This window comes from Streptomyces sp. NPDC046939 (genome assembly GCF_040644575.1).
Lineage (GTDB): Bacteria > Actinomycetota > Actinomycetes > Streptomycetales > Streptomycetaceae > Streptomyces.
Genome location: NZ_JBEYWV010000007.1, coordinates 54997 through 250588 on the forward strand (window position 1 = coordinate 54997; position 195592 = coordinate 250588).

A 195592-nucleotide genomic window follows, 5' to 3' on the forward strand; every position below is an offset into this window, starting at 1 on the left:
AGTGCGGAGGCGGTGTCGTGGCCCATGGCGTCGGTGATGGACAGATGGAGACTGCCCTGGTCGAGGCTGTAGTCGTAGGTGTCGCCGCCGACGTCGTTGGCCGGTGCGAGACCGCACGCCAGGGTGAACTGGGCGGCCTCGCAGGTGGCCGCCGTCGGCAGCAGTTGGTGCTGGATCTCGGCCGCCAGGCTCATGCCCGAGGTGCGGCCGCCCCAGTGGTAGAGGTCGGTGAAGCGCCGGTCGGTGACGACGACGTACGCGAGCGCGTGCGCGGCCTGCGCCACCGCGTCCCGCACGGCGTCGTCCACGTGCGGGACGACCAGTTCGAGGAGACCGACGCAGTCGCCGCGGTTCGTCACGGGCGCTACGAGCCGGTACCGCCGCCCGCCCTCGTCCTCCCCCGCCCTCTCTTCCTCCTGAAGGAGTTCCTGGGTGCGCAGCACGCGCTCGTACCGGCTGCCCGGCAGCCTCATCCGCCGCGCGGTGCCGCGCGCCTGCCTCGGCGTACCGGCCCGGGGCAGCCGCACCACCCCCTGTCCGACGACGTCCAGGAACAGGAACGACACCTCGTCCGCGCCGAAGCGCCGCTCCAGGATGCGGGCGACCACGTCCACCGACTCGATGGGCGCGGCGTCCTCCGCGGCTTGCAACAGCGCATCGAGCTCACCACGCACAGTCGTCCCTTCCTGTCGGGGCCCCGGGTGCCGGGGAGAGCCCGGAGCCCCGCTCGGCCGCCACCTCTCCCACCGCAGTCCACCGTACGGCCGCCCCCGCCGCATCCCGGCCGTCGTATTCGGGTGGCGGCGCTCAGGCGACCGGTGTCAGCGGGGTCTCGACGGTGACGTCGGCCCTGAGGGCTTCTGCGCGAAGACCCACCGGTTGCCCGCCAAGGCGTCGTTCGCCTCGGGCAGGGGCCCCCGGCCGTGCCGGTGGGTGAAGTCGAAGGGCGTGTACGTCGATGTCGACCAGCCCTTGTCCGTCAGGGCGGCCGCCGAGTCCGGTCTCGGCTCCTTCGCGAACAGGTCGAGGAGGTCGATGCCGATCTGCGCGTTCGTGGAGATGTAGAGCGGGCTGTCGCGGTGGGCCATCAGGTCCGGTTCGAGTTTGACCTCGTACGCCAGCGCGCTGCCGCCCGCGCTCAGCCGGTTCACCGTGGCGATGAGGGACGTCTCGGCGGCGGCGGGGAGGTAGAACAGCAGCCCTTCGGCCAGCCACACGGTCGGTGCGCCCGGGTCGAAACCGGAGTCGGTGAGTGCCGTCACCCAGTCGGCGCGCAGATCGACCGGGACCGGTACGCGCGCCGCCCGCGCGGTGGCCTGCAAGGTGTCGAGCACCTCGTGCTTGAAGGCCAGGACCTCCGCCCTGTCGATCTCGTGGACGACGCTGCCGGGAGGCCAGTCGAGCCGGAAGGCGCGGGTGTCGAGACCCGCTCCGAGCAGGACGATCTGCCGGGCGCCCGTCGCGCGCACCGAGGTGAGGAGGTAGTCGTCGAGGACTCTGGTCCGCAGCCCGAAGTAGCGCGCGAAGCGCCCCCAGAGCGGATTCGCGTCTCCGTCCGGCACATGCTCCAGGCGGGTCGGCCACCCGGCGGAGGCCGGTGCGGCGCGCACGAAGTGTTCCGCGAAGGCGTCCTGGGCGAGGCTGTCGTGGCGGTGGGTCTCGATGGCCCGGGCGGCGGCGACCAGGAGCGCGGTCGTTCCCACTCCGCTCGCGACGCCGGTGTCGTGCTGCGTTGTCCCGACCACGTTTCCTCCGTCGACATGTGTGCTCATGGGCGCGACTCCTGGGGCAGCAGTACGGGTTTGACGACGCGTCCTGCCTCGCAGTCGCGTTCGGCTTCGTTGATGTCGCTGAGTGGATACGTACGTATCAGCTCGTCGAACGGGAACCGGCCCGCCCGCCACAGGCCGACGAGGCGCGGGATCAGCAGGCCCGGCACCGCGTCCCCTTCGCAGATGTGGGAGATGTGTCTGCCGCGGTCCAGCGCCCCCGGCTCGATCGGCAGGGGGGTGTGCAGCCGTGCGACGAGACCGAGCCGGCCGGTCGGCCGCAGGGATCTGAGGGCGTCGTTGATCAGCGCGGGCGCGGCCGTGGTGTCCAGCGCGTAGTGGGCGCCGCCGTCGGTCAGTCGGTGGATGCGGGCGGGCAGGTCGGAGGCCGTGGCGGGCAGTGGTGTCGCGCCGTGGCGCTCGGCGAGGGCGAGCCGTTCGGGGCGGTGGTCGACGGCCACGGTCACCGCTCCGGAGGCGGTGGCGGCCATGATCGCGGCGAGGCCGACCGCGCCCGCGCCGAGGACGACCAGGGTCTCGCCGGGTCCGGCACCGAAGGAGTTGAGGACCGCTCCGGCGCCGGTGAGGAAGCCGCAGCCGAGCGGGCCGAGCAGTTCGAGGGGCAGGGAGGGGTCGACCCGTACGGTGTTGCGGGCCGGGACCACCGCGTACTCGGCGAACGAGGACTGGCCGAACCAGCGCGGGGCCAGGGTCTCCCCCGCCGCGTCGGTGAACCTGGCGGCGTTCTCCCGGCGCCCTCCGTAGAGGTTGAGCGCGGCGAAGGAGTCGCAGTAGGCGGGGGCGGCGTTCAGGCAGTTCGGGCAGTGGCCGCACGCGTCGAAGCTCAGGACGACGTGGTCGCCGTCGCGCAGGCCGGTGTGCGGCCCGCCGGTCTCCACGACGACCCCGGACCCTTCGTGGCCGAGCACCGCCGGAAGGGGTGAGCGGCCCGCCGAGCCCCGGACCGCGAGATCGGTCCGGCACATGCCGCAGCCCGCGATCCTGACCAGGACCTCGTCCTCGGCGGGCCCCGCGTGCAGCAGCACCTTCTCGACGGCGAACGGGCTGTCGGGGGTGCGCAGGACCGCCGCGTCGAACGTTCTCGCCATGCCGGCGGTCAGCCCGCGGCGACGGCGGCGGCCGCGTGTTCCCGGGCGTGCCGGTCCATCTCCGCCCGGAAGGCGGCGATCAACTCCGGCCTGATCCGGCCCGCGTCGCGGTCACCGCCCTCGCAGACCGCGCCCCGCACCCCCACGATGTCCGTGCCGATGCGGGTCAGCGCGCCGAGGTCGGCGGCCTTCACGCTGCCGGCGAGGGCGGCGAGGAGTTCGGCCTCGTGGGCCCGGCGCACGAACTCGGCGCAGGTCTCGACCGGCAGGTGGTCGAAGAGGCGTGTGCCGTCCTTGATCGCGGTGTCGAGCATGGCCGCGTCGGCGCCCGAGCGCACGGCGATGTCGGGGAGTGCGAGCGGGTTGACGCAGCCGACCCGGTGGGCGTCGGCGTATCCGGAAGCGACGACGAAGGCGTCCGGCCGGTACTCCTTCACCGCCCGCACGACCCCTCGCATGACCTCGATCGCCTGCTCGGGTGTGGTGCAGCCGTAGAGACCGACCTTGATGTAGGTGGCTCCGGAGACGGCCGCGCCGAGCGCCGCCTGGGCCACGGTGCCGGGCTTGTACGGCACGTCCCCGACGGTGGCGGAGACGAGCCTCGCGGCGGGGACCGCCTCCCGGATCTCCTTGATGACCCAGGGGAAGTTGGCGCCGAGCGAGCCCTCGGCGGGTCTCTTCACATCCACGATGTCGAGGTGTTCCGCGGCCTTCGCGCACTCGATGGCTTCCTCGACGCTGTCCGGGGAGATCAGAAGTAACAACGTGTGCTCCTTTCCGCACACCTTTCGCCTGTCACCTGTCATCTGGACGGCAGGCAGGGGTGTGCGAACGCGCTGATGTCCGTTGCGGTCCGTTCATCATCAGCGGCGGCCTGCGACCACCGGTAGGGCGCGCGAGAACGGAGGGAGGTGCCACCCCTGGGACAAGTGCGCCGTGCGCGCCGGTTCACCCGCCCCTCAGTCCACTTCATGCCTCCACGACCCCCTTTTCACTCTTTGTGCTGACCAGTCGCTCTTCCCGGGACGCCCGGGTCGGCGGCCCGCATAGTTGCTGCTCGGTCGGCACACACGGCCGGCTCCTGGACGCGAGAAAGGCAGACACACATGCGTACCGAAGCAGTCACACGTGTGAAGCTGGTCTTCACCCTGTTCGACGCCGACGGCAACGGGGTCCTGGAAGCCGACGACTTCACGCTCATGAGCGACCGGGTCGCCGCGGCGGTGCCAGACGCCGACCAGGCACGTACCCAAGCCATGCGCGCCAGTTTCCGGCGCTACTGGGAGACGCTGGCCCGGGAGCTGGACACCAACCGCGACGGCCGGATCACGTACGAGGAGTTCCAGGCGTGCGTCCTGTCGCCGGAGCGCTTCAGCGGAGCCGTCGACGAGTTCGCCTCCGCCTTCTCGCGCTTCGGCGACGTGGACGGCAGCGGCACCGTCACCCGCCCCGTCTTCATCGGCATGATGAGAGGGGTCGGGTTCGACCGTGCCAACATCGAGGCGCTGTTCGACGCGTTCGGACCCGATGCCGACGACCGGATCCGGACAGACGTCTGGGAGGCCGAGATCAAGAACTACTACGCCCCTGACAAGGGCGGCGTCCCCGCCGACCTGCTGGCGGCCGTACCGACGGCCTGACCCGGACCGCCGCCCGCCCGGTCAGCCCCCCGACGGCCTCCACGTATCGTGCACTGCGACGGCACGACACACGGACACACACCCAGGGGGGCACACCATGATCGGTGTCGAGGAGCTGGAGACCACCGCCGCGCTGATCGCGGAGCACGTGGTGCGCACACCCACACTGCCCAGCCCGGGGCTGACCGCACTGCTCGGTGTGCCGGTCACCCTCAAGCTCGAACTGTTGCAACGCAGCGGCTCCTTCAAGGCGCGGGGCGCGGTCGCCAAGTTGCTGACGCTCACCGACGAGCAGCGGGCGGCCGGTGTGGTCGCGGTGTCGGGCGGCAACCACGGGGTCGCGGTGGCCGAGATGTCGGCCGCGCTCGGGGTGCGGGCCACGGTGGTCATGCCGCGCACCGCGCCCGCGCGTTCCATGGAGATCGCGCGGGCCGCGGGCGCGGACGTGCGGCTGGCGCCCACCATGGCCGAGGCGTTCGCGCTGATGGAGCGGTTGGAGGCCGACGGGCTCACGCTGCTGCACCCGTTCGCCGACCCGGTGGTGATCGCCGGGCAGGGCACCGTGGGCCTTGAACTCGCCGCGGACGCGGGCCCGTTGACGGACGTCCTCGTCTCCATCGGCGGGGGCGGTCTGATCGCCGGTGTGGCGGCGGCGCTGCGGGCGCTGCGGCCGGGCGTGCGCGTGTGGGGCGTGGAGACGACCGGCGCCGACGCGATGACGCAGGCGCTGGCCCACGGCGGCCCGGTGCCGGTGGACGTGGACTCCCGCATCACCACGCTCGGCGCGCCCACCGTGTCCCCGCTGACGTACGAGATGGTGCGCGACCTCGTCGACGAGGTGCTCGTGGTGCCGGAGGAGGAGGCGTTCGCCGCCGTGCGGGAGATGGCGGAGCACGCCAAGGTGTGGACCGAGCCCGCCGCCTCCTGCCTCCTCCCCGCCGCCCGCCGCGTCCTCGCCAAGACCGGCACGCGGACCCGTCTCGGCCTGGTGGTCTGCGGCGGCAACGCCACGGTCGACTCCATCACGTCGTACGCGGGACACACCTCGTAGCGCCTTCGTCAGGCGGTGCCTTCTCCAACTCGGGGAAAGATCGTCCTTGCGGACGACGAGAGGTGGAGAACTGTGACGACCGGCGCGCTCTGGCTGACGGCGATCGTGTTGCTCGGCTCCTGTGTGCAGTGGCTGACCGGCATGGGCTTCGCGCTGGTGGCGGTCCCGGCCCTGATCCTCCTCCTGGGCCCCACCCAGGGGGTGATCCTCGCGAACTGCGCCTCCGGTGTGATCTGCGCGATCGGTCTGGTGAGCGGCTGGCGGGAGGTCCGGTGGTCCGCGATGGTGCCGCTCTGCGCGGCCTCCGCGTGCACCGTCCCGCTGGGCGCCTGGACGACGCGCCATCTCCCGGAACCGGCGCTGCTGATCGTCATGGGCGCCCTGGTGACGGTGGCCGTGCTGCTGATCGTACGAGGGCTGCGCGCCCCGGCGCTGCGGGGCCGCGCGGGCGCCGTCGGCACGGGCGCGGTGGGCGGGTTCATGAACGCCGCGGCGGGTGTGGGCGGCCCGCCGATCTCCTTGTACGCGCTCAACGCGGGGTGGAGCGTCCGGGAGTTCGTGCCCAACGCGCAGTTCTACGGGCTGTTCGTCAACATCTTCTCGGTCGCGGCGAACGGCGTGCCGCGCCTGGGCGGTGTCCAGTGGGCGTGTGTCGCCGTCGCGATGGCGGTCGGGGTGCTGATCGGCCGGGCCCTCGCGGAGCGCACCCCCGAGCGCCGGGCCCGGGCGCTGGTGCTGACCCTGGCGCTGGGGGGTGGGGTGACGACGCTGCTCAAGGGGGTGCTGGAGCTGTGAGCCCCGCGCCGCCCGACAACGGTGCGCGGTCGCGCCTCAGCGCATCTTGAGCGAGTCGTCGAGCACCTTCGCGTTCTTGATCATCTCTACGGGCTTCGCGGCCATGAGGGACCGCAGCGGGGACTTCCCGGTGTTGAGGGAGACCCCGTCCGAGGGGGCGCCGTCCGCGACGGCGGGGGCGGCGGCCATGAGCGCGGCGGTCCCCGCGACGGCGACGGCGGTGAGTGCGCGGCTGATGATTTTGTCCATATCCGGACAACGAGGCAGTGGGGCCCGAGGCACGTCGCCCGGCCGGATCACGCCTGGACGGCCTCGGCCGGCGCCGTTGTCAGCGATTCCGTGGCCGGTGTGCGGTAGGCGCGCAGCGGGGCGTTGGCCGCGGCCACGGCGGTGACGGCCAGGACCGCGGAGAGGCCGCCGAGGACCAGTGAGAAGGAGGCGGAGGTGGCGGAGGCCACCAGCCCGCCGCGGAAGTTGCCGAGTTCGGGGCCCGCGACGCCGATGACGTGCTCCACCGAGGAGACCCGCCCCCGGTAGGCGTCCGGCGTCTCCAACTGGACCAGGGCGCTGCGCGTCACGACGGACACGGTGTCGGCGGCGCCCGCCACGGCCAGGCAGCCGAGCGCGAGCCACAACGGTGCGACCAGCCCGAAACAGGCCAGCGCCCCACCCCACACCACGGCGGCGCCGAGCTGCACCAGGCCGCCGCGGCGCCATCGCGTGACCGTGCCGGACAACAGGCCCGCCGTGATGCCGCCGACCGCGACGGCGGAGAGGAACAGGCCGAGGGTCCGCGGGTTCCCGCCGAAGCGGTCCTCGTTGACCAGGGGGAAGAGCGCGATCGGCATGGCGAGCAGGGTCGCGGACAGGTCGGTCGCCATCGAGCCCCACAGCGTCGCGCGCCGCAGGACGATCCGCCAGCCGCCCCGCTCCGGCCGCCGCCTCCCGCGCGCCGCGTTCCCGTCGGGGCGCATGGCGGGCAGGCGGATCACCGCGAGCATCGAGACGGCGGTGGCCACACCCTGGACGGCATACGCGGCGGGGTAACCGTAGCGGGCGATGACGAGCCCCGCCAGCGCGGGCCCGGCCAGCATCGCTGCCTGGAAGGACACGTTGGTGAGGGCGAGTCCGGCCGCGACCTGGTCCGCGGGCAGGAGGCGCGCCGGGAAGGTGCGGCGGGCGGGGGCGCCCAGCGCGGCGCAGCTCGTCGCGGCGGCGACCAGGGCCAGCAGGAGCAGCACGTCACGGTTGCCCGCGAGGGCCTGGACGCACAGCCCGGCGGCCGCGAGGAGCTGGCCCGCGGTGGTGGCCCGTACCAGCGCGCGGCGGTCGAAGGTGTCGGCCAGGGCCCCGCCGAGCAGCCCGAACACCACCATCGGCAGTCCGGTGGCGAGCCCGATGGCGCCGGTCCCCACGGTGCTGCCCGTCAGGTCCCAGACCTGGGCCAGCACCGCCACGTTGGCCATCTGGCCGCCGAGTTGCGCGGCGGACGTGCCGATCCACAGGTCGCGGAACGGGCGGCCGGCGCGCAACGGCCGGACGTCGAGAAGGTGAGCGCGGGCGCGGCCGCTCATCGCGGTGGCTCGACCAGGTGGTGGAGGATGCGCTCCCGCATCGACCGGCGCTCCAGCGCCTGCCGCACCTCCTCGACCACCCGTGTCATCGCGTACGGGATCTCGCTGTCCAGCTCGGCGACCGTCGCGTGGGTGGCCCGCCACTCCGCTTCGAGGAACGGCACCAGCGCGCGGCCGCGCTCGGTCAGGTCGATGCGCCGGGTACGGGCGTCGGGTCCGGGTTCGGAGGTGACCAGGCCCTCCTTGCGCATGGCGGCGACGGTCTGACTGATCGCGGAGTGCGAGCGGTCCAGGGACTTCGCGAGTTCACGGATGGTCAGCGGCCCGGTGTGGGCGAGCCGGATGAGCGGATACGCGAACCTGGGCCGCACCCCTTGGATACCGCGCTCCTCGTAGACCTGCTCGATCTCGGCGTCCATGGCGGCCAGGAGCGCGTGCAGGGCGTGCCAGGGGTCGGGGCGTGTCGTGGGGTCGGCGTCCGTAGATGTCACAGCGCTAATATAACAGCGCTGCGATATATCGGGGAGGGTGCGCGGCGGTGCGGTCGATCGCCGGGCTGTGGTGTCAGTGGTCATGCATAGAGTCGCCACGGGTCGCCCTCGGGTCTCCCCCAGCCACCGCTCTCACCGATGTATGAGGAGTCAGACGTGATCTCAGCCCTGAGCAGGCTCGCCGTCATCACTGTGTTCGCCGAGGACTTGGCCGCCACCAAAGTCTTCTACACGGACGTGTTCGGCCTGGAGGTGGTGTACGAGGATCAGGACTCCGCCGTCGTCGCGCTCGACAACCTGCTGATCAATGTGCTGACCTCGGCCAACGCCGCAGAACTGGTCACCCCCGCCCCCGTCGGCGGCGCGGACGCGGGGACGCGCGCCCTGTTCACCATCGAGGTGGAGGACGCCGACGCCGTCTGTGCCGAGCTAGCGGAGCGCGGCGTACGGCTGTTGAACGGTCCCGTCGACCGTCCGTGGGGGCGGCGCACCGCGGCGTTCGCCGACCCGGCCGGCCAGGTCTGGGAGATCGCCCAGATCCTGGGGGCCTGACCGGCGACGCGCGCGGGTGTCGGCGTCAGCAGGTGACGAGGACCACGGAGACGGCCGTGCAGGAGGCGGAGGCGCTGTCGTTGGCCGGGTTCGGGTCCGTCGGTGTGGACGCGGTGCGCTGGGCCGTGACCTTGACCTGGCCGAGGCTCAGCAGATGCAGCGGGACGCGGAAGCTCTTGTGCACGCTCGCATGGTCGGCGATGGCACCGTAGGCGCAGGTCAGCGTGGTTCCGGCGGCGGTGCAGCCGGGGGCTGGGCCGGTGGCGGAGGCGCCGCGCGGGAGCTTCACGGTGACGGTCGCCGAAGTCACCGCGTCCGGGCCGGTGTTGCGGGCGCTGAGGGTGTAGCTCACGTACGGCACCAGGAGGCCGAGATGCGGCTGGGCGGTGACGTCGACGTCGATGTCCGCCGCCGACGCCGGCGCCGAGGCGGGGACGAACGCGATGCCGTAGGGGCCGCTCAGGCCGGTGATGGTGGTGCTGACCGTGTCGGTGGAGGTGTCGATCACGGAGACCGTGTCGTCGTCGACGTTGGTGACGTAGGCGGCCCTGCCCGTGGGGTCGACCTCGACCTTGGCCGGGCCGTCGCCGACCGGGACGGTCGCGAGGACCTTGTGCGCCGAGGTGTCGATGACCTTCACGTCGTCACTGCCCCGGTCGGTGACGTAGGCGCGTGTGCCGGAGGGGTCGAACGAGACGCCGTGCGGGCCGGATCCGACCTCGATCCGCGCCGTCACGGTGTTGGTCGCCGTGTCGATGACGGAGACGGAGTCGTCGCCGCTGTTGTTGGCGACGTAGACGACGTCCCCGGCGGGGCTGACCGCCACCCCCGCGGGGGCGATACCGACGGGGACGGTGGCGGTCACCGTGTTGGTCGAGGTGTCGATGACCGAGACGGTGTTGGTGTTGTTGTTGGACACGTACGCGGTGGCGCCCGACGGGGCCACCGCCACACCGTTCGGTGAGCCCGTGACCGGGACGGTCGCGGTGACGGCGCGCGTCGAGGTGTCGATGACGGACACCGTCTCGTCACCGCTGTTCGCCACGTAGGCGCGGGCACCGGACGGGGCGAACGCCACGCTGAGGGGGTTGCTGCCGACCGGCACGGTCGCAGTGACCGCGTCGGTCCGCGTGTCGATCACCGAGACGTTCTTGTCGTCGAAGTTGGTGACGTAGGCATGTGTCCCGGCGGGGTCGACCGCCACACCTACGGGGCTGTTGCCGACGCCGATGGTGCGCTCGACCGTGTTCGTGCTCGTGTCGATGACTGTGACGCCGTCGGCGTGGAAGTTGGCCACGTACGCCGACGGGCCCTCGGCGGCGTGGGCGGGCGTGGTGAGCGCCACCAGTCCCGACAGGGCCAGAGCCCCGGCAGCGGCGAAGGGGGCCAGTCGCCGCCCCCGCGCCGCGAGCGGCCTTCGTGTTCGTACGGGTCCAGCGGTCAGCGGTCTGGCGGGCACAGTGGCCATGTGTCTCCCCCTCCGTCGAGCGCACGCCGCGACGGCGGGTCGCAAGGGGCCCGAGGACCGGCGGCGGCGCGTTCGCGCACCTCCCGTCGTCGCGGTCGGCGACGACGGCAACGCCCGTCCCTACGGCGTCACCAGCATCATCACGCACTCTCCCCAAGCGGGGAACGGAACCTCCACAGTTGTTCGCACTCGGTCAAATGTTGGCCACACTCGGTCTGGCGTCGGGGCCCGGCCCGGTCTCGTCCGTCGGGCCGGGCGACGACGGCCGTCCCCGCGCGGTCGCAGACAGCCGCGAGAGCAGCAGGGCCACCGCGAGCAGACCGGCGCAGACGCAGGAGGCGAGCGCGTACGCGGCCCGTGCGCCGCTGCCGTCCGGCGGCGCGGGAGCGGAGCGCAGGTACACGGCCGGGACCGCGCTCAGGCAGACGGCGGCCGCGATGCGCTGCGCCATTTGCAGAATGCCTCCGGCCACGCCCGCCGCCTCGGCCGGAACGTGGTGCAGCACCCGCGTCTGGTTCGGCGAGACCGTGAGCCCGGCGGCGGCGCCGGTCAGCGCCTGCACGCCCGCACACGCGACCGGGAGCGCGGCCGAGGGCACGGTCAGCACGACCACCGCGCCCGCCAGTGCGGCGCCGATGCCGAGCGCGAGCCCCAGCGGCACCGCGCGCGGCCCGATGCGGCGCACCACGCGCCACGCGCAGGCGGAGGTGACACCCATCGCGAGCGCCGAGGGGAGGGTGACGGCCGCGGTGCGCAGGGCGGACAGACCGAGCCCCTCCTGGAGGAAGACGGTGAGCACCAGCGACGAGGCGAGGGAGGCGCCGAACTGGGCCATCGCGATCGCGGTGCCGAGGAGGTAGGGCTTCGACGTCCGCAGGGCGGGGTGCAGCAGGGGCGGGCGTCCGCGTCGTGCGCGCAGCCGCTGCTGCCCGGCCAGCGCGAGCACCAGGGCCGGCGCGGCGGCGGCCCACAGAAGCGCCTGTCCCCCGCTGTCGGGGGTGCGGATGAACGGCACCATCACCGTCAGCGTGCAGGCACAGGCCAGGGCGATGCCCAGGAGGTCGGGACGGGGGTCGCGGGCGGTGCGCCGGGGCGGCGGCAGCCAGTGTGCGCCGAGGCCCAGGGTGAGGAGGGCACAGGGAGCGCTGAGCAACAGGCAGCAGCGCCAGCCCTGTCCGGGTCCGAGCAGGGCGACGAGGGCGCCGCCGAGCGGTGGTCCGAGCGCCGTGGCGACCCCGGCCGTCACCGCGTACAGGCCGAGGGCGCGGCCCCGGTCCTGCCCGTGGAACACATCCTGCAAGGTGCCGATGACCTGGGCGTTGACGAGGCCCGCCGCCGCGCCTTGCACAAGCCTGGCCGCGATCAGCGTGCCGGGGCCGCGCCCGGTCGCGGCCACCGTCCCCGCGAGGAGGAAGGCGGCCACGCCCAGGAGGAAGAACCGCTTGCGCCCGTAGGCGTCACCGAGGCTGCCGCCGGGGACCAGCGCCAGACCGAAGGCCAGCGAGTAACCGGCCACGATCCACTGCACGTCCCCGGTGTCCGCCCCGAGCGCGTGCCGCATGCTCGGCACGGCGATGTTCAGCACCGCTTGGTCGAGCAGCGTCGTCGTGCCCGCGGCGAGACAGACGAGCAGAGTGCGCCGGGCGGCGCGGTCCTCACCCGGGAGCATTCAGGAACGCGCCCCGGCTCCGGCCCCCGCCGTCGGCTCCACGCCGATGACCTTGCGGTAGACGCGCGCGCCGTCGCCGTAGTCGTCGATGGCGTAGTGCCAGGTGGCGCGGTTGTCCCAGAGGACGAAGTCGCCGGGCCGCCAGCCGAAGCGGATCGTGTAGTCCGGCGAGGAGGCGTGGCGCAGCAGGTGGTCGAGCAGGACCTTGCTCTCGGCGGGGGTGACGCCCGTGAGGCCGAGCGCCGAGGAGCTGATGAACAGGCCCTTGCGGCCGGTGTCCGGGTGCGCGAGGACGACCGGGTGCTCGATCGTCGGCCCGGTCGCGGTCTTCTTGCTGCCTTGCGCGTAGTTCTCCGCGTTCCCGTCGTACACGGCGCTCACGGAGGCGAGGAGTTCCTTGAACGGCTCCGACAGGTCGTCGTACGCGGCCTGGAGGTCCGCCCAGAGCGTGTGACCGCCGAGCTCGGGCACCACCTCGTAGGTCAGCGACTCGATCGCGAAGACCGGGTCGCGCCACAGGCCGCCGATGTGCCAGGTGCTGGCCTTGCCGGTCTGGCTCACGTTGTACGGGTAGACGAGCGGGTTGGCCGGGTCCTTGGCGGCGGTCGGGTGGTCGAAGGGCTCGGCGAAGACGCGTACGGCGGCGACGTGCTGGTCGGGGGTGAGGTGCTGGTCGCGGAAGACGAGCACCTTGTGGTCGAGGAAGGCCTGCCGCAGGGCGTCGGCGGTGGCGCTGTCGACGGGGGCGGTCAGGTCGATGCCGGTGATCTCGGCGCCGAAGCGCGGTCCGGTGCGGACGATCTCGAAGGGGGCGACGGTCGTGGTGATCGACATGTGGCCGACGCTAGGGAGGCGCCAACTGCCGGTCAACGCATGCCCGTTGGATTGAACGAGACTGCAATGGCCCGGTCATGGCGCCGCCATGCGCGTGTCACAACCGGGCCGCGAGCAGCGGCCCGGCAGGGCTGTCTCAGGCCGGGGCGAGCTGTTCGTCCAGCCGGTTCAGCGTGTGTTCGCCGCCGTCCCGGGCGCCGCGGTCGAAGGCGCGCCGGTACTCCTCCGCCCCCAGGGCCGCTCGCAGCGCGGCGGCGATCCGGTCCACGTCCCCGCGCTCGGCGGGCGGCAACGGGGCGTCGACGCCGAGGCGTTCGGCCTCCGCCGCGCCGAGGAGTTCGGCCGCCGCGGCGGGGGCACGGGACGACAGGGCGCCCGCCAGGCCCTCCAGGGACAGGGCGAGGGCGCGGGGCTCGGCGAGGGCGCGGGCGACGGCGAGGCCCTCCAGGTGCAGGGCGAGGGCCTCGTCGGGGCGGGAGCGCAGCTCGGCGAGGAAGCCCAGCTCCGCGAGGCGCAGATGCTCGCCCGCGAGCGACGACGCCTGGGCGAACCCGTCCCGCAGCCGCGCCAGATGGTGTGCCGCGCCGTCGAGGTCGCCGGAGCGCCGGGCGCCGAGGGCCAGGCCCATCTCGGCGTGGATCTCGGCGTACGCGTACCCCTGCTCGGCGGCGATCCGGCGGGCCTCGTGGTGCAGGGCGCGGGCGCGGTCCCAGTCCCGGGCCAGCAGGGCGAGCCGGCCGAGCCCGGACAGGCGGGCGGACACCTCGGCCAGGAGGCCGAGGTCGCGGGCGATGCGCAGCCCGTCCCGCTGCAACCGTTCGGCCTCCTCGTACGCGCCCTTGATCTCGGCGAGCGTGGCGAGGGGCGGGACGGTCTGCAACTCGCCCCACCGGTCGCCGAGTTCGCGGAAGAGGCGGGCGCTGCGCCGGCCGTCGCGGCCGAGGCCCGCGAGGTCGCCCCGGTCCAGGGCGAGGCGGGCCCGCAGGCCGAGCGCGGCGGCCGTCCCCCAGGTGTCGTGCAGGGTCTCGAAGAGGTGCAGGGCTCGGGCGTTGAGCGCGTCGGCGTCGTCGGCCGCGCCCGCGCTGAAGAGTCCGTACGCGCACAGCCACAGCGCGCGGGCGCGGCGGGCCGGGTCGGGGGCGTCGGGCACGCAGCCGTCGGTCGTGGTGACGGAGGGAGCCGCGCCGCGGCCTTCGGTGAGGAGCGCGAACGCCCGCCGCAGGAGCGCGAGTTCGACGGCGGGAGTGGCGGGCGAGACGTGGGCGAGGACGGCATCGCATGCGCGCCGCGCCTCGGTGAGACGGCCGCGCAACAGCCACCACCAGGCGAGGGTGCCGGTCAGACGCTCGGCGGGGGCGCTGTTCCTCTCGGCGGCCAGGCGGGTGGCCGTGTCGAGGGCGGCGCGCAGATTGCCCGCCTCGGCGTCCAGGCGGTCGAGCCGGTGGCGCTGGTCGGGTCCTCGCAGACCGGGCTCGGCGCGTTCGGCCAGCTCCAGGTAGTACGCCAGGTGCCTCTCGCGGGTCGCGGCGAGGTCCGCCATCTCGTGCATCCGCTCGACGGCGTACGCGGCCACCGACTCCAGGAGTTGATAGCGCGGGCCGCCCGGACCGCCCGCCACGACCACCAGGGAGCGGTCGACCAGCCGGGTGATCAGGTCCAGGACCTCCGGTCCGGCCACCCCGTCGCCCGCGGTCACGGCCTCCGCCGCCGCCAGGTCGCACCCGTCGCTGAACACGGCGAGGCGGCGCAGCACGATGCGTTCGGGCGCGCTGAGCAGCTCCCAGCTCCAGTCGATGACCGCGCGCAAGGTCTGCTGCCGGGCCGGGGCGTCGCGCCGCCCGGTGGTGAGGATCTGGAAGCGGTCCTCAAGGCGGGCGGCGAGCGCCTGGACGCCGAGGGCGCGGACGCGGGTCGCGGCCAGTTCGAGGGCGAGCGGGATGCCGTCGAGGCGGCGGCAGATCTCGGCGACGGCGGCGCGTTCGGCGGGGCCGGACGCGGCCGGGTCGGCGGGGAAGCCGGGGGCGGAGGCGGCGGCCCGTTCGGTGAAGAGGCGGACGGCGTCCTCGGAGGCGAGCGGTTCCACGAGCAGGACGGCCTCGCCGGTCAGCCCGAGCGGTTCCTGGCTGGTGGCGAGCACGCGGAGCCCGGGCGCGGCCGACAGCAGGCGCCCGGCCAGCTCGGCTGCGGCCGCCACGACGTGCTCGCAGTTGTCCAGGACGAGGAGGGCGTGGCGGTCGCGCAGCGCGGCGGCGAGGAACTGGCCGGGGAAGGTGCCGTCGCCCGTGTCCGTGGTCCGTGCGGTACGGGTGTCGTCGCGCACGCCGAGCACGGTGGCGACGACGTCGGCGAGATCGGCGACCGAGCCGGAGCGCACCCCGGACAGTTCGACGAGCCAACTGTCCTGGACGGCCGTGGCCGCGGCGATCGCGAGCCGCGTCTTGCCGACGCCTCCGGGCCCGGTGAGCGTCACCAGCCGCGCGCTGTCCAGGAGTTGGCGTATCCGGGCGAGCATCGTGTCGCGGCCGATGAGCGCGGTCAGCGGGGTGGGGAGGTTGCCGGACGGACCACCGGGCTGTGCCACGGCTGTGGGCGGCTGGGCGCCTGCCTCGGTCGCGGGGGGCGGGGGCCAGGCGCGCGCACCGGCCGGCGGGGACAGACGCGGGTCCTGGCGCAGGAGAGCCGTGTGCAGTGCGGCCAGTTCGGGGCCCGGGTCCACGCCCAGCTCCTCCGCGAGCCGGGCGCGCACGTCCTCGTACGCGGCGAGGGCCTCGCTCTGGCGTCCGGCGGCGTACAGGGCGCGCAGGTGCAGGGCGCGGAGGCGTTCGCGCAAGGGGTGCGCGGCGGTCAGTTCGGCCAACTCCCCGACGAGCGCCGCGTGCTCGCCGAGCTCCAGGCGGGCGGCGGCACGCTCCTCCAGGGCGGTGAGCCGCTCCTCGGCGAGGCGGGCGGCGACGGGGCGGGCGAACTCGGCGTCCGCGAAGTCCGCGTACGCGGGCCCGCGCCACAGGTCGAGGGCCTGGGTGAGCAGGGCGCTGCGGTCGGCGGGGGCGGGTGCGGCGGCGGCCCGGGCCGTCAGCTCCCGGAACCGTGCCGCGTCGACGTCGTCGGCGTGGAGGTCCAGGTGGTAGCCGGGAGGGCGGTGCACGACGCGGTTCTTGCCGAGGACGCGGCGCAGTTGCGAGACGCGCGCCTGGAGGGCGCCGGCCGGGTTGGCGGGCGGCCGGGTCTCCCACAGGGCGTCGATGAGCCGGTCCGCGGGGACAGTTCCCCCGTCCTGGGTGAGCAGCATCGCGAGCAGGGCGCGGACCTTGGCCTCGGGGACCGTGACCTCTTCCCCGTCGTCATTGCGGACCACGAGTGGTCCGAGCACCCCGAACTGCATGGCGATCACCTTATCCGGCGGGCACCGCCACGCGGTGAGGAGCGCCCCGAAGCGGATCCGAAGGAGATCCGAAGGAATTCCGAAGCGCGGGTGCGCACAGTCGGTCCACCGGGACGGACACGGAAGGTGGCGCGCGCATGACCAGGTACGGAGGCCGTAGGGCCGTGGTCGTGGGCGGGCCGCCGGCGACCGGTCTCGCCATCGCGAAGCGGCTCGTGGAGGGCGGGGCCCGCGTCGTGGTCGTCGCGCCGGTCTCCGAACGGGACCGGCTCCGCGTCGAACTGGGCTCCGCCGCCGACGTCGTGGCCCCGGACGCCCTCGACGCCTTCCTGGCCGCCGAAGGGCCCGAACCGGCCGTGGACTGGCTGTTCGCCGCGACGGCCCCGCTGGCCCGCCCGCTGCTGTCCCGCCTGGGACCGGGCGCCGCCGTGGTGCTCACCGCGCCGGACCCCTCCGGCGCGGAGCCGCACGCGCTCGCGGCGGCACTCGCGGCCCGGGGCATCCGGGTCAACGCCGTGGTCCCCGCCTGTATCGAGGCCCCGCTCGGGCCCCCGACTCCGCTGCCGCCGCTCGGGCGGCTCGGCGCGGCCGAGGAGGTGGCGCGGGCCGCGCTGTTCCTGGCCACGGACGCGACCTTCACCACCGGGGCACGGCTCCCGGTGGACGGCGGCCTCGGCGGCACCCCCTGAGATGGCGCACGAAGTGCGCATCCGGGGGCGCGGGGAACGGCGCGATCAACCACGACGAGACCCGCACACCGAATCCCTCACACCAAGCCCCCCGCACACTCTCAGCCCCTCGCACCAAGCACCCCGCACATCCCCGCACACCCGACAAACCCTGGAGCACACACCATGAGCACCGCACCGGACACCGCGGCAGGCGCACCGGCGCAGCCGGACGCGCCCCGGCCCGGCGATCCACAGAAGCTGCCGCTGTTCGCGCTGCTTGCCCTGGCCACCGCCGTCTTCATCACGAGCCTCACCGAGACGCTCCCCGCGGGACTGCTGCCCGCCATGAGCGGTGACCTGGGTGTCAGCGAGTCGGCGACCGGCCAGACCGTGACCATCTACGCGCTCGGGACCGCGCTGACGGCGATCCCGCTGACCGCGGCGACCTCCGGCTGGCGCCGCAAGCACCTGCTGCTCGCGGCCATGGCCGGGTTCGCCGTGGCCAACAGCGTCACCGCCGTCTCCTCGGTGTACGGCCTGACGATGGTCGCGCGCTTCGTGGCGGGCGTCGCGGCGGGTCTCGCCTGGGCCCTGCTCGCGGGGTACGCGCGCCGGATGGCCCCGCCGCATCTCCAGGGGCGTGCCATCGCCATCGCCATGGCCGGCATCCCGGTCGCGCTCTCGCTGGGCGTGCCCGCCGGGACGTTCCTCGGCAAGGTGACCGACTGGCGGGTCGCGTTCCTGGCGATGACGGGGCTCACCCTCGTACTCCTGCTGTGGATCGTCGCCGCCGTGCCGGACTACCCGGGTCAGCGGGGCGGTGAACGCCCGGGCATGTTGCAGGCGTTGAAGGTGCCCGGTGTGCCGCCCGTCCTGTTCGTGACCCTGGTCTTCGTCCTGGCGCACACGATCCTGTACGCGTATGTGGCGACGTTCCTCGACGACCTGGGCCTGGGCGACGACACGGACCTGGTGCTGCTCGTCTTCGGCGCGGCCTCGCTGGCGAGCATCTGGATCGTCGGCGCCCGCATCCACCGCCAGCTCCGTCAACTGACGGTCGCCAGCACCCTGTTGGTGGCGGTCGCCGCCGCGCTCCTGGGCGTCCTCGCCGAGCACACGGTCTTCGTCTACCTGGCGGCGGTGCTCTGGGGTCTGGGCTGGGGCGGTGTGCCGACGCTGTTGCAGACGGCAGCGGGCGAGGCGGGCGGCGATCACGCCGACGGCGCCCAGGCGATGCTGGTGACCTTGTGGAACGTGGCCATGGCGGCGGGCGGCGTGATCGGCGGAGTGCTCCTGGACACGGCCGGGAGCGACTCCTTCCCGTGGACGCTGCTGGGCCTGCTCGCCCCGGTCCTCGTGGTCGTGCTGTACGCCCGCTCGGCAGGGTTCCCGGCGCGTCACGCCGACGCCTCCTGACCTTTGGCGGCACCGCTTCCCGCGCTTCTCGGATTCCCCGACGGCGGGGATTCGAGGAGCGCGGAATCGACGGCGACAGATATTCGCCACACAGCAATTATGTTTGCCACACCCCGTTCACACCTTTGTGACATGTGCCTCAAGAAGCAGGTCAGAGAGGCGCCGCGACACACTTCATAAACCAACGTTCACCCCTTCAACCACACCCGCCCGGACCCGCGTGGACCGCATTCACCCAGCTCAGAGCCGTACATGGGAAAGTCCACGAACAAGTGGCCGAAATGCGGCCACCAGGCGGTACTTTTTGCGCGTCCGGCGATCACGAGGGGGGCGCGCGTCAGATGGGGTCGAGCGAGACCGGCACCCGCGAAGAGGGCGACGCGGCGCTGAGGGAGTTCACGGCGGACGTGTTCGGTTCGCTGCGCCGTGCGGAGCAGCGCCGGTGGGCGCAGACCCATCTGCGCGCCCTCGCCCGCACGCCGGGCCGCAAGACGCCGTTGCGGTTGGTCCGGACGCTGAACCTGCCGCCGACGGCCGCCAAGGGCCTGCACCAGTTCGTCAACGCGAGCCCCTGGGACTGGCGGCCGGTGCGGTCCCGGCTCACCGGCCTCGTGGCCGCGCGGGTGCGACCGTACGCCTGGACGGTCGCCGACGTCGTGGTGCCCAAGACCGGCGCGCACACGGTGGGCGTGCACGCCAGGACGGACCCGGCCGACGGACGCACCGTCAACGCCCAGCGCGCGCTCGGCCTGTTCCTCGCCGCGCCCGGCGCGGCCTTCCCCGTCGACTGGCACCTGGTCCTCGACGGGCCCTGGGCGACGGACCGCTCCCTGCGCACCCGCGCACGCGTACCCCCCACCGAACTGCCGCGCCCCGCGGGCCTGCACGTCCTCGACCTGGCCACCGGCACACCCGCCCGCACCGCGGGCACGGAACTGCCCTGGGTGCTCGACCTGACGCGCTACGCCGAAGCGGCCACGGTCCTTGCCGCGCTGTCCCGCCTGAACCGCGCGGTCGTCGCCGAGGTGCCGGCCGACCTGGAGCTGCGCCACGCCCGCACCGGCGGCATCGGCACCGCGGGCGCCCTCCTGGAACCCCTGCTGCTGCGCCGGCCGTACCCCGCCGTGCACCTGCACCCGGGCCCGGTCCGGCTGCCCGGCTTCGCCGCCGAACACCCGTACCGCCTCCTCGGCTGCGCGCCGCCCGGCGGGAACGGGCCCGCCCGGCACTGGCTCACCGATGTCGCGGGCGCGGGCGTCGAGCAGGTTCTCGCGCTGCTTGCGGCCCGCGCCCGGGGCGCCGAGGCGCTGGCGGTCCTGCGCGCGCGGTACGGCCTCGCCGACTTCGCGGGCCGCTCCTTCCCCGGCTGGCACCACCACATGACGCTGCTCTCGGCCGCGTACGCACACCCGCGCCTGAGCGCACACCCATGACGTGAACACACACGTATGACGTGACCACGGACGCATGACGTGACCACGGACGCATGCGGGCCCCGGCGCCGACCCGGGCCCGACGATCACAACGGGGAAGGACGAACACGGTCATGAGGAGTGTGCTGGTGGTGGAGCGGGATCCGGACACCGCCGAGGAGACGATGCGCAATCTGCGGCGTCAGGGGTACGCGGCGCGCAGCGTCGGCACGGGCGCGATGGCGCTGCGCGCCCACCGCGAGGCCGACCTGGTGCTGCTCTCCCTGGAACTGCCGGACCTGGACGGGTTACGGGTGTGCCGCACGCTGCGCGACGACGGCGACGTGCCGCTCATCGCCATCGCCGACAGCGAGGACGAAGTCGGCCGGGTCCTCGCCCTCCAGGCGGGCGCGGACGACTGCGTGGTGCGCGCCTGGGGCTTCCGTGAACTGGCCGCGCGCGCGGAGGCGGTGCTCCGCCGGGCCCGGCCCGCCGCTCCGCGCGGCGCCGAACCCATATCGCTCGACCCGCTCCATCTCGATCCGCGCACGCACGAAGTACGGGTGTCCGGGCGGCTGGTCCCGGTCACCGCGAAGGAATTCGAATTGCTCTACCTGCTCGCGGAGAACCCGGCGACGGTGTTCTCGCGCAAGGAACTCATGGCCCGGGTCTGGGACAGCGAATGGGGGCACGCGAGCCGCACGATCGACACCCATGTCAGCAGCCTGCGAGCGAAACTCGGCGCGAGCAACTGGATCATCACGGTACGGGGTGTCGGCTACCGGATGGGACACGTGCGTCCGGCGGTGTGACGGGGGCCGAACCGGTCACGTCCAGTGCCCAGCGGGCCGACGCCTGGTTGGAGGTGAGCGCGATCCGTCCGGGCCTGCGCCGCTCCAGCTCGGCGAGGACCGCGAGCGTGCCCATGCCCGTCCCGGTGAAGAGGAGCGGTCGGTCGTCGTCGGGCAGCGCGGTGTCGAGGCGGCCGAGCAGGTCCTGGGCCGTCACCCGGTACGGGTCGTGCCCGCCGCCGGGCAGCGGCACGGGCACCACCGCGTCCACCGTGAGGCCGGCCCGCTCCCAGAAGGCGCGGGAGGTCTCCGTCAGCCACGGCTCGTAGGGCGACACCAGCGTCACCCGGCGCAGCCCGAGGGACGCGGCGACCGCGAGGACCGCCTGCGTGGAGGAGGCCACCGGGTGGCCGGCGCGGGCGGACAGCCGCGCGCAGAAGTCCCGGTCGCCGTCCGGGCCGAGGAGGTAGTGCGAGGCGCTGCACGCGACCACCGCCGCGTCGAGCCGGAGCTCCCCGAAGGCGCCGAGCGTGTCCGGCAGGACGTCGTTGTACGTCTCCAGCATCCGGCGCAGTCCGAGGCCGGGGGTGAGGGGGAAGCGCGTGGTGTGGACGTTGACGCGGCCGCCGAGGAAATGGTGGAACTCCGGTTCCGCGGTGGGGTTCTCGGGCGGCACGACCAGGCCCAGTCGGGGCAGAGGAAAAAGGTCCATGGCCGCACGCTAGGACGCCCCGGAAAGAGGGGTGGGGAATACGTCGGTGATTTGTCGTGGCCGCACTCTTCTTTCGTTCTTCCTCACGCTCCTGACATTGCTTGACACTTCTCCCAGAAGCCTCACCCGCCCTCTCTTGTGTTTCTCCTCGGTGGAATCGGAGGCTGTTTCCAGTGCCGCGCCGAACGAACCCGAGCGAAAAGGAGTGAGTGACATGACAGGAGCGGAAGACATCGGGGACCGGGTGGTCCCGGCGGTGTCGCCCCGGATATCCGACGCGACACTGCGGGACTCCGCGCACATGGCGGGTGTCGAGTTCGGCCCGCGGGACGCGTCGGCGATCGCGCGTCTGCTCGTGGCCACCGGCGTCGACCTGGTGGAGGTCGGCATGGTCTCCGGGCCCGGCTCCAAGGACGCCGACCTGGTCCTCGCCACGCACGAGGCCGTGGGTCCCGAGCGCAGCATGACCCTGCTCGTCGTACGGGACCGGCGGCAGGTCGCCACCGCGCTGGACGAGGCCGAACGGCTCGGTGTGCGGCACGTGATGTACTCCATCCCGACCTCGGAGCAGCACGCCGCGCTGAAGCTCGGCACGCCCAGCGCCAAGCTGCTGACCGCGCTGGTCCGCTCGGCTGTCGGGCAGGCGAAGGAGCGCGGCTTCCATGTCACGTTCAGCGGTGAGGACGGGGCCCGTACCCCGGCCGGGCGGCTCGTCCCGTACGTGACGGCCGGGTTCGAGGCCGGCGCCGACCGCTTCCGCCTCGCCGAGACCGTCGCCTATCTGTCGCCGTGGCAGATGGAGCGGGTCATCGGTGACCTGACGGAGATCGACGGCGCCGAGATCGAGATCCACTCGCACAACATGCTCGGCCTGGCCGTCGCCAACTCGCTCGCCGCCGTCCGCGCCGGAGCGCGCTGGGTCTCCGCCACCGTCGGCGGCATCGGTGAGCGCGGTGGCAACGCGCCGCTGGCCGAACTCCTCACCGCGCTCCGCGTCATCCACGGCGACACCCGCTTCGACCTGAGCCACCTCACCGAGCTGTCCCGGCTCGCGCTGCGCGGCGCCCAGCTCGGCGAGGCGTTCCAGCCGGGCCCCACCACCGCGCACGCGTTCGCCTACGAACTCCCGGGCCAGCTCACCCACCCGGAGGCGTACGAGACGCTGCCCGCCGAACTGGTCGGCAACACACGCGAGTTGAAGGTGCGCACCCGGCTCACCCCGGCACTGGTCGGCTGGGCCCTGACCGACTCGGGGCTCGACGTCGACGTCACCGCCTTCACGCCCTGGCTGGCCGCGCGGCAGGAGGAGAACGGGCGCCCGCTGCTCGACCGCGACGCCATCCGCAAGGCGGCGGTGGACTTCACCGCCGCCACCTGAGACACCGTCCAGTCCTTCCCTCAGCTCATCCCCCTTCTTGATCATCGGAGTGCTTCATGACCACCGCCACCCTCTCCGGCGTCTGCCCCGAGTGCGAGACGGAGCTGACCGTGCCGCCGATCGGCCCCGGTGAGACCCTGTCGTGCCCCGAGTGCCTGCTGACGCTGCGCGTCGAGAGCGCCGTCGACGGTGTGCTGACCCTGGAGACCGTCGAGGTCCAACTGCGCGACTGGGGCCAGTGACATGGCCCTGAGAACCCCCAAGGTGGGCGTCGTCGCCGACCGGATCGCCTGGGAGGAGCGCCGCCTCATCGAGGCCGGACCCGCCCTCGGCCTCTCCGTCGCGTGGGTCAACGACGAGTCCCTGTGCCTAGGTGCGGCCGACGCGCCCTCGGTCGCCGACTTCGACCTGCTGCTCGTCCGCAGCCGCAGCTACACCCGCGGCGGCCTGATCGCCACCCTCGCGGAGGCCGCCGGGGTCCCCACCCTCAACACCGCCCGGGCCATCCACGCCTGCGAGAACAAGGCCGCCCTGCGGGCAGCTCTGCGCACCGCCGACGTGCCCGTGCCGGACCACCGCCTCGTCCTGTCCCGCAAGGACTTCACCCGCGCCCTGACCGAACTGCCCCCGCCCGTCGTCCTGAAGCCGGTCTTCGGCGGCATGGGCAAACGCGTCACCCTGCTCCGCGACGCCGACACCGCCCAGTCCGTCTACGACTACGTGGAGGACCTCGGCCACGCCTTCGAGCAGGCCGCGCTCGTCGAACCGTTCCTCGGCGGCGGCTCCGTGCGCTGCCTGGTCGTCGGCCGGGAGCTGGTCGCCGTCGCCGAGTTCGAGCCGGGCGGCGCCGACTGGCGCAACAACGCCGCGCTCGGCGACCACCAGCGGGCGGCCCTGGACCACGAGCCCGAGATCGCCAAGACCGTGGACGCGGTGCTCGACGTCCTCGGCCCCGGCATCTACGGCGTCGACCTGTTCCGCACCCCCGAAGGACTCGTCGTCAACGAGGTCAACCACGCCCCCGGCTTCCGGGCCGTGTCCACCGCCACCGGGGCCGACGTCCCCTCGGCCATCGGCCGCTACGTACAGGAGCTGCTCGCATGATCCGCGCAGGAGTCGTCGGCGCCTCCGGGCTCGCCGGCGGCGACCTCATCCGGCTGCTCACCCAGCACCCGGAGTTCGAGCTGACCTTCCTCGGCGGCTCCTCCCACGTCGGCAGGCGCCCCGCCGAACTCCACCCGAACCTGCGCCAGGACCTCGGGCTCGCCGTGGAAGCCGTCACCGAGGACGTGGCGGACCGCGTCGACGTCCTCTTCCTCGCCACGCCCGCGCCCGTCTCCGCCGACCTGGCCGCGCTGCTCGCCGACCGCGTCCCCGCGCTCGTCGACCTCAGCGGCGCCTTCCGCATCCGCACCCCGGAGCTGCACGAGCGCTGGTACCCGAAGGTGCAGCGCCGCCCCGACCTCGCCGAACGGTTCGTCTACGGCGTCCCCGAGCTGGTCCGCGACCGCCTGCCCGACGCCGCGCTCATCTCCCTGCCCGGCTGCTACGCGACCGCCCTCACCCTGGGGCTCGCCCCGCTCACGCTCGGCCTGGGCCTGGACCTCACCACCGTCGTCGTGGACGGCAAGAGCGGCTCCAGCGGCGGCGGGCTCCAACTGCGCGCCACCGATCTGCACGCCCTGCGCAACGGCGCCATCGCCCCGTACGCCCCGACCGGCCACCGGCACGCCGCCGAGGTCGGCGACTTCCTGACCCGCGAAGCCGCCGGGAAGGCAGGCTCGGTCGGCTCGCTCAGCATGTCCGCGTACGGTGTCTCCCACGTCCGCGGCCTGCTCACCAGCACGTACGCGTTCCCCGCCGAGCCGGTCGACCAGCGCGCCCTGCACCGCGCGTACCTGCGCTTCTACAAGGGACAGCCCTTCGTGCGCGTACGACGGCACACCGAGACGCTCATCCCGGTGCCCGATCCGCAGGCCGTCCTCGGCTCCAACTACTGCGACGTGTCCGTCCTCCACGACCCGGACGCCGACCGGATCGTGGTGCTCGCCGCGCTCGACAACCTCGTCAAGGGCGCCGCCGGACAGGCCGTGCAGGCCGCCAACCTCCGCTTCGGCCTGCCCGAGGAGACAGGACTGACCATGCAGCCGGTGATGCCCGCGTGAGCACCGCACCCCTCGTCGTGAAGCTGGGCGGCAGCGCCCTCGACGACCTGTCCGGGCCCTGGTGGGACGATCTCGCCGAGCACGCCCGACGCCGCCCGCTGCTCCTCGTGCACGGCTGGTCCAAGCCGCTCAAGCGGCTCGGCGGCCGGCACGCGGACCCCGCCGCCGTGCTGCGCGACCGCTACGGCAACCAGAGCCGGTGGACCACCCCCGAGGTGATCGCCGACATCAAGACGGTCAGCGCGCGGCTCGGCGCCGACGTCCTCGACCGCCTGGAGCGGCGCGGCATCACCGCGCGGCGGCTCCTCGGCAGCGACGGGATCGTCGCGGCGGGCGCCGGTGAGCGCTGGTGGTGGCGCGAGAAGCAGCTCGTCGAGCTGGAGAACCTGGTCGGCCCGATCACCGGAGTCGATCCGGCCCCGCTCGGCGAACTGCGCGCGGGTCACGCCCATCTGATCACGCCGCTCGCCCGCAACGCGGCGGGCCAGGAGGTCAACACCGACGGCGACCGGGCCGCCGCCGCGCTGGCCGGAGCGGTCGGCGCCACCACCCTGGTCCTCGTCACCGACGTGCCCCACCTGCTGGTGGACGACGAACCCGTGACCCGGATCCGCGCCGACGCGGCGGCCCGGTTCCGCGACACCAAGGCGACCGGCGGCATGCGCAAGAAGCTGCGCGCGGCCGGTGAGGCCCTCGATCGCGGGGTGCCCTCGGTGGTGCTCGGCAGCGGCAGCGTCAGCGACCTGCTCGCGGCCCGCACCGGCACCGTCGTCGTCCCCGAGGCCGCGGCGCGCTCCGCGGCCTGAACCCGACGGGCCCCCACCTCTTCGCCTTTGGAGTACTCACGTGTCACTGCCCCGCGTCCTCCTCGTCAACAACGGCACCCTGTCCCTGCCCCAACTGCGCGCCCGCTTCGAGGAGCTGGGCTCGCGGACCGAGACGACCGACGTGGCCTCGCTGCCCGCCCGGCTCGACGGCCGCTACCAGGCGGTGGTGCTCAGCGGCACCAAGGTCCGCGCCTACGACCTCGACCACTACAAGCCCCTCGTCGACCTCGTCCTTAGCTCCCGCCTGCCGGTCTTCGGTATCTGCGGCGGCATGCAGTTGCTCGCCACCCAGGCCGGCGGACGGCTCGTCCCGGGCCCGCAACGGGTCGGCGGCCACGAGGCCGAGGTCGACAAGGACCAGCCCCTCTTCACCTACGTGAAACCCAAGGTGACCGTCTTCCACCGGCACACCCTCTACCTGGAGGCGGCCCCGCCCGGCTTCCGCTCCATCGGCCGCTCCGCGCAGGCGCCCGTGGAGTTCCTGCGCTCCGACGACGGACGCATCCACGGCTCGCAGGCCCACCTGGAGTTCCGCAAGGACGGCCTGGAGATCCTGCGCGGCTTCGCCGACCTGTATCGCTGAACCACCCCGCACCCGCAGCACGCACCGAAGACCCCGACCCCGCGAAGGACCCCGGCCATGAGCTTCACGGCAGACACCGAACAACCCGCCTTCACCGTCCACCTCAACGGCAGCGGCGGCCCGCTGCGCGGCTGGGTCGTGGTGGACACCCTGGTCGACGGACTGGCCATGGGCGGCACCCGGATGACCGGCACCGTCACCGAGGAGGAAGTCGCGGGCCTCGCCCGGGACATGACCCACAAGTTCACCCTCGCCAAGCTGCCCATCGGCGGCGCGAAGGCGGGCATCGTCTCCGACGGCGGCAACAGCGAGGGCGCCGCCCGCGAGGAGACCTTCCGCACCTTCGGCCGCACCGTCAAGCCGCTCCTGCACGGCGGCATCCACCTCGGCATCGACATGGGCGTCACCCCCGCCGACCGGGCCGTCTTCTTCGCCGAGGCCGGCTACGACCCGCGCTTCCGGCGCGGCGCCCCTGACATGCCGGTGGACTGGCGCACGTACTACGAGCCGCTGATCGACGCCACCGGTCACGGTGTCGGGACCGCCGCGCTCACCGCTCTGGAGGCGGGGGGCCGCACCGGTGCCGCCCGCGTCGTCATCCAGGGGTTCGGCGCCGTCGGCCGGGCCGTCGCCCGGTTCCTGGAGACGCGCGGCCACACCGTCGTCGGCGTCGCCGACGTGGCGGGCACCGTCAGCGCCGACCGGCTCCCGGTGGACGACCTGATCGCCGTCACCGACACCTACGGCCGCATCGACCGCTCCAGGCTGCCCCAGCACGTCACCGTCTCCGCCGAGCCCGAGGCATGGCTGGACGTCGACGCCGACCTGCTGGTCCTCGCCGCGCAGAAGCACGCGCTCACCGAGGCCAACGTGCACCGGCTGCGCGCCCGTCTCGTCGTCGAGGGCGCCAACCTCGCCTCCACCGACGCCGCCCGCGAGAAGGTCACCGCCTCCGGCTCCCACCTGGTGCCCGGCGTCATCGCCAACATCGGCGGGGCCGCCTCCGCCGCGCTCGCGGTCACCCGTGTCGTCCCCTTCGACCTGTCCGCCGACGCCCGCAAGGAATGGGTCTTCGACTGGGTGGCCGACCGGGTGCGGACGAACACCCGCGACCTTCTGGAGATCGCCGCCGGACAGGCCGGTGACCCGCTGGCCGAGCTGCTGGACGTCCGCCGCGCGGAGCGCCGATGACCACGCTCGCGGCGGACGTCGCCCGCCCCGGCCCCCCGCGACACACGTATCTGGAACGCGGCTGGTGGCGCACCGACACCTTCCTCGACGACCTGCGCCGCCAGGCCCGCGAACATCCCCGCAAACTCGCGATCGCCGCGCGCCGCCTCGCGGAGTCCCGCACCGACACCCTCGACTACGCCGAACTGGCCCGGCTCACCGACCGGTTCGCCGGTGCCCTGCTCGACCTGGGGGTGCGGCGCGGCGACGCGGTCGCCGTGCAACTGCCCAACCGCTGGGAGCTGGTGGCGCTGATGTTCGCCACCATCCGGGTCGGCGCGGTCATCGTCCCGATCTCCCCGGTGTGCCCGGAGGACGAGCTGCGCCACCGGCTCTCGCTCACCCGGGCCCGGGTATGTGTGACCCTGCCGGACTGGGAGGGCGTCCCGCTCGCGGCCACCGTCGCCGGGCTGCGCGCCGAACTGCCCGAACTGGACCATGTGTTCGCCGTCGGCGGCGGACCCGCACCCGAGGGGGCCCGCCCCTTCCACGACCACTTCGTCGCCCCCCGGTGGGAGGACCTGCGGGCACAGGACCTGGAGGGCCGCGAACTCACCGCCGACGAACCCTTCGTCGTCCTGTTCACCTCCGGCACGACCGGCGAGTCCAAAGGCGTCCTGCACAGCCAGAACACCGTGCACTCGGCGGTGCGCGGGTACGTCGACGCCTTCGGTCCCGGCCCCGACTGGACCGTCGCCGTCTCCACTCCTCTCGTCCACTACTCCGGCTTCGCGCAAGGTGTGCTGGCGGGTGTGCTGCTCGGCGGCACCGTCGCCTTCCAGGACCTGCGCGACAACCCGGCCCTGCTCGACCTGGTCGAACGCTACGGCGCCACCCTGCTCTACGGGCCCCCCGCCACCCTCGCCGACGTGGTCGAGGCCCAGCGCGCCGCCCCGCGCGACACGAGCAGCCTGCGCCACGTCGTGATCGGCTCCGCCCCGGTCCTCGCCTCCCTCGCCGAGGAGGTGCACGCCACACTCGGCGCCCGCGCCCACTCCCTGTGGGGCATGTCGGAGAACGGGCCCGTGACCACCACCCGCCCCGACGACCCCGACGGCTGGGCCGCGCACAGCAACGGCCGCCCCATCGACGCCATGGAGACACGTATCGACCCGCTGCCGCACGGCGGCGCGGACGGCGTCGGCCGGCTCCGGGTGCGCGGGGCCTCCCTCGCGCTCGGCTACCACCGGCGCCCGGAGGCGTTCGCCGCCGAGCTCGACGCGGACGGCTGGTTCGACACCGGGGACCTGGCCCGCGACGACGGCCGTGGCGGCATCCGGGTCCTCGGCCGCGCCCGCGACGCCATCGTCCGCGACGGCGAGGTGGCTCCGGCGGCCCAGCTGGAGGGGGCCATCGGCACGCATCCGGCCGCCGCCGAGGCCGCGCTGGTCGGTCTGGACGACGCGACGATCCTCGCCGTGGTCGTGCCCCGCGACGGCACCGGCCCCACGCTCGACGCCGTCCGCGACCATCTGCGCGCCCTCGGGCACGACGAACGGTTCCTGCCCGACCGGGTCGAGGTGGTGCCCGCACTGCCCAAGACCCTCACGGGAAAGGTCCGCAAGGCCGTGCTTCGCGCCCGCTTCACACCCACCACGAGCTGACCCGACCCTTCCGCCACGGAGAACCCATGCCCACCCCGGTCCCCATGTCCGCGACGCTCGCGGCCGACGCGGTCCTGGCCCGCAGACAACGCGCCGGACAGCGGATCCTGCCCATGGCCAGCGGCGAGATCGGCCTGCCCGTCCTGCCCGAACTCGCCGCCCGGCTGGCCGGTGCCGTGCGCCGCACCGCGTACGGACCGGTCACCGGCAGCCCGGAACTCCGCAGCGCCGCCGCCGGCTACTGGACGCGCCGCGGCCTGGCCACCGCGCCGGAACAGGTGGTGGCCGGGCCGGGCAGCAAAGCGCTGCTGTTCGCGCTGCAACTGGCGATCGGCGGCGACGTGGTGGTCCCGGTCCCCGGCTGGGTCAGCTACGCCGCCCAGACCCGGCTCGCGGGCGGCTCCCCGCTGCCCGTGCCGGTGGCGCCGGGGCGCGGCGGGGTGCCCGACCCGGAGCTGCTGCGCGAGGCGGTCGTCCGCGCCCGCGCGGCGGGGCGCGACCCGCGCGCGGTCGTGGTGACGGTCCCCGACAACCCCACGGGGACCGTCGCACCGGCCGAGACGGTACGGCACCTCGGGTCGGTGGCGCGGGAGTTGGACCTCGTCATCGTCTCCGACGAGATCTACCACGACCTGGTCCACGATCCCGCGTCCCCACCGGTATCGCCCGCCCGGTACGCGCCGGAACGCACCGTCATCACCTCCGGTCTCACCAAGAACCTCGCCGTCGGGGGCTGGCGCACCGGGGTCGCCCGGCTGCCCGACGGCGAGCCCGGACGAGCCCTGCACACGGCGCTCGCCTCGGTGGCCAGCCAGATCTGGTCGAGCCCGCCCGCACCCGTGCAGGAGGCCGCCGCCTACGCGCTGGCCGAACCGCCCGAGGTCGTGGCGCGTGTGGAGGCGAGCAGGCGGCTGCACGCCACGGTGGCACGCGCCGTCGCCGCCCGGCTCACGGCGGCGGACGCCGTACTCGCTCCGGTGGTCGCCACCTGCTACCTCTACCCGGATTTCGAACCACGCCGGGACCGCCTGGCCGCGCTCGGCGTGACCGGCGGCGAGTCCGCCGCCCAGTGGCTGCTCGACCGGCACGGCGTCGGCGTGCTGCCCGCCCGCGCCTTCGGCGAACCCGGCGATCCCCTGCGGCTGCGCGTCGCCACCAGCCGCCTCTACGGCACCACCGACGACGAGCGGCAGGCCGCGCTCGACGCCGCCGACCCGCTGCGGCTGCCGTGGATCGACGACGCGCTCGACCACGTCGGGACGGCGTTCGCCCACCTCACCGCAGGCATCTGACCCCCACCACCTCTCACGAAGCGAGGCTTCCATGCCCGAGCCCACGTCCCCGTCCCCCGTACCGCCCGTGCTCTTCGAAGCCGACCACCAGGGCCGCCGCCACGTCGGCTTCGGCCTGCCCGAACCGGGCGCCGCGCTCACCCTCCACCCGGTCGACGCACCCACCCTCGCCGACACGTTCCTCACCACCGACGGTTCGCCCGAGGCGGTGCGGACGGCGCTCACGGCGGCCGAGCCCGTCACCGTGCCCGCCGACGACCCGGAGCTGCGGCTGCGCCCGCCCCTGCTGCCGGAGGCCACCGGCAGCGCGCTGCTGAGCGGCTTCATGGGCACCCACACCAAGAAGTGGGGCGGCGAGAAGGCGCCGGAGGGCGGTGAGTTCACGCCGCCGAAGTGGTTCTTCAAGGGGTTCGGCGACTGGGCGCGGCTGCCGGGTGAGGATCTCGTCGTGCCCGCCTCCCCCGTGGCGCTCATCGAGGAGCCCGAGGTGGCGCTCGTCTACGTCAACGACGCCGACGGCACCCCGCACTACGCCGGCTACACCTTCGGCAACGACCTGTGCGACATCGGCCTGCACCGCAAGGATCCGGGCTACAACCCGTACTGCAAGCTGTGCGACACGGCGCTCGCGCCCTGGCTCTTCCTCGGCCCGCCGCCCGCCTCGGTGACCGGCCGGACCACGATCCTCCGCGACGGCGCCACCGCCTGGGAGGGCTCCTTCGACTGCGGCGGTGACGCGCTGTACTTCCGGGTCGCCGACATGGCCGCGCACTTCTTCACCTTCCCCGCCGTGCGCAGGCCGGGCCTGGTCAACTACCTGCTGCTCGGCGCCGACGAGGCGAGTTTCCACGACGGCTTCCGGATCGCGGACGGGGACCGTGTCGCCATCGAGGTCAAGAGCCATGGCGTCACTCTCGACAACACCGTGCGCTTCACCGCGCCCGCTCCCGCCCCGGCCGTGAACACCGCGTGAAATAGGGGCCCTTGGCCTGTGCGGCGCCCTCGGCGCTCGTGCAGGCTCGGGGCACCACCCCGCACATCCACCACAGGAGGTAGGAACCACCGTGACCGCCCCGGCCGGGAAACAGGTGATCCTCGCCGCGCAGCTGCCCGGCATCCACAACGTGACCGTATGGTCCGACCCCAGGTCGCGCAGCCAGATCGCCTTCGAGTCGTTCGCCGCGCTGGCCCGCACCGCGGAGCGCGGACTGTTCGACTTCTTCTTCCTCGCCGAGGGGTTGCGGCTGCGTGAGCACAAGGAGCGGATCTACGAGTACGACGTCGCGGGCCGCCCCGAGAATCTGACGGTGCTGGCCGCGCTGGCGGCCGTCACTCGGCGCCTCGGTCTGGCCGCGACGGTCAACGCGACCTTCAACGAGCCCTACGAAGTGGCCCGCAGGCTGGCCACCCTGGACCATCTGAGCGGGGGTCGCGCCGCCTGGAACGTGGTGACCAGCTTCGACGCCTTCACCGGTGAGAACTTCCGCAGGGGCGGCTTCCTGAAGGAGGCCGACCGCTACACGCGCGCCGCCGAGTTCCTCGCCGTCACACGGCAGTTGTGGGAGAGCTGGGACGACGACGCCCTCCTCGACGATCCCGCGCAGGGCCACTTCTTGCGTCCCGGCGCGGGGCGGTTCGCGCACCGGGGTGAGCACTTCGACATCAGCGGCCGCTTCACCTCGCCCCGGAGCCCGCAGGGCCATCCGGTGGTCATCCAGGCCGGGGAGTCCGACGCGGGCCGCGAGTTCGCCGCTTCCGACGCCGACGTCATCTTCAGCAAGTACAACCGGCTGGACGAGGCGCGCGCCTTCTACCGCGACGTCAAGGGCCGCCTCGCCCGCCACGGGCGCGGCCCCGACGAGCTGAAGGTGCTGCCCACCGCCACCGTCGTGGTCGCCGACACCGACGCGGAGGCCGCCGCGTACGCCGACGAGATCACCCGTGCCCAGAACGGCCCGGAGACCGCCCTCGCCCACCTGGAGGCGGTGTGGGGCCGCGACCTGTCGGCCTACGACCCCGACGGCCCCCTGCCCGACATCGACCCGGACCCCGACTCCCTGCTCCTGCGCGGCCACTCCGTCTTCCGCACCGGGCGGCTGGAGACCGCGCGCCGCTGGCGGGCGCTGGCCGAGGAGCGCGGCCTCAGCATCCGTGAACTCGTCATCGAGGTGCACGGCGGGCAGACCTTCGTCGGCAGCCCGCGGACCGTCGCCGACGCCATCGAGCACTTCGTGCGGAGCGGCGGCGCCGACGGGTTCGTCCTGGTGCCGCATCTGACCCCCGGCGGCCTCGACGACGTCGTCGACCGGGTGGTGCCGCTGCTCCAGGAGCGCGGCGTCTTCCGCACGGAGTACACCGGCACCACCCTCCGCGACCATCTGGGCCTGGGCCCGGCGCGCCCCCGCGCCCATGCCCGTACGCCCTTGCAGGAAGGCAGCGCGACGCGATGACCGGCACCCCCTTCCACCTGGCCGTCGCCCTCGACGGGGCGGGCTGGCACCCGGCGGCCTGGCGCACGGCCGGCATCCGGCCCGCCGACCTGTTCACCCCCGACTACTGGAGCGCCCTGGTGGCGGAGGCCGAGCGCGGGCTGCTCGACTTCGTCACCCTGGAGGATTCGCTGGGCCTGCAGTCCGCCGCCTTCCACCGGCCCGACGACCGCACCGACCAGGTGCGCGGCAGCCTCGACGCGGTCCTGCTCGCCGCCCGCCTCGCCCCGCCGACCCGGCACATCGGACTCGTACCGACCGCGAACGTCACGCACACCGAGCCGTTCCACCTCTCCCTGGCCGTCGCCACCCTCGACTTCGCCGCCACCGGACGTGCCGGGTGGCGCCCCCAGATCGCCTCCCGGGCCGCCGACGCCGCCCACTTCGGGCGCCGCACCACTCCGCAGCTCACCGACGAGGAGGCCCGCGACCCGGAGCGCATCGCCGCCCGGCTCCGCCCGCTGTTCGACGAGGCCGCCGACGTGGTGGAGGTCGTACGCCGCCTCTGGGACAGCTGGGAGGACGACGCGGAGATCCGCGACGTCGCCACCGGCCGCTTCATCGACGGTGACCGGATCCACCCCGTCGACTTCGAGGGAGCGCACTTCAGCGTCCGCGGACCCTCGATCACACCCCGCCCGCCCCAGGGGCAGCCGCCGGTGGTGAGCCTCGCGCACGCCTCCGTGCCGTACGAGTTCGCGGCGCGCGCCTCCGACGTCGTCCTCGTCACCCCGCACGACCGGCCCGGTACGAAGGCGGTGCTCGGCGACGTCGACGCGGCGGCCACCGCCGTCGGCCGCGACCGCGCGGCACAACCGCTCCTCGTCCTCGCCGACCTGCTCGTCCTCCTCGACGACACCCCCGGCGAGGCGGCGCGCCGACTGGCCCGCCTCGACGACCTCGCGGGGACGCCGCTCACCTCCGACGCCGAGATCTTCACCGGCACCCCGGACGAACTCGCCGACCTCCTCCTCGACCGGCGCTCCGCCGGGCTCGACGGCTTCCGCCTGCGCCCCGCCGTCCTGCCGCACGACCTGACGGCGATCACCCAAGGGCTGGTCCCGGCTCTCCAGCGCCGGGACGCCTTCCGTACCGCCTACACGAGCACCACGCTGCGAGGACATCTCGGGCTGACGCGCCCGCGGAGCCGGTACGCCGGCACACGTGCGGGTCAGCCGCCCGTACGCACCTCGTCGTAGGGGCTACGTGTGTGTCGCCGCGCGGCGCTCACACGTGTGCGGCCGACGAGCCCGAGCAGGAAACCCGCCGGAATGGTGAGCAACCCCGGTGTCTGCAGCGGGAACCAGTGGATGTCGTGGCCGGGGAAGACCGCGACGGGCGAGCCCGTCATCGCCGGGGACCCGGCCAGCAGCACCACGACGAGCGGCAGCGTCCCGTAGACGGTCCAGCGCACACCCGTGGCGGAGTAGCCCGGCAGGAACAGCGTGTACAGCAGGACCGGGGCCAGCACCGACGCCGCCACCGTGAACGACAGCGCGATCAGCGTCATCGTGCCGCGGTCCCCCAGCAGGGCCGCGAGGACGACGGCGACGGCACCGACGACGACGATGCCCACGCGCGCCTGCCGGATCTCCCTCGCCGCGGCCCGGCCGACCGTGCCCCGCGCGGGCCGCGCCCGGAAGTCACGCGCGATGCTGGAGGCGGCGGCGAGCGTGATCCCGGCGACGGCCGCGAGAGTGGTCGCGAAGACGGCGCACGCGACGATCGCGAAGAGCATGCTGTGCCGCGCCCCGCCCTCCACGGGGTCGAGCGCGCCGACCACCATCAGCAGGGCGGTCGCTCCCCCGGGGTCCGCGGCCCGGATGGCGTCCCGGCCGATCAGCGCGCACGCGCCGAGCCCGGCCACCACCACCCCGGCGCACACCGCAGCGACCGGTCCGACGGCCCAGCCCACGGCGCGGCGGGCGGTGCGGGCGTCCCGCAGCGGATGCAGGCGCATGGTGACGTGCGGCAGGCAGGCGGCGCCGAGCAGAAGGGTGGCCTCGAAGCTGAGGAGATCGAGGCGGCCGCCCAGGGAGTGGCCGAAGTGCAGCCCCGGGAGCGCGTACCCCGAACCGGCCCCCGAGCGGTCGCGGGCGGCGTCGAACAGGCCGGCCGGCGACCAGCCGAACCGCGCGAGGACGATGCCCGCGAGCAGCAGCAGGGCGGTCAGGACCACCCCCACCTTGAGGATCTGCACGTAGCCGACGCCGCGCATCCCGCCGATCGCCGCGTAGCAGATCATGAGGGCGCCGCCCGCGACCGTGCACCAGGTGAGCGCGCCCCCGGGCAGGCCGAACATCGCCACCATGACGCGGCCGGCGGTGGTGAGCTGCACCAGGAGCAGCGGTGCGAGGACGACGAGACCGGCGACGCCGAGCGCGCCACGGACGGACGGGTCGCCGAGCCGGTCGGTGAGGAAGTCCCCGAGGGTGAACACGCCGCCGCGCCGCAGGCGTTCGCCGAGTATCCGCATGACGAGGTAGAGCGACAGGACGGTGGCGGCGGCGAAGAGCATGCCGTCGGCGCCGTCCAGGGCGACCGCGCCCGTGGTGCTGAGCAAGGTGGCCGCGGAGATGTAGTCACCGGCGAGGGCGAGCCCGCCACCGACCGGCCCGAAGGCCGCGCTGCCACCCGCGTAGAAGTGCTCGGGGTCGTCGACGTCCGCCGCGGCGAGCCCGCACAGCAGCAGGGACACGGCGACGAACGCGAGGAAGACCACGACGGCGAACGACTGCCCGTCACCCGCGCTCACGACCGGCACCCCCGCGCGCGGAATCCGCCACGGTGAACTGGCCTGTACGGAAGCGGTGTTGATCGGTGTGCGCAAGACATGCGGGGCATGGCACCAGCCGCCCGCCGGTGCGTACAGGGGACGGAGATGTTCCGGAGGCGTGCGCACAGGGAAGAGGCGAGTGCGTTGTGCTGCGGCACAGTGTCCCGGCAGGGCCCCGCCGCTTATCCCCGGTCATTCAGTGGCCGGGGCGTGTGCATCCGGCCGTGGCATGATCGGCGCCATGGACCACTTCATACGCCCCACCGGCTCACCGCCCGTCAACGGCTACAGCCACGCGGTCGCCTTCACCGGGACTATGGTCGCCGTCTCGGGGCAGGTGCCGGTGGACGGGGACGGCAACACGGTCGGCAAGGGTGACGCCGAGGCCCAGGTGCGACAGGTCTACGCGAACCTGTCCACCGCCCTGAAGGCGGCGGGCTCCGGTCTGGAGCACGTGGTCAAGCTGACGGTCTACCTGACCGACCTGGACGACCTGCCCGCGTTCCGCAAGGTGCGGGACGAGCACCAGGACCCGGCACGTCCGCCTGCCAGCTCGCTGGTGAAGGTCGCCGGTCTGGTCCACCCGGACTTCCGGATCGAGATCGACGCGCTGGCCGTGGCACCGGGCGCCGAGTAGCGGCGCCTGCGAGGGGAAGGCGGTCGCGGGCCGCGCGAAGGCGGAGGAGGCCGTCACCGCCGCGCCACTGCCGAGGTCGGCTCTCGCTGGACGGCAATAACGGGGAGCGCTCCCCACTTCATGTTACGGTCACTTCCGCCAGGAAAACGGGGACCTATCCCCACTTCCGTCCTGCCGGGAGCAGCCATGCCTACGCAGCAGCACCCCACCGTCCGCCTCGCCGACCTCACCGACGACTTCGCCGCCGCCCCCTACCCCGCGTTCACCGCGCTGCGCGCCCGCGGCCCCGTCCACCACGTGCGCTTCCCCACCGGGGAGGAGTCGTGGCTGGTGGTGGGGCACGCGGAGGTGCGCGCCGCGTTCGCCGACCCCCGGTTGCGCAACGACGTCCGGCACTCCGCCGACTTCGAGGACGACGGGCTGTACGCCGTGGGCCGCAACATGCTCCAGGTCGACCCGCCCGACCACACCCGGCTACGGGTCCTGGTGGCACGCGAGTTCACCGCCCGGCGCGTACGGGCGCTGCGGCCCCGCGTCCAGGAAGCGGCCGATGCGCTCCTGGACGCCATGGCCGCCGACGGCCGCGCCGACCTCGTCGCCGCGTACGCGTATCCGCTGCCGCTGACGATCATCTGCGACCTGCTCGGCGTGCCGGACGCGGACCGCACCGCCTTCCGGGCGTGGTCCATGTCGGTCGTCGCACTCGACGACGCCGAGCGATCCGCCGAGGCGTCGCGGGAGATGGCCGCTTACCTGGCCGGACTCGCGGAGGAGAAGCGGCGGCAGCGGGACGCGGCCGAGAGCGATCTGCTGCATGCCCTGGTTCGCGCCCATGACGGCGACGGCGACGGCGGCAGTGACCGCGACGACCGGCTGACCCCGGAGGAACTGCTCGGCATGGCCTTCCTGCTCCTGGTAGCCGGGCACGAGACCACGGTCAACCTCATCTCCAACGCCGTTCATCTGCTGCTCAGCCATCCCGCGCAGCTCGCTGCCCTGCGCGCCGAACCGGACCTGCTGGAGGGCGCCGTGGAGGAGGCGCTCCGCTTCGAGTCCCCGGTTCCGGCGGGCACCTACCGCTACTCCGTCGAACCGGTCGACCTCGGGGGCGTCCGCATACCGGCCGGTGCGCGGGTCGTCCTGTCCATCGCCGCCGCCAACCGGGACCCGGCGCGCTTCCCCGACCCCGACCGCTTCGACATCCGTCGTGACCCGGCGACCACTCGTGCCCATCTCGCCTTCGGGCACGGCCTGCACCACTGCCTCGGCGCCCCGCTGGCCCGTCTGGAGGCGAGCCTGGCCCTGCGCCTCCTGCTCGACCGCTTCCCCGGCCTCGCCCTCGACGGGGACTTCACACCCACCTGGCGGGTCAGTCTCATGCGCGGCCTCGATGAGGTGCGGGTGCGCTGGTAGGCGGTTCCGCCGCGTCGTGGAGAGCAGCGCCCCCACAGCGCCGAGGTCGATACCGGTGAGGCCGGTGATGCGGGCGAGCCGATTGTCGACGCTGTTGGGGTGCAGGGTCAGGGCGGCGGCCGTCGCTCTACGGTCCCGGCCCCGGGCTAGATGGACGCGGAGACCGGCCCCCACGCCGAGGTGTGACCGAGGGGGCGTCCGCCCCGGGGACGGGCCAGGCGGCGCTCAGTCCCCCGTCGTGCCGTCGAGCAGTTCGCGCAGGATGTCCAGGTGTCCGTTGTGACGGGCCGTTTCCTCCGTCAGGTGGAGGAGGATCCAGCGCAGGTCGACGTGGAGGCCGTCGCGGACGGTGCGTACCGCGCGCTGGGACAGGTCGGTCGCGGCGACCAGTTCCCGGTGGCGTGCGCTCTCGTCCGCGTACTCGCGGAGCAACTGTGCGAGTGGGAAGTCGACGGCGATCCGCATCTCCCGGTCGGGGTCCTCGTCGGTCCAGGGGCCCTGGTCCTCCTCCCCGAGGAAGACCACGCGGAACCAGTGGTACTCGACCCAGCGGAGATGGTTGATCAGGCCGCACATGGTCATCAGCGGTGAGCCCGGCAGGAGCGCCCGGCGCGCGTTCTCGGCGGAGACGCCCTCGCACTTGGCGCGGGCGGTGTCACGTGCGTAGTCGAGGAACGTGGTGAGCTGCGTGCGCTCGTCCCACGCGGGCGGGGTGTCATCGATTCTGGTCATCGCGCGAAGCGTCCCCGATCCCCGCGGCCGGTGTCCACTGCTTTGTCGGCCGGGCGGACGCATCGGCCCACCGCCCTTCGGTACGCCCCCGACCTCGCCTTTCTCATAGGATCTAGGACGTCACGCCGGGGGAACGGCAGGGGCGTGCGGGGAAAAGGAGCGGGTGGGTGAGCGGGGAGCGCGGGGCGTTCGGGGCTGCGCTGCGGGAGTTGCGGCTGGCGGCGTCGTTGACGATCGAGGGGCTGGCGGAGGCGTCGGGCGTCAGCGTACGCGGCATCGGGGATCTGGAGCGGGGGCGGCGAGCCGCTCCGCAGCGGCGTACGGTGGCCGCCCTCGCGGACGGGCTTGGTCTGAACGAGGCGGAGCGGGAGCGTCTCCTCGCCGTCGCCCGCAGCGGACGCGGCGGCGGTTACAGCCCTTCGGGGGTGCGGGCGTTCCCGCGCGGCATCGACGACTTCGTGGGCCGGGAGCGCGAGCTCGCGGAACTCGTCGCACTCGCGACGCCGCCGGGCCCGGTCGGCGCTCCCGTGACGGTCGCCGTGTCCGGTCCGCCCGGCACCGGCAAGACCACGCTCGCGCTGCACGCGGCCCGTACGCTCGCCGACCGTTTCCCGGACGGGCAGCTCGTCCTGGATCTGCGCGGCATGGACGACGAACCGCCCGCGCCCGCCGAACTCATGCTGAGCGTGCTGAAGGCGTTCCAGGTCCCCGACCGGGACCTGGCGAAGGCGGGGCCGCAGGGCCACCCGGGCCTGTACCGGCAGATGCTGGCCGACCGGCGCACGCTCCTCGTCCTGGACAACGCCCGCGACGAGGCCCAGGTGCGCCCGCTTCTGCCGGGCGCCGGCGCCGGGATGATCCTGGTGACGAGCCGCCGGATGCTCACCGGGCTGGAGAGCGTGCACCGGCTCCCGCTGGGCGTGCTGAGCCCGGAGGAGGCCGCCACGTTCCTGACCACTCTGGTCGGGGCGGAGCGCGCCGAGGCCGATCCGGCGGCGCTCGCCGAGGTCGCGTACCGCTGTGGCCGTCTGCCGCTGGCGCTGCGGGTGGCGGGCAACTGGCTGGCCACCCGTACCGGCTGGTCGTTGCGGCGTCTCGCCGACCGCCTCGCGCTGGACGAGCGGCGCCTGGACGTCCTGGCCGCCGGTGACCTGCGTGTCTCCGCCGCCTTCGACCTGTCCTACCGTCAGCTCACACCGACGGCCGCCCGCCTCTTCCGGCGCCTGTCCCTCGTCCCCGGCGCGGACACCGCCGCCCCCGCCGCCGCCCGTCTGACCGGGCAGCGGCTGTACGACGCGGAGGACACCCTGGAGGAGCTGGTCGAGGTCGGTCTGCTCGGCGGTGACCGGGACCGCTACCGCCTGCACGACCTGGTCTGCCTCTTCGCCCGGACGCGGCTGACGGCCGAGGAGGATCCGGGGGACGTCGAGCGGGCCCGTACGGACCTGTACCACTGGCTCCTGGAGACGACCGTGGTGGCGGGCCGCTGGTTCGAGCCCGGCCACGGCGCGCCGCCCGCCGACTGGCAGGGCTCGGTCGACCTGTCCTCCGCCGAGAAGGCGATGCGGTGGCTGAAGGCGGAGGGCGCCAACTGGCTGGCGGCCCTGCGCGCGGTCGCGGCGGACGGCGAGCACGCCCGGGTCGTGGAGGTGGCCGAGGCGCTGCACTGGTTCTCCGACCAGTGGATCTTCTGGGGGCACTGGCCCGAGGTCTTCGGTCTCGCCGTGCGGGCGGCCCGCGCCCTGGGCGACCCGCTCCTCGAAGCGACACAGCTCAACTATCACGCCTGGGCCCTGCTGCTGTGCGAGGGCCGGTTCCGCGACAGCCTCGCCCGGTCCACCGAGGCGCTGGCCGCCGCCGAGCGCGCGGGCGACACGGTCCAGGAGGCGTGGGCGTACTTCTACGGTTCCTGGGCGCTGCGCAAGCTGGAGGAGTACGCCGAGTCCGTCGACCACATGGAGCGCTCCGTCCTCCTCTTCGAGACCGCCGGTGACCTGCACGGCAGCCTCAACGCCCGGCACGGGCACGCCCTGACCCTCTCGGAGGCGGGCCGTGCGGACGCGGCGCTGACGTCCTTCCGGTCCACGCTCGCCTTCCTGGACCGGTCGGGTGAGCGCATCGCCTCCCACATCGGGGACTTCGTGCGGTCCGGGCTGCACTCCGGCATGGCGCACAGCCTCGCGCAGTTGGAGCGGTGGGAGGAGGCCGTCGCGGAGCGCCGGATCGCCGCGAACCTCTGGCACGACGCCGACAACTTCACCCAGGAGAGCAGTGAACTCGTCCGTCTCGGGCTCCTGCTGCTCTCCGCCGGAAGGCCGGAGGAGGCGCGCGAGGCGTTCACCCGGTGTCTCGCGCTCGGTCCGGACGCGGCGCCGCAGGCGCTCACCGACGCGCGGGAGCGCCTCGACGCGATGACGCCGACACCGTAGGCCCGCCGGCAGGCCCGTGCGGGTGCCGCGTGTTTCTGCCTGCTTTCTGCCTGGGCAGAGGTGGGGCGTCCTGATTGTCTGGACATGGCGGAGAAACCGGGCGGCAACGTCGCCGTCCGGACGTCCGCGCAGGACCAGGCATCGACTCCCGGCCGAATCCATGTGCGTCGCGGAACCGAGCTCTCCGTCAGGGGTGTGCATGGAGAGGAGAGCCGGATGAGCCCGGTGCTGACCGAGGACGCGGTGTCCGAGAGCGATCGACCCGACCATCGGCGCGTCGCGTCCGCCGTCACCCGAGGAGACCGCGACACCGTCGGCCAGGTGGGCTTCCTGCGCATCCGCGCGGTGACGGCGGACGCGCACCAGGTCAGTCACCGGGCGCGGCACGTCGCCCTCGCCGCCGACCGGTTCGTGGTGATCGGCGTGCAGACGGCGGGCCGGACCGTCCTGACCCAGGACGGGCGGCGCGCCGACGTGGGCCGGGGCGACCTCTTCGTGTACGACACCGGCCGCCCGTACTTCCTGGACCACCCCGAGCCGTTCGCGGCGCACCTCGTCCACGTGCCGCGCCGCGCGCTGACCCTGCCCGACGAGGATCTGCGCCGCGTGACGGGCACCGCGATCGGCACAGGGCAGGGCTGCGGTGCGGTCCTGCGGCCGTTCCTGACGACGCTGGCCGACTCCCCCGACGCCTGCTCCCCCGCCCTCGCGGCCCGGCTCGCCTCCAGCGTCGTGGACCTCTTCGCGGTCCTGGTGGCCGAGCACGCCGGGGACGACCGGTCCGGGGCGGACACCGCGCGCACCCATCTGGTGGCGCGCATCCGCGACCACATCGACCGGCACCTGGCCGACCCGGCCCTGTCCCCGGAGGACATAGCGAAGGCGCACCACATCTCCGTGCGCTATCTGCACCGTCTCTTCGAGGACGAGGACATCACCGTCGGCCGCCTCGTCCAGCGCCGCCGCCTTGAGGAGTGCGCCCGCGAACTGGCCCGCGGCGGGCGCGCCACGCCTTCCGTGGCGTCGGTGGCGCAGCGGTGGGGTTTCGTCAACCCCGCGCACTTCAGCCGGGTGTTCCGCGGCGCCTACGGTGTCTCGCCCCGGGAGTGGCGCCGTCTGCGCGGCGCACCGGCACAGTGAGCGACGGGCCCGGCCGCGTACGGCCGGGCCCGGGGCGTCAGCCGGTGGCGCGGACCGCGTCGAGGATGAGGTTCGCGACGTCCTTGGGGCGGGAGACCGCGACGGCGTGCGAGGCGCCCTCCAGCTCGACGACGGTGGCCCCGGCGCGCTCGGCGCCGAAGCGTTCGACGTCGGGGTTGATGGCCTGGTCACCGGCGGCGACCAGCGCCCAGGCGGGCTTGGTGTGCCAGGCGGCGGCGGTGGCCTTCTCCTCGAACGCGGCGGCGGCGAGCGGCCGCTGGGCCACGGCGAGGACCTTGGTGACGTCGGCGGGCACGTCGGCGGCGAAGATCGCCGGGAACGCGTCGGCGGCGATGGTCACCTCGGTGGCGGACGCCCCGCCCGCGACCGGGTACGTCGCCTCCTTGAGGTTGCTGACCAGCGGCGAGAGCGGGTAGCGCCCCTGCAGCTCGCCGAGGCTCTCGCCCTCCTCGAGGACGTAGGCGGCGACGTACACGAGGCCGACGACGTTCTCCGTCGTCCCGGCGACCGTGATGAGCGCGCCGCCGTAGGAGTGTCCTACGAGGACGACGGGGCCGTCGATCTGGGCGGCCACGGAGGCGATGTACGCGGCGTCCGAGGCGAGTCCGCGCAGCGGGTTGGGCGGCGCGACGACGGGGACGCCGTGCTCCTGGAGCTCGGCGATGACACCGGACCAGCTGGCGGCGTCGGCGAAGGCGCCGTGGACGAGGACGACGGTGGGGGTGGCTTCAGTGGCCATGAGGGTTGTTTCTCCTGAGGTGTGGGAGGTGGAGGGGTGGAACAGGTGCGGTGCGGGGGTCAGCGCGCGTCGAGGGTGGTGCGCAGGGTGCGGACGGCCATGGTGATGGCCGCCTCGGCGGCGTGCGTGTCCCGCAGCGCGTTCAGCATCACGAAGTCGTGGATGACGCCCTGGAAGCGGACCGCGGTGACCGGCACCCCGGCCTGGCGCAGCTTGTTCGCGTACGCCTCGCCCTCGTCCCGCAGCACATCGGCCTCGCCCGTGATGACGAGGGCCGGCGGCAGCCCGGCGAGCTGCTCGGTGGTGGCCCGCAGCGGGGACGCGGTGATCTGCGCGCGCTCGCTCTCGTCGGTCGTGTACTGGTCCCAGAACCACTGCATGCCGTCGCGGCGCAGGAAGTAGCCCTCCGCGAACTGGTGGTAGGAGCCGGTGTCGAAGTTCGCGTCGGTCACCGGGTAGAACAGCACCTGCCCGAGCAGGGGGACGTCACCGCGCTCCTTGGCCATCAGCGTCAGCGCGGCGGTCATGTTGCCGCCGACCGAGTCACCGGCGACCGCGAGGCGCTGCCCGTCGAGGCCGTGCGAGGCGCCCTCGGCGACGACCCAGCGGGCCACCGCGTAGTTCTGCTCGATCGCCACGGGGTAGCGGGCCTCGGGCGAGAGGTCGTACTCCGGGAAGACCACGGCCGCGCCGACGCCGACGGCGAGCTCGCGGACCAGGCGGTCGTGGGTGTGCGCGTTGCCGAACACCCAGCCCGCGCCGTGGATGTAGAGGATCACCGGGAGCGTTCCCGAGGCCCCGGCGGGCCGTACGATCCGCGCCCGCACGCTGCCGGTGGGGCCGCCCTGGACGGTCACCCACTCCTCGTCGACCTCGGGCAGCTCGACGGGCCCCGACTGCACCTCGTCGACGGCCTTGCGCCCCTCGGCGGGCGCCAGCTCGAACAGGAACGGGGGACGGGCCGTGGCCTCGGCGAAAGCGGCCGCCGCCGGCTCGAGCACGGGAACGACCGGCTCGACAACATCCGACATGGAGAACTCCTCAGCATCGTGCGCACCCACCGGACGCTCCGGCGGGTGCTGTCGAGAAGCTAGAAGGAGGAACAGGGGGTGACTTGCCCGCGAGCGCACGCCATGTGACCCGAGAGCGCACACGTGGGTGCCGGCCGCCTCCGCGGGTGTGCACTGACAGCCATCTACGCATGCGCTGGACGACAAGTCACCACTGCGGCGCTGCCTAACGTGAGGGCCACAAGCACGTCATCAGCACCACACCGCAGGAGACCACGTATGACCAGCAACTCCAAGGCCCCGCACGGCAGTCAGCCCTGGCTGCACCAGAAGGGCGAGGTGATCCAGGAGTTCGGCACCGTCAAGCAGTTCCCCGTCGGCCTGTCCTACGAGGCCCGGATGTACGCGTGCCAGCGCCTCAACAAGGTCCTCGCGGACACGCAGATCCTGCACGGCCTCTACAAGAAGCACCACTGGCTGATGCGTGGCGCGACCTTCTACCAGCTCCACATCGTCCTGGACAAGCACGCCGGGGAACAGCTCGAACTCATCGACACCCTCGCGGAGCGCGTCCAGTCCCTCGGCGGTGTCGCGATCGGTGACGCCCGGCACGTCGCCGAGATCACCTCGATCCCGCGGCCCCCGGACGGCGTGGAGGAGGTCCCGGCGATGCTCTCCCGCCTCCTCGAAGCGCACGAGACCATCCTCATCGACGCCCACGACGCCGCGTCCCGCACCGCCGAACTCGGCGACGACGGGACCAACGACGTCCTGGTCTCCCAGGTGATCAGGACCGGCGAGCGCCAGGCGTGGTTCCTCGCGGAACACCTGGTCGACACCCCGCTCGTCCGCGCCTGACCGGCGCGCACGGCCACGACCGGTCGGCTCCTCCCCTGGGGCCTGCCCTAGATGGCGATCGACTGCTGGAGCCACCGGCTGACCCGGTACGGCAGCCACCACGCGTACGGGCCGACGTCGAGGACGAGTTGCTCGCCGCGGAAGTCGGCCAGGGCGGTCGGGTCGACGGTCTCGGCGAGGGCGCCGTGGTCGAGGAGGCCGACGGCGGTGTCGTACTCGGGTTCGTCGGCGGTGAAGCGGCGCAGCTCTCCCCAGCGGCGGTCGCGGATCTGCAGGAACCCGGGGCCTTTGCGCCACAGGCACTTGCACAGGTAGTGGCCGCGCCGCCACGAGCGCAACGACTCCTCCGCGTCGGCGGGGCCGAGCAGGGCGGCGGGCGGCTGGAGGTGGCTGAGCCGCCGCCAGGTCTCCCCCTCGCCCGGGTCGAGACGCAGCTCCCACTCGACCATGACGGCCCGCGCGGTCAGGTCCCGGACCAGGGAGAGCCCGTACACGGCGGCTGCCGGGTCGGCGCCGGCGGACAGATCGACCGGCGCGGGCAGCCGTACGCGGCGCGCGCCCAGCTCCCACAGGCGTGCGGCCTGGCCGCGCGCCGGTCCGGGCAGGGGCACCTCGCCGAGGGACATGCCGGGCAGCTCGCAGGCGACGGGGTCGTAGTCGCGCCAGGCAAGGACCGGCGGCGCGCTGAGGGTGGCGGTCATCGTGCTCCTTCGAAGCGGGGGCGGGACGTGACGGGGCGTGGTCAGGCCGGTTCGGGGACGGCGGCGCCGTCATGGGTCGCGTCCTCGGTGTGGATGTGCCGCATGAAGTCCAGGCGCAGCAGGTCCTCGTTGACGGCGGCCGGGGCGATGTGGACGTACTGTCCCGCGTCGGCGAAGACGATGCCGAGGGCGAGCCAGGTGTCGAGGAGTCGCCTGACCTCCTCCTCGTCGCGGGCGACGTCGGGGACGCGCGACGCGGCCTTGCGGGTGAGCGCCTGCACGGTGTGGGGCTGGTCGAGGAGGCGGAAGAGGGCGAGTTCGAAGGGGTCGGTCAGCTCCTTGACGCGCCAGTCGAAGGTCCGGCGGCGGCTGACCAGGACGATGCGGTCGCCGTGGTCGTCGTGGGTGAGGCGGGCGTCGGTGTGGTGCTTCTTCCAGTCGGCGAGGGCGTTGTTCAGCGCGCTGACGGTGGGTTCGCCGATGCCGCGCGCGGGCGCCTCGAAGACGTACGCCATGCCGTACAGCTCCTCCTCGGGCAGGTCGTAGGTGAAGCGGTAGTGCGCCTCGGGCCGCAGACCGGTGAAGCCGAGTTCGGGCCGTTCGAAGTAGGGGCTGAACCGCTCGATGGCGATGCGCGCGGACAGGTCGACCGGCGGGTCCAGATGTTCCAGGGCGGGTATCTGGGCGATCACCGGGTCGTAGTCCTCGGCGCTCTCCCCCGGGAATCCGTGCAGGTAGTTCCAGGCGACGGAGAGCCCGGTCTCGGCGCCGTCGCGCAGCATCCGCACGTTCTGGCAGCCGCTGACGCCCTTGTCCATGAGGTCGAGGACCCGGCTGTTGAGGCTCTCGATGCCGGGTTGTACGTAGATGAGTCCGGCGTCGGCGAGGGTGCGCAGCTGGCTGCGCTTCATGTTGGCCTTGATCTCGATGTGCAGGCGCAGGTCGTAGCCGCTGTCGATGATGCGGGGCAGCACGGTGGTGAGGTAGCGCATGTCGAGGATGTTGTCGACGACATACATGTCGAGGACCCGGTGTCTGCGGGCCAGTTCCATGATTTCTTCGTAGAAGGTGTCGGGGCTCTTGGAGCGGAACTCCATGAAGGAGCCGTTGAGCCCGCAGAAGGTGCAGTGGTGCTTCTCGCCCCACCAGCAGCCGCGCGCCCCCTCGACCACGAGCTTCGGCTCGACCCAGTTGCGGGCGACGGACGCGGCGAGCCGCTCGAAGTAGCCGCTGTAGTCGGGCGGCAGGATCGCGGCGGGCGGCAGCGGGCGGGTGGCCATCGGGTTGGCGACGCTCACGCCGTCGGCGTCGCGGTGGCACAGGCCGGGGATGGCGTCGAGCGGACCGTTGTCCGCGAGGGCGCCGAGGAGGTCGGGGAAGGCGGCTTCGCCCTCGCCGCGTACGACGTGGTCGACGAAGGGGAAGTTGCGGTGCACGGTGGCGCCCTGTTCGCCGTCGCAGTTGGCGCCGCCCATGACGGTGACGATGTGCGGGGCGAGCTGCTTGACGCGGCGGGCGGCGGCGAGCGCGGCGGTGTTCTGCTGGAAGGTGGAGGTGAATCCGACGACGTCGGGCTCGCTCGCCACGATCCGCTGGGCGATCGTCTCGACGAACTCCGGTGCCACGCGGTGCAGTTCGCGAGTCATCTTCATGCGTGCGGACTTGAGTTTGCCGCTCATCGTGGCGACGAACTCCTCCTCGCGCCATGTCGGGTCGTCGTAGAGGGCGGAGGAGAAGACCCAGTCGCCGCAGCCCATGAAGTAGGAGGAGAGGGCGTAGTACTCGTAGTCGTCGCCGGTGAACTCGGTGCGCTCGGTGATCCAGTCGGTGAACATGAGGTTGGCGTGCAGGACCTCGGCGGTGGCGCCGGGCACGCGCTCGTCCACGCTCCGTTTGAGGATGCCGAGGGCGAGGGACGGCAGGTCGATGGGCGACCAGGGCATGTTGACCAGCAGTACGCGCATGGGCGCTTCTCTCCTGACGCGGTACGGGTGCGGGTGGACGGCGGTACGGGCCGGCCGGCCCCGGGGCGTCCCCCGGGACCGGCCGGTGAGGATCAGTCCTCGACGGTGTCGTCGCCGTCCTCGGCGTTGCGGAACGGGACGGTGACCGTGATGCCGACGCTCGGCTTGCGGTTCGTCTCGTCCTCGGCCAGCGGGTCGTTGTGGATGACGTCCTTCTGCATGGGCTTCTCCTTCTCTGTTGGGTCTCAGTGCCTGACGGGTTGCGCTGACCCCTCTCCGGCCGGAGCGGGGCGTCTGGGGGGTGGGGTGGTGCGGGCGGTGCGCCGGAGCGCGCGGTCGAGGAAGCTCACCGCGCGGCGCAGCACGGTCACGTGGTCGCCGCCGTCGTAGCCGTCGTGCCCGGACGCGAGCCACAGCGACTCGTGCGGGGCACCGGCCGCGTCGAGCGCGGCGAGGTAGGAACGGACCTGTGCGGGTGGGCACTTGGTGTCGTGCGTGGCGGCGACGACCAGGAGCGGGTCGCGTACGCGGGCGGCGTAGCGGACCGGGGAGCTGTCCGCGTACGCGTCCGGCACCTGCGCCGGGGTGCCGCCGAACAGCCGCTCGTCCAGGGCGCGGAGGGCGGGGGTGGCGGCGGCGTGCGCGGCGGCGTAGTCGGCCACGGGTTTGACGGCGACACCCGCCTGCCAGAGCCCGGGGCGGGTGCCGAGGGCGAGGAGGACGAGGTAACCGCCCCAGGAGGTGCCCCACAGGCCGGTGGCGTCGGCGCGGATCAGGCCGCGCGCCACGAGGTCGGCGCGGACGGCGGCGAGGTCGGCGACCTGGGTGTGGCCGACGCCCTCGCGGAAGGCGCGCTGCCAGCTCGGGCCGTATCCGGTGGAGCCGCGGTAGTTGACGCGGGCCACGGCGAATCCGGAGGCCACCAGGGAGTGCACGGTGCCGTCGTAGGCGTCGCGGTCGTGGTCGGCGGGGCCGCCGTGGACGAGGAACACGGCCGGGTGGGGCCCGGGTGTGGACTCGGGAAGGCTGAGCAACGTGTGCACCGGGCCATCCGGTCCGGGTGTGTGGATGTCGCGCAGGGTGCCGGGCACGTGGCCGTCGACGGTGCCGAGCGGGGGCAGCGGGGTCCCGGCCGTGGACGCCATCCGGGGCGGGTGTGTGCTGTCCGTCCAGAGGGTGTGCAGGTCACCGCCGGGTCGCGGGGCCGCGTCGAGGAGGGTGCCGGGCGGGGTCGGTACGGGGTCCAGGGCGCGGCGGGCGAAGTCGGCGCGGCGGAGCAGGGAGCGGCCGTGCCGGTCCTGCCGGATCAGCGCGGCGTCGCCGTCCGGGTACCAGCGGGCGGTGAACTGGGTGTCCAGGGCGCACCAGTCATGGGTGACGGTGCCGGTGGCGGCGGTCCAGGTGGCGAGGGTGTAGCGGTCCCCGCGCTCGCGGACGAGCAGCAGGGTGGGGTGGCCGTCCGGCGCGGGGCTGAAGCCGAGCGCCCACAGCCTGCCGTGCGGGCCGTCGCCGGGGAGGGCCGCGATCTCGGTGCCGTCGGGGGTGAGGAGGGTGACGGCGCGGGGCGCGTCGGCGGTGCGGGTGAGGGCGAGGAGGTCGCCGCGCGGGGCGAGTCCGGCGAGCGAGGCGGGGCCGTTCACACGGGTGACCTCGCGTCCGGGGCCGCCGCGTGTGCCGATCCTGACGGAGGTGTGGTCGCCGAGGCCGATGCCGAGGGCCACGGTGGCGTCGGCGGTGACGGCGAGGCCTCGAGCGGTCCCGTCGGGGACGCCGGTCAGGCCGGGCCGGCCGGGACCACGGCCGGACGGGTCGTCGAACGGGCCGTCGAACGGCTGGAAGCGCCAGTGTCCGACGCCCCGGGCGTCCTCGGCGAACCACCACACGTATGCGTCGGCGTCGATCGCGCCGTGCAGGGTGCCGCCGGGGCGGTCGGTGACCCGGCGGGCGCGGCGGGCGGCGGCGTCCCAGGTGAAGACCTCGCAGCGGCCCTCGGCGTCGGCGGTGAACACCATGCGGCGCGGATCGGTGGCGCACACCTCGGGCAGCGCGGCGCGGTACACCTGGAAGCGGCTCATGCGACGGCCTCCGCGAGGGTGGCGCGCCGGGTAGTGTGCGCGGCGAGCAGGACGAGGAGGGCGGCGCAGCCCAGCGCGGGCGCCGCGGAGTTCACCGCTCCGGCGGAGATTCCGGCCAGGACCGGGGCGAGCGCGGCGGTGGCGCCGGAGGCGGTGGCGATGACGGCGCCGACGCGGGCCTGGAGTTCGGGTTCGGTCGTCAGCAGTGCACGGGCCTGGAGGACGACGGCGGGCAGGGGCACGAGGAGGCCGATCGCGCCGAGCAGCGCCCCGTACGCCCATGGCCCGTCGGCGAGGGCAAGGGCCGCGGTGAGCGGGGCGAGGAGCCAGGTGACGGTGGTGAGGGTGCGGGCGGCGCCGAGCCGGGCGGCGGCCTTGGGCGCGGCGAGAGATCCGGCCAGACCGGCGGCGCCGGTGACGGCGAGGACGAGGCCGAGCGGGAGCGCGCCGCTGCCGGAACGTTCCAGCACGAAGACGGCGGAGTAGTACAGCGTCGCGGCCACCCCGTTGACCAGCGCGATCCACGTCAGCACGAGGCGCAGCAACGGCCGCCGTCGCACCAGGTGCAGTCCGGCGGCGGCCGCACGCCACAGCCCCTCGCCCGAGGGAGCCGCCGCGGCCTTCAGATCCGTACGCATGGCCCGTACGCAGCCGGCGACGACGGCGTACGAGAGGGCGTCGGCCAGGAAGGGCAGGGTGCGGGAGAGTTGGTACGCGGCTCCGCCGAGGGCCGGGCCGAGGACGAGCGCGCCCTGGTCGGCGGCGGCGAGCCGGGACACGGCGCGTGGCTGGTCGTCGGGCGGGCAGACCAGGGCGACCGTGCCGCGCGACGCGGCCTCGTGGCAGGCGGTGGCGAACCGCTCGACGAGGACGGCGGCCACGAGGTGCGGCAGCGTCAGGTGTCCGGCGAGGAGCGTCACGGCGACGGAGCCCATGGCCAGCGCGGCGACGGCGGCCGACCAGAACATGATCGTCTTACGCGCGCCGCGGTCGGCGGGGACGGCCGCGAGCGGTCCGAGCAGCAGGCCCGCGGCCAGCGAGAGCCCGGCGACGAGCCCCGCCGTTCGCGGTGAATGGCCGAGGCCCAGGAGCAGCAGGGGAAGAACGGCCCCGGACGCCTGGGTGCCCAGTGCGTCGACGGCGTTGGCCCACCAGAAGAGACGGAAGTCCCGGGCGGAATCGTCGCGCCCCGAACCGGAAGTGCCACGGCGGCCCCGGAACAGCCGGGGCCGGGGTAATCCGTCGCGGGGGTCGACCGCTCCCGCCTGCGTGAACGACTCCACGATCTCCCCCAGTTCGATGAAGCAATCGTGCAGGTTGTGTAGAAAGCGAAAGCGAAACGAGCGGGATCGTAGCCAGCGCTTCGAACGGGCTACAAGGTCGCGGGACAGGTGGCCGAAAAGCGCGACGGGGTGAGCGGGGGGTCGTGATCCCGGGTGCGCACCAAAGGGAGGCACGTGTTCCGGGGTGCGCAACGGGGAGTGTGGGACGGGAGAGACGCATGTGACGTGTGAGGCACACCGTTGGCATAGATGTGGTCAAGCGCGGGACATGCGGAAGCGCCCCGTCAGCCCGTCCGGCGGCCCCACGAACCAGACCACAGCCGGTCTCATCTCGGCCGAGGATGGCCAGTTCCCATCACCGATCGGTCCCACTTGAACAACCTGCGCAACCTTTCGCGGCCGGAACAAGTTGCTCTATGCCGGTGACTGCGGCTGCCTCTGAGTTCGCCCGGGGGGGCAAGCGCGATGCCGCGCCCCGGGCGGGGGCGCGGCACCTGGTGCTGATGTGTCACACCGCTAGGGCACGAGCCTCAGCAGCTTGTTGGGGGAGCCTGTGCCGATCCCGGTGAGTACGTTGTTGGTGGCGCCGTTGACCAGGGCCGAGGAGACTGTCGCCGGGGACGCGCCGGGGTGTGCCGTGAGGTACAGCGCGGCCGCTCCGGAGACGTGCGGCGCGGCGAACGACGTGCCGTTGCCGGTGTAGGTCGCCGTGTCGGAGCTGTTCCAGCCGGCGGTGATGTTGGAGCCGGGGGCGAAGAGGTCGACCGTGGAGCCGTAGTTGGAGTAGCTCGCGCGGGCGTCCGTGCTCGTCGTCGCTCCGACGGTCAGCGCCTCCGGGACCCGGGCGGGCGAGTAGTTGGCGGCGGGCGCGCCGGAGTTCCCGGCGGCTATGGAGTAGGTGACGCCCGAGGCGATCGACTTCTTCACCGCGGTGTCGAGGGCGGTGCTGGCCCCGCCGCCGAGGGAGACGTTGGCGACGGAGTTGGCGACATGGTTCGCGGTGATCCAGTCGACGCCCGCGATGACCCCGGCCGTGGTGCCGGAGCCGTCGTTGCCGAGGACCCGCACCGCGACGATCTTCGCCTTCTTGGCCACGCCGTAGGTGCTGCCCGCGGTGACGGTGGCGACGAAGGTGCCGTGTCCGTAGCCGTCCTGCGCGGTGGTGTCGTTGTCGACGAAGTCGTAGCCGTACGAGGCCCGGCCCGCGAGCTCCTTGTGGGTGATGCGGACGCCGGTGTCGAGGACGTAGACGGTCGAGCCGCTGCCCGCGGTGTCGGGGTAGGTGTAGGTGCCGTTCAGGGGGAGGTTGGCCTGGTCGATACGGTCCAGGCCCCACGGCGCGCTGGTCTGGGTGCCGGTGGTGTGCACCCGCTGGTCCTGCTCGACCGAGGCGACATCGGGGTCGGCCGCGAGTCTGCGGGCCTCGGCGGCGGTGAGCGTGGCCGCGTAGCCGTTGAGCGCGGAGGTGAACGTCCGCTTGACCGTGCCGCCGTACTCCGAGACGAGGTCCTTGCCGCGCTGTGCGCTCGCCTTGAAGCCGGCGTCCTCCTTGAGCGTGACGATGTAGCTGCCGGGCACGGCCTGCGCGGAGTTGGCGCCGAGGACGGTACCGGTCCGCCCGGTGGGCGCGGCGGCCTGCGCGGGAGGCGCGGCGAGGGCTGCGACCACCGCCGCCACCGCGGCCGTGGAGGCGAGGGAGGCGGCGATCCGCCGTTTCGTCGTACGCACTGCTGCCATGAGACGTGTCCTTTTCGCTGAGGTGCGGGGCGCGGCACCCGGGGCGGTGCCGCGGAGTGACCATCCGCCTCCGGACAGGCGCGAAGGAAGGGATTCCATGGACATGTCACACGTATGTCATGCGTGCACACAGAGGTGTCGCACCCGTGGCACGGCCGACACAGCACGTCACTTCCGCGACATGAGGGCACCTGCGCACGACGCGCCGACACCGGCTTCACATGCCCGCAACACCCGTTCCCACATTGCGGACTTCACGCCGTTTGACCTCGACAAAGAGGCCGTCGCGCTGACAGTCTCCCGCCATGCATTCCGTCCACCGCACCGCGCGGCTCGCCGTCTGCTCCACCCTCCTGCTCACCGCCGTCGCGGCCTGCGCCCCCGAGCCCGACGACAAGACCGGGGACAGCCCCACGACCGCCGCCGCGTGCACGTCCGGCAAGCTCACGACCGTGGCCTCCGGCAAGCTGACCGTCGGCACGGACAAGCCGGCCTACGCCCCCTGGTTCGAGGACGACGACCCGTCCAACGGCAAGGGCTTCGAGTCCGCCGTCGCCTACGCCGTGGCGGACCGCCTCGGCTATCCGAAGGGCCGGGTGGTCTGGCAGACCGTCCCGTTCAACAGCTCCTTCGCGCCCGGCGCCAAGAAGTTCGACTTCGACATCAACCAGGTGTCGATCAGCGACGAGCGCAAGAAGGCCGTCGCGTTCTCCTCGGGCTACTACGACGTGCGGCAGGCCGTCGTCGCCCTCAAGTCATCCAAGGCCGCGGACGCGAAGACCGTCGCCGACCTCAAGAGGGTGAAGCTGGGCGCCCAGGTGGGCACGACCAGCCTCGACTACATCAACGACGTGGTGAAGCCGAGCGAGAAGCCCGCCGTCTACCAGAAGAACGACTTCGCCAAGTCCGCGCTGAAGAACGGCCAGGTGGACGCCATCGTCGTCGACCTCCCCACCGCCTTCTACATCACCGGCGCGGAGGTCACCGACGCCAAGGTGGTGGGTCAGTTCGAGAACAGCACCGGCACACCCGAGCAGTTCGGTCTCGTCCTCGACAAGCAGAGCGCCCTGACGTCGTGCGTCACCCGCGCGGTCGACGCGCTCCGCAAGGACGGCACGCTCGCGGCGCTGGAGAAGAAGTGGCTCTCGGAGGCCGTCGACGCCCCGGTGCTCAAGTGAACGTGGAGAAGCAACCGCTCACGGCGGTCGAGGACGCCTACGTCCCGTCGGAGCGCCGCCTCGCGCGGGAGCGCTACAAGAAGTCCCGCGCCCGGCGCTCGGCCGGCCTGGCGGTGGCGAGCACCGTGCTGACGGTCACGGCGCTGGCCCTGATCGTGGTCAACTCCCCTGGCTGGGACCGCACGAAGGAGACGTTCTTCAGCCCGCACTACGCGCGCGTGGCGCTCCCCGACGTACTGGAGGGGCTGTGGCTGAACCTGCGTCTCCTTGTGGTGTGCGGCGCCTGTGTGCTCGTCCTGGGGCTGCTGCTCGCCCTCGCCCGCACCTTGCGCGGCCCCGTCTTCTTCCCGCTGCGCGCGCTCGCGACCGCGTACACGGACTTCTTCCGCGGGCTGCCGCTCATCATCTGCCTGCTGATGGTCATCTTCGGGGTTCCGGCCCTTCGCCTCCAGGGGGTGACGACGGACCCGGTCCTGCTCGGCGGGGCCGCGCTCGTCCTCACGTACTCGGCCTACGTGGCGGAGGTGTTCCGCGCCGGGATCGAGGCGGTGCACCCCTCGCAGCGGGCCGCCGCGCGCTCGCTCGGGCTCACCAACCGCCAGGCGCTGCGGTACGTGGTGCTCCCCCAGGCGCTGCGCCGCGTAGTGCCTCCCCTCCTCAACGACCTGGTGTCGCTGCAGAAGGACACCGGGCTCGTCTCGATCGGCGGCGCCGTGGACGCCGTGTACGCGGCGCAGATCATCGCGGGCAAGGACTTCAACTACACGCCCTACGTGATCGCGGGTCTGGCCTTCATCGCGCTGACCATCCCGATGACGCGGTTCACGGACTGGGTGACGGCCCGGATGGACCGGCGCCGCGCACAAGGAGGACTCGTATGACCGGGCCGGTGCTGCGGATGGAGTCCGTGCGCAAGTCCTTCGGCTCCACTCTGGTGCTGCGCGACGTGCACCTGGAGGTCGCCCCGCACACCGTGACCGCGCTGATCGGCGCCTCGGGCTCGGGCAAGTCGACGCTCCTGCGCTGCGCCAACCTCCTGGAGGAGATCGACGACGGCGCGATCTGGCTGGACGGCGAGGAGATCACCGACCCGCGCGCCGACGCGGACGCCGTGCGCCGCAGGATCGGCGTCGTCTTCCAGGCGTACAACCTCTTCCCGCACCTGACCGTCCTGCAGAACGTGACCCTCGCCCCGCGCCGGGTGCACGGGCTCGGCCGCGAGGAGGCGGAGGAGCGCGCCATGGCGCTCCTCGAACGGCTCGGCCTCGGCGCGAAGGCCGGGGAGTACCCCGACCGGCTCAGCGGTGGTCAGCAGCAGCGCACCGCGATCGTGCGGGCGCTCGCCGTACGTCCCCGGCTTCTGCTCCTGGACGAGATCACGGCCGCGCTCGACCCGGAGTTGGTCGGCGAGGTCCTCGACGTCGTGCGCGACGTGAAGGAGCAGGGCATGACCATGGTGCTCGCCACCCACGAGATGGCGTTCGCCCGCGAGATCGCCGACCAGGTGTGCTTCCTGGAGGGCGGGGAGGTGCTGGAACGCGGCACTCCGCAGGCCGTGTTCGAGGACGCGCGGCACGAGCGCACCCGCCGGTTCCTGCGGCGGATCGTGGAGGCGGGCCGCCTCTGAGCCGTCCGTGACGGCCGGCCGGCGCGCGGCGCCTACGCGAGCCCGCCGTTGCTGTGCACCAACTGGCCGTTGATCCATCCGCCCTCCGGGGAGCAGAGGAAGTCCACGAGGTGGGCGGTGTCCCGCGGGGTGCCGAGGCGGCCGAGCGGGGTGGCGCCCACGCAGTGCCGCCGGACCTCCTCGGTCATCCACCCGGTGTCGACGGGCCCGGGGTTGATCACGTTGGCGGTCACCCCGAGGTGGCCGAGCTCGTGGGCGGCGGCCAGGGTGATGCGGTCCAGGGCGCCCTTGCTCGCCCCGTAGGGCAGGTTGCCGACCGTGTGATCGCTGGTCAGGGCGATGACGCGGCCGGTACCCCGCTCGGCGGCGAAACGGCGCCCGAACTCGCGGACGAGGAGCCAGGTGCCGCGCGCGTTGACGGCGAAGTGCCGGTCGAAGCTCTCGACGGTGGTGTCGAGCAGCCCGGAGTCGACGGACTCGCAGTGGCACATCACCAGCGCGGTGACGGTTCCCATGCGCCGTTCGACCTCGTCGAAGACCCGGCCCGGCGTGTCCGGGTCGGCGAGGTCCGCCTCGACCGCGACGCTGGACGCCCCCTGTTCGGCCAGTGCGCGGCTGATCGCGTCGCTCGCGTCCGGTTCGCGGCCCCAGTCCATCCGGTCGTCGTACGGGGTCCAGCAGGTGAAGGCGATGTCCCAGCCGGACGCGGCCAGCCTGCGGGCGACGCCCGCGCCGATGCCGGCGGTGCGGCCCCCGCGAGCGTCAATCGCTTTCTCACCCGCCCCGAACCGGGCAGAGCCCCCCCATCATCGGTTCTACGCCCTCCCCCGTGCCGCGGCCCGCACCAGCGCGTCGAAGAGGCGCTGCTGCGCCGGGTCCTCGTGGGCGGTGTCCTCCGGGTGCCACTGCACCGCCACGAAGAGGGCGCGGGTGCCGGTGAGTTCGACGCCCTCGATGATGTCGTCGGAGACGGCGCGGGCGGTCACCCGCAGCCCTTCCCCCAGTCGGTCCACGTGCTGGTGGTGGTAGCAGGACGCCTCGATCTTGTCCGTCCCGGTGATGCGTGCCACCACCGAGCCGGGTGACAGGGAGACGGTCTGGCGGACGTGCCGGTGCTCACGGTGCGGGCCTCCCATGTCCTGGTGCAGGGTGCCGCCCAGGGCGGTGTTGACGACTTGAAGTCCGCGGCAGATCGCGAGCAGCGGCAGCCCGTCCGCGAGGCAGCGCCGGGCGACGTCGAGATCGAACGCGTCCTGCACGTCGTCGACGTCGTACACCGCCTCGTGGGCCTGGGACGCTCCGTAGCGGTACGGGGCGAGGTCGCCGCCGCCGGGCAGCAGGACGCCGTCGAAGCGGGCGAGCCGCGCGGTCACGTCGTGGCCGGCCGGGTCGGCGGGGTGGATGCCCAGTGGTTCGCCGCCCGCCCGCCAGACGGCGTCGATCAGGGCCCGGGCGTTGACCTCGGCCGCGTACCGCAGGGCGGAGGTGGTGGCGGCGAAGCGTGCGGGGACGGCGATGAGCGGGCGCACGGCCGGTGACGGGTGGTCGGTCGTCACAGTTGGATCCAGGTCGTCTTCAGGTCCGTGTACTTGTCCAGGGCGTGCGCCGATTTGTCGCGGCCGTTGCCGGACTGCTTCACGCCGCCGAAGGGGACGGTCAGGTCGCCTTCCTCGTAGCAGTTGACCCAGACCGTGCCGGCCTTCAGGGCGCGCGAGATCCGGTGGGCGGTCGACAGGTCGGAGGTCCACACTCCGGCGGCGAGGCCGTACTCGGTCGCGTTGGCGAGGGCGACCGCCTCGTCGAGGTCGTCGAAGGTGAACACGGACAGGACCGGGCCGAAGATCTCCTCGCGCGCCAGGCGGCTGTCCGGGGCGACCTGGTCGAGGACGGTGGGTTCGAGGTAGACGCCGCCGGTCTCGGTGAGGGTGCGCGCGCCGCCGGTGCGCAGGCGGGCTCCGTCCTGGGCCCCGGCGCGGACGTGGTCCAGTACGCGGGCGAGGTGGTCCTCGCCGACGAGGGCGCCCATCTCGGTGGCCGGGTCGAGGGGGTCGCCGACGCGCAGGGCGCGGGCCCGCTCCACGACGGCCTCGGTGACCTGGTCCGCGACGGAGGTGTGGACGAGGAGGCGGGAGGGGGCGGTGCACATCTCACCCTGGTTGAAGAAGATGCCCCAGGCGGCGGTGGCGGCGGCCTTCTCCAGGTCGGGGGCGTCGGGGAGGATGATGTTCGGCGATTTGCCGCCCAGTTCGAGCCACACCCGCTTGAGGTTGGAGTCGGCGGCATGGTGCAGGAAGTGGCGGCCGACGGCGGTGGAGCCGGTGAAGGCGAGGACGTCGACGCTGGGGTGGCGGCCGAGGGCGCGCCCGGCCACCGGTCCTGTGCCGTTGACGACGTTGAGCACGCCGGGCGGCAGTCCGGCCTCCAGGACGATCCGGCCGAGGAGCAGGGCCGACAGGGGTGCGTGCTCCGACGGTTTGAGGACCGCCGTGCAGCCCGCGGCGAGCGCGGGGGCGATCTTCCAGCCGGCCAGCGTCAGCGGGAAGTTCCAGGGGACGACCGCGCCGACGACCCCGGCGGGCTCCCGGGTGACGAGGGCGAGGGCGTCGGGCGCGGTGTGCGGAGCCTCGTCGGCGAGCTTGTCGGCGAGCTGGCCGTACCAGCGGAAGGTGTTGACGACGGCCCGCAGCTCGATGTCGTGGGCGTCGGTGACGGGCTTTCCCATTTCGAGGCTGACGGCGAGCGCCAGCTCCGCCCGGTGCGCGTCGAGGAGTTCGGCCACGCGGACGAGGACGCGGCCGCGTTCGACGGGGGCCAGGCGGGGCCAGGGGCCCTGGTCGAAGGCGCGGCGCGCGGCGGCGACGGCGGCGTCCACCTCGGGCTCGCCGCCGTCGGCGACGGGCGCGAGGACCTGGCCGTCACGCGGTGAGATCACGGCGAACTCCCCGCTGTCGCCGGGCTCCTCGGCGCCGTCGATCAGGTGGGTGACGGGCGGCCGGAACTCCTTGGCCCGCTGGAGCCAGGTGGTGTGCGTAGGGGTGGTGGTCATGCGGTCCTCCGGGTGGCGGAAGGCGGTGCGGGCGGGGTGCCGGTCCCGTGGGCGGACGTGCGGTCAGCGTTTCGGCGGCCTGACGCCGCGGAACTCCCAGTCGCCGCCGAGCGCGGTGGACAGCACCTCCTCGGACTCGGTCGGCTGGGCTCCGACGTCCGTACGGATCGCGGTGGGCCCGGTGACGATGTGGTTGGTGAGCCGCCCCAGGCCCTCGACCTCGACCTCGACGACGTCGCCGGGCCGCACGGGCCGGGAGTTCGCCGGGGTACCGGTGAGCAGGACGTCACCGGGGTGGAGGGTGATGGTGCGGGCGATGTCGGCGACGAGGTAGTGCATGTCCCACTTCATCTCGTCCGTCGAACCGTCCTGAACCACCTCGCCGTTGACGTACGTCCGCAGCCGCTTGCCGTGGAAGTCCCACTCCGTGACCAGGCCCGGGCCGAGCGGGCAGAGGGTGTCCGAGCCCTTGACGCGGAGCATGGACCCGGCGTCGGTGTCGCGGAAGTCGTGCAGGCCGAAGTCGTTGGCGACGGTGTAGCCCGCGATGTACGCGCCCGCGTCGGCCGGTGCGATGTTGCGCGTGTTCTTGCCGATGACGAGGGCGACCTCACCCTCGTAGTTGAGCCACTTGCAGCCCTCGGGGCGGACGACGGCGCCCTGGTGGCTGTTGAGCGCGGACGTCGGCTTGTGGAAGTAGGTGGGGGTGCCGGGCAGGGCGATGCCGAACTCGTCGACGCGGCTGCGGTGGTTGAGGTGGACGGCGATCACCTTGGAGGGGACGACCGGCGGCAGGTGCCGGGCCTCCCCCGCCTTGACGCGGCGGCCGTCCCCGGCGACGAGTTCGCCGCCGTCGGCCGTGACCTGCACGGCGGCGCCGTCGAGCAGGATGCGGCGGTACTCGGGCATGACAGGCCGCCTCCCTAGGCGTGGGTGCGGGGCGTGGGGTGCGCGGCGCCGGTCCACCCGTGCGCCGGGCGGTCAAACCAGAGATGGACCTGGCCGGTGCCTATGGAGTTCTCGTACCGCCCGTACTGGCGGCCCCGGGCGGTGCAGGCGTGCTCGCCGAGGGCGCCCGCCGCCATCAGATAGTGGGAGAACCTGGCCTCGGGCCGGAACGTGCGGAACGCGTCCATCGTGTCGAGGACCTTGTCGTGGCGGCCCTCCTTGAACCAGGCGATGCGTTCCAGGTCGGCCTCGCGCGCCTCGGGGGTGAAGATGTGCGCCGGGTCGCTGGCCTCGTGGTCGCGCAGTTCGCGCAGGGGCCAGAAGGTGTGGGACAGGGCGCCGGAGGCGATCAGCAGGACGCGGCGGCCGGGGGTGGCGGCGATGCCGTCGGCGAGTGCGCGGCCCAGCCGCAGATGGTCCTCCATGTCACCGGTCTGGCAGACGCCGATGGACACCCAGCGCTTGTCCGGCAGGCCCTCGCCGAGGTACTTCCACAGGTTGACGGTGGCGTAGTAGATCGGCAGGTACGGGTCGTCGATCGCGGTGATCCAGGTGCCGTGCAGCCCCGCGAACCCCGCGATGTTGGCGGCGAGTTCGGGGTCGCCCGGGAAGTCGTACGGCATGCGGCACATGCCGCGCGGCAGCTCCTCGGAGGTGAAGAGGCCCGCGCGGCGGTGGTGCGCGGTGACGACGAACTCGACGGTGGTGGCCCAGTGGGAGTCCAGGACGACCACGGTGTCGTAGTCGTCGCGCGCGAAGACGTCCCGGCGCAGCTCCTGGAGGCCGGTGACGAGGGTGATCTCCTTGCCCTCGTTCAGCTCCAGGCGGGTCCGCTCCGGCAGTACGACGGTGGGGACGTGGGCGAGCAGCCCCGCCCCGGCGATCTCACCCATGGTCCTGCCATCCCTTCGGCGCGGTGACGGTGTTCTTGAGGTCGCAGAAGAAGTCGAAGCTCCAGTCGCCGCCCTCGCGTCCGACGCCGGAGCTGCGTGCGCCGCCGAAGGGGGCCCGGAGGTCGCGGACGAAGAAGCAGTTGACCCAGACGGTGCCCGCGACGAGCTGGGCGGTGACGCGCTCGGCCCGCGCGGGGTCGCCGGTGGCGACGGTGGCGGCCAGGCCGAACCGGGTGCCGTTGGCCAGCCGGACCGCCTCGGCCTCCTCCTGGAAGGTCTGGAGGGTCAGCACCGGGCCGAAGACCTCTTCCTGCACGATCTCCGCGTCCTGGTCCACGTCGGTGAGGAGCGTCGGGGCGTAGTACCGGCTGTCGATCCGGTGGCCGCCGATGACGGCGCGGGCGCCGGCGGCGACCGCCCGCCGCACGAAGCCGTCGATCTTGTCCAGGTGGGCGGGGTGGATGTTCGGGCCGATGTCGGTGGCGTCGTCCCGTGGATCGCCCTGCCGCAACCGCCCGGCCCGGTCGGTGAAGCGGCGGACGAACTCCCCGGCGACCGGCTCCTGGACGAGGATGCGGGTCGCGGCGAGGCAGACCTGTCCCGCGTTGTCGTACTGCTCCACCGCGAGAGCGACGGCCAGGTCGAGATCGGCGTCGGCGAACACCAGCAGCGGTGACTTCCCGCCGAGTTCGAAGCTGGTCGGCGTCAGATGGGGCGCGGCGGAGGCGGCGATGCGCCGGGCCGTCGGGACGGAGCCCGTGAAGCTGATGCGGCGCACGTCGGGGTGGGAGGTCAGCGCGTCGCCGATCTCGGAACCGTAGCCCTGTACGACGTTGAGGACTCCGGCGGGCAGTCCGGCGCGGGCCGCGATGTCGGCGAGCAGGGACGCGGTCAGCGGGGTCCATTCGGCGGGCTTGAGGACGACGGTGTTGCCCGCGGCGAGCGCGGGCGCGACCTTCCAGGACTCCAGCATCAGCGGCGCGTTCCACGGCGTGATGAGCGCGCAGGGGCCCGCCGGGTCCCAGCGGACGTGGTTGCGGTGGCCGCGGGTGTCGAAGTCCTCGTGGCCGAGGGCGAGCAGCCGGTCGGCGAAGAAGCGGAAGTTGTGCGCGACGCGCGGCATGACGCCACGGCGGTGGGAGCGCAGCAGCGCGCCGTTGTCGGTGGTCTCGACGATGGCGAGTTCGTCGAGGCGTTTGTCGACGCCGTCGGCGATGGCGTGCAGCACACGGGCGCGCTCGGTGCGCGGGGTGGCGGCCCAGCCGGGGAAGGCGGCTCGCGCGGCGGCGACGGCGGCGTCTGCCTCGGCGGGGGTGCCCCGGGAGATCTCGCCCAGAACGGCACCGTCGATGGGCGAGATGTCGGTGAACGTCGTGGCGGAGGCGAGGCGCTCACCGCCGATCCAGTGGCGTGTGTCGACGGTGACCCCGGCGACCGTGAGGGTGTGCTGCGGCATGGGGTCGGCCTCTTCCCGGCGTCGGCGGGCGGCCGTCATGCGGCACCCGACGTGTGCGACTCAAGGAGTCGGCCGCCGTCCCAGACGACGCCGACCTGGCGGTAGTACGCGGCGATGGGCTCGCGGACCTCGAGCCGGGCCAGCTCCTCGGTGGGCGACTCGAACAGGCGCAACTCCGCCTCCCCCCGCCAGGGTTGGCCTCCTTCGAAGGAGGCGGCGCCGGTCTCGATCAGCTCGTCGAGCGCGAGGCCCTTCCCGGTCTCGATCGAGGGCAGCCAGCGGTGGTGGGCCATCGGGTGGGCGTTGACGAACCCGTTGGTCCCGCACGGCTCGCGCAGGGTGACGACGGCCTGGGCGAGGCGCCGGTCGGCGGCGGCGAGCGTGGCGCCGAAGCGGGCGCCCGCCTCGATGCGCGGAGCGGGGCCGTAGGGGTGCGGGCGGGTCTGGTGCAGGGAGCCGAGCTTCTTCGGGTAGCCCTGGTGCAGCCCGCGGGCGAGGGCGAAGTCCTTGTCGACCCAGATGTACACGCAGCGGGTGTAGGTCCGCCCCCGGTAGCGGCAGCGGACGACCGCGAAGGCCTCCTTGTACTGGGCGAGCACCGGGTCGAGCAGTTCGTGGCCGTCGGCGGAGCAGGACTGCCAGTCGGCCCAGATCAGCGCGACCGCGCCCGGGTCCTCGTCGGCCGGTTCCAGGGGCGCGGGCAGCAGTTCGCGCACGCGGGCCGGGTCGGTGCGGTACTCGACGGTGAGCAGATCGCCGGAGTAGTGCCAGGGTGGCGGCGGGATCAGGGACGAGGCGCCTGTCGCCGTCTTGGGGTGGAAGTATCCACGGACACCGGTCGTCCTGACATCGCTCATCCGGTCCTCCTCAGGCGGCGGGGGCGGGTCGTTCCAGGAGCGCGGCGCGGTAGCGGGCAGCGGCCGCCGTCGCGCCCTGGCCGCCGAGCGCGACGACGCCGACGAGCCGGCCCGCCCGGTGGTAGCCGACGACGGGGTCCCCGTCGAGGTCGCCGCCCAGGATCCGCATGTCGTCCTTGCCGAGGACCGGGGCGCCGAACGACTGGATCCGGAAGTCGTGCTGGTCGCTCCAGAACGTGGGCAGCGGGGCGAACGGCGCGAGGTCCGGCTCCGCACCGGACAGGTGGGCCGCGAGCACCCTGGCGGCGTGCTTGGCGGTGTCCGTAGGGATGGACCAGTGCTCGACGCGGCGGGGCACACCGTCGTAGCGGGCGTTGGGGAAGCGCGCGACATCGCCGACGGCGACCACCTCCGGGCGCCCGCCGACGCGCAGGTGCTCGTCGGTGAGGACGCCGTCGGTGAGATCCAGCCCGTTGCCCCCGAGCCATTCGGTGTTGGCGACGGAACCCACCGACTCGACCACCACGTCCGCCGCGAGGACGGACCCGTCCGCCAGGAGTACGCCGGTGACGCGCCGGTCCCCGTCGAACCCGGCCACACCGGTGCCGAGGACGAAGCGGACGCCGCGCCGTTCGTGGCGCGCCCGCAGAGCCCGGGCAAGCGGATGGCCGAGCGGTCCGACCATGGGCAGCGGCAGCGGGTCGACGACGGTGACCTCGGCGGCCCCGAGCGCCACAGCGGTGGCGGCGACCTCACAGCCGATGAACCCGGCACCGACCACGACGACGCGCACCCCCGGCCGGACCAGGGCGGCGCGCAGCCGCCGCGCGTCGTCCACGGTGCGCACGGTGTGCCGGCCGGCGGCCGGACCCGGGCAGCGCAGCCGGCGCGGCCGCATCCCGGTGGCCACGACGAGACCGCTGTACGCGAGGGTCGTGCCGTCGGAGAGCTCGACGGTACGGCGGTCGAGGTCCGCCCGCACGGCCCGGGTGCCCAGGCGCCAGTCGACGTCGGCCACGCTGGCGCGGGGCCGGAAGGCGAGGGAGTCGAAGGACGCTGTCCCCGCGAGGACCTCCTTGGAGAGGGGAGGCCGGTTGTAGGGCATGTGGGGTTCGTCGCCGACGAGCGTGACCGGTCCGCGGAACCCCGCGGCGCGTATCTGCTCGGCGACGCGCAGTCCGGCCATCGAGGCGCCGGCCACCACGACGGGCGCGCTTGGTGCGCTCACGGTTCAGTCCTCGATCCGGATCGCCTGGAGGGGGCACATGTCGGCGGCTTCCTCGACCTCGTCGCGCAGGGCGTCGTCCGCGTCCGCGACGTAGGCCAGGTGACCGGCTTCGTCGAACCCGAAGACATCCGGGGCGGCGAAGACGCACTGGCCGTGGTCCTGGCACTTGTTCATGTCGACGACGACCTTCATGGGCCTGTCCTCCTGGGACTGCGCGGCATCGATGAGGAGTCGGAGGCCCGGGCCGCGAGGGCCGTGCCCCGGCGTGCGAAGGGCACACGGTCGCACCCCCGAATCGTTTGACTCCAAACAACATAGAAAGCATTCGGATGCCGGTCAATGGCTGAACTCGGGCAACGTCAGGGCCGACGTTCGCCGGCGATGCCGTGTTCCGGCCCGGCGGGCATCGCCCGGGAGACACATGTGTGTGTTACCGCGTGTGCGACCGTGACCAAGTCGGGGCTCGCGAGGTTGACGGGTTGTCCATGTGAAGTCCCGTCCTCCTCACCGAGTCCCGTCCTCCTCACCCCTAGGAGACCCCGTGCGCTTCCGTACCGCCGTCGCCACCGGCGCTCTGACCCTGGCTGCGTCCGCCGCCCTCGCGTCCGCCCCCGCCCTGGCCGCCTCCCCCGAGCCCTCCACCGGCCCCGACACCGGGACCGGAACGGTCGTCCTGTCCGACGAGTCGTACGACCGGCTCCTCCACGCCGACCAGAACGACCCCCTGCTCCTCGCGACGGACCCGTCCTACCGCGAGGCATGGCTCTTCTGCCTGAGCTCGCCGCAGCGCGACCATGTCGAGCGCAACGGGTGGGGCAAGGGATACGTGTGCATCCCGGACGGGGCCGTGCAGTAGCAAGCAGTAGAAGGTGTATTGCTGAGCCTGCCTACCGCAGGGGGAAGTCGACCCCGTGCTCGTTCTCGGGCCGGGGTCCGTGGATGCGCCGGTCGGACTCCGCGATGGCCACGTCGTTGATGCTCGCCTCGCGGCGCCGCATCAGGCCCCGCGCGTCGAACTCCCAGAGCTCGTTCCCGTAACTGCGCCACCAGGCACCTTGCGCGTCACGCCATTCGTACTGGAAGCGGACGGCGATCCGGTCGCCGTCGAACGACCAGAGGCTCTTGCGCAGCGCGTAGTCGCGTTCGCGCTCCCACTTCTCCGTCAGGAAGGCGACGATCTCCTCCCGGCCGCTGAGGAACGTGGACCGGTTGCGCCACTGCGAGTCAGGGGTGTAGGCGAGCGCCACGCGGTGGGGGTCGCGCGAGTTCCACGCGTCCTCGGCGGCCTGGACCTTGCGCAGGGCCGTTTCCCGGGTGAAGGGCGGGTAGGGAGGTCGGTCTTCCGGCACGGTCGCCTCTCACGTCGGGTCAGGTTTCGTCGGCCGCTGCTGTCATCGGCCGACGCTGGGACTAAGGTAGAGAACGCTCGTTCTCAACGTCAAGGAGCCGCCCGGTGCCAGCCCCCGTCACCCCCGAACAGAGCCGTCTGGACCGCGAGACGCTGCTCGACGCCGCCGAGAAGCTGTTCTACGAGCGCGGCATCCAGGCGGTCGGCATGGACGCGGTGCGTGCGGCGTCGGGTCTGCCGCTGAAGCGGATCTACGGGTTCTTCCCGGCGAAGGAGGATCTGGTGGTGGCGGTCCTGCGCCGTCGCGACGAGCGTTGGAGGCGCGGACTCGCCGCTCACGTGGAGCAGGTCGTGGATCCGCGCGAGCGCGTTCTCGCGCTCTTCGACTGGCTGGCCGAGTGGTTCACCGAACCCGGATTCCGCGGTTGCGCCTGGATCAACGCCTTCGGTGAGCTGGGGGCGTCGTCCGAGGCGGTGCTGGCCGAAGTCCGGTCCCACAAGCAGGCGTTCCACGACCAGACAACGGGGTGGGCCCGGGCCGCCGGTCTGCCGGTGGCGGACCCGGTCGCCCTCCTCGCCGAAGGAGCCATCGTCACGGCCGCCATCACCGGCGACCCGGGGGTGGCCCGACAGGCTCGTGCGGCGGTCGCTACTCTGCTCGACTCGGCCTGAGCCCCGGCGCGGGCGGACCCGGCAGATCCATGCGCGCGAGTTCGGCGGGGTCGACCACGGCGGTGATCGCGGTGATGCGGTCCCCGGTGACGGTGAAGGCCAGGACGGACAGCGGGGTGCCGTCCTCGTTCCAGGCGATGACGCCGGGGCGCCCGTCGACGACCGCCGGATGTCCGTGCGCCGCGCCGCCGGCCACGCGGGCGCGCCCCGCGACCTCGGTGGCCCCGATCGTGACGAACCGGCCGCCCGGCGTGTGGACGGTGAACTCCACGTCGGGGTGCAGGACTTCGAGCAGCCTCTCGAACTGTCCCTCGCGGGCCGCGGCCAGGAACGCGTCGACCACCTCGCGCCGCTGCCGCCGGTCGCCGTCCGACCGCCGTGCGGTCCGTACCTTGCGCCGGGCGCGGCTGGTCAGCATCTTCGTGGCATCGGTCGACTTGCCGAGGATCGTCCCGATCTCCCCGTGGGGGACGGCGAACACGTCGTGCAGGACGAACGCCAGGCGCTCGTCCGGGCGCAGCGAGTCCAGGACCGTGAGCAGGGCCAGGCCCACCGCGTCGCCGAGGGCCACCACCTCGTCCGGCGCGGGACCGTGGTCGAGCGCCACGGTGACTTCGGGAAGCTCGTCGTCGAGGGGGACGGTCGGACGCGTACGGCCCGAGCGCAGGAGGTCCAGGCTGATGCGGCCGACCACGGTGGTCAGCCATCCGCCCAGGTTGTCGATGGTGTCGGCGTCCTGGCGCGACAGGCGCAGCCACGCCTCCTGCACCGCGTCGTCCGCGTCGGCACGGGAGCCGAGCACGCGGTGGGCGACGGCGGTGAGCCGGTCGCGGTGCGCCTCGAAGGCGGCGGCGACCGGGTCGGCGGGGTGAGTGCCGGACATACGTGTTACCTCCCTGGGAGCGGCTCCGTCATGAGGGTGACGGACGCCGACGCGGCGACGTAACCCCGACCATCGGAGAGCACCCTGCCATGCAGAACCGACTGAAGAACAAGAACACCGGCAACCCCGACGTGTGGAAGGCGGTCGGCCTCCTGCACAAGGCGATCGCCGCCGGTGGCATCGACCCGAAGCTGCTCGCCCTCGTCCATCTGCGCGCCAGCCAGATCAACGGCTGCTCGGCGTGCGTGTACGCGAGCGTCGCCGGAGGCAAGAAGGCCGGGGACACCGACGAGCGGCTGCACCACGTGGCCGCGTGGCGCGAGGCGCCGTTCTTCACCGACGCGGAGCGTGCGGCGCTCGCCCTGGCCGAGGCCGCCACCCGGCTGCAGGACGGGGCACCGGGCGTCACCGACGCGGTGTGGGACGAGGTCAGCGCCCACTTCACCGAGGAGCAGATCGGTGCCCTGAACCTGGAGATCGCGCTGACCAACTTCTTCAACCGCATCAACCGCACCATCAAGGAGCCGGCGGGCCAAACCTGGGGCTGACCGCCGCGCCGGGCTCCTGGTTCAAAGACAGGCTCTCAGCGGAACTCGTGCGTCACCTGGATCTCACCGACGATGTGCCGGTTGAACTCCTCCAACTCCTCGGCGGGCACCCACAGTTCAAGGATCGTCTGCCCACCCGCCTGCCGCACCGGGTATCTGCGCAGGAACTCCGACTCGACCTGGAACCGGGTCACGAAGCCGGCGCCGTCGTGCTTCACGTTCCAGTCCCGGGCGATCGCGATGGCGTACTCCTCGTTCAGAACCGGGTAGAAGATCGGCTGGTCACGGCGAGGGCTTCCTGGACAGGGGGACCGCCGGTGCGGCCGACCCGGGAGCCCGACAGTATCGAACACGCCTTCGCTGTACGGTCAGCAGGCTGAGCCCTCGGGGCGGGTGAGACGACCGTTTGGGCGGCCTCCGCCGCCTCCGCGGTCTCGGCAAAGACTTGGCATGGTCTAGTCCAAAGCATTCTGTGGTCCAGTCCAATCCATTGACGTGTCCGGCTCACATTCCACAAGCTGTGCCCCTCCCCCCGGACAGGAGGCACACAGTGAGACGACTTCGCGCATGCCTGGGCGCGGCCACCGCCCTGACCAGCACCGCACTCGCCGCCACGGCGTTCGTCGCGTCCAGCGCGGCGGACGCCGCCGGTGCGACCACCGCGCTCGGCAACCGGTGGTACGCGGCGGCCCCGTACCTGATGCCGCTGGACAACGACCCGCCGGACGCGGGCGCCATCATGGACGCCACCGGGCTCAAGGCGTTCCAGCTCGCCTTCATCCTCGCGCCCAACGGCGGTGGTTGTACCCCGACGTGGGACGGGACGGCCCCCGTCTCCTCCGACACCAAGGTCGGCGCGGTCATCGACAAGATCCGCGCCAAGGGCGGCGACGTCTCCATCTCCATCGGCGGCTACGGCGGCACCAAGCTCGGCCAGGCGTGCGCGGACGCGGCCTCCACCGCCGCCGCGTACCAGCAGGTCATCACCAAGTACGGGCTGCACGCCATCGACTTCGACCTGGAGGAGCCCGAGTACGAGAACGCCGCCGCCATCAAGAACGAGATCGGCGCGGCCAAGATCCTGCAGAAGAACAACCCCGGGCTGTACGTCTCCGTCACCACGGCGGGCACCGCGGACGGCACCGGCTGGTTCGGCAAGCAGATGCTCCTGGAGGCCAAGGCCCAGGGGTTCACGCCGAACAACTTCTCCATCATGCCGTTCGACGGCGGCTTCAACGGTGCCGCCGCCCAGACCAGCGCGCTCACGAAGTTCAACCAGGTCCTCCAGTCCACCTTCGGCTGGGACGAGGCCACCGCCTACGCCCACGAGGGCTTCTCCGGCATGAACGGCCGCAGCGACACCGGCGAGATGTTCCCCCAGGCCGACTTCCAGACGGTCCTCGACTTCGCGACGAGCCACAACATGGACCGCTTCACGTTCTGGTCCCTCAACCGCGACCGCCAGTGCTCCCCGCCCGACAACGGCGGCCGCACCTCGGGCACCTGCTCCAGCGTCCCGCAGAACGCCTGGGACTTCGCCAAGTACTCGGTGAAGTTCGCGGGCGCGACCCCGCCCACCAACCCGCCGACCACACCGCCCACCGACCCGCCGACGACCCCGCCCGCCGGCGACTGCAAGACCGCGTGGAGCGCCACCGCCGTCTACACCGCGGGCAACGAGGTCGGCTACAACGGGCACAACTGGAAAGCCAAGTGGTGGACCCAGAACGAGAAGCCCGGCGCCAGTGAGTGGGGCCCCTGGACCGACGAAGGCACCTGCTGAGGCACCGGCACACCCTCCTCGACACACCTCCCCGGCTCGTGTTCTCGGCCGCCCCGACAGGGCGGTACCGCCCACGTTCGGCATACACGACGCCACGCGTGGCACGCTGACCTCGTACGTCCGTGATCGTCGAGGAGGTCCGTCCCGTGGCGCAGCAACAGCCGACACCCGTCGCGGGGTCCCCCGACATCCGCGCCGAGGAGGGACGACTGCGCAAAGACCTCGGGTTCTGGGGTCTGACCGCGATCGGCTTCTCCAACATCCTCGGCTCGGGCTGGCTGTTCGCCGCCCTGTACGCGGCCCAGACCGCCGGGCCCGCCGCACTGCTCTCCTGGGTCGCGGCGGGCCTGCTCTGCGCCCTCGTCGCCCTGGTCATGGTGGAGCTCGGCGCGACCAGGCCGGAGGGCGGCGGCACGGTCCGCTGGCCGCTGTACGCCAACGGGCGGCTCGTCGGCACGGTCGTCGGCTGGTCCGTGCTGCTCTCCGTGGGCGGCACCGCCGCCGAGATCAGCGCGATCATGCAGTACGCCGCCCACTACGTGCCCGGGCTCTACCACGACGGCAGCCTCACCGCGTCCGGCCTGGGCGTCGCCACCGCGCTGAGTGTGCTGCTCACCGCGCTGAACTGGTTCGCCGTCCGCCTCTTCGCCCGGATGAACAACCTGGTCTCGGTGTTCAAGGTCGTCGTGCCGATCCTCACCGTGGTCGCCCTCTTCCTCTCCGGCACCCACTCCGGCCGCCTCACCGACCACGGCGGATTCGCCCCGTACGGGTACGCGGCCTGCCTCACCGCACTCGCGGGCGGCGGCATCGTGTACTCCGTGAACGGGTTCCAGGCCCCCCTCGACTTCTCCGGCGAGGCCCGCAATCCGCGGCGCAACGTGCCCGCCGCCGTCCTCACCGGCATCGGCCTCGCCGTCCTCGTCTACCTCGGGCTGCAGCTCGCCTTCCTCTACACGGTCCCGGACTCGCTGCTCGCGCACGGCTGGCAGGGCGTCAACTTCGAGTCGCCGTTCGGGCAGCTCGCCCTCGTCCTCAACCTGCACTGGCTCGCCACCCTGCTCTACGCCGACGCGGTGGTCTCACCGGGCGGCTCGGCCTATGTGGGTGTGGCGATCGACGCCCGGCACACGTATGCCCTCGCCAAGAACGGGCTGCTGCCCCGCTTCTTCATGCGGATCGACCCGCGCTCCGGGATCGCGCGGCGCGCCCTGGTCCTCAACCTCGCGGTCATCATCGTGTTCATGCTGCCGTTCGGGGGCTGGCAGGACATCGTGAGCGTGATGGGGGACATGTATCTCCTCATCTACGCGGCTTCCGCCGTGGCCGTGGCCTCCTTCCGGGCGCACGACCGCGCACGTGGGCTGCCTCTCGCCGACGGGCACATGCCGGGGGTGCGCTGGATCGCGCCCGTCAGCTTCGCCGTGGCGACCGAGTTCGTGTACTGGTCGGGCTGGGACGACCTGCGCCTGGCCCTGCCGCTCGTCCTGGTCGGCGTCCCCCTGTTCCTGCTCCAGCAACGACAAGGAACGGCGGGCGCCTCACCTCTCCAGGAGCTGCGCCACGGCGCCTGGCTCGTCGTCCACCTCGCGGCGCTGACACTGCTGTCCTGGCTCGGCACGTTCGACGGCTCCGGCCGCCTCCCCGCCCCGTACGACTCACTGACGGTGGCCGTCATGGCCTTCGCGATCTTCACCTGGGCAGTCCACTCAGGCACAGCCCACCTACGCACGAACCCGACGACGCCCTGATGCGGCGGAGGGCGGCGTCAGGCCCCGGACGTACCGGTGAGCGATGCGGCCGGCAGCCCGCGGTCGCCCCCTTTCAGCCGACCGCGGACGCCGATGCACCCCCTAGCTCGTCTGGCAAATGAGCGTGGGTGTGCTTGCGCCGCCCGGGGTCGCGCCGAAGCCGAACGTGGTGGACGCGCCGGCGGCCGGCGTGCCGTTGTGTGCGGCGTTGTGGGCCGTCACCGTCTTGCCGGTCTGGGTGGGGGTGGCGTTCCACATGCTGCCGATGGTCTGGTTGCCGAACCACTCCCAGGTGACCTGCCAGGACTTGGTGGCCGAGGTGCCGGTGTTGGTGACGGTGACGTCGGCGTTGAAGCCGCCGCCCCAGTCGCTGCTCACCTTGTACGTGGCGGTGCAGCCGGACGATCCGCCGCCCGGCCCGGAGGTCGTCGCGGTGACGGACTGCGAGGCCGGTGACGTGTTGCCCGCCGCGTCGCGCGCCCGCACGGTGTACTCGAAGCGGGTCGACGCGGTGAGCCCGGTGTCGGTGTAGGCGGTGCCGGTCGCGGACCCGGCCTTGGCCGTGCCCCGGTAGACGTCGTAGGCGGTGACCGCGGTGTCGTCGGTGGCGGCGGTCCAGGTCAGCGAGATGCTGGTGGAGGTCGTGCCGGTCACCTTCAGTCCGGTGGGCGTCGAGGGCGCCGTGGTGTCGTCCCCGCCTCCCCCGCCGCCTCCAGCGAATCCCGGCGCCTTGATGGAGGCGAGGTAGCCGTCCTTCACCGTATCGACGGTCTGCCAGTCGTCCTTCAGGATGCCGCCGGTGTCACCGGAGTTGGGGTTCCACGACCAGAAGGTCCAGCTCATGCTGTCGGCGCCGTAGGTCCCGGTGGGGCGGAGGTAGTCGACGAGGGCGGCGAGCCACTTCCGGTCGACGCTCGACTGCAGGGTGGTGCCGAACTCCCCGACCCACACGGGGGCGATGTTCTGCTTGAAGATGTAGCCCCAGTTCTTGTCCCAGATGCCCGGCATGTTCGCGGGGAACGACGGGTCGTCGAACCAGGGCTGCTGGGCGACGCTGGTGGCGTAGTCGTGGGCCGAGTAGACGATCCGGTTCGGGACGTCGAGGCGTACGGGGGCGGTGGCCACCCCGGCGAGGTTGCCGCCCCACCAGGTGGACTGGCCGTTCACGGTCTGCACGCCCTCCACGAAGACGAGGAGGTCGGGGTTGACGGACAGCACGGCGTTGCCCGCCCGTTCGGCGGCGAGCCGCCAGTCGGTGCTCGGGTCGCCGCAGCCCCAGCAGGCCGGATCGTGCGGCTCGTTGTGCAGGTCGATGCCGACCACGGCGGTGTTGCCCTTGTACCGGGCGGCGAGCGCCTTGAGGTTGGCGATCCAGGTGGACTCGGGGACCGCCGCGGTGTACCAGAGGGCCGACTGGGCCGAGGAGTCGGGCCGGTGGCGGTCGAGGACGATCTTCAGTCCGATGGAGCCCGCGTAGTCGACGATCTTGTCCATCACCTGGAGGGAGTCGAGGCCCTCCAGGTCGGTGTTGAGGCCGTTCGCGTACGTGATCCCGGTCGGCTTCGTACCTTTGAAGATGTCGTCGCTGTACGGCACGCGGACGGTGTTGTAGCCGAGCGTCCTCATCTGGTCCAGCATCGACCTGTAGTCGCGGGACCAGAGGCCGTGGGGCACGTAGTTGGCGGTCTCGAACCCGAACCAGTTGATCCCCGCCATCCGTACCGGCTGGTCCTGCGCGTCGAGGATGCGGCGGCCGCTGGTGTGCCAGTATCCCGAGCCCGCGGGCGCGAGCGCCGCTCCCGATGAGGCGGTGCGTGCGGGGGCCGCCTGCGCGGGCGCGGCGAGCAGAGGCACGAGGGCGATCGCGAGCGTGGCGAGGAAGGCGATCACGAGGGTGCGTAACGGGCGGACGAATGGGTGTTCCATGGGGGGTCCTCTCGAACGAACGGAGGGGAGCGCCTATCGGCTTGGCTTGGAAGCTTGGGAGCGCTCCCATTTATGAGGAGAAGAGGGGTGCGGGCAGGGAGGGGAGGCGTCGGAGGCGCCCGGCATGACGTGCCGCGGGCCGCCCGGAGTGTCCCGCTCCGCGCCGCCCGCCCGTCAAAAACCGGGGCCGCGCCCATGGAAGCCACTAAGCATGTACGCGTCAATACCCCGCGCAGTGATCGGGTCGCACGGCTCGTCAGGCGTCCTGGGTGTGCCGTCCCCGCGTACGGTCGCTCCCCCGCCCGCCCCATGCCAGCGAGGCCCACGCGGCGACGGCCAGGACCGCGGCCGCAACGCAGAACCAGATCCCCGCCGGGCGCAGCCCCCACGCCTGGGATGCCGCGCCGAGCCCCACCACCGGCAGCGAGATCGCCACGTACAGGACGACGAAGTAGGCGGAGGAGACGGCGGCCCGGTCGGCGGAGTCGACCAGGTCGTTGACGGCGGCGAGGCCCTTGGCGAAGGACATGCCCTGCCCGCAGCCCGCGATGACCGCGCCGACGGCCAGCAACGGCAGGGACGCCTGCCGCACCGAGAGCGCGACCAGCAGGATGCCCGCCGCGAGGAGCAGGCACCCGGTCAGCAGGAAGAAGCGGGTCCGCGCCGGTGGCAGGACCACTTGGGTGAGGGCCGACGCGCCGAGCAGCAGCAGGGGCATCGCACCGGCCAGCGCGTGGTTCGGGTCGCCCACGACCTCGGAGACGATGCGCGGGGAGACCGCCGTGAACAGGCCGGTGACGGCGAACCCCGCGAACCCGACCGTGGCGGCGCTGACGAACACGGACCGGGCCGCCTCCGGCACCTTGACCTTCCGCGGGCGCAACCGGCTGCCGGGGTCGGGCTCCACCGTCTCCGGCACGCACCGCAGCAGCGCGACGAGGACGCAGACGGCGACGGCGTGCACCGCGAACGACAGCTTCAGCGGCGCGGGCAGGTACTGGACGAGGACCCCGGCCAGGGCCGAGCCGACGCCGAGGCCGCCGATGTTGGCGGCCGTCGCCGCGTTCGAGGCCCGGCCGCGCCATGGCTCGGGCGCGCTCTCGATCACGGCCGCCGTGGCCGTGCCCGCGAAGATGCCCGCCGAGACACCGGAGAGCAGCCGCCCCACGAGCAGGATCCACACCTGCCCGGCGCCGAGGAAGACGAGGCTGCTGACCAGCGAGAACAGCAGTCCGGCGAGGAGCAGGGGCCGTCGCCCCCTGAGGTCCGACCAGCCGCCGCACAGCAGGAGCGCCGCGAGCACCCCCACGGCGTAGGAGGCGAAGATCACCGTCTGGACGACGGGTGAGAACCCCAACTCCCGCTGCCACAGGGGGTACATCGGCGTGGGGAGCGTCGCTCCGAGCATCACACACGCGAACGCGATGACCAGGGTGGAGAACGCCGCACGGGAGCCCATGGTGCGCGGTGCCAACGTCGTGTGCTCCTCAGGTCGCTGCGGCGGTCCGACCCAGGTGCGGTTCCCCGCGTCCGCGTGTCTCATGCGGAACAGGGCTGTACGTGTGAACACACGCCGCGCACACGTGGGAGGTTCAGGCCGTGGCGGGTGTCTGATCGGTGTCGGCCGGCTGCCCCTCGGCGGCCGCTTCCCCGGCCGGGTCGCGCAGGGCCGGGATGAGGGTCGCGACGGCCGCGGAGACGAGGGCGACGCCGCAGCCGATCATCAGGCCGGTGCGGAACCCGTTCTCGGACGCGAAGGTATAGCCGCCCATGCTGATGGTCATCTGGGCGAGGACGACGCCGATGACGGCGGAGCCGATCGTGGTGCCGAGGGAGCGCATCAGGGTGTTGAACCCGTTGGCGGCGGCCGTCTCGGACAGCGGCACCGAGCTCATGATGAGGGCGGGCATGGCGCCGTAGGCGAGGGCGACACCGCTGTTGATCACGATGCCGGAGAGCATGACGCCCCAGGCCGTGCCCATGAGCGGCAGGGCGACGCCGTATCCGGCGGCGATCACGAGGGCACCGAGGATGAGGGCGGTCTTGGGGCCGCGCGCGTTGATGAGCTTTCCGCCGAGCGGGGAGATCAGCATCATCATGACGCCGCCGGGCGCGATCCACAGACCGGCGGCGAGCATCGACTGGCCGAGCCCGTAGCCGGTGGCCTCGGGGAACTGCAGCAGCTGCGGCGCGATCAGCATGAAGGAGTACATGCCGACGCCGATGAGGACGGAGGCGGCGTTGGTGAACAGCACGCGAGGCCGGACCGTGGTGCGCAGGTCGACGAGCGGGTCTCGGGTGCGCAGCTCGTAGACGCCCCAGACGCCGAGCGCAACGACGGCGACGGCGAAGAGGCCGAGCGTGGTGCCGGAGGTCCAGCCCCAGTCGGCGCCCTTGGAGATGGCGAGCAGCAGCGAGACCAGGCCGATGGCGAGGCCCACGGCGCCGGGCGCGTCGAACCGCTGCCCCTTCGCGCCCGCCGGGACGTCGGGCACGATGACGAAGATCATGATGCTGACGATCAGGGCGAGCACGGCCGCGCCCCAGAACAGCACGCGCCAATTGGCGTACTGGGCGACGGCCGCGGCGATCGGCAGGCCGATGGCGCCGCCGATGCCCATGGAGGCGCTGACCAGGGCGATGGAGCCGCTGAGCCTCTCGGTGGGGACGACGTCCCGGAGGAGCGCGATGCCGAGCGGCACCATGCCCATCCCCATGCCTTGCAGACCACGTCCGACGATCATCGGTATGAGCGAGGAGGACAGCGCGCACACCACCGATCCGAGGATCAGCGGCACCGCGCAGACGAGCATCATGCGGCGCTTGCCGATGAGGTCGCCGAGGCGGCCGGAGACGGGCACGCACACACCCGACACGAGCAGCGTCACCGTGATCACCCAAGCCGCGTTCGAGGACGAGGTGTCCAGGATCCGCGGCAGCTCGGCGATGAGCGGCGTCACGAGCGTCTGCATGATCGCGGCGACGGTACCGGCGAGCGCGAGGGTGGCGACGACAGCGCCTGAGCGGCTGGTCGTCTCGGGGGCATCCATCCGGACTCCTCAGTGGGTTCGACACGTGCGTCACTTCGACCCGGCACGTGAGCGATGTGCAGCATACACATGCGATGTATCGTGCACATCGCCTGCTGAGGGCAGACGATGTGGGCGGGGCTCTGGGAGCGCACCCCGGCTCGGCGGCCGGCCGGAGCCCAGGTCGTGACCCGGCGCCGCACCGCCTAGGCTGGCCGGCGTGGACCGATTCGACGGTGCGATCGCGGGGCTCGGCACACGGGCCGGTGTCCGACTGGTCGTCGGCATGTGGCGGCAGTCACCGTTCGGGCCGGTGACCGACCTCATGATGGAGCGGCCCGACGGACACCGCACCCTCATCGCGCCGACCCCGGAACTCGCCGGCTACATCGCGGCGACCTACACCTTCGACGAGGTGCGGGTGGAGCCCGTCGCGCTCACCGTCGAGGGCCCCGGCCGCATCGCCGTCCGGGCCTCGTCGGTCGAGGTCGAGATGGGTACCGGACGCCGTACGGGCGTCGGGCTCCTGCTCACCCTCGTGCCCCGGCCGCTCGCCCGGACCCGCGCCTGGTGCCGCCTGATCGACCCCGTGGCGCGGCTGGCCCGCCGTGGCGTACGGACCGTCGGCACCGCGGGGAACGGCCGCCACGAGTACTACTGCGCCCTCGACGAACACGCGCTGACCTCGGCGTCCGTGCGCCTGCACGGGCAGGACCAGGGCCCGCTCACGAGCGTCGCCCCACCGGTCCGCTTCGGCTTCGGCTCCACTCCCCCGCGCCCGGCGCTGGTACGGGTGACCACGCTGATCGCCGACGAGTCCCAGAAGTCTGTCTAAGGCGCGGGCATCTCGAACCAGACGATCTTCCCTGTCGAGAGGCGGGTCGCTCCCCACCGCTTGGCCAGCCGGTTGACCAGGAACAGGCCGCGGCCGTCCTCGTCGGTGGCGCGGGCCTGGCGCTGGCGCGGCAACTGAGGGACGTCGTCGCCGACCTCGCAGCGCAGCACGTCGGTGCGGAGCAGCCGCAGCGTCACCGGGCGGGACGCGTACCGCACCGCGTTCGTGACGACCTCGCTGACCAGGAGCTCGACCGAGTCCGACAGCTCCTCCAGGCCCCAGCGCGCCAGCACGCTCCGGGCGAGACGGCGGGCGCGGCCGGGCGCGGAGTCCTCCGGGTCGAGGAACCAGTACGCGACGTCGCTGGGCGCGATGCCGTCGAAGCGGGCGGCGAGCAGCGCGATGTCGTCGTCCCGGTCGCCGTGGCCGGTCATGTCGAGCACGTCGTCGCAGAGCGCCTCTAGGGGCGGCGGGTGGTCCGGGCCGGTCAACTGAGCGGTGGCGGCGAGCCGTTCGCGGAGCTGCTCGATGCCGCTGCCCACGTCCCGCAGCCGCGACTCGACGAGGCCGTCGGTGTAGAAGAGGAGCGTGGCGCCCGACGGGGCGTCGAGGTCGACCGTCTCGAAGTCGACGCCGCCCACCCCGACGGGCGCGCCCGGCGGGACCCGCAGGACCTCGGCACGGCCGCCCAGGTGCAGCATGATCGGCGGCGGATGACCGGCGTTGGCGATGGTGATGCGGTGCGAGACCGGGTCGTAGACCGCGTACACGCACGTCGCCATGCAGTCCGCCTCGACCGCGTGCTCGTCCAGGTGCTCCAGGATCTCGTGCGGCGGCAGGTCGAGTCCGGCAAGCACCCGTGCGGTGGTGCGCAGTTGGCCCATGATCGCGGCGGAGGTCATGGAGTGACCCATGACGTCGCCGACGACGAGGGCGACGCGGCTGCCGGGCAGCGGGATCGCGTCGTACCAGTCGCCGCCGACCCGCGCCGTCTCCGCCGCGGGCAGATAGCGGGAGGCGAGCCGCGCGCCCGCGGGGTGCACGAGCGACGCGGGGAGCATCCGGCGTTGCAGTTCGTCCGCGATGTACGCCTCGCGCCCGTACAGGACGGCCTTGTCGATGCCGAGCGCGCCGTGCGTCACGAGCGTGCCCGCGACCAGCAGGTCCCCGGAGTCGAACGGCGGCCGGTCCGCGGAGCGCAGGAACACCGCCGCGCCGATCACCCGGCGCCGCCCGCGCAGGGGTGCGAGGATCGCGCGGTGGCCCAGCGGCACCTGCGGGTCGGCGCCGAACAGTTCGGGCAGGGCCGCGAGCGCCACGGGCGAGTCCGCGAAGACGGGGCGCACCCCGCGCAGCACCTCGGCGAGCGCGCCGCCGGGCCGTACCTCGCACAGTTCGACGGTGTGCGGGAGCGTCTGCCGGCCGGTGTCCCGGCCGTAGCCGCCGGGGACCTGGTCGGTGCGGCAGCGCCGCAGCACCATGGGGCCGGCCGGGCGCTCGTCGCCGACCGGCAGCGGGTCGCACAGGTAGACCAGGATCGCGTCGGAGAAGGTGGGGACGGTGGCCCGGCACAGGCCGAGCACGATCTCGTCGAGGTCGAATCCGCGCGCGATCCGCCGGGTCGCCGCTCCCACGAACCGCAGCCGGTCGCCGTCGCCGCGCATGGTCGCGGGCGGCTCGGCGAGGTACGGCCGGACCTCCTTGACCATCTCGCGCACGGTCTGGTTCGCCGCTTCCCGGTTCGCCTCGCCGTTCGTCGCGGTGGTGAGGGACAGGTGGGTGGACAGTTGATCGACGGCCGTGACGTCGTCCGCCGCGAACGCGAGCCGGTCGGCCCGGCGCACCATGACGACCAGACCCGGCGCCTGCCCGGGGCCCGTGAAGGGAGCGACGAGCACCCGGTCCCCGCCGGGCAGCCGTGGCTCCGCGCCCCACATCTCGGTGAGGGCCGCCCCGACGTCCGGGTCCTCGCCGCTCAGCGGCGCCTTCGCCTGGAGCAGGTGCGCCAGCTTGCCGCCCGGTAAGACGCCGGTGCGCTCCGGGGGCAGCGGGGCGCATCCGGCGGACGCGACCAGCCGCAGCTCACGGCGGGCCCCGCCGGCGTCCGCCGTCTCCTCCAGGTGCACGAGCACGGCGTCCGCGAGCAGCGGCACCGCCGACGCGCACAGCTCGTGCGCCGCGGCACCGAGCCCCTCGGTGCGGGCGATGCGCCGGATCGCGGCAGCCAGACTGTGGTCCGTCACGGGCATCGGCTCTCCAGGGCGGGGCGCGGCACTCATGCGCCGTCGGCAGCTGTCCGGTCACAAGAACAGGACCATGCTCGGGCGCGGCTCACGGCCTTGTCCAGATGCCGACCGGCGTGTCCTGGGACGGGCGGGGCGCGCCGCCGGGGCCGGGTACGGGTCAGTCGGTGCCCTCGGGCTCCTGGTGCGGGCCGGTGGCCGGGACGGTGGGGAGCAGCCCCATGTCGATGACGTCCATGGCGATCGCGCTGATCCGGGCCCGGTGGTCGTGGGCGTGCGCGCGCAGCGCGTCGAAGGCGTGGTTGAGGGAGATGTTGCGGCGGACGGCGACGATGCCCTTGGCCTGCTCGATGATGATGCGGTTGTGCAGGGCGGCGTGCAACTGTCCGCTGACGGTCTCCTGTTGGCCGAGCGTACGGGCGTGCAGCAGGCCGATCGTGGCGGCGTCCGCGAGCGCCTGCGCCAGCAGCAGGTCGTCCGGGGAGAGCGCGCGGTCCCCGGTGTGCAGCAGGAGCAGGGCGCCCAGGCTCTCCCCGCGCAGCCGCAGGGGGACCGCCGTCGGCAGGGCGTAGCCCGCCTGCTTGAGCGCGGTGTGCAACTCCGGCCAGGTGTCGTCCTGTTCACCGGGGGCGGGGTAGTCGGGGACCACCGCGTGGGTCAGGTGGTAGGCCTCGACGCCGGGGCCCTCGACGCAGGCCGCGTCGATGACGCGCTGCAGGGCGGGCTGGGGGTCGCACGGGGCGGGGCTGTACAGGTGCGGGGCGGGGTGGGCGAGGAGGACGACGGCGTCGGTGATGTCGAGGAGTTCCCGGCAGCGGACCGTCATCTGCTGCAGGAAGTCGATCAGGTCGAAGTCCTCCACCAGCGTGTCCGCGAGTTCCAGGAACGTACGGGCGATGTGTTCTTCCCTGCTCATGCGGCGGCTTCTTCCTGAGTTCCCAGCGTGGTGCTGCGAGGGGGGTGTGCCTGACTATGCGGGCAGTTCGCGTGCGAGAACGCTCTGTGCCGTTTCGCTAAGACTCCGGCCGGAGGAGTAGGCCTCCGCGCGCAGCCGGACGAGCGCCTCGGTCAGTGGGATGTCGAGCTTTCCGCTGAGGACGCCGGTGGCCTGGTGGACCTCGGCCCGGTGCAGATCCACCGCGCCCGCGCGCCCCGGCCCGTTGCGGCCTCCCGTGTCCTCGGGCCAGCGCGCCAGCATGTGCGCGGCGAGGTTGTCCGCGACGAGCCAGCCCTCGGCGCGCTGCTGCTCGCTCAGCGCGCCCTCGGTCCGCCGGTAGCCGGTCAGGGTGCCGCTGGGCACCGCGCCGATCCGCACCGGCCACACGAACACGGCGGCCACGCCCAACTCCTGGGCCTCGGGCACGAACTGGGGCCAGAACCGCATGACGAGCCGGTCCACGTCGGGCACTTCCCGCACGCCCTCACCCGCCGGGAACCTCAGTCCCGGGCCCTGCCCGAGGACGGCCTGCACGTCCTCGAGACGGGCGCTCGTCTCGTCGCTGAACCAGAGCAGCTCTCCCCGCACCGAGACGGCCACGCCGTCCAGGCCCAGGGCGTGCGCGCAGTCGACCGCCCACGAGCGGCGCTGTTCCTGACTGGCCGCCGTGTCCATGCGGTCGAGCAGTTCCCGGACCGTCACGCCTCCACCGCTCATCCGCAGCCCCCTCCGGGGTCCTCGGCGGACCACTTGCCGGGCGGCCGGTCTCGCGCGTCGTCCGCCTTCTCCACGGTAGCGCTCCGAGACGTCGCGGTCCCCTGTCCGCGGGCTTCGGTCCTGCCCTGCCGGGAATTCGGTGTCGCCACTCAGCGCCCGCTTCTATGGTGGCCCGATGACGTCGATCAAGAAGTTCCAGGTCACCTTCGACTGCGCGGAGCCGGAGCGTCTCGCCCGGTTCTGGTGCGAGGTGCTGGGATATGTCGTGCCCCCGCCGCCCGAGGGGTTCGAGACGTGGGACGCGTACAAGGAGGCGCAGCCGCCGGAGCGGCGGGACGCGTGGTTCGCCTGTGTCGACCCCACCGGGGTGGGGCCCCGGTTGTACTTCCAGCGCGTCCCCGAGGGCAAGGCCGTCAAGAACCGCGTGCATCTCGACGTACGGGTCGGCACCGGCCTGGTGGGCGAGGAGCGCCTGGCCGCCCTGGAGGCGGAGCGCGCCCGGCTCGAACCGCTGGGAGCGGTCCATGTACGGACGCTGTACGACGGCCAGGACGCCTGCATCCCGATGCTGGACATCGAGGGGAACGAGTTCTGCATCGACTAGCGGGCCCGGCTCAGCGGGCACCGTCGAGTTCAGCCGGGATCTCTCCCCGGACGACCAGGCGGGCCAGCTCGGTGAGTTTCTGCTGACGCGAGCGCGCGTGTGCGCGCAGGCGGAGGAAGGCGTCCTGCACGTCGGTGCCGAGCCGTGAGGCCAGGATGCCCTTGGCCTGCTCGATGACGATGCGGGAGTCGAGGGCGGTCTCCAGTTGGGCGATGACGTCGCCGCGGGCGATCTCGGTCTGGCGCTGGTGCAGCCGGGCCCCCGCCGTGTCCGCGAGGATCTGCACCAGTTGCAGGTCCACGCCGCTCACCCGGCGGGGCCCCGCGTGCAGCAGGTTCACGGCGCCCACGGTGGCACCGGAGACGCGCAGCGGCACCGAGGCGACGCTGGTGTACCCGGCGGCCCGGGCGCGCGGCATGAAGCGGGGCCAGCGCTCGCCACCGGGGCCCTCGGTGCGCAGGTTGACCGGGTCGAGGACGCGGCCGCTGCGCACGCTGTCCAGGCAGGGCCCCTCGCCGAGTTCGACCTGGGCCTCCTCCAGGCGCCTGCACACCTCGTCGGAGGCGGTGAGGTAGTCGACCCGGCCGTGGCCGTCGAGGACGGTCACCCCGACCGAGCGCACCCCGACCAGGTACACCGTCTGCGTCGTCAGATCATCCATGAGTTCCAGCACGTCGAAGCCGTCCGGACGTGCGGCCAGGTCGAACACGGCCTGGGCGACCAGGACATCCCGCGGCACCGCAGACATCACTCAAGTCCGTTCCGTCACCCCCCGGTCCAGGCAGCGGGCAGGGACAAGGCGCACGCACGGACACATCCGAGAAGGTCACCGTTCGATGGTCGGCTGGCACACAGCCGTGTCGCGTCCGCTGACGGAATCGGCCGCCCTCGATCCTCGTAGACCGTCCGAGCCGCCCGCCCGCCGCCGGTCCCACCCGGCCTGAGCGGCTCACGGTACGCATTCCAGCGTAGTACGCGCCCGCGTGACGGGAACCCCTGCCGACCGCCGTTGTCCGTGGCCGCTCACGCCCGAGGACGCCTGGCGCGGGCGGCCGTCAGCATGCGCTGGTTGGAGATCCGCATGGTCCGGGCGGCCAGGTACGCGGTCTCGGCCCGGGCGTGCATCAGCACGGAGCGCACGGCGGCGGCGCGCGCGTACTGGCGCATGCGCTCCGCCCGTTGCCGCATGGCGCCCATTCCCGCCGCTCCGTCCGTCCCCATCACGTCACCGGTTTCGCTCGGGCAGCCGGAACTGCGGGTCGGGCGCGGTCCCCACCAGACTCCTCCCTCGGCGGGGCAAATGCCACAGGGCGGTGCCCGGATCACGCCATGAGGTGATCGGCCACGTGGGGCAGCCAGTCGGAGCGGGCGTTGCCGAGCAGATGGTCACCGTGGGGCACGGAGAGGTAGGTGCCGTGCGGCGCCAGGGCGGCCAGCTGTTCGCCGTTCGTCACGCCGGGGATGGTGTCCCGGCCGCCGTCGACGACCAGCAAGGGGGCCGTGATGCGGGGTGCCAGGGCGGAGAGGTCCACGTGCCGGGCGAAGGCGCGGGCGGCCTCCATGCCGCCGCCCGTGCGGGCCGCCATGATGTCCCGTACGGGGCCGGGCAGTTGTCCCCAGTCGAGGCGGAAGGGCCCGCTGACGGTGGCGACCGAGGTCACGCGCGGCTCCAGTGCGGCGGCGCGGGCGGCGAAGTAGCCGCCGAGGCTCAGGCCGACGACGGCGACGTGTGCGACACCGAGGGCGTCGACGACCCGGCGCACGATCTGTTCGTAGTCCGGCCGCAGCGTCGTGGTGGCGGCGAGCGAGCCCTGCCCGGGGCCGTCCATCGCGAACACCGCGAGCCCCCTGGCCAGCAGCGCCGACGCCAGATCGAGGAACTCCTCCTTGGCGGAGTCCAGGCCGGGGACGACGATCACGGTTCTGGGTGCGTCGCGGGGGCCGCGCAGCCAGCCCGTGAAGCCGTCGCCGCTGACGCGCCGCGCGTCGGGTTCCAGGGCGGTCAGGGCGCGGCCCAGGGCCTCGTCCGCCCCGGCCGCGGCGCGCGCCGGTTCCGGGTTCGGTCCGAGCGTGGCGAGGTGGAACCAGCGGGCCGCCATCAGCAGATGGCCGCCCCGGGAGATGTTCGAGCGGGCCGCGTCCGCGCGGGCGAGGTGGGCGTGTGCGGTGCGGACGAGGGACGGGCCCCAGTCGTCGACGGACGTAAGGGCGTCGGTGACGCGCCGGTACTCGTGCGGGTCGACGCCCGCGCCGGTGGCGCGCGTCCACTGGGCGGCGGCGAACTCGTGGGCGTTCATCGTGCGGTTCCTCCGGTCAGCAGGACGGCTTTGCCGCGCACGCGGCGCTCCCGCAGGTCGATCAGGGTGCGGGCGGCCTCCGTCCAGCCGGCGACACGGCCGATCTCCGGGTGCAGTCGGCCCTGTTGGACCAGGCGCACCAGGGTCGCGAGGTCGGGGCCGTAGGGGGCGCCCGCGTAGTGGAAGTGCTGGATCGTGACGCGCTCGGGCCCGTTCAGCAGGTCGAAGAAGTCGAGGGTGGCCGGGGCGCGGCTCGCCTGGCCGAACCAGACCAGGGTGCCGCCGGGGCGCGTCCTGGCCAGCGCGGCCGGCAGTACGGTGCCGCCGACGGATTCCAGGACGACGTCGAAGGGCCCTTCCGCGTCCGTGACGTCGTGCACCACCCGCGCGCCGAGTTCCTCAAGCCGCCTGCCGCGTGCGGGCGTGGCCGTCACCGCGGTCAGTTCGGCGCCGGCCGCGACGGCCAGTTCGGTGACGTAGTGGCCGACGCCGCCCGAGGCCCCCGTCAGCAGCACCCGACGGCCCGCGAGGCAGGGGACGGTGCGCAGCAGGCGCAGGGCGGTGATCCCGGCCAGCGGCAGCGCCGCGGCGTGTGCGCTGCCGACGCCGTCCGGGAGCGGTGCGAGGGAGTGCGTGGGCACGGCCGCGTACTCGGCCCAGCCGCTGTGCGCCGGGTGCCCGACCACGCGGGTGCCGGTGCCCGGGCCCGATCCGTCCGCCGCGGCCTGCACGACGAGGCCCGCGACGTCCTTGCCGGGCAGCCACCCCGGCGCGGGGCGTTCGATCAGGAACGTCTCACCGCGGTTCGGCGCGAACGCCTCGACCTTGATCAGTGCCTCGTCCGGTGCCGGGACGGGCTGGGCGACGTCGGTGAAGGCGACCGGGCGCGTCGCGTCCCCCGTGGCAATCAGTCTTCGCATACCGAGGATGCAACCCCCGGGGCCGTCCCTGGCTCCAACAACCGACGCCGGTCGCCGACATCTGTCGGTTGTCGCCTAAGGTGAGCGCCGTGGATCTCGACGTGGCCCAGGTACGCGCGTTCGTCCGCACCGCCGAGGAACTGCACTTCGGGCGGGCCGCGAGCACACTCGGCATCTCCCAGCAGGCCCTGTCGAAACGGATCGCGCGCCTGGAGTCCGGGCTCGGCGCCCGGCTCTTCGAGCGCGGTGGCACCGGGGTCCGGCTCACCGAGGCCGGGCAGCGCTTCCTGCTACCGGCCCGCCGCACCGTGACGGCGGCGGACGCCGCGGTCGCGGCGGTCACCGGGGACGACCGTCCGCTGCGCGTGGACGTCTGGGGGCATCTGTACGCGCCGATGCGCACCTTGACGCAAGTGGCGGCGCACGCCGGGGAGTTGATCACCGGCCACGGCCGCGATCTGCCCTCGGTGACGACGGCTCTGCTCCACGGTGACATCGACGCCGCGTTCGGCCGGGTCCATCCCCCGCTGCGCTCCGGCCTCGCGCACCGGCTGATCCGCCTCGAACCCGTCGACGCCGTCCTGAGCGCCGCCCATCCGCTCGCCTCCGCACACGAGCTGCGCCCCGACCGGCTGCGCGGCAGCGTCCTGTGGGCGCCCGGCCCCCTGGACCGGCTCGACTTCCTCCACCAGTTCGCCGAACGCTTCGACGTGCGCGACAGGGGTACGGGCGTCAACCTCGGGCTCCCCCACTTCCTGGCGGAGATCGCCGGGTCCCCGGACCGCTTCTCGCTCCTGCCCGCCGACGTCCCCCTGCCCGACGTCCCCGGAATCCGCACCGTCCCCCTCGTCGACCCCACGCCCCTTTACGCCTGGTCCCTGCTCTGGCGCGCCGACGACACCCATCCGGGCCTGGACCGCCTGATGACCGCCTGCGCGACCCAGGCGGCCCAGAGCCGCTGGCTGGAGTACGACCCGGCCCACGACTGGCTGCCGGAGCCGCCTACGCCCCGCCCCGGGGACGGGAACGGGTGGCGGCCGTTCGCGGTTTGAGGTGGTGGGAGAGGGGCGGCTGGGGGGGCCATCACCGCGCCCCCGGCGTGCCAACCTCCGACGGCGGCAACGGCTGACGCCGGCGTGCCCGTCCGCGTACGGCGGCAAGGGAGACGAGCAGCGCGATGGCGAGCAGGGCGCCGCTCGTCCACAGCGGTCCGAGCTTTCCCGCCCCGGTCGTGAGGGTGGCTGCCGCGAGGAGCGGGCCGGTGGCGGCGCCGGTGTTGAGCGCCGCCGTCGCGTAGGAGCCGGCCATGACGGGGGCCGCCGACGCCTCGTAGAGCACCCGTGTGATCAGGGTGCCGCCCAGCGCGAACGACAGCGCCCCCTGGACGCACACGAGGGTGAGCAGTGCGACCGGCTCGTGCGCGAGCGCCGCCAGGGCGCACCAGCCGACGAGCGCCGCCGGTCCGCCGACCGCGAGGACGCGGCCCGGGTGCCGGTCGGCCAGGCGGCCCGCGACGGTGACGCCCGCGAAGGCGCCCGCGCCGAAGAGCACGAGGCAGACGGGGATCCAGGTGTCGCTCAGGCCGGCGACATCCGTCACGACAGGGGCCAGGAAGGTGAAGCCGGCGAAGGTCGCGGCGTTCACCAGTGTGCCGAGCAGCATCACGTGCAGCAGCCCGGGCCTTGCCAGTTGCGCGAGTTCCGTCCGCAGGGCCGGTCCGCCCGCCGCCTGTTCCTCCGTACGTCCGGACGGGATGCCCCGCAGGATGCCGAGGGCGGCGGGCAGGCACAGCGCGGCGACGGCCCAGAAGGTGGCCCGCCAGGAGAGCAGTGTGCCGAGGAGCGAGCCGCCGGGGACCCCGGCGACGGTCGCCAGCGTGGTGCCCGCGAGGAGCACGGCCAGCGCGCGCCCCTTCTTGTCGGGCGCGACCAGCGTGGCGGCCACGGTGAGCGCGACGGCGAGGAACCCCGCGTTGGCGAGCGCCGCGACGACGCGGGCGGCGAACAGCACCGGGAAGCTGGTGGTGCAGGCGCCGACCACGTGGGCCGCCGCGAACGTGACGACGCACCCGAAGAGGCTGGAGCGCCGGGGCCAGTGGCGGGAGAGCGCGGCCGCGAGGGGCGCGCCGACGATCATGCCGATCGCGAAGGCGGAGGTGAGGCTGGACGCGGTTCCGACCGTGACGCCGAGGTCGGAGGCGATGTCGGGCAGCAGACCGGCGAGCATGAACTCGGAGGTGCCCATGGCGAAGACCGCCACGGCGAGCAGATGGAGAGGGAGGGGCATCGAATCGCTCCGGGGTGAGGAGAAGCACGAGAGGTCATCTCGTCACCGCGGCCAACCCCGGCCGCATACACGCGCACACGTGCGCACACCTGTCACCTGTGGCGCCGCGCGACGCGGCGCGGAGCGACGACAGGGTACGGAGCTACGGGTTCAGTGGCGCAGGGGGCTGACGGCGTGACCGAAAGCCCCCACCTCGTCCGACTCAGGACTCGACATGCCCCGCACGCTACCCGACGGGTACCGGTCGGGGCACCCCGGTTTCGTCCCGGGCCGTCGACGTCACGCGACGGCGCAGGCCGTTCCGTTCAGACTGAACGATCCCGGCGCGGCGAACGAGCCGCTGTAGGTGCCCTGGAAGCCGAAGGTCTGGCTGGCGCCCGCGCCGAGGCGTGCGTTGTGCGCCAGGCCGCTCGCGGTGACGGCGCCCGACTGCGGGGAGACGGAGGCGTTCCAGGCGCTGGTGATGCGCTGTCCCGAGGGCAGGGTGAAGGCGAGCCGCCATGCGTCGACGGGCGTCGTCCCGGTGTTGGTGACGGTGACGTCGGCCGTGAAGCCGCCCTGCCACACGTTGGTCCCGTAGCTGACCTTGCACGCGGTGGAGCCGCTCGGGTCGCTGCCGCCGCCGGTGTTGACGGTGGAGGAGAAGGAGGTGACGGCGAGCCCGGCGCCGTTCTGCCAGGGTTCGAACCCGGCCTGGATGCTCGTCAGGTACCAGTTGTTCTGGGCGAGTCCGCGCGAGACGGCCTGCCGTAGGAAGTCCATGACGTCGAAGTTCCAGGCGGTGATGGCCGAGGGGGCGACGAAGGAGAGGACGTCGTTGCCGCCGTTGTTGCCCGACCAGACCTGCCAGGTGCGCCCGGCGACGGTCGCGGTGCCGACCTGCGACCCGACGGGCTGGACCGGCCCGACCTTGTGGAACCACACCATGATCTCGGTCCGGTTGACCCCGTCCTTCCTGGGGGTGGGGTCGAGCCAGATGTCGTAGGCGGCGTCGTACACCGCGTTGTCGACGTAGCTGTAGGAGATGCTGGTGGGCGCGGAGGAGATGGTGCTGAGCTGCGCGGGGAGCCTGGTCCCTGGCGAGCAGTTGGTGTAGTGGCAGCCGTTGAAGATCGACGGGTACGACTTCGGGGCGCCGTTGGTGGGTACGGAGCCGTCGGCCTGGTCGATCCGGAAGCCCGTGTCGGTGGCGGTGATGCACTGGGTCGCGCTGGTGCCCCAGCGGTTGTTCTGGACCACGTAGCGCCCTTGGATCGTGGTCGAGCCGAACTCCTCGCACACGCGGGTGTCGGCGTGCGCCGGTGACGTGGTGGCGAGGAGCGCCGCCAGGAGGGCGACGACGGTGAGCAGGGCGCCGAGGACGCCGCGTGCGGCGCGGCGGAGGTGCGGTAACGGTCGCATGTGGGGGGCCTCTCTGCACAGGAGGGACAGCCGTGGGTGTCGGGCACGCTCCACCCGGGACAGTTGGGAGCGCTCCCAATTGCGGTGCGGAAGGGACTGTAGAAGTCACGCATGTCCCTGACAAGAGGCTGGGCGAAGGTGGCTGGGAGCGCTCCCGGGAGGCGTGCGCGGATCAGGCCGAGTCGCGCAGGACCAGCTCCGTACGAAGGATGACGTGGCGCCAGGCCGTCGCGGGCTCCCGCATCTCCTCCTCCAGGAGCCGCACCATGGTCCGGCCGATCTCGTCCACGGGCTGGCGGACGGTGGTCAGCTTCGGGTCCGTCCGCTCGGCGAGCGGGAAGTCGTCGAAGCCGATGACCTTGACGTCGTCCGGCACCCTGCGGCCCGCCGCGCGCAGGGCGGTGAGCGCCCCGGCCGCCGTGGTGTCCGACGCGGCGAACACCCCGTCGATCCCCGGGTGCCGCTCGATGAGTTCGGCCATGGCCAGGCGCCCGCTCTCCTCGGTGAAGTCGCTCTCCGCGACGAGGGACGGCACGTCCTCGACCCCCGCCTGCGCCAGGGCCTCGCGGTAGCCGCGCAACCGGCATTGGGCGACATACATGTCGAGCGGTCCCGTGATGGCGGCGAGGGTGCGCCGCCCGCTGTCCAGCAGATGGGAGACGGCCGCGCGGGCGCCGCCCACGTTGTCCGCGTCGACGTAGGTCACACATTCCTCGCCGGTGCGGCGGCCGAGGAGCACGGTGGGCAGCCCCGCGTCGGCGAGCATGTCGGGCAGCGGGTCCTGGGCGCGGACCGACATCAGCAGAACGCCGTCCACCCGGCCGCCCCGCGCGTACTCCACGAAGCGCTGCCGCTCGGTCTCGGAGCGGATCAGGGTGAGCAGCAACTGCATCCCGCTGTCGGTCAGGGCGTTGCCGACGGCGCGGACGATCTCGCTGAAGAAGGGTTCGCCGAACAGCCGCCAGTCCGACTCCATCATCACGAGCGCCACCGCGTCGGCGCGCCGCCCGGCCAGGGAGCGGGCCGCGAGGTTCGGCACATAGCCCAGCTCGGCGATGGCGCGGCGCACCGCTTCCCGGGTCGAACTCCGCACGCCCGGCGCGTTGTTGATGACGCGCGACACGGTGCCGCGCCCCACACCCGCGCGGGCGGCCACCTCCTCCAGCGTCGGCACGTCAGGACGCTGCCGGCCCATGCCCCACCCCCGTCTGCCCGCCTGAGATCACCCGATACTACGACCCGTCCGGTGCCGGGGGTGGTGCTGGCACCACCCCCGGATGCGGGGCCTGGGCCGACTGTGCCGACGGGCGCCGGGGAGGAGGGTGGTCCGTGGTGGAAGCGCCACCCACGACGGAACGGGGAGACATGATGGCCGGTCGCACACGGCGCGATGTGTTGAAAGGTGTCGCGGTCACCGCGGCGGGGAGTGTCGTGGGGGGCGGCGCCCTGCCCGGCGCCCTCGCGTCGTCGGCGCGGGCGAGCGGCCGGGGCGTACGGAAGGGCGGAATTCCGTTTCTGGAAGGGGCGTTCGCGCCCGCTACCGAGGAGCTGACCGCCTTCGATCTCAAGGTGACCGGCCGCGTCCCGCGCGACCTGGACGGCCGCTATCTGCGCAACGGCCCGAACGCGCTGGGCCTGGAGGACGTCCGTGCCCACCACTGGATGCTCGGCGACGGCATGGTGCACGGGGTCCGGCTGCGCGGCGGGCGCGCGGAGTGGTACCGCAACCGCTGGGTGCGCTCCTCACAGGTGTCACGGAAGCTGGGCGAGACATATCCGGGCCAGGTGCCGCCGGACGACTTCGCGTGCAACACCCATGTCATCCCCTACAAGGGCCGCATCCTGGCGTTGCAGGAGAGCGGGCCGCTCCCGTACGAGCTGGACGGCGAGCTGGCCACCGTACGCCCGTACGACTTCCGCTCGACGCTCTCGGGAGCGTTCACCGCGCACACCAAGTACGACGCCGAGGCCGACGAGCTGCACGCCGTCGCCTACTACCCGACCTGGGACCACGTACGCCACATCATGATCGACCGGACCGGGCGGGTGGCCCGGACGACGCGGGTCCCGGTGGCGGACGCGCCGATGATGCACGACTTCGCGCTCACCGGGAAGTACGTGGTGATCGTGGACGTGCCGATCACCTTCGACGCCGCCGCTGCGGAGGCGGGCGCGAGCGTGCCGTACGTGTGGAACGAGCGACACCCCATGCGGCTCGGCCTGTTGCCGCGCGCCGGCGGGACCACCAGGTGGTTCGAGATCCCTCCCGTGTACTACTCGCACACCCTCAACGCCTACGACGAGGGCGACACCGTGGTCATGGAGTACATCGGGTTCCCCGCGCCGTTCTACGTCGCGGGGCGCGGCTCGGGCGGCCCGTCCGCGACCGGCTCGCCGACCCTCGACCGCTGGACCGTCGATCTCCGCTCGGGCCGGGTGCGCGGCACGCGCCTGGACGACCTCCCGCAGGAGTTCCCCCGCGTCAACGAGGCCCTGGTCGCGCACCGGCACCGCTACGCCTACACCGCGAGCACGGCCGAGATGTGGCGGGCGTACGAGGCCGTCGACGGGGTGCCGCCGGACGAGAAGTTCGCCAACTACCTCGTCAAGCACGACATGCTCCGGGGCAGCCGCCAGGTGCACCGCTGCCCGAGGGGCGCGGCCGTCAGCGAGCCGGTGTTCGTCCCCCGGCGCGGTGCTCGCGACGAGGACGACGGTTACGTCCTGTCGTACGTGAACGATCCCGATCGCGGCGCCACCGACCTGCTGATCCTGTCGGCCCAGGACTTCGGCGGCCGTCCGCTCGCCCGGATCCATCTGCCCGGCCGGGTGCCGCTCGGGTTCCACGGGAGCTGGGTCCCCGACGCGTAGGGCGTGCGGTCCGCAGCTCTAGACGTCGCCCGAGGGTCCGCGCAGGTGCGGGCCCCGGGCCACGTACGCCGTGGCTCCGGCGGCGGCGAGCACCGCCGCGACCAGAGCCGCGGGCACGCTGTCGGGGGCCTGCATCTGCCAGGTCAGCGCCTCGCCCGCGCTGCCCGTGGCCGGGGACACCGCCGCGCCGAGCGTCCAGCCCAGGGACGGGAACCAGGACCGGGCGGCGCCGAGCCACACCGCCGCGAGGGCGGTCAGGCCGAGCAGTCCGGCGGTGTCGCGGACGACACACGCGAAGGGGCCGAAACGTGTGCCGGTGAGCGACGTGGCGGCCAACAACACCAGCACACATGTCAGGAGCGCCGCGAGGTGTGCCAGGCGCAGCCGCGCCCACGGCCTCGCCGCCGTACGGTCCAGGGCGTCGTCCGGGCCGCCGAGCGTGGTGGTGAGGACGGCCACGAGGAGCAGCACCGTCAGCGCCAGCACCGTACCGGTCACCTCGCCGCGCACACCCTGCACCGCCGCCAGGAGCCACGCGGCGGCCGTGCCCGCGAGCGCCGCGCCGAGCACCGCGGGCCCCCGGCGCGAGCGCACGTAGAGGGTCAGGCCCGTCATCGCGGGCTCCGGGTCAGCAGGTCGGAGGTGTCCTGGCAGCGCTGGGCCGCCTGCCGCACGGCGCTGACCCGGGCCTGGGCCTCGCCCTTCGGCATCATCTTCAGCCGCTTCCAGAGGGCGACGGGTTCCGGGCCGAGGAGCGGGCTGCCGTCGAGGCCGAGGGTCGGTTCGCGGTCGAGGAGCCAGTAGGCGGCGGCGGTCGCCACGTCGAAGTCGGAGGTGTCCCGGCATGCGGCGGGTCCGGTGAACGCGCCGACGAGCAGGGAGAGTTCGAGCCGGTCGGGGTGTGCGAGGTGACCGTGCCTGTCGACCGCGACGGGCATCAGCGCGATGTCCGGGCGGGGCTTCGGCGCGGTGGGGGGTGTGTAGGTCGTCGTGTCCTCGTGCGCCTCCGCGACCCCGGTGCGCGCCAGCAGCGCCAGGGCGCGCCTGGCCCCCGGGACCACCTCGGGCAGCAGCCCTTCGTGCGCGCGGCTGACGCACACGCGTGGGGTGTCCTCGGTGCACACCGGCCGTTGGGCGGCCGGGTCGACGGTGCCCCGCGCGTAGGCGTCGCCGGTCGGCACGACCAGCGCCGTGGCGGTCGCTCCGGCGACCAGGGGCACCAGCGCGGTGAGGGCGAGCCGACGGTTCCGGACGGCGAGGAGGACGACCGCCGCCGCGGCGATCGCGGCGATCCACAGCGCCTGCGCGAGGCTGACCCGGCCGTCCACCGTGTCGTAGTCGGTGAACATGCTCGTCCCCATCGGCGAGAACGCGGTCGCGATGCCGCCGTCCGGGAGAGTGTGCGGTGCGAAGACCAGCAGGGCGAAACCGGCCACGGCCAGCGCGGGCGCGGTGGCGAGCGCCGGGACGAGGCGTCCGACGGCGAGGCCCAGCCAGACCGAGGCGACCATCGCGACCAGTCCGACGGCGACGACGACGAACGCGGCCGACGGCAGGTAGCGGGCCGTCCCCGCGATCCGGGGCGCCGCCGCGAGGAGCGTGACCAGGTAGGCCAGGAGGACCGCAACGGCGGTCGTGGCCAGGACCGGCACGATGCGCCGCGGTCGTGGGCGGGCGGCGCTCGTGAACAGCTCGGCGACGTTCGCCCGGTGCTCGCGGTAGGACTGCCAGGCACCGGCGGCCATGGCGAGGGGTGACAGCAGCGCGAGGTACTCCCGCTGCGTCGTGGCCAGCGCCATCCACCCGGCGGACCAGCGCCCGGCGGTGGCGTGGAGCAGGATCGTGCCGGCGACGGCGATGAGCGGCGCGGCGCCGAGGGCGGCCGAGCGGCGCAGTTCGATGCCGAGGACGCGCGTCATACGAGGCTCCGGTGCTGTCGCAGGAGTGCGGAGTAGCCGCGCTCCGCCGGGCTGTCGCCCGCGTCGCGGTCGCCGCCGCGGGCGATCAGGTCGTCGGGGGTGCCCTGGAAGACGAGCCGGCCCTCGTTCATGAGAAGGACGTCGGTGCAGGCGGCGACGACGTCCTCGACGAGGTGGGTGGAGACCAGGACGCAACTGTCGCCGCCGAGTTCGCGCAGCAGGTCGCGGAAGTCGAGGCGCTGTTCGGGGTCGAGACCGACGGTCGGTTCGTCGAGGAGCAGCAGTTCGGGGTCGTTGACGACGGCCTGTGCGATCCCGGCCCGGCGCACCATGCCGCCGGACAAGGTCTTCATCTTGGCGTCCGCCTTGTCCGTGAGACCCACCCGGTCGATCACGCGTTGCACGGCATCGGGTGTGGCGGCCCGGGGCATCTCCTTCAGCCAGGCCATGTAGGTGACGAACTCGCGGACGGTGAAGCGCGGGTAGAAGCCGAACTGCTGCGGCAGGTAGCCGAGCCTGCGGCGCACCGGACGCAGGTCGGCGCGTCCGTCCACACGCGCGCCGAGCAGCGTCAACGTGCCGCCGGCCGGTTCGACGACGGTGGCCAGCGCCCGCATGAGCGTGGTCTTGCCCGCCCCGTTCGGGCCGAGCACGCCGTGCACCCCCGGCCGCAGGGTCAGGTCGAGGCCGTCGACGGCGAGGTGGCGGCCGGCCCGGACGCGCAGGCCGTCCGCGTGGACGTGCCAGGGATGCAGGGTCGGGGCCGTCTCGGCGGCACGCACCGTTCGCATGGGTCTCTCCTGGAGGGGTTGGGGGCGGGGGGTGTCAGATGCCGCTGGTCAGGCGGCGGAAGCGCGGCCCGGCGAGCACGGTCAGCGCGGCGAGGGCCACGGTGGCCGCGCCCCAGGCGAGGGCGGTGCCCGGCCGCAGGACCGGCGGCAGGGAGTGCGCGGCCACGCTGGGCAGGAGGACGGCCGCCGCCCAGAGCGCCCCGAGCCCGGTCGCCGCGCGCCGTACACCGACGAAGGCGCCGAGCGCGAGCGCGGCCGCGGTGAACGCCAGGCACGGCAGCAGGGTCAGGGCCAGGGAGGTTCCGGTGCTCACGCCTGCCAACAAGAGGGCGGGGAGGATGACGACGAGCACCGCGAGCGTGCGCCGCAGCACCATCGTCGGACCGGCCGCGCTCGTGGCGGCGATCAGCTCCCCCGCCGGGTCGAAGCGCCGGCTCCAGGCGACCGCGACACCGGGCAGCGGGGCCACCGGGGCCAGGAGCAGCACGAGCGAGGGCAGGCTCGGCGCGACGGAGTCGAGCAGTACGCCGCAGCCGAGGACCGCGACGGTCATGACGAGCCAGGGCAGCAGGGTCCAGACGAACCAGCGCCGGTGCGGGGCGAGGGCGCGTACGGGCTGCCGGGCCGGGAGCAGGCCCGTGCCGATCGCCTGGTCGAGGGAGGCGGCGACACGGTCGAGGAGGTCCCGGGTGTCCGGGGTGGTGTGTGCGGCGAGGTGTGCGCGGCAGGCCGCACAGGTGTCGAGGTGGGCTTCGACGCTCCACAGGGCGGCGTCGTCGAGCCCCTGCCCGCCGTGCGCGTAGCGCGCCAGGACGGAGGTGGGCGGATGCGTCATGACAGCGCCTCCCGCAGTGCGATCCGGGCCCGCCGCGCGCGGGTCTTCACCGTGCCCTCGGCCATGCCGAGCAGGACGGACGTCTGCCGTACGGACAGGCCGTCGAGCACCATGGCCTGCATCACCTGCCGCAGTTCGACCGGCAGCCGCAACAGCGCCTGTTCGAGGTCCTGGTCGACGCGGTGGGCGAGGACCTCGTCCTCGGCGGCGGGCGCGGTCGCCGGAGTCAGGACGACGGCAGGCACCCGCTCGTGCCGGGCGCGCCGCCGCAACGCGTCGACGAGGCGGTTCGCCGCGATGGTCCACAGCCAGCCGACCGCGCTGCCCCCGACCGCGGAGCCCGCGTAGCCGCCGGCTCCTCGCCAGACGGCCAGGTAGGTCTCCTGGAGCACGTCGGCGACGACGTCGTCGTCGGCGCAGCGGCGGCGCAGCCGCACCGCCATCCAGGGCGACGTGCGCCGGTACAACTCGTCGAACGCCGCCCGGTCGCCCCGGGCGACACGACGCACGAGTTCTGCCTCGTCGAGGTCTGCCATGCCTTTCACGACCAGCTAGACGAAGCGAGGGCCGATCCGGGTTCTCACGGTGCGACCGGTGCAGGTGCGACCGGTGCGACAGGCGGGACCGGCGCCAACCGGTAGGCGCCTTCGTGCCGTACCACGCGCCCGGCGGTGGGCGGTGCGAAGTGCGTGCCGAGGACGAGCGTGTCCGTGTCCGCGAGCGTGCCGAGCAGCGCGCGGCGTGACGCCTCGGACCGTACGGGGTCGATGTCGACGCACGCGCCGACGGCGGGGGCGGCGAACTGGACCGGGTGGTGGACGCAGTCCCCGGTGATCACGGCCGTCTCCCCGCGGCTCGTCAGCTCGACGGCGACGTGCCCCGGAGTGTGGCCGGGCGTGGGCAGCAGACGCAGGCCCGGAAGGATCGTCGCGCCGTCGGCGGGGGTGTCGACGAGGTCGAGCAGTCCGGCCTCCTCGACGGGGAGCACGGAGTCGCGGAACATCTGCGCACGCGCCTCGTCCATGGCGTACCCGGCCCAGAACTCGCGCTCGGTGCGCGAGGTGACGTAGCGGGCGCGGGGAAAGGTGGGCACCCAGCGGCCGTTCTCGTGCCGGGTGTTCCAGCCGACGTGGTCGGCGTGGAGGTGGGTGAGGATCACCAGGTCGACGGAGTCCGGGGGGAATCCGGCCGAGGTGAGGCGGCCGAGGTAGTCGGTGTCCAGGTCGTGCCAGGCGGGATTGGCCCGCTCCTTGCCGTTGCCGATGCCCGTGTCCACCACGACGCGCAGGCCGTCGAGGACGAAGGCGAAGCTGTGGCTGTCGAGGCGCAGCACCCCTTGCGCGTCGGCGAAGTGCGGGTGCAGCCAGTCGTGTCCGGTGACGACGTCCGGGGTGGCGGCGGGCAGCAGCCACGCGCCGGTGGCGGGCGGCAGAGGGATCTCGTCGACGCGGTGGACGGTCAGATCGCCGACGGTCCAGGACGGAGAGGTGCTCACGGTCGGTCGTCTCCTTGACATGCGGATCGTACGGACTTACGGAGGAAACCTATAAACGCAATTCGTTTGCTTTAAGTCACCGTAGGCTCTACCGTCACCTAACGCAAACGCTTTGCTTTTACCGGAGAGGGGTCGCCATGTCCTCCGTCGAACTCACCCCGCCGCAGGCCGCCTTGTGGGCCGCCCGCGCCGGGTTCCCGCTGCCCGCCGAGCGCCACGCCGCCGTCGCGGCCGCCGCCCACCACATCCAGCGTGTCGTCGCGGTCCTGCGCGAACTGGACCTCGGCGACACCCCGCCCGCCGCCGCCTACCGCGCCGCCGGAGAGGAGCCCTTCGATGCAGCCGTATGAGCTGACCCTGACCGCCGCCGCCGACGCGATCCGGACCCGCCGCCTGTCACCGGTCGAACTGGTCGACTCCGTCCTGGACCGGGTCGAGGAGGTGGAGCCGCGGCTCCGCGCCTACGTCACCGTCACCGCCGAGCGGGCCCGCCGGGCCGCGCGCGCCGCCGAGCGCGACATCGCGGCGGGGCGCCTTCGCGGCCCGCTGCACGGCATCCCGATGGGGCTGAAGGACCTCATCGACGTGGCGGGCACCGCGACCTCGGCGAGTTCGCGCGTACGGGACGGCCACCGCGCGCGGGCCGACAGCACCGTCGCCGCACGGCTGGCCGCGGCCGGCGCGCTGCTGCTCGGCAAGACGCACACGCACGAGTTCGCCTACGGGCTGACCACCCCGCAGACCAGCAACGCCTGGGACACCGGCCGCGTCGCGGGCGGCTCCAGCGGCGGGTCCGCCGTCGCCGTGGCCGCGGGCGCCGCGACGTTCGCGCTCGGCACCGACACCGGCGGATCGATCCGGGTGCCCGCGGCCCTCAACGGGGTCGTCGGCCTGAAGCCGACGTACGGCCTCGTCCCCCGCCACGGCGTGACTCCCCTGTCCTGGTCCCTGGACCACGTGGGCCCGATCACCCGCACCGTCGAGGACGCGGGCCTCGTCCTCACCGCCCTGACCGGTCACGACCCCCGCGACCCCGCCTCCCTCCCCACTCCGCCGACGGAGTACCGACCCCGCGAGGACACCGATCTGACGGGGATACGTGTGGGCGTCCCGCGCACCTACTACTTCGACCACGTCGACCCGGAGGTGGAGGCCGCCGTCCGGCACGCCGTCGGCCAGCTGCGCGCCCTCGGCGCCCGTCCGGTCGAGGTCGACGTCCCCATGGCCCGCTACATCCAGGCCGTCCACTGGGGCCTGATGGTCCCCGAGGCGACCTCCTACCACGAGAACACCCTGCGCACGGTCCCCGAGCTCTACCAGGACGACGTACGCCTCCTGCTCGAAGCCGGTGCGCTCATGACCGCGGACGACTACCTGCGCGCCCAGCGCGCCCGTACCCGGATGCGGCAGGAGTGGGCCCACCTGTGGAGGGAGGTCGACGTCGTCGCCGCCCCCAGCGTCCCGGCCACCGCCGTCGAGGCCGGACAGGCGACACTCACCTGGGCCGACGGCACCGTCGAAGGTGTCTCCGACACATACGTACGTCTCTCGTCCCCGGCCAACATCACCGGGGCGCCGTCCCTGTCCGTCCCCGTCGGCCACGACGCGGCGGGCCTGCCGATCGGCATGCAGCTCATCGGGCGCCCCCTCGGCGAGACCGTGCTCCTGCGGGTCGGCCATGCCTACGAACAGACGCGGCCCGCCCACCGGCTCGCACATGCGGCGGCATAAAAGGCGGCCCCTGCCATGCCCGGGCCTGACCGGTGGCTAGACGCAACAAATTCGCTTTAGGCTGGACGCCATGAGCAGGCAGATGGTGCGCCCCGGCGGGCGCAGCGCCCGGGTCCAGGCGTCGGTCCACACCGCCGTGCGCGAACTCGCGGCGGAGAAGGGCCGGGACGCGCTGACCGTGCCGCTGATCGCCCAGCGCGCGGGGGTGACACCGTCGACGATCTACCGGCGCTGGGGCGACCTGCAAGCACTCCTGTCGGACGTGGCGGTCGAGCGGCTGCGGCCCGACACCGTGCCCGAGGACCACGGCGACGTGGCCACCAGCCTGACGGCGTGGGCCGAGCAGTTCCTCGACGAGATGGCCTCCCCGGCCGGCCGCGCCTACATCAGGGACGCCCTGCTCGGCGACCCGGACGGCAGCAACGCGGGCCGCTGCTCCGCGTACGCCGCCGACCAGATCCACCTCGTCCTCGCCCGCGCGGCCGGACCCGCCGGGGGCGAGGACGGGCTGCCCGACGTCGAGACCGTCGTCGACCGCGTCGTCGCGCCGATCATGTACCGCATCCTCTTCCGCCCGCAGGGTCTGGACGCGGCCTACGCGCGCCGGCTCGTCGCCGACGTCCTCGCGCGGACCGATCCGTGAGCCGGCCCGGCTCGCGACCGGGCCCGCCCGGGGCTCAGAACGCCGCTTCGAGGGCGCGCCGGAACTCCGGGTTCGTCCGGCAGCCCAGCTCCTCGTAGGTGTTGACCTTGGTCTCCGGGTCGGTGCGCACCAGGTGGTACTTGCAGGCGCCCTTGATGTGCTCGCCCGTGACGCCGCCGGGGAAGTCGATCTCCTTGTTCCACAGGTACGGGGAGTCGTAGCCGTTGCGCCGGGCGGTGGCGTTGACGTCGATGCCGCCCGGCGCCTCGATCGCGTACACCCACCCGGTCTTCGCCGATCCGTAGGTGGCGAACTTCTGCGCCACCCACTTCTCACAGCTCGTGCTGAGGTGTGCGGTGTCCTGCCCGCCACCCTTGACGATGTACTCGGCGAGCGGGGTGAGGTCGTCGCCGCGCGGGGTGAAGCCCTCGTGGAAGAGCTGCTCCACGTTCTCGCGCCGGTCGCCGCGCCAGAGCGTGTTGGTGTCGTGGCGCCACCGCCAGTTCTCCTCGTTCGCGGTGCGCCACACGGCCGGGGCGAGGGAGCGCGAGGCGGTCGTGCGCCACCAGTCCGTCGGGTCGTACGACGTGACCGGCCCGCAGGGTCCGGTGTCCGGGGCCGCGGCGCGCACCGCGGGGGCGCGGTCGGCGTCGGTCGCCCCGGCCGGGGCGGCGACGGTCAGCGAGGCGGTGGCGAGAGCGGAGGCGGCGAGGACGCCCAGAGCGGCCTTGAACATGGCGCATCCCATCAGGAGGTCAGCAGGACGGGCCCTTTCTACCGGCGCCGCGAGCGGAAACCGCCCGGGGCGCACGCCCGGTCACCCCCTTGGGGCCAACAGTCATATCGGGGGCCAGCCCCACCCCGGACCGACCGGCTCACCCGATGGGCCTGGGCCCAGTGCCCCAAATACCGTCTGCGCATGACCACTTACCGCTCCAAGGCGCTCGTTCTGTTCCTCTCCGCCACCACCGTCGCCGCGGCCCTCACCGCGACCGCGACCGCCCCCGCGTCGGCCCGCCCGGACGCCGCACCCGCTCTCGACTGGCAGCCCTGCGCGAGACCCGACCTCGGCGGTCCCGCGCACCAGGAGTGCGCCACCCTCCCCGTCCCGCTCGACTACCGCGACCCCTCGGGGCCCCACCTCTCGCTCGCCGTCTCCCGTGTGCGCAGTGAGCGGCCCGCCGAGCGGCGCGGCGTCCTGATGGTGGTGCCCGGTGGTCCGGGCGGGTCCGGGGTGCAGCGCCTCACGCAGAAGGGCGCGGCCCTCCAGCGGAGTCTGGGCGGCGCCTACGACCTGGTGGCCCTCGATCCGCGCGGGGTCGGCGGCAGCACGCGGGCGTCCTGCGGGCTGCCCGCGGCGGACCGGGAGCTGACCGCGCTGCGGTCCTGGCCCTCCGCGACCGGCGCGATCGACGCCAACGTCGACCGCTCGCGCCGCACCGCCGACCTGTGCGCCCGCAACGGCGGCCCGGTCCTGCGCAGCTTCACCTCCGCCAACCAGGTACGGGACATGGACCTGCTACGCCGCGCGCTCGGCGAGTCGAAGCTGTCGGCGTGGGGCACCTCGTACGGGGCGTACATCGCGGCGACCTACGCCCAGAAGTTCCCGCACCGCACCGACCGCTGGGTCATCGACAGCGTCGCCGACCCGGACCCCGAGCGTCTGGCGCAGGGATGGATGCGCAACTTCAGCCGGGCCGCCGACGACCGCTTCCCCGACTTCGCGGCGTGGGCGTCGGACCCGGCCCGCGAGGTGCGGCTCGGTGAAGACCCGGCGGCGGTGCGGCAGTTGTTCCTCGACGTCGCCGCCCGGCTGGACTCCGTACCCAAGGAGTCCACCACGCCCGGCGTGCCCCTCACCGGCAACCGTCTGCGCCAGGCCCTGCAGAACGCCCTGTACAGCGACGCGAACTTCCCCGCGCTGGCCAGGCTCATCGACGCGGCCCGCAGCACGGACCTGGAGGTCAGGCCCGTACTCCCGCCGGACGTCTCGGGTCCGCTGCCGGACGCGTACGCCGCCGTCACCATCTCCGTGATCTGCAACGACGTGAGCTGGCCGAAGGGGCGGGCCGCGATCGACACGTACCGCCGGGAGGTGGCCGCCGACCGGGCGCGCCACCCGCTCACCGCGGGCTTCCCCGCGAACATCACGCCGTGCTCCTTCTGGAAGTGGGCCCCTGCCGAGAAGCCCACCCGGATCACTTCGCACGGCCCCTCCAACGTCCTGATGGTCCAGAACCGGCGCGATCCGGCGACGCCGTACTTCGGCGCCCTGAAGATGCGCGAGGCGCTGGGTGAGCGGGTGCGGACGGTCAGCGTGGACGGGGGCGGGCACGGCGTCTACCTGGGCACCGGAAACGCGTGCGCGAACCGGACGGTGACGGACTACCTGCTGACGGGTGAGAGGCCGCGCCGCGACACGGATTGCTGAACCGGCCCCTTCTCGTCCTCTTGACGACATGAGTCTCCTTCTTTAGAGTCAACCTGACCTTAAAGAAGGGGGCTCTCATGGCCGACATCACCAGGCGTCTCGGTTGGCGTCATCTGCGGGCGGCGCCCACGGCCCACGTACGGCACCACCGTTCGGGGCGGCTCGCGCACGACGGTCCCGGGCTGAGCTTCTGGTTCCGGCCGCTGAGCGCCGCGCTCTCCGAAGTCCCGGTGGACGACCGGGAGTTGGCCATGACGTTCCACGCCCGTACCGTCGACTTCCAGGACGTGGCCGTGCAGGCGACCGTCACCTACCGGATCGCCGACCCCGCCGTCGCGGCCGAGCGGCTCGACTTCTCCGTCGACCCCGACACGGGCGTGTGGCGCGGCGCCCCGCTGGAACAGTTGGCCACCCTGCTGACCGAGAGCGCCCAGCAGCACGCCCTCGAAGTGCTGGCGCGCACACCGCTCGCGGCGGCGCTCGCCGAAGGGGTGCCCGCCGTGCGCGAGCGGATCGTGCAAGGGCTGCGCAAGGAACCGCGGCTGCCCGCCACGGGGATCGAGGTCGTCGCCGTCCGCGTCATGGCGGTGCGGCCCGAGCCGGAGGTGGAGCGCGCCCTGCGCACGCCCGCCCGTGAGCTGATCCAGCAGGAGGCGGACCGGGCCACGTACGAGCGGCGGGCGGTCGCCGTCGAGCGCGAGCGCGCCATCGCGGAGAACGAGCTGGCCAGCCAGATCGAACTGGCGCGCCGCGAGGAGCAGTTGGTCGAACAGCGCGGCGCCAACAGCCGGCGCGAGGCCGAGGAGAAGGCGGCGGCCGACGCGGTCCGGGTCGGCGCGGAGGCCGAGCGGACGGTGCGCCTCGCGCGGGCGGAGGCCGAGGGCGCCCGCGCGGTCGGCGAGGCCCGCGCCGAGGCGCAGGCGTCCTGGCTGCGGGTCCACGGCGACGTGGACGTGGCGGTGCTGCGCGCCCTGACCGGCACGCGGCTCGCCGAGAACCTGCCGCGCATCGACAGTGTCACCGTCTCCCCGGACGTGCTGACCGGGCTGCTCGCGCGGCTCGGAGCGGGCCAGGAGCCGGCGGGATGAGCCTCGCGCCCCGCGCCGTCGTCGTCCATCGCGCCACCGAGTACGAGGAGCTGGTCGCCCGGCACGGCACCCACGGGCAGGCGGCGTTCTTCCTCTCCTCGCGCGGCCGGTCGCTCGACGAGGTCGTCGAGCGGCACCACCGGGCGCGGCGGGCGCTCGCGCTCGTGTCGGCCGCGGTGCCGATGGACTGGCGGCGCGCGCAGGTGGAGCGGGCGGACCTGGAGCGGTTCCTGTTCGGGCCCGAGGACGTCGTGGTGGCGGTCGGGCAGGACGGGCTCGTGGCCAACGTCGCCCAGTACGTGGGCGACCGGCCCGTGCTCGGTGTCGACACCGACCCCGGCCGCAACCCGGGCGTCCTGGTGCGGCACCGCCCGGAGGACGTCGCCCGCCTGCTGCCCGCCGCCTTCTCCGCGTCCGTGGGCGGCGAGGAGCTGACCATGGTCGAGGCCGTCACCGACGACACACAGCGTCTGGTGGCGCTCAACGAGATCTACGTCGGTGCGGCCGGTCACCGCACCGCCCGGTACCGCCTGGGTCTCGACGGCGACAGGGGTGCCGTCGAGACCCAGGCCTCCTCCGGCGTGCTGATCGGCACGGGGACGGGGGCGAGCGGCTGGCTGCGCTCGGTGTGGCAGGACCGCTCCACACCGGTACGGCTGCCGCACCCCACGGAGGAGCGACTCGCCTGGTTCGTCCGCGAGGCGTGGCCTTCCCCCGCCACCGGGACGCGCCTGAACGCGGGCGAGCTGGCGGCGGGCGCACGGCTGTCGGTGACGGTGGAGTCCGAGCGCCTCGTCGCCTTCGGGGACGGCATGGAGAGCGACGCGCTCGACCTCACCTGGGGCCAGACGATCCGCCTCGGCCTGTGCCCCACCAAGCTGCGGCTGATCGGCTGAGGGTCAGGGCGCGGCGTTCATCAGGTCCAGGGCGCTCTGCTGGCGGGCGGCGTCGGTACGGTCCACGGGGCCGGACCAGCGCAGCCCGTACTGGTCGAGCGGCGTGCGGTCCGCGGCGTAGGCACGGTCGGCCTGTTTGCGCAGGTAGGAGCGGTACGGGTGGTCGGGAAGGGCCGCGTCGAGGACGGCGAGGCCGCGGACGTGGGCGCCCTTGAACGACGGTCCGTCCGCGCCGCAGTCGCCGCTCTCGCACGGGTCGCGCAGGATGCCGTCGGCGGTGTTGAGCGCGGAGGACGTGGTGGCGGCGTCGGCGATCTGCCGTGCGGCCGTCAGCGGCGCGCTGTCGCCGGTCGCCCGGTGCAGTTCGGTGAGGGCGCCGAGGAGCACGCCCTGGTTGTAGGACCACACGGTGCCGTTGTTGGTGCGGCAGGTGGCCAGGTCCAGGCCGTCGTTGACCAGATGACCGCTGTTGATCATGCCGCTGTCGCGGAACCAGTCCCACCCGGCGCGCGCCCGGCCCAGATACGTGGTGTCCCCCGGGAAGCGCTGGTGCAGCGCCGCGTTCAGCTCGATGTAGAGGGAGTTCGGGATGGCGTTCTTGTACGTCTTGGCGGTGCTCCACCACACGCCGCCGCCACACGTGGTGTCCCAGTAGGCGGCCATGTGGTCGGCGTCGGCGCGCGCCGTGTCGAGGTAGCGCCGCTCCCCCGTCAGGTCGTAGGCGGCGATCCAGGCCAGGCCCCACCAGCCGGTGTCGTCGATGTACTCGTTGCGGAACTGGCCCTGCGCGGCGCCGACTTGCTTGTCGTAGGTGGTGGAAATGGCGTAGCGGTAGCTGCCCATGCCGGTGGCGCGGATGTTGTCGATGACGGCGGTGAGGGCGTTGGCGGAGTTCCACCAGCCGGTGGTGGCGAACAGGCCCGTGCCGGTGTCGTAGGACATCATCTGGGCGGTGGCGGCGGCCTTGGCGCGGGTGCCCGCGTTCCACGTGGTGCGGGCCCAGGGGGTGCAGGCGATGTCGGAGCGGTCGACGGCCTTGCCGCAGGCGCGCAGGGCACCGACGCCGCGCCGCGCCCAGTCGTCGTTGTTGTACATGAGCGTGCGCCAGCCGGTGCGGCCCGCGGGCACCGACGTGTTGCCGAGCCGGCTGCCGGAGGCCCAGGTGCGGCCGCCGTCGAAGGACCGGTCGAGCCACACCTCGTCCCCGGCCGCGCCGCCGTCGACCGAGGCCCAGCCCATGGCGGAGCCGTCGTCCAGGTGCAGGGAGAACGTACGGTTCGCGAGCTTCGCGGTGACGGGGGTGCGGTCGCCGCCCGCCTGGGCGGGGTCGCGGGCGTCGCAGTAGGTGTTGCAGATGGCGGCCGCCGCACCCGCGCGGGGTGCGGCGTGCGCCGTGGTCGCCGGGACGAGTGCCTGGCACGCGGTGAGTGCCGCGGCCACGAGGAGGACACGGGAGCACTTCATACCGCTCACTGTCCAACATGGGTGTGCCGGAAGGGAATACGGTTGCGGCCGTTACCGGCGCGGACACTTCCCGACGGCGACGTACAGCTCGACGTCGTCCTCCCGCGCGTGGAAGGACTGTCCGGGCTCCGGGGACTGCTTGCACACCTGTCCGTCGACGCGGGACACGTCCTCATCGTTCAGGGCGCCACCGGTCCCGTAGAAGACGTCGATGGAGTCGGCGGCGTATCCCTTCCTCAGCAACACGTCGTAGGCGCGGGCGAAGTCCTGCCCGGTGACGTCGGGGGTCTTCGGTGTGGGCACGTGTGCCTTCCGGTGGGCCGGACACTTCTCCGCGTACGGGACCGCCCAGAAGTCGACCGCGTCCCCTCCGTCGGTCTTGCGCGAGAAGCAGGACCGCCAGAGGTCCAAGTGCCGCATGTCGACGGGCCGGTCGAGATCGGTGGCGTCCTTGACCGAGTACCCGAGGTCGCCCTTGATGGCGGCGCGTATCCGCACGGGCAGGCTGTCCGGGGGCGGGGACGGCGCGGCCGTCGGTGAGGTGTGCGCCGCCGGGGCCGCCCCTTCGGCCCCCTTGCCGGTGCAGCCGGCGCCCACGGCGACCACCGTGAGCACCAGCGCCATACCACTGCCGAGCCGTCCGCGTCGCAAGGAACCGGTCTCCTGTCGCTGAGAAATGTGGGCTCAGCTTATGTGCAGGGTGTCACCGGGGCCGCAGCAAGGTGATCCGCGAAGCGCCCTGTTCCGTCACATAGAGGTTGCCCTTGGACGTGTCCTCCGCGATGTCCAGGGGCTGCTGGAAACCGGTGAAGCCGGTGACGCCCGTCGTGGGCGCCGACAGGCCGCCCTGCGCGTCGACGCCGAACACCTCGATGTCCTGGCCGTTGCTGTAACGCACCACGAGGAGCTTCCCCTTGAGCGCGCCGCCGAAGGCACTCCCCCGGTACTCGACGACGCCGTCGGCGGAGGCGTGCAGCCCGGCGTCGTACATTCCGGCGGCGTCCAGATTGCGGTCGGGCAGGGTGCCGACCGGGTAGGCGGTGACCTCGAACGGCGTCGCTCCCGCCGTCGGGTTGCCGCCCGCAAGCACCCACTCGCAGCGCGCCGGGTCGGGATGCCCGTAGTAGCGGTTCTTCTTCACGTCGAAGACGTAGTCGGTCTCCGCCACCGGGTTGGAGGTGATCGCGGGGACGGCCGGACCGGTGTAGGCGCCGGCCGTCCCCGCGTCGGTCCGGCGCGCACACGCGGCGGGCAACGGGGAGGGTGTCGCGGGTGTGTTGCCGCCCGCCGCCGAACCGTTGGTGGGTGTGTACAGGTGGCCGTTGGTGTGCCACACCAGGTCGTAGGCGTTGCGTATGCCGGTCGCGTAGAGGGTCAGCGGCGCGTTCGCGGCGAAGGGGTCGTACGTTCCCGGGCTCTCGGTCCGTACGTCGAGCGCACCGGACGCCGGCAGTTTGGCCGGGTCCAGGCGCAGGACCGCCGCGTTGAGCAGGTGCTCGGGGCGGTTGCCCCAGGTGGGGTCGGGGGCGCCCATGGCGTTGTTGGCGCCCTGGGTCACATAGAGGGCGCCGTCGGGGCCGAAGGCGAGCGAGTTCGTCTCGTGGTCCTTCACCGAGCGGGGCAGATGGCTGACGACCTCGGTGTACGTGGCCAGGTTCGGGCCGGTCAGCCTGGCGATGCTGCTGGACCAGTCCGGTTCGTTCGGCGTGCCTCCGGCGTACATGGTGTTGGAGGTGATCCAGAGGATCGGGTTCGCCGCCGTCGAGGCGGGGTCGAAGGCCATGCCGATGACGGTCCGGTCGGGAGCCCCGGGCAGACCGCGGGCCGCGGCGTCCGTCCGTACGGTGGAGATCGTCTCCGCCGCGCCGAGCGTGCCGTCGGCGGCGATCGCGTACCGCAGGATGTACCCGTCGAGGGTGGACGCGTACAGCTTGCCGTCGGGCCCCTTCACGACGGACGCGAAGCTGCGGCCCGTCGCCGCCGTCGCCACCTTGTCGAACGCGACGGTGCCGCCGCCGCTCCCGGCGCCCGTGGTGAACACCGAGCTCCACGGCGTGAAGGTGTGCCCGGCCAGGTCACGGACGCCGCTGGTGACGGCAAAGCGGTAGCGGGTGTTCGGCTTGAGCCCGGCGGTCGGTGACAGGTTGATGACGTCGCCGCCGCCGCTGGTCAGCACGCGGGCGGGCACGGCGGCCCCGGTCGCCGACTCGGTGAGGGTGACCGTGGAAGGGGTGAGGGTCGCGGTGTCGACGCCGGACCCGATCAGCCTGAGGTCCGCCACGACACTGCCGGTCGGTGCCGCGCCGGTCGCCGTGTTCGCCGGGGTCACCGTCCTGACCTCGGGGTGGGTCGCGGCGTCGGTGAGCGGCGCGACGGTCACGTAAGCGATCTTGGTGTTGGTGCCGCCGAGCGGGCTGACGGTCAGCCGGCCGTCGGACACGGTGGGGTGGACGGTGCTGATCCGGTACTTGGCCGTCGAGGTCGGCACGAACCCGTCGACCGCGTTCTGGTTCTCGACCTGGATCGCGTGCGCGCTGTCCACGCTCGTGGCGTCGCCCACGGCGACCGTCACGGTGTACGTGCCGTCGGGCACCGCCATCTCCCAGCGGCCCGGCGTCTTCACACCCTGCGAGGAGGCGGGGAGCTGCATGTGGACGAAGGTGGCGAGCAGCCGGTCCGGCTCGGCGGCGCCCCGGTCGCGGCCGTTGCCCGTCAGGTCGAGCGGGGCGGTGCCGGTCAGACCGATCCAGCCGTAGGTGAGTCCGGTGCCCTGGTTCGGTCCCGTCCGGGCGCCGTAGGACTGGCCGTAGTCGAGTGCGTAGCCGCTCACGGGTGTGGTGGTCGCGGTGCCGAAGTCGACCTTCGCGGAGAAGGTGGTGTCGGCGTGTGCCTGGGTGGGGGCGGTGACGGCGGCGCCCAGGAGCGCCAGGGCGAGCAGGGGCCCCGCTGTACGGGACACGTGTCTTCGAAGACTGAGGAGGCGCCGGTTCGCGGGGCTGAGCAAGGTCACGGTCTTCTCCCGTTCGGTGGGGAAGGGAAGGCGGGGAACGTGCCGAGGCCATGGCTGCCCCTCCCACGACGGCCCAAGCGACGGGTGTGGCAGGGGCCGTCGTGGGCGTGACCGGTGCTCTTCTGTCGGGACGGCTGTGACCTGGGCGGAGGGTGTGAACCTGTGCTTCCGCCCGCACACGTGGAGCACTATGGGCAGGACACCTACGCATGTCTCCCTTACTGACGAGGTATCAGCGCGCCTCGGCCGTCGTCACGACGCCGACGGGGTGAGACAGGCCCAGGCGTGATAGACCGGAGGCCCTTCGTCACCGTCCTGGAGATCGTCCATGCGTCGCCTCGCCGTCTTCCTCGCCTCGTCCCACGGGAACGACCCGGCCCACACCGAACTCGCCGCCGCCGTCGGCACGGAGCTGGCCCGGCGCGGCATCGGCCTCGTCTACGGAGGTGGCCACAGCGGCCTGATGGGCGTCATCGCGGACAGCGTGCTCGCCGCGGGCGGCGAGGTCACCGGCGTCATGCCGCGCAGCATGGTCGAGCGGGAGTGGGCGCACGAGGGGGTGACGGAGCTGATCCTGTGCGACACCATGCACGAGCGCAAGGCGATCATGGCCGAGCGCGCCGACGCCTTCGTCGCCCTGCCCGGCGGCCTCGGCACCCTGGAGGAGATCTTCGAGGTGTGGTCCTGGCGACAGCTCGGCTTCCACGCCAAGCCCGTCGGCTTCCTGGACGCCGGGGGCTTCTGGACGCCCCTGCTCGCCGCCCTGCGCTCCCTCGTGGACTCCGGTTTCCTCCCCGCCGCCACCCTGGACGACCTGGCCGTCGCCCCCGACCTGCCCACCCTCCTCGACGCACTGCACACACGCCTGCACGGCGTCCCGGAGCCCGCACACGGCGAGAACTGGCGCCAGGTCAGCCGGTGAGCAAGGCGGAGGGCGGACCGGGGAGGACGCGGGAGGTCTCGTTCGCCGGTGGGGCGGTGCGCCTTGCCGGGGTCCTGGAACTGCCCGGGCCAGGGACGCCCGTCCGGGCCGGGGTGGTCCTTGTCGGCGGCTCCGGGCCGACCGACCGGGACAACGACACGTTCTTCCCACCGCTGCGACGGCATCTGGCGGACGCCGGGATCGCCGTCCTCTCCTACGACAAGCGCGGCGTCGGCGCGTCGTCCGGCGACTGGCGGGACGCGACCCTGACCGACCTCGCGGCCGACGCGTCCGCCGCGCTGGACTTCCTCCGCTCCCGGCCGGAGGTCCGCGCCGACACCGTCGGCCTGCTCGGGCACAGCGAGGGCGGCTGGGTGGTGCTGCGCGCGGCGAGCGGGCGGGACGACCTTCCCTGGGTCGTCACCAACAGTTGTCCCGGGGTCAGTCCGGCCGTGCAGGAACGCCACGCGCTGAAGCAGCGTCTGAAAGAGAACGACACCGGAAGCGACGCGACCCTGGCGCTCTACGACCGTCTCGTGCAGGCGGGCCGGGACGGCGCGGACTTCGCGACGGCCGCGCGGCTCGTGGAGGACGCGGGCAGGCCGCCGGGGCTCGGGCCGTTCTGGGACGGTGTGGACGGCCGGGTCTGGGCCTTTCTCGCCCGTAAGCAGGACCATGACCCGGCCGCCGATCTCCGCGGGCTGCGCTGCCCGCATCTGGCCTTCTTCGGCGGCGGGGACCGGCTGGTGTCGGTCGCGGACAGTCTCCGTGTGCTCGGCGCGACCGCCTGCGATCCGGGCCGCCCCGAGCGGGCGACGCTGACCGTGGAGGTCGTGCCGGGAGCCGATCACCGCCTGCGGGTGCCGGGTTCCGTGTGCATGGCGCCCGGGTGTCTCGACCGGCTGACGCGCTGGATTCACGGCGCCTGACGGGTGGGCTCCTGCTTCAGTTCACCTTCCAGCTCGGGTCTTCCTCCAGCTCCGGGCGCAGGAAGTCGATGAGCGCCTTCGCCAGTTCCTCCGGGGCCTCCTCCGCCACGTGGTGTCCTGAGTCGATGCCGTGGCCGGTGACGTCGTCCGCCCAGCGGCGCCAGATCGCGAGCGGGTCGCCGTAGAGGTCCTCCAAATCGTCGCGGAGCGACCAGAGGGTTAGCGTCGGGCAGGTGAGGCGTCGGCCCGCGGCGCGGTCGGCCTCCTCGTGGCGGCGGTCGACGGTGAGACCGGCGCGGTAGTCCTCCAGCATGGCGCGGACGACGTCCGGGTCGCGGGTGGCCCGCCGCCACTCGGCGTGGTTCTCGGCGCCCATGACCTCGGGGTCGCCCTGGTACCAGGCGTCGGGGTCGGCGTTGATGACGCGTTCGGGGATGTCCGGCTGGGCGAAGAAGAACCAGTGCCACCACTGCGTGGCGAATTCGACGCCGGCGCGGGACAGATGCTCCGTCAGGGGCAGGGCGTCGGCGAAGACCACGCGGGAGACGGCGTCGGGGTGGTCGAGGGTGAGCCGCAGCGCGACGGCGCCACCGCGGTCGTGCCCCACCAGCGCGAAGCGGCGATGGCCGAGGTGGCGCATCACGGCCACCACGTCACCGGCGACGGCACGTTTCGAGTAGCCCGCGTGGTCCGCGGTGAAGCGGGGCCCCCGTGAGCGTCCGTAGCCCCGCAGGTCCGGGCAGACGACGATGTGTCCGGCGGCGGCGAGCAGCGGGGCGACCCGGTGCCAGGTCGCCGAGGTGCGGGGGTGCCCGTGCAGCAGCACCACGGGCGGTCCCTCGCCGCCGAACCGGACGAAGGCGGACGCCTCACCAAGATCGACCCGCGTCTCCTCGAACCCCTCGAACACCGTGCACAGCTCCTATCAGCTACCGACCGTCGGCTGTCGACGTCGGGACAGTGGCGCGTCCGCGCCCGTTTCGCTCGCCTCGCCGCGCAGGGCCGCGTCCATGGCGCGCAGACGGCGCGTCTGGCGGTTGCCCGCGTACGCCGTCCAGCCGAGGAAGACGACGGTGAGCACCGCGAAGCCGACGGTCTGGCGCGTGCCCGCGGTGAGGCCCGTCAGGACCGTGATCGTCACGAACATGAGCGCCAGCACGACGAAGGCGGCCACGCGGTGCCGGGAGCGGTGCAGACGCTGGTCGACGAGGACGCGCATCGCCCGCCGCTCCTCGGGGTCGGTCGGCGGTTCGCCGCGGCGCAACCGCTGGTCGAGCGTGACCAGCCCGTCGGTGCCTCCGGCGGCACGCCGCTCCCTGCGGCGCACGGAGAGGATCACCGCGAGACCACCGAGGGAGATCACCGCCAGCCGGGCGACGATCTCGGGGAACGAGCGCCCCGGATACAGGAGTTGGACCAGGACGGCGCCGAGAAGCACCGACACCGCGTACTGCGCCCACAGGTGTTTGGTCAGATACGTGTTGAGCCGTTCCATGTTCCTTCTCCCCTCTCCCCTGCTCCCCTGGGTTTCGCCCCGCTTACCCGGACCCTCCCCGCACATGCGCCGACCCCACGCGCACCGGCGCCGGAATTCGGCCGTATGAGCGAAGACGACCGCCGTGGGCGTTCGCGTGGCCGATATCCTGGCGCGATGGCGGACAGAACCGGCGGCGAGCCGCAGATCGACAGGCGCTCCACCCGGTGGGACGAGCACAAGGCGCAGCGTCAGATCGAGCTGGTGGACGCGGCGGTCGCCCTCATCGAGGAGGAGGGTGCGCGGTTCCGGGTGCAGCGGCTCGCGGAGCGGGTGGGGCTGCCGCGTTCGGTGCTGTACCGGCACTTCAAGGACCGCGCCAACCTGGACGAGTTGATCCGCCGCCGCGTGGTGGAGTCGTTCATGCGGCGGATGGAGCCGACGCTGACCTTCGACGGCACGATCGAGGAGGCGGTGCGGCGCGTGATCGGCGCGCACCTGGACTGGGTGTCACAGCATCCGCGCCTGTACGCGTTCATGGGCGTCGGGGAGCACGCGATGGGCGACGGGTCGCTGGTGGCGGACACGAAGGCGGCCATCGCGATGATGCTGAGCGACCGGTTCCGCGATGTGCTCAAGGCGCTCGGGGTGAGTGAGGCGCCGATCCGGTCGGTCGCGATCGGGATCGTGGGGTTCGTCGACACCTCGGTCAACCAGTGGATGCGGGACGAGCGGCGCGAGCAGTCCGAGGAGGAGCTGCGCGCGATGCTGTGCCGCTCGGTGTGGGCGGTCCTCGACGCGACGCTGCGGGACCTGGGTGTGAAGCTGTCACCGGACCAGCGGGTGGCGGACCTGGAGCGGGCCTGACCCCGCTCCGGGTCCGGGCGGACGTCAGGCGCGTACGGCCGGGACCGCCTCCGCCGCCCGGTACAGGGACTCGGTGTCGGTGAACTTGACGCGCGGGCGGCCCTGCGCCTCGCCCGCCTCCTGTTCCGCCCGGTCGATCGCCCGCCAGGCGTCGAGGCCGAGCGCCCGCGTCGTCGTGCGGACGGCTCGCGCGGGCGCGGTGAGGCGGCCCTCGGCGAAGTCGTCCAGGAGCGATGCGACCGTCTCCTGCGCGCAGGTCTTGTTGGTGCCGATGAAGCCGGTCGGCCCGCGCTTGATCCACCCCGCGACGTAGACGCCGGGCTCGACCCGCCCGCGCTCGTGCGGCACGGTCGCGCTCGCCTCGTCGAAGGGCAGGCCGGGCACGGGGCGGGCGCGGTAGCCGACGGAGCGCAGGACGAGGCCGGTCTCCAGGGTCTCGGTGTCGCCGGTGGGGCGGGCGCGGACGGTGCCGTCGTCGGTGTGCAGCTCGGTGGGGGTGATCTCCAGGCCGCGTACGGAGGTGTCGCCGATGAGCCGTACGGGGCTGGTCAGGAAGCGCAGGACGATGCGGCGGCGCCCCTCGGCCGGGGCGCGGGCGGCCAGTCGCGCGAGGAGCCGGGTCTTCTCCGTGGCCTCCGCGTCCAGCCCGGCGGGCCACCCCTCGACCAGCACGTCCACGTCCTTCAGGGCGGAGAGCGCGAGGAGTTCGGGGACGGTGAACGCCGCCTGGGCGGGCCCGCGGCGGCCGAGGAGGACGACTTCGCGGACCTTGCTCGCGCGCAGTGCGGCGAGGGCGCGGTCGGAGATGTCGGTGCGGGCGAGGGTGTCGGGGTCGGCGGTGAGGATGCGGGCGACGTCGAGGGCGACGTTGCCGTTGCCGATGACGACGGCGCGCTCGGTGTCGAGGGGGTGGTCGTCGTGGGCGCGGTCGGGGTGGCCGTTGTACCAGCCGACGAAGTCCGTCGCGGAGACGCTGCCGCGCAGCTCCTCGCCCTCGATGCCGAGGCGTCGGTCGGTCGCGGCGCCGACGGCGTAGATCACCGCGTGGTGTTCGCGCAGCAGGTCGGTGTGGGTGAGGTTGGTGCCGACCTCGACGCCGAGGCGGTAGGTGAAGCCGGGCTGCGACTCGATCGTCCGGAAGAGGCGGGTGACCTGCTTGGTGTCCTGGTGGTCGGGGGCGACTCCGGCCCGCGCGAGCCCGTACGGCGTGGGCAGCCGGTCGTGGACGGTGACGCGGACGCCCGGGTGGCGCAGGAGTTCGTCGGCGGCGAACATCCCTGCCGGGCCCGCGCCGACGACGGCCACGGACAACTCGCCCTCTGGAACCGCCCGTTGGCGCGGCACGACGTACATGGGCGTGCGGTCGGTGTGCGGGTTCTCCTTGTAGTAGCCGGCGTTCAGCTCCAGGAACGGCAGCTCGCCCTCGCCGAGTTTGGTGTGCGGCTTGAGCGCGTCGACCGGGCAGGCCGTCGTGCAGGCGCCGCAGTCGACGCAGGTGCGGGGGTCGACGTAGAGCATCTCGGCCGTGGCGAAGCCGGGCTCGCCCGGCGCGGGGTGGATGCAGTTGACCGGGCAGGCAAGGACGCAGGAGGCGTCGGCGCAGCAGGATCGGGTGACGACGTACGGCACGGCGGCCTTGTCTCCGTTCGGTGGGACGACAGGCTGGCTGTCAGTCGGTGTGCAGGGCGGGCTCGCCACGGAAGCGGGCCGGGCGGCCGTCGATGTGCAGGGCCTTCCACACCGTGCGGGACACCTTGTTCATCAGGCCGATGTCCTGGGCGAGCATCCGTACGTCGGAGAAGAGGTCGGTCAGCATCTTCTGTCCGGCCTCGGACTTCCAGAAGACGTCCTTGATCACCCAGTGGGGGATGCCGACCTGCTCGGCGGACTTGCGGTCGGGGATCATGATGACGTCGCACAGGACCCGCATGATCACCGGGAAGAGGACGGACAGGGCGGCGCGGCGGCCCTTGCGCATCTGCGGGACGCGCAGGCGCAGGAACTCGTGCGCGAAGGAGATGTGCCGCGCCTCCTCGGCGATGTGGATCTGCATGATCCGCTGCGGGAGCGGGTGGACGGGTTCGCCACTGCGCAGGGCCGACTTCTGCAGGTGGTCGATGGGCTCCTCACCGGCGAGGATGCCGGTGAAGAACGCCTCGGGGTAGAGCGAGCCCGCCAGCGGCAGGAAGCGGCTGACCTTGCGGAACCAGCGCTTGCCGCCCGCGGTGTCCACGCCGGTGCGGTTGACCAGCTCCTGGAACATCTGGGTGTGGTGCGTCTCCTCGGTGATCTCGTGGGTGAGGTAGCGGAACTCCTCGTCACGGTTGCCGAGTTCGTAGAGGTAGTCGAGGGCGCCGCGCATGAGGATGTTCTCGAACTGCATGCCCACCTTGGCGATCACCGCCCAGCGCCAGATCCCGATGCGGATCTGCGTCTCCAGGGGCTGCTCCCGGTACCAGGGGTGGGCGCCGAGGGCGTCCGCGCTGGTGAGGACCCAGCGCGGGTCGCTCGTGTCGACGGCGAACTCGGGGTCGTCCCACTTGATGTCTTTGAAGGCGTTGAAGTTCACGTTCACGGAGCCCTCGGACAGGGTCCGCAGGCGCTCGTCGTACAGCTTCCTGGTCAGGTGCGCGGTCATCTTCGTCCTCGGTTCCTGTCGTACGGCGAAGCGGTCAGGCGGCGCGGCTGGGTGCGTTCCGGACGACGCCCGCCTTCTCGAAGCGGAGCGGGCCGTCGTCGAGGGGGGCGTCCCTGAGCAGGGCGCGGTCGCGGTAGTAGTTGTTCCACAGGCGCCAGGGGTCGCGGGTGCCCTGGCGCGGCATGACCTCGTTGGCGCGGGCGATGTAACCGGAGGTCAGCGCCTCGCCCATGACGGAGAACTCCGAGCGGTCGCGGTCGGTCGCGACGGGGGTGGCGATGTCGTGGCCGTGGCGCCGCATGTGGGCGAGGAGCCGGGCGGTGTAGTCGGCCGCGAGGTCCGCCTTCAGCGTCCAGGAGGCGTTGGTGTAGCCGATGACGAGGGAGAGGTTGGGGACGCCTTCGAGCAGAACGGCCTTGTAGAGGACGCGGTTCTTCACGTCCACCGGCTCGCCGTCGACGGTGAGGGCCATGCCGCCCATGAGGCGCACGTTCAGGCCGGTGGCGGTGACGATGATGTCGGCCTTGATCTCCTTGCCGGACTTCATGCGGATGCCGTCGGCGGTGAACGTGTCGATCTGCCCGGTCGCGATCGACGCCTCGCCCTTCTTCAGCACCTTGAACAGGTCGCCGCCGGGGACGACGCACAGCCGCTGGTCCCAGGGCTTGTACGCGGGGCTGAAGTGCCGCATGTCGACGCCCTTGCCCGCCTGGGCCCGTACGAGACCGAGGAGCACCCTGCGGGCGAGGCGCGGGTACTTTCGACAGAAGGCGTAACTGCCGCGCTGGAGCGCGATGTTGCGGGCGCGGACGATCCTGTACGTGAGGCGGGCCGGGGCGCGCAGCTTCTGCAGGACGGAGGTGAGCGGGTCGACCTCGGGCAGCGCGAGGACGTAGGTGGGCGAGCGCTGCACCATGGTGACGTGCTCGGCGGTGCCGGCCATCGCGGGCAGCAGGGTGATGGCGGTGGCGCCCGAGCCGATGACGGCGACGCGCTTGCCGGTGTGGTCGAGCCCCTCGGGCCAGTGCTGCGGGTGGACGAGCGTGCCCCGGAACTCCGCCTCGCCGGGGAACCGCGGCCGGTAGGGGGTGTCGTAGTCGTAGTAGCCGGTGGCGCCGATGAGGTAGCCCGCGCTGTACGTCTCGCGCGCGCCGGTGGACTCGTCCTCGACCTCGACGGTCCAGCGGCCGGTGTCGTGGGAGAAGTCGGCGCTGAGGGCGCGGCGCCCGAAGCGGGTGCGGTCCAGGATGCCGCCGTCCGCGGCGGCGTCCTCCACGTACTGCCGGATCTTCGCGCCGTCGGCGAGGATGCGCTTGTCGCGCCACGGGCGGAAGCCGAAGCCGAAGGTGGGCATGTCGGAGTCGGAGCGGATGCCGGGGTACCGGAAGAGGTCCCAGGTGCCGCCGACGCGGGCGCGCCGCTCCAGGACGACGAGCGAGGCGGCCGGATTGTCGCGCAGGACGTGGCGGGCGGCGCTGACGCCGGATATGCCCGCGCCGATGACCAGCACGTCGACATGGGTGGCGGGGGTGACGTGGGTCTGCTCCATCGCGGAGGGTCCTCACTCTCGCTCGCGGGCCCCCGGAGAGGCAGGGGCGAAGGTGCGCCCCGCCCCTCGGGGCACGGCAGTTGCTCAGACACGTGGTTCCACTGCTGCGTGTATAGGCAACTTACCTGCGACACGGTGTTTCAGATACCTCCGGTAACATGTGTTCTAGGTCACATTGGGTACGGGAGTCACCGCTCACCGCCTCCAGAACAGGTGATGCGTCACGCCGCTCGGGCTCGGCACGACCTCCAGATGGAAGCGGTCGCGCAGTTCGTCCGGGGACTCCCAGAGCCGGAGCCCCGAGCCGAGCTTCACGGGCGCGACCGCCACGTGCAGGGTGTCGACCAGGTCGGCGTCGAGGAACTGCCGGACGGTGGTGACGCCGCCGCCGAGCCGGACGTCCTTGCCGCCGGCCGCCTCCCGCGCCCGGGCGAGGACGCTCGCGGGGTCGCCCTCGACGAAGTGGAACGTGGTGTCGGAGAGGCTGAACGACGGGCGCGGGTGGTGGGTCATGACGAACACGGGCGTGCGGAACGGCGGCTCCTCGCCCCACCAGCCGCGCCACTCGTGGTTCTCCCACGGCCCGCGCTGGGGCCCGAACTTGTTGCGGCCCATGATCTCGGCGCCGATGTTGCGGGCGAAGTCTCGGGTGAAGTAGTCGTCGAGGCCCCGGCTCCCGCCGGGCTCCGTGCGGTTGGGCCAGCTCGCCGTGGAGCCGGCCCAGGAGAACAGCCGCTCCGGGTGGTCCACCCCGAAGGGGCGCTCGAGGGTCTGGTGCACGCCTGCGGCGATCCCGTCGCTCGAGACGTTGAAGTTCATGACGCGCAGCAGTTGTTCCATGGGCTCGACCGTCCGTCCTGTCGTTCCTGACGCATCCGGGGCGCGGGAGACCCCGCGCATCAGGACGTCGAACGGGAAGCGTCCGGATCGACAACCGGCCCCGACTCAGTCCGGCCGGCACCCACGGACGATCGAGGCGACCACGTCGTCGAGACCGCGCTCCCCCGTCTCGGGCAGCGGCACGCCGCTCACCGCGAGGCCCACGTACCCGTGCAGCGGGGCGAACACGGTCAGGGCGACGTGCTCCAGGGGTCCTTCACGGACCTCGCCGCGCTCCTGTCCGGTCCTGACGAGCTCCAGGGACTGCTCGATCCAGCGGTGCGCGGCCTCCCCCAGCGCCTCGGACGCCTCGGGGCTGTGCTTGGCCGAGAACATCAGGTCGAGCAGGGCGGCGTTCGCCAGGGAGAAGTCCACGTAGGCGTGGGCCATGGCGGCCAGGCGCTCGGCGAAGGTGGGACCGACACGGTCGCGGGCGGCCGCGAGCGCCTCGACCAGCCGCTCGAAACCGGTCAGCGCGAGCGCGTCGAGGAGCGCCTGCTTGGTCTTGAAGTGGCGGCTCGGGGCGGCCGGGCTCACGCCGAGGTCGCGGGCCAGTTCCCGCAGGGACAGCGCGCCCGATCCCCGCTCCCGCAGCGTGCGCTCGGCCCGTTCGAGCAGGGCGGCGCGGAGGTCTCCGTGGTGGTAGGGGCGCTTCGTCATGGCGTCAGCCTAAACCGGACCCGCCCGAAGTATTCGTTGCATACATTGTGATCGCCGCATACATTGGAGGCGGGCCCACATCCGTGGCCCAGCGAAGCGATCCAGGAGGAGCGCATGCCGCGCACACCCATCGACATCACCGTGCCCCGCCTCGACGGCCGGCGCGCACTCGTGACCGGCGCGAGCGACGGCATCGGCCTCGGTATCGCGACGCGGCTCGCCGCCGCCGGGGCCGAGGTGCTGCTGCCGGTGCGCAATCCCGCGAAGGGCCGGGCCGCGGTCGAGAGCATCAGGCGGGCGGTCCCCGACGCCGACGTCTCCCCGCACACCCTGGACCTGTCGTCCCTGGACTCCGTCGCCGCGCTCGGCGACACCCTGCGCGCGGACGGCCGCCCGATCCATCTCCTCGTCAACAATGCGGGGGTCATGACACCGCCCGAGCGGCAGACGACCGCCGACGGGTTCGAGCTGCAGTTCGGCACCAACCATCTGGGCCACTTCGCCCTCGTGGGCCATCTGCTGCCGCTGCTGCGCGCCGGACGGGCCCGGGTGACCTCGCAGATCAGCGTCGCCGCCAACCAGCACGCCATCAACTGGCAGGATCTCGGCTGGGAACGCTCCTACAACGGCATGAAGGCCTACAGCCAGTCGAAGATCGCCTTCGGGCTCTTCGGACTCGAACTCCAACGGCTCGGCGAGGACCGCGGCTGGGGCATCACCAGCAACCTCGCCCACCCCGGGGTCGCCCCGACCAGCCTGCTCGCCGCGCGCCCCGAGGTCGGCCGCGCCACCGAGACGCGCGGCAGGAAGCTGATCAGCGCCCTGTCCAGGCGCGGCATCCTCCTCGGCACCGTCGAGACCGCCGGGCTCCCCGCCCTCCATGCCGTGACGGCGCCCGACGCCCGGCCCGGCCGTCTGTACGGGCCGAGCGGGCTCGGGCACCTCGGGGGCCCGCCGGCCGAGCAGAAGCTCTACTCTCGCCTCCGCGACCCGGAGGAGGCGCGCCGCGTCTGGCGCGTCTCCGAGGAGTTGACGAAGGTCTCGTACCCCGACAGTTGAGCCACGGGACGGTGGTGCGGTCGGTCAGGCCGCCTGCACCACCTGGTCGGCCGGGAGGCGGCGCGCCGCCACCATGAGGTCCGCCTGCCCGAACAGCAGGGCGTAACCGCTGGGCAGGTGCGCCAGGATGCGCTGGAGCAGCTCCTTGTCGATGGTGCGGGCGAGGGTGCCCAGGACCGATCCCACGTGCCAGCGGGTGGTGGCGTACGGCGCGTCCGTCGACTCGGCGAGGGCCTTCACGAAGGCGTGGGCCGTCAGCGGGCGCGGGGCGGGCACGGCCTGCGTGAAGTGCCGGGCGGCGCGCGGCGGCAACTGGCGGGCGAGGTCGACGCGTTCGTCACCGACGATCTGCTGTCCGAGCGCGTCAAGAACCATGGCCGTGACGCGCTCCGCCTGCTCGACGGTGGCATAGGCGCCTTGGTAGCGGATCTGCTCCAGGAGGGCGTCGTCGGAGCGGGTCGGGGCCTGGGTGGGCGGGGTGGGCATGGAGAACGGTGGCCTTTCACGCGTCGCACGGCCGGCCGCCGGAGGCCGCGCGCGTCCGCCGGACGCGCGGCCGGCCCCCTCACGGCCGGCGGGATGGGCTGGGGTGCGGAGGGGAGGGGATCAGGAGGAGAGCTGCTTGGGTCCGCCGTCCGTCGCACGGCTGACGTTGATCTTGCGCGGCTTGGCACGCTCGGCGATCGGGATGCGCAAGGTCAGCACACCCGCGTCGTACGTGGCGTCGATGCGCTCGGTGTCGAGCGAGTCCGCCAGGACGAGCTGGCGGGAGAAGACGCCCATCGGCCGCTCGGACAGCTCCAGTTGGACCCCCTCGCCGGTCGCGGCGGGGCGGCGCTCCGCCTTCACGGTGAGCATGTTGCGCTCCACGTCGATGTCGACGGCCTCGGGGTCGACGCCGGGCAGGTCGAGGGCGATGACGTAGGCGTCGCCGTCGCGGTAGGCGTCCATCGGCATCTGCGAGGGCTTCGACCACGTGCCGGCGCCTGTGGCGAACAACTGCTGGGCGAGGCGGTCGAACTCGCGGAAGGGGTCAGTGCGCATCAGCATCGTCGCGACACCTCCAAGGTTCCAGGGCATTTCATGCCTCATGCGCTGTACCTGCCCTTGTTGTAGCATGTCATCAGAACGATGACAAGCGACCCTGTCAGCGATACGACGACAAGAGGAGGAGCGGTGTCCCAGCCGTCGAACCCGGACTCCCAGGCCCCCGATTCCTTCCACGCGGCCTACGCGGCGCTGCAGGACATGACCCGCTCCGCGCGCGCCGCGCACGAGGACGCCCGCGCCGTCCCCGCCCCCGGTGTCGACGCCGCGCTCGACGCCCTGATCCTCCTGCGCGAGCTGCGGGGCCGCATCGCCGGCTGGGAGGCGTCCCTGATCGAGACGGCCCGGGAGGCGGGCGCCAGCTGGGCCAGCCTCGCCCGGCCCATGGGGGTCAACAGCCGTCAGGCCGCCGAGCGCCGGTATCTGCGCCTGCGCCCCGGCGCCCCCGGTTCCACCGGTGACCAGCGCGCCCAGGCCGTCCGCGACGAGCGCGCCGCCGAACGCCAGGTCACCTCCTGGGCCCGCGAGCACGCCGGTGAACTGCGCCAGCTCGCCGGGCAGCTCGCCGCCCTCGCCGACCTCCCGAGCACCGCCCAGCCTCCGCTCGACCGCATCCGCGAGGCGCTCGACCACAGCGACGCGGCCCGGCTCCTGCGCCCGCTCGCCGACCTGCAGACCCACCTCGGCGACCATCCCGCCCTCGCCCGGCAGGTCGACCGCGCTTTGGGGCACGCGGACGCCCAGCGCGCGGCGGCCGCCGCGCAGCGCGACCGGGAGCAGTGACGCGGAGCGACCGGGAATCGGCCTGGTCGCGCCCCGCCCGCCGCCCTACGGTGCGGCTATGACCGAGCTGCGCACACGCAAGTACGAGCGGTGGTTCCACGCCGCGGACGTCGACGGCGACGGCGCGATCACCCGGCAGGACGTCGTCCTCATGAGCGAGCGGTACGTGCAGGCCCGCGGAATGCTCCCGGACTCCCCGCCGGCACGGCGGATGCACGAGACGATGCACGGGTTCTGGGAATCCGTCATCGCCCCCTTCGACACCGACAAGGACGACCGGGTGACCTCGGCCGAGCTGACGCGGGCGTTCGACACCGCCTTCACCGACCGCGCCCGCTACCCCGAGGAGCTCGCCCCGGTCGCCGACCGCTTCTTCGACCTGGCCGACAGCGACGGCGACGGGGCGATCACCCGCACCGAGTTCACCCACATCTTCGGCAGCACCGGGCGGGCCGCCGACGACGAGTGCGCCGAGGTGTTCAACGCGCTCGACCTCGACGCCTCCGGGGCCCTCACCCGCGCCGAGTACCACAAGGCGGCCGCCGAGTTCTTCTACGGCGACGACCCCGCCGCAGCCGCGAACCACCTCTTCGGCCGCCTCCCGTAGCGCACCGCTCAGCGCAGCGTCCGCTCGATGCCCCGGCGCACGAAGGCGCGGGCGCGCCTTGCCCGTCGTACGCGCTGCGCGAGACCGATCGGGGGCGGGTCGCCGTACCGGCGGTCGTGGATGTCACGGACCACGTCCTCGGGAGCGCCGAGCGCCGCGAGCTCCGTCAGCGCCTCGCGCTTGGAGATGAGCCGCCCGTCGCGCAGCGTCACGGTGGCGCGGGCCAGGACCAGGAGGCCGAGGTCCACCCAGGGGTCCTTCAGCCAGAGCCAGGGCTTGCGGGTGACCGGGAGCCAGTAGCTCTCCAGGTCGTGCCGGACGAACTCCCGCAGTTCCCCCGGCGCGAGCGGCGGCAGCAGCTCCGAGGGGTCCGGGCCGTGGAGCGCGAGCCCGCCCGTGTGGAGTTCCTGCCGGGTCACCGGAGTCACCGGGCGCGCGTACAACTCGCCGTGCGCCCAGGTGACATGGTCGGCCGCGACCTCGCCGAGCTCCGCCACCACCATGTACGAGCAGTGCAGCTTGGCCGCCGCCTCCTCCTCGGCCAGGAGTCTTCGGTGCAGCGCTGTCAGCGCCTTCTTCTGCCCGTCGCTCACCGGTTCCTCGACCACGGCGAGGATGTCCAGGTCGCTGCGGCCCGGCTGGAAGTCACCGAGCGCGAGGGAACCGTGCGCCCACACCGCCACCGTCGGCACCGCCCGCTGCACCTCGGAGACGAAGCGCTTGAGCAGAAGATCGGTCTCGTTCATCGACATGGTCCAGGAACCTCTTTCGGCTCGGCGGAGAAGGACGGCGCCCCGAAGGCCGAGGCCGCCCGGTCGTCGCTCACCTCGGTGCGGAGCGCGGATAGCGGATCGGGTACGAGACCGTGGGCCGCGGCTGCTTCCCCGGCTCCTCCCAGCCCGGGAGCCGTACCGGATACACCGACGTCGGCGTGGGCCGGGGCCTGCCCTTCGGGCCACCGGGATCCGCACGCCCGGAATCGCCCGGCGGCCGCGACGTCCGCGAGGTCCCCGGCGTCGAACCCGCCGCGTCGGAGGCGGGCTGCACGGAGTTCCCGCCGATGACGACGACCGCCGCCACGGCGACGAACACGGCCACCTCCCGGCGGCCCCCGGCGGCCCACCGGGAGTGCGCCCTGACCTCCGTACCGTCCCTGCGCCAGTATCGGTCGATCCACACCACGGCTCCCCCTCCGCCCTCACGTCCCGACGCTCACCCATGCTGACACGGACCACCGACAACCCGTCAGGCGGTCAAATCCCCCTGCCCTTTACCCCCTTCTCGGGGAAGATCGCGTCATGCACGCCTTCCTGGAGACCGACCGGCTCGCACTGCGCCCCTTCACCACGGCCGACGCCGACCACCTCCTCGCCCTGGACAACGACCCCGAGGTCATGCGCTTCATCAACGGCGGACGGCCGACCAGCCGCGAGGCGATCCTCACGCGGACCCTGCCACGGCTCCTCCACGACCACCCGTGCCTCGGGACCCGCGGCTACTGGGCGGCGGAGGAGAAGGCGACCGGCACCTTCCTGGGCTGGTTCGAGTTCCGCCCCCTGGACGAGCACAGCCCCGCCGTGGTCGAACTCGGCTACCGCCTGAACCGAGCGTCCTGGGGGCGGGGCCACGCCACGGAAGGCGCGAGGGCGCTGATCGACAAGGGGTTCACGGAGCTCGGCGTCGAGCGCGTCACCGCGAACACCATGGCGGTCAACGTACGGTCCCGGCGCGTCATGGAGAAGGCGGGCCTGACCTTCCTCCGCCACTTCACCGGGGACTGGCCGGAGAAGATCGCCGGATCCGAACAGGGCGAGGTCGAGTACGTCCTGGACAGGAGGGAGTGGGAGCGGCGCGGGGAGGGTGGTGCGGCTACGGCTACGGCTACGGGGTGAGCCCGCCCCGTAGCCGTAGCCGTAGCCGTAGCCGTAGCCGTAGCCGTAGCCGTAGCCGCATGATCTCCTCGTCGCTCAGCCCGAGGTCACGTCCGTCGGCGTTTCGCGCGAGTCCAGTCCAGGAGCTTCTCCGCCGGCCAGGTCGTGACCACGTTCTCCGTCGGGACCTCGCACTCCTCCGCGCGTGCGCAGCCGAGTATCTGCCAGTCGAGCTGGCCGGGGGCGTGGGCGTCGGTGTCCACCGAGAAGAGGGTGCCTGCCGCGACGGCGCGGCGGAGGAGGCGGCGGGGCGGGTCGAGGCGTTCCGGGCGGCTGTTGATCTCGACGGCGGTGTCCGCGGCCGCGCACGCCTCGAACACGGCGTCCGCGTCGAACTGCGACTCGGGCCTGCCGCGCCCCGTCACCAGGCGGCCGGTGCAGTGGCCGAGGATGTCGGCCCGCGGGTTGCTGACGGCGGCGATCATGCGGCGGGTCATCGCGGCGGCGTCCATGCGCAGTTTGGAGTGGACCGAGACGACCACGACGTCGAGCCGGTCGAGCAGTTCGGGCTCCTGGTCGAGGGAGCCGTCGTCGAGGATGTCGCACTCGATGCCGGTGAGCAGCCGGAACGGGGCCCAGCGGGCGTTGAGGTCGGCCACCACCTCCAGTTGCTCCCGCAGCCGCTCGGGCGACAGGCCGCGGGCCACCGTCAGGCGCGGGGAGTGGTCGGTCAGGACGGCCCACTCGTGGCCGATCTCCCGCGCGGCCAGCCCCATCTCCTCGATGGGGCTGCCGCCGTCCGACCAGTCGGAGTGCAGGTGGCAGTCGCCGCGCAGCAGGGTCCGCAGTGCGCTGCCCGCCCCGTCCGCCACCAGGGGCGTCGTGTGCGCCTCTTCCTCCAGGCGGGTCAGGTACGCGGGGACCTCGCCGGCGTATGCCTCCCGGATGACGGCGGCGGTCTTCGGGCCGATGCCCTTCAGGGCCTCCAGCGAGCCGGTGCGCATCCGTTCGGCGAGTTCGGACTCCGGGAGGGCGGCGATCACGTCGGCGGCCTGCCGGAAGGCGCGGACCCGGTAGGTCGGGGCGAGCCCGCGCTCGAGGAGGAACGCGATCCGCTCCAGCGCCCGCACCGGGTCGCGGGCCGGTTCGTCGTTCGCCGTGGACACCGCCATCGAGCCGCTCCCACAGGTCACCCCGGGGCCTCGGCCTCGGCCCCGAGTCGAAGGGACGAACCAGACCCGTGCCGCTCGACCGGCCCTGGTTCGTCCCTCAACAGGATGGTCGACGGGGCCGTGTCCAGCACCCCGGCAACCGCCCCCACCGTAAGCCTCAGGTTTAGGGTGAGGGTTGCGGCGATCAGGTGGACAAAGGCTCCTCCAGCGCCGGGACACACGGAGACAGCAGCGTTTCGGTGTGCCAGGTGATCGTGCCCCGGGCGAGCGTGAGCACACGTATCTCGTACACGTATCTGGTCCGGCCACCGCCGAGGGCGGTGACGTCCGCTCGGTTCGTGGCCGGGCGTCGAAGCTGCTGTGGAGGGGGAAGCCCTCCACGAGCGCGCCGTGAGTGGCCGAAGTGGCGGGCCAGGGCGTCGATGTCGCGCGCCTCGCCGACGGTGGCCGCCGTCTCGGTGGGCATCCTGGTGTACGCGCTATGCACTTCGTTCTTCGAGGGGTGCGTGCGGTGGCGGTGGTCGGGGTTCAGATCATGCCGCCGTTGGCGCGTACGGTCTGGCCGTTCACCCAGTGGCCCGCCGGGCTCGTGAGGAAGGCGACGACCCGGGCGATGTCCTCGGGGGTGCCGAGCCGTTCGAGGGGCGGGACCTTGGCGAGCTGGTCGATCTGCTCGGGCGTCTTGCCCTCCAGGAACAGGTCCGTCGCGGTGGGGCCGGGAGCGACCGTGTTCACGGTGATGTCCCGGCCGCGCAGTTCGCGGGCGAGGATCAGGGTGAGCGACTCGACGGCCGCCTTGCTCGCCGCGTACGCGCCGTAGGACGGGAACTGGGTGCCGACCACGGAGGTGGAGAAGCCCACGAACGAGCCGCCCGCGCGCAGTCGCCGCGCGGCCTGCTGGGCGATGACGAAGGCACCGCGGATGTTGGTGCGGTGCAGGGCGTCGAGCTGTGCGAGGTCGAGCTCCGCGACGGTCGAGAGGTACATCCGCCCGGCGCAGTTCACCACGGTGTCGACGCCGCCGAACTCCCGCTCCACCTGGTCGAACAACGCGGCGACCGCGTGCTCGTCGGCCACGTCCGCCTGGACGGCCACGGCTCGTCCGCCCTGGTCGGTGATGGCCGCGACCGTCTCCTCGGCGGCGGCGGTGTTCCCCGCGTAGTTGACGACGACGGCGAAGCCCTGCCGGGCCAGTTCGAGGGAGACGGCCCGGCCGATGCCGCGCGATCCGCCGGTGACGACGGCGACGCGGGCCGAGGTCGACGGGGCTGTGTTCGTCGACGGGGCTGTGTTCGTGGAGTCGTTCGTAGTCATGCCTCCACGATGCGCGGCGGCCGCGCATGGAACCAGGGGATGCCATCCCCTGGGTGGGCGGCCCGACCAGGCGCAGAATTGCAACATGAGTTCTGTGAACCACACCGAGCTGGGCGCCTTCCTGCGCTCCCGGCGCGCACGCATCCGCCCGGCCGACGTGGGGCTCCCCCACGGGCCGCGCCGCCGCGTGCCGGGGTTGCGCCGCGACGAGGTCGCCCAGCTCGCCGGCGCCTCGGTGGACTACTACAACGAGCTCGAACGCGGCGCCGGGTCACAGCCCTCCGAGCAGATGCTCGCCGCGCTGGCCAGGGCGCTGCGCCTGACGGCCGACGAGCGCGACTACCTCTACCAGTTGGCCGACCGGCCCGTGCCCGCGCAGGGCGGACCGGCCGCGCACGTCCATCCCGGCATGCTGGACCTGCTCGCCCGGCTGACCTCGACCCCGGCCCAGGTGATCACGGACCTGCACGTCACCCTCGTACAGAATCCGCTGGCGGTGGCGTTGCTCGGGGACCAGTCCGGCTTCCGGGGCGCACGGGCGAGCTTCGTCCACCGGTGGTTCACGGAGCCGGAGGCGCGAGGGCTGTACCCGGAGGCCGATCATGAGCGGCAGTCGCGGTCGTTCGTCGCGGATCTGCGGGCCGCGGCCGCCCGGCGGGGCGCGAAGGACACGGAGGCCAGTGCGCTGATCGGGGCGCTGCTGGACGCGTCTGCCGAGTTCGCCACTCTGTGGGCCGCCCACGAGGTGGCCGTCCGGCGCGACGACCGCAAGCGCCTCAACCACCCGACGCTCGGTCTGCTTGAAGTCAACTGCCTCAACCTGTTCAGCGAGGACGGCCGCCAGCGGCTGCTCTGGTTCACCCCCGCCGTGGGCACGGACAGCGCGGACCTCCTCGACCTGCTGGCCGTCGTCGGGACGCAGCAGGTCTCCGGCCCGGCGCGCTGACTCTGCCGGCCCGCCGACGCGGCCCGTGCGTCACCGCACGCGCCGCAGCGTCTCCGACAGGGCGCGGCGGGCGGCGCACTCCCGCCAGTTGGCGACGCATCGGTGGCACTGGGTGGCATGGTCGAGGAGCGCGCGATACGCCACGGCGACCGGGGTGAGCGCCGGTCCCGCGAGGGGGTCCGGCTCCGTGTGTTCCGCCATGGCGACTCCGTCCGGTCGGCGTGCCCCGGCCCCTCCGCGCGGTCGCCGGGTGCGACTCTCCTTCTCCGCGAGGGGAGCCGGCGGATGCGGCCGACGGACACGCTCCGTGACGTCGGTCGCTTCCGTCACGTCAGGGACGCGGCGCGGGGCGCGTCCGGTCTCCGGGGCACGTGGGCGCGTCCTGCCCGGGGACGAGAGTGCGTACGGGCGCGGCGCCTGCGGCGTGGGCGTCGTAGAGGGTGCGCAGGGTGGCGGACAACTGCCGCGCCGCCTCCTCGTCGAGCGGGGCCAGGAACGCGGCCTCGGCCTCGGCGCGGGCCCGGTCGGCGTCGTGGAGGCAGGTGGCGCCGGCCTCAGTGAGGGTCACGACGTTGCGACGGCGGTCCCGGGCGCTGCGGTGGCGCTCGACGAGGCCCTTGCTCTCCAGCGCGTCGATGACGGCGACCATCGTGGTGCGGTCCATGCCGATGGCGGAGGCCAGCTCGTTCTGCGAACGCTCCGCGCCGTCCGCGGCGATCACGGAGAGCAGCCCGAGCTCCTTGGGATGCACGTCGTACGGGGCGAGGGCCTCGCCCAGCAGATCGGTCAACCGCAGAAACGCGTGCTTCATCAGGAAGCCGAGCCGTTCGGTGAGCAGGTCGGCCAGTCCGGCGTCGTCCGTCATGCCTGATAGCGTATCCTGTATCTGATAATCAGTAGTACTGACGATTCCCCACACGAACGAAGCGCACACATGTGGGGCCCGGCGAACCCCGGGTACCCGGACATTTCGGCCGGACAGTCCGGACAGTGTCGTCCCGGCCCCCGCCCCACGCGGCCCCACGTTCAGCCTCACTCTCAGCAAGGAAGCGACGTCCTCGACATGAGCGACTCCATATCCACCGGCGCCACGCGGACGGCGCCGGGCCCGCACACCACCGACGCGGTGGCGGCACCGGACCCCCGACGCTGGTGGGGCCTGGTCGTCATCGCCCTGGCCCAGCTCATGGTGGTGCTGGACGCGACCATCGTGAACATCGCGCTGCCGTCCGCCCAGACCGACCTGGGCATGTCCGACGCCAACCGCCAGTGGGTCATCACCGCCTACACCCTGGCCTTCGGCGGCCTGCTGCTGCTCGGCGGACGCGTCGCCGACCTCGTCGGCCGCAAGCGCACCTTCATCATCGGTCTGGTCGGCTTCGCCCTCGCCTCCGCGGTCGGCGGCGCGGCCACCAGCTCCGGGATGCTGTTCGCCGCCCGCGCGGCGCAGGGTGTCTTCGGCGCGGTCCTCGCACCGTCGGCGCTGTCCCTGATGACCACGACCTTCACCGACCCGCGCGAGCGCGGCAAGGCGTTCGGCATCTACGGCGCCCTCGCGGGCGCGGGCGGCGCCGTCGGCCTGCTGCTCGGCGGCATCCTGACCTCGTACCTGAACTGGCGCTGGTGCCTGTACGTCAACATCCCGATCGCGGTCGTCGCCGTCGTCGGCGCGAAGATCCTGCTGCACGACCGGCCCGGCCACAAGGACGTCCGGCTCGACGTGCCCGGCGTCATCCTGGGCTGCGGCGGCCTCGTCGCCATCGTCTACGGCTTCTCCGAGGCGGAGCCGCGCGGCTGGGGCGACTCGCTCGTCGTCTCCCTGCTCATCGGCGGTGTCGTCGCGCTCATCGCGTTCGTCCTGTGGCAGGCCCGCGCGAAGTCGCCGCTGCTGCCGCTGCGCATCCTGCGGGACCGCAACCGCGCGGGCTGCTTCCTGACGATGGGCCTCGCCACCATCGGCATGTTCGGCCTGTTCCTGTTCATGACCTACTACCTGCAAGGCATCCTGGGCTACTCCCCCGTCCGGACGGGCCTCGCGTTCCTGCCGATGTCGGTCGCGATCATCATCGGCTCGACGCAGATCTCGGCGCGGCTGCTGCCGCGTGTGCAGGCCCGCGCCCTGATGGTGCCCGGCATGCTGCTCGCCGCGTGCGGGCTGCTGATCCTGACCCAGCTCGACGTCGACTCGGCGTACGCGACGCACGTCCTGCCGGCCGAGCTGGTCATGGGCCTCGGCATGGGCCTGACGTTCATGCCGGTCTTCTCCACGGCCACGCACGGCGTGCGGCCGCAGGACGCCGGTGTCACCTCGGCGATGGTGAACACCTCGCAGCAGGTCGGCGGCTCGCTGGGCACGGCGCTGCTGAACACCATCGCGACCTCGGCGACGTCCACTTACATCGCGAGCCACCTCACCGACCCGTCGAAGAAGGCGCAGGTCGTCGCCTCCGGTGTGGTCCACGGCTACACCCACGCGATCGGCTACGCGGTCGTCGCCATGCTCCTCGCGGGCTGCGCGGCGGCGCTCCTGGTCAACGCGAAGCCGGTCCGGCACGGCGCGCACTGACGCCTGGACCGGGTGCGGCAAGGGCCCGCGGGGATGACATCCCTGCGGGCCCTTCTTCGTACGTGTCCGGGTGACGCCGCTGGTCACAGCCGGGGCTTGGCCTCCCAGCGGGGGCCCATGTCGGGGGTGTCGGTGCCCGCCAGCTCCGTCACCAGGCGGTGCACCCGCGTCAGATCGTGCAGCAGCGCCCGCGTCTCGCTCGGGGGCATCTCCGCGCGCCGGGCGATGTCGTCCAGGAGCACGGCGTCGCCGTCGTGCGCGGCCTGCTCCGCCGACACCGCCTGGAACACCCGCTCGTGCTCCGGGGTGTACTCCTCGCGCTCACTCTCGACGAACGTCCGCTCGGCGCCCGCCGCCGCCGGGTCCTTGACCGGCTCCTCGGCCAGATCGCCGGGGCGCCACTGCTGCTTGCCGCGGTGCTGCGCCGCGATCCGGTCCTCGTGCGTCACGGAACCGCCGTGGCGCAGATGGGTCCGCTGCTTGGAGGCGCCCGTGGTCTCGTTGCGGGCGCTGGGGCTCTCTCCGGCGGCCACCGCCTCCCGGGCCGCGGCCCTGCGCTGCTGCTCGTCGCCTTCCATCTTCTTGCCGGCCATGGTGCTCTCCCGTCCTTGTGCTCCGCTGGTCGTCCCCCCGTTCGTGTCAGCCGTCCAGTTCCTCCTGGACCGGCGGCTTCGGGGCGTCGCGCAGATGCTGGGACTGGCCCGGCCTGCCGCCCTTGCGGGCCTGCTCGGCGCGTTGTGCGGGGCTCAGGTCGAGGTCGGAGACGGGGTCCACCCGTACCGACCGCGCCACCTCGTCCTTGTTGGCGTACTCGTCCGGCGGGATGGCGCGCAGCGCCGCGACGACCTCCTTCGACCCGCCGCCCGTCCTGCGGGCGGCCTCCACCAGTTCGTCCTTGGTCGCCGGGAAGTCGACGTCCTTCAGGGCGTCCACGACTTCCCGGGCACTCGTGCCGTGTGCCATGGCTTGCTCTCCGTTCGGGGTGTGGGGGTCTCGCGGCCGCCGGGTACCCAGCCACCGCCGCCCCTTTAACCCCTTTGACCCCTTTTTCTCGGTGACGGAGAGCCGTCCGCCGTCAGGGCGCGGTCGAGCAGGGCGCCCGCCGCACCCGTGTACGCGGTCGGGTCGACCAGCGCGGTGATCTCCTCATGGGTCAGCAGCGTGCGCAGCGGTTCCAGGTCGGCCAGGACCTCCGCGAGGGGGCGGGACGTCTCGGCCGCCCGGGAGGACGCCTCCGCGACCAGGTGCCGGGCCGCCGACCTGCCCAGGTGCGGGGTGAGGGCCGCGCTGACGCGTTCCGAGACGAGGCGGCCACCGGTCGCTTCGAGGTTGGCACGCATCCGGGGCGGATGGACCGTGAGGCCGCGCACCAGTTCGGCCGCGGTGTGGGCCGCGCCGCCCGCCAGCCGGAGACACTCGCGCAAGGGCTGCCACTCCGCGTGCCACACCCCGGCCGACCGTTCGTCCTCCGTGACCAGGCACTGGGCCAGGATCGTCGCGTGGGCGGGCACCTGGAGCGCGGCGGAGCGGATCAGCGTCGCGAGGACGGGGTTGTGCTTGTGCGGCATCGCCGAGGACACGCCCCGCCCGGCGCCCGCCGGCTCCGCCACCTCGGCCATCTCCGTGCGGGCCAGGACCAGGACATCGGCGGCGATCTTGCCGAGGGCGCCCGTGGTGTGGGCGAGGGCCGCCCCCAGGTCGGCGACGGGGGTCCGCAGCGCGTGCCAGGGCAGTCCGCCCGGGGCGAGGCCGGTCTCGGCGGCGAAGGCCGCGGTCAGGGCGTCGACCACATCGGCCGGAGTGGCGTCATCGCCCGCGTACTGGAGGTATCCCGCGAGGGTGCCGGCCGCGCCGCCGAGCGAGACGGGCAGGGTGTCCGCGACGCGTTCCAGACGGGCGACGGCGTCGAGGACGAGGCCGCGCCAGCCCGCCGCCTTCAGCCCGAACGTCGTCGGCACGGCGTGCAGGGCGAGGGTGCGGCCCGCCATCACGGTGTCGCGGTGCGCGGCGGCGAGCCCCGCCAGGTCCTCGGCCACCTCGCGCAGGTCGGCGATCGTCAGGCGCAGCGCCCGCCGCGCCACCAGCATCGCCCCCGTGTCGAACACGTCCTGGCTGGTGGACCCGCGGTGCACGTACTCGGCGGCCTCGGGGGCGGCCTCGGCGACCAGCGCGGTCAGCGCTTGGACCAGCCCCACCACGGGGTTGGCGGTCTCCCGCGCGGCGAGGGCGAGCCCGCGCAGATCCAGCCGGTCCGCACGCGCGAGCTGCGTGATCGTCGCGGCCGCGTCGGCGGGAACCGTCCCGCACCGGGCCTGAGCACGCACCAGCGCGGCCTCCGCGTCCAGCATGCCCTGCAACCAGGCGAGATCCCCGACGGCCTCCTCCACGGGAGTACCGGCACGCACGGGAGAGAGCAGCCCGGCATCCACGTACGCCGCGGAGGGCGTAGCCGCGCTCACGCGATCGCTCCAGCGTTCATGTCGGCCGCCTCCCCATCGAACACCGCCCGCACCCACCCGGCTCCGTCGACGAGCCTGCCCGCACACACCTGGCAGAGCAAGCCCGCATCCACGCACACTCCCGCCCACCCGGCCGCGCTCACGCCGTCGCCCCCGCGTTCGTGTCCGCCGGTGCCCCGAGCGGTACCGGGGCGGTGTCCGGCAGGGCGAGTACCGCTGCCGCTATCGCGTCGGAGTCCTCCAGGGTCACCGAACCGACGCCGGGTCTGATGCCGGCTGCGGTCACCCAGTGCACGGACTCGGTCGGCACCCCGTAGGCGAAGCGGCGCGGGTGGGGTGTGCCGTCGGCGTCGCGCAGGTGGTAAGGGCGCTCGGTGACGTCGAGCCCGCCGGTCTCGTAGTCGACGTAGTCGTCCCCGGCGATCCTGAACGGGCGGCACTGACCGGTGCGTTGCAGTTGGCGCAGGAGTGGGTCGTCGGTGCGGCGCAGGGTGACGTCGGGCAGACGGCTCTCGATCAGCGTCGTGGCGCGCACGGTGGACCCGGGGATGCGCGGCGAGTCGGCGACGAAGCACGGGCCGTCCGGCCCGGCCGCGTCGGCGCTGACCCGCACCTCCGGTCCCACGACGGCCAGGACACCCGCCTCGATCAGCGCGGCCATCTCCTCGATCCGCGAGGCGGGCGGTCCGATGGACAGATGGGCGTTGAGCCGCGTGTACCAGCCGTCGAGTTCGTCGCGGTGCGAGGCGGCGTCGAGGCCGCCGTGGTCGACGGCGAGGCGGATCTCGTTGCGCAGGTCGCGCAGGACGTCCAGGGCCGCTTTGAGGGGTCCGTCGACGTTGCCGGCCCTGGCCTGGCGCAGGTCCTCGCGGAGGTGGTCGAGGAGCCATGTCCGGTAGGCGCCGGGTCCGTCGAAGGTACGGGCGCCGAGCGGCGCCGCCACGCGGTCCCAGTCCCAGCGTTCGGCGCGTGTCACACCCGCCGCGTCGAGCAACGCCTCCTCGGCGGGGCCCGGTTCGGCCCGCAGGTAGTGCTCGGTGAAGGAGGCCACGGCGGCCGGGCTGGTGCGCGCGGCCAGCAGTGTCTCGTAGTAGACGCTGCGCACTTCCTTGGAGATGAGCGGCCACAGGTCACGCCCGAAACGGATCCGGCGCCCGGGCGCCGCGCGCAACCGTGCGACGTGCTCGGCGGTCAGCAGGCGCGGCAGGTGACGGCCGTGCGCCCCCTTCTGGTTCTCGCCGCGCGCCTGGTACGGCACGCCGCGCCGGGAGCCCGCGTACAGGCGCGGTTCGCGCCCGGAGGGGTGGTAGACGAGCCGCCCGTCCACGTCGCGCCGGAAGACGCCGCCGCGCGCGTGGGTGAACAGCGCCATGTAGTCGAAGAAGTTGAGGCCGAGGCCGCGCAGCAACACGTTCTCGCCGGGGGCGACGGCGGTCAGGTCGACGTCGGCGGGGTTGGCCGGCGGCACATAGGTCAGGGCGTGTTCCGCCGCGAACGCGGTCAGTTGCCGTACGGCGACGGTGGGCCGCGCCGGGACGTGCCCCTGGGCGAGCACCACCGCGGAGAGCCCGGTGAGCCGGGTGCCGTCCGCCAGGATCACGCTCTGCGTACCGGCGCCCGGGTCCGGACCGTCCTCCAGGGCGACGGCCCGTACGGGGTGCACGCGGACGGTGATGTGGGCGGCGGCGTTGGCGACGACCTGCCGGAACACCCAGTTCAGGTACTGCCCGTACAGGGCGCGGGTCGGATAGGTGTCGGGGCCGAGGTCGCGGGCCTCGGCGAGCGTCTCGTCGTCGTAGGGCCGCCCGGACTCCGCGGTGAGGGCGCTCGGGCCGAGCGCCTTCGCCCACTGGTACAGGCTCGGCCCTTCCTCCCGGGGGCCCGCGATCCGCACGCTGGCGTCGGTGTAGACGGTGACCTGGGAGGCGACCGTGTTCATCAGCAGGTGCCGTGACTGGTCGGCGCGCCACACCCGGCCCGCGCCCGGTGGCCCGGGGTCGACGACGTGCACGACGATCTCCGCCCACCGCGGGGTCCTGCGCTCCTGGGCGCAGACGCGTTCCAGTACGGACAGACCGCGCGGTCCGGCGCCGACGAGGCACACTTCCAGACGTCCGCTGCTCACAGGGGCACTCCGCTCGGCAGTCGGGGGCGGCGCGCGCCGTGGCGCGACCGGCGGTGTGTCCGGCGTCGCCCCCGGGATCAGGGTCGGTTCCCCGGCCACCGTCCGCCGCAACGCTCGATCAGGGCTCGAATCCGGCTAGGCGCCGCGACTTCCTCGCCCTGATGCGCCGAGTCGCGCCCCGCATTGTGCCTGCTCGCACCTCTGGTTAACGGTAATGGAAATCATTGTCGTAAGCTGCTTCGGGACCACCCGTCCGACCACCCGCCCGATCACCACCCGAGGAGCCCCATGCCCCGCCCCACCAAGCCCGCACTCGCGCGCAAGAACCGTCCCAACCCGCTCGACGCGGCCGGGATCACCCACATCGACTACAAGGACACCGACCTGCTGCGGAAGTTCATCTCCGACCGGGGCAAGATCCGCAGCCGGCGCGTTACCCGGATCAGCCGCCGCCAGCAGCGGCAGATCGCCGCCGCCGTCAAGAACGCGCGCGAGATGGCACTGCTCCCCTACCCCGGCCGCTGAACCCCCGTACACACGCCCACTCATAGGAGAACCGACATGGCCGTCCCCAAGCGCAAGATGTCCCGCAGCAACACCCGTCACCGTCGGGCCCAGTGGCGTGCGGACACCCCACGCCTCGTCCCCGTCACCCTCGCGGGACACACGTATCTGGTGCCCCAGCACCTCCGGAAGGCGTACGAGCGCGGGCTCCTCCGCCCGTAGCCCCCGTTCCCGCTCGTTGTTCGGAGAGGTTGTCCGCGAACCTTCCCGGAATTGTCCGTGATCTGTAACAGAGGCATCCCCCGACCTGCGGGTCCCGTCTCCCCAAGTGGCCACGGAGTGGCCGCGGAACGGTGGAAGACAGCGTGGCAAAGGGGCGGGGCATGGCGCAGCACGGCGGCGGGCGGGGCTGGAACAGCAAGATGGTCGGCGCGGCACTCGGGGTGACGCTGCTGGCGACCGGGGCCTCGGTGTGGACCGCGCAGGCCGGTTCCGTCGCCGGTCCGCAGCCCAAGGCGAGCGCCCCGGCCGCCCGGCCCGACGCCGCCAAGCCGGTCTCGGTGACCATCGCGCACGCCTCGGACAAGGGTGCCCGCGGCATCAACCTGACCATCGACGACGGCCCCGACCCGACGTGGACGCCGCAAGTCCTCGACATCCTGCGGCAGTACAAGGTGAAGGCCACGTTCTGCATGGTGGGCCCGCAGGCGCAGGCCCACCCCGACCTGGTGAAGAGGATCGTCGCCGAGGGGCACCGGCTGTGCGACCACACGGTGTCGCACAACACCGCCATGGACAAGGCGTCCGAGTCCTACCAGTCGCAGCAGATACTCGACGCCGAACGCATGATCACGAAGGCGTCCGGCGGCGTGCGGCCGATGTACTACCGCGCGCCGGGCGGTGCCTTCACCCCCTACAGCCGCAAGCTGGCCGCGTCGCACGGCATGCGTCCGCTGGGCTGGAACGTGGACACCAAGGACTTCGAACGCCCCGGCACGGACGCCATCGTCGCCACCGTCGAGCAGGAACTGTCCAACGGCCCCACCCTCCTCTTCCACGACGCGGGCGGCGACCGCACCCAGACCGTGGAGGCCCTGCGCCGCCTCCTGCCGGAGCTGAAGAAGCAGGGGCACGTGTTCGGCTTCCCGGTGCGCTGAACGGGCGCCGGCCCCCTAGGGCGTGGTTCAGTGGCCCAGCCGCGCCCGCAGCCCGGGCTGCAGCCTCTCCCCGTGGGCCGCGACCATGTCGTCGCAGAGCTGCCAGATGCGTTCGACCGGGAGGGCCGCCGCGGTGGCCGGGTCGGTCATGGCCGCGTGGCGGATGTGGCGCGGGTCGTCCTCCAGGGCGGCACGGACGACGAGGTCGTTGGCGCTCAAATAGGTGCGGTTGAGCGCCGCCAACTGCGGCGGGAGCGCACCTACGTGCGTGGGTTGCAGGCCCGTCGCGTCCACCAGACAGGGGACCTCGACCACGCCGTGCGCGGGGAGGTTGTCGATCAGGCCGTGGTTGGGCACGTTGCCGTAGACGGTGCGCGGGGTGCCCGTGACGATGCTGTGGATGATCTGCGGGGCGTACTCCATCGTGCCCTCGACCGTCAGCGGCTCGCCCCCGGCCAGCGCCGCGCGTGTGCGCTCGTACTCGGCGACGTTCTCCTCGACAATGCCGAGGTACGCGCCGATCGGCAGCCGCAGGCGTTCGACCTCGCTGTCGTGGTGCAGGTACCAGGGCACGTACTCGCTGGAGTGCTCGCTCGTCTCGGTCGGGTAGAAACCGAGGCGCCGATACATGTCGACACGTACTCGCCGCCGCAACTGCTCGTCGGAGGCGATCAGTTCGTCGAGGGTGTCGTAGAGGTTCCGGCCCTCGTGCTCGAAGCGCAGGACCCACGCCTGGTGGTTGACGCCTGCGGCCCGGTAGGTGATCTCCTCGTACGGGACCTTCACGAGCTGGGCGAGGTCCCGCATCGTCCAGTAGACGGAGTGGCACAGGCCCACGACCTTGGTCAGGCCCGTCGCCGCCGTGAGGTACTGGACGTTCATCGCCATCGGGTTGGTGTAGTTGAGCAGCCACGCGTCCGGGCACACCTCCGCGATGTCGGCGCCCAGCTCCTTGAGGAACGGGAACGTGCGCAGGGCACGGAAGATGCCGCCGACGCCGAGCGTGTCCCCGATCGTCTGGCGCAGCCCGTACCGGGCGGGGACCTCGAAGTCGGTGCGGGTGGCCTCGCCCATGCCGATCTGCACGATGTTGATGACGAAGTCGGCGCCGGTCAGCGCCTCGCGGCGGTCGGCGTGCGCGGTGATCGTGGCGTGCGCGGCGCCGCGCTCCTTGGCGATGTACTCGGCGGCCACGCGCGCGGTGGCCAGCCGCTCGGGGTCGATGTCGTGCAGGGCGATGTGGGCGCCGGTGAGTTCGGGCAGGGCGAAGAGGTCGGCGAGCAGGCCCTGGGTGAAGACGACGCTGCCTGCGCCGATGAAGGCGATCCTGGGGTGGTTCATGAGGTGGGTGCTCCGGTGCGGGTGAGGTGGGCGAGGACTTCGTCGCGGGTGGGCTGGGCCGGGGTGCCGCCGTGGGCGCGGGTCGACAGCGCCCCGCAGACGGCGGCGAACCGCAGCGCTTCGGGCAGGGGCAGGCCGTCGAGGGTGGCGGCGACGAACCCGGCGTCGAAGCTGTCGCCCGCGCCGACGGTGTCCTTGGGCCGTACGGGCAGGGCGGGCGCGGTCGACAGGCGCCGTCCGTCGTGGCAGAGCGCGCCGCCCGCGCCGTTCTTGACGACGGTCAACGGGCCGCGCGCGGCGAGGAGTTGTGCCGCTTCCTCCGGTGTACGGGCCTGGGGTCCGGCAAGGCGGCGAGCCTCGGCGGCGTTCGGCAGCAGGATGTCGGTCACGGCGAGGACCGCGCCGAGTCCGGCCCAGGCGCCCGAGGGGTCGTCCTGGGTGTCGAGGGACGTGGTCGCGCCGTGCGAGCGTGCGGTGCGGAAGAGGTCCGGCAGGTCGGCGGCGAGGCGGGGTTGCAGGAAGTACGAGGCGCTGTGGACGTGCCGGGCGGCGGCGAGCAGGCCGGCGGGGACGTCCGCGCCGCTGGTCGTGGTGAGGGTGCCGGGTGAGGTGAGGATGGCGCGGTCCTCGGCCTGTGTGAGGACGACGGTCATCGGGGTCGGCAGGTCCGGGTCCAGGTGCAGGGCGCCGGTGTCGACGCCGTGTCCGGCGAGGGCGTCGCGGACGTAGTGTCCGGCGTCGTCGTCCCCGACCCGGCCCGCGAACGCGACCTCCAGGCCGAGGCGCGCGGCGCCGCAGGCCATGATCGCGGCGGAGCCGCCGAGGGTCAGCGAGCCGGTGTCCACGAGTTGTTCGCGCTGGTCGAAGGCGAGCGGTGCGGTCAGGGGGCCGACGATCACGTCGGGGTTGGCGTCGCCGATGACGAGCAGGTCGTATCGGTGCGGCATCACATGTCCTTGCGTCGGTACGGAGGCGTCGTACGGAGGTGTTGAGGGGCCGGGGGTTCAGCCCTTGAGGCCGCTCGACGTGAGGGAGCGGATGAACGTCTTCTGCGCGAGGAGGAACGCGAGCAGCACCGGCAGGACGGTGATCACGTTGCCCGCCATCACCGCGGACCAGCGGGTGTGGTGCGTGCCCTGGAAGGTGGTCAGGCCCAGTTGCAGCGTGTACCGGGTGTCGTGGTTGATGGCGATGAGCGGCCAGGACAGGTCGTTCCACGTGGTCAGGAAGGTCAGCACGGCGACGGTGGCGAGCGCGGGGCGGGCCAGCGGCAGCACGATCGACCACAGGACGCGCAGGCGGGCGCAGCCGTCGATCCAGGCGGCCTCCTCCAGCTCGCGCGGCAGGGAGAGGAAGAACTGGCGCAGCAGGAACACCGCGAACGGTGTGACCAGCGAGGGCACGATGAGCGCGCCGAGCGTGTCGATGAGGCCGAGCTTCTTCATGACCAGGAAGGTCGGGATCATCGTGAGCTGGAACGGCACGGCCATGGTCGCCAGCATCACCATCATCAGCAGGCGCGATCCGGCGAACCGCATACGGGCGAAGGCGTAGCCGCCGAGGGCGCCGAGGACGAGGTTGGAGACGACCGCGACCGCCGAGACGATCACGGAGTTGAGCAGCCAGCGCGGGAACATGCCGTTGCTGAGGACGTAGCGGTAGCCGCTGAGGTCGATCCCCTCGGGCACGAGCGCGGTCGGGAACCGGTTGAACTGGGCGTCGCTCATCACGGAGCTGAGGAGCAGCCACAGGAGCGGCAGCGCGAAGAGCACGGCGAGCGGTGCGAGCAGCAGGTGCCAGGGGCTGAAGGGCAGGCCGCGGCGCGGGCGGGCGGCGTCGACCGGTTCGGTGACCGGCCGCCGGTCGGTGTGGCGGGGCAGGTGGGTCGTCGTGGTCATGAGGCGGCTGCTTCCTTGCGGGAGTGGCGCTCGCGCCCGGCGCGGACGAGGCGCGGCACCACGGCCGGCACGAGCAGCGCCAGGGCGAGGACGTACGCCGCGGCGGCCCCGTATCCGGCGGTGAAGTTCTTGAACGCCTGCTCCCAGATGAAGTAGACGATCACGGTGGTGGAGCCGAGCGGGCCGCCCTTGGTGGTGACGTAGACGAGGTCGAAGACCTGGAGGGCCTGGATCGTCTGCCAGAGCAGCAGGAACACGGTGACGGGGGTGACGACGGGGAGGGTGACGTGGCGCAGCACGTGCCGGTGCTCGGCCCCGTCGAGCCGGGCCGCCTCGACGAGTTCCTTCGGTACGTCCTGGAGGGCGGCCAGGTAGATGACGGTGCAGAGCCCGGTGCCGCTCCACAGGCTGATGACGATCAGGACGTAGAGGGCCTGGGACGGGTCGGTGAGGAAGCCCTGCGGGGAGATGCCGAGGCGGTGGAGGACGGAGTTGGCGGCGCCGAACTCGGGGTCGAGGACGAAGGAGAACAGCACGCCCTGAGCCGTCGCCGAGACGACGAACGGGACGAAGAAGAGGGTGCGGTAGACACCCACGAAGCGGATCTCGCGGTTGAGGGCGATCGCCAGCGCGAGTCCCGCGACGATGCTCAGCGGCACGTACAGGAGGGTGTAGAGCAGGGTGTTGCGCACGGCCTCGTGGAAGTGCGGGTCCTGCACGAGCGCGTCGTAGTTGTCCAGGCCGACCCAGCGGCTGGGGGTGACGAGGTCGTCGGCGCGGAAGGAGAGCAGCAGCGACCACAGGACCGGGACGACGCTGAGACCGATGATGACCAGGACGGACGGGGAGACGAACGCCCAGGCCGTGGCGGACTCGCGGCGCCGGCGTCGGCGCAGGGCGCGGACGTCGGACCGGACGGCGGGTGACACGGTCACAGGGGTGGGAAGTCGGGGCATGTCGGGTCCTCAGCGCGGGATGAGCAGGGTGGCGTTGGCGTCGTCGGCGCAGGCGCGGATGGCCGCCCGGGGACTCGCGCGGCCGAGGAGCACGGAGACGGTGGCCTCGCCGAGGGCCTGGGAGATGCTGGGGTAGGCGGGGTGGACGGGGCGGACGCGGGCCGAGGGCAGCGCGTCGGTCCACACCTCCAGGCCGGGTGTGCGCTGTGTGTGCTCGCGCCAGACACGTGTGTCCTCGCTGCCCCGGCTCAGCGGCAGGCTGCCCGCCCGCGCGTCCCAGCGGCTGTCCTGGGCGGGGTCGATGAGCCAGCTCACGAAGGTGCGGGCGGCGCGGGAGCGGGCCTCGCCGTTGTCGAAGACCGTCCAGGTGTCGGGGCCGGAGATCGTCACGGCCTTGCCGTCGAAGGTGGGCAGCGGCACCACGTGGTAGTCGACCTTCGCCTGCTGGATGTCGGGCAGTTGCCACGGCCCCGTCGGCACCATGGCCATCCGGCCCGCGAGGAACACCTTGTACATCTGCTCGCTGCCGGGCTTGGGGTCGACGTAGACGCTCCTGTCGCGCACCAGCTTCCGCACGACTTCGAGGGCGCGGACGCCTTCCTCCGCGAAGCCGATGTGCTTGCCGTCCTCGGCGATGACGTCGCCGCCGAGCCCCCAGATCAGGGGCCACAGGCGCCAGACCGTGTCCTCGTCGCCGGTGCCGGGCCAGCCGGTGCCGAACCGGCCCCGGCCCGCGTCGGTCAGGCGGCCGCACAGATCGGTGAAGTCGTCCCAGGTCCAGCCGGGTTCGGGCAGGTCGATCCCGGCGTCGGCGAACATCTTCTTGTTGCACACCATGGCCAGGCAGTCGAGGACCGCGGGCAGTGCGCGGACACGGTCGTTGATGGTGACGGCCTGCCGGGCGGAGGGCCAGTAACTGGTCCAGGGGGTTTTCCGGTCCCGTACGTATGACGTCAGGTCGACGGCCTGGGGGCTGCGGGCGACGCTGGCCAGGTCGGAGCCGAAGATGAACGCCACGTCCGGATAGGCGCCCGAGGCGAGCGCGGCGGTGACCTTCTGGAGCATGGTGTCGGCGAGGACACCGCCGCCCAGGTCGACACGTATCTTCGGGTGTGTGCGGTGGAACTCGGCGACGAGACCCTTGATCACCTTCAGGGCGCTGTCCGTCTGCCCGTGCCACACCTGGATGGTGACGGTGCCGTCGGCCGCGACCCCGTCGGACGCGCCCGCACCGCAGCCGGCGGCGGTCGCGCCCGCGGCCGTCGCGAGCGCCGCGGCGGACCCGGTGCGCAGGACGGTACGGCGCGTCGGCGCCCCGGTCGCACGGGGTGGTGTCATCACTACCTCCCTGGAGGAACTGCTGGAAGGACCGCTGAAGGAAGGGCTGGAGGAACGGCTGGAGGAACGGCCGAGCCGGCACAGCCGTGAGAAGGCCCGTGTCAGCAGGTCTTGCGCAGGTATCCGCTGCTGCCCGCGGGCGACACGTCGAGGTCGCGGCGGACGATGCTGAGCCGGGAGCCCCACTTCGCGCAGGCGTTGGTCAGGCCCTTGGCGGAGTACTCGATGACGACGACGTTGTTCCCGTACTCGGCGGTGAAGTCGTCGCACTCGTCGTAGTAGCCGCACTCCTCGACGACGGCGAAGTCGAGCCCGGTCTCCTTGCCCGCGTCGGCGAGTTCGCCGGTGTTCTTCTGGGCGACGGCCAGGCCCTTGCCGTGCGCGTGGCTCGCGAGGAGGGAGATGTACGCCTTGGCCTGCGCGCCCGTCAGATAGGCGGGGAAGCGGGTGAAGGTGTCGTAGTTGTCGGGCTCGACGGCCTGGTAGCCCTTGCTCGCGCAGCCGTCGATCCAGGTGTTGACCTTGGCGGCGATGCGCTTGCGCTTGTCGGCGGTGCGGATGTCGAGCACCGCCTCGCCCCAGGAGTCGTCGTAGACGACGTCGCCATTGCCGTCGCGCAGCAGCAGGTCGGCGTCCCAGGTTGACTCGGCGCCGGGCTGGGCCTGGAGGGCGTTGACGTAGCAGATGTTGTACAGCCCCGGCGCCGGGGCGGCGCTCCGGTCCCGGCTGACGACCTTCACACCCGACGGCGGGGTGTACGCGCCGCCGATCTGGTAGTCGAAGCCGGCGTGGGCGGGCGGCAGGGTGACCGCGCTCGCGGCGGCGGAGGCCGGGGAGGGGCCGGCCAGTGTGGCCGCCGCGGCGGCCGTGGCGGCGGCGGCCACGGTGACACATCTGCGCAGTACGTGCTTGAGGCTCATCGCAGAGCTCCAGAGGTGGAGGGCACGTCCCCGCCTCGGGCGCGCAAGGCCCTGGCGACTCAGTCCGGGCTCGTGGCGGCGGCCACATACCGGCTAGGCGTACCTCTGCGCCGACTGCTCGGCATCGGCTTGCCAGGGAGTAAATCGAGCCTCAGGAGTCGTGTCAATAGCTCGAACATGCTCGGAGTAAGAGCGTTTCGAGCAGAAACGCGCATGGATGTTGGCGTCAGGAGAGGCTGGGGACACCCGCGCCGGCCTCTTCCGCCTCGTCCACGACGTGCGCCAGCAATCCGTAGTACCGGCCGGAACGGTTCTCGAAGTCCGCGCGGGCGGACAGGCCCGCCTGCCGACGGACGTCGGGTGCGCGCAGCAGGTCCACGGAGGTCTGGGCGAAACGGGCGGGCAGTCCGTCGCGTTCGGCGCGGGCCACGAGGCGCCGCAGGTGGTCGATGGCGTCACGAGCGGCCTCGCGCTGTTCCCGGCCGGCGCGCAGCATGGTGCGGTACGTCGACGCGGGTTCGGCCCGCTGGAGAGCCTGTTCGAGTTCGGCGGCGAGCGACGCCCCGGCGTGGGCGGTCCGGCGGGCCTCGTCGCCCGCGTCCAGGAGGACCTGGAGCGCGGCGAGCAAGGCCACGTTCCGCTCTGTGCTGGAATCGCTTTCGAGGCGCATCGGCAGGGCACCCTCGATGGCGTCGGCGCGGCTGCGGGCGGCGGCGTGGAGCTGTTCGGCGACACATGTGCTCACACCCATGTGTCGCAGCCCGGCGACTCCGGCGTCGAGCACATCGCGTGCGGTGCGGACCCCGGCCGTCGCCAGGACCCGTAGCGCGTCCTGGTCGTTGGTCGCTTCCTGGCCGGTGATCGCGTCCGGGTCCGCCGTCGCGTCACCGGCCAATGCAGCGGCGGGGACCCGGCTCAGCTCCGCGCCGGTGCGCTCGCGGCGCAGCGCCTCCCACGCCGCACGCACGGCGTCACGCGCCCGCGCGTGGTCACGGGCCACCTGGTCGGCGACCGTATACAGCTTCCGTGCGCGGGCGACGGTCCTCGGACGTACGCCGCTCAGTCGCGCCGCCGCGCGCAGGTTCCCCCCGACGAGGCCGACGGCGATCAGCGCGACCCCGGACAGCACCAACATGTCGGACGTGGCGTAGGGCTCGAAGTCGTCGTCCGCCGGCTCGAGATGACCCTTACGGGGGCCTTCGGTGTACATGTACCCGGTGTCCCAGCCGGCGTCCGTGCCCAGGACGGAGTGGGTCGGCTTGAGCGACGAGCCACGGCTCGCGTCGCACTGATAGGCGCCTTCCATCTGTCGGCTCCCGTCGTGGTACGGGTCGTCCCAGCGCACCGTGCACCGCCCGTCGGACTTCTCGCTCAGCACGGTGAGCTCGACCCGCTGGACGTCGGGATACGACCAGTAGAGATACGCCGCCCACCCGAACAGCACCACACCGAGCGTCAACACCCAGCGGAACACCGGCTTGTGCCGCATCGCCACTCCCCCGTCGCTTCGGCCGATGCCCGGCCGACCTCGAGTCCATGATCTACCTGCGCCATACACCGACTCAAGCCCTCGTCGGCGTCCAGTGACCCTTCCCGGCCTCCACTAACTGACGACACGGCCCCCACGGCCGGAAGCGATCCGTTCATGTTCTGAAAATAAGTCGTTCCCGGGGTATTGCCGAACAGTTGCCTTGACCCTTAAATCAAACCTCGAACTAAGCCAGCACGTCTGCTCGTTGACTGCCCGTGGACCCCTGCCGCGCACGACAGGGGTCTCTCACCCACCCCCGCACGGAGTGACACGCATGAGACACAGATCCATGGGGATCGCGCTCGCCACGGCGGCGGCGCTGCTCTCCATCCCAGCCCAGGCCGCGTCGGGCGCCCCGGCCGCGGCCGCCGCGGACACGCCTCTGTCCCAGGGCAAGGCCGCGACCGCCTCCTCCACGGAGAACGCGGGCACCCCGGCATCGGCCGCGTTCGACGGCGACACCGGCACCCGCTGGTCGTCCGCCGCGACCGACAGCCAGTGGCTCCAGGTCGACCTCGGCGCCTCGGCGAACCTGAGCAAGGTCGTCCTGAACTGGGAAGCGGCGTACGCCAAGGACTACAAGATTCAGGTCTCCGGGGACGGAAGCACCTGGTCGGACCTGAAGTCCGTCACCGGCTCGGACGGCGGCACCGACACCGTCGACGTCTCCGGCAGCGGCCGCTACGTCCGTATGCAGGGCGTCTCCCGGGCGACCCCGTACGGCTACTCGCTCTGGGAGTTCCAGGTCTTCGGCACCGGCGGGACCACCCAGCCCGGTGACACCTGTTCGACCGCGAACGCCGCCAAGGGCCGCCCGGCGACCGCCTCCTCCACGGAGAACGCGGGCACCCCGGCATCGGCCGCGTTCGACGGCGACACCGGCACCCGCTGGTCCAGCGCCGCCGCCGACCCGCAGTGGGTGCAGGTCGATCTCGGCTCGTCGCAGAGCATCTGCAAGGTGGACCTCAACTGGGAGGCCGCGTACGCCAAGGCGTTCAAGATCCAGGCGTCCGCGGACGGCCAGACCTGGACGACCCTGAAGGACGTGACGGGCGCCACCGGCGGCACCACCTCCTACGACGTCAGCGGCACCGGCCGCTACCTGCGGATCTACGGCACGACCCGCGCCACCACCTACGGCTACTCGCTGTGGGAGGTCGGGGTGCACACCGGTTCCGGCGGCTCGGGCGGACCCATCGAGGGCGGCGGCGACCTCGGTCCGAACGTCATCGTCGTCGACCCGAGCACGCCGAACCTCCAGGCCAAGTTCGACCAGGTCTTCTCGCAGCAGGAGTCGAACCAGTTCGGCTCGCAGCGCTACCAGTTCCTGCTCAAGCCGGGCACGTACAACAACATCAACGCCCAGCTCGGCTTCTACACCTCGATCTCGGGTCTCGGCCTCAACCCCGACGACACGAAGATCAACGGTGATGTCACGGTCGACGCGGGCTGGTTCAACGGCAACGCCACGCAGAACTTCTGGCGCTCCGCCGAGAACCTCTCCCTCAACCCGGTCAACGGCACGGACCGCTGGGCCGTCGCCCAGGCCGCCCCGTTCCGCCGCATGCACGTCACCGGCGGCCTCAACCTGGCGCCGAACGGCTACGGATGGGCCTCGGGCGGCTACATAGCCGACTCCAAGATCGACGGCACGGTCGGCCCGTACTCGCAGCAGCAGTGGTACACCCGCGACTCCTCGGTCGGCGGCTGGACCAACGGCGTGTGGAACATGACGTTCACGGGTGTGCAGGGCGCCCCGGCGACCAACTTCGACACCGGCCCGTACACCACCCTCGACACCACCCCGATCTCCCGCGAGAAGCCGTTCCTGTACCTGGACGGCAACCAGTACAAGGTGTTCGTGCCCGCCAAGCGCACCAACGCGCGCGGCGTCTCCTGGCCCGCCAACGCGGGTTCCTCGCTCCCGCTGAGCCAGTTCTACGTCGTCAAGCCCGGCGCGACCGCGGCCACCATCAACCAGGCGCTGTCGCAGGGCCTGAACCTGCTGTTCACGCCCGGTGTCTACCACCTCGACCAGACGATCAACGTCAACCGCGCCAACACGGTCGTCCTCGGCCTGGGTCTCGCGACGATCGTCCCGGACAACGGCATCGACGCCATGCACGTCGCCGACGTCGACGGCGTGAAGCTGGCCGGTTTCCTGATCGACGCCGGTGCGAAGAAGTCCGACACGCTGCTCCAGATCGGCGGGTCCGGCGCGAGCGCCGACCACTCCGCCAACCCGACCTCCATGCAGGACGTGTTCGTGCGGATCGGCGGCGCGGGCCCCGGCCTCGCCACCAACTCCGTGGTGATCAACAGCGATGACGTGATCGTCGACCACACCTGGATCTGGCGCGCCGACCACGGCGACGGCGTCGGCTGGGAGACCAACCGCGCCGACTACGGCCTCGTGGTCAACGGTGACGACGTCCTCACCACCGGCCTGTTCGTGGAGCACTTCAACAAGTACGACGTGCTGTGGAACGGCGAGCGCGGCCGCACGATCTTCTTCCAGAACGAGAAGGCGTACGACGCGCCGAACGCCGCCGCGATCACCCACGACGGCATCGTCGGCTACGCGGCCTACAAGGTCGCCGACAGCGTCAACACCCATGAGGCGTGGGGGCTCGGCAGCTACTGCAACTTCACCTCGGACCCGACCATCGTGCAGCAGCACGGCTTCCAGGTCCCGGTGAAGGCGGGCGTCAAGCTGCACAGCATCCAGGTCATCTCACTGGGCGGCAAGGGCCAGTACGCCCACGTCGTGAACAACACCGGTGCTCCGACCTCGGGGACCGACACCATCCCGTCCAAGATCACTTCCTTCCCGTAAGGGTGATCCCGCCCCGCTGAGAACGCCGCGCGCGGTGTGCTCCGGCCACTCCTCCCCGAGTGGCCCGGATCACACCGCGCGTGTGCGTGGCGACGGAATGCCACGGACGGTTCGTCGGTTGGCACGCGAGTACGTATCCAATGCATGTGCACATACCGACTGGTACCCAGGAGGAACCCCCCGTGACCGACACCGCGTCGTCAGCGTCCCGTGCCGCCGAAACCCTGTCCCGCCCCTTCGCGCTGAACGGTCTGACCGTCCGCAACCGCATCGCGATGGCGCCGATGACCCGCATGTTCTCCCCGGGCGGTGTGCCCGGCGAGGATGTGCGCTCGTACTACTCCCGGCGCGCCGCGGCCGGAGTGGGCCTGATCATCACCGAGGGCACCTACGTCGGTCACCCCTCGGCGGGCGAGAGCGACCGGGTGCCGCGCTTCCACGGCGAGGAGCAGTTGGCGGGCTGGGCGAAGGTCGCCGAGGACGTGCACGCGGCGGGCGGCGCGATCGTGCCGCAGCTCTGGCACATCGGCATGGTGCGCAAGGCGGGCCGGCCGCCCTTCGCGGACGCCCCGCCGGTCGGCCCCTCCGGGCTGCGGCCCGACGGCACCGAGGGCGAGGGCGGCAAGGCGATGACCCAGTCCGACGTGGACGACGTCGTCAACGCCTTCGCGCAGGCCGCCGGGGACGCCGAGCGCATCGGCATGGACGGCGTCGAGGTGCACGGCGCCCACGGCTACCTGCTCGACCAGTTCCTGTGGGCCGGCACGAACCGCCGCACCGACGCCTACGGCGGCGACCCGGTGGCCCGCACCAAGTTCGCCGCGGAGATCGTCGCCGCGATCCGGGAGAAGGTCTCCGCCGACTTCCCCGTCATCTTCCGGTACTCGCAGTGGAAGCAGGACGCCTACGACGCCCGGCTCGCCGAGACCCCGGAGGAGCTGGAGGCGATCCTGACCCCGCTCGCCGCCGCCGGTGTCGACGCCTTCCACGCCTCGACGCGCCGCTACTGGGTCCCGGAGTTCGACGGCAGCGACCTCAACCTCGCCGGCTGGACGAAGAAGCTCACCGGCAAGCCCGCCATCACGGTCGGCTCCGTCGGTCTCGACGGCGACTTCATCGCCGCCTTCGCGGGCGAGAACTCCCGGACCAAGGGGATCGACGACCTCCTCGACCGCCTGGAGCGCGATGAGTTCGACATGGTCGCCGTGGGCCGCGCCCTGCTCCAGGACCCCGAGTGGGCGGCGAAGGTCCTCGCGGGCCGCTTCGACGAGCTGAAGCCGTACGACGTCGCGGCGCTCAAGACCCTGAGCTAGCCGGTGCCGCCGGTGGGCGACACGGGGCGCCCACCGGCATCCGCCGGACAGCCCGGTCAGAACCGCATCGCGTACGCGACCCGCCGCCGCAGCGACTTCGCGCGCTGCGCCTCGTGGTACCGCGCGTCCCGCTCCACGACCCGGATCGACTCGGTCACCTTCGCGCCCGCCCGCTCGATCGCCTCGTCCAGCTCCATCACCAGCGGCAGGTCGAAGATGTCGACGATCTGCTCGATCCGCTCCCGGACGCTGCCGCGGACCACGTGGTACGGGATCTCCAGCTCCTCCAGGGTCTCGATCAGCAGCTCGTCGGACATCCTGCGGAACGGCTCGGAGACCGGCCGGTGGCCGTCCGCCTTCATCTCGAACTCGACCGGCAGATGCACGTAGGCGTCGTAGATCCGCTTGGCGCGCGCCTTGGCGACGGCGCCGTACGCGTCCATGTACTGGCGGTAGAACCGCTTCACCGGCAGCCCGGCGACGTTCTTCACGGTGCGCAGCAGCAGGTTGGCGCCGGGGTTGATGCCGATCCGCATCCGGGCCTCGCCGTAGATCCACTCGTGGATGACGGAGCCGTCGGAGATGAACGCCCCCTCGCCCGCCTCGTTGTGGATGCGCTCCTCCAGGCGGCGCAGGCCGAGCATGGTCAGCTCCATGGCGTTGAGCTCCTGGAGCTGCTTGCCCGGGACGATGTCCATGAGGATCTCCCGCGCGGTCATCGCGTGGGTGCGGGGGATGCCCGTCGCCATCGACAGCGTCTCGGCCGTGGTGCTCTTGCCGCTGGAGTACGTGCCCGAGATCGCCAGGTGCAGACCGCGCCCCCGGGTGGTGGGTGCGGGGGTGGCGGTGGCCGTGCTGGTGTTCCCCATGATGGGTTCTCTTCCCGTCGTGTGTGTCCCGGCCGTGCCGGGGTGTGACTACGTGTGTGGGTGGTGGTGCGGTGCTCAGCCGCCGAGGCCCAGACCGCCGCTGACCGGGAGCACCGCCCCGGTGACGAAGCGGCCCGACTCCCCCGTCAGATAGCGGACGGCGGCGGCGATGTCCTCCGGCTCACCGGTGCGCCCCAACGGCGTGATGGAGAGCAGGTGTTCGCGGCGCTGGTCGGTGATCTCGCGGCTCATGTCGGTGTCGATGAGGCCGGGGGAGACGACGTTGACCGTGATGTTGCGCGGGCCCAGCTCCCAGGCGAGGGAGCGGGCCATGCCGAGCATCCCGGCCTTCGCCGCCGCGTAGTTGACCTGGCCCGGCGCCCCGTACGCGTACGTCATGGACGAGATCAGCACGATCCGGCCCCAGCGGGCGCGCATCATGCCGCGCACCGCGCGGCGCACCGTGCGGAAGGCGCCGTGCAGGTTGACGTCGACGACGTCCGTGAAGTCCCGCTCCTCCATGCGCAGGACCAGGCCGTCCCGGGTGATGCCCGCGTTGACGACGAGCACCTCGACGGGCCCGTGCGCGGCCTCCGCCTTCGCGAAGGCCGCGTCGATGCTCGCCGGGTCGGTCATCTCCGCGTGCACGCCGAGCAGTCGCTCGTCGGGCGGGCCGCTGTCGCGGTGGGTGACGGCGACCCGGTCGCCGTCGGCCGCGAGCGCGGTCGCGACGGCGAGCCCGATGCCGCGGTTGCCGCCGGTGACCAGGACCGAGCGCCCCATCACCGGCTCCTCGGGGCCGGGCGGGCGCCGCTCGCGTGCGGGCGGCGGCCGGTGTGCGCCAGGTTGCGGGCGGCGGTCGCGGCGAGCAGGCGGCCGAGCCCGTGCCTGCTGAGGGCGTCGAGCGCGTCGGCCGGTGCTTCGTCGCGGTGCTGTGGCTGTTTCACCGGGCACCTCCGCAGACCATCTCGGCGGTGCACGGCCGCAGTGGTGCGTCGGCGAACAGGTGGTGCACGGCGGCCGCGAACCGGTCGGCGTTGAGCGTGTGCGGCTGGAGCCGGCGCGCGAAGCGCGGGTTGGGCACCGCCCCGTCGACCGGCTCCTCGGCGAGCAGCGGCGGCAGGAGCGCCTTGGGCGTGCGGGACAGGACGGCGTCGCTCTCGGCGAGGAAGCGCCGGGCGCGCTCGCGGTGGGGCTGTGGCAGCCAGTCCAGGAACGGCAGCCTGACCTCGACGAGTTCGTCCGTGTCGTGGGTGAGGTTCTCGCAGCGGACGCCCGCCAGTTCGCGGGTCAGCCGGCGGGACGCGGCCTGCCACTCCTCGCGCAGGAGGGGGACGCGGCTGCGGGCCTCGTCGAGGAGGACGAGCAGAGGGCGTCCGCCGCCCAGGTGCGCGCGGACCTCGGCGTGCTGCGTCGCGTCGGGCCACAGCCCTTTCGGTGTCCAGGCCCTTTCTCCGGGCACGGCCGCGGGCTCGTCCCAGAGCATGCGGGCCGGCCCTTCGAGGACGACGAGCACGTCTCCTAATCGGAGCGTGGGTGTGAAACGCATGACGAAAATTTCCCCCGTTGCTTTTTTATTGCTTCCCGTGAACGCACACGCGTCGAAGACAACGCAGAATTGTTGCGCCGTTCGGTGATACGGACGGGCCATTGTTTCCGTTCGATGAATGCGCCGGAAACCGTGTGTGTCGTCGCTTACGCGGCGGCGGGCAGGCGGTGGGCCAGCCAGCAGCGGCCGCCGATCCCCGCGAAGTCGTCGACCGCCAGTTCGGCGGTGCGCCAGCGAGCGTCGCCCATGGACAGGATCCTGCTGCCCTCGGTCGACACGGTCGGGACGAAGCCGCGCCCCAGGGGGCGCACGGGCGTGCGCGCGCTGATGACGAAGCGCCGCATCCACAGGGTGTCGCTGTCGCCGCGGTCCAGGCCGTCCTGGGCGTACAGCAGGATCTGGGCGAGCTGGGCGACGCCCACCAGCGCGTCGACCAGGGAGACCGAGGGCCCGTAGGCCGCTTCGGCGCCGTGGGTCGACGCGGGCGCGTCCGCGTCCGGGCCGACGACGCGCTGCAGGACACGAACGCGCTGGCGCTCCAGATCGACCCGGACCTGCTCGCCGTACTGCTCGTGCTGCTTGTAGCCCGCCCCGTAATGGCGCGTCCCCGCAGGTCCGAGCGCCTGCTCCGCGTCCGCGTAGACAGCGGGCCCGGCGGACCCCGCGCCCTGCTCGTGCACGAGCGTGCAGCGCACCTTCAGCCGTCCGACCCGGCACTCGAACGTGCTGGCCAGCACGGACTCCTCGCCGTCCACGCCCGCTACGTCGATGAGCTCGCCCCGGACGGGAAAGTCCGCGAGCTCCTCGTGCGGGCTGCTGCCGGCCCGTACGTCGGCGTGGCGCAGCCAGACGCGGCGGCGCTGCGCGGCGTCGAGGCCGAAGGAGCGGGCGAGGTGCGCCTCCGCCAGACTGGCGGCGAGGACCAGGGCGTCGATGCTGCTCAGGTGCGGGCGCAGATCGCCGCTGCCGGTCTTGCGGGACCAGTCACGCGGGTACGTGAGGGTGCCGCGGGCGGTGACGCGCGCGCCCGGCCGGGCGCTGCCGTCGGTGGAGATGTCCCTGAGCGTCTGGGTGACGCGCTTGTACCCGCTTCCGAAGAAGCGGGCGCTGCCGGGCCCGAGGCAGCTGTCGAGAGATCCGTAGAAGAGTTCTTTGTTTTTCTTGCCGTTCTTTATGCAGTCCATTCCCCGTCAAACCTTCCCCCGTGTCCGGACCGCACGGCCCGGACGAAAAAGAGACTAACACGGAGAACCGCGCGGGAAGCGTTTCGAGGAAGGAGGTGTGACAGCCTCCACAGATCAACCCTAAGTAATGCTCAAGAAGGGATTAATCAATTCCAGTTCCACTTTTACCAAAGTCGGCGGGCCGAATTGACATGGACAGGATTCACTCGCAGGCGATCACGCGGGGCCAGCGGTCGGCGAGCAGGCTCCCGAGGAGCGCCTGCAGCTTCTCGCGGTCCTCGGCGGGCACGGCCTGGAGGAAGTCCCGCTCCACGGCGTCCACGGCGCGACCCGCGCGCGCGAGCGCCGTACGGCCGTCGTCGGTGAGCCGCAGGATGTAGCGCCGGCGGTCGGCGGGGTTGCGCCGCCGCTCCACGTGGCCCGCCCGCTCCATCTCGTCGATGAGGGCGACCATGGTGGTGGGGTCGAGGTGGAACAGCCTGCTGAGATCCTGCTGGGACAGGGTCAGGTCGCTCTCCAGGGCGGCCAGCACGTAGAAGTACCGCATCCGCATGCCCTGTTCCGCGAGGGCGCGCTCCGCGTCCTCCATCAGGATCGACCCGGCCTTGTGGAGCAGGTAGCCGGTTCTGCGGACGAGAGGGAAGTCGAGGCCGGCGGTCTGCGCCGGGGCGGGCGTCGCCTGTGTCATCGGGCCGTTCCCCCTTGTCGTACGCGGTCGTGTGCTGTCGTGTGCGGTGGCCGCGGCGCTGAGCGTCGTCGGTGCCGAACGTCCGGTGTGCCGATCGTCGGTCCCGCAAAGCGTACTGGCGGTGGCCCCGGGCCAGAAGGCCGGTGCCACCGCCAGACAGCGCGTCCGGAGCCCCTTACCGCTCTCCCCCGGCGCGTACGGCCGCCACGGTCGCGGCGGCCGGCGGCTCTCCGGCGGCGGCCCCCACCACCGCCGGGGCCTCATCGGTCTCGTGCTCCTCGGCGGGCGCGGGCTCGCCGATGGCGCTCTCGTGCAGGTCGCGGGTGCGGATGAAGAGGAAGCCGACGAGCGAGCCGACGACGGCGACGGCCGCGCAGACGAACATGACGTCGGTCAGGCCGTCCACGAACGCGGTGCGCGCCGCCGACTCGAGGGCGGGGGCGAGCGCCGAGGGCGCGCGGCCGACGGCCTCCGCGCCGCCGCCCGCCGCCACCGCCTCGCCGAACTCGTGCGCGGACGAGCCGAGTCGGTGTCCGGCGTCGGACTGGGCGAACAGGTCGGTGACCCGGCTCTGGAACGCCGCGCCGAACCCGGCGATGCCGATGGCCACACCGACCTGCTGGAACGTCTCGTTGATGCCGGAGGCCATGCCCGCCTTGGACGGCTCGACCACGGCGATGGACAGCGACGCGCGCGGCGGGTTGAACAGACCCATGCCGAGGCCGATGCCGAACATGCTCGGCAGCAGCGCGGTCCAGGCGGTGTCGGGACCGGTGAGGGCCACGAGGCCGAGGCCGACCGCGATGAGCGCGAGGGAGGCCCCCATGAGCAGCCGCTGCGGCACGCGCGTGGTCAGCGATCCGGAGATCGCCGCGGCCACGAACAGGGTGCCGGTCAGCGGCAGGAACCGCAGCCCCGTCTCCCACGGCGAGAACGCCAGGACGTTCTGCACGTACGACACCAGGAGGAAGATCGCCGACATGGTGGCGGCGGAGCACAGCAGCGTCACCACCGAGACGCCGTTGAAGGTCCTGTTCCTGAACAACGAGAGCTGGAACATGGCGCGTTCACCGAGGCGCCGCTCCACCAGGCCGAAGACCGTGAGCAGGACGGCGGCGCCCGCGAACATGGCGAGGATGGGCGCGCTGCCCCAGCCCTCCGCCTCGCCCCGCAGCAGGCCGAGGACGAGCAGGGTCAGCGCGCCGGTGAAGAGCGCCTGGCCCCACCAGTCGACGGCCGGGGCCGACTCGTCGCGGGACTCACGCATCCGCAGCCCGCTCACGGCGAGGGCGAGCAGGCCGACCGGGACGTTCACCAGGAAGATCCAGCGCCAGCTCAGGCCGTCGGTCAGGGCGCCGCCGACGAGCGGCCCGAAGGCGATGGACAGACCGGCCACACCGCCGAAGATCCCGAACGCCTTGCCGCGGTCCTTGCCCCGGAACTCCTGCCCGATGAGCGCGGGGCCGACGGCGAAGAGCACCGCTCCGCCGAGGCCCTGGATCCCGCGGGCCACGGAGAGCACGACCACGTCGCCCGCGAGGCCGCAGGCGAGCGAGGCGAGGACGAACACGACGAAGCCCACGTTGAAGACGCGCTTGCGCCCCAGGCGGTCCGCCAGCGATCCGGCCGTCAGGAGCACCGCGGCGAGCCCGAGGGCGTAGGCGTCGAGCACCCACTGCAGCGAGGTGAAGCTCGCGTCGAACGCGTCCCTGATGTCGGGCAGCGCCACGTTCACCACCGTCAGATCGAGCAGCAGCATGAACGTGGCCACGCACACGACGGCCAGGGTCCACCCCCGCCCGCTGGTCGGCGTCGTTCGTCCGGACATCGTTCCCCCGAAATCCTCAAGATCAAGGATGATCAAGAATCTGAATCATCGAAATTACCAACGATCCGAGAAGCTATGAATCCCCTGGGGGTCTGTCAACGGAGGCCGTGCGTCTCGGCCATGATCCGTCCGAAAACGGACGGAAGGGGGCTCGGCCCCGGCTCAGTCCCCCTGGGACCAGGCGGCGACCGGCAGGGACAGATAGACGCCGAAGTCGGTCAGGCCGGTCGCCGCGCGGATGGCGTCGTGCAGGGTGTCCACACGCTCCTGCCGGTCGGCCTCCCTGGTCGGGGTCCACTTCGACTTGATCTCGATCACCACGGGCAGGCCGCAGCGGTCGAGGGGGCCGAGGGCCCGGAAGCGGATCTCGACGTCACCGGGTTGCAGATCGCCGTCGTACGGCTCCTCGGGGCACTCCACGGCGAGGGACACGAGATGCGGCAGGACCGAGCCGAGGTGGCGCAGGTGGTGCTCGGGCACGGTGGGGGCGTGGGTGATGTCGACGAGAGGCATCCGCCCCACGTTATCCGGTGTCGGGCGGCGCCTTGTCGGAGGGTTCCGTCGGGTCCTCCCCCGCGGCGAGGTGCTCCAGGACCTCGGCCAGCTCCCTGCACGCCCGCTGCACCGAGCGGCGCGTGGCGCGCTGCTCGGCGACGACGGTGGAGAGCAGCAGCGCGGTCAGCGCGGTGGCCCCGTTGAACGCCTGGAGCTTGACCATGATCTCGACGCCGGTCAGACCGCTGAAGGCGCCTTGCCGCGTGTTCGCCGCGTACGTCGTGGCCACCGAGGCGGCCAGGGCGCACAGCATGCTCCCGGCGAGCTCGAAGCGGAGCGCGGCCCAGATCAGCAGCGGGAAGACCAGGAAGAGCAGGCTCATCCGGCTCAGCACCTCCAGCGGTACGAGCCCCAGCGTGGCGAGCGCGAGACACACCGCCTCCGGCCAGTGGCGGCGCGGGAACCGGCGTGCCGCTCCCAGGAACAGCACGAGCAGAAGCGGGGTGACGACCAGGACGCCCATGGCGTCGCCGACCCACCACGCCAGCCACACCGTCCAGAACCGTCCCGACTCCAGGCTGCCCGTCCACACCTGCGGGGCGACGCCCATCGTCGCGCTGACGAGCATGGCGCCGAGCCCGCCGAGGAAGACCAGGTTGAGCCCGTCCCGCAGGCGGGAGACGTCCAGCCGGAAGCCGACCCTGCGCAGCAGCACGTACGACAGGAGCGGCGCGGCCGTGTTGCCCGCCACGGTCAGCACCGTCGTGAGCTGCGGCGCGGTCAGGGTCAGGATGACGAGGAAGGAGCCGAGGGCGATGCCCGGCCAGACCCGTACGCCGAACAGGAGGAGGGCGGCGACGGCGACGCCCGTCGGTGGCCAGACGGGCGTGACGACCGCGCCCTCCACGACGAGCCGGCCAAGGAGGCCGAGGCGCCCGGCCACGTAGTAGCAGGCGGCCACGGCCAGCACCTTCGCGACCGTCTCCAGGGCCGGCCGGGGGGACCGCCGTAAGACCAACACAGCAGCCATCAGACACCGGCGGGGCCCGCTCGGCCATGTGGACGCCCCCGGCCGTGTCCGCTCGGGCCCCGGGCCCCGGCCGGGCGTTGCCACGCCGGGTCGCCGTCGTGGCCCACGACGAGGACGGCGGCGTCGTCCTCGTGCCCCACCGAGTCCGCCAGCTTCATCACGCCGCTGACCAGGGTGTCCACGCCCAGGCCCGCGGCGGCGGTCACCTCGGCGAGCCGGCGTACCTGTGCGAGCCCGTCGTCCAGGTCGAGCGACGGGCCCTCGACCACGCCGTCGGTCGGCAGGACGACTACGCCACCCGTGTCGAGGCGGTGCCGGGTCACGGGGTAGGAGGCGCCGGGCAGCACGCCGAGCGGCGGCCCGCCCTCGCCGTCGTCGACGCCGGAGCGGCCGTCGGCCGTGGCCCAGATGTGCGGGATGTGTCCGGCGCGGGCGCACTCCAGGGTGCCGGTGGCCGGGTCGAGCCGCAGGAACGTGCAGGTCGTGAAGAGATCCGCGTCCAGGGCGAGCAGCAGGTCATTGGTGCGGCCGAGCAGTTCCCCCGGGTCCCCGGTGACGGAGGCGAGGGCGCGCAGACCGACGCGGACCTGGCCCATGAACGCGGCGGCCCTGATGTTGTGCCCCTGCACGTCCCCGATGGACAGGCCGATGCGGCCGTCGGCCATGGTGAAGGCGTCGTACCAGTCGCCGCCGACGTTGAGCCCCCGGTTGGCGGGCATGTAGCCGACGGCCAAGCACACCCCCGGCGGTTGCGGAAGATCCCGGGGCAGCATGCCGTGCTGCAACGCCACCGCCAGTTCGACCCGGGAGCGCTGCATCTGCGCCAGCTCACGCGCGCGAGCGGTGAGCGCGCCGAGCTTGGCCAACAACTCCTCACCGTCTTCGGCGGACCCGCTACGGAACACAGCTCGCCCCCGCTCCACGAAGACCCCCACCTACTGTGCCCGCACGGAGCGACCCCCGCATCTCGGGCGAGGGGCCGAGCCCCCTTGTACGGGGCCGCCCCGAACCCGTACAAGGGACCGACGCGGGGCCCCGCCCGTCCCGCGCAGGGCACCCCGGAAAGGCACCCACGTGAGTCATCCGCTTCCCCTTGACGGAGTCACCGTCGTCAGTCTTGAGCAGGCCGTCGCCGCGCCGTTCGCCACGCGGCAGCTCGCCGATCTCGGGGCGCGGGTCGTCAAGGTCGAGCGGCCCGGCGGCGGCGACTTCGCCCGGCGCTATGACGGCACCGTGCACGGTCAGGCCAGTTATTTCGTGTGGCTGAACCGGTCCAAGGAGTCCCTGACCCTGGACGTGAAGTCCGCGGCGGGGCGGGACGTCCTGGAGGAGCTGCTCGCGGGCGCCGACATCTTCGTGCAGAACCTCGCGCCGGGCGCCGCCGACCGCCTGGGTCTGGGGGCGGCCGCGCTCCAGGCCCGCCACCCGCGCCTGATCACCTGCACGATCAGCGGCTACGGCACCACTGGACCCTGGGCCCACCGCAAGGCGTACGACCTGCTCGTGCAGTGCCAGACGGGCCTGCTCTCCCTCACCGGGTCGCCCGAGGAACCGGCCCGCGCGGGGATCTCGGTCGCCGACATCGCCGCCGGGATGTACGCCTACAGCGGCATCCTCACCGCCCTCTACACGCGGGCGACGACCGGCCGCGCGCCGACCGTCGAGGTCTCCTTGTTCGAGGCGCTGGCCGAGTGGATGGGCCAGCCCGCCTACTACACCCGCTACGGCGGCACCCAGCCGCCCCGCGTCGGCGCCCGGCACGCCACGATCGCCCCGTACGGACCGTTCACCGCCGCCGACGGCAAGGACGTCCTGCTGTCCATCCAGAACGAGCGGGAGTGGCGGGCCCTGTGCGCCGTCGTCCTGGACCGCCCGGAACTCGCCGACGACCCCCGCTTCGCCACCGGCGCCGCCCGCGTCGCCCACCGCGAGGAGGTCGACGCCGCCGTCGCGGCCCGCTTCGCCGCACTCGGCAGCGAGGACGCCATGGCCCTCCTGGACGAGGCGGGCATCGCCAACGCGGGCGTGAACTCGGTCGCCGAGTTCCTCGCCCACCCCTCGCTCGCCGCACGCGACCGCTGGCGCGACATCGAGGTGCCGGGCGCCCCCGGCCCCGTACAGGCGCTCCTGCCGCCCGCGGACCTGTCGGGGGTGGCCCCGCGCATGGACCCGGTGCCGGTCGCCGGGCAGCACACGGAGGCGATACTCACCGCCCTGGGGCGCGACGCCGGCGCCATCGAGCGGCTGCGGGCGCAGGGCGTCATCGAGCTTCCGGCGCGGGACCACTGACGCCACCTCCGTTCGTGTAGCGGGGTCCTGGACGCTTTGCGGATACTGTGCGTACGTTCAGGTGACTTGGCATGAGTACGCGCGTTTTCAGTGCATAAGCTCCGCTGCGTGACTTCACGTCCACACACTTCGCGTCACCACACCACCGCCGCCGCCGAGTCGGCGGACGTCATCGTCCTCGGCGCCGGTCCGGCCGGACTCGTCGTCGCCAACCTGCTCCAGGCGCGCGGCATCGACTGCGTCGTCCTGGAGCGCGCCACCCCCGACCGCGTCCGGACCCGGGCCCGCGCCGGTTTCCTGGCCGCGAACACCGTACGGATCCTGGACCGCCACGGCCTCTCCGACGGGCTGCACCGGCACGGCCGGACGCACAGCGTCTGCGAGTTCCGCACCGACGACGGCCGCTTCCGCCTGGACTACAGCGCGCTCGGCCTCGGCGAGCGGCACACCGTCTATCCGCAACAAGCGCTCGTCAGCGACCTGTTGACGTACTACGTGAAGGCCGGGGGCCGGGTCCGCTACGAGACCGAGGCGCTCGCCGTGCACGACGCCGACAGCGACACGCCGTCGGTGAGCGTGCGCGCCCCGGACGGCCGCCCCGGGCGGTGGCGGGGACGCTATGTCGCCGGGTGCGACGGCCGGCACGGGGCCGCGCGCCGCTCCCTGCCCGAGGGCGCGGTCCGCCACTACCGCCGCGACCACCACGTGACCTGGCTCGGGCTGCTCGCCGAGGCGCCGCCCAGCATGGACGCCGTCGGCTACGCCGTGCACGCGCGCGGGTTCGCCGGACACATGGCCCGCACCAGCGACATCACCCGCTACTACCTGCAGTGCGAGCGCGGCACCCCGCCCGGCGCCTGGTCCGAGGACCGGATCTGGGACGAGCTGGACCTGCGGATGCGCGCCGAGGAGTACGGGCCGCTGCGGCGCGGCCGCATCGTCCAGCGCGACCTCGTCGACTTCGAGTCCGACGTCCTCGAACCGCTGCGCCACGGCGCCCTGTTCCTCGCGGGCGACGCCGCCGGGCTGATCAGCCCGTCCGCCGCCAAGGGCGCCAACCTCGCCGTCCTGGAGGCCGAACTCCTCGCGCTCGCCCTGACCGACGCGCTCACCGGCGGGGACCCGACCGGGCTCGACGCCTACTCCGCGCGCTGTCTCACCCGGGTCTGGCCCGCCCAGGAGTTCTCGCACTGGCTGATCGAGCTCCTGCACAGATCGCCCGGCACCGATCACGAGGCGCCGTTCCACGACCGCCTGCGGCGCGCCCGGATGACCGCGCTGCGCACCTCACGCAGCCAGCAGGACTGGTTCGCCGAACGCTACGTCGGCGTCTGACCCGGCCCCGCGCACCCGCGTCACCCACCCCACAGAATGAGGAACCGCCCGTAATGATCACGGCGTTGTCGGACGACACGTCGCGCCTGCGCGCGACGGTCGACTTCGTCTCCGCGCAGGACAGCGAGACCCTCCTGCCGCTCCTGCTGCCCGGGCTCGACGGACCGGAGCTGCGCGCGCTCGTCGAGCGCTGCCGCTTCGCGCACGCCGCGCTGCTCGTCTTCCCGCCGGACGCGCGGGCCCTTGACGCGACCCTGGCCGCGTGCGGACTGCCGCCCGGCGCGCCGCCGCGGCCGAGCGTCGTCGTACGGGACCGGCTCGCGCTGCGCCACCACCGCGCCGCCGCCGATCTGGACGTGCGCATCCTGCGCCCGGCGGTGCGGGGGCGCGACGGACGCCCCCGTACGGTCGAGGTGTTCACGCTCACCGTGCCGCCCGGCTCCGATCTGACGCCCGTCGCCGAGCGGGAGCGCGCCCGCCAGGAGGAGGCGCACGTCGCCTTCGAGGTCGTCGCGCCCGATCCGCTGATCCTGCGCGGTCTGCGCGCGTCGTTCGCCCGCCACGGCGCCGAGCCGGACGGCGGCGGCTACAACCCGCACGAGAACGGCACGGTGTTCTACTTCACCGCCCCCGCCGACGCGAAGGCCGACCACCGCCGCATCGAGCTGTACGCGCCGGGCGACCACCGCGACCAGCTCGGCGCGCACCTCGACGCGTTCCGCACCGGTCAGCCCGCGGAGACGCTCCTTCGCCTGCTCACCGGCGCCTGGACGACGCAGGCGCTGGCCGTGTTCGCCGAGTTGCGCGTGCCGGACGCCATGGAGACCGAGCGGGCCGTGGACGCCGAGGCGCTGGCGCGCGCGGTCGGCGCCGACGCGGACACCCTGGCCGTGCTCCTGCGCCACCTCGCGGGGCTCGGCGTCGTCACCGACGAACCCCCCGCCGGTTTCCGTCTGACCCCCTTGGGCGTGCTGCTGCGCGCGGACGACCCGGGGTCCATGCGCGCGCTGGCCCAGATGTACGGCGGCCCGTTCTACACGTCCTTCGGCGCGCTGGCCCACACCGTGCGCACCGGCGAGGTCGCCTTCGAGCACGTCTTCGGGCGCCACCACTTCGACCACTTCGCGCGCGACCCCGAACTGGCCGCGCTGTTCGACCGGTCGATGGCGGCGAGCCGGCGCATGTTCGCACCGCTCCCCGCCCACCCGGTGCTCGCCGCCGCCGCGCGCGGGCCGGGCGGCGCGACGGTCGTCGACGTCGCGGGCGGCAACGGGGAGCTGCTCACGCACATCCTCGCCACCCACCCGGGCCTCGACGCCGTCCTCCTCGAACGCCCCCACGTCATCGAGGCCGCCCGCACCCGCCTGGACGCCGCCCGCTGCACGTTCGTGCCCGGCGACTTCGCGGACGTCCCGTCCGGCGCCGACGTCTACCTGCTGTCGCGGGTCCTGCACGACTGGGACGACGCGCGGTGCCGCGACATCCTGCGCCACATCGCCCGCGCCATGCCGGCGGGCGCCGACCTGCTCATCGTGGAACGCCTGCTGCCCACGGACGGCTCCCCGTCCCTGGCCCCGGCCTGGGACCTGCACATGCGGTGCAACGTCGGCGGCCGCGAACGCACCGCCGACCACTACGCCCGGCTCCTCGCCGACGCGGGCCTCACCCTCGTCGACCACAGCCCGCTGCCCCTGGACGCCCGCGTCCTGCACGCTCGTAGAAGCGGGTCCGGCGACGGCGAGGGAGTGTCGTCCTAGAGTCCCCGCCAGATGTTGTCGAACGCCGCGTTCTCGACGGCCCTGCGCTGGCGCACGGCCTGCAACTCCTGCACCGCCGTGCCGACGGCGACCAGGACGGTCAGCAGCGTCTCATCGGTCGGCTCCCCGGCCGGCTCGTCGCGGAGCCCCGCGGCGGCGCCGAGCGCGGCGAGGACGGGCTCGGCCGCCTCCCAGCGCTCCTCCGCCGTGCGCCGGGCGGCCGAGTCGACCAGCTGCGTGCGCCCCGTCGGCAGCGGGCTGCGGCGGCCCCGCCGCGCGACCGCGAGGCCGACGCGCTCCAACTCGTCGGTGTACGCCGTGGACAGCCCGCGCCCCCGGCGCCACAGCCAGTCCTCGGCCGACTCGTACGGCTCCTCCCGCACGAGCGCCGAGGCCGCCTCATCCAGGAGGCCGTCGCCGGTGAGCGAGGGGGCGCCGGGCACGAGGCGGTCGCCCTCGACGGTGACGGCCCGCGCCGCGACGAGGTCGAGCACCTCGGCGCCCGCGAGCGCGAGCGACAGCTCCCCCTGCTCCACCGTCCGGCCGGACGCCCCGCCCAGGGCGACGATCGCGAGGTCCCGTGCGGTGGTCATGGGCTGCTCCTTGTGCGGTTGCCGAGTACGGACGCGAGCGCCAGCGTAGGCCGCCGGGGGCGGGGACGCGCCGCACGGGTCCGTGCGAGATCGAACGCCGACGATCACCGCGCCCGTCCGGCGCTGTCCGATTTTCGACGCCGCGCCCCGCGAACGACCGCCGTACCGGCGCACCGACCTGGGGGCGCGCGCCCCCAGGAGCGCCTATCCGCCGCCGGAAACAGGCCGAGTTCCATCCTTACCTGGTCAAACATCCAGCGGCCTTGATCAGCGTTTCGAGTTAATGTCGCCGGTTCCTCTTGGTTCGGCGGGCCGGGCCGCCACTACTGTTCTCGCGAAATCTCGACGGATTCCCGTCTCTATCCCGGCATTTCGTCCTGTTGTCACATCCCCGTCGTCCGATCCCGTCCGGGCCCGCGCGCGGCCGCCCGACCAAGGAGAGCTTCCCCCGATGACAACCGTTGACTCGACCCCGGAGGCCCGCACCGAGCCGCCCCGGCAGACCAGTCTGGGCACCGCCGCTGCCCGCAACCTCTCCACCACCACCAAGTCCGCCCCGCAGATGCAGGAGATCACCTCCCGTTGGCTGCTGCGGATGCTGCCCTGGGTCGAGACGACCGGTGGTACCTACCGGGTCAACCGGCGCCTGACCTACACCGTCGGCGACGGACGCGTGGAGTTCATCCAGGACGGCTCCCACGTCCGTGTCATCCCCCGCGAGCTAGGCGAACTCGCGCTCCTGCGCGGCTTCGACGACGTGGAGGTGCTGACCGCCCTCGCCGACAAGTGCGTCCAGCGCGACTTCGCGGCCGGCGAGACCCTGGTCGAGCGCGGCGCCCCCGCCGAGCAGCTCCACCTCATCGCCCACGGCCGTATCCGCCAGCACACCGTCGGCGAGTACGGGGACCAGGTCACCCTCGACGTACTGGCCGACGGCGACCGGTTCGGGGACGACGCGCTGCTCGGCACGGACGCCACGTGGGACCGTACGGCCGTCGCGGAGACCCCCGGCACACTGCTCACCCTGTCGCGCGCCGACTTCGCGCGCGTGCTGGACAGCGCGCCGAACCTGCGGGCGCACGTGGAGGAGTTCACCTCCCGCTCGCGGCGGAACCAGAACCACCGCGGCGAGGCGGAGATCGCGATGTCCGCCGGCCACTCGGGCGAGCACGAACTGCCCGGCGCGTTCGTCGACTACGAGTCGCAGCCCCGCCAGTACGAGCTGTCGGTGGCGCAGACGATCCTGCGGGTCCACACCCGCGTCGCCGACCTCTACAGCGAACCGTTCAACCAGACGAAGGAACAACTCCGGCTCACCATCGAGGCGTTGCGCGAGCGGCAAGAGGACGAGCTCGTCAACAACCCGGAGTTCGGCCTGCTCCACAACTCCGACTTCAGCCAGCGCATCCAGCCGCACGCGGGCCCGCCGACCCCGGACGACCTGGACAACCTGCTCTGCCGCAGGCGCGGCACGAAGTTCTACCTCGCGCACCCGCGCACCATCGCGGCGATCGGGCGCGAGTTCAACGCGCGCGGGCTCTACCCGGACCACGTCGACGTCGGCGGCCAGCAGGTCCCGGCGTGGCGCGGGGTCCCGATCCTGCCCTGCAACAAGATCCCGATCACCAAGGAGCGGACCAGCTCGATCCTCGCCATGCGTACGGGCCTGGAGGAGCAGGGCGTCATCGGTCTGCGCCAGACCGATCTGCCCGACGAGTACGAGCCGGGTCTCAACGTCCGCTTCATGGGCATCGACGAGCGGGCCATCACCTCCTACCTCGTCTCCACGTACTACTCCGCCGCGATCCTCGTGCCGGACGCGGTCGGTGTCCTGGAGAACGTGCAGATCTCCCACTGGCCCCGGTAGCGGGACCGGCTCGTGAAAGGAGTCATGGATGCCCCCGCCTGAGCTCACCCCACCGCAGTCGACCGTGCCGGAGGCCGCCGCCGGCTTCGGGGCGCGGGTGCTCGCCGACGCGGTGGCCCACGCCCGGGACGTCAGCGCCCTCCTGGGCGGAGCCCCGACCGCGCCGCCCTCCGCGGCCGAGGTCCCGACCCCGGCCCCTGCCCCGCAGGTCGACCTGGCGCAGATCCTGCGCGGGCCGAGCGGCCTCGGCACGTCGGGGCTGCGGCTGACGCCGAGGGAGGAGGCGCCCCGCCCGCCCGAGGTCGTGGAGCCGTCGGCGGCCCCGCTGCCCACGCCGTCCGCCGCGTCGGGCCCGGCGGTCCCCGGCCTGTACCACCACCCGATCCCCGACCCCGACCCGGCGCGGGTCGAGGAGGTCAGCCAGCGGATCAAGTCCTGGGCGCTGGACGAGGTCTCCCTGTACCCGGACGACTGGGAGGAGGAGTTCGACGGGTTCTCCGTGGGCAGCTACATGGTCGGCTGCCACCCGGACGCGCCCACGGTCGACCACGTCATGCTCGCCACGCGGCTGATGGTGGCGGAGAACGCGGTGGACGACTGCTACTGCGAGGACCACGGCGGCTCGCCCGTCGGCCTCGGCGAGCGCCTCCTCCTCGCCCACACCGCCCTCGACCCGCTGCACACGACGGCGGAGTACCACCCGGAGTGGGCACAGTCGCTGCACTCGGACGCGCCCCGGCGCGCCTACCGCTCCGCCATGGAGTACTTCGTACGGGCGGCCAGCCCCTCCCAGGCCGACCGGTTCCGGCACGACATGGCACGCCTCCACATGGGCTACCTCGCCGAGGCCGCCTGGGCGCAGGAGGAGCGGGTGCCGGAGGTGTGGGAGTACCTGGCGATGCGTCAGTTCAACAACTTCCGCCCCTGCCCGACCATCACCGACACCGTCGGCGGCTACGAACTCCCCGCGGACCTGCACGCCAGGCCGGAGACGCAGCGCGTCATCGCCCTCGCGGGCAACGCGACGACCATCGTCAACGACCTGTACTCGTACACCAAGGAACTCGACGCACCCGGCATCCACCTGAACCTGCCGGTCGTGCTCGCGCACCGTGAGGGCCTCTCCGAACGGGACGCCTACCTCAAAGCGGTCGAGGTCCACAACGACCTCATGCACGCCTTCGAGAACGAGGCGGCGGCGCTGGCCGCGGCCTGCCCCGTCCCGAACCTCCAGCGTTTCCTGCGCGGCGTGGCCGCGTGGGTGGACGGCAACCACCACTGGCACCAGAACAACACCTTCCGCTACAGCCTGCCCGACTTCTGGTAAGAGATTGGAACCATCTGTGACCAGCACCGAACTCACCGCCCCCGCCACCGGCCTGCCCCGCCTCGTCCCCGGCCCCGCCACGCCCTACCAGGGGGACATCGCGCGGTACTGGGACGGCGAGGCCCGGCCCGTGAACCTGCGGCTCGGCGATGTCGACGGTCTGTACCACCACCACTACGGCATCGGTGAGGTCGACCACGCCGCGCTCGGCGCCGAGGGCGACAAGGACAGCGAGCAGAAGCTGATCGCCGAGCTGCACCGGCTGGAGTCGGCGCAGGCCGAGGTCCTGCTGCGGCACCTCGGCACCATCGGCCGCGGTGACACCCTGGTGGACGCGGGCTGCGGGCGCGGCGGCTCGATGGTGATGGCGCACCAGCGCTTCGGGTGCAAGGTCGAAGGAGTCACCCTCTCGGCCAAGCAGGCCGACTTCGCGAACGGCCGCGCCGCCGAACTCGGCATCGAGGACCATGTGCAGGCCCAGGTGTGCAACATGCTCGACATGCCCTTCGAGAGCGGGCAGATGGCCGGCTCGTGGAACAACGAGTCGAGCATGTACGTCGACCTGCACGACCTGTTCGCCGAGCACTCCCGCATCCTGCGGGTCGGCGGCCGGTACGTGACGATCACCGGCTGCTGGAACCCGCGCTACGGGCAGCCCTCGAAGTGGGTGTCGCAGATCAACGCGCACTTCGAGTGCAACATCCACTCGCGCCGGGAGTATCTGCGGGCGATGGCCGACAACCGCCTCGTGCCGCAGGCCGTCATCGACCTCACGCCCGACACGCTGCCGTACTGGGAGCTGCGGGCGACGTCCTCGCTGGTCACGGGGATCGAGGACGCGTTCATCAACTCGTACCAGGACGGGTCGTTCCAGTACGTGCTGATCGCCGCCGACCGCGTCTGACGCTCCACGCGGAACAGGAACAGGAACAGGACAGAGAGGGCCCGGGCGACCGGGCCCTCTTTGCCGTGCGCTCTGCCCGGCCGGACGCGACTCCAACCTCGTAGCGACACAACAGAGCGTCGAGCGCTTCGATTTTGAGCACTTTGCCCATGCATCCGGTCCGAAACGCTCGATCTTTGTGCACTTGGTCGATTGCTATGCACCTGGGCGCAAATACATGCTGGCGAACAAGACGCTGATGCAAGGAGCCACCGTGCCGCATCGTTCCCAGCCGAACCGATCCACCCTGTCGACGGAGTTCGCGCCCGTGCTCTCCCGGGCCGTCTACAGCCTGAACCACCACCACACCCAGGGGCTCGTCCGCCAGACCCTGGCGGAGGTGGGCCGACATACGAGCGGCCCCGTCACCGCCGCCACCGTCGAGGACGACATCGCGCTCTGGGTCTCCGTCCTCGCGGGAGAACTGCCCGCCCCGGAGCTGGACGCCGCGTTCGAGGCACGTGCCGAGGCGCACACCCGGGCCGGTCTCTGCGCAGAGGACAGCCTCGTACTGCACCACGCGTGTGTCGAGGTGTTGCACCGCGCCTTGGTCGGCCGCCTTCCGGACACCCGGTTCCGGGAAGCGATGGAGCGGGTGTTCCTCAGTACGGCCCTGAAGGCGCTGCGGGTGGCGAACGCCTCCGTGGTGCGGGGGTGGCCGGAGAAGGCACAGGCCGAACCCGAGGCCGGTCACGGGCCGGGCGGGAGCCGAGGCCCGGCCGATGCCGCGCCGCGCTGGTGCCTCGTCTCCCTGCGGAGCCCCGGCAGCGGCGGGAAGGACGCGCTGCGCCGGTTCCGGGTGGCCAACCCGGACGCGGTGATCGCCACGGCGGAGACACATGTGACCGCCTTCACGCGGCACCGGCCCGCCGAGGCCGACGTACTGGCGCCCCACGCGCTCGCCCCCGTCCCCGACGGCGACACCGGGGCCGCGGCGCGGCAGGCCGCACTGGCGGCCGTGGTCGCACGGCACTACGGGCGGTCGCTGACCGCGGAACAGGTGTCACCGCTGGTCGCGGCGCTCGACATGGCGGCGAAGGACCGCGGCGCGTTCGTCACCGCACACCTCGGCGCGCTGCACACCGACCCCCGCCACCGGCACCTTCAGCAGACCCTGGCCGCCTACCTCGCGCACAACCTGTGCTCCTCCTCGGCCGCCCGCAGCCTGTACATCCACCGGCACACATTGACGTACCGGCTGCGTTCCATCCGCGTCCTGACCGGCCTCGACCTCCATCACCCCCTCGACCGGTTGCAGGCCGAACTCGCCCTGCTCCTCAGCGACGCCGACGCCGTGTTCGCCGTTGCCCGCCGGCGCAGCGCCTAGGTGTGTTGCTTCACAGCGACAGGAGCGGGGCGAACGGGCAGACTCGCGCCATGGTGGACATGAAGGCGTTCCAGGACGCGGTGGCCCGATGGGCGGCAGGCGGCCCCGGCGAACCCGCACGACAACTGGCAGACAAACTCGGCGTGCGCACCGCCGTACTGCTCGAAGGGCTCAGCGACCTCGCGGCCGTGGAGGCGCTGGCCGCCGCGCGAGGCCGGGACCTGGCCGCCGAAGGCGTGTGCGTGGTGTCGATGGGTGGCGCCATGAGCGTCGGCCGCTACGCCGGTCTCCTCGGCCCGACCGGTCTCGGTCTGCGCCTGACGGGGCTCTGCGACGAACGCGAACGGGGCTTCTACGAGCGGGGGCTCGCACGGGCGCGGGCGCGGGCCGACGCCCTCCACGTGTGCGCCGCGGACCTGGAGGACGAACTGATCCGCGCGCTCGGCACCGCGAAGGTCGAGGAGGTCTTCCGCGCCGAGGGGGACTTCCGGGCCTGGCAGACGTTCCGGCGCCAGCCCGCACAGCTCGGCCGCTCCCCGCACCAGCAGGCCCGGCGCTTCCTCGGCACGAAGAAGGGCCGCAAGATCCGTTACGGCCGTCTCCTCGTCGAGGCCCTCCCGCCGGACCGCACACCTCCACCGCTCGACACCCTCTTCGCCCACCTCCACACATGAGACACCGGACCCCGCACACCCGGGCCCGCACACCCGCACACCCCCAACAACTCACATGCGTTCCCTCCCCCGCCTCTGCGATCCTGCCCGCATGGCGCAGAGTCTCGAATCGCTGGTCGTCCGGCACACCCACCGCCTTCCCGCCCCCGCCGGTTCCGCCGGTCAAGGGGCCGTCGCCGCGCGGCAGTTCGACGCCGCGCTGGCCTCGGTCGGCTTCAAGCTGTCGGCGCCGCTGCTCGCACGGCTCTCCGGACTGTCCGAGGCGGCGGTCCTGCACACGGCCAGGCGGACCCTGCGCACCGTCGCCGAGATGGTGGGCGACCACGTACGCCACAACACGTATTTCATCGACTTCCCCGCACATGTGCCGGACACCGAGGAGTTCTGGGCCCGGTGCGTGGCGGAGGCCCTCGCGGACGGGACCGCCCGGGACGAGGTCCTCGCGCAGTTGGCGCACGGACCGGTCAACCTGCTCAGCCTCCCCGCCTACGGCCGCTACCGGCACACGTACGAGGACATGTGTGCGCGCCACGACGAGCTGATCGCGTCGGCGGGCGACCGGGTCACCGTCCTGCACCTCGGCCGGGGCCTGGACGATGAGGTGACCGCGCTGTACCTGGCGCTGGCGGGCAGCGCCACGCCGCTCGGCGAGGACAATTTGCGCGACCTGCGTGTGCTCGCCGCGCGGTGTGCGTCCGGCCCGCAGCCGGAGGCGATCCCGGTCCGGGAGAACCGGGCGGTCGTCAACGAGGCCCGTCTCGCGGCGGGCGCCGAACCGCTCCTCGACACCGTCACCGACGTGCTGCGGCTCGCCTGCGCACTGTCGGGCGGTGACGTGACCCTGCGGGAGCCGACCCGGTTCCGCACGCTGCCCCGGCCGGTGCGCCGCGCGCTGCTCGCGGGGCTCGACGCGGTGGTCGCGGCGAACCCCGCGAAACTCGCCGACGTGCACGCCCACCGCGAGCCCTTCAAGCGGCTCGGCGAGCGGCTGCACCCGCACGAGTACCCGCGCTGGCCGCACGCCGCCGACGTGTTCGCCGTCGCGCGGGGCGAGAAGGAGGCCCGTACCCTCGGCAGCCGTGTCGAGGCGCTGCTCGACGCGTCGGACGTGCCCGGGGCGGTGAAACTCCTGGAGACCGCTCCGGGCAGGCTGTTCCGCGCCCTCGACCACCTGCTGCGCACCGCCGACGGCCAGGCGGAGCGGGACGTGGTCGTGGCCGCCGCGGTCCGGGCAGCCCCGGAGGTGTCCGGCCGGGTCGTGCTCGCCGTGCGCGAACACCTGCACAACCGGCAGCGGGAGACCGGCGCGCCTCGCATCTTCGTCAACCGCCGGGGCCGCGCCCGGGTGGTCCCGGACGCCCGGCGGCCGGTGCCCTCGGCGGACCGCGACCGGCTGGCCGCCGCCCTCGACGCCGAACTGCGCCGCAGGCTCCCGGTGCCGGGCCGGCTGCTGCTCGACCCGGACGTCCTCGACGTGGCGCTCCCGCTCAGCGGCAAGGCGACCGCGGCCGGGCTCGGCGTCCTGCCGCGCGGCTCGGTCTCCCGGGTCGACGGCGACCGCCTGCGTTTCTTCGTGCACTGGAAACAGGCCGGGCGGCGCACCGACTTCGACCTGTCCGCGCTGCTCCTGCGCGGCGACTACAGCACCGACACCTGGCTCTCCTACACGTCCCTCAGGACGGTCGGGGGCCGGCACTCGGGCGACATCACCGAGGCGCCCGACGGGGCGTCGGAGTTCATCGACCTGTCCCTGGACCGGGTGCGCAGCGCGTTCATCGCTCCGCAGGTCGACATCTACGCGGGCGAGGGCTTCGACGAGGTCGAGGAGTCGTTCTTCGGGTTCATGGTGCGGGACGGCGCGCAGAAGGGCCGTCCGTTCGAGCCGCGTACGGTCCGGATGAAGTCGGAGCTGCGCGGGACCGGCCGGGTCGCGCTGCCGCTCGTCTTCCGGCGCGGGGACGACGGACGGTGGCGCGCCAAGTGGCTGCACCTGTATCTGACGGGCGTCCCGGAGGGCAATCAGGTCGAGGACAACCAGGCGTCGGTGTCGGCGCTGGTGCGCGCCGTCGTGGAGCGCGAGCAGTTGACGGTGGCTCACCTGGCCGACCTGATGTGCGGCGAGGGCACGGTCGTGGAGCTGTGGGAGAGCGGCGACGCGGTGCCGGACGAGCCGGTCACGTACATCGGTCTGGAGCGGCCCGAGGGGCTGCACCCGGACTCCCGCGTGATCACCCTGGAAAACCTGCGCGACGTGGTTCCGGCCTGAGTGCTAGCGTTGCCGACGGCGAGGCCATGAAGGGGCTTCCTTCTCAACTCTTCTCATAGTTCCGAGCCCTTTCGCTCTCCTCGCCCTCTTTCTTCTCCTCCCGCCCGGCCTCGTCGTCCGCCCGGGACGCGCGCCGTCCCCGGGTCACCGCGAGGACGCTGCCCACCACGGCGATCACCGCGATGGCGATGGCGATGCTGAGCCCGCCCTCGGTGTCCCAGTACACGTCCTCCAGGCTGATCAGCAGGGCCGCCTCGTCGATGACGAGGGCCATGCCGACCCCGTACGCGAGACCGAGCCAGGCGCGGGCCCTCGGTGAGCTCTCGGAGAGGGCCGTGGCGCCGACGATCATGAGCAGCAGGATGCCCCAGACGTAGTGGTGGAGGTGGACCCCGCCCGCGCTGACGTCGCCGAAGCCGCCCACGTCGATGTGGATGAGCCAGGTGAGCAGCCGCATCCCGCCGAAGGTGAGGGTGAACCCGTACCAGGCGAGGACGTAGCCGCGGCGCTTCGGGGAGATGCCGGGCAGCAGCCGCAGCAAGGGCGCGAACGACTTGGTGTCCTTGCCGGTGCGGTGCGGGTCGCGCAGGGGCGACGACATCATGCGGGTCCTCCGGGGCCGTCCGCCGTGAACTTCTGGATCAGCGTCGCCATGGCGTCGGGCGCGCTGTAGTGGGCCGCGTGGGCGGCGCCGGGGATCTCGGCGGTCCGGCCGTCGCCGACGAGGGAGGCGACCCGGCGTGTCCAGGACGGCGACGCGAGGGGGTCGCCCTCGCCGCGCACGACGAGGGTCGGGGCGTGGACCTGTTCCAGGTGGGCCTCGAACGACCAGGCCGCGTCCCGCAGCGCGTGCCGGTACTCGGCGGCGCACCGCGGGAGGCCGGTCACGAGGTAGTCGGAGACGGCGATGCCGAACAGGCGCAGCGGTTCGCGGGGCGCGTCCTTGATCAGCAGTGCGCACTGGCGCCAGGCCGGTACGGCGGGGTCGAGCGCCGGGCCGACCAGGACCAGGCGGCTCACCATGTCCGGGTGCCGGGCCGCGAGGGCGGCGGCGACCTGGCAGCCGACGGAGTTGGCGACCAGCAGGACCGGCCCGAGGGAGTGCTGCCGGTGCCAGTGCGCCAGGGCGCGGGCGTGCTCGGCGACGGTCGGCGCGCGGCCCGCGGCGCCGCGCGAGCGCGCGTTGCCCGGCAGGTCGGGCACGAGGACTCGCGCTCCCTGCGCGGCGAGGCGTCGTGCGAGCGGCACGAAGTAGCGGCCGGAGAGGCCGAGTCCGTGGACGAGCACCACGGTCGGCTCGCCGTCGCGCGGTGGCGTCCCGAACGCGCGGGTGAAGATTCCGCCCCTTGTCGTCACATGCATCGTCCCACCCTTACCTCGCGTACGGTCTCCGGGCCCGGCTGCCTCACCGGGCGCGGGGAGATCCCACTCGTCGGACACGGCGAACGGGGGGGGTGGGCGTGGTGCGGTGGTGCTCGGTGTTCACGTACGGGCTCGGCCTTCCGTGGTCATGGCGACCGGTTGCCCGTGCCGTACGGAAGTAATCGGATCTGTCCGCGGCCGGGGTCAGGCTCTGCCGAGCACACAGAACTCGTGGCCCTCCGGGTCGGTCAGGCACTTCCACGACACGTCGCCCTGGCCGAGGTCGAGGTCGGTGGCGCCCAGCTCGCGCAGGCGCGCCACCTCCGCCTCCTGGTCGTCGCCCGCGTACGGCAGCAGGTCGATGTGGACGCGGTCCGGCACGCTCTTCGCGCCTGTGCGGAGGAATTCGATGTAGGGGCCGACGCCCTTCGCGGAGCGCAGCCGCGCGTGGTCGTCGTCGACCTCGTGGAGCGTCCAGTCCGTGGCCGCGTCCCAGAACGCGGCCATGGCCCGCGGGTCGGCGCAGTCGATGACGATCGCGGCGATCGGGCCGGTGTCGCGGTACAGGGCGCGCGGTTCGAGCACGCAGAACTCGTTGCCCTCCGGGTCGGCGAGGACCACCCAGGGCACGTCGCCCTGGCCGATGTCGACGGGGGTGGCGCCGAGCGCGCGCAGGCGGGTGACCAGCTCCGTCTGGTGCGCCCGCGAGGTGGTCGCGAGGTCGAGGTGCACGCGGTTCTTCGTGGCCGACTTGGGTTCCGGGACGGTGACGACGTCGACGCAGACGGCGGACGCGTCCGGCCAGACGAATCCGCCGCCGGGTTCGACGTTGGTGACGCCGGGGGCCTCGCTGGACACGTTCCAGCCGAGCGCGGCCGCCCAGAAGCCGCCGACCACCGTGTCGTCCAGGGCCTTGATGTTCACGTTCACGGGTCGCAGTGCCATGACGGCGACCCTACGCATCCGGCCCGGGCGCCGACAGGTGGCGTCACCGAACGGAGATCATGCGCGTCCGGCGCTAGAGCTTCGGCTGCCAGGGGACGACCTTGTAGTCGCCCGTGCCCTGCTTGACCTTCTCGTAGGGCGCGGAGCTCACGCACTTGGGCATGGAGCCGGTCTCGACGGGCGTGCCGGTCGCGGCCCAGCTGTAGCCGAGCCGGTCGTGGCGGCCGATGTCGTGGACGGTGACGCCGACCTGCTTGCCCTTGGCGCCGGGCAGATCCGAGTCGGTGATCACCCCGGAGACGACGGCCACCTTGCCGCCGGTGACCAGGCAGTTGACCTTCGCCTTGGCCCAGGCGCCGCGGCCCTCGGCGTAGTGGCTCCACTCGAAGGTCCCCGTCGCCCGGAGCGGGTTGTCGTTGTGCTTCGCCGCCAGGTGCGCGTCGAAGGAGAAGGTGATGTCGTCCCCTGCCGAGCGGTACAGCTTCGCGGTGCCGGTGAGGGCGGCGGCCTCCCGTCGGTGGTGGTCGCCGGCGCCGGCGCCGGACGCGGCGGCTGATCCCGCCGCCGCGGCGGTGAGCAGGAGGGTGGCACCCAGTACGGCGGTTTTCTTGCGGCGGTTCATACCGGTCCCTTCGGTGGGTCGATCGGACAGCCCCACTCTCCGGGCCCGGCGCCCTGGCCACATCACGCCCGAGGCGTCATCGGGCGTCCGTCCCAGGGTGGGAGATCCCCCGCGGCGTGCGCCCGCGGGGGGACCTGTACGTACGACCACTGGACGTGGATGACCGAGCGGCGGGGTTCAGGACGGCGGCGCGGGCACCGGGTGGTGGTCGAGGGCCTCGGCCACGTGGACGAGGTTGGAGGCCATGGCGCGGCCGGTCGACGCCGCCCAGTCGTGGCCCCGTTCGTCGTCGAGGTAGTCCGGGCCCGGTCCGGGGCCCAGGTGCCAGTAGGTCCACGCCTGGCCGGGGACGGTGTAGCCGATGTCGCCGAGGGCGCCGTTGATCTCGCTGATGACGTGGTGGGCGCCGTCCTCGTTGCCGGTGACGAGCGTTCCCGCCACGCGGTTGTAGGCGACGGGGCGGCCCTCGTCGTCGGTCTCGCTGAGCATGGCGTCCATCCGCTCCAGGACGCGCTGGGCGACGGAGGAGGGGCGGCCGACCCAGGTCGGGGACGCGATGACCAGGATCCGCGCCGCGAGCAGCTTCTCGTGCACGTCCGGCCAGTCGTCCCCCTCCCCCATGTCCGTCTCGACGCCGGGCCTCAGGTTCAGGTCGACGGCCCGTACGAGGTCGACGTCCACGCCGTGGCCCTGGAGGGCGGCGATGACCGTGCCCGCGAGCGCCTCGGTGTTCGAGGGCTGCGGTGACGGTTTCAGGGTGCAGTTGATGACTAGTGCGCGCATGGGGCGACTGTCCCCGCTGCGCACAGGTGCCGAGCGCTCCTGACGCACATTCACCCGGGCGTGTGCGCAGGTGTCTCAAGCGGCGTCGAGCAGGGTGTCGAAGGCGGACGGCAGCCGCTTCCACGCCTCGCGCCCGGCCGCGTACTCCGCGTCGGTGAGCAGGCACGAGTCGAGCAGCCGGGCGAGGTTGTCGCGGTCGAGGCCGGGTGAGGTGAAGACGAGGTGCTGGCAGCGGTCGCCGTGCGCGGGGTGCCAGTCGAGCGCGGCGGCCGCCCGGCGCACCGGCGGGACGAGGTCCCAGGCGGCGTCCGGCAGGGAGGCGAGCCAGGGCCCGGCGTTCTCCACGCACAGGGCGCCGCCCGCCGCGTCCCACGCGAGCAGGGTGTCGGGGCGGTCCGCGAGCCAGAACCGGCCGCGGCTGCGCGCGGCGGCGCAGCACAGGTCCTCGAGGGCCTGGTAGAGGCGGCCGGGGTGGAAGGGCCGGTCGTGGTGCCAGACGAAGGTGACGACCCCGGCCGCGTCCGCCTCCTGCGGCAGCAGGGCGCAGGCCGGGTGCTGGGCGGCGGCGGCCGTCTCCACGTCGAACCCGGCGAAGGCGAGGCGGGCGAGTTCATCGGACCCTGCGGCGACGTGCCGGGCGAGGGGGTGCAGTTGGGCGAGGAGGGCGCGGTCCTCGTCGTCGGCCTCGTCGCTGTCGACGACGGCGAGGACGGGGGCGTACTCCAGTTGCCTGGCCCAGGTGTCGCTGACGGTCCGCTGGTCGCTCGCCGCGGCCGCGAGGCCCACGTCGGCGAGGTCGTCGCCGTTGCCGAGGCAGGGCAGGACGAGGGCCGGGTCGACGGCCGTGACGACGTTGGTGAGGGCGAGCGTGTCACCGGCGTGCGCGGCGACGACCTCGGCCATGGCCCGGGGTTCGACGGAGTCCCACAGCTCGACGACGGCGAGCCGGGTGAGGCCGCTGTCGGCCAGCCGCTCCAGTTCGGGGACGAGGTCCTCGCGCAGGGCGCAGCACGCGCAGTCGTTGACGAGCGCGGTCTCGCCGCGGGACAGCTCGCCGGTGGCGTCGCGCACCACGCGCAGGACGGTGCCGTCGCTCGCGGTGGACAGGTCGTGGTGGAGGGCGACGCTGTCGGGGACGGTGCGCAGCAGGCCCTCGACCGTCGCGCGGCGTGCGGCGGAGTGGAGCCCGGCCACGATCACGACGGGCATGCGGGTTCCGTGGTTCATAGGTGTCCTTCGGGCGACGGGGCGAGCCCCGGGGGCTCGGTCGGTGTGCGGGCGGGGTGCATCGCGGCGGATGCCATGCCGTACTCTAATGACAATGGTTTCCATTTCCAAGTCATCCGTCCGCATGCGCTGCACCTCGCACGACCGCGTGCGCTCCCCGAAAGGCAGGTCATCGTGTCCGCCCACTGCCAACTGACCGGCGCCCAGCCGGGCTTCGGCAACTCCATCTCCCACTCGCACCGGCGCACCTCGCGCCGCTTCGACCCCAACATCCAGCGCAAGCGGTACTGGCTGCCGAGCGAGGGCCGGTACGTCCGCCTCACGCTCAGCGCGCGCGGCGTCAAGACCGTCGACCGCATCGGCATCGAGGCCGCGGTCGCCCGCGTCCGCGCCCAAGGAGGCAAGGTCTGATGGCCAAGAAGAGCAAGATCGCGCAGAACGAGAAGCGCAAGGCGGTCGTCGCGCGGTACGCCGCCCGCCGCGCCGCACTGAAGGCGATCGTCCGGCGCCCGGACACCCCACCGTCCGAACGGGCCGCGGCCCTGGCCGAGCTGCGGCGCCAGCCGCGCGACGCCAGCGCGACCCGGGTCCGCAACCGCGACAGCGTGGACGGCCGCCCGCGCGGCCACCTCCGCAAGTTCGGGCTCTCCCGCGTACGGGTGCGGGAGCAGGCGCACGCCGGGTATCTGCCCGGGGTCACCAAGTCGTCGTGGTGAGCGCCGCGTAGACCGGTCGCGACGGGCCCGCGCGGCGCCACGCCGCGCCCGCGGGCCCCGGCCGGTCCCTAGGCGGGCTCCTCCTCCCGGGCGAACCGCTCGTTGGCCCGGTCGATCTCCGGCATGTGCGTCTCCGCCCACTCCCGCAGCACCGCCAGGGGTCCGTCGAGCGAGAGGCCGAGCGGGGTGAGCCGGTAGAACACCCGTGGCGGCACGGTCGGTTCGACGCGCCTGGCGACCAGTCCGTCGCGGGCCATCCCCCGCAGGGTGACCGAGAGCATCTTCTGCGAGATGCCCGGCATGCGGCGCCGCAGCTCCGCGAAGCGCACCTCCCCTGCCTCCTCGGCCAGCACCTTGACCGCCATGGACACCCATTTGGTGCCGATGCGGTCGAGGAGCTTGCGGGTGGGACACTCCGGGGCGAAGAGATCACCGCGCGGACCGGTCGTGCCGCGCGCCACCGAGTCGGTCACCTGGACCTCACCACCTGTCGCGAAAGTGCCGCCTTCCGGCGCTCAGCCTAGTCACTTAGCGTGCGGTGGTATCCGACGGTTACCGCCCCCCGTCACCGGCTTCTCGAAAGGCGCGCCTTGTCCTCCCTATCCGCCTCTCCCCCGCCCCGATCCCGGCCCCAACCCCAACCCCGGCCTCCGGTCGAACTCCGTAGCGTCCGGGCCAACGGCGTACGCCTGAACGTCGCGCTCGCCGGGGACGGCCCCGCCGTCCTCCTGCTCCACGGCTTCCCGCACACCTGGCGGGTCTGGGAGCACATGCTCGGCCCGTTGGCCGCACGGCACCGGGTGATCGCGCCCGACCTGCGCGGGTTCGGCGCCAGCGAGCGCGCCGCCGCGGGCTACGACGCCGACACGCTCGCCGACGACGCCCGCGCCCTGCTCACTTCCCTGGGCGTCACGTCCGCCGCCGTGGTCGCCATCGACGCGGGCGTGGCACCGGCCCTCTCGCTCGCCCTGCGCCACCCCGGACTCGTACGGCGGCTGGCGGTCATGGAGGCGGTGGCCGGCGGGCTGCCGGGCGCGGAGGAGTTCCTGGCCGGTGGTCCCCCGTGGTGGTTCGGGTTCCACGCGGTGCCCGGGCTCGCCGAGTCCGTGCTGGACGGCAATGAGGCGCGGTACGTGGACTTCTTCCTCGACAGCGGAACCCTGGGCGAGGGCGTGCCGCCCGCCGTGCGGGACGCGTTCGTCGCCGCCTACACGGGCCGCGAGGCCCTGCGCTGCGCCTTCTCGTACTACCGCGCCCTGCCCGAGAGCGCACGCCAGATGCGGCGGGCCGTGGAGCGGGCGCGGTTCACCATGCCCGTCCTGACCGTCGGCGCACAACCGGTGGGCACGGCGCTCGAACACCAACTGCGCCCGCTCGCGGACGACCTGACGGGGCATCGGCTCGACGACTGCGGTCACATCGTGCCGCTGCACCGGCCCGCCGCCCTGTTGCGGATCCTCAGCCCCTTCCTCGGGTGAGCGTCCTCTGGAGCGCCCGCGCCATCGCCTCCTGCCCCTTGGCGTTGGGGTGGGCCGGGGCGGCCGGTGAGGTCGGGCTCAGCGGTTCGATCCAGCGGTCGGCGGGCGCCTGGCACATGTCGTGTCCGACCGTCGGCCGATACGTGTCGACGTAGTCGGCCCGGTTCAGGTGTGCCACGGCGCGCAGCATGAGGTTGAGGCGTTTCTGGGTGTCCCGCAGGTAGGGGAAGTCCTTGGCCGCGAAGGGGACGGTCGGGTAGCAGCCGGTGCCGTCGTCGGGGAGGAGGTCGGGGTAGCCGACGACGACCACGCGCGCGTGGGGCGCCTTGGCGTGCACGGCCCGCAGGACGCGGGCGACCTTGGGCGCCGTCTGCAGGATCTTCAGCGTCAGGGCGTCGTGACCCGCCGCGCCGTAGTGCCGTCGGCACGGGTCGCCGGAGAGGTCTTGCGCACTGAGCCCGGCACACGTGCCGATGATCGAGCCGAAGCCGATGTCGTTGCCGCCGATCTGCAGGGTCACGAGGTCGGTGTCGCGTCGTACGGCGTCGAGTTGGGGCTCGTTGGTGCCTTGCGCCTGCCACATCTCGGCGGTCGTCGCGCCGCCGCAGCTGACGTCCGTGAACGACGTGACGTGACGGTCGCGGGCGGTGAGCGAGGGGTAGTTGTGGTCGGACCGGGCGCATTGCGCGTCGACCTGGGCCGGGATGCCGGGCCCCGAGGTGTAGGAGTCGCCGAGCGCCACGTACGACGAGCGGTGCCCTCTCGACTGCTCGTCGGGGGCGGCGGCCGTGGCTGTCCCGGTCGCTCCGGCGGCGAGCGCGCAGCTGCTCAGCGCGGCGAGCGCCACCGTCGTCCATCGCCTGGTCGCCGTTGCGGCCGTGCGCTTCCGACGCGTCATGATGCCCCTCCCTTTGGAACCGGATCTCCGGAAGATGCGCACCATACCCCGCGCCGAGGGCCGTTGGAGTGGCGCGGACACCGCTCATATGACTCACGCATGTATGCGTAAGGGGCGGATTGCCTCGCTTTCGGCCTCCGAATGAACGAATTCGCTTTCCTCTCGCGTCCTTGCCCGTGCGAAACACGCAATGCGCGCGTTTGGCCACATGTGTCCGTTCAAAGCCCCCCACACACCAGCAGCAAAGGCGCATTCATGGGCTGCCGCCGCTTTCCCGTCCGTCTGACGCTCGGGTTCCTGCTCGCCGTCCTGGCGTGCGCGTCGCCCGCGATGTCCGCCCCGCCACCTTCGCCCGTCCGTCCCGCGCCGAAGGGCGACCACGCAGCGAGGCGCTTTCCGATGCGCATCGTCGCCTACATCGCCAACACCGGCTCCGGGACCGTCTCTTCCTTCGACGTCCGTCGTGAGAAACCCCTTCGGACCATTCCCGTGGGGAAGGAGCCGACCGGGGTCGGCGCGGCCCCCGACGGTGCGCACGCCTATGTGGCGAACGGCCGGTCCGGGACGGTCTCCTTCATCGACACCACCGAGGAGAAAGTGGTCGCGACCGTGCCGGTCGGCCCTTTTCCCTATGCGGCCTTTCCCAGTCGCGACGGGCGCCGGGTATTCACCGCGAACTGGGGCGGCGACAATGTGTCCGTCATCGACACCCGTAGCCGGAAGGTCGTCGCGACGCCACGCGCCGGAGCTCTTCCGCACAGTGTGGCCACACTGCCCGACGGAACCGCTTATGTCACCGACAGCGGCAGCAACAACGTCACGGTCCTGTCCAAGGAGAACACCTCCGTGGCCCGCATTCCGGTCGGTGATTTCCCGAGCGGAATCGCCGCCACCGCGAAAGGGGACAGGGTCTTCGTCGCCGACACGGGCGCGGGCACCATCTCGGTGATCGACCCCGCCACGCGCAAGGTGACGGCCACCTGGCCCGTCGGCAAGGCGCCGCTGAGCCTGGGTGTGAGCCCCGACGGGCAGCGGCTGTACGCGGCGGACTCAGGCGCCGACCAGCTCCTCGTCATCGACACGAAGACCGGTGGCGTACTGTCCCGCGTGCCCGTCGGCAAGAACCCGCAGGGCCTCGCGGTGGCCCCGGGCGGCAGCCGCGTGTGGGTCACCAACGAGGGCTCCGACACCGTCTCCGTGATCGATCCGAAGGTCCCGAAGGTACGGGCGACCCTGCCCACCGGTCACCAGCCCGAGGGCGTCGCCATCACCCCCAGGTGAGTGCGGCGGCGTTCGGGGCCTGTCAGTCCCGGTCGACGTGTTCGCGGAGCACCTTGCGGTCGGTCGCGTCGATGTCGTACGTCGTCTTGTTCCAGTCGCTCGTGTTCACGACGTCGACGGACCACATGGGGCCGCCCCGGTCGGTGTCGTCGAGCTCGACGGAGGTGACCGTGCCCTTGGTCCTGCCGGTCGCGGTGTCGGCGGCCTGCTTCGGGCCCACCTTGGCCTTGGACAGCAGGCCGGCGAGCTCCTTCTTGTCGTCGCCGTCCTGATCGGAGTCGGTCCGGGGCTCACCCGCCTCGCCGGTGACCGCGTCCACGCGGACGGTGCTCTTGGTGCCGTCGCCCGTCGCGACCTCGGCCTCCCAATCCGGCTTGTCCGACGGTCCCTTGAGCTCGATCGAGACCGGCTTCGAGCCGTTCACGGCCTTGACGGCGGCGTCCATCGCCTTGTCGTACCCGACCTTGGCCTTCGGCACGAGGGTCTTCCGCTCGGACTGGTCCTCGGTGAGGCCGCCCGCCGAGCCCGAGGGCGAGGGTGAGGGCGACGTCGAGCCGGAGGCGGAGTCCGCGCGCGACATCGACGCGCGGGCGTTGTCGGGGGCGGACCCGGTCTGCGCCGGATCCTTGTCGTCGCCGCACGCCGTGAGCAGGGCGCCCGCCGCGGCCACGGCACACGCGAGGGAAAGGCCGCGGGAGACGGTCACGCGGCGGCGCGAAGGTGAGGGCATATGGTTATTTGTACGCATATCATCACGCTACGATGCCGCCCGGGCCCTGCCGGAGTGGCGCGCGGCAGCCGTCACCCGACGGCACCCTCGCCCCTCCGACGACACCACCGCCGGACCGCGACCACCGGGGCGTCGTACGCCGCGACCGCTCGGCGCGGTACCGGCAACCCCGCGACGTCCGGTGCGTCCGGGTCGGCGCCCTGGTGCACCAGGTTCGGCCCAGGCGGCGCGCCGGTGAACCGCGCCACCGTACGCGCGACCGCCGGGTCAGAGGTGGCGCGGAGGCGTGTTGCGGATGGTGGAGCGCCTCGCCCAGAGGGCGCAGCCGAGGAGGACGAGGCCGGCCAGGCCGTACGCCCACGCGTCGGTGCTTCCCGTGGCCCAGCCGACGGCCCAGGCCACGGACCACACGGCGAGCAGGACGCACAGTGCGGTCCAGGCCTGGGCCCACATGCGGTGGCGCGTCTCGACCCGCTGCGGCGTGCCGCGCTCCATCTCTCCCATGTCCGGGGTGGTGTGGTGGTGCTTCTCGTGAAGGCTCATGTCGCTCCGCTTGCCCCGGACGGGCTCGGAGAAGCGTCACGTAATCGTCGCGTACGCGGGCATCCGGCTCTGTACGAAAGGAGTGTCCGTGAGCATTGGTGAGGTATCGAGAACGGCGGCCGAGCGGCGCGACAGCGAGGAGGTCGCGCGCGAGGAGGCGCACGAGAGGGCCAACCGGCGGTGGGCCGAGATCTTGCAGGAGACGCGCGTCGCGCAGACGGGTGTGCAGATTCTCTTCGGCTTCCTGCTGAGCGTCGCCTTCACGCCGAGCTTCGGCGACCTCGGCGCCTTCGACACGACGGTGTACGTGGTGACCGTGCTGCTGGGCGCCGCCGCGACCGGTGTCCTCATCGCCCCGGTCTCCCTGCACCGGCTGCTGACGGGGCAGAAGCTGAAGGACGACTTGGTGCGCACGGCGGGCCGGCTGATGGTGACGGGGCTCGTCCTGCTGGCGCTGACCATCAGCGGCACGGTGCTCCTGATCCTGCATGTGGTGCTGCCGAACCTGCTGGCGGAGATCCTGGCGGGCGGGATCCTCGTGTGGTTCGCGCTGTGCTGGTACGCACTGCCCATGCTGCTCAAGAAGCGCTCGGACCGCCGTCGGGCGGCCGACTGACGGTGCGGCGGCCAGGGCTCCGGCCGATCACGCCTTCGATTCTAATACCGGTATAGTAAGGCCGGTATTGTTATTGGTTGCCTGCGTGAGAGAAGCCCTACGTGATCGAGATCCTGAACCCCACCCTCCTGAACCGGGCCAGGGAGACCGGCGCCCTGGTCGGCACCATCCTCCAGGAGCTGCGCGGCCGCAGCGTCGTCGGCACGAACCTGCTGGACATCGACCGGTGGACCCAGAAGATGATCAGCGAGGCGGGCGCGCAGTCCTGCTACGTGGACTACGCGCCCTCCTTCGGCCGCGGCCCGTTCGGCCACTACATCTGCACGGCGGTCAACGACGCCGTCCTGCACGGGATGCCGCACGACTACACCCTGGCCGACGGCGACCTCCTGACGCTGGACCTCGCCGTCTCGCTGAACGGGGTCGCCGCGGACGCCGCCATCAGCTTCGTCGTCGGTGAGACCAAGGACGCCGAGAGCCCCGCCCTGATCGAGGCGACCGAGCGCGCTCTCGCGGCGGGCATCGCCGCCGCCCGGCCCGGAGCCCGTATCGGCGACCTGGCGCACGCCATCGGTACGGTGCTCGGCGAGGCGGGCTACCAGGTCAACACGGAGTTCGGCGGGCACGGCATCGGCTCGACGATGCACCAGGACCCGCACGTCCCCAACACCGGGCGCCCCGGCCGCGGCTACACCCTGCGCCCCGGGCTGCTGCTCGCCCTGGAGCCGTGGGTGATGGCGGACACCGCCGAGCTCGTCACGGACGCCGACGGCTGGACGCTGCGCAGTGCGACGGGCTGCCGCACCGCCCACACGGAGCACACCATCGCCATCACCGAGGACGGGGCCGAGATCCTCACCCTGCCGAAGCGGTGAAGTAGCCATAACGGCCCGCGGCGGCCCGCCGAGTTGATAGCACTGACGTGAACGAGGTCGTATCACGCAGGAGTCGGATCATGGCGGCGGACAAGCAGCACGAGCGACGGGCGGGAGAGCCGCCCCGGGCCACCGGTGACCTGGTCGGCCGCCGGACGGAGCTGGCACAGGCGGTGCGGGCGCTCGGGCACCGCCAGGTGGTGACGCTCGTCGGCGTCGGCGGGGTGGGCAAGACCCGGGTGGCGCAGGGCGTCGCCGCCCAGGTGCGGGCGGAGCTGCGCGACGGCGCCTGGTGGGTGTCGCTCTCGGGCCTGCGCGACGGGGCGCTGCTGCCGCACACCGTCGCCGAGGCGCTGCCGATGGCGCACCAGACGGCCGTCCCGGTGATCGACGCCCTGGCGCACTACCTCGCCGAGCGGGAACTCCTCCTCGTCCTCGACACGTGCGAGCACCTGACGGGTGAACTCCGGCCGGTGGTCGAGCGGTTGACGGGTGCCGCGCCCGGGCTCCGGGTCCTCGCGACCAGCCGACGCCCGCTCGGGCTGGCGGCCGAGGAGGTGCAGGCCGTCGAACCGCTGCCGGTCCCCGGCCCGGCGCGGGCGGCGGCCGGGCAGAGCGGGCCGGACGCGGACGCCCTGGTGCTCCTCGCCGACCGGGCGGCGCGGGCCGTCCCCGGGTTCACGGTCACCGACGCGGACCGGCCCGATCTGGAGCGTCTGTGCCGCCAGTTGGAGGGCCTGCCTCTCGCGATCGAGCTGGCGGCGGCGCGGCTGAGGGAGCTCTCACCGGGCGAGCTGGCCGACCGCCTAGCGGACCGGGTGTCCGACCGGTTCACGGTGCTCGACGACGCAGGCCCCGCCACCCCGGGCGTCGAAGCCGGGGGCGACGACGCCGCTCCGGCCGACCCGTCCTGGCACCAGGCGCTGCGCACCGCGATCGGCTGGAGCCACCAACTGTGCGGTCCCGCCGAGCGGTTGCTGTGGGCGCGCCTGTCGGTGTTCGTGGGCAGCTTCGACACGGAGGGCGCCGTCCAGGTCTGCGGCGACGACCGCCTGGACCGCGCGGACATCCCCCGCCTCCTGTCGGGGCTCGCCGAGAAGTCGATCATCACCTGGGAGCCGACGGCGGCCGGTGAGCGCTATCGGATGCTGGACACGATCCGCGAGTACGGTGAGGACTGGCTGCGCAGCCTCGGCGAGGGCCGGGAGTTCCGCCGCCGCCACCGCACCTGGTACCTGCGGCTCGCCCGCGCGGGCGACGCGGCCTGGATGGGTCCCGACCAGTTCTTCTGGTACGAGCGCATGCACGCCGAGTTCGACAACCTGCGGCTCGCCCTGGAGTCCTGCCTCGGCTCCGCCGACAGCCGGATCGGCCTCGGCATGGCCGGGGACCTGTGGTTCCTCTGGTACGCGTGCGGGCTCGCCCGGGAAGGACGGCACTACCTCGAGCGCGCGCTGGCCGCGTTCTCCGGCCCGAGCCCCCTCCGGCTCAGGGCCCTGTACGCCCAGGGACTGGTGCTGACCGAACTCGGCGACCTGCCCGCCCTGGAGGAGATCGACGCCGAGTGCACCGCCCTGGCTGCGCGGTTCGGCGAGGAGGAGGACAGTCTCGCCAAGTCGATCGCCGTGGTGACGGCGGCGCTGCGCGGCGACGCGGTGACGGTCCTGAAGCTGACCGACGAACTGCACGCCCGGCACAGCCGCTCGCCCGAGTCCATGCTCACCGTGCCCGGCCTCGGCTCGCTCTCCGTCGGCAGCCACGCGCGCGTGGCCCTGGGGATGGCCGAGGACGCCCTGCCGGGCCTGGACGAGATGCGGCAGGTGTGCGACGCCGCGGGCGAGACGTGGATGCGGGCGTGGGGCGACTCCATCCGCGCCCAGGCGGAGCTGGCCCTGGGCCGGATCGAGGACGCCGAGCGGTCCGCCCGCGCCTCGCTGGCGGTGAAGCACCGCATGCACGACAGTTTCGGCTCCGGCATGTGCCTGGAGGCCATCGCCCAGTGCGCGATCGCCGACGGCCGCGCCGAGCGGGCGGCCCGACTCCTCGGCCTGGCGCACCAGTTGTGGGACACCCTCGGCCGCCCGCAGGTCGGCATCCCCTCCTGGGTCGCGGCCCACGAGGAGTGCGTCGGCCGCACCCGCGCGGCGCTCGGCGAGGCCGCCTACGACCACGCCTTCACCACCGGCTACCGCACCGATCTCGACGCGGGCATCGCCGAGGCGCTGGACGACGCGGCGACGCGCTGACACCGCGCGCCCGCCGACGCGCACCGCCCTGGCCCTCCCCCGCGCCGCCCCGACATGCGGGTCTGCCCGGCGGGAGGGACCGTGGAGGGATGAGGCGCATGCACGTACCCCCGACAGAGACGCCCCCGGTGGAAGGCTCGACCGCGGAGGCGCACCAGGAGCGAGCCGACGGCGGGATGTGGGAGCACCCCGCTTGGTGGGTGTGGCTCATCGTGATCGGCGCGGCGGTGGTGGCCGCCTTCTTCGTCGCCCGGATCTGGGGGCTGTGACGGCCACCGGGCGTCAGAGGGGCAGGCTCCGGCGGGTGCGCAGCGCGAAGCGGCGCTCCGCGTAGGCGAGGTCGTCGCGCCACAGCCTGCCCGCCGCCGCGCGCATCAGGGGGCGCAGGGCGGCGGAGGCGTGGCGGGCGAGGGCGAAGCCCGGCCGTTCGGACGTGGCGATCACCGCTTCCACGACGGCCGTACGGGGCGCGGGGTGGCCGTCCGGGGTGAGGGGCGTGGCATGGGTCTCCACCACCGAGTCGCGGCCTTCCCCGTCGGTGATGTGCATGACGACCGTGCGCGGTTCCGGCGCGGTGAAGACGGCGCGGACCGGGACCACGATCCGGGACGTGAGCTTGAAGGAGACCTCCACGACGAACGCGTCGTCCGCGCTGTCGCCCGTGGGGCTGTCGACGACGCGCAGGTCCACGAACGAGTACGGGTGGAACCAGGCGCCGTGCCAGGGGTCGAGCCGGTTGGCGACGATGTCCTCCGGCTCGCAGCGCCCGAAGCCGGTGTAGACCGCGTGGACGGCGCCGGCCGGCTCGGGGCGCGGCGGGATCACCGGCCGGTCGAGGGGCTGCTCGGCGCCTGCGGCGTCCAGGCGTACCCAGATCAGGACCCCGTCGTCGTGGACGGGCAGTGTGCGCCAGCCCGCCTTGCCGCCCGCGCCGAGGGCGAGCCCGTGCCAGTGGCAGACCACCTCGCCGCACCGTACGGGGCTGTCCTTGAGCGGCGCACCCAGGTGCGGGCAGGCGCCGGGACCGGCCGCCAGGGTGCCTTCGGCGTCGCGCCAGACGATGAGTTCGCGGCCCGCCACGGTGCGGCCGAGCGGCTTGTCGCGCTGCACCTCGCCGGAGGACCCGACCACGTACCAGTTGCCGGAGGGGCGGGCCTGCGAGCGTTTCAGCGCGGCCTCGATGAGCGCGGGGCGGGCCGCGCGCCAGGTGGGCTCCTGGCGGTGCCAGGCGGGCGGGTTCCTGCGCAGGGTCAGCGGGAAGCGGGAGCGCGTCGGCCGGTCGCTCATGCGGCCCCCCGGCACACGGGCGCGGCCGCTTCCGCGCGTACGGGCACCGGGCCGGTCCGCGCGGCCGGTGGCGCCGAGCGGTGGCTGATCCGGGCGTGCGCGATGCGGGCGAGGCCGTCGAGGGCCACGACCGTGCGGCGGCGGCGCGGGACCACCGCGCGCCGGTGCAGCACGCTGTAGCCGTCGTCGGCGACGGCGTCGAGGATGCCGGAGTAGAGCACGAAGGCGCTGCGGATGCAGGGGCGGGAGACCGGGTCGAGCAGGGCGATGCCGGGGACCGCCTGCCGGTAGACGCCGCGGGTCAGCTCCTCGAACGCCCGCAGCGCGCGGGTGATGCGGGTGTCGCGGCGGCCGGTGTCGCGGCTCCATCGCAGCAGCTCCCGGTCGACGCCGTGGGCGCCGAGCAGGTCGGCGGGGACGTAGATCCGGCCGCGGTCGAGGTCCTCGCCGACGTCCCGCAGGAAGTTGGTGAGCTGGAAGGCGACGCCGAGGGCGGCCGCGTACGGTTCCGCCTCCTCGCGCGGCGCGACGATGCCGAGGACGGGGACCATCTGAAGGCCGATCACCGCAGCCGAGCCGTGCATGTAGCGGCGCAGGTCGGCGTAGGTGGCGTAGTCCGTGACGGTCAGGTCGGCGCGCATCGCCGCCATGAAGTCGTGGAAGTGCCGCGCGTCGATCGCGTAGCGGCGGGCGGTGTCGGCGAGCGCGTGCACGACGGGCTCGGCGCTGCGGCGCGCGTCCAGGCCGTGGCGCAGGCTCATCGAGAGCTGTTCCAGCGCGGCGGTGCGCGCCAGGGGGTCGGGCGGGCCGGTGTCGACGATGTCGTCGGCCCAGCGGGCGAAGCCGTACAGGGCGTGGACGGCCGGGCGGCGGTGGGCCGGGAGGAGGCGGGTGGCGAGGAAGTACGTCTTGCCGTGGCGGGCGTTGAGCGTGCGGCAGTGGGCGTACGCGTGGCGCAGCCCGGGGTCGGTGATGCCTGCGGCGTCGAGTTCTCGGGCGGTCACGAGGGCGCTCCTTCTGAGGTCGTGAGCCGGTACGGGGCGCGGGGCGCCGGGGTCGTGCGCGGGCCGGTGATCCTGGCGGCGGCGAGCTTCCCGGACAGCAGCACCGTGGGGACGCCGACGCCCGGGGTGGTGCCGCAGCCCGCGAGGACCGCGTTGGCCGTGCCGCGCACGAGGTTGCGGGGGCGGAAGGGGCCGGTCTGGGCGAAGGTGTGGGCGGCGGAGAACGGGGTGCCCGCCGCGTGCTCCTGGGCGTGCCAGTCGGCCGGGGTGACGAGGCACTGCTCGTCGATGGCGTCGCCGATGCCGGTGAGGCCGCGCCGCTCCAGTTCCGTGAGGAGTTCGGCGCGGTAGCGGGGGGCCAGGTCGCCCCAGTGCGCGGCGCTCGGCCCGATGTCGGTGTTCGGGCAGGGCGCCAGGATGTAGTGCAGGTGCTTGCCGGGCGGCGCGAGGGCGGGGTCGGTGGCGGTGGGCCGGGTGATGAGCAGCGAGGGGTCGCTCATGAGGCGGCCGTGCCGGGTGAGCTCGTCGAAGGTGCCGTGCCAGGCGGCCCCGAACGACAGGGTGTGGTGCGCCAGTTGGGGCCAGGTGCGGTCCGTCCCGGCGTGCAGGACGACGGCCGAGGGGGCGTGGCGCAGCGGCACCGTGCGGCGCGGGGCGCGGCCGAGCAGGCGGTAGGTGACGGGCAGGTCCGGGGTGAGGACGACGGCGTCGCAGGGGATGCGCTCGGTGTCGGTGACGACGGCGGTGACGCGGTCGCCGCTGCGTTCCAGCCGCTCGACCCGGCGTCCGTAGCGAAGCTCGGCGCCCGCCGCCGCGGCGGCGTCCGCCATGGCCCGCGGCAGTGCGTGCATGCCGCCGCGCGGGAAGTAGACGCCCGCGACGGTGTCCATGTAGGCGATGACGGCGTACGCGGCCAGGGCGCGGGCCGGGGGGACGCCGGCGTACAGCGCCTGGAAGGAGAAGACGCGGCGCAGCCGTTCGTCCTTGATGAACCGGCTGATCCGGGCGTCCATCCGGCCGAAGCCGCCGAGCGCGGCGAGGCGGGCCAGGTCGGGGGCGAGCAGTTGCAGGGGCGAGTCGAAGTTGGTGTCGATGAAGTGCCGCATCTGCGCGCGGTAGAGCCGGTGCAGCCACGCGCGCAGGCGCGCGTATCCGGCGGCTTCCCGCGGGCCCGCGAAGTCCTTGACGGCCTGGTGCATGGCGGCGGCGTCGGTGTGCACGTCGAGGCTGCTGCCGTCGGCGAACGAGGCGCGGTAGGCGGGGTGGAGCGGCACGAGTTCGACGCGGTCGCTCATCCGCTCGCCCACGGCGGCGAAGGCCTCGTCGGCGATGTCCGGCATGGTCAGCACGGTCGGCCCCGTGTCGATCCGGTACCCGCCCCGCGTCAGCAGCCCCGCCCGGCCCCCGGGCACCTCCTCCCGCTCCACCACGGTCACCCGCCGCCCCGCCCCGAGCAGATGCAGCGCGGCGGCCAGCCCGGACAGCCCGGCTCCCACGACGACGACGTGATCGGTCCTGCCCGGCACGGTCCTCATACGGCCCCCCGCCCCGCGGCGACGGGCGGTGCGGTGACGCCCGCCGCCCGGTGCATCAGGGTGCGCAGGCGTGCGCGGGCCGTCGGGTCCAGGAGGGCGGTGTCCAGGTGGCGGGTGCCGCGGGCGAGCAGGCTGCGGATCTTGTCCTCGACGTTGCGGCGGGCGCCGGTGCGTTCGAGGACGTGGCGGACCTCGTCCAGCTCGCCCTCGTCGAGGTCGGGGCGGCCGAGGCAGTGGTCAAGGACGCGCAGGGCGTGCCGGTCGCCGTCCGCCTCTGCGCGCGCGTGGGCGAGGGCGACCAGGTAGGTGGGTTTCCCGGCGCGCAGGTCGCCGCCCGCGGGCTCGGCGCGCCCGGTGCCGTCGGCGAACACGTCGTCGAGGTCGTTGCGGAGCTGGAAGGCGAGACCGGCGCCGCGCCCGGCCGCGCCGAGCGCGTGCAGAGTCGTTTCGTCGGCGTCGGCCAGGAGCGCGCCGAGCTGAAGCGGCCGTTCCACGGTGTACAGGGCGGTCTTGAGGCAGGCGGCGCTCAGCGCGCGCCGCAGGGACCGGCTCCGGGTCAGTTCCCCCTGGAGGTCCAGGTACTGCCCGGCGACCATCTCGGTGCGCATGCGTGACCAGGTGTCACGGACGCGGGCCGCGCGCCGCTCGGGCAGCCGGACGGCGGCGGCCTCGTCGTCGGCCCAGGCGAGGGCGAGGTCACCGGCGAGGATGGCGGCGGACTCGCCGAACCGGTCGCGGCCCGGGTGCGCGGACGGCTCGTAGCCCGCGGCCAGGTCGACGTGGAGGGCGGGCCCGGCGCGGCGCGTGGAGGCCCGGTCCATGACGTCGTCGTGGACGAGGGCGCAGGTCTGGATGAGTTCGAGCGCCGCGCCGAGCCGGACGGCGGCCTCGGTCTGCTCGTCGTCGGGCGGGCCGCAGACGCGCAGGCCCCACCAGAGGAACTGCGGGCGCAGGCGCCGTCCGCCGTCGAGCGTGAAGCGTGCGACGCATCCTGCGACGTCGGCGCCGAAGGTCGCGTCGGCGGCCGTGGCCTGCGCGACGCGGGGCCCGAGCAACTGGCCAAGGCGGCGTTCGACCGTCCGCGCTACCTCGGCGTCGATCTGCCGCACGCGCGCGGGCACGGGCGGGCGGCCGCCGTGCGGGGCGAAACCGTGGTCCGCCCGGCCCGCCTCGTGGGGCGCGACAGTCGTGGTGGCGCCTGTCGCCTCGTGCGGAGGCATGTCGGCTCCTTCGTGGTGGCTGCGCATGGGCAGGTGATCGAAAGGTGTTGCAGGGCATTCCTCGTCACCCACGGGATCGGATGCGCCGTGCTGCGGCAACCGGAGCAACTTCGCCGACCGGCCGGTTCCCCTACCGCCGGCTTCGGCAGGGATCCCCGCGCTCGCGCATCCATGATGGGGACAGCGCCGGAAGAGGTGTCCGGAGCGGGCGTGTCGAGGGCAGGAGGTGTGCGTGCGGTCGGACGTGGTGATCATCGGCGCGGGAGCCGCGGGGCTCTCCTTGGCGGAACGGTTGTGCACCGGTGCGGGCCGCTCGGCCCCGACGGTGCGCCTCGTGGAGCCGCCGCCGGGAACACTGCGCCCGCCCCCGCGGACCTGGTGCTTCTGGGAGAGCGGCCCGGGACGCTACGACGAGGCGGTCACCGCCGCCTGGAACCGGATGCGGGTGCGCGGCCCCGACGGGCGTCTGGTGGACACCCGTACCGGCGCCCTGCGGTACAAGATGATCCGCTCCCCCGACTTCGAGGCGGCCGTCGAGCGCCGCCTCTCGTCCAGCCCCGCGCTGACCCGCACGGAAGGCGTCGTCGAGGGGATCGAGGGGACGGCGCGCGGGGCACAGGTGCTGCTGCGTACGGCCCAGGGGCGGCACGAGGCGCTGTCCGCCCGCTGGGTCTTCGACTCCCGGCCGCTCGGCAGCCTGCCACCGGCCCGCACGACGCTGTTGCAGCACTTCCGCGGCTGGTTCGTGCGCACGGCGCGGCCGGTCCTCGACCCGGACTCCGTCGAGCTGATGGACTTCCGCACGCCACAGCCGGAGCGCGGCCTGGCCTTCAGCTACGTCCTGCCCACCGGCCCCCGCACCGCGCTGGTGGAGTACACCCAGTTCTCGCCCTCCGTACTGCCGTCCGACGCCTACGACGACGCCCTGCGCACCTACCTGCGCACGGTCCTCGCGGTCGGCGACTACAGCATCGAGGCGAGGGAGGAGGGCGTCATCCCGATGACGGACGCCCGGTTCGCGCGCCAGAGCGGCCAGTCCGTCTTCCGGATCGGCGCGGCGGGCGGCGCCACCCGCCCGTCGACGGGCTACACCTTCGCCGCGATCCAGCGCCAGTCGGCGGCCATCGCCGCCGCCCTGCGCGCGGGACGGCGCCCGGTGCCGCCCCCGCCACACTCCCTGCGCTCCCGCGCCATGGACGCGATCCTCCTGCACGCCCTGGCGAGCGGCCGCCTCGACGGCGCCGCCTTCTTCACCCGCCTGTTCTCGCGCGTCCCCGCCCCGCGCCTGCTGCGCTTCCTCGACGGCGCCACCAGCGTCTACGAGGACCTCGCCATCGGCCTGAACAGTCCGGTCCTGCCCCTGCTGCGCAGCGCGGCGACGCTCCCCGCCCAGCCCCTGCGCCCCTTCCCCGGCCCCTGAACCGCGCCGGGCCCCGTCAAGGAGAACCATGCCGACGCTGCACGACGCCACCCTCGCCGGGGCGTTCGACCATGCCGCCCGCAGCTACGACGCGCTCGTACGGGCCAACCCGGGCTACCACGCCCACCTGCGGCGCTCGGCGCGCCGCCTGGGCCTGCCCGCACGGGGACGGCCGGTGCGCGTCCTGGACCTGGGCTGCGGCACGGGCGCGTCGACCGCCGCCCTGCTGGCCGCGCTCCCGGACGCGGAGATCACCGCGGTGGACGCGTCGGCGGGGATGCTCGAGCGGGCGGCGGCCAAGCGCTGGCCGTCCGGCGTCACCTTCGTCCACTGCCCGGCGGAGCGCCTGGCCGACGCCGGGATCGGCGACCGGTTCGACGCGGTCTTCGCCGCCTACCTGTTCCGCAACACGGCCGAGCCCGGCCGGGTCCTGTCCGCCGTCCGCGACGTGCTGCGCCCCGGCGGCAGACTGGCCGTGCACGACTACACCCTGAGCGGGGCGCGCAGGCACCGCGCCGTATGGTCGGCGGTCTGCGCGGGGCTCCTGCCGGTCACCACCGCGCTGGGCGACGGGGCGCTGTACCGGCATCTGTGGCGCAGCGTCGTCGAGTTCGACACGGCGGACGGGTTCGCGCGGCGCCTCACGGGCGCGGGGTTCGCGCGGGTCAGGGTCCTGCCGCTGCCCGGCTGGCAGACCGGCATCACGCACACCATCGTCGGCCAGCTCCCGCACGAGGGGGCCGGGGCGTGAGGCGCGGCGCCGACCTGCCGCCGGGGGCGCGGGACCGCCTGGCCGTCCGCCTGCCCGCCTCCCCCGGCGCGCCGTCCGCGGCCGGCACGCCTCCGTCCACCGCCGTCGTTGGCGGCGGCATCGCCGGGCTCGCGACGGCGGTCGCCCTCGCCGAACGCGGCGTCCGCGTCACCCTGTTCGAACGCGAGGCGACCCTCGGCGGGCGCCTCGCCGGCTGGAGCACCCGCCTCGCCGACGGCTCGCGGGCCACCATGAGCCGCGGCTTCCACGCCTTCTTCCGGCAGTACTACAACCTGCGCGCCCTGCTGCGCCGCACCGACCCGCACCTGGAGCGCCTGACCCGGCTGCCGGACTACCCGCTGTGGCACGCCGGCGGCGCGCGGGACAGCTTTCAGCACGTGCCGCGGACACCGCCGTGGAGCGCCATGGGCTTCGCCCTGACCAGCCCGACGTTCACCCTGCGGGATCTGCCCCGGATGAACGCGCGGGCGGCGCTGCCGCTCATGGACGTCCGCGTGCCCGAGGTCTACGAGCGCCTCGACGGGGTCAGCGCGCACGACCTCCTGGCCGCCATCCGCTTCCCCGAGGCCGCGCACCACCTGGCCTTCGAGGTGTTCTCGCGCAGCTTCTTCGCCGATCCGCGCCGGCTCTCGGCGGCCGAGATGGCGCTCATGTTCCACATCTACTTCCTGGGCTCGGCGGAGGGGCTGTTGTTCGACGTCCCCAACGAGCCGTTCCCGTCGGCCCTGTGGGACCCGCTGAGCGGCTACCTGGAGGCCCTGGGCGTCGACGTTCGGGTGTCCACCCCGGTCGACCGTGTGGTGTCCGACCCCGGCGGCGGTTTCGTCCTGGAGTCGGGGGCGCGCGGCGAGGCGTACGACGCGTGCGTGCTGGCCCTCGACACGCACGGCCTCCAGGGACTGGCCGAGCGCAGTCGCGGGCTCGTCGACGACGGCTGGTACGCGCGCGTGGCCCGCTTGCGGACGGCGCCCGCCTTCCTGGTCTCCCGGCTGTGGCTGGACCGCCCGGTCGCCGCCGACCGCGCGGGCTTCCTCGGCACCAGCGGCTACGGCGGCCTCGACAATGTGAGCGTGCTCGAACGCTGGGAGCACGAGGCGCAGAAGTGGTCGCGCCGGTCGGGCGGTTCGGTCGTCGAGCTGCACGCGTACGCGGTCGGGGACGGCGCCGACCGCAAGGGTGAACAGGACGCCCTTGTCGAGCAGTTGCACCGCGTCTACCCCGAGACCCGTGACGCCCGCGTCGTCGACGCCCGGCACGAGTGGCGGGACGACTGCCCGCTGTTCGAGGTCGGCGGCTACCCCGGCCGCCCCACCGTGCACACCTCCCACCCGTCCCTCATGGTCGCCGGTGACCTGGTGCGCACGGAGCTGCCCGTGGCCCTGATGGAACGGGCCGCCACCAGCGGCATGCTCGCGGCCAACGCGCTGCTGCGGCGGTGGGGGCTGCGCGGGCACGAACTGTGGACGGTACCGACGCGCGGCCGCACCGCGGTCCTACGCCACCTGGCCCGCTGAACCGCACACCACCTCAGCGGCACGGACCCCAGCAGGGCGACGACCGCCCGCAGCCCTGCGGCTGCACGGCCCCTCACCCTCGTACGACAAGGACCGGTTCCGCCCCCACACCATCCTCAGCGGCGCGGCCCGGGTTCCAGCAGGGCGACCGCCTCCCGCAACCCCTGCGGATGTACCGCCCCCTCGACCGTCGTGCCGCGCCAGCCCGGTCCCACCAGGTACAGCGCCGGTCTCTGCCGCGCGCCCCGGGGCCCCCAGGCCGTCCGCAGCAGGTGGGACGCGAGGGGTGCGTCCGCCAGGGAGCGGGTCTGGGCCCACAGCATAACCGTGGCCGGGCCCGTGCGGCGTACGGCGCTGAGGAGCGCCTCGGTCGGTACCGCCGCGCCCAGCATCCGTACGGACCGCCCCGCGTCCAGGAGCGCCGCGCTGACCGCTTCGAGCGGCAAGGTGTGCTGCTCGCCGGGGACGCAGGCCAGGAGGACGGCCTTGTCGTCCCTGGGGGCGGGCGGGGGGTCGAGCAGGAAGCGGGCGTTGCGCAGGGTGGTGGACACGTGCCACGCCAAAAGGTGCTCGACCTCGATGTAGCGCTCGCCCGAGGACTCCCAGGTGCGGCCGATCGCGTGCAGGGCGGGCGCCATCAGCTCCTCCCAGGCGGTGATCACCCCGTGGCGGCGCACGAACGTCTCCAGCTGCTCCTGGAGGGCCCCGGAGTCGAGCCGGAACGCCGCTCGTGCGAGGCCCCGGCATTCGGCGCGGACCGTACCGAGCGACGGCAGGGGCGGCGCCTCGGCCGGCCCCTCGACATGGGTGGCGCCCCTGGCCGCGTCGTCCGGCGCGCCCTCCTGAAGGAAGGTTTCCTCAGAAGCGGCCACCTCTCGCCGCGCACCGCCCGCACGCTCCTTCGCCACGCGCGCGGCCTCGGCCGGCGGGATCCCGGCGGCCGTCAGGCGGCACATGTCCTCCAGCATGGCGACGTCACGCGGCGACCAGCGGCGGTGGCGGCCGTGGCCGCGTCCGGCAGGGCCGAGGTCGTAGCGCTGGTCCCAGGAGCGCAGCGTCGTCGGAGAGACGCCCAGGCGGCGCGCGAGCGAGCCGGAGGTGATCCCGGCACCGTCGCCGGTGGATCGCTGCAGAACCGATGCGGCCTGCGAAGAAGACGGAGAAGAAGACACTGCGGGGTCCTTCGGAAAGCGATGCACATTCGATGCGAGTCGAAATCAGCGGTCCGCGCTGGCCAAGGTGAAGATCACTGCTTCGGCGACGGAAGGCACGGGCCCATGGGCGCTCACGGGATCACGGGAACTCTTCGGGTCGGCCGCTGGACGCCGGTCGAGGAGTCACTGTCCGACGATGAGCTGGCCGCGGGCCTCAGGCACGGCCGGGAGGCGTGTCTGGAGGCGGCCTACCGTCGCTGGGGGACGCTCGTCCACACGCTGGCCTACCGGTCACTCGGCGACCCGCGCGAGGCCGAGGACGTGACCCAGCAGGTCTTCCTCGCGGTGTGGCGCGGCCGGGCGGGATACGACCCCGGCCGGGGGGCCATCGCGGGGTGGATCGTCGGCATCGCGCGCCGCAAGATCGCCGACGCGCTCAGCGCGCGGACCCGCCGGGCCGTCCTCGCGTCCGCCGCGGAGGCCATGCTCAGCGTGGCGTCCCCGGTGGTGGAGGACGCCGCGCACGTCGCCCTCGACCGTGTCGTGATCCGCCACGAGCTGGCGCTGCTGCCCGCGCCGCAGCGGCGCGTCCTGGAGCTGGCCTTCTTCAAGGACCTCACGCACAGCCAGATCGTGCAGGTGACGGGCTGGCCGCTGGGCACGGTGAAGAGCCATTCGCGGCGCGGTCTGACCCGGCTGCGCCATCGTCTCGTCACCGCCGACCGGCATTAGCGTCTGCCCGTCGGCGTCTTCGCCGCGAGCGGCAGCGGCGCGGGCTCCGGCGCGGCACGGCGCGCCTCGGCCTCCCTGGCCGCCTCCGCCGGGTGGCGGCGCTGCCAGTACGGGTTGTCGTGCGACAGGCGGCTGGACACCCGCCCGTACATGCCGAACGTGACGATGATCAGGCCCATCACGAAGCTGAAGACGACGTTGGTCATGCCGAAGTCGAGCACGTTCCCGGGCTTGTCCAGGAGGAAGATGTGGACGAAGCCGCTCAGCAGGAAGAGCGTGCCGACGGCCATGTTGATCGTGGAGGCGACATTGCCGCCGATGACGCCGCCCGCGATGAGCACCAGCCCGACGACGACCGAGACGAGGCTCAGGACGCCGTTCGTACTCATCCCCGCGAGCTCCTCCCCCGCGGTGTCGAAGGGGTGGAGGCTGTCGGCGAACCCGAGGCAGCCGAAGACCAGCAGGACGACGCCGCAGAACCCGGCGCCCCACCGGTAGACCCGGGCGAGCTTGTGATCAAGGGGAAGTTCGTCTCTGAGCTGCATGATGCGGGCGCCTCTCTGGTCGTCTGCCGCGCCGTGTCCCCCTCACATCCATTCGCGCCCACCTCCCTGAACGGTTGCAGCGACCGCCGATCCGCACCGCGCGGGCTCAGTTCGTTTTCTGGACAGGCGTCCCGCCCGGCACTTCGCTGACAGTGTTGCGGCCCGCCGCAGACCGGACGGACGCTCGGGGTGACGGAGTGACGGGCGCAGGAAGGACGCGGTACGCGTGGTGGACCCGGTGCGGATGTGGTACACGCACGAGCGCGGCGCGGCGGCGCGGGCCGTCGCGGCGGAACTGCGACAGCAGAGCCAGGACCTGATCGACGCGAGCCGGTCGCTGCGGCACCGCCGCCGGAGCACGGGCGGCGCCCGCCCGGGCTCAGCCGCCGTCGGCGACGGGGTGCGCGGCGAAGGCCTCGTCCTGGCTGTCGTAGACGTCGAAGATCCCCTCGGAGGCGGTCAGGGCGAGCAGCCGGCTGACCGTGGGGTGCGGCGAGACGAGGACGAAGCGGCTGCCGGCCTCCAGGGCGCGGCGGTGCAGACGCAGCAGCGCGTTGTACCCGGAGGAGTCGCAGAAGGAGACGCGGGACAGGTCGAGGAAGACCGCGGGCCTGCGGTCGAGGAGGCCGCCGAGCCGGGCGTAGAGGTCGGTCGCGGTGTGCAGGTCCAGCTCGCCGTCGGCGCGCACGACGACGCGGGCGCTCTGCGACTCGTCGGTGGTCAGTGTCAGATCGCTCATGCGGCAGTGCTCCAGTGCTGGACGCGTGCGAAGTACCCGGTTGGTGCCTCATTGTCATGATATCGGTACATATGATGGTGTCGATGTACGGGGCCGGACCTCGTACGGGCGGGCATATGCGGGCCGGCTTGCGACCCGGGCCACCGTCGAATATTTGAGCCACCTCACAGCCGGGCCGCTGAGAGAATCAGGGTTCCGGGCGAGGCGGGGCGGTGAAGTCGCCGGAGAGAACGCCCAGTTGGCGGTGGGGTCCAGGTCCCTGGAGCCGTGCGTCCGGGCGGCGCGTGCGTCACTTTCGGGCGGGCCGGATCTTGCGGGGCCGTTTTCCCCGTTACCCTCGCAGTGTCTAGGGCGCCAGATAGCGGGCGCCGAATACTGGAGGCAACACTTCATGCTGATCGCTCAGCGTCCTTCGTTGACCGAAGAGGTCGTCGACGAATTCCGCTCCCGGTTCGTGATCGAGCCGCTGGAGCCGGGCTTCGGCTACACCCTCGGCAACTCCCTTCGCCGGACCCTTCTCTCGTCCATCCCGGGCGCTGCTGTCACGAGCATCCGTATCGACGGGGTCCTGCACGAGTTCACCACCGTGCCGGGCGTCAAGGAAGACGTCACCGACCTCATCCTCAACATCAAGCAGCTCGTCGTCTCCTCGGAGCACGA

Annotated in this window: 190 protein-coding genes and 2 pseudogenes (1 of these 192 cut by a window edge); 79 read left to right on the forward strand and 113 right to left on the reverse strand. The window is 72.9% G+C overall.

Going from position 1 to position 195592, the window contains the following annotated elements:
- The 4 genes from ABZ877_RS09695 to ABZ877_RS09710 all read right to left on the reverse strand — a co-directional run.
- Positions 1-674, reverse strand: the 5' portion of a protein-coding gene (locus tag ABZ877_RS09695; RefSeq protein WP_361067088.1) for a PP2C family protein-serine/threonine phosphatase. It extends 535 nt beyond the left edge of the window; only the first 674 of its 1209 coding nucleotides appear in the window; its start codon is at positions 672-674; the stop codon falls past the left edge of the window.
- A 147-nt stretch (positions 675-821) separates the two neighbouring features.
- Positions 822-1772: a class I SAM-dependent methyltransferase gene (locus ABZ877_RS09700; protein ID WP_361067091.1), complete on the reverse strand. Its 951-nt coding sequence runs from the start codon at positions 1770-1772 to the stop codon at positions 822-824.
- Positions 1769-2878: an NAD(P)-dependent alcohol dehydrogenase gene (locus ABZ877_RS09705; RefSeq protein WP_361067094.1), complete on the reverse strand. Its 1110-nt coding sequence runs from the start codon at positions 2876-2878 to the stop codon at positions 1769-1771. The genes ABZ877_RS09700 and ABZ877_RS09705 overlap by 4 nt, the downstream gene beginning before the upstream one ends.
- 8 nt (positions 2879-2886) lie before the next feature.
- On the reverse strand, positions 2887-3684 hold the full coding sequence (locus ABZ877_RS09710) for a (5-formylfuran-3-yl)methyl phosphate synthase (RefSeq protein ID WP_361067097.1): 798 nt from the start codon (positions 3682-3684) through the stop codon (positions 2887-2889).
- Between the two features lie 300 nt (positions 3685-3984).
- Between ABZ877_RS09710 and ABZ877_RS09715 the strand changes: the two genes are divergently transcribed.
- From ABZ877_RS09715 to ABZ877_RS09725, 3 genes are all read left to right on the forward strand, one after another.
- Entirely contained in the window at positions 3985-4518 is a 534-nt protein-coding gene (locus tag ABZ877_RS09715; RefSeq protein ID WP_361067100.1) for an EF-hand domain-containing protein, read from the forward strand.
- A 97-nt stretch (positions 4519-4615) separates the two neighbouring features.
- Positions 4616-5569, forward strand: coding sequence for a threonine/serine dehydratase (locus tag ABZ877_RS09720; protein WP_361067103.1), 954 nt, complete (start codon positions 4616-4618; stop codon positions 5567-5569).
- A 72-nt stretch (positions 5570-5641) separates the two neighbouring features.
- The gene (locus ABZ877_RS09725) at positions 5642-6364 is read left to right on the forward strand and encodes a sulfite exporter TauE/SafE family protein (RefSeq protein ID WP_361067106.1); all 723 of its coding nucleotides are present in this window, start codon (positions 5642-5644) and stop codon (positions 6362-6364) included.
- 36 nt (positions 6365-6400) lie between these two features.
- Here the strand turns inward: ABZ877_RS09725 and ABZ877_RS09730 are convergent, their stop codons facing one another.
- Genes ABZ877_RS09730 through ABZ877_RS09740 form a run of 3 tightly spaced genes read right to left on the reverse strand, consistent with a single transcriptional unit; the run spans position 6401 to position 8429 of the window.
- Positions 6401-6613 (reverse strand): hypothetical protein, encoded by a 213-nt coding sequence (locus tag ABZ877_RS09730; protein WP_361067109.1) that lies wholly within the window; start codon positions 6611-6613, stop codon positions 6401-6403.
- Positions 6614-6660: 47 nt separating this feature from the next.
- Positions 6661-7938 (reverse strand): MFS transporter, encoded by a 1278-nt coding sequence (locus tag ABZ877_RS09735; RefSeq protein WP_361067111.1) that lies wholly within the window; start codon positions 7936-7938, stop codon positions 6661-6663.
- Positions 7935-8429: a MarR family transcriptional regulator gene (locus ABZ877_RS09740; RefSeq protein ID WP_361067114.1), complete on the reverse strand. Its 495-nt coding sequence runs from the start codon at positions 8427-8429 to the stop codon at positions 7935-7937. The genes ABZ877_RS09735 and ABZ877_RS09740 overlap by 4 nt, the downstream gene beginning before the upstream one ends.
- Before the next feature lie 156 nt (positions 8430-8585).
- Here ABZ877_RS09740 and ABZ877_RS09745 point away from each other — a divergent pair, with 156 nt between their 5' ends.
- Entirely contained in the window at positions 8586-8981 is a 396-nt protein-coding gene (locus tag ABZ877_RS09745) for a VOC family protein (protein ID WP_361067117.1), read from the forward strand.
- Between the two features lie 25 nt (positions 8982-9006).
- Here ABZ877_RS09745 and ABZ877_RS09750 read toward each other — a convergent pair whose 3' ends face one another.
- The 4 genes from ABZ877_RS09750 to ABZ877_RS09765 all read right to left on the reverse strand — a co-directional run bounded on the left by ABZ877_RS09750 (position 9007) and on the right by ABZ877_RS09765 (position 16334).
- Positions 9007-10449 carry a beta-propeller fold lactonase family protein gene (locus ABZ877_RS09750; RefSeq protein WP_361067120.1) on the reverse strand — a complete coding sequence of 481 codons (1443 nt, stop codon included), beginning with the start codon at positions 10447-10449 and terminating at the stop codon, positions 9007-9009.
- Positions 10450-10642: 193 nt separating this feature from the next.
- Positions 10643-12118 carry an MFS transporter gene (locus ABZ877_RS09755; RefSeq protein ID WP_361067123.1) on the reverse strand — a complete coding sequence of 492 codons (1476 nt, stop codon included), beginning with the start codon at positions 12116-12118 and terminating at the stop codon, positions 10643-10645.
- On the reverse strand, positions 12119-12952 hold the full coding sequence (locus ABZ877_RS09760; RefSeq protein ID WP_361067126.1) for a TauD/TfdA family dioxygenase: 834 nt from the start codon (positions 12950-12952) through the stop codon (positions 12119-12121).
- Between the two features lie 136 nt (positions 12953-13088).
- On the reverse strand, positions 13089-16334 hold the full coding sequence (locus ABZ877_RS09765) for a BTAD domain-containing putative transcriptional regulator (RefSeq protein ID WP_361067129.1): 3246 nt from the start codon (positions 16332-16334) through the stop codon (positions 13089-13091).
- 137 nt (positions 16335-16471) lie between these two features.
- Between ABZ877_RS09765 and ABZ877_RS09770 the strand changes: the two genes are divergently transcribed.
- The 4 genes from ABZ877_RS09770 to ABZ877_RS09785 all read left to right on the forward strand — a co-directional run bounded on the left by ABZ877_RS09770 (position 16472) and on the right by ABZ877_RS09785 (position 20645).
- The gene (locus tag ABZ877_RS09770) at positions 16472-17023 is read left to right on the forward strand and encodes an SDR family oxidoreductase (protein WP_361067132.1); all 552 of its coding nucleotides are present in this window, start codon (positions 16472-16474) and stop codon (positions 17021-17023) included.
- 165 nt (positions 17024-17188) lie between these two features.
- Positions 17189-18421, forward strand: a complete 1233-nt coding sequence (locus tag ABZ877_RS09775) for an MFS transporter (RefSeq protein WP_361067134.1) — start codon at positions 17189-17191, stop codon at positions 18419-18421.
- A 341-nt stretch (positions 18422-18762) separates the two neighbouring features.
- A complete protein-coding gene (locus ABZ877_RS09780) occupies positions 18763-19854 on the forward strand; it encodes a transposase (RefSeq protein WP_361067137.1) in 1092 nt (363 codons plus the stop codon).
- Between the two features lie 113 nt (positions 19855-19967).
- Positions 19968-20645 carry a response regulator transcription factor gene (locus tag ABZ877_RS09785; protein ID WP_361067139.1) on the forward strand — a complete coding sequence of 226 codons (678 nt, stop codon included), beginning with the start codon at positions 19968-19970 and terminating at the stop codon, positions 20643-20645.
- Here the strand turns inward: ABZ877_RS09785 and ABZ877_RS09790 are convergent.
- Entirely contained in the window at positions 20593-21336 is a 744-nt protein-coding gene (locus ABZ877_RS09790) for an arylmalonate decarboxylase (protein ID WP_361067142.1), read from the reverse strand. The genes ABZ877_RS09785 and ABZ877_RS09790 overlap by 53 nt on opposite strands.
- Positions 21337-21550: 214 nt before the next feature.
- On the opposite strand from ABZ877_RS09790, the gene ABZ877_RS09795 reads away from it, so the two are divergent.
- From ABZ877_RS09795 to ABZ877_RS09850, 12 genes are all read left to right on the forward strand, one after another.
- Positions 21551-22714: an isopropylmalate synthase gene (locus ABZ877_RS09795; protein ID WP_361067144.1), complete on the forward strand. Its 1164-nt coding sequence runs from the start codon at positions 21551-21553 to the stop codon at positions 22712-22714.
- Between the two features lie 56 nt (positions 22715-22770).
- Entirely contained in the window at positions 22771-22956 is a 186-nt protein-coding gene (locus tag ABZ877_RS09800; RefSeq protein ID WP_361067147.1) for a lysine biosynthesis protein LysW, read from the forward strand.
- Between the two features lies 1 nt (position 22957).
- Positions 22958-23818 (forward strand): RimK family alpha-L-glutamate ligase, encoded by an 861-nt coding sequence (locus ABZ877_RS09805; RefSeq protein WP_361067150.1) that lies wholly within the window; start codon positions 22958-22960, stop codon positions 23816-23818.
- Complete coding sequence (gene argC, locus ABZ877_RS09810; RefSeq protein ID WP_361067153.1) at positions 23815-24879, forward strand: N-acetyl-gamma-glutamyl-phosphate reductase; 1065 nt, start codon at positions 23815-23817, stop codon at positions 24877-24879. Before ABZ877_RS09805 ends, argC begins: the two co-directional genes overlap by 4 nt.
- The gene (locus ABZ877_RS09815) at positions 24876-25685 is read left to right on the forward strand and encodes an acetylglutamate kinase (protein ID WP_361067156.1); all 810 of its coding nucleotides are present in this window, start codon (positions 24876-24878) and stop codon (positions 25683-25685) included. The genes argC and ABZ877_RS09815 overlap by 4 nt, the downstream gene beginning before the upstream one ends.
- Before the next feature lie 40 nt (positions 25686-25725).
- The gene (locus tag ABZ877_RS09820) at positions 25726-26289 is read left to right on the forward strand and encodes a gamma-glutamyl-gamma-aminobutyrate hydrolase family protein (protein ID WP_361067159.1); all 564 of its coding nucleotides are present in this window, start codon (positions 25726-25728) and stop codon (positions 26287-26289) included.
- Between the two features lie 57 nt (positions 26290-26346).
- Positions 26347-27480, forward strand: a complete 1134-nt coding sequence (locus ABZ877_RS09825; protein WP_361067161.1) for a Glu/Leu/Phe/Val dehydrogenase dimerization domain-containing protein — start codon at positions 26347-26349, stop codon at positions 27478-27480.
- A complete protein-coding gene (locus ABZ877_RS09830; RefSeq protein ID WP_361067164.1) occupies positions 27477-29123 on the forward strand; it encodes an AMP-binding protein in 1647 nt (548 codons plus the stop codon). The genes ABZ877_RS09825 and ABZ877_RS09830 overlap by 4 nt, the downstream gene beginning before the upstream one ends.
- Positions 29124-29149: 26 nt before the next feature.
- A complete protein-coding gene (locus tag ABZ877_RS09835) occupies positions 29150-30415 on the forward strand; it encodes a pyridoxal phosphate-dependent aminotransferase (RefSeq protein ID WP_361067167.1) in 1266 nt (421 codons plus the stop codon).
- Positions 30416-30446: 31 nt separating this feature from the next.
- Positions 30447-31388 carry a fumarylacetoacetate (FAA) hydrolase gene (locus ABZ877_RS09840; protein ID WP_361067170.1) on the forward strand — a complete coding sequence of 314 codons (942 nt, stop codon included), beginning with the start codon at positions 30447-30449 and terminating at the stop codon, positions 31386-31388.
- A 91-nt stretch (positions 31389-31479) separates the two neighbouring features.
- Positions 31480-32865 (forward strand): NtaA/DmoA family FMN-dependent monooxygenase, encoded by a 1386-nt coding sequence (locus tag ABZ877_RS09845; RefSeq protein WP_361067173.1) that lies wholly within the window; start codon positions 31480-31482, stop codon positions 32863-32865.
- Positions 32862-34103 carry an LLM class flavin-dependent oxidoreductase gene (locus ABZ877_RS09850; protein ID WP_361067176.1) on the forward strand — a complete coding sequence of 414 codons (1242 nt, stop codon included), beginning with the start codon at positions 32862-32864 and terminating at the stop codon, positions 34101-34103. Before ABZ877_RS09845 ends, ABZ877_RS09850 begins: the two co-directional genes overlap by 4 nt.
- Here the strand turns inward: ABZ877_RS09850 and ABZ877_RS09855 are convergent.
- On the reverse strand, positions 34076-35659 hold the full coding sequence (locus tag ABZ877_RS09855) for a cation acetate symporter (protein WP_361067178.1): 1584 nt from the start codon (positions 35657-35659) through the stop codon (positions 34076-34078). The genes ABZ877_RS09850 and ABZ877_RS09855 overlap by 28 nt on opposite strands.
- 262 nt (positions 35660-35921) lie before the next feature.
- On the opposite strand from ABZ877_RS09855, the gene ABZ877_RS09860 reads away from it, so the two are divergent.
- Positions 35922-36317, forward strand: a complete 396-nt coding sequence (locus ABZ877_RS09860) for a RidA family protein (RefSeq protein WP_361067181.1) — start codon at positions 35922-35924, stop codon at positions 36315-36317.
- A gap of 186 nt (positions 36318-36503) precedes the next feature.
- Positions 36504-37730, forward strand: coding sequence for a cytochrome P450 (locus ABZ877_RS09865; protein ID WP_361067184.1), 1227 nt, complete (start codon positions 36504-36506; stop codon positions 37728-37730).
- Positions 37731-37778: 48 nt separating this feature from the next.
- Here the strand turns inward: ABZ877_RS09865 and ABZ877_RS09870 are convergent.
- Together ABZ877_RS09870 and ABZ877_RS09875 are read right to left on the reverse strand one after the other, a co-directional pair.
- Positions 37779-37883, reverse strand: a pseudogene (locus ABZ877_RS09870) (helix-turn-helix domain-containing protein); the annotation flags it as partial.
- Positions 37884-37955: 72 nt separating this feature from the next.
- Positions 37956-38462, reverse strand: a complete 507-nt coding sequence (locus ABZ877_RS09875) for a DinB family protein (protein WP_361067187.1) — start codon at positions 38460-38462, stop codon at positions 37956-37958.
- 167 nt (positions 38463-38629) lie between these two features.
- On the opposite strand from ABZ877_RS09875, the gene ABZ877_RS09880 reads away from it, so the two are divergent.
- Both ABZ877_RS09880 and ABZ877_RS09885 read left to right on the forward strand, forming a co-directional pair.
- The gene (locus tag ABZ877_RS09880; RefSeq protein ID WP_361067190.1) at positions 38630-40891 is read left to right on the forward strand and encodes a helix-turn-helix domain-containing protein; all 2262 of its coding nucleotides are present in this window, start codon (positions 38630-38632) and stop codon (positions 40889-40891) included.
- 216 nt (positions 40892-41107) lie between these two features.
- Positions 41108-42031, forward strand: a complete 924-nt coding sequence (locus ABZ877_RS09885; RefSeq protein ID WP_361067193.1) for a helix-turn-helix domain-containing protein — start codon at positions 41108-41110, stop codon at positions 42029-42031.
- Positions 42032-42068: 37 nt separating this feature from the next.
- Here ABZ877_RS09885 and ABZ877_RS09890 read toward each other — a convergent pair whose 3' ends face one another.
- The gene (locus tag ABZ877_RS09890) at positions 42069-42791 is read right to left on the reverse strand and encodes an alpha/beta hydrolase (protein WP_361067196.1); all 723 of its coding nucleotides are present in this window, start codon (positions 42789-42791) and stop codon (positions 42069-42071) included.
- A 59-nt stretch (positions 42792-42850) separates the two neighbouring features.
- Positions 42851-43822, reverse strand: a complete 972-nt coding sequence (locus tag ABZ877_RS09895; RefSeq protein WP_361067199.1) for an alpha/beta hydrolase — start codon at positions 43820-43822, stop codon at positions 42851-42853.
- 258 nt (positions 43823-44080) lie between these two features.
- On the opposite strand from ABZ877_RS09895, the gene ABZ877_RS09900 reads away from it, so the two are divergent.
- Positions 44081-44659 (forward strand): DNA starvation/stationary phase protection protein, encoded by a 579-nt coding sequence (locus ABZ877_RS09900; RefSeq protein ID WP_361067202.1) that lies wholly within the window; start codon positions 44081-44083, stop codon positions 44657-44659.
- Positions 44660-44706: 47 nt separating this feature from the next.
- Here ABZ877_RS09900 and ABZ877_RS09905 read toward each other — a convergent pair whose 3' ends face one another.
- The 6 genes from ABZ877_RS09905 to ABZ877_RS09930 all read right to left on the reverse strand — a co-directional run bounded on the left by ABZ877_RS09905 (position 44707) and on the right by ABZ877_RS09930 (position 52419).
- Entirely contained in the window at positions 44707-45360 is a 654-nt protein-coding gene (locus tag ABZ877_RS09905) for a DUF5825 family protein (protein WP_361067205.1), read from the reverse strand.
- Positions 45361-45401: 41 nt separating this feature from the next.
- Positions 45402-47324: a RiPP maturation radical SAM C-methyltransferase gene (locus ABZ877_RS09910; RefSeq protein WP_361067208.1), complete on the reverse strand. Its 1923-nt coding sequence runs from the start codon at positions 47322-47324 to the stop codon at positions 45402-45404.
- A 92-nt stretch (positions 47325-47416) separates the two neighbouring features.
- The gene (locus ABZ877_RS09915) at positions 47417-47545 is read right to left on the reverse strand and encodes a hypothetical protein (protein ID WP_256359348.1); all 129 of its coding nucleotides are present in this window, start codon (positions 47543-47545) and stop codon (positions 47417-47419) included.
- 24 nt (positions 47546-47569) lie between these two features.
- Positions 47570-49399: an alpha/beta fold hydrolase gene (locus ABZ877_RS09920; RefSeq protein WP_361067211.1), complete on the reverse strand. Its 1830-nt coding sequence runs from the start codon at positions 49397-49399 to the stop codon at positions 47570-47572.
- Complete coding sequence (locus ABZ877_RS09925; RefSeq protein WP_361067214.1) at positions 49396-50682, reverse strand: MFS transporter; 1287 nt, start codon at positions 50680-50682, stop codon at positions 49396-49398. The genes ABZ877_RS09920 and ABZ877_RS09925 overlap by 4 nt, the downstream gene beginning before the upstream one ends.
- 516 nt (positions 50683-51198) lie before the next feature.
- Positions 51199-52419, reverse strand: coding sequence for a S8 family peptidase (locus ABZ877_RS09930; protein WP_361067217.1), 1221 nt, complete (start codon positions 52417-52419; stop codon positions 51199-51201).
- 305 nt (positions 52420-52724) lie between these two features.
- Between ABZ877_RS09930 and ABZ877_RS09935 the strand changes: the two genes are divergently transcribed.
- From ABZ877_RS09935 to ABZ877_RS09945, 3 genes are read left to right on the forward strand one after another with little or no spacing between them, the layout of a single operon-like run.
- On the forward strand, positions 52725-53597 hold the full coding sequence (locus ABZ877_RS09935; RefSeq protein WP_361067220.1) for an ABC transporter substrate-binding protein: 873 nt from the start codon (positions 52725-52727) through the stop codon (positions 53595-53597).
- Complete coding sequence (locus ABZ877_RS09940; protein WP_361067223.1) at positions 53594-54478, forward strand: amino acid ABC transporter permease; 885 nt, start codon at positions 53594-53596, stop codon at positions 54476-54478. Before ABZ877_RS09935 ends, ABZ877_RS09940 begins: the two co-directional genes overlap by 4 nt.
- Positions 54475-55224 (forward strand): amino acid ABC transporter ATP-binding protein, encoded by a 750-nt coding sequence (locus ABZ877_RS09945; protein ID WP_361067226.1) that lies wholly within the window; start codon positions 54475-54477, stop codon positions 55222-55224. Before ABZ877_RS09940 ends, ABZ877_RS09945 begins: the two co-directional genes overlap by 4 nt.
- Before the next feature lie 32 nt (positions 55225-55256).
- Here ABZ877_RS09945 and ABZ877_RS09950 read toward each other — a convergent pair whose 3' ends face one another.
- From ABZ877_RS09950 to ABZ877_RS09990, 9 genes are all read right to left on the reverse strand, one after another.
- The gene (locus ABZ877_RS09950; RefSeq protein ID WP_361067614.1) at positions 55257-55991 is read right to left on the reverse strand and encodes an SDR family oxidoreductase; all 735 of its coding nucleotides are present in this window, start codon (positions 55989-55991) and stop codon (positions 55257-55259) included.
- 48 nt (positions 55992-56039) lie between these two features.
- Positions 56040-56780: a gamma-glutamyl-gamma-aminobutyrate hydrolase family protein gene (locus tag ABZ877_RS09955; protein WP_361067229.1), complete on the reverse strand. Its 741-nt coding sequence runs from the start codon at positions 56778-56780 to the stop codon at positions 56040-56042.
- Positions 56777-58270 (reverse strand): aldehyde dehydrogenase, encoded by a 1494-nt coding sequence (locus ABZ877_RS09960; protein ID WP_361067232.1) that lies wholly within the window; start codon positions 58268-58270, stop codon positions 56777-56779. The genes ABZ877_RS09955 and ABZ877_RS09960 overlap by 4 nt, the downstream gene beginning before the upstream one ends.
- 63 nt (positions 58271-58333) lie before the next feature.
- Positions 58334-59179 (reverse strand): fumarylacetoacetate hydrolase family protein, encoded by an 846-nt coding sequence (locus ABZ877_RS09965; RefSeq protein WP_361067235.1) that lies wholly within the window; start codon positions 59177-59179, stop codon positions 58334-58336.
- 14 nt (positions 59180-59193) lie between these two features.
- Entirely contained in the window at positions 59194-60111 is a 918-nt protein-coding gene (locus ABZ877_RS09970) for a 3,4-dihydroxyphenylacetate 2,3-dioxygenase (protein WP_361067238.1), read from the reverse strand.
- The gene (locus ABZ877_RS09975) at positions 60104-61567 is read right to left on the reverse strand and encodes an aldehyde dehydrogenase (protein ID WP_361067241.1); all 1464 of its coding nucleotides are present in this window, start codon (positions 61565-61567) and stop codon (positions 60104-60106) included. The genes ABZ877_RS09970 and ABZ877_RS09975 overlap by 8 nt, the downstream gene beginning before the upstream one ends.
- Before the next feature lie 35 nt (positions 61568-61602).
- Entirely contained in the window at positions 61603-62424 is an 822-nt protein-coding gene (locus ABZ877_RS09980; protein ID WP_361067244.1) for an acetoacetate decarboxylase family protein, read from the reverse strand.
- Positions 62425-62434: 10 nt separating this feature from the next.
- Positions 62435-63652: an FAD/NAD(P)-binding oxidoreductase gene (locus tag ABZ877_RS09985; RefSeq protein ID WP_361067247.1), complete on the reverse strand. Its 1218-nt coding sequence runs from the start codon at positions 63650-63652 to the stop codon at positions 62435-62437.
- Positions 63653-63655: 3 nt separating this feature from the next.
- Positions 63656-63844: a ferredoxin gene (locus ABZ877_RS09990; RefSeq protein WP_361067250.1), complete on the reverse strand. Its 189-nt coding sequence runs from the start codon at positions 63842-63844 to the stop codon at positions 63656-63658.
- A 349-nt stretch (positions 63845-64193) separates the two neighbouring features.
- On the opposite strand from ABZ877_RS09990, the gene ABZ877_RS09995 reads away from it, so the two are divergent.
- Positions 64194-64508, forward strand: a complete 315-nt coding sequence (locus tag ABZ877_RS09995; protein ID WP_361067253.1) for a hypothetical protein — start codon at positions 64194-64196, stop codon at positions 64506-64508.
- A gap of 31 nt (positions 64509-64539) precedes the next feature.
- On the opposite strand, the gene ABZ877_RS10000 is transcribed toward ABZ877_RS09995, so the two are convergent.
- Positions 64540-65001 carry a nuclear transport factor 2 family protein gene (locus ABZ877_RS10000; RefSeq protein WP_361067255.1) on the reverse strand — a complete coding sequence of 154 codons (462 nt, stop codon included), beginning with the start codon at positions 64999-65001 and terminating at the stop codon, positions 64540-64542.
- Positions 65002-65105: 104 nt separating this feature from the next.
- On the opposite strand from ABZ877_RS10000, the gene ABZ877_RS10005 reads away from it, so the two are divergent.
- Positions 65106-65672 carry a TetR/AcrR family transcriptional regulator gene (locus tag ABZ877_RS10005; protein WP_361067258.1) on the forward strand — a complete coding sequence of 189 codons (567 nt, stop codon included), beginning with the start codon at positions 65106-65108 and terminating at the stop codon, positions 65670-65672.
- Here the strand turns inward: ABZ877_RS10005 and ABZ877_RS10010 are convergent.
- Positions 65650-66555 (reverse strand): sigma-70 family RNA polymerase sigma factor, encoded by a 906-nt coding sequence (locus tag ABZ877_RS10010; protein ID WP_361067261.1) that lies wholly within the window; start codon positions 66553-66555, stop codon positions 65650-65652. The genes ABZ877_RS10005 and ABZ877_RS10010 overlap by 23 nt on opposite strands.
- An 89-nt stretch (positions 66556-66644) precedes the next feature.
- On the opposite strand from ABZ877_RS10010, the gene ABZ877_RS10015 reads away from it, so the two are divergent.
- Positions 66645-67103, forward strand: a complete 459-nt coding sequence (locus ABZ877_RS10015) for a carboxymuconolactone decarboxylase family protein (RefSeq protein WP_361067264.1) — start codon at positions 66645-66647, stop codon at positions 67101-67103.
- A 35-nt stretch (positions 67104-67138) separates the two neighbouring features.
- Here the strand turns inward: ABZ877_RS10015 and ABZ877_RS10020 are convergent, their stop codons facing one another.
- The gene (locus ABZ877_RS10020) at positions 67139-67456 is read right to left on the reverse strand and encodes a hypothetical protein (RefSeq protein WP_361067267.1); all 318 of its coding nucleotides are present in this window, start codon (positions 67454-67456) and stop codon (positions 67139-67141) included.
- Between the two features lie 197 nt (positions 67457-67653).
- Here ABZ877_RS10020 and ABZ877_RS10025 point away from each other — a divergent pair, with 197 nt between their 5' ends.
- Together ABZ877_RS10025 and ABZ877_RS10030 are read left to right on the forward strand one after the other, a co-directional pair.
- Positions 67654-68886: a carbohydrate-binding protein gene (locus ABZ877_RS10025; RefSeq protein WP_361067269.1), complete on the forward strand. Its 1233-nt coding sequence runs from the start codon at positions 67654-67656 to the stop codon at positions 68884-68886.
- A 146-nt stretch (positions 68887-69032) separates the two neighbouring features.
- Entirely contained in the window at positions 69033-70637 is a 1605-nt protein-coding gene (locus tag ABZ877_RS10030) for an APC family permease (protein WP_361067272.1), read from the forward strand.
- Between the two features lie 102 nt (positions 70638-70739).
- On the opposite strand, the gene ABZ877_RS10035 is transcribed toward ABZ877_RS10030, so the two are convergent.
- The 3 genes from ABZ877_RS10035 to ABZ877_RS10045 form a co-directional block, all read right to left on the reverse strand.
- Complete coding sequence (locus ABZ877_RS10035; RefSeq protein WP_361067275.1) at positions 70740-72563, reverse strand: cellulase family glycosylhydrolase; 1824 nt, start codon at positions 72561-72563, stop codon at positions 70740-70742.
- 256 nt (positions 72564-72819) lie between these two features.
- Positions 72820-74037, reverse strand: a complete 1218-nt coding sequence (locus ABZ877_RS10040; RefSeq protein ID WP_361067278.1) for an MFS transporter — start codon at positions 74035-74037, stop codon at positions 72820-72822.
- Positions 74038-74155: 118 nt separating this feature from the next.
- A complete protein-coding gene (locus ABZ877_RS10045) occupies positions 74156-75613 on the reverse strand; it encodes an MFS transporter (RefSeq protein ID WP_361067281.1) in 1458 nt (485 codons plus the stop codon).
- Between the two features lie 199 nt (positions 75614-75812).
- Between ABZ877_RS10045 and ABZ877_RS10050 the strand changes: the two genes are divergently transcribed.
- Positions 75813-76427, forward strand: coding sequence for a hypothetical protein (locus tag ABZ877_RS10050; RefSeq protein WP_361067284.1), 615 nt, complete (start codon positions 75813-75815; stop codon positions 76425-76427).
- Here the strand turns inward: ABZ877_RS10050 and ABZ877_RS10055 are convergent.
- The 3 genes from ABZ877_RS10055 to ABZ877_RS10065 form a co-directional block, all read right to left on the reverse strand.
- Complete coding sequence (locus ABZ877_RS10055) at positions 76424-78670, reverse strand: ATP-binding SpoIIE family protein phosphatase (RefSeq protein ID WP_361067287.1); 2247 nt, start codon at positions 78668-78670, stop codon at positions 76424-76426. The two genes, ABZ877_RS10050 and ABZ877_RS10055, sit on opposite strands and share 4 nt — an antisense overlap.
- 160 nt (positions 78671-78830) lie before the next feature.
- On the reverse strand, positions 78831-79586 hold the full coding sequence (locus tag ABZ877_RS10060) for an ANTAR domain-containing protein (protein WP_361067290.1): 756 nt from the start codon (positions 79584-79586) through the stop codon (positions 78831-78833).
- 54 nt (positions 79587-79640) lie between these two features.
- The gene (locus ABZ877_RS10065) at positions 79641-80324 is read right to left on the reverse strand and encodes an ANTAR domain-containing protein (RefSeq protein ID WP_361067293.1); all 684 of its coding nucleotides are present in this window, start codon (positions 80322-80324) and stop codon (positions 79641-79643) included.
- 175 nt (positions 80325-80499) lie between these two features.
- On the opposite strand from ABZ877_RS10065, the gene ABZ877_RS10070 reads away from it, so the two are divergent.
- Positions 80500-80928 carry a VOC family protein gene (locus ABZ877_RS10070; RefSeq protein WP_361067295.1) on the forward strand — a complete coding sequence of 143 codons (429 nt, stop codon included), beginning with the start codon at positions 80500-80502 and terminating at the stop codon, positions 80926-80928.
- A gap of 10 nt (positions 80929-80938) precedes the next feature.
- Here ABZ877_RS10070 and ABZ877_RS10075 read toward each other — a convergent pair whose 3' ends face one another.
- From ABZ877_RS10075 to ABZ877_RS10090, 4 genes are all read right to left on the reverse strand, one after another.
- Positions 80939-81676, reverse strand: coding sequence for a GAF and ANTAR domain-containing protein (locus tag ABZ877_RS10075; protein WP_361067298.1), 738 nt, complete (start codon positions 81674-81676; stop codon positions 80939-80941).
- 275 nt (positions 81677-81951) lie between these two features.
- Positions 81952-82149, reverse strand: coding sequence for a hypothetical protein (locus ABZ877_RS10080; protein ID WP_361067301.1), 198 nt, complete (start codon positions 82147-82149; stop codon positions 81952-81954).
- Positions 82150-82250: 101 nt separating this feature from the next.
- Positions 82251-83225: an alpha/beta fold hydrolase gene (locus ABZ877_RS10085; RefSeq protein WP_361067303.1), complete on the reverse strand. Its 975-nt coding sequence runs from the start codon at positions 83223-83225 to the stop codon at positions 82251-82253.
- Positions 83222-84145 carry a zinc-binding dehydrogenase gene (locus ABZ877_RS10090; RefSeq protein ID WP_361067306.1) on the reverse strand — a complete coding sequence of 308 codons (924 nt, stop codon included), beginning with the start codon at positions 84143-84145 and terminating at the stop codon, positions 83222-83224. The genes ABZ877_RS10085 and ABZ877_RS10090 overlap by 4 nt, the downstream gene beginning before the upstream one ends.
- An 89-nt stretch (positions 84146-84234) precedes the next feature.
- On the opposite strand from ABZ877_RS10090, the gene ABZ877_RS10095 reads away from it, so the two are divergent.
- Positions 84235-85197: a LysR family transcriptional regulator gene (locus ABZ877_RS10095; protein ID WP_361067309.1), complete on the forward strand. Its 963-nt coding sequence runs from the start codon at positions 84235-84237 to the stop codon at positions 85195-85197.
- A gap of 31 nt (positions 85198-85228) precedes the next feature.
- Here the strand turns inward: ABZ877_RS10095 and ABZ877_RS10100 are convergent, their stop codons facing one another.
- The 3 genes from ABZ877_RS10100 to ABZ877_RS10110 all read right to left on the reverse strand — a co-directional run bounded on the left by ABZ877_RS10100 (position 85229) and on the right by ABZ877_RS10110 (position 89027).
- A complete protein-coding gene (locus ABZ877_RS10100; protein ID WP_361067312.1) occupies positions 85229-86431 on the reverse strand; it encodes a Cmx/CmrA family chloramphenicol efflux MFS transporter in 1203 nt (400 codons plus the stop codon).
- Between the two features lie 279 nt (positions 86432-86710).
- Positions 86711-87832: a cellulose binding domain-containing protein gene (locus ABZ877_RS10105; RefSeq protein WP_361067315.1), complete on the reverse strand. Its 1122-nt coding sequence runs from the start codon at positions 87830-87832 to the stop codon at positions 86711-86713.
- A gap of 172 nt (positions 87833-88004) precedes the next feature.
- Positions 88005-89027: a LacI family DNA-binding transcriptional regulator gene (locus ABZ877_RS10110; protein WP_361067317.1), complete on the reverse strand. Its 1023-nt coding sequence runs from the start codon at positions 89025-89027 to the stop codon at positions 88005-88007.
- Positions 89028-89200: 173 nt separating this feature from the next.
- On the opposite strand from ABZ877_RS10110, the gene ABZ877_RS10115 reads away from it, so the two are divergent.
- A complete protein-coding gene (locus tag ABZ877_RS10115; RefSeq protein WP_361067617.1) occupies positions 89201-90703 on the forward strand; it encodes a carotenoid oxygenase family protein in 1503 nt (500 codons plus the stop codon).
- Positions 90704-90721: 18 nt separating this feature from the next.
- On the opposite strand, the gene ABZ877_RS10120 is transcribed toward ABZ877_RS10115, so the two are convergent.
- From ABZ877_RS10120 to ABZ877_RS10145, 6 genes are read right to left on the reverse strand one after another with little or no spacing between them, the layout of a single operon-like run.
- A complete protein-coding gene (locus ABZ877_RS10120; protein ID WP_361067320.1) occupies positions 90722-91318 on the reverse strand; it encodes a hypothetical protein in 597 nt (198 codons plus the stop codon).
- A complete protein-coding gene (locus ABZ877_RS10125) occupies positions 91315-92622 on the reverse strand; it encodes a hypothetical protein (protein WP_361067323.1) in 1308 nt (435 codons plus the stop codon). The genes ABZ877_RS10120 and ABZ877_RS10125 overlap by 4 nt, the downstream gene beginning before the upstream one ends.
- On the reverse strand, positions 92619-93413 hold the full coding sequence (locus ABZ877_RS10130; RefSeq protein WP_361067326.1) for an ABC transporter ATP-binding protein: 795 nt from the start codon (positions 93411-93413) through the stop codon (positions 92619-92621). Before ABZ877_RS10130 ends, ABZ877_RS10125 begins: the two co-directional genes overlap by 4 nt.
- A gap of 34 nt (positions 93414-93447) precedes the next feature.
- Positions 93448-94248, reverse strand: coding sequence for a hypothetical protein (locus ABZ877_RS10135; RefSeq protein WP_361067329.1), 801 nt, complete (start codon positions 94246-94248; stop codon positions 93448-93450).
- A complete protein-coding gene (locus ABZ877_RS10140; protein ID WP_361067331.1) occupies positions 94245-94784 on the reverse strand; it encodes an RNA polymerase sigma factor in 540 nt (179 codons plus the stop codon). Before ABZ877_RS10140 ends, ABZ877_RS10135 begins: the two co-directional genes overlap by 4 nt.
- Before the next feature lie 44 nt (positions 94785-94828).
- Positions 94829-95764, reverse strand: a complete 936-nt coding sequence (locus ABZ877_RS10145; protein WP_361067334.1) for an MBL fold metallo-hydrolase — start codon at positions 95762-95764, stop codon at positions 94829-94831.
- A gap of 116 nt (positions 95765-95880) precedes the next feature.
- Between ABZ877_RS10145 and ABZ877_RS10150 the strand changes: the two genes are divergently transcribed.
- From ABZ877_RS10150 to ABZ877_RS10160, 3 genes are all read left to right on the forward strand, one after another.
- A complete protein-coding gene (locus ABZ877_RS10150) occupies positions 95881-96093 on the forward strand; it encodes a hypothetical protein (protein WP_361067337.1) in 213 nt (70 codons plus the stop codon).
- A complete protein-coding gene (locus ABZ877_RS10155) occupies positions 96080-97474 on the forward strand; it encodes an amidase (RefSeq protein WP_361067339.1) in 1395 nt (464 codons plus the stop codon). The genes ABZ877_RS10150 and ABZ877_RS10155 overlap by 14 nt, the downstream gene beginning before the upstream one ends.
- Before the next feature lie 70 nt (positions 97475-97544).
- Complete coding sequence (locus ABZ877_RS10160) at positions 97545-98117, forward strand: TetR/AcrR family transcriptional regulator (protein ID WP_361067342.1); 573 nt, start codon at positions 97545-97547, stop codon at positions 98115-98117.
- A gap of 34 nt (positions 98118-98151) precedes the next feature.
- Here ABZ877_RS10160 and ABZ877_RS10165 read toward each other — a convergent pair whose 3' ends face one another.
- Entirely contained in the window at positions 98152-98853 is a 702-nt protein-coding gene (locus ABZ877_RS10165; RefSeq protein WP_361067344.1) for a hypothetical protein, read from the reverse strand.
- Between the two features lie 183 nt (positions 98854-99036).
- Between ABZ877_RS10165 and ABZ877_RS10170 the strand changes: the two genes are divergently transcribed.
- The 3 genes from ABZ877_RS10170 (at position 99037) to ABZ877_RS10180 (ending at position 102532) form a co-directional block, all read left to right on the forward strand.
- On the forward strand, positions 99037-100548 hold the full coding sequence (locus ABZ877_RS10170; RefSeq protein WP_361067347.1) for an alpha/beta hydrolase: 1512 nt from the start codon (positions 99037-99039) through the stop codon (positions 100546-100548).
- Positions 100549-100625: 77 nt separating this feature from the next.
- Positions 100626-101636 carry an SPFH domain-containing protein gene (locus tag ABZ877_RS10175; RefSeq protein ID WP_361067350.1) on the forward strand — a complete coding sequence of 337 codons (1011 nt, stop codon included), beginning with the start codon at positions 100626-100628 and terminating at the stop codon, positions 101634-101636.
- Positions 101633-102532, forward strand: coding sequence for a hypothetical protein (locus tag ABZ877_RS10180; protein ID WP_361067352.1), 900 nt, complete (start codon positions 101633-101635; stop codon positions 102530-102532). Before ABZ877_RS10175 ends, ABZ877_RS10180 begins: the two co-directional genes overlap by 4 nt.
- A 3-nt stretch (positions 102533-102535) precedes the next feature.
- Here ABZ877_RS10180 and ABZ877_RS10185 read toward each other — a convergent pair whose 3' ends face one another.
- The 3 genes from ABZ877_RS10185 to ABZ877_RS10195 are packed head-to-tail and all read right to left on the reverse strand — an operon-like array spanning position 102536 to position 107006.
- Positions 102536-103996 carry a glycoside hydrolase family 76 protein gene (locus tag ABZ877_RS10185; RefSeq protein WP_361067354.1) on the reverse strand — a complete coding sequence of 487 codons (1461 nt, stop codon included), beginning with the start codon at positions 103994-103996 and terminating at the stop codon, positions 102536-102538.
- Between the two features lie 51 nt (positions 103997-104047).
- Positions 104048-104647, reverse strand: a complete 600-nt coding sequence (locus ABZ877_RS10190) for a PASTA domain-containing protein (RefSeq protein ID WP_361067357.1) — start codon at positions 104645-104647, stop codon at positions 104048-104050.
- A gap of 52 nt (positions 104648-104699) precedes the next feature.
- Positions 104700-107006, reverse strand: a complete 2307-nt coding sequence (locus ABZ877_RS10195) for an Ig-like domain-containing protein (RefSeq protein ID WP_361067360.1) — start codon at positions 107004-107006, stop codon at positions 104700-104702.
- Between the two features lie 328 nt (positions 107007-107334).
- On the opposite strand from ABZ877_RS10195, the gene ABZ877_RS10200 reads away from it, so the two are divergent.
- Together ABZ877_RS10200 and ABZ877_RS10205 are read left to right on the forward strand one after the other, a co-directional pair.
- The gene (locus ABZ877_RS10200) at positions 107335-107928 is read left to right on the forward strand and encodes a TIGR00730 family Rossman fold protein (protein ID WP_361067362.1); all 594 of its coding nucleotides are present in this window, start codon (positions 107335-107337) and stop codon (positions 107926-107928) included.
- Positions 107925-108857: an alpha/beta hydrolase gene (locus tag ABZ877_RS10205; protein WP_361067365.1), complete on the forward strand. Its 933-nt coding sequence runs from the start codon at positions 107925-107927 to the stop codon at positions 108855-108857. The genes ABZ877_RS10200 and ABZ877_RS10205 overlap by 4 nt, the downstream gene beginning before the upstream one ends.
- Before the next feature lie 16 nt (positions 108858-108873).
- Here ABZ877_RS10205 and ABZ877_RS10210 read toward each other — a convergent pair whose 3' ends face one another.
- A complete protein-coding gene (locus ABZ877_RS10210; RefSeq protein ID WP_361067368.1) occupies positions 108874-109767 on the reverse strand; it encodes an alpha/beta hydrolase in 894 nt (297 codons plus the stop codon).
- Positions 109768-109782: 15 nt separating this feature from the next.
- On the reverse strand, positions 109783-110352 hold the full coding sequence (locus ABZ877_RS10215; protein WP_361067370.1) for a hypothetical protein: 570 nt from the start codon (positions 110350-110352) through the stop codon (positions 109783-109785).
- Between the two features lie 156 nt (positions 110353-110508).
- Here ABZ877_RS10215 and ABZ877_RS10220 point away from each other — a divergent pair, with 156 nt between their 5' ends.
- Positions 110509-111198, forward strand: coding sequence for a TetR/AcrR family transcriptional regulator (locus ABZ877_RS10220; protein WP_361067373.1), 690 nt, complete (start codon positions 110509-110511; stop codon positions 111196-111198).
- Between the two features lie 24 nt (positions 111199-111222).
- Here ABZ877_RS10220 and ABZ877_RS10225 read toward each other — a convergent pair whose 3' ends face one another.
- The 5 genes from ABZ877_RS10225 to ABZ877_RS10245 form a co-directional block, all read right to left on the reverse strand.
- Positions 111223-112827 carry an FAD-dependent oxidoreductase gene (locus ABZ877_RS10225; protein WP_361067376.1) on the reverse strand — a complete coding sequence of 535 codons (1605 nt, stop codon included), beginning with the start codon at positions 112825-112827 and terminating at the stop codon, positions 111223-111225.
- 40 nt (positions 112828-112867) lie between these two features.
- The gene (locus ABZ877_RS10230; protein ID WP_361067379.1) at positions 112868-113836 is read right to left on the reverse strand and encodes a diiron oxygenase; all 969 of its coding nucleotides are present in this window, start codon (positions 113834-113836) and stop codon (positions 112868-112870) included.
- A 34-nt stretch (positions 113837-113870) separates the two neighbouring features.
- Entirely contained in the window at positions 113871-115385 is a 1515-nt protein-coding gene (locus tag ABZ877_RS10235; protein WP_361067382.1) for an NAD(P)/FAD-dependent oxidoreductase, read from the reverse strand.
- Between the two features lie 195 nt (positions 115386-115580).
- The gene (locus ABZ877_RS10240) at positions 115581-116225 is read right to left on the reverse strand and encodes a dihydrofolate reductase family protein (protein ID WP_361067384.1); all 645 of its coding nucleotides are present in this window, start codon (positions 116223-116225) and stop codon (positions 115581-115583) included.
- A gap of 105 nt (positions 116226-116330) precedes the next feature.
- Positions 116331-116924: a TetR/AcrR family transcriptional regulator gene (locus ABZ877_RS10245; RefSeq protein WP_361067387.1), complete on the reverse strand. Its 594-nt coding sequence runs from the start codon at positions 116922-116924 to the stop codon at positions 116331-116333.
- A 114-nt stretch (positions 116925-117038) separates the two neighbouring features.
- On the opposite strand from ABZ877_RS10245, the gene ABZ877_RS10250 reads away from it, so the two are divergent.
- The gene (locus tag ABZ877_RS10250; RefSeq protein WP_361067390.1) at positions 117039-117983 is read left to right on the forward strand and encodes an SDR family oxidoreductase; all 945 of its coding nucleotides are present in this window, start codon (positions 117039-117041) and stop codon (positions 117981-117983) included.
- A gap of 24 nt (positions 117984-118007) precedes the next feature.
- On the opposite strand, the gene ABZ877_RS10255 is transcribed toward ABZ877_RS10250, so the two are convergent.
- Together ABZ877_RS10255 and ABZ877_RS10260 are read right to left on the reverse strand one after the other, a co-directional pair.
- Positions 118008-118469 carry a DUF2267 domain-containing protein gene (locus ABZ877_RS10255; protein ID WP_361067393.1) on the reverse strand — a complete coding sequence of 154 codons (462 nt, stop codon included), beginning with the start codon at positions 118467-118469 and terminating at the stop codon, positions 118008-118010.
- 120 nt (positions 118470-118589) lie between these two features.
- Positions 118590-119033, reverse strand: a complete 444-nt coding sequence (locus ABZ877_RS10260; RefSeq protein WP_361067396.1) for an Hsp20/alpha crystallin family protein — start codon at positions 119031-119033, stop codon at positions 118590-118592.
- Between the two features lie 126 nt (positions 119034-119159).
- On the opposite strand from ABZ877_RS10260, the gene ABZ877_RS10265 reads away from it, so the two are divergent.
- Positions 119160-119813, forward strand: coding sequence for a type III effector protein (locus tag ABZ877_RS10265; RefSeq protein ID WP_361067399.1), 654 nt, complete (start codon positions 119160-119162; stop codon positions 119811-119813).
- A gap of 58 nt (positions 119814-119871) precedes the next feature.
- Complete coding sequence (locus ABZ877_RS10270) at positions 119872-120420, forward strand: EF-hand domain-containing protein (protein ID WP_361067402.1); 549 nt, start codon at positions 119872-119874, stop codon at positions 120418-120420.
- 8 nt (positions 120421-120428) lie between these two features.
- Here ABZ877_RS10270 and ABZ877_RS10275 read toward each other — a convergent pair whose 3' ends face one another.
- Positions 120429-121172, reverse strand: coding sequence for a nucleotidyltransferase domain-containing protein (locus ABZ877_RS10275; protein ID WP_361067405.1), 744 nt, complete (start codon positions 121170-121172; stop codon positions 120429-120431).
- Between the two features lie 70 nt (positions 121173-121242).
- Positions 121243-121599 carry a hypothetical protein gene (locus ABZ877_RS10280; RefSeq protein WP_361067408.1) on the reverse strand — a complete coding sequence of 119 codons (357 nt, stop codon included), beginning with the start codon at positions 121597-121599 and terminating at the stop codon, positions 121243-121245.
- A gap of 119 nt (positions 121600-121718) precedes the next feature.
- On the opposite strand from ABZ877_RS10280, the gene ABZ877_RS10285 reads away from it, so the two are divergent.
- Positions 121719-122312, forward strand: a complete 594-nt coding sequence (locus ABZ877_RS10285; protein WP_361067411.1) for a GNAT family N-acetyltransferase — start codon at positions 121719-121721, stop codon at positions 122310-122312.
- Positions 122313-122398: 86 nt separating this feature from the next.
- Here ABZ877_RS10285 and ABZ877_RS10290 read toward each other — a convergent pair whose 3' ends face one another.
- The 3 genes from ABZ877_RS10290 to ABZ877_RS10300 all read right to left on the reverse strand — a co-directional run bounded on the left by ABZ877_RS10290 (position 122399) and on the right by ABZ877_RS10300 (position 124777).
- Positions 122399-123463: a PHP domain-containing protein gene (locus ABZ877_RS10290; protein ID WP_361067414.1), complete on the reverse strand. Its 1065-nt coding sequence runs from the start codon at positions 123461-123463 to the stop codon at positions 122399-122401.
- A 184-nt stretch (positions 123464-123647) separates the two neighbouring features.
- A complete protein-coding gene (locus ABZ877_RS10295) occupies positions 123648-123929 on the reverse strand; it encodes a hypothetical protein (protein ID WP_361067417.1) in 282 nt (93 codons plus the stop codon).
- Positions 123930-123991: 62 nt separating this feature from the next.
- Positions 123992-124777, reverse strand: a complete 786-nt coding sequence (locus tag ABZ877_RS10300; protein ID WP_361067420.1) for an SDR family oxidoreductase — start codon at positions 124775-124777, stop codon at positions 123992-123994.
- A gap of 85 nt (positions 124778-124862) precedes the next feature.
- Here ABZ877_RS10300 and ABZ877_RS10305 point away from each other — a divergent pair, with 85 nt between their 5' ends.
- A complete protein-coding gene (locus ABZ877_RS10305) occupies positions 124863-125723 on the forward strand; it encodes a helix-turn-helix transcriptional regulator (protein ID WP_361067423.1) in 861 nt (286 codons plus the stop codon).
- Positions 125724-125753: 30 nt separating this feature from the next.
- On the opposite strand, the gene ABZ877_RS10310 is transcribed toward ABZ877_RS10305, so the two are convergent.
- Both ABZ877_RS10310 and ABZ877_RS10315 read right to left on the reverse strand, forming a co-directional pair.
- Positions 125754-125924: a hypothetical protein gene (locus ABZ877_RS10310; protein ID WP_361067426.1), complete on the reverse strand. Its 171-nt coding sequence runs from the start codon at positions 125922-125924 to the stop codon at positions 125754-125756.
- A 130-nt stretch (positions 125925-126054) separates the two neighbouring features.
- Positions 126055-126588 (reverse strand): MarR family winged helix-turn-helix transcriptional regulator, encoded by a 534-nt coding sequence (locus ABZ877_RS10315; protein WP_361067429.1) that lies wholly within the window; start codon positions 126586-126588, stop codon positions 126055-126057.
- A gap of 198 nt (positions 126589-126786) precedes the next feature.
- Here ABZ877_RS10315 and ABZ877_RS10320 point away from each other — a divergent pair, with 198 nt between their 5' ends.
- Positions 126787-128289, forward strand: coding sequence for an MFS transporter (locus tag ABZ877_RS10320; RefSeq protein WP_361067432.1), 1503 nt, complete (start codon positions 126787-126789; stop codon positions 128287-128289).
- Between the two features lie 83 nt (positions 128290-128372).
- On the opposite strand, the gene ABZ877_RS10325 is transcribed toward ABZ877_RS10320, so the two are convergent.
- The 4 genes from ABZ877_RS10325 to ABZ877_RS10340 all read right to left on the reverse strand — a co-directional run bounded on the left by ABZ877_RS10325 (position 128373) and on the right by ABZ877_RS10340 (position 132873).
- On the reverse strand, positions 128373-128882 hold the full coding sequence (locus ABZ877_RS10325; RefSeq protein ID WP_361067435.1) for a hypothetical protein: 510 nt from the start codon (positions 128880-128882) through the stop codon (positions 128373-128375).
- A gap of 46 nt (positions 128883-128928) precedes the next feature.
- A complete protein-coding gene (locus tag ABZ877_RS10330; RefSeq protein ID WP_361067437.1) occupies positions 128929-129252 on the reverse strand; it encodes a DUF2795 domain-containing protein in 324 nt (107 codons plus the stop codon).
- A gap of 65 nt (positions 129253-129317) precedes the next feature.
- Positions 129318-130748 carry an adenylosuccinate lyase family protein gene (locus ABZ877_RS10335; protein WP_361067440.1) on the reverse strand — a complete coding sequence of 477 codons (1431 nt, stop codon included), beginning with the start codon at positions 130746-130748 and terminating at the stop codon, positions 129318-129320.
- A 139-nt stretch (positions 130749-130887) separates the two neighbouring features.
- Positions 130888-132873 carry an FAD/NAD(P)-binding protein gene (locus ABZ877_RS10340; protein ID WP_361067443.1) on the reverse strand — a complete coding sequence of 662 codons (1986 nt, stop codon included), beginning with the start codon at positions 132871-132873 and terminating at the stop codon, positions 130888-130890.
- Between the two features lie 288 nt (positions 132874-133161).
- Between ABZ877_RS10340 and rpsR the strand changes: the two genes are divergently transcribed.
- The 3 genes from rpsR (at position 133162) to ABZ877_RS10355 (ending at position 134534) form a co-directional block, all read left to right on the forward strand.
- A complete protein-coding gene (rpsR, locus tag ABZ877_RS10345) occupies positions 133162-133398 on the forward strand; it encodes a 30S ribosomal protein S18 (RefSeq protein ID WP_361067446.1) in 237 nt (78 codons plus the stop codon).
- A gap of 36 nt (positions 133399-133434) precedes the next feature.
- Entirely contained in the window at positions 133435-133599 is a 165-nt protein-coding gene (gene rpmF, locus ABZ877_RS10350; protein WP_361067449.1) for a 50S ribosomal protein L32, read from the forward strand.
- Between the two features lie 161 nt (positions 133600-133760).
- Positions 133761-134534: a polysaccharide deacetylase family protein gene (locus ABZ877_RS10355; protein WP_361067452.1), complete on the forward strand. Its 774-nt coding sequence runs from the start codon at positions 133761-133763 to the stop codon at positions 134532-134534.
- Positions 134535-134561: 27 nt separating this feature from the next.
- On the opposite strand, the gene ABZ877_RS10360 is transcribed toward ABZ877_RS10355, so the two are convergent.
- The 7 genes from ABZ877_RS10360 to ABZ877_RS10390 form a co-directional block, all read right to left on the reverse strand.
- Positions 134562-135875 (reverse strand): alpha-glucosidase/alpha-galactosidase, encoded by a 1314-nt coding sequence (locus ABZ877_RS10360; protein WP_361067455.1) that lies wholly within the window; start codon positions 135873-135875, stop codon positions 134562-134564.
- Positions 135872-136822: a carbohydrate kinase family protein gene (locus ABZ877_RS10365; protein ID WP_361067458.1), complete on the reverse strand. Its 951-nt coding sequence runs from the start codon at positions 136820-136822 to the stop codon at positions 135872-135874. The genes ABZ877_RS10360 and ABZ877_RS10365 overlap by 4 nt, the downstream gene beginning before the upstream one ends.
- Before the next feature lie 57 nt (positions 136823-136879).
- Positions 136880-137773 carry a carbohydrate ABC transporter permease gene (locus ABZ877_RS10370; protein WP_361067461.1) on the reverse strand — a complete coding sequence of 298 codons (894 nt, stop codon included), beginning with the start codon at positions 137771-137773 and terminating at the stop codon, positions 136880-136882.
- Complete coding sequence (locus ABZ877_RS10375; RefSeq protein ID WP_361067464.1) at positions 137770-138729, reverse strand: sugar ABC transporter permease; 960 nt, start codon at positions 138727-138729, stop codon at positions 137770-137772. The genes ABZ877_RS10370 and ABZ877_RS10375 overlap by 4 nt, the downstream gene beginning before the upstream one ends.
- A 9-nt stretch (positions 138730-138738) precedes the next feature.
- Positions 138739-140067: an ABC transporter substrate-binding protein gene (locus tag ABZ877_RS10380; protein WP_361067467.1), complete on the reverse strand. Its 1329-nt coding sequence runs from the start codon at positions 140065-140067 to the stop codon at positions 138739-138741.
- A gap of 101 nt (positions 140068-140168) precedes the next feature.
- Positions 140169-140987 (reverse strand): endo alpha-1,4 polygalactosaminidase, encoded by an 819-nt coding sequence (locus ABZ877_RS10385; protein WP_361067470.1) that lies wholly within the window; start codon positions 140985-140987, stop codon positions 140169-140171.
- Positions 140988-141213: 226 nt separating this feature from the next.
- Positions 141214-142476 carry a hypothetical protein gene (locus ABZ877_RS10390; RefSeq protein ID WP_361067472.1) on the reverse strand — a complete coding sequence of 421 codons (1263 nt, stop codon included), beginning with the start codon at positions 142474-142476 and terminating at the stop codon, positions 141214-141216.
- Between the two features lie 316 nt (positions 142477-142792).
- Between ABZ877_RS10390 and ABZ877_RS10395 the strand changes: the two genes are divergently transcribed.
- Both ABZ877_RS10395 and ABZ877_RS10400 read left to right on the forward strand, forming a co-directional pair.
- Positions 142793-145354, forward strand: coding sequence for a discoidin domain-containing protein (locus ABZ877_RS10395; protein ID WP_361067475.1), 2562 nt, complete (start codon positions 142793-142795; stop codon positions 145352-145354).
- A 182-nt stretch (positions 145355-145536) separates the two neighbouring features.
- A complete protein-coding gene (locus tag ABZ877_RS10400) occupies positions 145537-146667 on the forward strand; it encodes an NADH:flavin oxidoreductase (RefSeq protein WP_361067478.1) in 1131 nt (376 codons plus the stop codon).
- 56 nt (positions 146668-146723) lie between these two features.
- Here the strand turns inward: ABZ877_RS10400 and ABZ877_RS10405 are convergent, their stop codons facing one another.
- From ABZ877_RS10405 to ABZ877_RS10450, 10 genes are all read right to left on the reverse strand, one after another.
- The gene (locus ABZ877_RS10405) at positions 146724-147536 is read right to left on the reverse strand and encodes an AAA family ATPase (RefSeq protein WP_361067480.1); all 813 of its coding nucleotides are present in this window, start codon (positions 147534-147536) and stop codon (positions 146724-146726) included.
- Between the two features lie 75 nt (positions 147537-147611).
- Complete coding sequence (gene fabG, locus ABZ877_RS10410) at positions 147612-148319, reverse strand: 3-oxoacyl-ACP reductase FabG (protein ID WP_361067483.1); 708 nt, start codon at positions 148317-148319, stop codon at positions 147612-147614.
- Complete coding sequence (locus tag ABZ877_RS10415; protein WP_361067485.1) at positions 148319-148483, reverse strand: hypothetical protein; 165 nt, start codon at positions 148481-148483, stop codon at positions 148319-148321. Before ABZ877_RS10415 ends, fabG begins: the two co-directional genes overlap by 1 nt.
- Complete coding sequence (locus tag ABZ877_RS10420) at positions 148480-149085, reverse strand: hypothetical protein (protein ID WP_361067488.1); 606 nt, start codon at positions 149083-149085, stop codon at positions 148480-148482. The genes ABZ877_RS10415 and ABZ877_RS10420 overlap by 4 nt, the downstream gene beginning before the upstream one ends.
- A gap of 146 nt (positions 149086-149231) precedes the next feature.
- Positions 149232-150269, reverse strand: a complete 1038-nt coding sequence (locus tag ABZ877_RS10425; RefSeq protein ID WP_361067491.1) for an AvrD family protein — start codon at positions 150267-150269, stop codon at positions 149232-149234.
- A gap of 202 nt (positions 150270-150471) precedes the next feature.
- Positions 150472-150957, reverse strand: coding sequence for a MarR family winged helix-turn-helix transcriptional regulator (locus ABZ877_RS10430; RefSeq protein ID WP_361067494.1), 486 nt, complete (start codon positions 150955-150957; stop codon positions 150472-150474).
- Between the two features lie 175 nt (positions 150958-151132).
- Entirely contained in the window at positions 151133-152785 is a 1653-nt protein-coding gene (locus ABZ877_RS10435) for an MFS transporter (RefSeq protein ID WP_361067497.1), read from the reverse strand.
- 162 nt (positions 152786-152947) lie between these two features.
- Positions 152948-153298, reverse strand: a complete 351-nt coding sequence (locus tag ABZ877_RS10440) for a hypothetical protein (RefSeq protein ID WP_361067500.1) — start codon at positions 153296-153298, stop codon at positions 152948-152950.
- Positions 153299-153308: 10 nt separating this feature from the next.
- Entirely contained in the window at positions 153309-154310 is a 1002-nt protein-coding gene (locus tag ABZ877_RS10445) for an MASE1 domain-containing protein (protein ID WP_361067503.1), read from the reverse strand.
- Complete coding sequence (locus ABZ877_RS10450; RefSeq protein ID WP_361067506.1) at positions 154310-155215, reverse strand: PP2C family protein-serine/threonine phosphatase; 906 nt, start codon at positions 155213-155215, stop codon at positions 154310-154312. The genes ABZ877_RS10445 and ABZ877_RS10450 overlap by 1 nt, the downstream gene beginning before the upstream one ends.
- A 169-nt stretch (positions 155216-155384) precedes the next feature.
- On the opposite strand from ABZ877_RS10450, the gene ABZ877_RS10455 reads away from it, so the two are divergent.
- The 3 genes from ABZ877_RS10455 (at position 155385) to ABZ877_RS10465 (ending at position 159691) form a co-directional block, all read left to right on the forward strand.
- Positions 155385-156599, forward strand: coding sequence for a CaiB/BaiF CoA-transferase family protein (locus tag ABZ877_RS10455; RefSeq protein WP_361067509.1), 1215 nt, complete (start codon positions 155385-155387; stop codon positions 156597-156599).
- Between the two features lie 108 nt (positions 156600-156707).
- The gene (locus tag ABZ877_RS10460; RefSeq protein WP_361067511.1) at positions 156708-157934 is read left to right on the forward strand and encodes a 4-hydroxybenzoate 3-monooxygenase; all 1227 of its coding nucleotides are present in this window, start codon (positions 156708-156710) and stop codon (positions 157932-157934) included.
- 53 nt (positions 157935-157987) lie between these two features.
- The gene (locus ABZ877_RS10465) at positions 157988-159691 is read left to right on the forward strand and encodes a methyltransferase (RefSeq protein ID WP_361067514.1); all 1704 of its coding nucleotides are present in this window, start codon (positions 157988-157990) and stop codon (positions 159689-159691) included.
- Here the strand turns inward: ABZ877_RS10465 and ABZ877_RS10470 are convergent.
- Entirely contained in the window at positions 159688-160284 is a 597-nt protein-coding gene (locus ABZ877_RS10470) for a GPP34 family phosphoprotein (RefSeq protein WP_361067517.1), read from the reverse strand. The two genes, ABZ877_RS10465 and ABZ877_RS10470, sit on opposite strands and share 4 nt — an antisense overlap.
- 451 nt (positions 160285-160735) lie before the next feature.
- Between ABZ877_RS10470 and ABZ877_RS10475 the strand changes: the two genes are divergently transcribed.
- From ABZ877_RS10475 to ABZ877_RS10500, 6 genes are all read left to right on the forward strand, one after another.
- Positions 160736-162151: a family 2B encapsulin nanocompartment shell protein gene (locus ABZ877_RS10475; RefSeq protein WP_361067520.1), complete on the forward strand. Its 1416-nt coding sequence runs from the start codon at positions 160736-160738 to the stop codon at positions 162149-162151.
- 28 nt (positions 162152-162179) lie between these two features.
- The gene (locus ABZ877_RS10480) at positions 162180-163478 is read left to right on the forward strand and encodes a family 2 encapsulin nanocompartment cargo protein terpene cyclase (protein WP_361067523.1); all 1299 of its coding nucleotides are present in this window, start codon (positions 162180-162182) and stop codon (positions 163476-163478) included.
- Positions 163479-163494: 16 nt separating this feature from the next.
- Positions 163495-164382: a geranyl diphosphate 2-C-methyltransferase gene (locus ABZ877_RS10485; RefSeq protein WP_361067526.1), complete on the forward strand. Its 888-nt coding sequence runs from the start codon at positions 163495-163497 to the stop codon at positions 164380-164382.
- A gap of 253 nt (positions 164383-164635) precedes the next feature.
- Positions 164636-165748 carry a helix-turn-helix domain-containing protein gene (locus ABZ877_RS10490; protein ID WP_361067529.1) on the forward strand — a complete coding sequence of 371 codons (1113 nt, stop codon included), beginning with the start codon at positions 164636-164638 and terminating at the stop codon, positions 165746-165748.
- 50 nt (positions 165749-165798) lie between these two features.
- Positions 165799-166422 (forward strand): TOPRIM nucleotidyl transferase/hydrolase domain-containing protein, encoded by a 624-nt coding sequence (locus tag ABZ877_RS10495; protein ID WP_361067532.1) that lies wholly within the window; start codon positions 165799-165801, stop codon positions 166420-166422.
- Between the two features lie 91 nt (positions 166423-166513).
- Complete coding sequence (locus ABZ877_RS10500) at positions 166514-168688, forward strand: hypothetical protein (RefSeq protein ID WP_361067535.1); 2175 nt, start codon at positions 166514-166516, stop codon at positions 168686-168688.
- A 43-nt stretch (positions 168689-168731) separates the two neighbouring features.
- Here ABZ877_RS10500 and ABZ877_RS10505 read toward each other — a convergent pair whose 3' ends face one another.
- The 6 genes from ABZ877_RS10505 to ABZ877_RS10530 all read right to left on the reverse strand — a co-directional run bounded on the left by ABZ877_RS10505 (position 168732) and on the right by ABZ877_RS10530 (position 173627).
- Positions 168732-169292 (reverse strand): hypothetical protein, encoded by a 561-nt coding sequence (locus ABZ877_RS10505; RefSeq protein WP_361067538.1) that lies wholly within the window; start codon positions 169290-169292, stop codon positions 168732-168734.
- Complete coding sequence (locus ABZ877_RS10510; RefSeq protein ID WP_361067540.1) at positions 169289-170050, reverse strand: alpha/beta hydrolase; 762 nt, start codon at positions 170048-170050, stop codon at positions 169289-169291. The genes ABZ877_RS10505 and ABZ877_RS10510 overlap by 4 nt, the downstream gene beginning before the upstream one ends.
- Positions 170051-170254: 204 nt before the next feature.
- Positions 170255-170995 (reverse strand): VOC family protein, encoded by a 741-nt coding sequence (locus ABZ877_RS10515; RefSeq protein WP_361067543.1) that lies wholly within the window; start codon positions 170993-170995, stop codon positions 170255-170257.
- Positions 170996-171068: 73 nt separating this feature from the next.
- On the reverse strand, positions 171069-171617 hold the full coding sequence (locus ABZ877_RS10520; protein WP_361067546.1) for a Repetin: 549 nt from the start codon (positions 171615-171617) through the stop codon (positions 171069-171071).
- Positions 171618-171794: 177 nt separating this feature from the next.
- Positions 171795-172400: a flavodoxin family protein gene (locus ABZ877_RS10525; RefSeq protein ID WP_361067549.1), complete on the reverse strand. Its 606-nt coding sequence runs from the start codon at positions 172398-172400 to the stop codon at positions 171795-171797.
- Positions 172401-172475: 75 nt separating this feature from the next.
- Positions 172476-173627 carry a GTP-binding protein gene (locus tag ABZ877_RS10530; protein ID WP_361067552.1) on the reverse strand — a complete coding sequence of 384 codons (1152 nt, stop codon included), beginning with the start codon at positions 173625-173627 and terminating at the stop codon, positions 172476-172478.
- A gap of 174 nt (positions 173628-173801) precedes the next feature.
- Between ABZ877_RS10530 and rpmB the strand changes: the two genes are divergently transcribed.
- Together rpmB and rpsN are read left to right on the forward strand one after the other, a co-directional pair.
- The gene (gene rpmB / locus ABZ877_RS10535) at positions 173802-174038 is read left to right on the forward strand and encodes a 50S ribosomal protein L28 (protein WP_361067555.1); all 237 of its coding nucleotides are present in this window, start codon (positions 173802-173804) and stop codon (positions 174036-174038) included.
- Positions 174038-174343 carry a 30S ribosomal protein S14 gene (rpsN, locus tag ABZ877_RS10540; protein ID WP_361067558.1) on the forward strand — a complete coding sequence of 102 codons (306 nt, stop codon included), beginning with the start codon at positions 174038-174040 and terminating at the stop codon, positions 174341-174343. Before rpmB ends, rpsN begins: the two co-directional genes overlap by 1 nt.
- Before the next feature lie 68 nt (positions 174344-174411).
- Here the strand turns inward: rpsN and ABZ877_RS10545 are convergent, their stop codons facing one another.
- Entirely contained in the window at positions 174412-174816 is a 405-nt protein-coding gene (locus ABZ877_RS10545; protein ID WP_361067561.1) for a helix-turn-helix domain-containing protein, read from the reverse strand.
- Between the two features lie 216 nt (positions 174817-175032).
- On the opposite strand from ABZ877_RS10545, the gene ABZ877_RS10550 reads away from it, so the two are divergent.
- Positions 175033-175821, forward strand: a complete 789-nt coding sequence (locus tag ABZ877_RS10550; RefSeq protein ID WP_361067620.1) for an alpha/beta fold hydrolase — start codon at positions 175033-175035, stop codon at positions 175819-175821.
- On the opposite strand, the gene ABZ877_RS10555 is transcribed toward ABZ877_RS10550, so the two are convergent.
- Positions 175802-176719, reverse strand: a complete 918-nt coding sequence (locus ABZ877_RS10555; protein WP_361067564.1) for an SGNH/GDSL hydrolase family protein — start codon at positions 176717-176719, stop codon at positions 175802-175804. The two genes, ABZ877_RS10550 and ABZ877_RS10555, sit on opposite strands and share 20 nt — an antisense overlap.
- Before the next feature lie 399 nt (positions 176720-177118).
- On the opposite strand from ABZ877_RS10555, the gene ABZ877_RS10560 reads away from it, so the two are divergent.
- Positions 177119-178000 (forward strand): YncE family protein, encoded by an 882-nt coding sequence (locus ABZ877_RS10560; RefSeq protein WP_361067567.1) that lies wholly within the window; start codon positions 177119-177121, stop codon positions 177998-178000.
- A gap of 22 nt (positions 178001-178022) precedes the next feature.
- On the opposite strand, the gene ABZ877_RS10565 is transcribed toward ABZ877_RS10560, so the two are convergent.
- Both ABZ877_RS10565 and ABZ877_RS10570 read right to left on the reverse strand, forming a co-directional pair.
- Positions 178023-178730, reverse strand: coding sequence for a PepSY domain-containing protein (locus tag ABZ877_RS10565; protein WP_361067570.1), 708 nt, complete (start codon positions 178728-178730; stop codon positions 178023-178025).
- 267 nt (positions 178731-178997) lie between these two features.
- Entirely contained in the window at positions 178998-179273 is a 276-nt protein-coding gene (locus ABZ877_RS10570) for a hypothetical protein (RefSeq protein ID WP_361067573.1), read from the reverse strand.
- A 94-nt stretch (positions 179274-179367) separates the two neighbouring features.
- Here ABZ877_RS10570 and ABZ877_RS10575 point away from each other — a divergent pair, with 94 nt between their 5' ends.
- The 4 genes from ABZ877_RS10575 (at position 179368) to ABZ877_RS10590 (ending at position 183279) form a co-directional block, all read left to right on the forward strand.
- Complete coding sequence (locus tag ABZ877_RS10575; RefSeq protein ID WP_361067623.1) at positions 179368-179889, forward strand: DUF6328 family protein; 522 nt, start codon at positions 179368-179370, stop codon at positions 179887-179889.
- A 101-nt stretch (positions 179890-179990) separates the two neighbouring features.
- Entirely contained in the window at positions 179991-180764 is a 774-nt protein-coding gene (map, locus tag ABZ877_RS10580; protein WP_361067576.1) for a type I methionyl aminopeptidase, read from the forward strand.
- Between the two features lie 80 nt (positions 180765-180844).
- Positions 180845-183010 (forward strand): NB-ARC domain-containing protein, encoded by a 2166-nt coding sequence (locus ABZ877_RS10585; protein WP_361067579.1) that lies wholly within the window; start codon positions 180845-180847, stop codon positions 183008-183010.
- The gene (locus ABZ877_RS10590) at positions 183007-183279 is read left to right on the forward strand and encodes a DUF6480 family protein (RefSeq protein WP_361067627.1); all 273 of its coding nucleotides are present in this window, start codon (positions 183007-183009) and stop codon (positions 183277-183279) included. The genes ABZ877_RS10585 and ABZ877_RS10590 overlap by 4 nt, the downstream gene beginning before the upstream one ends.
- Before the next feature lie 13 nt (positions 183280-183292).
- On the opposite strand, the gene ABZ877_RS10595 is transcribed toward ABZ877_RS10590, so the two are convergent.
- Genes ABZ877_RS10595 through ABZ877_RS10610 form a run of 4 tightly spaced genes read right to left on the reverse strand, consistent with a single transcriptional unit; the run spans position 183293 to position 188056 of the window.
- Positions 183293-184297: a DUF5914 domain-containing protein gene (locus ABZ877_RS10595; RefSeq protein WP_361067581.1), complete on the reverse strand. Its 1005-nt coding sequence runs from the start codon at positions 184295-184297 to the stop codon at positions 183293-183295.
- Positions 184294-185301, reverse strand: coding sequence for a phytoene/squalene synthase family protein (locus ABZ877_RS10600; RefSeq protein WP_361067584.1), 1008 nt, complete (start codon positions 185299-185301; stop codon positions 184294-184296). Before ABZ877_RS10600 ends, ABZ877_RS10595 begins: the two co-directional genes overlap by 4 nt.
- Positions 185298-186836, reverse strand: a complete 1539-nt coding sequence (crtI, locus tag ABZ877_RS10605) for a phytoene desaturase family protein (RefSeq protein ID WP_361067587.1) — start codon at positions 186834-186836, stop codon at positions 185298-185300. The genes ABZ877_RS10600 and crtI overlap by 4 nt, the downstream gene beginning before the upstream one ends.
- Positions 186833-188056 (reverse strand): polyprenyl synthetase family protein, encoded by a 1224-nt coding sequence (locus ABZ877_RS10610; RefSeq protein WP_361067589.1) that lies wholly within the window; start codon positions 188054-188056, stop codon positions 186833-186835. Before ABZ877_RS10610 ends, crtI begins: the two co-directional genes overlap by 4 nt.
- A 226-nt stretch (positions 188057-188282) precedes the next feature.
- Here ABZ877_RS10610 and ABZ877_RS10615 point away from each other — a divergent pair, with 226 nt between their 5' ends.
- Genes ABZ877_RS10615 through ABZ877_RS10625 form a run of 3 tightly spaced genes read left to right on the forward strand, consistent with a single transcriptional unit; the run spans position 188283 to position 191762 of the window.
- On the forward strand, positions 188283-189476 hold the full coding sequence (locus ABZ877_RS10615) for a lycopene cyclase family protein (RefSeq protein ID WP_361067592.1): 1194 nt from the start codon (positions 188283-188285) through the stop codon (positions 189474-189476).
- Between the two features lie 28 nt (positions 189477-189504).
- A complete protein-coding gene (locus tag ABZ877_RS10620) occupies positions 189505-190227 on the forward strand; it encodes a methyltransferase domain-containing protein (RefSeq protein ID WP_361067595.1) in 723 nt (240 codons plus the stop codon).
- Positions 190228-190265: 38 nt separating this feature from the next.
- Positions 190266-191762, forward strand: a complete 1497-nt coding sequence (locus tag ABZ877_RS10625) for an FAD-dependent oxidoreductase (RefSeq protein ID WP_361067629.1) — start codon at positions 190266-190268, stop codon at positions 191760-191762.
- Between the two features lie 116 nt (positions 191763-191878).
- Here ABZ877_RS10625 and ABZ877_RS10630 read toward each other — a convergent pair whose 3' ends face one another.
- Positions 191879-192895: a MerR family transcriptional regulator gene (locus ABZ877_RS10630; protein WP_361067631.1), complete on the reverse strand. Its 1017-nt coding sequence runs from the start codon at positions 192893-192895 to the stop codon at positions 191879-191881.
- 144 nt (positions 192896-193039) lie between these two features.
- Here ABZ877_RS10630 and ABZ877_RS10635 point away from each other — a divergent pair, with 144 nt between their 5' ends.
- Positions 193040-193648, forward strand: a complete 609-nt coding sequence (locus tag ABZ877_RS10635; RefSeq protein ID WP_361067598.1) for a sigma-70 family RNA polymerase sigma factor — start codon at positions 193040-193042, stop codon at positions 193646-193648.
- Here ABZ877_RS10635 and ABZ877_RS10640 read toward each other — a convergent pair.
- A complete protein-coding gene (locus tag ABZ877_RS10640; RefSeq protein WP_361067601.1) occupies positions 193645-194193 on the reverse strand; it encodes a DUF4383 domain-containing protein in 549 nt (182 codons plus the stop codon). The genes ABZ877_RS10635 and ABZ877_RS10640 overlap by 4 nt on opposite strands.
- 379 nt (positions 194194-194572) lie before the next feature.
- Positions 194573-194932: an STAS domain-containing protein gene (locus ABZ877_RS10645; RefSeq protein WP_361067604.1), complete on the reverse strand. Its 360-nt coding sequence runs from the start codon at positions 194930-194932 to the stop codon at positions 194573-194575.
- Between the two features lie 391 nt (positions 194933-195323).
- Between ABZ877_RS10645 and ABZ877_RS10650 the strand changes: the two are divergent.
- Positions 195324-195592: pseudogene (locus tag ABZ877_RS10650) on the forward strand (DNA-directed RNA polymerase subunit alpha); the annotation flags it as partial.

Excerpts from the sequence above, each read along its gene's own strand:
- ABZ877_RS09710 (WP_361067097.1), bottom strand. The coding sequence starts at position 3,684 with ATGACAGGTGACAGGCGAAAGGTGTGCGGAAAGGAGCACACGTTGTTA.
- ABZ877_RS10140 (WP_361067331.1), bottom strand. The coding sequence starts at position 94,784 with ATGGCAGACCTCGACGAGGCAGAACTCGTGCGTCGTGTCGCCCGGGGC.
- ABZ877_RS10595 (WP_361067581.1), bottom strand. The coding sequence starts at position 184,297 with ATGAGCGACCGGCCGACGCGCTCCCGCTTCCCGCTGACCCTGCGCAGG.
- ABZ877_RS10290 (WP_361067414.1), bottom strand. The coding sequence starts at position 123,463 with ATGGCGGTGTCCACGGCGAACGACGAACCGGCCCGCGACCCGGTGCGG.
- ABZ877_RS09730 (WP_361067109.1), bottom strand. The coding sequence starts at position 6,613 with ATGGACAAAATCATCAGCCGCGCACTCACCGCCGTCGCCGTCGCGGGG.
- ABZ877_RS10480 (WP_361067523.1), top strand. The coding sequence starts at position 162,180 with ATGCCCCCGCCTGAGCTCACCCCACCGCAGTCGACCGTGCCGGAGGCC.
- ABZ877_RS10255 (WP_361067393.1), bottom strand. The coding sequence starts at position 118,469 with ATGCCCACCCCGCCCACCCAGGCCCCGACCCGCTCCGACGACGCCCTC.
- ABZ877_RS09835 (WP_361067167.1), top strand. The coding sequence starts at position 29,150 with ATGCCCACCCCGGTCCCCATGTCCGCGACGCTCGCGGCCGACGCGGTC.
- ABZ877_RS09770 (WP_361067132.1), top strand. The coding sequence starts at position 16,472 with ATGACCAGGTACGGAGGCCGTAGGGCCGTGGTCGTGGGCGGGCCGCCG.
- ABZ877_RS10220 (WP_361067373.1), top strand. The coding sequence starts at position 110,509 with ATGGCGGACAGAACCGGCGGCGAGCCGCAGATCGACAGGCGCTCCACC.
- ABZ877_RS09825 (WP_361067161.1), top strand. The coding sequence starts at position 26,347 with ATGAGCTTCACGGCAGACACCGAACAACCCGCCTTCACCGTCCACCTC.
- ABZ877_RS10515 (WP_361067543.1), bottom strand. The coding sequence starts at position 170,995 with ATGGCACTGCGACCCGTGAACGTGAACATCAAGGCCCTGGACGACACG.
- ABZ877_RS09840 (WP_361067170.1), top strand. The coding sequence starts at position 30,447 with ATGCCCGAGCCCACGTCCCCGTCCCCCGTACCGCCCGTGCTCTTCGAA.
- ABZ877_RS09890 (WP_361067196.1), bottom strand. The coding sequence starts at position 42,791 with ATGGCCACTGAAGCCACCCCCACCGTCGTCCTCGTCCACGGCGCCTTC.
- ABZ877_RS09760 (WP_361067126.1), bottom strand. The coding sequence starts at position 12,952 with ATGTCGATCACCACGACCGTCGCCCCCTTCGAGATCGTCCGCACCGGA.
- ABZ877_RS10160 (WP_361067342.1), top strand. The coding sequence starts at position 97,545 with ATGAGCAGGCAGATGGTGCGCCCCGGCGGGCGCAGCGCCCGGGTCCAG.
- ABZ877_RS10645 (WP_361067604.1), bottom strand. The coding sequence starts at position 194,932 with ATGAGCGATCTGACACTGACCACCGACGAGTCGCAGAGCGCCCGCGTC.
- ABZ877_RS10475 (WP_361067520.1), top strand. The coding sequence starts at position 160,736 with ATGACAACCGTTGACTCGACCCCGGAGGCCCGCACCGAGCCGCCCCGG.
- fabG (WP_361067483.1), bottom strand. The coding sequence starts at position 148,319 with ATGGGGCGCTCGGTCCTGGTCACCGGCGGCAACCGCGGCATCGGGCTC.
- rpsR (WP_361067446.1), top strand. The coding sequence starts at position 133,162 with ATGCCCCGCCCCACCAAGCCCGCACTCGCGCGCAAGAACCGTCCCAAC.
- ABZ877_RS10525 (WP_361067549.1), bottom strand. The coding sequence starts at position 172,400 with ATGCGCGCACTAGTCATCAACTGCACCCTGAAACCGTCACCGCAGCCC.
- crtI (WP_361067587.1), bottom strand. The coding sequence starts at position 186,836 with ATGAGGACCGTGCCGGGCAGGACCGATCACGTCGTCGTCGTGGGAGCC.
- ABZ877_RS09785 (WP_361067139.1), top strand. The coding sequence starts at position 19,968 with ATGAGGAGTGTGCTGGTGGTGGAGCGGGATCCGGACACCGCCGAGGAG.
- ABZ877_RS10430 (WP_361067494.1), bottom strand. The coding sequence starts at position 150,957 with ATGACACAGGCGACGCCCGCCCCGGCGCAGACCGCCGGCCTCGACTTC.
- ABZ877_RS10560 (WP_361067567.1), top strand. The coding sequence starts at position 177,119 with ATGCGCATCGTCGCCTACATCGCCAACACCGGCTCCGGGACCGTCTCT.
- ABZ877_RS10045 (WP_361067281.1), bottom strand. The coding sequence starts at position 75,613 with ATGGATGCCCCCGAGACGACCAGCCGCTCAGGCGCTGTCGTCGCCACC.
- ABZ877_RS09885 (WP_361067193.1), top strand. The coding sequence starts at position 41,108 with ATGAGCCCGGTGCTGACCGAGGACGCGGTGTCCGAGAGCGATCGACCC.
- ABZ877_RS10500 (WP_361067535.1), top strand. The coding sequence starts at position 166,514 with ATGGCGCAGAGTCTCGAATCGCTGGTCGTCCGGCACACCCACCGCCTT.
- ABZ877_RS10235 (WP_361067382.1), bottom strand. The coding sequence starts at position 115,385 with ATGGAGCAGACCCACGTCACCCCCGCCACCCATGTCGACGTGCTGGTC.
- ABZ877_RS10115 (WP_361067617.1), top strand. The coding sequence starts at position 89,201 with ATGGCCGGTCGCACACGGCGCGATGTGTTGAAAGGTGTCGCGGTCACC.
- ABZ877_RS10315 (WP_361067429.1), bottom strand. The coding sequence starts at position 126,588 with ATGACGGACGACGCCGGACTGGCCGACCTGCTCACCGAACGGCTCGGC.
- ABZ877_RS09905 (WP_361067205.1), bottom strand. The coding sequence starts at position 45,360 with ATGACCGCCACCCTCAGCGCGCCGCCGGTCCTTGCCTGGCGCGACTAC.
- ABZ877_RS10270 (WP_361067402.1), top strand. The coding sequence starts at position 119,872 with ATGACCGAGCTGCGCACACGCAAGTACGAGCGGTGGTTCCACGCCGCG.
- ABZ877_RS09790 (WP_361067142.1), bottom strand. The coding sequence starts at position 21,336 with ATGGACCTTTTTCCTCTGCCCCGACTGGGCCTGGTCGTGCCGCCCGAG.
- ABZ877_RS10015 (WP_361067264.1), top strand. The coding sequence starts at position 66,645 with ATGCAGAACCGACTGAAGAACAAGAACACCGGCAACCCCGACGTGTGG.
- ABZ877_RS10300 (WP_361067420.1), bottom strand. The coding sequence starts at position 124,777 with ATGACTACGAACGACTCCACGAACACAGCCCCGTCGACGAACACAGCC.
- ABZ877_RS10520 (WP_361067546.1), bottom strand. The coding sequence starts at position 171,617 with ATGAACCGCCGCAAGAAAACCGCCGTACTGGGTGCCACCCTCCTGCTC.
- ABZ877_RS09970 (WP_361067238.1), bottom strand. The coding sequence starts at position 60,111 with ATGGGTGAGATCGCCGGGGCGGGGCTGCTCGCCCACGTCCCCACCGTC.
- ABZ877_RS10065 (WP_361067293.1), bottom strand. The coding sequence starts at position 80,324 with ATGAGCGGTGGAGGCGTGACGGTCCGGGAACTGCTCGACCGCATGGAC.
- ABZ877_RS10295 (WP_361067417.1), bottom strand. The coding sequence starts at position 123,929 with ATGCCCACCGAGACGGCGGCCACCGTCGGCGAGGCGCGCGACATCGAC.
- ABZ877_RS10215 (WP_361067370.1), bottom strand. The coding sequence starts at position 110,352 with ATGGAACGGCTCAACACGTATCTGACCAAACACCTGTGGGCGCAGTAC.
- ABZ877_RS09920 (WP_361067211.1), bottom strand. The coding sequence starts at position 49,399 with ATGAGCCGCTTCCAGGTGTACCGCGCCGCGCTGCCCGAGGTGTGCGCC.
- ABZ877_RS09965 (WP_361067235.1), bottom strand. The coding sequence starts at position 59,179 with ATGCCCGAGTACCGCCGCATCCTGCTCGACGGCGCCGCCGTGCAGGTC.
- ABZ877_RS09865 (WP_361067184.1), top strand. The coding sequence starts at position 36,504 with ATGCCTACGCAGCAGCACCCCACCGTCCGCCTCGCCGACCTCACCGAC.
- ABZ877_RS10185 (WP_361067354.1), bottom strand. The coding sequence starts at position 103,996 with ATGAAGTGCTCCCGTGTCCTCCTCGTGGCCGCGGCACTCACCGCGTGC.
- ABZ877_RS09795 (WP_361067144.1), top strand. The coding sequence starts at position 21,551 with ATGACAGGAGCGGAAGACATCGGGGACCGGGTGGTCCCGGCGGTGTCG.
- ABZ877_RS09715 (WP_361067100.1), top strand. The coding sequence starts at position 3,985 with ATGCGTACCGAAGCAGTCACACGTGTGAAGCTGGTCTTCACCCTGTTC.
- ABZ877_RS09875 (WP_361067187.1), bottom strand. The coding sequence starts at position 38,462 with ATGACCAGAATCGATGACACCCCGCCCGCGTGGGACGAGCGCACGCAG.
- ABZ877_RS10200 (WP_361067362.1), top strand. The coding sequence starts at position 107,335 with ATGCGTCGCCTCGCCGTCTTCCTCGCCTCGTCCCACGGGAACGACCCG.
- ABZ877_RS10570 (WP_361067573.1), bottom strand. The coding sequence starts at position 179,273 with ATGAGCCTTCACGAGAAGCACCACCACACCACCCCGGACATGGGAGAG.
- ABZ877_RS10375 (WP_361067464.1), bottom strand. The coding sequence starts at position 138,729 with ATGCCCCGACTTCCCACCCCTGTGACCGTGTCACCCGCCGTCCGGTCC.
- ABZ877_RS10425 (WP_361067491.1), bottom strand. The coding sequence starts at position 150,269 with ATGGACTGCATAAAGAACGGCAAGAAAAACAAAGAACTCTTCTACGGA.
- ABZ877_RS10120 (WP_361067320.1), bottom strand. The coding sequence starts at position 91,318 with ATGACGGGCCTGACCCTCTACGTGCGCTCGCGCCGGGGGCCCGCGGTG.
- ABZ877_RS10320 (WP_361067432.1), top strand. The coding sequence starts at position 126,787 with ATGAGCGACTCCATATCCACCGGCGCCACGCGGACGGCGCCGGGCCCG.
- ABZ877_RS10365 (WP_361067458.1), bottom strand. The coding sequence starts at position 136,822 with ATGCCGCACCGATACGACCTGCTCGTCATCGGCGACGCCAACCCCGAC.
- ABZ877_RS10325 (WP_361067435.1), bottom strand. The coding sequence starts at position 128,882 with ATGGCCGGCAAGAAGATGGAAGGCGACGAGCAGCAGCGCAGGGCCGCG.
- ABZ877_RS09805 (WP_361067150.1), top strand. The coding sequence starts at position 22,958 with ATGGCCCTGAGAACCCCCAAGGTGGGCGTCGTCGCCGACCGGATCGCC.
- ABZ877_RS10470 (WP_361067517.1), bottom strand. The coding sequence starts at position 160,284 with ATGACCACCGCACGGGACCTCGCGATCGTCGCCCTGGGCGGGGCGTCC.
- ABZ877_RS09915 (WP_256359348.1), bottom strand. The coding sequence starts at position 47,545 with ATGCAGAAGGACGTCATCCACAACGACCCGCTGGCCGAGGACGAGACG.
- ABZ877_RS10620 (WP_361067595.1), top strand. The coding sequence starts at position 189,505 with ATGCCGACGCTGCACGACGCCACCCTCGCCGGGGCGTTCGACCATGCC.
- ABZ877_RS10105 (WP_361067315.1), bottom strand. The coding sequence starts at position 87,832 with ATGCGACCGTTACCGCACCTCCGCCGCGCCGCACGCGGCGTCCTCGGC.
- ABZ877_RS10100 (WP_361067312.1), bottom strand. The coding sequence starts at position 86,431 with ATGCCCCTCCCTCTCCATCTGCTCGCCGTGGCGGTCTTCGCCATGGGC.
- ABZ877_RS10305 (WP_361067423.1), top strand. The coding sequence starts at position 124,863 with ATGAGTTCTGTGAACCACACCGAGCTGGGCGCCTTCCTGCGCTCCCGG.
- ABZ877_RS09945 (WP_361067226.1), top strand. The coding sequence starts at position 54,475 with ATGACCGGGCCGGTGCTGCGGATGGAGTCCGTGCGCAAGTCCTTCGGC.
- ABZ877_RS09930 (WP_361067217.1), bottom strand. The coding sequence starts at position 52,419 with ATGGCAGCAGTGCGTACGACGAAACGGCGGATCGCCGCCTCCCTCGCC.
- ABZ877_RS09895 (WP_361067199.1), bottom strand. The coding sequence starts at position 43,822 with ATGTCGGATGTTGTCGAGCCGGTCGTTCCCGTGCTCGAGCCGGCGGCG.
- ABZ877_RS10170 (WP_361067347.1), top strand. The coding sequence starts at position 99,037 with ATGACCACTTACCGCTCCAAGGCGCTCGTTCTGTTCCTCTCCGCCACC.
- ABZ877_RS09765 (WP_361067129.1), bottom strand. The coding sequence starts at position 16,334 with ATGCAGTTCGGGGTGCTCGGACCACTCGTGGTCCGCAATGACGACGGG.
- ABZ877_RS10440 (WP_361067500.1), bottom strand. The coding sequence starts at position 153,298 with ATGCCTCTCGTCGACATCACCCACGCCCCCACCGTGCCCGAGCACCAC.
- ABZ877_RS09900 (WP_361067202.1), top strand. The coding sequence starts at position 44,081 with ATGACCAGCAACTCCAAGGCCCCGCACGGCAGTCAGCCCTGGCTGCAC.
- rpsN (WP_361067558.1), top strand. The coding sequence starts at position 174,038 with ATGGCCAAGAAGAGCAAGATCGCGCAGAACGAGAAGCGCAAGGCGGTC.
- ABZ877_RS09975 (WP_361067241.1), bottom strand. The coding sequence starts at position 61,567 with ATGCCGCAGCACACCCTCACGGTCGCCGGGGTCACCGTCGACACACGC.
- ABZ877_RS10165 (WP_361067344.1), bottom strand. The coding sequence starts at position 98,853 with ATGTTCAAGGCCGCTCTGGGCGTCCTCGCCGCCTCCGCTCTCGCCACC.
- ABZ877_RS09860 (WP_361067181.1), top strand. The coding sequence starts at position 35,922 with ATGGACCACTTCATACGCCCCACCGGCTCACCGCCCGTCAACGGCTAC.
- ABZ877_RS10240 (WP_361067384.1), bottom strand. The coding sequence starts at position 116,225 with ATGGAACAACTGCTGCGCGTCATGAACTTCAACGTCTCGAGCGACGGG.
- ABZ877_RS10510 (WP_361067540.1), bottom strand. The coding sequence starts at position 170,050 with ATGCATGTGACGACAAGGGGCGGAATCTTCACCCGCGCGTTCGGGACG.
- ABZ877_RS09850 (WP_361067176.1), top strand. The coding sequence starts at position 32,862 with ATGACCGGCACCCCCTTCCACCTGGCCGTCGCCCTCGACGGGGCGGGC.
- ABZ877_RS10230 (WP_361067379.1), bottom strand. The coding sequence starts at position 113,836 with ATGACCGCGCACCTGACCAGGAAGCTGTACGACGAGCGCCTGCGGACC.
- ABZ877_RS10505 (WP_361067538.1), bottom strand. The coding sequence starts at position 169,292 with ATGATGTCGTCGCCCCTGCGCGACCCGCACCGCACCGGCAAGGACACC.
- ABZ877_RS09800 (WP_361067147.1), top strand. The coding sequence starts at position 22,771 with ATGACCACCGCCACCCTCTCCGGCGTCTGCCCCGAGTGCGAGACGGAG.
- ABZ877_RS10125 (WP_361067323.1), bottom strand. The coding sequence starts at position 92,622 with ATGACGCGCGTCCTCGGCATCGAACTGCGCCGCTCGGCCGCCCTCGGC.
- ABZ877_RS10035 (WP_361067275.1), bottom strand. The coding sequence starts at position 72,563 with ATGGAACACCCATTCGTCCGCCCGTTACGCACCCTCGTGATCGCCTTC.
- ABZ877_RS10080 (WP_361067301.1), bottom strand. The coding sequence starts at position 82,149 with ATGGGGACGGACGGAGCGGCGGGAATGGGCGCCATGCGGCAACGGGCG.
- ABZ877_RS10175 (WP_361067350.1), top strand. The coding sequence starts at position 100,626 with ATGGCCGACATCACCAGGCGTCTCGGTTGGCGTCATCTGCGGGCGGCG.
- ABZ877_RS09780 (WP_361067137.1), top strand. The coding sequence starts at position 18,763 with ATGGGGTCGAGCGAGACCGGCACCCGCGAAGAGGGCGACGCGGCGCTG.
- argC (WP_361067153.1), top strand. The coding sequence starts at position 23,815 with ATGATCCGCGCAGGAGTCGTCGGCGCCTCCGGGCTCGCCGGCGGCGAC.
- ABZ877_RS10155 (WP_361067339.1), top strand. The coding sequence starts at position 96,080 with ATGCAGCCGTATGAGCTGACCCTGACCGCCGCCGCCGACGCGATCCGG.
- ABZ877_RS10285 (WP_361067411.1), top strand. The coding sequence starts at position 121,719 with ATGCACGCCTTCCTGGAGACCGACCGGCTCGCACTGCGCCCCTTCACC.
- ABZ877_RS09990 (WP_361067250.1), bottom strand. The coding sequence starts at position 63,844 with ATGAAGGTCGTCGTCGACATGAACAAGTGCCAGGACCACGGCCAGTGC.
- ABZ877_RS10360 (WP_361067455.1), bottom strand. The coding sequence starts at position 135,875 with ATGAACCACCCCAGGATCGCCTTCATCGGCGCAGGCAGCGTCGTCTTC.
- ABZ877_RS10330 (WP_361067437.1), bottom strand. The coding sequence starts at position 129,252 with ATGGCACACGGCACGAGTGCCCGGGAAGTCGTGGACGCCCTGAAGGAC.
- ABZ877_RS10110 (WP_361067317.1), bottom strand. The coding sequence starts at position 89,027 with ATGGGCCGGCAGCGTCCTGACGTGCCGACGCTGGAGGAGGTGGCCGCC.
- ABZ877_RS10530 (WP_361067552.1), bottom strand. The coding sequence starts at position 173,627 with ATGAACCACGGAACCCGCATGCCCGTCGTGATCGTGGCCGGGCTCCAC.
- ABZ877_RS10060 (WP_361067290.1), bottom strand. The coding sequence starts at position 79,586 with ATGAGCAGGGAAGAACACATCGCCCGTACGTTCCTGGAACTCGCGGAC.
- ABZ877_RS10180 (WP_361067352.1), top strand. The coding sequence starts at position 101,633 with ATGAGCCTCGCGCCCCGCGCCGTCGTCGTCCATCGCGCCACCGAGTAC.
- ABZ877_RS10390 (WP_361067472.1), bottom strand. The coding sequence starts at position 142,476 with ATGCGGCACAAGCCGGTGTTCCGCTGGGTGTTGACGCTCGGTGTGGTG.
- ABZ877_RS09700 (WP_361067091.1), bottom strand. The coding sequence starts at position 1,772 with ATGAGCACACATGTCGACGGAGGAAACGTGGTCGGGACAACGCAGCAC.
- ABZ877_RS10370 (WP_361067461.1), bottom strand. The coding sequence starts at position 137,773 with ATGACCACGACGACCCACCTGCCCCGCCACACCGACCGGCGGCCGGTC.
- rpmF (WP_361067449.1), top strand. The coding sequence starts at position 133,435 with ATGGCCGTCCCCAAGCGCAAGATGTCCCGCAGCAACACCCGTCACCGT.
- ABZ877_RS10495 (WP_361067532.1), top strand. The coding sequence starts at position 165,799 with ATGGTGGACATGAAGGCGTTCCAGGACGCGGTGGCCCGATGGGCGGCA.
- ABZ877_RS10245 (WP_361067387.1), bottom strand. The coding sequence starts at position 116,924 with ATGACGAAGCGCCCCTACCACCACGGAGACCTCCGCGCCGCCCTGCTC.
- ABZ877_RS10075 (WP_361067298.1), bottom strand. The coding sequence starts at position 81,676 with ATGTCTGCGGTGCCGCGGGATGTCCTGGTCGCCCAGGCCGTGTTCGAC.
- ABZ877_RS10260 (WP_361067396.1), bottom strand. The coding sequence starts at position 119,033 with ATGCTGATGCGCACTGACCCCTTCCGCGAGTTCGACCGCCTCGCCCAG.
- ABZ877_RS10435 (WP_361067497.1), bottom strand. The coding sequence starts at position 152,785 with ATGTCCGGACGAACGACGCCGACCAGCGGGCGGGGGTGGACCCTGGCC.
- ABZ877_RS09935 (WP_361067220.1), top strand. The coding sequence starts at position 52,725 with ATGCATTCCGTCCACCGCACCGCGCGGCTCGCCGTCTGCTCCACCCTC.
- ABZ877_RS09735 (WP_361067111.1), bottom strand. The coding sequence starts at position 7,938 with ATGAGCGGCCGCGCCCGCGCTCACCTTCTCGACGTCCGGCCGTTGCGC.
- ABZ877_RS10085 (WP_361067303.1), bottom strand. The coding sequence starts at position 83,225 with ATGAACGCCCACGAGTTCGCCGCCGCCCAGTGGACGCGCGCCACCGGC.
- ABZ877_RS10635 (WP_361067598.1), top strand. The coding sequence starts at position 193,040 with ATGGGCGCTCACGGGATCACGGGAACTCTTCGGGTCGGCCGCTGGACG.
- ABZ877_RS10130 (WP_361067326.1), bottom strand. The coding sequence starts at position 93,413 with ATGCGAACGGTGCGTGCCGCCGAGACGGCCCCGACCCTGCATCCCTGG.
- ABZ877_RS10465 (WP_361067514.1), top strand. The coding sequence starts at position 157,988 with ATGATCACGGCGTTGTCGGACGACACGTCGCGCCTGCGCGCGACGGTC.
- ABZ877_RS10070 (WP_361067295.1), top strand. The coding sequence starts at position 80,500 with ATGACGTCGATCAAGAAGTTCCAGGTCACCTTCGACTGCGCGGAGCCG.
- ABZ877_RS10395 (WP_361067475.1), top strand. The coding sequence starts at position 142,793 with ATGAGACACAGATCCATGGGGATCGCGCTCGCCACGGCGGCGGCGCTG.
- ABZ877_RS10090 (WP_361067306.1), bottom strand. The coding sequence starts at position 84,145 with ATGCGAAGACTGATTGCCACGGGGGACGCGACGCGCCCGGTCGCCTTC.
- ABZ877_RS10610 (WP_361067589.1), bottom strand. The coding sequence starts at position 188,056 with ATGCCTCCGCACGAGGCGACAGGCGCCACCACGACTGTCGCGCCCCAC.
- ABZ877_RS09755 (WP_361067123.1), bottom strand. The coding sequence starts at position 12,118 with ATGCTCCCGGGTGAGGACCGCGCCGCCCGGCGCACTCTGCTCGTCTGT.
- ABZ877_RS10585 (WP_361067579.1), top strand. The coding sequence starts at position 180,845 with ATGGCGGCGGACAAGCAGCACGAGCGACGGGCGGGAGAGCCGCCCCGG.
- ABZ877_RS10135 (WP_361067329.1), bottom strand. The coding sequence starts at position 94,248 with ATGACGCATCCGCCCACCTCCGTCCTGGCGCGCTACGCGCACGGCGGG.
- ABZ877_RS10275 (WP_361067405.1), bottom strand. The coding sequence starts at position 121,172 with ATGTCGATGAACGAGACCGATCTTCTGCTCAAGCGCTTCGTCTCCGAG.
- ABZ877_RS10250 (WP_361067390.1), top strand. The coding sequence starts at position 117,039 with ATGCCGCGCACACCCATCGACATCACCGTGCCCCGCCTCGACGGCCGG.
- ABZ877_RS10555 (WP_361067564.1), bottom strand. The coding sequence starts at position 176,719 with ATGACGCGTCGGAAGCGCACGGCCGCAACGGCGACCAGGCGATGGACG.
- ABZ877_RS09830 (WP_361067164.1), top strand. The coding sequence starts at position 27,477 with ATGACCACGCTCGCGGCGGACGTCGCCCGCCCCGGCCCCCCGCGACAC.
- ABZ877_RS10310 (WP_361067426.1), bottom strand. The coding sequence starts at position 125,924 with ATGGCGGAACACACGGAGCCGGACCCCCTCGCGGGACCGGCGCTCACC.
- ABZ877_RS10445 (WP_361067503.1), bottom strand. The coding sequence starts at position 154,310 with ATGGCTGCTGTGTTGGTCTTACGGCGGTCCCCCCGGCCGGCCCTGGAG.
- ABZ877_RS10150 (WP_361067337.1), top strand. The coding sequence starts at position 95,881 with ATGTCCTCCGTCGAACTCACCCCGCCGCAGGCCGCCTTGTGGGCCGCC.
- ABZ877_RS10385 (WP_361067470.1), bottom strand. The coding sequence starts at position 140,987 with ATGAGCCTCAAGCACGTACTGCGCAGATGTGTCACCGTGGCCGCCGCC.
- ABZ877_RS10355 (WP_361067452.1), top strand. The coding sequence starts at position 133,761 with ATGGCGCAGCACGGCGGCGGGCGGGGCTGGAACAGCAAGATGGTCGGC.
- ABZ877_RS09720 (WP_361067103.1), top strand. The coding sequence starts at position 4,616 with ATGATCGGTGTCGAGGAGCTGGAGACCACCGCCGCGCTGATCGCGGAG.
- ABZ877_RS10380 (WP_361067467.1), bottom strand. The coding sequence starts at position 140,067 with ATGACACCACCCCGTGCGACCGGGGCGCCGACGCGCCGTACCGTCCTG.
- ABZ877_RS09980 (WP_361067244.1), bottom strand. The coding sequence starts at position 62,424 with ATGAGCGATGTCAGGACGACCGGTGTCCGTGGATACTTCCACCCCAAG.
- ABZ877_RS09910 (WP_361067208.1), bottom strand. The coding sequence starts at position 47,324 with ATGCGCGTACTGCTGGTCAACATGCCCTGGTCGCCCATCGACCTGCCG.
- ABZ877_RS09775 (WP_361067134.1), top strand. The coding sequence starts at position 17,189 with ATGAGCACCGCACCGGACACCGCGGCAGGCGCACCGGCGCAGCCGGAC.
- ABZ877_RS10145 (WP_361067334.1), bottom strand. The coding sequence starts at position 95,764 with ATGTCAAGGAGACGACCGACCGTGAGCACCTCTCCGTCCTGGACCGTC.
- ABZ877_RS10010 (WP_361067261.1), bottom strand. The coding sequence starts at position 66,555 with ATGTCCGGCACTCACCCCGCCGACCCGGTCGCCGCCGCCTTCGAGGCG.
- ABZ877_RS10420 (WP_361067488.1), bottom strand. The coding sequence starts at position 149,085 with ATGCGTTTCACACCCACGCTCCGATTAGGAGACGTGCTCGTCGTCCTC.
- ABZ877_RS09705 (WP_361067094.1), bottom strand. The coding sequence starts at position 2,878 with ATGGCGAGAACGTTCGACGCGGCGGTCCTGCGCACCCCCGACAGCCCG.
- ABZ877_RS10405 (WP_361067480.1), bottom strand. The coding sequence starts at position 147,536 with ATGGGGAACACCAGCACGGCCACCGCCACCCCCGCACCCACCACCCGG.
- ABZ877_RS09750 (WP_361067120.1), bottom strand. The coding sequence starts at position 10,449 with ATGGCCACTGTGCCCGCCAGACCGCTGACCGCTGGACCCGTACGAACA.
- ABZ877_RS10640 (WP_361067601.1), bottom strand. The coding sequence starts at position 194,193 with ATGCAGCTCAGAGACGAACTTCCCCTTGATCACAAGCTCGCCCGGGTC.
- ABZ877_RS09960 (WP_361067232.1), bottom strand. The coding sequence starts at position 58,270 with ATGACCACCACCCCTACGCACACCACCTGGCTCCAGCGGGCCAAGGAG.
- ABZ877_RS10565 (WP_361067570.1), bottom strand. The coding sequence starts at position 178,730 with ATGCCCTCACCTTCGCGCCGCCGCGTGACCGTCTCCCGCGGCCTTTCC.